We start from the raw sequence: 227,999 nt of genomic DNA on the forward strand, positions 1-227,999 counted from the left end.
CTCTTCAAGATGCCCTGCGCCTCCAGCCCCAGCGCGACGTTGTCCCAGACCGTGCGCCAGGGAAACAGCGTCGGGTCCTGGAACACGACGACGCGCGACGGATGTGGCCGGGTGATGCGGACTTCGTCCTCGCGCAGGCTTCCCGATTTGGGCTTGTCGAGGCCGGCGACGAGCCGCAGCAACGTTGATTTGCCGCAGCCGGACGGGCCGAGCAGCGCAACGAACTCGCCGGGCTCGACGGCGATGCTGACCTCGCTGAGCACCGGCAGCTCGGCGCCGTCGATGTCGAAGGCATGGCTGACCTGCTCGATATCGAGCGCGGCGCCCGCAGCCGGATGCGCGGGGACTTCGGCCAATGCGGCTGCCGCTACCATTTCACGGTCCCCTTCTGCCAGACCAGCAGGCGGTCACGGACCGAAAACAGCAGCGTGATCGCGCCGGAGCAGAGCAGCGACATCACGATCAGCGCCGCATACATGTTGGCGTAGGCCGCCCAGCCTTGCGCCCATTGCAGGTACCAGCCGAGCCCGGCTTTGACGCCGATCATCTCGGCGACGACGAGCACGGCAAAGGACGCGCCGAGGCCCATGAACAGGCCGACGAAAACGTGCGGCAGCGCGGCGGGGATCGCCACTTTCAGCACCAGGAACGATGGCTTTGCCCCCAGCGTGCGCGCGACGTCGTAATAGGCGTTGCTGACGCTGGCGACTCCCGACCAGGTCAGCACCGTGACCGGAAATCCGGTCGCGAGCGCGATCAGGAAGGTCGAGGCGCTCCAGCTCGACGGGAAGGTGAAAAAGGCAATCGGCAACCAGGCTGTCGCCGGCAGCGGGCCGATGAAGCGCAACAACGGATGCACCCAATAGCCGACCGCGCGCGACCAGCCGATCGAGACGCCGGTCAGGAAGCCGACCGTGGCGCCGATGAGATAGCCGCCGAGCTGAAGCTTGACCGAGGCGAGCACGCTGTCGAGCAGTTTTGGCAGGTCGTCGGTATAGACCTCGATGATCGATTGCGGCGGCGGAAAGAACGGCAGCGGCAGCCAGGCGAATTTTGCGGTGGCGAGCTCCCACAAGGTCAGGACAGCGCCGAGCGCAATGAGCCACGGCGCGCGCTGGCGCAGGGCCTTGCCCGCCGATCCCAGATAGTCCGCACCGACAGTCCCGAACAGGGCGATCGCAGCGATGACGAAGGCGGCAATGCCGAGCGAATGCGTGCGCGACCAGTCGCCGACGTCCTCCCACCACAGGCAGGAGAGACCGAACACGATCCAGGCCGCGCTGGCGGCCACGCCGGCGCCGGATTCCCGCAGCCATGTCGCAAGCAGCGACCCGCCCGAAAGGCGCGGCGCGCCGGACGCGACGCCGTCAGACAGCGAATACGTCGACATAGATGCGCTCCGCGAATTTGGCGGTATCGGTGCTCTGCTTGAAGACCTGCACGCTCTTCAAATCGTCGGCATATCCCTTGAGCTCGCGCTTCAGCACCTCTCCGACGGGATGATGATGGTGGGTGTGGTAGCGCACCATACCCTCGATGTCGGCGAGCGATGCCGTCTTCGGCGCGTAAGGCTGGAACGATTTCGCCGTCACGGCCGGATTCTGCGCGGTGAACATCGCGGCATCGAGCAGCGCTTGCGTGAGGGCGCGCGCGACCTGCGGCTCCTCGCGCACCAGGCTGCCACGCAAGCCGAGGATGCAGCAGCTCTTGTCGCGATATTCGCCATCGAGATTGGAAGCGACTTCCTTGTACTGGCTGTCCTTGAGCCAGAGATAGCCAAGCGGGTCCGACGACAGGAAGGCCTGTACCTCGCCCTTCTGGACCGCGACGTCGAGCAAATTGCCGGGATAGGCGCGCCAGTCGACATCCCTGGTCGGATCGATGCCGAGCTTGGCCAGCTGAATGGAGAAGAAATTCTTGTCCGGGCCGCCGAGGTCGCCGACCGCGACGATCTTGCCCTTGAGATCGGCGAGCTTGCTCACGTTGGAATCGGCGCGGGTCAGCACGCGCATGCAGCCGCCATGGGTGCCGGCGGCGATCTTAACATCAAAGCCCTGCTCCAGCGGCTTCAACCAGCGTAGCGCCATGCCGAGGCCGGCATCGCTTTTTCCCGTCGCGATCGCCTCGAGCAACTGGTCGGTCGAGCCGGAATAATTGATCAGCTCGACGTCGAGATTCTGCTTCTGGAAGAAGCCGTGCTCGATGGCGACCGGCACCGGAGCGAGACAGACCGCACCGGCATTCCAGGACAGTTTCAGCTTGCGCGGCGCGCCGGTGAGCGCGGGCGCGTCCGAGGCCGTCCGGCACAGCGGGAACTCCGAGAGGTCGACGCCGGGCGCGATCGCCTGTGGTGCAAAGGCCTGTGCTGCACCGAAAGCACCGAGCGGCGCGGCGAAAGCTGCAGCCAACCCCGCCTGAAGCAGATGACGCCGATCGAGGCCCGCCCCGGTGCGCTTGTCGTCGTTGCCCATCAGCCCCACTCCTGAGTTGGCACGGCTCCACCATTCACGCAACGCTTCGCGTTGCGCATGTTCCGTGCGGAGCTGCGTTAAGAGAATATTTTTCGCGGGCACTTTTTGCGCCGCGTTGATGCGATGCGCAAATCATGCGGCGCGCCTGCCGCATCGTCAATGAAATGGAATTTCGAATGTGGCGCGATGCGAAGTCATTCTCTCCATCGACGCGCAGAACGACGATGAAACGATTTTCGCGGTGGCATCATCCCGCAACGACGCGCTGCGGCTCCATCGGTTGCTGGATTTTTGCGCATCTGCGACCGCGCACGCCGCGCGTTCTCGAAATCTGCGCCGCGCTGAAACGTCATTGCCCAAGGCATCCGCAATACGGATAGCCATTTCATTGACTGCGCATCACGCAACCATAGACTTGAATCTCTCGCTGCATCACGCGCCCACGTGTCGTGGGCCAAAGTCACAAGCAAGCAACACGACAGATCACATGAGCATCAACTCCCACGACCATTCCATCACGCGCCGGTTGGCGGCCTCGCTGTTTGCTGCCGCCGTCACCTTGTCGACGGCAGCCGCGTCGTTCGCGGCCGATACGGTCGTGCTGCGCGTCGGCGACCAGAAGGGCGGCAACCGCTCGCTGCTCGAAATCTCCGGCTACGCCAAGGACCTGCCCTACAGAATCGAATGGTCGGAATTCCCGGCGGCAGCGCCGATCCTGGAAGCGCTCAATGCCGGCGCGCTCGACGTCGGCTACACCGGCGATCTCTCCTTCCTGTCGGTCTATGCGGCCGGCGCGCCGATCAAGGCGATCGGCGGCACCAAGTCGGATGCGAAGACGCAAGCGATCCTGGTGCGCCAGGATTCACCGATCAGGTCGGCCGCCGATCTCAAGGGCAAACGCCTCGCCGGCACGCGCGGCGGCTGGGGCCAGTTCCTGATCGATGCGACGCTGGAGAAGGCGCAGATCAAGCTGGAGGACGCGACCTTCGCGCCGCTCGGCCCGGTCGATGCCAAGGTCGCGCTGGTGGCCGGCTCGGTCGACGCATGGGCGGTGTGGGAGCCCTATGTCTCGTTCGCCACCTTGAAGGACAAGGCGCGCGTGATCGCCGACGGCGAAGGCCTGACGCCCACCATCACCTTCATCGTCGCCACCGACAGCGCCATCGCCACCAAGCGCGCGGCGGTGCAGGACCTGCTGCAGCGGCTGAACAAGGCCCGGCTATGGTCGCTGGATCACATCAGTGAATATGCCAGGAGCACGGCCGAGCTGACAAAACTGCCCGAGGACGTGCTGCTGGCGGCCTACACCGCGCAGCGCACCAGCCCGATCGTGATCGACGAGAGCGTCGTGAAGGAGGTACAGGAAGCCTCCGACCGCTCGACGCGCTACGGCATCCTGCCGAAGACCCTCGACGTCAGCAAAGCCGTCGACCGCAGCTTCACCGCCGCGGCCGCGGGATCGAACTAGCGCGGGAGCGGCGAGATGCGCAGGCTTCGCCTCAAAGCCGGCCCGCTGCATCTCGCCGCGATCGTGCTCGGGCATCTCGCCTGCATGAGCTTGATCGTGTGGCTATCGCTTTAGGCCATCACTCAGGCCTGCGCGATCACCAATAGTGTTGGTAGTAGGGACGGTAATAGGCCCGCGGCCGATAGTAGCCATAGCTGTAATAAGGACGGGGACGATAGTAGGGACGGTAGCCGTAGCCGTAACCCGCTCCGTAACCGCCGCCATAATAGGCCGGCGCATACCCGTAGCCGTAGCCCGGCCCTGGATACCCATAGCCACCGTAATACGGCCCGCCGCCGTAATAACCATGGGGCCCGCCGCTGGCGATGGCGCTCCCGATGATCGCGCCGGCCGCAAGGCCGCCAAAGCCCCATCCCCAGCCGCGCCAATAGACCGGCGTGACATCATCCCCGGCCGCGGCCTTCATGGTCGCAACATGGGTCGGTAGCGGGGCCGCTGTCGCCTGCCCGGCCTGGCCCGCCACGACCGCAGCCGTGAGCGAGCAGGCAATTGCCGTTGTCCAGATCTTCATCGCCTTTCTCCCTCTGAGGTTTCGTTACGGAAAAGGATCGCAGCGTCATGTTTCAGGCATCCCGGCGTCAAGTCGAATCCTCAAGCTTGCGTGCAGCGCACAAGATGCCTCAGGTGCCCGAAATATGATCCTCCGCGGCGCCGACATGACACCGGGACGACGGCTCCGGAGGGCCTGCGCCCCCGGGGCAAAGCGTTAAGCTTCCCATGCGTTCGCAACCAACAAGCACCTTCCCGATTTACTATTCGTACCGTTACTATCGGTTCCAACGATGCGCGGCCGGGAAGCGTCTCGCGAAGGCCTTGGTATGCGCCTGAGTTCAGGGAGGATGACATGAGTGCTGCCGGAAATGAGCCGCTTGCCCGCCAGGCCCTGGCATTTGTCCTGGCTGGCGGACGCGGCAGCCGGCTGCTGGAATTGACCGACCGGCGCGCCAAGCCCGCGGTCTATTTCGGCGGCAAATCCCGCATCATCGATTTCGCGCTGTCGAACGCGGTCAACTCCGGCATCCGCCGCATCGCGGTCGCCACCCAGTACAAGGCACATAGCCTGATCCGGCATCTTCAGATGGGCTGGAACTTCTTCCGTCCTGAGCGCAACGAGAGCTTTGACATCCTGCCTGCGAGCCAGCGCGTCTCGGAGAACATGTGGTATGTCGGCACGGCGGACGCGATCTACCAGAACATCGACATCATCGAGTCGCACAACGCCCGCTTCATCGTGGTGCTGGCCGGCGATCACGTTTATAAAATGGATTACGAGGTGATGCTGCGACAGCACGTCGACAGCGGCGCCGACGTCACCGTCGGCTGCCTCGAGATGCCGCGCGCGGAATCCTCCGGCTTCGGCATCATGCATGTCGACGAGAACGGCTGGATCCAGCAGTTCCTGGAGAAGCCCAAGGATCCGCCGCCGATGCCGGGCAAGCCTGATGTCTCGCTCGCCAGCATGGGCATCTACGTGTTCGACGCCAAATTCCTGTTCGACCAGCTCAAGCGCGACGCCGAGGATACCAACTCCAGTCACGATTTCGGCAAGGACATCATTCCCTACATCGTCAAGAACGGCCGCGCCATCGCGCATCAGTTCTCGACCTCCTGCGTGCGCTCGGGCAACGACCCCCGCTCCTATTGGCGCGATGCGGGCACGGTGGATGCCTATTGGGCCGCCAATATCGACCTCACCGACGTGGTACCGGAGCTCGACCTGTTCGACCGCGCCTGGCCGATCTGGTCTTATGCGGAGATCACGCCGCCGGCGAAGTTCGTCCATGACGAGGAGACCCGGCGCGGTTCGGCCGTGAGCTCGCTGGTCTCCGGCGGCTGCATCATCTCCGGCGCGGCGCTGCGCCGCTCCCTGCTGTTCACCGGCGTGCGCATCAATTCCTATGCCCATGTCGAGAACGCCGTGATCATGCCTTACGTGAATGTGGGACGCGGAGCTCGGTTGAAGAATGTCGTGATCGATCGCGGCGTCGAGATCCCCGAAGGTCTCGTGGTCGGAGAGGATCCCGAGTTCGACGCAAAGCGCTTCCGCACCACCGAACAGGGCATATCGCTCGTCACCCAATCGATGCTCGACAGGCTCAATACATGACGCCTGTTCGCGTCCTTGCGGTCGCCTCTGAAGTCTACCCCATCGTCAAGACCGGCGGCCTCGCGGACGTTGCCGGAGCGCTGCCGATCGCGCTGAAGGCGCATGGCGTCGAGATGCGCACGCTGATGCCGGGCTATCCGGATGTGATGCGACTGCTGTCGGGCGCGGAAGAGATCCGGCGCTGGCCGGATTATTTCGGCGGGCCCGGGCGACTGCTCGCGGGCTCCCATGACGGGCTCGACCTGTTCGTGCTGGATGTGCCGCATCTCTACGCGCGGCCCGGTAATCCCTACGTCACCGCCGAGGGTGTCGACTGGCCGGACAACGGCGTGCGCTTCGCCGCGCTGGCGCGCATCGCGGCCGACATCGGCCACGGTCTCGTCGCGGCCTTCGTGCCCGATGTCGTGCATGCCCATGACTGGCAGGCCGGGCTGGCGCCGGCCTATCTGCACTACGATGGCGGGGCGCGGCCCGGCACCGTGATGACCATTCACAACATGGCCTATCAAGGCAAGTTCGACCGCACGCTGGCGGCCGCGATCGGCTTGCCCCACGACGCGTCGTTCGACGTCCACGGCCTCGAATATTTCGGTGGCATCAGCTTCTTGAAAGCCGGGCTGCAACTGGCCGATCGCATCACCACGGTGTCGCCGACGTATGCGCAGGAGATCCAGAGCGACGAGGGCGGCATGGGGCTCGGCGGCCTGCTGCGCGAGCGCGCAAGCGTGCTGAGCGGCATCCTCAACGGCATCGACGTCGACGTGTGGAATCCACACACCGATCCGCACATCGCCTACCGCTTCAGCGCCGAGGAGCTGTCGTTTCGCTCGGCCAACAAAGCGGCGCTGCAGCAGCGGTTCGGCCTAGAACCGCGGCCGGATGCGCTGCTGCTCGGCGTTATCAGCCGCCTGTCATGGCAGAAGGGGCTCGATCTGCTGCTGGATTCCATGCCCACCATCCTGGGCGATGGGATGCAATTGGCCCTGCTCGGCAGCGGCGATGCCGAACTGCAGGATCGCTACCAGGCAACTGCGCGCGGACATCAGGGCCGGATCGCGGCCGTGATCGGCTATGACGAGGCGCTCGCGCATCTGATCCAGGCCGGCTCAGACGCCCTGATCGTGCCGTCGCGGTTCGAGCCGTGCGGGCTGACCCAGCTCTGCGCGCTGCGCTACGGCGCCGTTCCGATCGTGTCGCGCGTCGGCGGCCTCGCCGATACCGTGAACGAGACGACCGGCTTCACCTTCGGGCCCGTGACATCGGCCAATCTCTCGGCAGCGCTGGGGCGCGCGAGCTTCACCTTCCATGACAGGGCGGCGTGGCGGCAATTGCAGCTCGCGGGCCTCGCGACCGACGTATCCTGGCGCAACCGGGCCGGCGAGTACGCGGCACTCTATCGCGGCCTGATGGCATCCCGCTTGCGCGGTGCGTAGGGCGGATTAGCCGAAGGCGTAGTCCGCCGCCTTTGGTGCGGCCCGATGGCGGATTACGCTTCGCTAATCCGCCCTACGAATTCATCACCCGAACACATACGACGCCATCGCCACATTCGCGACCTCGTCGACGAAGACGCGCTTGCCGACGTCGTTGCCGGCCGCGCCCGCCGCGACCATCAGCGGCAGCAGATGGTCCTCTCGCGGATGGGCGAGGCGCGCACTCGGCGCGTTCTCCCAGTCGACCAGCATCGCATTGCGACGCGCCGCATCCGGATTGCCGATCGCCTCGTTCAGATAGGCCTCGAAATCGTATGAGACGGGCTTGGACTCCGCGCGGCCAAAACCGCGCATGTTGTGATAGGTGAGGCCGCTGCCGACGATCAGAATGCCTTCGTCGCGCAGCGAGGCGATCGCCTGCCCGACCTTGACGTGCTCGGCCGCGTCATAGCTCGACTTCAGCGACAGCAGCACAATCGGCATGTCGGCGTTGGGATACATCAGGCCGAGCGGCACGAACGTGCCATGGTCAAAACCCTGATTGGGATCTTCCCGGCAATCCAGGCCCGCGCGCGTGAGCAGCGTCCTCACCTCCGCAGCCAGCTCGGGCTGGCCCGGCGCCGGATATGTGATGTGGTAGGTATGCTCGGGGAAACCGTAATAGTCGTACACCATCGGCGGATGCGCCGAAGTCGACACGGTGAAGGCGTCGGCCTCCCAATGGCCCGTGATGACGAGCACGGCCTTGGGCTTTGCGGGCAGAAGCTGCGGCAGCCGACCGAACTCTGCGGCCGTCTTTGCATACTGCACCCGCCGGTCCTCCATGAAGGGCCAGGGGCCGCCGCCGTGGGACAGGAACAGGGTCGGAAATCGCGTCATTTGTGCCAGCTCGTTTCGTGGACGACATGCGCGTGTAGCAGTCGCGCAATCGGCGGCGAGCATAGGCAAACCCGTATGGTTAGCAAGTCGTTAACGATTTGCCGCCCACAATCCGGCGTGGCCGAAGGAATCGGCCTGAAGACAAGCGAGACGTGAGATGAAGAAGTTTGCGCTGGGGGACGTCGTCAACAGTGACAAGGGCCGCCGCGGCGTCGTTCGCGCCGCCTATCGGTCGAAGGAAGGCCAGCAGTTCTATGCCGTCGAGAAGGACGGCGCGATGGACTATCTGGAAGAAGACCGGCTGAGCCCGGCGCCGCGCGTCGAGCTCGCGGCTTAACTCCAACTCATTTTCCGTTTTCGCGCGCGAGCCGGTCCAGACGCTCCACCCAGGGGTCGTCGCCGCTCATGATGCGATCATTCGTGATCAGCAGCAGATGATCGCGGTCCGCGACCGCGTCCCAGTGCGGCAGCTCCGCGCCGTTCGGGTCGCCGCTCCTGGCAAAGTTGATCCAGTAAGCCCGCATGCGGTTTGCGACCTCGCGGTCCCGTCGCGAGAAGATGCCCGCACCGGGCACGCCCTCCGCGCCGAAGATGAACTGCAGCTCGCGCCCGTGGCCTTCGTCGGGATTGCTGCGCCGGGCTTCCGGCACGTAGGCAAAGCGATAGCGGAAGGTCGGTGCGCCGGTCGCGGCATGAAGCCGGGCGAGCATGCGCACCGGCTCGGAGAAGACCTTGTCGGTGTAGAAGCTCGCCGCAACGTCCGACGGCCTCGCGGCACCCGGATAGAGCTTGCGCAGCGCGTCGATGCTCTCGCCCGAAGCGGACAACATCTCCTTGACCTCGAGCTCGCTGTCGAAACGGGTCTCGTCGTCATTCGACCCGATGATCAGGGGAATGCGGCTCTCATGTGCCGCTGCAAATCCCGCGGCGACGTCTTCCGTCACCAGCTGCCCGTCCATCGCCGGCGCAAAGCTGCGCGGCGCTTTGTCCAGCAGACGTTTTTCCGTGGCAAGCAGACGTGCCGGTTCGACGGCACGCAGATCCGCCCCGTGCCCGAGCGCTGCAACAAATTGCCGGCCTGCGGCCTCGGCCTCCTGCGACGAAGGCAGGCGTGCGCGGCCGGGCACCGATTGCAGGATGGCCTTTTGGAAGAGATCGCGGGACTGGGCGCACAGCATCAGCAGCGCGATCGACGTGGCACCGGCGCCGTTGCCGAACAGCGTGACGTTGTTCGCATCGCCGCCGAAGGCCGCGATGTTGTCGTGCACCCAGCGCAGCGCCGTGACCTGGTCCATCAGGCCGAAATTACCGGAGCCGCCGTCCGACAGCGCGGGATGCGTCAGCCAGCCGAGCGCGCCGAGACGATAATTCACGGTGACGATGATGAGCCCGGCCTGCGCAAACAATGAGCCGTCGAACAGCGGATCACTGGCGGTGCCCACGAAAAAATCGCCGCCATGAATGAACACCATCACCGGCAGCGGCCCGTCGACGCCGAAGGGACGAAACACGTTGAGCGTCAGGCAATCCTCGCGCCCGGCCGGCAGCGATGGCTGGAGACAGGGCGCGCCATAATCGTAGGCCGTGCTCATCTCCGAACTCTCGGGCAATGCCTGCGGCGGACGCCAGCGCAGGCTGCCGACCGGCGGCGCTGCATAAGCAAGGCCCTTGAATGAGGCCACCTCGCCTTTGACGGCGCCGAGCATCTGGCCTTCGCGCGTCAACGCAAATGGAAATTGCCCAACCGGCTGGGCCACGGCCGCGCCGGCAGAGAGCAATGCAAAGGCTGCAATGAGCGCAAGCAGGGACCGCATCTTCGGGGGATCTCGATGCGCGAAAATGTTGCCCGTCAGGTTACGTCCGCGGCCCGCTGTGAGGCAAGCGTTGCGACGTTCTTACCTCGCCCCGCTTACGGGGAGAGGTCGGATCGCTCTTGCGATCCGGGTGAGGGGGTACAGGCCCATCGGCAATCTCATCTGTGGAGAGAGGCCCCTCACCCCAACCCTCTCAGCGCGAGCGAAGCTCGTCGCGCCCCCGCATCCGCCTTCGCCCGAAGGCGGGCTTCGTCGGACAAGAGCGCGGGGCGAGGGAGCGCACCTTCGGCGCGGCAAGCGACCGGCTTGATCGCAGCCGCTACCCGCCCTTGGCAATGATCTCCGCCAGCGCACGTCGTGCGATGATGCCGAGCTCGCCGAGCGTGGAGTGGCCGGATTGCGCCGCCTCGATCAGGCGCTCGGCGATGAACCTGCGGCTGTCATGACCGCCGCCATGCGGCAATTGGCGGCACGTCTCCTCCAGGACGACGTCCATGTTGGCTTTGGTGCGCTCACTCAACTCTGTCATGACGCCCGGTCGGTACGCGTGGCTTGTAGCCGCAAGCATACACAGACGGATCATGCATGATTAGCCCGGGTAATCACGGCCATTGTGCATCGCGATGCGTGCATTGAAGCAGGGTTCGCGCCGCCACGATGACGCCGCAACGACTACCGAAGATTGCACTTGCTCTGATGACAAGCCGGGCCTGCAGGACTAGCCTGCCGGCAAAACAAAATACACGGGAGGAATACCATGCCGGACGCAATGGTCGCCGCACGTGAGTCCAAGGCGGCGAGTGGAACAGCCCAACAGGTCGATGTTGCCGTGGTCGGCGCCGGATTTGCCGGCCTCTATCTTCTTCATCGCCTGCGCAAGGCCGGCCTCTCGGCCGTCGGTCTCGACGAAGCCGGCGACGTCGGCGGCACCTGGTACTGGAACCGCTATCCCGGCGCGCGCTGCGATATCCAAACCATCGACTACAGCTACACGTTCGATCCGGAGCTCGACAAGGTCTGGACCTGGTCGGAAAAATACGCGGCCCAGCCCGAGATCCTGCGCTATCTCGGCTTCGTCGCCGACCGCTACGATCTGCGCCGCGACTTCCGCTTCAAGACCAAGGTCACCGAAGCCAGATGGGACGCGAAGGCCGAGCGCTGGCAGCTCAGCACCGACAACGGCGCGCCAGTCTCCTGCCGCCATTACATCATGGCCACCGGCTGCCTCTCCGCGCCCAAACCGCCGGAGATCGACGGCGTCAAGGACTTCAAGGGCCAGGTCTACTTCACCGGACGCTGGCCGCATGACGGCGTCAATCTCGCCGGCAAGCGCGTCGCCGTGATCGGCACGGGATCGTCGGCGATCCAGTCGATCCCGTTGATCGCCGAGCAGGCCGCGCACCTCACCGTGTTCCAGCGCACGCCGAATTTCGCGCTGCCTGCGCATAACGGCCCCTCGCCGGCCGATCGCAGGGACTTCTTCCAGAGCGACCGCGCGGCCTATCGCGAGCAGGCGCGCCAGTCGATGACCGGCGTTCCCTATCCGCAGCAAACCGTCGTGAGCTGGCAATTGAGCGATGCCGAACGTCGTGAGCGGTTTGAACGTGCCTGGGCAGCCGGCGATCTCGTCCACATCCTGACGCAGCTCTGGGCCGATCAGGGCGTCGACGTCGACGGCAACAAGATCGTCCAGGACCTGATCCGCGAGAAGATCTCGGCGGCCGTGAAGGATCCGGAGACGGCCGCGGCGCTGATGCCGCACGATCATCCCTTTGGCGCCAAGCGTCCCTGCCTCGATACCAACTACTACGCGACCTACAACCGGCCGAACGTCACGCTGGTCAATCTGCGCCAAGAGCCGATCAAGGCGATCACCGCAGGCGGCATCACCACCGGCAAGCGCAGCTTCGACGTCGAAATCATCGTGTTCGCGACCGGCTTCGACGCCATGACCGGCGCGATCCGCGCCGTGCATCCGATCACGGGGCGCAACGGCAAGTCGCTCACCGATGTCTGGGCGCAGGGACCGCAGAGCTATCTCGGTCTCACGGTCGAGGGCTTCCCGAACTTCTTCATGATCACGGGACCCGGCAGCCCGTCGGTGCTGTCGAACATGGCGGTGTCGATCGAGCAGCATGTCGACTGGGTCGTCGATCGCCTCGCCGCATTGCGCGACGCCGGCTTCACCACGATCGAGCCGACCGAGACGGCGCAGGCCGGCTGGGGCCGGCACATGACCGACTGCTCGATGGTGACGCTGCACCGGCTCGCCAACACCTGGTACACGGGCGCCAACGTGCCCGGCAAGGTGCAGGGCCTGATGCCCTATACCGGCGGCGTAGGTCCCTATCGCAGCATCTGCGACGAGGTCACGAGCCGCGGCATGCTCGGCTTCAAGCTCACCGGTCCCAACGTCGCCGCGCAATGCAATGACGGCGAGGTGGTGAAGCTGCAGCCGGACGTGCGGCTGGTGCTGAACCTGCTGGCGTCGCTGAACCTGCCGCCGATCGAGTCGATGGGCGCGATCGGCGCGCGCGCCTTCGTCAATGAGTTCAACAAGGGCCGGCCGGCGGGACGGCTGATCGGCGAAATCGTCGACGGCACCCTGCCCGGCGCCGATGGCCCGCTGCCTTATCGCGTCTACAAGCCGGCCACACCGGGCCCGCATCAGGTCGTCGTTTATTTCCACGGCGGCGGCTGGGTGCTCGGCGACGAGCAGTCGGACGAACCGTTCTGCCGCGACATGGTGCGGCGAACCGGCATGACCTTTGTCAGCGTCGGCTATCGCCACGCGCCGGAGCACCGCTTCCCCACCGCGGCCGAAGACGGCTATGCGGCGACGCGCTGGATCTCGGAGCATCTGGCCGAGCTCGGCGGTAAGCCGGGCCCGGTGCTGGTGGCAGGCTGGAGCGCCGGCGGCAACATCGCCGCCGTCTCCTGCCAGCTCGCGCGCGACCGCGGCGGGCCGGAGATCGCGGGCCAGCTGCTGGTGTGTCCGGTCACCGACTGCAGCTTCGACCGGCCCTCCTACAACGACAATGCGACCGGCTACTTCCTGACGCGGTCGCTGATGTACTGGTTCTGGGACCTCTACTGCTCGCCGGCCGACCGCACCGATCCGCGCGTCTCGCCGCTGCGCGGCAAGGTCGCCGGCCTGCCGCCGGCCTTCGTCGTCACCTGCGAGTTCGATCCGCTGCGCGACGAGGGTGTCGCCTATGCGGACGCGATGGCGGCCGCCGGCGTCCCGGTCGAGCAGCTCAAGGCGCACGGCCATTTCCACTCGTCCTTTGCGATGGTCGATGTGGTGATCACCGGCGTCTCCGGCCGGGTGCAGATGGCCGAAGCCTTGCGGCGCTTCGCCGGGCTTCCGCCGGAGGTCAGCCGCGGCGACGACACCGGTCAGGGCCATGCGAGCCCAGGGCACAGAATCGCTGCAGCCGCGAGTTGAGACGCCATCGGCCGGGAACCTTTTCCCGGCCACTGCGTTATCGGCGCGTGGCATTGAGATGCAGCGATGCGTATGGGCCCTGGCACGCCGATGAGTGTGTTGGGGCCCTGTTTGCGTGAGGCGAGGACGATGGGTGGCGTATCAGTTGATTCAAAGGTCGATTTCAGTGCGCTCGCGGTGCTGCACAAATGGCCCTCGCTCGGAAACCAGCGCCGGCCGGACCGGGTATCCTATCAGGTGAGCGAAGGCACGCTCGACGAGTGCATCTCGGCCTTCATGGAGAAGCCCGCGCCGACCCGGCATCTCTATGACATCCACACGGCGCCGCAGCCGCCGCTGGTCACGGACATCCTCTCGCCGGAGCACGTCCTGGAGCTGTCGCGGCTGCGGGAATTTCTCTGACCGCACGAACATTCCAATACCGCACGCTCACGACAAGCGTCCCGCTGGCGTCCTGTGATTTCCGCAGGAACCTTCTTCCGGTTTTTCCCGTTAACCGGGATCGGAAGCCAAAAGCGTGAGTGTCTGAGATGCTTGAAGCTGGCGTGAAATCCCCGGACGTGCCCTATGGCGCTGACCAGACCTTGTTCGTGGTGATCGATCGCCTCGACAAGGCGACCGAGATCCGCATCGAGCGGAGCGATCTCGAAGCCACCATCGGCGAACTCGTCGCCGGCTGCTTCAACGACCCGATCAAGGTGATCTCGTTCAACACGCTCGAGCACTGGATGAAGGATATCTCGACCGAAATCGCCGATGAGATCCAGGCCCGCTGCGATATCGACGGCGTGACGCTGCCCGATTATCTCAGCGATTTCGTCGAGAGCCATAGCTAGCGCGCCCTGTCGTCTCGCGCGATCATCGCAGCCAACAAAAAGCGCCGCTTCCGCGGCGCTTTTCGTGTGTCGGCATCACAACCCTAGTGGTGCCAGAAGATTGCCAGCAGCAGAATGACCGGCAGCGGCACGCCAAGCAACCAGAGCAGTGCACCTCGTCCAAAGCCCATGACTTCCTCCTCCATGTCTGTGCTGACATGACGCCGGACAGGAGAAGAAGTTCCGCGGTTTGCGGCGAGGGCAAATGCGTTCAGAGCATGGATCTAAACGGCGTCAGGCGCGCCGGCGGCCGGCGATGACTTCGATCTCGCGGCGGCGGTCGCCGGCGAAGGTCAGGAGCTTTTCGATCGTCAGCGTATCCGTGATCCGTTTGGCAAGTCGCTCGGCGCGCGCAGCCTGATCTTCGAGATACTGGATCGTGTTCAAGCGCCGTCTCCACCAAAGCCCCGAATTGCCGGGCGCCCATGGTGCGGGAGAGCAGCTAACAGCCGGTTAAGCGCGGCGTATCCGGATCATGCTCTATTGCACGACGTCGAGCCGGACATTGGCGAGACCCTTGTCGACCATGCCGAGCGCCTCGGCGGCGGACGGCGAGATGTCGACCACGCGGCCGCGGACGAACGGCCCGCGGTCGTTGACACGGACAGTCACGAAGCGGCCGGAGGAGACATCGGTGACGCGCAACTTGGTGCCGAACGGCAGCGTCGGATGGGCCGCGGTCAATTCGTTCTTGTCGAACTTCTCGCCGCTCGCGGTCTCCGTATCCGAATAGAAGCTCGCAACGCCATGCGACGACGTCTGCCTCGCGCTCGCGACGTCATGAGACCGATGCGGCCGGTAGATCGGACGCGGATGCAGCGCCGCGACCCGGTGCGGACGCTCGATCGCGGTCTGCCTTGTGGTGGGAGCGAGATCGGCCCTCTGCCGGCCGGCCGGTGATTGCGCGCACGCCGCGAGCGAGGCGGCGCCGATGATCGCGAGCAGCAACCGGCTCGAGGTTGCCAGCGAAATTCGGGCAGTTTCGGCACTTGCAATGCATGACATGATGCGCCCTCCGAACAACCCTGAGTTTCGGTGGGCAATGAGGGCAGAACCTTGGCTGAACAAAAGCGGCCTTGCGGCCACCATCGTTTCGCGCCGGCTGTGATGATTCCACCACAGTTGTCCTGAATCGGTACAGATGAGCGGGGAACTAGTTCGATAGGACGCGCCAGACGATCGGGTGCGTCTCCGGCCGCGCCTCGCCGCGCTCGACCTCGCCGGTGACGAGCCGCATCAGTTCACGCCGATAGAGCAGCCGCCAGCCGGTTTTCAGGCTGGCGAGAAAGTCGAGCTCCCGTTGCGTCAGCATGCACATCATGAACCCGGTCAGCTTGCGAGGGCCGCGCCGAATTCCGGGCCCGCGGCCGGCTACCTAACGTAATGTTACATACCGTAGCGATCGCTGCGGCCACGCGCAAGCCGCGATTGACGCGACCGCGCCGGCGTCCCGGCGCGCCGCTAGAAATTCGGCCCCAACGCGATCTTGGTGATCGTTCCGTTCCTGATGCCGATGCGCCATTCCGCCGAGCCATTGGCGAATTGGGCGACATAGATGTCGCTGTCGAGCGCGGTGACGCCGCGGAACGAGACCGCGCGCAACGCCCCGAGCCGCGCCACGATGGCCTGGTCGAACGGAAGCTGCGCACGCGTGATGTTGGCGACCTCGGTCGTCATGTGGTCGTAGTCCGGCTGCCCCTTGCCGATGCCCTCGATATATTGCCGCAGCATCGCCTCGCCATTGGCGATCGGGACGGCGCGACGCGATGCGCGGCCCGGCCGCGCCAGGACGTTCGAGGCCTCGACATTGTGGAAGCGCGTCTGCCGGCCCGGCACCACGATCTCCATGCACTTGCCCGACTTGTCGGCAATGACCCATGGATTGTTCACGGTGGTCAGCGCGACCCAGGTCATGTCCGACCTGACGACGCTCTGCGCCTTGCGCTCGCCGTCCGCACCGAGATTGAAGACCTGAATATCGTCCTCCGTCTCGTTGTAGAGCATGATCCTGATCGGCGAGGTGCCGGCGCGGCCGCGCACATTCGCTTCCTCGGAACAGGAGACGATACCGCCGAGCTCGTCATTGCCGTCAGGCCGGAAGATCACGTCGCCCGCCTTGCCGTCGGGCTCGAGCATCACGCGGAATTCCGCCGTGCCGTTCGCGAACTTGGCGCCATAGATGTCGTAGCCGCCGGGCCCGACGCCGCGGAAGAAGATCGACTCGACCGCACCGAGCGCCGCGAAGGTCGCGCGCAATTCGTCGAGCCGACGATGGATGCTGGCGGCGAGCGGCGCGCTCATCCGATCGTAGTTCGGCGTGCCGGCGCGCACATCCTCGATCCCCCTGAGGATCACTTCCTTGCTGCCTGCAGCCGGAATCTGCTCCCTGAACCTGTCAGGCACTTCCGCGAGGCGGCGCGCGAACTCGGCCTCGATCGCCTGGGCCTGCGCCGCATCGATCCGCTGCGCGAGGCGGGCGCCGGAGGTGGCGTTCTGGACCAGCACACGCGCCACGTTGGCCGCGTCATCGCGCAGGAAGATCAGGAGATGATCGCCGTGGAGCGAAAAGGCATCGGCGCCTTCGGCGAGAATCTTCGATCGACCCTGCCCGGTCTCCTGCACCTGCAGCAGATCGCCATCGCGCCGCACGGTGAGCACGCGGTTCGGCGCGACCTTGTACCAGCCGACATAGTGATCGAGCGACACCGGATCGGTCGCCGGCGCCGGCATCTCCGCAACGCGAACGGCGCGCACGTCGCGGCCGTTCATGCGCAGCGTCAACTCGGACGAGCGGCGCTCCGCGTCGATCGGGAACGTAATCTCGCCGAACGTCGCCGCATAGGACGCCGTGCCGTCGCTGGCGACGGTCAGGCGCAGCCTGCGTTGCCCGGTGAGCTGCCCGTAGATGTCGTCGCCCTCGCGGAAGACGGCGAACACCGAGGCCGGGCCCATCGCGTAGAAATTGACGAACGGACGGTAATGCTGCGCCGGCACATCACCGAGATCCGCGCCGGCGGGCACGGGATCCGGCGTGCGATAGGCGATCATGCCGGCCGACACGATCACCACCGGCACGATCGCGGCCGCGATCCAAAGCCGCTTGCGCCAACCGACCGCCACGGGCAGCGCGGCGGCTGCGATGATGCGCTCGATCCGCGCCCGCACGGTCGACACCTGCGCCATCGCAAGCTCCATCGGCCGCGGCTTCACGGAGGAAGCGACGTCGAGCAGGATTTCCGCGTAGGACAGCCGGTCGTCGATCATCTCGATCGCCCGGGCATCGCTGATGATCTCGGCAAGCTCGGCAAGCCGCGCCAGCTGCCACCATGAGAACGGGCTGAACCAGAACACCGCGCGATTGAGCGAGGCGAGCAGGAGGACATAGAAATCGCCATTGGCGACATGCGCGCCCTCATGGGCGAGCACCGCGAGGCGCTTCTTCGCGTCCCAGCTGAAAAACTGCGGCGGCACCAGGATGGTCGAGCCGAAGGTGACGGGGCCGCCGACGTCGCGGCTGACGCGCACATCGGCATCGATCATCTCGCGGCTTTTCACCGGCTTCGCCGCGCGCGCCATGCGCCAGGTCAGGCAGAGGCCGATGGCCAGCCGCAGCAGCAGCAGGCCGGCGACGCAGGCATAGGCGGTGGTGGCGACCATCCACCAATCGATCGCGATACCCCGCTTCACCATCGGCGCGATGGCCCCAGCGGGCGCGATCGGCAGGGTCGGCTGCGGCCGCTCCAGCATCGCGAAGTCGGTCGGCCAGGTGTCGTCCGGCACCGGCATGGACAAGGGCATCCGGTCGATGGTGAGCGTCGGCCAGTGCATCACGAACGGCATCGCCAGCGATGCCAGCAGCACGACCACCCACGCCGTCATGTGGACGTGCGGATTGCGGACACGAAACAGGATGAGACCGATCCAGACGACGCCTCCCAGCGCGAAGGAGCGTAACGCCGCCTCAGCCAGAGCCGCGATCATTCTTTCTTCACTCCCCTCGCCTTCTTCGCCTTGGCCACCTGGTCGGCCAGCGCACGCAATTGTTGCTGGTCGAGCATCGCATTGTCCACCATGCCGACGAGGACCTCCTCCATCGAGCCGTTGCAGAACCAGTCGACGATCCGCTGCACCGCCTTGGCCGCAACGCGGGCCCGCTCTTCGGCGGCGTGGTAGACATAGGTGCGCCCGTCCACGGTGTGGCGAGCATAGCCCTTTTCCTCCAGCCGGCGCAGCACCGTCCGCACCGTCGATTCCTTCAAGCGTCGCGATAGCCGCTCGCGCACGATTTCGGCCGTGACCGGCCCATGGGCCCATACCAATTGCATGACCTCGTGCTCGAGATCGCCCAGGTCGGGCAAACGATCGTCCATGGTGGCTTACCTAGCGGCTTGAGTTTCTTGTAATGCTACGCAGCGTCGCACATATGGCGACAGCAAACAATTGCGATTCCGGCGGAACCGGGATCGTCAACGAGGCTGTCGCATATGCGGAAGAACGTGGCGGCAGACTGCCTGCGGCCCATCCTTCGAGACGCCCGCCTCCGGCGGGCCCTCAGGATGAGGTCGCGTTTGCGGCGAGATATCAGCCCCTCATGGTGAGGAGCCCGCCAAAGCGGGCGTCTCGAACCATGCAGGCCGAACTCTCCCGGCAGACTCACTCAGTACTTCGGCTCGTACATCTGCGACTGGACCAGGCCCTTCACGTCGTTGGGCGGGGGTCCGTCGGCGAGCCCGCGCTGATAGGCGACATCGGCGACAGCGGCCGCGATACGGGCCGAGACCTCGCGGATGCGGGGCAGCGCGGGATAGAGGCTGCCCTGATCCAGATCCTCCTTGCCGACGCAATTGGCGAGCGTATGGGCGGCCGCCATGAACATCTCGTCGGTCACGAGCCGCGAGCGGCTGGCAATGACGCCGAGGCCGACGCCGGGGAAGATGTAGGAGTTGTTGCCCTGGCGCGGCACGAAGGTGCGGCCGTTGAGCTTGACCGGATCATAGGGACTGCCGCAGGCGAACAGCGCGCGGCCGCCGGTGTAGCGATACGCATCCTCGGCCGAGCACTCGGCCTTCGAGGTCGGGTTGGACAGCGCGAACACGATCGGCTGTTCGTTGAGCTCGGCCATCGCCTTGAGCACGTCGGGCGTGAAGGCACCACCCACCGCGGCAACACCGATGATCGCCGTCGGCTTCAGCGTCTTGATCGCAGTGAGGAAGTCGGCGATCGGCGCCTGATCCTTGTGGGCATAACGGAGCTTGTGGCCGTGCAGGCCCTCACGGCCGCCGACGACGAGACCGCGGGAATCCACCAGCCAGTTGCGCCGCAGCGCCTCAGCCTCCGTTGCGCCCTCCGCCATCATGGCGGAGACGACGAGGTCGGCGATACCGGTCGCTGCCTCGCCGGCACCGAGGAACAGGATGCGCTGATCCCGCAGCTTGCCGCCGCTGACACGCAACGCCGAGAACAGGCCGGCAAGTGCGACCGCTGCGGTGCCCTGAATGTCGTCGTTGAAGACGCAGGCTTCGTCGCGGTATTTGTGCAGCAGCTTGAACGCGGAATGGTTGGCGAAATCCTCGAACTGGATCAGCACATCGGGAAACGTCTTGCGCGCGGCCGTCATGAACTCGTCGACGAAGCTGTCATAGGCCTCGCCGGTCAGCCGCCGCTCGCGCAGACCCAGATAGTAGGGATCGCTCAGCAGCTCTTCGTTGTTGGTGCCGACGTCGAGCACGATCGGCAGGCAGTGCTCGGGATGCACACCGGCACAGGCCGAATAGAGCGAGAGCTTTCCGACCGGAATGCCCATGCCGTTGGCGCCGAGATCGCCGAGGCCAAGAATGCGTTCGCCGTCGGTGACGACGATGAGTTTTGCGGGATTGGGCCAGTTCTTCAGGATGTCCGCGATCTGGCCGCGATCGCGCGAGGAGATGAACATGCCGCGCGGCCGCTGGTAGATCAGGCCGTATTTCTGGCAGGCGAGCCCGACCGTCGGCGTATAGATGATCGGCTGGATCTCGTCGATGTTGTCGACGACGACGCGGAAGAACAGCGCTTCATTGCGGTCATGCAGCGCGTTCAGCGCGACGAATTTTTCGAGGTCGGTCGGCAGCGTGCGCAGATTGGTCAGCACGCGCTCGGCCTGCGTCTCCATCGTCAGGACACAAGCCGGCAACAGGCCGCGCAAGCCGAGTGCATCGCGCTCCGCTTCCGTGAAGGCTGTGCCTTTATTGAGCAAGGGATCGCGCAGCAAGGCCATGCCATGCGCGGACTCGGACGATGTCGATTGGGTGCTGACCCGAGCAGGTCTATTCACGAATTCCCCCAGGGAGTTTCTTATTGAAGGGGAGCCATTGTCGGCCAGCACTTCATCGAGATCAAGGACGTTGCTCCTTGGGCCGCGATTGTGATCTCGCACCGCAGCGAGATTTTTGTGAGAGGAAAGCAGGCAGCCGAGGCAAAGCTTAACGCGGAAAAACAGCTCGTTCTCCTCATGGTGAGGAGCGCGGCACGCGCGTCTCGAACCATGAAAGGCCCCGATCTCACCCGCGGCCATCCTTCGAGACGGCCGCTACGCGGCCTCCTCAGGATGAGGAGGCGTGCATGACAGCAACATTATTCCGGCTTGATGTCCGCGGCCTTCACCACCGGCCACCATTTCTTGGTCTCTGCCTTCTGGAAGGCGCCGAGCGCTGCGGGCGACTGCTGGTCCTGCGGCGGTATCTCCTGGCCCAGTTCGGCGAAGCGCTGCTTGACGGCGGGATCGGCAAGCGCGGCGACGATGGCCGCGTTGAGCTTTGAGACGATCTCCTTCGGCGTGTTCTTCGGTGCCCAGATGCCGTGCCAGTAGGAGATGTACAGGCCGGGCAGGCCCGCTTCGTCGACGGTCGGAATGTCGGGCGCGGATGCGAGTCGGGTCGGCGACGTCACCGCGAACGCCTTGATCGCCCCGTTCTTGTATTGCGGCAGCGAGTTCGAGGCCTGGTCGAACATGATGTCGATCTGTCCGGCGACGAGATCGATCATCGCGGGCCCCGCACCCCGGTACGGCACGAACTGGAAGTCGGTGCCGGTCTTCTCCTTGAAGAACACGCCGGCAACATGCGCACCGGTGCCGGCGCCGGCAGTCCCGGCGGTCGCCTTGCCGGGATTGGCCTTCAGCCACGCGATCATCTCTTTCAGATTGTTGGCCTCGAGCGACTTCCGGCCGACGATCAGCTGCGTGCCCATCGCGACCAGCGCGACCGGCTCGAAATCGGTGACGACATCATAAGGCAGCTTGAAGATCGCGCCGTTGAGCACATGCGTGCCCCAATGGCCGATGGTGATGGTCGTGCCGTCAGGCGTTGCGCGCGCGACGCGGGCGCCGGCGATGCTGCCGGACGCGCCGGCGACGTTCTCGACCACGATCGTCGCATGCAGCTCGGCTGCGATCCGCTCCGACAGGATCCGTGCCAACGTGTCGGTCGGCCCGCCGGCCGCAAACGGGACCACCAGCGTGATGGGACGGGAGGGAAACGACTGGGCGTAACCCGGTGCGGTCCACGCGACACTTCCGATCAACGCGCAAATGACGATCACATGACCGCGCAATCCGGCCCACAGCCCCCGCACCATTCTTCCCACCCTTTTTGCCGCCCGCATGTCATCAGCGGGCTGGAGGGTGAGTGAACGCTGCCGAAAGAACGGAGGCAAGCCGGAAATTTATCCAGCCGCCCGCCGCGGCGTCAGATTCGTGGCGACGTCGGCCGGTGGCGCGACATGCATCAAAACGGTCTGGGTCGCGGAGGCCACCTCGATGCCGTTCTGCTGGAAGCGCTGCTTCATGCGGCGGTTGAATTCGCGCTGGACCGGCCAGCGGCCGGCCTCGGTGCAGCGGATCTGGCCGACGATCGACACCATGGCACCATCGACCTTGTCGATACCCCAGAGCTCGAGGTCGCCGCGGATCAACGGGCGGAATTCCGTCTCGCGGCGCATCTCCTCGACGATGTCCTTGAGGATCTGGCCGGCGCGGTCGGTGTCTTCCTTGTAGGCGACATTGATGCTGACGGAGGCATTGCCGGCGCCACGGCTGGCATTGGTGATGGTCGTGACCGCGCTGAACGGCACGATGTGCACGGAGCCGTCGCCGGCGCGCAGGCGTATCGTACGAATGGAAACGTTCTCGACCACACCCGCCAGGCCCGACACGCTGACGGTATCGCCGACCTGGACCGTATTCTCCAGCAGCAGGAACAGGCCGGTGATGAGATCCTGCACCAGCTTTTGCGAACCGAAGCCGATCGCGATGCCGACGATGCCGGCACCGGCGAGCAGCGGCGCGACATTGACGCCGATTTCGCTCAATGCCGTGAGGCCGACGACGGTGGCGATCAGGCACAGCAGCGCCGTGCGCAGCATCGGCTGGAAGGTGCGCAGGCGCGCCGCGCGGGCATAATGCCCGTCACGCGACAGCGTGTTGATCTGGCGGTCCAAGAGCGCATTGCTGGCTTCCCAGATCACCGCGGCGATGAAGACGGCGACGCCGATCGTCGCGAGGGCGGAAATCAACTGGCTGCCGATCTGGCCGCCATAGAACCAGACGATGGCATCGACGCCCCAGACCTCGAGCACGGCGACGAAGCCGACGAACGCGATCACGCCGGAGACGATCTTGCGCAGCAGCGGCAGATAGCGGTTGGCGCGGATCTCCAGCCCCGGAAAGCGCTGGAGGATCTCCGGCTGGATGCGGAAGCCGCGATCGATCAGGCTCAGCGTCACCATGATCGCAACCCGCGTGATCAGCACCACCACGATGGTGCCGACGAAATATTGCAGCAGCAGCGAATAGCCGTTGCGGATGTTCAGCGCCCACACCGCCCACAGCGCCAGATCGAGCGCGATGGCCAGATAGTGCCAGCCGCCGGCGATGCGGTTGCGCAGGCGCGCCGCGATCCCCTGCCGGTCCGCAGGCGCGCGAATGGCGTCGGCGACCTGGCGGCGGCATTGCAGGATGATGACGACGACGAAGAGATGCACGACCAGCATCACCATGCGGATGAGCGCGGCATAGCCGGCGCGATGCAGGCCGAGCAGCAGCGCCACGTTGGCGAATGCAATGCCGGTGACCGCGACGCCGACGATGCGGCGCGCCCAGATCTCGACATAGGCTGCCGTCTCGGCGCGCACCGGAAACAGCCCGAACGGCCCGGCCAGCGCACGGACGACGCAAATGAGCCCGCGCGAAAACGCATAGGCGTTGACGACGGCAAGGATCACGAGGCGGACGGTCGCGGGCTCGCCGATCTCCGTTCCGAGCAATGCGGTCGCGATGCCGACGAATACGACCACCGGAAGCAGTTCGAACAACAGCCGCCCCAGCACGAAAGGCAGCCGCAGTAACAGCTGCCAGACCCGCGCCAGGCTGTGCCTGCGCTTGTGCAATTCCGGCGACGGCGTGACATCGGCGACCGATGACGGCGGATCGGCAATGGGCAGCGCCTGCACCGGCAGGCGCGCGGTCTGCGGCACGCGCCCTTCGAGGAAGACGACCGGGCGGCGGATCAGGCGGACAATCACCCATTCGGCCGCAAGCGCGCAGCCGAACACCAGCGCCAGCTTCCAGGCGATCTCGATCAGCAGATTATAGGCGTCGGGATCGTTGGCGGTCCGTACGATCCAGTAATAGAACGCCGGGAAATGCGTGAGCGTCCGCGCCATGTCGGCGACGTCGCGCGAGATCTCGCCGATCTCCTCCGACACCGTGAGCAGAAGCTGCGCGCCGAGTCCGTCAGCCGACAGCGGGATCGGCGACTTCTGCTCGGGTGCGGGCTGCTGCGGACCGGACGCATTCGCGATCGCGCGCAGCGTATCGATCATTTGCGCGCGCTTCTTGTCGTCCTGGAGCGTCTCCAGCGCCCGCTTGGCCTCGTCAGGCGACAGCGCGGCCATGCCGCTCGCGGCCGGCGCAGGCGGCTCTGCCCGGGCGGGGGAGAAAGACGAGAGCGCGAGAAAGAGGGCGGCGACAAGCGCCGAGGCAAGCTTATGCGACACGCGGATTCCCCAAAATAAATGAAATGCGCCGGCGGAATCGTGACCGCGAAGCACTGCGTCATGTCGGATAGCGGCTATTCGCCCCGATCATGTGTCGGAAGTTTGCCGATCAGGCGACCATCTCTTGGCATTTCCCTTGGCATTTCCCTTGGCATTTCCCTTGGCATGTCCTCTGGCATTTCCCCCAACGCAGATGTGATGGAACCGCGTCATGGCCAGTGCCGCAAAAGCATGCGAAATTGGCGCGGGAATTCGGGGGCATCACATGATGGATTTTGACCGGCGCCGGCTCGTGCTTGCGGGGGCTGCGATCCTGCTTGGCACGCGGGCCGCGGTCGCACAGAGCGGACCCACCTTCACCTATCGCGGCATCACGGTCGACACCAGCGCTGCGCAAAGCCAGCCCGATATCAAGGACGTCGTCACGTCGCTGAAGCATCAGATCGACATCGTCGTCGAATGCGGTGCCAAGCCCGAGATCATGACCTTCTTCAAAAGCCAACCGGTCTCGGTCAAGCCCGGACAGGGCGACGGTGGCGGCCACTTCTCGTCCAAGGTCCAGGGCGTCACGGTTGACGCGGCCGTCGTTGCGCCAGAGAAGCCGGTGCTGCTGCACGAGCTGCTCCACGCCTATCATTTCCGCGTCCTGCCAGGAGCGCTGCAGAATCCGGATCTTGTGCGCTTCTACGGCATCGCCAGGCAGAACGAACTCTATCCACCGGACTCCTACGTCCTGAAGAACGTGCAGGAGTTTTTTGCGGTGACCGGAAGCCTCTATCTCTGGGGCAATGTCGACCGCCCGCCCAACAACCGCGCCACCCTGCACGAGAAGCAGCCGGTGTATTATCAGTGGCTCGGTGATCTCTTCGGCGTGACGAAGAAGGCGTAGTCGACGCGCGAGGGGGCAAAACGCACAGCGCCGGGCAGGTAGGGGCTCTGCCTTGCTGATGCAGCCCACTAAACCTTGACCCGGCGTGCCGTTCGCGGTTTCTGCCGCTATGCGATAATCCGAACGAGCTCCATCGCAATTAACGCGGCTGGATTTGCGGAGGTGGCGTCATAGACCTCCCCTTGCTCATGAAGTGGACCCGTCGCTTGTTTGCGACCATCTGCATGCTCCTCCCGTGACATAAAACTGTCAAGCGGGATCGATGAGTTTCAAATCACATTTGACGATATGTTCCATGCTGTTCCCGCGACACATCGGCTGGTTGCAACGATGGAATAAATCATCGGCGGCAGCGTTTGTGTCGAAGAGAACACCCGCCTCCTCCGTCCTCATTCATTTCAGAAAGCCAGAGATGAAAGCATCATTTTGCATCGCCGTGCTCGCGGCGCTCGTCACCGGATCAGCATTCGCGCAGACGCCGCCGCAGACCTCGACCAAGAAAGTCGACGGCACCGAGAACGTCTACATCTTCCGCTATGGCGGCCATCAGTCGATGTTCGTGGTGACGCCGCAAGGGGTGATCGCCACCGATCCAATCTCCTACTTGCGTCCCGCCAAGCCCTATATCGATGCGATCAAGGCCGTCACCGACAAGCCGATCAAATACGTCATCTACAGCCACCACCATTACGACCACATCGCCGGCGGCCAGCCCTTCAAGGATCTCGGCGCCACCTTCATCGCGCATCGCCGCACCAGGGAGCGGCTGCTCGAGCTGAAGAAACAGAATGCGCTCCTGGCCGATATCGTGATGCCGGATCAGGTGGTCGACGGCAAGAAGACCATCACGCTCGGTGGCACCACGCTGGAGCTCGACTATGTCGGCCGCAACCATTCCGACAACTCGCTGGTGATGCGGCTGCCGAAGGAGAAGCTCGTCTTCGTGGTCGACTTCGCGCCGATCGAGGCGGTCCAGTTCCGCAACATTCCCGACAATGCCTCGCCGCTCGAATATATCGCCTCGCTCAAGAAGCTGGCTTCGCTCGACTGGGAGCGGATGATCCCCGGCCATCCCTATGCCGGCGGCCGGCTCGGCACCAAGAAGGATGTCGAGGACGACATCGCCTACATGGAGGATCTCTCGGCCGAGGTGAAGAAGGCGGCCGACGCCGGCAAATGCTTCGACACCGCGATGAAGGAGGTGAAGCTGCCGAAATACGAGAAGTGGGCGAATTACGAAGCGAGCCTGCCCGCCAATGTCGAGCGCTTCTGCTATTGGTGGGGTCGTGGGTACTAACGGCTTGCGCTGAACTCGACGGCTTGCACCGAACGCGACGGCTTGCACCGAACTCGTAGGGTGGGCAAAGGCGCGCAAGCGCCATGCCCACCACCTCTCTCGATCGCGAAACATGCGTAGGCACACTTCCGCCGTCGCTCTTCGAGCTATGGCGGACAAGTCGCCTTGCCCACCCTACGAGAGCATTCGTGATGGTGACATCATGCCCCTGTTTTGCCCGACGGGTCAAGTCATTTTCTAAAAATCCGAATATCGCCCACAGCGACCGGCAGGCCCTTGATTCCATGAGCGCCGGCTACTGTGCATGGGGTTGTTTTCAGATTTTGCCGATGACGGCGGCCGCGCTGGCGGTTTCCTCCCGTCACTTTCCCCGCTTCTTGTCCCCCTTCCCTTCCTTCTCCAGCGCCTTGCGCACGTTGTCGAACTCCGCCGCCGAGGCCTTGTCGGCGCGGGGAAAGCGCAGGTCCAGTTTTTCGAGCTCCGCGACAATGACGGAGCCGATCACCACGCGGGCAAACCATTTGTGGTCGGCGGGCACGACATACCAGGGCGCATGCGGCGTGGCGGTGTGGCGCACGATGTCCTGATAGACCGCCTGGTAGCGCGGCCACAGCGCGCGCTCCTTGATGTCGTCCATCGAGAACTTCCACTGCTTGGCCGGCTCCTCCAGCCGATCGAGAAAGCGCTGGCGCTGCTCCTCCTTGGAGAGATTGAGGAAGAACTTCAGCACCAGGGTGCCGTTGCGCGCCAGGTAACGTTCCCAGGCGGCAATGTCCTCGAACCGTTCCTGCCAGATGTTCTTGGTGACGAGCTTCGAGGGCAGCTTCTCCTTGGCGAGAACCTGCGGGTGGACACGCGTGACCAGGCACTCCTCGTAATGGGAGCGGTTGAAGATGCCGATATGGCCGCGCTCCGGCAGCGCGATGACGTGGCGCCAGAGGAAATCGTGGTCGAGCTCCTTGCTGCTCGGCGCCTTGAAGGCGGACACCTCGCAGCCCTGCGGATTGATGCCCTCGAAGATCGCCTTGATCGCGCTGTCCTTGCCGCCGGCGTCCATGGCCTGGAACACGATCAGCACCGACCAGCGGTCCTGGGCGTAGAGCTTCTCCTGGAATGCGACCAGCCGCTTCTTGTTGGCGTCGAGAATCTCCTGCGCCGTCTCCTTGTCCAGATCGCCCTTCTCGTTGGTCTTATGGTCCTTCAGGTGAAACTTGCCGGATCCGTCATGCCGGAATGGCGTGATGTAGCGGTCAAGTTCCTGGGCGAGCGATTTGGACGGCTTTTTGCTCATGAGCGCGGGGCACCTTGCGTTGCGACTTCAATCGGTCGAGCAGGCTACCAAGGATACCCTTCGGAAGGAATATGATGAAAAGCACCAGCAGCACGCCGTAGACGAGGTTGTCCCAGCCGACCGCCTTGGTGCCGAAGCCGATGCGCAGGGTCTCCGCGAGCAGGATGGTGATGACGGCGCCGACGGTCGGGCCGAGCGAGACGAACAGGCCGCCGACGATGGCCGCGAACACCATCTGCAGCGACACCGCGATGCCGGAGACCGTGTCGGGCGTGATGAACATCTGGTACTGGCAATAGATCGCGCCCGCCAGCGCCGTCATCACGGCGCTGATCAGGGTGATCTTCAGTTTCTCCGCGGTGACGTCGACGCCGGCCGCGGCAGCCGCGTCCTCATCCTCGGAGATCGCCTCGAGCGCGTAGCGGCTCATGCTGCGATCGATCAGGTGCCAGACGACGATGCCGCCGAGCCAGACCGCGAGCGCGATCAGGTACCAGGTGATCTTGTCGTCGAATTGCAGCGCCAGCAGCTTGTTGCCCGAGGCGCGGTTCGGCGTGTAGCCGAGCGAGCCGCCGGTATAGTCGCGCGTCGCCGTGATGACCTGGAGCACGATGCCCGACAGCGCGAGCGTCACCAGCACGAAGTAATGCCCGGTGATGCGGAAGCGGAAGCAGGGATAGCCGACGATCAGCGCCAACGCGCCGGCCGCGACCATGCCGATGGGGATGCCAATCCATGGCGACAGGCTGAGATGATTCCAGAGCAGCGCGGTGACATAGGCCCCGATCCCCATGAAGCCGCCGTGGCCGAGCGAGACCAGACCGAACCGCCCCATCATCGACCACGACGTGTAGGCGAACGACCAGATCAGGATCAGCACCAGAATGTGCAGATGATAGGGATCGCGATAGACGAAGGGCAGCGCGATCAGCGCGCCCAGTCCTATCGCCCAAGCAACGCGCCGGCCCTGCCCCATCATCGGCGCCTCGCGAGCAGGCCCGCGGGCCGGATGAACATCATGACGATGAAGAAGGCGAAGGCAAGCACGTAGCCCCATTCGAGATCGGAGAACAGACCACCCAGCGAGATGATCTCGGCAAACACGAAGGCCGCAATGAAGCCGCCGATGAAATTGCCGAGACCCCCGAGCACGCAGATCAGGAAGGTGATCGGACCGAAGGAGAGGCCGACGAAGGGGTGCACGTCATATTGCAGCACCAGCAAACAGGCGGCGAGCCCGGCCAGCCCGCCGCCGATCGCGGAGGTGATGAGATAGATCCGCCTGGTGTCGACGCCCATCAGCGCCATGATCTGGCGGTCCTGCGAGATGGCGCGGATCGCGGTGCCGGTGAAGGTGCGCGTCATGAAGAGATAGACCGCGACCATGCCGACCAGCGCCGCCAGGAACGACAGAAGGCGCGCGTAGCTGAAATTCATGTCGCCGAAGGCGAGCACCGGCAGGCGGATGCCGAGGTTGCGGAAGTCGATGCCGAAGGCGACGGTGGCAAAGCTCTGCAACACGAACAGCACGCCGCCGGTTGCAAGCAGCTGGTTGATCGGCGGCGCCGTCAACAGCGGCGCGATCACGAGATAATGCAAGAGCGCGCCGAGGATCGCGACCAGCAGGATGGTCAGGGGCGCGGCGATGAAATAGCTGATGCCGTAATACTGGACCATGAAGTACATGGCGTACATGCCGATCATCACGAGCTCGGCGTAGCAGATCCAGGTCACGTCGATGACGCCGAAGATCAGGTTCAGCCCGAGCGCGAGCAGCGCCAGCACGCCGCCGAGCAGGATCCCGTTGATCACGGCCTCCAGCAGATAGATGTCGAAAATATCCAGGAACGCCTGCATATGCCCCTCATACCCCGAGATACGCTTCCTTGACCGTGTCGCTCGCCAGCATCTCGGCCGAGGTGCCCGAGGCGCGGATCGTGCCGGCCTCGATCAGATAGGCCCGGTCGACCACGCGCAGCACCTGCTGCACGTTCTGCTCGACGATCAGCACCGTCAGCCCGCTGGCGCGGATCCGCTTCACCAGCTCGAACACCTGCTGCACCACGACCGGCGCCAACCCGGCCGAGGGCTCGTCGAGCAGCAGAAGTTTCGGATTGGACATCAGCGCGCGGCCGATCGCGCACATCTGCTGCTCGCCTCCGGACATGGTGCCGGCCATCTGGTGGCGCCGCTCCTTCAATCGCGGAAACAGATCGAACACGACCTCCAGACGCTCGGCGTATTTCCCCCGAGCCTCCTTCATGAAGGCGCCCATCTTGAGATTGTCGTCGACCGAGAGCTGCGGAAACAGCCGCCGGTTCTCGGGCACATGCGCAATCCCGAGGCTGACGATCTTGTGCGGCGGAGTGGCGATGACATCGACGCCTTCCATTTTGATCGATCCGCGCGTCGGACGGATCAGGCCGGAGATGACACGCATCAGCGTGGTCTTGCCCGCACCGTTCGGACCGATGACGCCCACGGCCTCGCCGGCCTTCACGTGGAGATTGACGTCGAACAGCGCCGGGAATGTGCCATAGCCGGCGTTGACGCCGCGAAGCTCCAGCATCACTGGCCTCCCGCGCGGCGGCGCGCTTCGGCGGCCGCAGCCTGCGTGGTCTCGGCATCGGTGCCGAGATAGACCTCGATGACGCGCGGATCACCGGCGACCGCGCTCGGCAGGCCCTCCGAGATTTTTTCGCCGTGATCGAGCACCATGACGCGGTCGACCACGCGCATCAACACGCCCATGATGTGCTCGACCCAGATGATGGTGACGCCGAGCTCGTCGCGGATGTTGCGCAGCATGTCGGCGGCTTGGCCCATCTCGGCCTCGTCGAGACCGCCGAGGCTCTCATCGGCGAGAAGAAGTTTGGGTGCAGTGGCGAGCGCTTTCGCAAGTTCGAGCTTCTTCAAGCCTGCTGCGCCGAGGCCGTCAACGCTGGCGTGGCGATCGGTTGGCAAGCCCACCATCGCGAGTGACCGCTCCGCCGCTTCCTCGGCCTTGACGCGGCTATGGCGGCCCTGGCCGTAGAATCCGGCGAGCGCGACATTCTCGAAAATGGACAGCCGCCGGAACGGCCGCGGAATCTGGAAAGTGCGGCCGATGCCGCGGTTGATGATCCGGTGCGGTGCCAGCCCCGCGATCTCCGAGCCATCGAACAGGATCGATCCTGAGCTTGGCGCCAGCGTGCCGGAGAGCATGTTGAAGATCGTGCTCTTGCCCGAGCCGTTGGGACCGATCAGGCCGAGGATCTCGCCCTGCTCGACCCTAAACGACACGTTGTTGACGGCCGTGAAGCCGCCAAACCGCTTCACCAGCCCGCTGACCTCCAGCACCGCAACGCTCCGCTGCTACTGGTTACTGTAGGTGGTGCCCTTCGGCAGCGGCAGCACGGCTTCGCGCTGCGCCTGGCTCTTGGGCCACACCACCGAGGACTTGTCGTCGATGTATTGGATCACGACCGGGAACGAGCGCTCGTTCTGGCCCGCCATCGGTGTGCCCTCGCCGTAGAACTTGACGCCGAAGCCGAGCATGGTGCCACCCTCCGGAATGTCGGTGTCGAGCGACGCCTTGCGCAGCGCCTCGGGATCGACCCCGCCATACTTCTTGATCGCGCGCGGCAGGACGTCATCCATGAACACGTAGGTGTTGGATGCACCGATGCCGACATGGGCGGAGCGAATGGCAACGCCGGGCCTGATCTTGTCGAACTCCTCGCCGACCATCTTGATGATGGGCGCAAGCTTCGGGTTCATGGTCTTCTGGTTGGCCAGCCAGATCGAGATCGGATCGGTGTTGAAGATGTAGCTCGCGTCAGCGCCCATCCCCTCCTTCAACTTCTCGTAGACGCCGTAGCCGGCGCCATGGCCGACGAGGGCTGCGAACTTCAGGCCCTGCTCACGCGCCTGCCGCAGCAACAGCGTGATGTCGGGATTGTAGCCGGTGTGGAAAATCACGTCGGGCTTGGCGCGCTTCAGCTTGGTCACCAGCGCGGAGAGATCCGGCGCGGTCGCCGAATAGCCCTCCTTCAGCACGACGTTGAAGCCCGCCTTTTTCGCACCGGCCTCGTTGCCCTTGGAGACGTCGACGCCATAGGAGCCGTCCTCGTGGACGATGGCGACGCGGAGATCCTTCGGCTCCTTGCCGAGCTTGCCTTGCGCGTTCTGCGCGATGAAATCCATCGTCATTGCACCGAACTGGTCGCCGCTCGCCTGCGGGCGGAACACGTATTTGTAGTTCTTGTCGGCGAACACGGCGGACGAGATGCAGGTCGTCATCCACATGAACTTCTTCAGCTGCTCGACACGGGCGGCGACCGGCACGCATTGCGCCGAGGAGAAGAAGCCGAGCACCATGTCGACCTTCTCCTGCTCGAGCAGGCGGACGGATTCGTTGATGGCGATGTCGGGCTTGCTCTGCGCGTCGGCATAGACCGCCTCGACCTTGTAGCCCTCGACGCCGGTCTTGCTGAAATGATCGAGGATGATCTTGGTGCCGAGATATTCGAGCTCGGAGCCGCCGCCGGCGAGCGGGCCGGTCAGGTCGAAAATCACGCCGATCTTGATCTTCTTCTCCTGAGCTTGAACCGAAACGGTCAGGCCCATCGCTGCAATCGCGACCAACAGCCCACGTACCAAGCGGGCAGCCATGCGCAGGCGCATCTAAACCTCCCTGGACGATTGTGCATTGCAATTTTTTGTTTTGCTTTTGCGCCCATCACATGGGCTCGGCCGCGCGATGTCAAGCCTCGCGCGTCAGCGCGAAGCGAACTGCTGCGCGATGAAGGCCGTGACAAATCGCGGCATGGCCGGCATGAGATCATCCATTCCGCGCACGAGATGGATGGCCGACAGCTCCGGCTCGTCCTGGCGAGCCAGGTTGGCTTCGATCCGCGCGCGCGCAGCCTCACCCGGCATATCCAGGTTGAGGATCTGTATCATTGCAAGTGCGCTGCCGGTGACGACACAGTGCCAGTCTGTCTCCGCCGAATAATCAGCGGGGAGCAGGCCGGTCTCCTCCTCGAGCTCGCGAACGACGCTGCCGGGAATATCGAGGGTGCCGTCCCTGACATCGTCGAGATCGGGTGTGCCTGAGGCGAAGTAGATGCGTCCCGCATTGGCTGTGTGATGCGCCATCTCGCCCATCAGGAAAGCGCCGTCGGAGGTGCGCAGCGCACCCATACCGAACCCGTTGAACACGGCTGGATCGGGAAAGCCCCAATCGCGCCAGGCTAGGAAGCTGGCGAAATCCGTCTCGAAATAGGTCGCAGCGAGATGACCGTCGGTGAAGACGGCATCGCGCCCGAGCAGAACCCGGCCGTTCCAGAGTTTCGGCCGCGCACGCTGCTGCTCGGCGAAATGCGCGGCGATCTCGGCGCGCCGCTCCTCGGCGAACGGCCAGATCACGGGGCGCACGGCAAGGTCAAGCGTCGTAACGCGATGAATGGTCAGTGACGTCATGACGCCTGATTACCCAGCCTTCGCGTCAGTTATTTGGCGCTCCCTGTGGTCTTCTTGGCCTGTTCGACAAACTTGTTGGTAAAGGTCTTGCTGACGTCGATCTTGGCATTGGCCACCTCGGGCGAACCGACACTGAACACCGCCAGCACGGCGTCCGCTCCCTTCGGATCCATCTTCCCGGTCTCGGAGAACATCGGGATCGTGTTCTTAAGCGCCGCGAGATAAAGATCCTTGTTCTTGCCGACCATCTCGTCCGGCATCTTGGCCATGATTTCTTCGGGCGAATGCGAATGGATCCAGGCGATCGTGGCCAGCATCGCGTTGGTCAGCGCCTGCGTCTCCTTCTCGTGTCCGTTGACCCAGGCCACGGTCGAGTACAGCGCGCCACCCGGATATTCACCACCGAAGGTCTCGAGCGTGTCCTTCTGCGTACGGGTGTCGCTGAGAATACGCAAATCCTTCTGGCTGCCCTGAAGCACGGTGACGGAGGGATCGAGCATCACCGCTGCATCGATCTGCCCCTGCTCCATCGCAGCCACGGCCGTGGCGCCGAGGCCAACGCCGATCACCGCGGTGCCGGCGGGATCGAGGCCGTTTTTCTTCAGGAGATATTTCAGGAAGAAGTCAGTGGAGGAGCCGGGCGCGCTGACGCCGACCTTCTTGCCGGCCAGATCCTTGACCGACTTGATGTCGCCAGTGTGCGACGGTGCGACGACCAGCACAAGGCCCGGATAGCGGTCATAGACCACGAACGCCTGCAGCTCCTGCTTCTTGGCCGCCAGGTTGACGCAATGGTCGAAATAGCCGGACACCACATCGGCGCTGCCGCCGAGCACGGCCTTGAGCGCGTCCGAGCCGCCCTTGAGGTCGACCAGGTCGACGTTGAGGCCGGCTTTTTCGTACTCACCGAGCTGCTTGGCCAGCACCGTCGGCAAATAGCACAGGCAGGCGCCGCCACCGACCGCGATCGTGACCTTGCTTTGCGCTGCGGCAAGACCGGTGGTGAGCGTCAGCGCGAGCAGCGCGCCGGCGAGCCTGGCAATCGTGTTCTTCATTGGTTTCCTCCGTTCGGCTGGCGGCACCATAGAGCAGCGGGACTGGCTTGAGAAGCACCGCTTAAGTGGCACTGGCCATTGGTCTTTCGGCGCAATAGCATGGGTGCACAACAAGCATTCCTGATGGGGAGAATCGTCCATGAATCGCCTTGCTGCCGGGCTCTCGATCACCGCCGCCTTCGTCGCCGGATGCGGCGCGACCTACCTGCTCGCGCCGGCGCTGGCCGCCGAAAACATCACCGCGCAGATCATTCATACCGGCGAGATGGAAGGCGACGCACTCGGTCCCGCCAACCAGGTCGGCTACCGCTCGAAGACGTTCATGACCGCCGATGGCTCGACCGTGTCGATCCAGGTCGGCAATGTGCCAAAACACCTGCATCCCAACACCAACGAGATCCAGTACATCCTGGACGGGACCGGGACGATCTGGCTCGGCGACAAGGAAGTGACGGTGAAGCCGGGCGATCTCGTCATCATCCCGAAGGGCACGCCGCATGGCGGCACCAAGCCGATCAGCGGCCAGGTCAAGGCGATCGCGATCAAGACCCCGCCGCAGGCGCCCGACGACGTCAAGCTGCTGGATTGAGCATTTGCGATCGGGGCTCGCGCAGATGCGCGGGCCTTTCTTCCGCTAGCCGCGACTGTCCACGGTCGGCCGCCAGACCAGGAGGCGCCGTTCCACCAGCGTCACTCCAAAATCGATCAGGATGACGAAGGCCGACAGCACGAACATGCCCGCGAACACGCCGGCGACGTCGAACACGCCTTCGGCCTGCTGGATCAGATAGCCAAGCCCCGCGGCCGATCCCAGATATTCGCCGACGACGGCGCCGACCACAGCGAAGCCGACCGAGGTGTGCAGCGAGGAGAACATCCACGACAGCGCGGACGGCCAATAGACGTGCCGCATCAGCTGCCCCTCGCTCATGCCGAGCATGCGGCCATTGTCGAGCACGGTACGGCTAACCTCCTTGACGCCCTGATAGACGTTGAAGAACACGATGAAGAACACCAGCGTCACGCCGAGCGCGACCTTGGACCAGATGCCGAGCCCCAGCCACAGCGCGAAGATCGGCGCGAGCACGACGCGGGGCAGCGCATTGGCCATCTTCACGTAAGGGTCGAACACCGCGGCAACCAGCGGCTGCCGCGCAAACCAGAAGCCGACCAGGACGCCGCTGACCGACCCGATCACGAAGGCGAGGATCGATTCCCAGAGCGTGATCGCGAGATGCTTCCAGATCACACCGGAAACGAACCATTTGACGATTTGGTCGAACACGTCGACCGGATTGGAGAAGAAGAACGGCGGCAGCAGGATCTTGCCGAACACCGGCACGGTGGAGAGCAATTGCCACAGCACGATGCAGACAACGGCGACCAGGACCTGCAACGCAAGCAGCGTAACGCGCGACATCAGACCGCCTCCGCCGCGTGGTTGGATTGGGCGTAGCCCTTCATCACCTCGTCCTTGAGCACGCTCCAGATCTCGCGATGCAGCGCATGGAACTCCTTGTCCATCCGCACCTCGAAGATGTCGCGCGGGCGGGCGAGCGTCACGCGCCAGTCGCCGATGATGCGCGAGGACGGCCCCGCCGACATGATCACGACGCGATCGGCGAGCGCGATCGCCTCCTCGAGATCATGAGTCACGAACAGGACGGCCTTGCGGTCGGCATTCCACAAGTCGAGCAGGAGGTTGCCCATGACCTGCCGCGTCTGCGCATCAAGCGGCCCGAACGGCTCGTCCATCAGCAGGATCTTTGGGTCGCGGATCAGGACCTGCGCCAGCGCCACGCGCTTGCGCTGGCCGCCTGAGAGCATGTGCGGATAGCGGCCCGCAAACGCGCCGAGACCGACGGAGGTGAGCCATTTCTGCGCTTGCGGCAGCGCCTCGGCGCGCGGCGTGCCCTTGATTTCGAGCCCGATCGCGACATTGTCCAACGCCGTCTTCCAGGGGAACAGCGCATCCGCCTGGAACAGATAGCCGGCATCGCGGTTCAACCCCGCGAGCGGCTGATCGAAAATCCTCACGCTGCCGGCAGCCGGCTTGAGCAGCCCGGCGGCGACATTGAGCAGCGTGGATTTTCCGCAGCCGGTCGGGCCGACAATGGCGACGAACTCGCCCTGGGCGACCGCGAGATGGGCCTTCTCCACCGCTGTATAGACCCGCCCGTCCCCCAACCGGAACGCGACCTTGGCATCTTCCAGCGCCACCGCCGTGGGCGTTGTCATGTGTTTCCTCCGAACTTGGCTTGATGCCTTAGCCGCTCGCGCGGCCAAGTTCAATCAACCGGCCAAGCGTGCTACGCATGGGGTCTGGCCCCCTTGCCGCCCCTTGAGCCCATCCGCGATGCCCTCCAAGCTGGCGATCACCTACCGAAACGTCACCAAGAACTTCGGCTCCCTCAGGGCCGTCGACGACGTCTCGCTCGACATCGCCGAGGGCGAGTTTCTGGCTGTTGTCGGCGGCTCGGGTTCGGGCAAGACGACGCTGCTGCGGCTTGCCAACCGGCTGATCGAGGCCGATGGCGGCACCATCACTGTCGAGGGCGAGGACGTCCAGAACGTCGATCCCGTCGCGCTGCGGCGTCGGATCGGCTACGTCTTCCAGAGCGGCGGGCTGTTTCCGCACTTGAGCGTCGCCGACAATATCGGGATCACGCCGAAGCTGCTCGGCGCGCCCGCAGCCGAGATCGCGGAGCGCGTCAACGAGCTGATCGAGCTGGTCCAGCTCGACCGTGCCTCCCATCGTGACAGGCTGCCGGAGGCGCTTTCAGGCGGGCAGCGCCAGCGCGTCGGCGTGGCGCGGGCGCTGGCAGCAAGGCCGCGCATCGTGCTGATGGACGAGCCGTTCGGCGCGCTCGATCCCCTCACCCGCGATGCGCTCGGCGAGGATTTTCGCGAGCTGCACCGCAAGCTCGGCCTGACCACCGTGATGATCACGCACGACATGACGGAGGCGATCCTGCTGGCCGACCGCATCGCGGTCATGCGCGGCGGCAAGCTGCTCGCGCAGGGTACGCCGGCGGAACTCTCGACGAGCACCGATGCCTATGTGCTGGAGCTGCTGCGCACGCCACGGCGCCAGGTCGAGCGGCTGAACGCGCTGCTGCCACAGGGCGGTGCGGCATGAGTTTCCTCAATGATCCGCGCTGGGGCGAGGCGCTGTCGCATTTGCCCGACTACCTCGGCAATCATGTCCGGGTGAGCCTCGCCGCGCTCGCGCTCGGCCTGATCGTCAGCTTGCCGCTCGCAATCCTCACACGCAACCGCCCGGCGCCGCGCGCCATCCTGCTCGCGCTCGCGAGCATCGTGCAGACCGTGCCGGGGCTGGCGCTGCTCGCGCTGTTCTATCCGCTGCTGCTGCTCGCGGCGTCCGTGACGCTGAAATGGTTCGGCGTCTCCTTCTCCGCGTTCGGGTTCCTGCCGGCCATGCTGGCGCTGGCGCTCTATTCGATGCTGCCGGTGCTGCGCAACGGCATCACCGGGCTCAACGGCATCGATCCCGCGCTGATCGAAGCCGCAAAAGGCGTCGGCATGACGGAACGGCAGTCGCTCACGATGGTCGAGCTTCCGCTGGCGCTGCCGGTGATGATGGCCGGCATCCGCACCGCCGCCGTGTGGGTGATCGGCACCGCGACGCTGTCGACGCCGATCGGTCAGACCAGCCTCGGCAATTACATTTTTGCAGGGTTGCAGACCCAGAATTGGGTGTTCGTGCTGTTCGGCTGTTTTGCGTCGGCCCTGCTCGCGCTCGCCGTCGATCAACTGCTCGGCTTGATCGAGAGCGGGCTGCGCCAGCGCGGTCGCCTCCGCGCCGGACTCGGCGCGATCGGCATCGCGGCGCTGGTTGCGGCGACGCTGGTGCCGACGATGGGACGTTCGTCGTCCGGCTATGTGGTCGGCGCAAAAACCTTCGCCGAACAATACGTGCTCTCGGCCTTGCTGCGGGACCGCCTCCAGGCGGCTGGTCTCTCCGCCACGGCGCGGTCCGGTCTCGGCTCGAGCGTGATCTTCGAGGCGCTGAAAGCCGGCGACATTGATCTCTATGTCGACTATTCCGGCACGCTCTGGGCCAACCAGCTGCACCGCACCGACATCAAGCCTCGCGCGGAGCTGGTGGCAGATTTGAAGACGGCGCTCGCCAAGGACAACATCACGCTGCTCGGCGAGCTCGGTTTCGAGAATGCCTATGCGCTGGTGATGCCGAAAAAGCGCGCCGACGCGCTTGGCATCCACACCATCGCCGATCTCGCCGCGCATGCGTCGACGATGTCGATTGCCGGCGATTATGAATTCTTCTCGCGGCCGGAATGGGCGGCGCTCCAGAAGGCCTACGGTCTTCAGTTCAACGCGCAGCGCCAGATGCAGCCGGATTTCATGTACGCCGCTGTCGCCAGCGGCGAGGTCGACGTGATCGCCGGCTATACCAGCGACGGGCTGATCGCGAAGTACGAGCTGGTGGCGGTCGACGATCCCAAGCAAGCGATCCCGCCTTACGATGCCATCCTGCTGCTGGCGCCGAGGCGTGCCGGTGACGAGAAGCTGCAGGCAGCCCTCGAGCCGTTGCTCGGCAGGATCGACATCGCCACGATGCGCGAAGCAAACCTGCGCGCCAGCGGCAATGATGCGAATTCATCGCCGGATGCGGTGGCGAAGTGGCTGTGGGAGAAGGTGGGCCGGCGCTAGGGCGTGCCTCCCCTGCGCCGCCGCCGTTGCTACGCCTTCTCGGTCGCCCCTCCGGCATCGACCCAGTCCTTGAAACCGCCGACGTTGTAGACATGGCCGTAGCCCATGTCCTGAAGCAGCTTGCCGGCGAGCGCGGAACGGCCGCCGGAGGCGCAATAGAGGATCACGGTCTTGTCCCTGGCGAGCGCCTTGTCGTGATAGGGCGAGTCCGGATCAGCCCGAAACTCCAGCATGCCGCGGGAGATATTCACTGCGCCCGGAATCTTGCCGCTCTTCTCGATTTCAGGCGCATCGCGCACGTCGAGCACGAGCGCGCCCTTCCCGATCATCTCTTTCGCCTGGGCCGGCGAGATCTTCGGCACGGCCGCGTTGGCGGCCTCGAGCATCTGTTTCACGGAAATGGGCAAATGACTTCTCCTGTGGTTCGCAATCCGTTGAGCGCCCCCATTAGCCGGCATCATCCGTCGCGGCGTCCCTCATTCGGAGGAGGACACCGGGCCAAAGTATCAACGGACGCAGTGGCGAATGAATGGCCGCGATGGAAACTACAGCCCGCGGATCATCCCGGCATTGATCAGCAACCGGTTGAGCCGCCGCGCCTCGGCGCCGTCTTTGCAACCGTAGAAGATGCCCTTGCAGCGGATCATGATCTCCTTCTGCGCGACGAAGGACGGATCGAGCGGAATGCCTGCGGCTTCCTGGATCACCAGCGGCAGATAGGGACCATCGATCGTGTCCATCACCGCGTCGCTCTTCACAGGCTCGAAATTGACGGCGTCGATCGCGTAATATGTTGCGTAGAGACGCGGATCGTAGGCGTCGAGCTTCTTGCCGATCGCACCTTCGTCGAGCCCGGGCTCGAGCAGATTGGGCGCGAACTCGGGCTGATGATCGCCATAGCGCACGATCAGGAAGGGCTCGCCCGGAAAATTCTTCTTCAAGCCCGCAATGAAGGCCTTGTATTGCTCGGCGCTCATCGCCTGCCGGCGCAGATATTCGTCGATGGACGGCGCATTGCCCGGCGCGCGCCAGTTCGGCACCAGATCGGGGCGGAAGCGCGTCTCCCAGGGGAAATGATTGGCGCCGAGATAGATGAAGCTGAACAGCGGCTTGTTTGGCGTCCGCTCGCCCATCAGCCGCAGCGCCTTGTCGTAGAAGAAACTGTCGGGCTCGACATCCTTCGCGCCGAGATCCCTGGAGTCCAGGAAGCGCTCGACGCCGGTCGTCAGCTGGAAGCTGCGCGCGCCCATGAAGCCGCCATAGGCGGGATAGAGCGACATGGTGTCGTAGCCGCAGCGGCGCAGCGCCAGCGGCAGGCCGCGCTCGACGCGACCCGAGGCGATGCGCGTCACGAAATAGGCAAAGCGGCCGAACGAGCGCGAGGAGAGACCGGCAAGCACGTTATACTCGGTGAACCAGCTCGGCCCGCCATTGCTTTCGGCCAGGAAGGTACGCTCCTTGCCGTCCCAGGACTTGAAGTGACTGCCGTATCCCGGCGGCACCTTGATGCCCTGTGCGGCGCGGATGTCAAAGCTCGATTCATCATGGATCATGATGATGTTCGGCCGCCGGCCGGCCGGATGGCAAGAATCCACCAGCGGCATGTTGAGCCGCTCATTGGTCGAGGCGTCCGACTCCATGAAGCCGTACTGCACGAAATCGGATACGGCGGTGACGCCGGAGCGGAAGAATTTCGAGAGATAGCCGTCGTCGTAGTAGCCGCGCCAGGCTTCGTCGGGATGATAGACGGAATATCCGACCAACCCCGCGAGACAGGCGAGCATCGCGGCGAGTGCCGGAAGGCGGCGGATGCGGAATGGATCGAGCCACCACAGCGCATACATCAGCGGCAGCGTGACGAGGCCGGCCCCGATCACCGACCAGCGCAGATTCGGGAAGATCGTGAACAGGAACGCGACCGTGTCGCGGTCGATCATCATCAGGTCGATGAAGTTGACCGTCATCTGCACGACGTCGTGCTTGAGTCGCGACAGCAACACCAGCACCACGACCATGGTCAGAGACAGCGCGCCCGACAGCGCCGGCCGGCGCAACAGCGTGACCCAGAAGCAGTTGAGGATGCCCCAGGCGAGCAGGAAGGACAGCCGCGAGCCGAAATCGGTCTCGGTCTCGTACATCAGCGCAAGCGCCGCGAAATGCGGCGCGGCCACCGCGAGCAGCCGCCAGATGCCGAGCGCAGCGACGCTCGCCAGGACGGCGGTGGTGGCGGAAGGGCCTGGATTGGGCGCGGACGCCATCGACGACACGCAACTCTGGTCCGGCGCGGTGATGCCAAGCCGTCTGACCGGCCCGCGGCGTTCGGCGCAGCCGGAAAGCCTGCGCCGTGTCATAAAACTGTAATGGAATGGTCACGGGCAGGCAACGCGATCCGCCACCCGACCTTCGCTTAATGTTAGCGGGAGGCGAAAGGCCGCACCTCAGGCGACGCTAGGGTCTGGCGATCCCGGCGATGAACAGATCGATCACCCCCTCCGCCATCCGCTCGATTTCGTCTTCCGCCACGCCCCAGCGCGGAAAATGGCCGTCGAGGTTCATCCGGGCAAAGCCGTAGATCAGGGCACGGCCGGCGATCAGGATGCGCTTGAGATCCGCCGACCGCAGCAGGCCGTGCGCGGCCGCCTCGGCCAGCATCCGCTCGGTCAACGCGACCAGTTCGGCATTGTCGCGCGTCAGCTCGGCCGAACTGCCATGGGCGAAATAGCGTCCTGTCGAGATGATCTCGAAATGGGCGGGATTACGCATCGCCCATCGCACATAGGCGATGCCGAAGGCGCGGAAGCGGACCAGCGGGTCGGCCGACGGCGCCTCCGCCAGTGCAGCCTCGATCTCGACGCGAAAGCGCCGCTGCGCCTCCTCGGCCACCGCAGCCATCAGGGCGTCGCGGTTGGGAAAGTGCCGGAACGGCGCTCCCGGCGACACCGCCGCCCGGCGCGCCGCCTCGCGCACGGAGACCTCGGCACCCTCAGCCGCCAGTTGCAGCGCAGCATCAATCAGCACGCGGCGAAGGTCGCCGTGGTGATAGGGCCGGGCTTCGGATGTCTGGCGACGGGCGCGAGGTTTGGAGGTCCGAGGCTTGGTGGTCTGACGGGCGGGCATGGCGCCTTCTAGCATCACCCGAACGTGAATGTAAGCAGAGATTACATCGTTGACGGTCGCGTCACTCCGAAATGTAATCGATGATTACATAAAGGAGGAGACCACCATGTCGCAACGTCGAAGCTGGTTCGAAGGCTGGCGGCTGCTCGCCGTCCTCACGCTGTGCCTGATTGCTCTATGCCTCTGGATCGCCTCGATGCGGCAGTTCGAGGTCGAGGGCGTCCGGATGGTGATCCGTTTCACGGCGCGCAGCTCGCTCTCGCTGTTCTGCCTGGCTTTCAGTGCCGCGGCACTGGCCCGGCTCTGGCCGAACGCGTGGACGCGCTGGCAGCGCCGCAACCGCCGCTATCTCGGCTTGAGCTTTGCCGCCTCCCACGCCATTCATGCGGTTGCGATCGTCGTCTTCGCCAAGCTGGACCCCGCCGGCTTTGTCGAGGCCACCTCCCCAGCCTCCTACATCTTCGGCGGCATCGGCTATGCCGCGATCATAGCCATGAGCGTGACCTCGTTCGACCGCACGGCCGCGATGATCGGACCGCGCCTCTGGCGCGCACTGCACCTCATCGGCGGCTATTATCTCTGGTTCCAGTTCATGGTGTCGTTTGGCAAGCGCGTGCCGACCATGCCTGGTTACGCGGCGTTCCTCCTTCCGCTGCTCGCGGTGATGGCGCTGCGGATGATCGCGATGGCCTCACGCGCGACCCCGCAAGCCGCCAAAGCCTGATCGCGTCAGCGGCCGACGCCCTCGAGCTCGCGCGCGCGGACCTCGGTCATCCGGCGCAGGCACTCGCCGGCATCGACGCGCGCAATGGTGCCCTCGCCCATGCCGTAATACAGGCAATTGGCGTCGCGGTACTGGATCCAGAGCCGTTGCGCAGCGCGAAGCTGGTCGCGCTGCGCATCCGCCGCATTCTTCATCGCCTGCTGATAGGCGATGGTCATGCGCTTGTCCCATTGCGCGGTCTGCGCCTTCAGGCACTCGACCATCTCCGCGGTCGAGCCATCGCAGGACCGCGGATCGCCCTGGTCCCCGGCTTGCGCCGCAGAGGCCAGGACCGTGGAGACCAAGGCGCAAAGGGCCGCAATCAGAATGCTTCGCATGCTCTAGCCCTGCGGCAGCAGCCCGAGCCGCTTGGCGATGATGCGGTCGACCGTTCGCTTGGGCAGCGTGGCCGTCATGAAGTGCCGCAGCCGATCGGGCGCGATCTGGTAGCGAACCTTGGGGCTCGCAGCCGTGAGCGCTTCGAAGACGACTTCGGCGATCCGCTCGGCCGGCAGCCCGGTCTCACCGAGCTTCATCATGAACGCCATGACCTTGTTGAGCGCCGGCAGATAGGGCGAGTTCTGATAGACCGACATATCGAACTGCTCGGCCTTGCTCCAGATCGGCGTCTTCACCGCGCCGGGCGCAACGATGATGACGTCGATGCCGAACAGCATCAGCTCACGGCGCAGGCTTTCCGACAGGCCCTCGATCGCGTGCTTGGAGGTGCAATAGGGCGCCGACAGCGGGTTACCGTTCTTGCCAGCGACCGAGCTGATCATCACGATCCGCCCTTTCGGCCCCTTCAGCGACGGATCGGCGCCGAGCAGCGGTCCGAACGCCTGCGTCGCGATCACCGGGCCGATGACGTTGATGTCCATCTGGCGGCGGAAATCATCCGCCGACAATTCGAGCACGGGGCCGGCGACGGCAACGCCGGCGTTGTTGACGAGACCAGCCAGTGTCTCGCCGCCCAGCGTCTCGCGCACCTGGCGCGCAGCGGCCAGCACGGCGGCCTCGTCGGTGACGTCGAACAGCAGCGGTGTGAAGTTTTGGCCGCACTCACCGTTCAGCCGATCGGCATCGGCCTGCTTGCGGACGCTGCCGAAGACGCGATAGCCGCGCCCGATCAGAAATTTCGCAATGGCCCAGCCAATGCCGGTGGACGCGCCGGTAACGACGACGGATCGCATGGTCCTCTCCCCCCTTTTGTGCCCCGCGACCAATGTAGGGGGAGGCTCCGCCAGCGCAATGCCATCGGGTTCTCAGGCCGCGCACCGATGATCTTTTTCTAGCCTGCGCCGCTCTGCAAGAAGGCGTGGCAAGTGTCGGTTCTTAAGATGAAGTGGCGTGCGAACGTCGCGAAATGCGATTGATTGCACGTTGAAAGCACGGATGAAGAGCCGAATCCTAGACTCTGAGGACACAGCGCTTTTGGCGATCGTGCGTTCCGGAAAAATTCTGAGAAACGACGCGAACTCAAGAATGTGGTTTAAGCGTCAGTTCTTGGCTCTCTGGGAGCACATCAACTCGCGAAGAACTTGAATGAAGCAGCAATGCTTCGGGCGAGAAGAAAAGAGCGAGACCGCAGGTTGCGATCTCGCCCAGACATAATCGCGAAGATTTAAGATTTGGTTTGGCGAGCGAAGCTTGTGCTTTCGCTCTCGCGTCCCGAACGTAGCGCGTCGGCGACGCGCCACGTCCAGAGATCGCCGCCTTAGTTCTTCGACTTGTCGACCAGCGCGCCCTTCTTGATCCAGGGCATCATGTCGCGGAGTTTCGCGCCGACTTCCTCGATCGGGTGCTGGGCGAGCTTGGCGCGGGTCGCCTTGAACGAGGTCTGGTTGACCTTGTTCTCGAGCATCCAGTCGCGGGCGAACTTGCCGCCCTGGATGTCGGCGAGGACGCGCTTCATCTCGGCCTTGGTCTCGGCGGTGACGATGCGCGGACCGGTGACGTACTCACCGTATTCGGCCGTGTTGGAGATCGAGTAGTTCATGTTGGCGATGCCGCCTTCATAGATCAGGTCGACGATCAGCTTCACTTCGTGCAGGCACTCGAAATAGGCCATCTCCGGGGCGTAGCCGGCTTCGACCAGGGTCTCGTAGCCGCCCTTGATCAGCTCGACCAGACCGCCGCAGAGCACGACCTGCTCGCCGAACAGGTCGGTCTCGCATTCTTCCTTGAAGGTGGTCTCGATGATGCCGGCGCGGCCACCGCCGACAGCGGAGGCGTAGGACAGGCCGAGGTCATGGGCGTTGCCCGAGACGTCCTTGGCGATCGCGATCAGGCAGGGCACGCCGCCGCCGCGCTGATACTCCGAGCGCACGGTGTGGCCGGGGCCCTTCGGCGCGATCATCAGCACGTCGAGGTCAGCGCGCGGGTCGAGCAGGTTGAAGTGGACGTTGAGGCCGTGCGCGAACACCAGGGCAGCGCCCTTCTTCATGTTGTCGTGCAGGTGCTCGCGGTAGATGTCGCCCTGGAGCTCGTCCGGGGTCAGCATCATGACGAGGTCGGCCCATTTGGCGGCTTCGGCGACTTCCATCACCTTGAAGCCGGCCGCTTCCGCCTTCTTGACCGAGCCCGAGTCCTTGCGCAGCGCAATCGCCACGTCCTTGACGCCGGAGTCCTTCAGGTTGAGCGCATGGGCGTGACCCTGGCTGCCATAGCCGACGATGGCGACCTTCTTCCCCTTGATCAGGTTCAGGTCGGCGTCGCGATCGTAATAAACACGCATAGTCGTTTCCTCGTTCAGGGCCAGAATCGGCCGATAGTCAGTGTCCGAAGGGTGAAATTTGCGGATTTCGAGGGCTGTCTAGAGCATTTTCAGCCCTTAGGGAAACCCGTTTCTGCATGGAAATCCGCGACATCATGCATCCATGAAAACGGGGTAGAGGGAGGCGAGCAGCAGGAGCGCCATCAGGATATTGAAGGCGCGGACCAGCCGCTCCGAGGTCAGCACCGGGCGTAGTGCAGTGCCGAAGAAGGCCCAGACCACGGTCGAGGCCGTACCGACCAACAGGCTGATCAGGGTCTGGATGGCGATGTTGATCGGGAATTGGGCAATCGCCGCATAGGCCGTGATGGTGCCGATCACGATCACCCAGCCTTTGGCATTGATCCACTGGAACATGGCGGCGCCCCAAAAGGTCATCGGGCCGCGACCGTCCTCGCTGCCCGGCGTGGTCGGTCCGGACATGGCGATCACGGCGGCAAGATAGATCAGGTAGGCCGCACCGGCATATTTCAGGATGGTCTGGAGGATCGGGTAGGCCAGGAAGACGGTGCCGAGACCGAGGCCGACGGCGCCGACCATGAAGGCAAAGCCGATGACGATCCCTGCGATGTGGGGAATGGTGCGCCGGAAGCCGTAGGTCAGGCCCGAGGCCAGCAGCATGATGTTGTTCGGCCCCGGGGTGAAGTACATCACCACCATGAAGGCGAGGAACGCATAGAAGAGCGAGTAGGCCATGTTCACCTCACGCAGCCTTCGCGAGCGGTTGGGGCCGCTTGACCAGCACCATCACCGCAATGCCGCCGATCACGGTCAGCATGCCGGCGAGACGCAGCGGCCCGAACCGTTCGCCGAACACGATGCTGGAGGCGGCCGATCCGACGAACGGCACCAGCAGCGCGAACGGCACCACTTGCGCCGCGGGATAGTCACGCAGCAGCCGGCCCCACAGCCAATAGGCGATGCTGGTGGAGATCGCGCCGATCACCAGCAGGCAGATGAGGCCGGTCAGCGACATATGGATCAGCGACTGGAAGGTCGGCGCCGGCCCGTTCACGACGAGCGCGAGTGCGAACAGCGGCACCGCGGCGGTGAGGCACAGCCAGGCGAACAGATCGAACATCGGCGCGCCACGCGCACCGCGCAGCAGGAGATTGCCGACGGCAAAGCAGATCGGGGCGATCATCAGCACCGCGAAAGCGCCGACGCTGAAATCATAGCCGACGGTGCCGCAGATCATGAGCAGCCCGATTGCCGCAATGACAATTCCTAGCGTCTGTACCGGCGTCGGCCGCTCGCCGAAGACGAGCGCCGCGAAGCCGATCGTGAACAGCGCCTGGCTCTGCACGACGACGCTGGTCAGCCCCACCGGCACACCATGGGCGATGCCGTAGGCCTGGCTCAGGAACTGGCCGAGAAACAGCGTAAAGCTGATGGCGATCAGCAGCGACCAGGCGACCTTCGGTCTGGGAATGAACAGGCACGGCACCGCGGCGATGGAAAATCGCATCGCGGTCATCAGCTCCGGCGAAAATTCGTCGAGCGCGATCCGGCTCGCCACAAAGGCAAACCCCCAGATGATCGCCACCATGAGGGCGATGAGGATATCGGCCGGCTTCATTGTTGTTTCCGGTTCTGCCCTGTCGTGCAGCCCTGCTTGTTCTTCTGGTCTAGCCTTGCTCGCCGGCTTTGGGTTTGCGGAGGAGATAAGTGCCGTGCATCGGTGCGTGATAGTCGGCCGAGACCAGCGTGAAACCGACGTCGGTCAGCATCCGCTCCATCACCCAGCCGAAGGTGGAATATTCGTCGCGCATATGCGTCACCACGCCCTCGCGCGAGAAATCATGGTTCTTGATTTGGTAGTCGGCCCACTCCTCGACATTGCGCTCGACGGCATCGGGCATCGAGGCGTAGACGATGTCGCGCAGGTAGAAGCTCGCGCCGGGCTTCAAAGCGCGAAAGATCCGCGACATCGCCACGACCTTCCAGAAGTCGGGCAGGTGATGCAGCGTGAACTCGCTGACGATCAAATCGTAGGATTCCGGCCGGTAGGCAAAGCTGAGCAGGCCGGCGGACTGCGTCCGCACGGGCGCCTTGCGGTCGCGGGCATAGATCTCGGCCAGCGCCAGCATCGCCGGCGAGATGTCGATGGCGTCAACCTCGGCGCCCATCAGCGCCGCTTCGGTGGCGAGCACGCCATTGCCGCAGCCGATGTCGGCGATTCGCCAGCCGCGCTGAACTCCCAGCATTTTCAGTGCGGCGCGCGCCCGCAGATCGGCATCGTCGTGGGCGTCGTAGATCGACGCCACCGCGGGCTCGATGCCCATCCGGTTCCGCTCGTTATAATACCAGTCGCGCGCCAGCATGGTTCACATCCCTTCGGGCCCGCGGCCGATCGCGGCAACGCCGGTGCGCGACACCTCGACAAGGCCGAGCGGGCGCATCAGGTCGATAAACTGGTTGATCTTGTCGGTATTGCCTGTGATCTCGAACACAAAGCTCTCGGTGGTGGCGTCGATCACGCGGGCGCGGAACGCGTCCGCCAGCCGCAGCGCCTCGACGCGGTGCTCGCCCTGCCCGCGCACCTTCACCATCGCAAGCTCCCGCTCGATCGAGCGCTTGGTCTGGGTCATGTCGACGACCTGGTAGACCGGGATCATGCGATCGAGCTGGTGCTTGATCTGCTGGATCACCATCGGCGTGCCCGTGGTGACGATGGTGATCCGCGACAGATGCTTCTGCGCTTCAGTCTCCGAGACCGTGAGGCTCTCGATGTTGTAGCCGCGGCCGGAGAACAGGCCGATGACGCGGGCGAGCACGCCGGGCTCGTTCTGCACGAGCACTGCAAGTGTGTGCGTCTCGTTGGGATCATGGCGGTCTTCGATGAAGTAGGCGGATGCGGGCTGGTTCATTGTCGTCCCCTCTTGTCTCTTCCTCACGCCATCGCTGGCGCGTCCGTCCCGACCCAACGGCGGAACAGATCGAAATCGATATTGCCGCCGGACAGCACGAGACCGACGCGCTTGCCCTTCAGCTTGCTCTTTTCCTGCAGCGCCGCGGCGAGCGCGGCAGCGCCTGCGCCTTCGGCGAGATTGTGTGTATCGGTCCAGTAGGCGCGGATCGCCGCGGCGACCTCGTCGTCCGAGACCTCTACGATGCGCGAGGCCCCCTTGCGGATCAGCGCGAGCGCATCTTCGTCGGGGATACGCGTCGCCATGCCGTCGGCGAGCGTATTCGCCGTCTCGGTGGTCACGATTTTGCCGGCGGCGAATGAGAGTGCGTAGGACGGCGCTTCCGTCGACTGCACACCGACGATCTCCGTCTTCAGGCCAAGCAGATCACGCGCCATGATGCAGCCGCAGATGCCGGAGCCCTGCCCGATCGGCACGTAGAGAACGTCGAGATCGGATGCGGACCGGAACAGCTCGAGCGCATAGGTCGCAACGCCCAGCACGAGGTCCGGGTGGAATGACGGCACCATGTGGAGCCCGGCGAACTGCGCACGCCGCTCGGCCTCCTCGCGCGCGGCCTGAAAGTCCTCGCCGTGCTCGACCAGCTCGGCGCCAAAGGCCTTCATCGCGCGGTTCTTCTCGACCGAATTGCCGCGCGGCACGTAGATGACCGCCGGCACGCCGTGACGGCTCGCGGCAAAGGCCAGGCTCTGGCCGTGATTGCCGCGCGTCGCCGAAATGATGCCGGGCGTGTTCGGCCGCTCACGCTTGAGACGGTCGAGATAGACGAGCCCGCCGCGCACCTTGAAGGCGCCGATCGGCGTGTGGTTCTCGTGCTTGACCACGACCTCGGTCCCGAGCCGCCCAGCGAGCAAGGGCCAGGCGCGCGCCGGCGTTGCCGGCACCGCCTGCCCCACGATCGCATGTGCGCGCTCGAGCTCCGTCAGGTCGAACATGGCCTCACACCAGCGCCTTGCCGCCGGCGAAGGCCTTGGCGGTGGCTTCATCGTTGGCCTGCTCGGGCAACAGCATCTCGTTATGCGCCTTGCCGGAGGGAATCATCGGGAAGCAGTTCTCCAGCGCCGCAACACGGCAGTCGAACAGCACCGGGCGCTTCACCGAGATCATCTCCTTGATGGCGCCTTCGAGATCGGCAGGCTTGGTGACCTGGAGACCGACGCCGCCATAGGCTTCCGCGAGCTTGACGAAATCCGGCAGCGCCTCCGAGTAGGAATGCGACAACCGGTTGCCGTGGAGCAATTGCTGCCACTGCCGCACCATGCCCATGTACTGGTTGTTCAGGATGAAGATCTTGATCGGCAGCTCGTACTGAACCGCCGTCGACATCTCCTGCATCGTCATCTGCACCGAGGCATCGCCCGCGATATCGATGACAAGGCTGTCGGGATGCGCGACCTGCACGCCGATCGCCGCGGGCAGGCCGTAGCCCATGGTGCCGAGACCGCCCGACGTCATCCAGCGATGCGGCTCCTCGAAGCCGTAGAACTGCGCCGCCCACATCTGGTGCTGGCCGACTTCGGTCGTGATGTAGGTGTCCTTGCCGCGCGTCGCCTCGAACAGGCTCTGGATTGCGTGCTGCGGCAGGATGATGTCGTTGCTCTTCTTGTAATAGAGCGAGTTGCGGGCGCGCCACTGCGCGATCTGCTGCCACCAGGTCTTGATGTCGGGCTTCTTCGCCTCGGCCTTGAACACCTGGAGGATGTCGCCGAGGATGTTGCCGCAATCGCCGATGATCGGGACATCGACGCGGATGTTCTTGTTGATCGAGGACGGGTCGATGTCGATGTGGATCTTCTTCGAGTTCGGCGAGAACGCATCGACGCGGCCGGTGATGCGGTCGTCGAAGCGCGCGCCGACGCACAGCATGACGTCGCAATCATGCATGGTCATGTTGGCTTCGTAGGTGCCGTGCATGCCGAGCATGCCGAGCCAGTTCTTGCCCGATGCCGGATACGCACCCAGGCCCATCAGCGTGGAGGTGATCGGGAAGCCGGTGACCTCGACCAGCTCGCGCAAGAGCTTGGTCGCCTCAGGACCGGAATTGATGACGCCGCCGCCGCTGTAGATCACCGGGCGCTTGGCGCCGGCGAGCAGCGACACGGCCTTGCGGATCTGCGTCGCATCGCCCTTCACGCGGGGCGCGTAGGAGCGGTGCACGTCGGACTTGCGCGGCGGATGATAGGTGCCGGTCGCGAACTGCACGTCCTTGGGAACGTCGACCAGCACCGGGCCCGGACGGCCCGTGGTCGCAACGTAGAACGCCTCGTGCAGGACTTTGGCGAGATCGTTGACGTCGCGCACCAGCCAATTGTGCTTGGTGCAGGGACGCGTGATGCCGACCGTGTCGCATTCCTGGAACGCGTCGTTGCCGATCAGATGCGTCGGCACCTGGCCGGAGATGCAGACCAGCGGGATCGAGTCCATCAGCGCGTCGGTCAGCGGCGTCACCATGTTGGTGGCGCCGGGGCCGGAGGTCACCAGCGCAACGCCCGGCTTGCCGGTCGAGCGCGCGTAGCCCTCGGCGGCGTGGCCCGCGCCCTGCTCGTGGCGAACCAGGATGTGCTGGACTTCGCTCTGCTGGAAGATCTCGTCGTAGATCGGAAGCACCGCGCCGCCGGGATAGCCGAAAATGTCGGTCACGCCGTGATCGATGAGCGCGCGGACGATCATTGCGGCGCCGGTCATCTGGTTCGGATCGTGGCTCTTGTCGGTCATTGGCTTGCTCCGGATGCGCTGTTGTCAGCGGCTTCGTTCGTGTCGGGTTCGGGAAATAAAAAAGGCCCCGAAGAGGGACCCTGCACACCGCCTGTCATGTGGATGGCAGCTAGCCACCCCCGGCGGTGTGCCTGGGTACGACGGCGATAAGGAGTTTGGTAATAATGTTACGCATGGCAGGCGCTCAGCTTCCCAAAGGTTGCGCGAAACATAACGACCAAAGCCCCGATGTCAAGGCAAAGCGGCCATTCCCACGCGATTTTGGCAGTGTAGCGGTGTTCCCGTAGTTCGGCGAGAGGTAAATGCGGGAACCCGCGCACAAAAGCACGTCAACCGGGATCCCGGACCGCGTGGGCGGCATCCGCCAGCCACCCCCTTGCCGCCCCAGGCTTCACCCACTCGAATTCCGGCAACTGATGCCGAAACCAGGTGAATTGCCGCTTGGCGTAGTGGCGGGTGTCGGCCCGGCCGATTGTGGCGGCCTCCTCCAGGCTGAGCTCGCCGCGCAGATGCCGGGCCAGGGCCGGCACACCGTGGGCCTTCATGGCCGGCAGCAGCGGATCGAGGCCGCGGGCCGCGAGCCGCTCCACCTCTGTCAGGGCGCCGGCGCCCAGCATGGCGTCGAACCGGGCATCGATCCGGGCATAGAGCTCATCGCGCTCGGGCGCGAGAAACACCGCGCGAAAACGATCCTTGGGCAACAGCGGTGGCTCGCCCTCATGATGCCAGTCGAGCAGCGAACGACCGGTCGCCTCGACCACTTCGAGCGCACGTGCGATCCGCGTCCTGTCGCGGAAATTCAGTCGATCGGCGGCGCGGGAATCGCGACGCGCGAGTTCCGCATGCAGGGCCTCCACGCCGTTGCGCTCCAGCCGGGCACGTACGTCCTCACGTATTTCCGCAGGGATCGGCGGCACCACCGAGAGACCCGCCGTCAAAGCCTTGAAATACAGCCCGGTGCCGCCGACGAAGATCGGCAGGCGGCCCTCCGCTTTCGCCTCTTCCAGCATCTTCGCGGCGTCAGCCACCCAGGCGCCGGCGGAGAAATTCACGGCCGCATCGACATGGCCATAGAGGCGATGCGGAACGCGCGCCTCCTCGTCCTGCGTGGGACGCGCAGTGATGACGCGGAGGTCGCGATAGACCTGCATGGAATCGGCATTGATCACGATTCCGCCCGTGTTCAGCGCAAGCTCGAGCGCCAGGGCCGACTTGCCGCTGGCGGTCGGGCCTGCGATAAGCACGGCCTTGCTCGAATGCCTCTCGCTCACGAAAACCTCAAATGTCCCTCGTCGCCACGCTGATCTGCAATCCCGCCAATCCCGCCCTCGACTCGACCATTGTCGACGGCGCCCGCGCCGTGCTGCCGCAAGCGGCCCCCGCGCACTGGCTGTTCGACGGGGTTGCGGTCGACATTCCCTTCGGCGCCGACAGTAACCTCGAAGCCGACCGTCACGCCATCGAAGAGCGATTGCGCGAGCTTCGCGGCGATCTGCCCATCGACATCGTGGTGCAGCCTGCCGGCGTCCGGCGCAAGAAGCTTTTTCTCGCCGACATGGATTCGACCATGATCGGCCAGGAATGCATCGACGAGCTCGCCGATCTCGTCGGGATGAAGGCCCACGTCGCCGCCATCACCGAACGCGCGATGCGCGGCGAGATCGAGTTCGAACCGGCACTGCGCGAGCGCGTCGCGCTGTTGAAGGATCTCCCGGCCAGCGTCGTCGACGAGGTGCTGGCCAAGCGCATCACGCTGACCCCGGGTGGCCGCGAGCTGGTCGCGACCATGCGCGCCAACGGCGCCTACACCTGCCTCGTCTCCGGCGGCTTCACCCTGTTCACCAGCGCGGTCGCCACAAAAATCGGTTTCCAGGAGAACCGCGCCAACGAGCTCGTCGTGCGCGACGGCAAGTTCACCGGCGAAGTGAAGGAGCCGATTCTGGGTCGCGCCGCCAAGCTGGCGACTCTGGTGGATTTGATGGAGTCGTTCGATCTCGACGACATCGACTCGGTCGTCGTCGGCGACGGCGCCAATGATCTCGCGATGATCCAGGCCGCCGGACTGGGCGTGGCGTATCACGCCAAGCCTGCGGTGGCGGCCGCCGCGGCTGCGCGGATCGACCACGGCGATCTCACCGCGCTGCTGTATGCGCAGGGCTATCGGCGGGACGAATTTGTCGAGGCGTAGTCTCTCTTGCTACACGCACCGCAGCCGTAGGGTGGGCAAAGGTGCACTTGCGCCGTGCCCACCATTCTTGCCGCAACGGTAAAAGGTGGTGGGCACGCTTCGCTTTGCCCACCCTACAGGACTGTGCGTCCCTTACTGCACGCTCAGCGCCACGAACCGCAGCTCGCCGTCGCCGTTCGAGACCAGCAGCAGCACGGACTTCTTGCCGTCTTTCTTGAGCTGGTCGACCCGCTTCTGGATGTCGGCACCGCTCGCGACCGCTTCCTGCGCGACTTCGACGATGACGTCGCCGGCGGAGAGCCGCTTCTCGGCGGCATCCGAATTGGCGTCGACATTGGTGACGACAACGCCCTTGACGGTGTCCTTGATCTTGTAGCGCGTGCGCAGATCCTTGTTCAGCACGGCGAGATCGAGGCCGAGCGCCTTCTGCGTCACCGGCTTCTCCGGCGGCGGCTCGTCGGTCTTCACCGCGGCCTGCACCTTGTCCGGATCCTGCAGGCGGCCGAGCGTGACCTTCTTGGTCTGCTCCTCGCCCTTGCGGATGATGATGACGTCGACCTCCTTGCCGACCGCGGTGTCTGCGACGACGCGGGACAGGTCCTTCGGGTCCTTGACGTCCTTGCCGTCGAACTTGACGACGACGTCACCGGGCTCGATACCGGCCGGCTTGGCCGGGCCCTTGTCGTCAACGCCGGCCACCAGCGCGCCGCGCGCCGGCTTGATGTTGAGGCTCTCGGCGATCTCGTCGGTGACGCTCTGGATGCGCACGCCAAGCCAGCCGCGGCGCAGTTCGCCGAACTGGCGGAGCTGATCCACGACGCCCGCGACCGTCTTCGACGGCACGGCGAAGCCGATGCCGATCGAGCCGCCGGAGGGCGAGATGATCAGGGTGTTGACGCCGATGACGTCGCCTTCGAGGTTGAACAGCGGGCCGCCGGAATTGCCGCGATTGATGGCGGCGTCGGTCTGAATGTAGCTGTCATAGGGCCCCGAGGAGATGTCGCGGTTCTTGGCCGAGACGATGCCCGCGGTCACGGTGCCACCGAGGCTGAAGGGGTTGCCGATCGCAACCACCCAGTCACCCAGGCGCAGCTTGTCGGAGTCGCCGAACTTCACGGCAACCAGCGGCTTCGGCGGCTTGAACTTCAAGACTGCGAGGTCGGTCTTCTTGTCGACACCGACGAGCTCAGCCTTGATCTTGGTGCCGTCGTTGAGAATGACGTTGATCTCATCGGCATCGGCGATGACGTGGTTGTTGGTCACGACGACGCCGGAGGTGTCGATGATGAAGCCGCTGCCGAGCGAGTTGGCCTTGCGCGGCGGGCCGCCGCCGTTATCGCCGCCCTTGCTGCCGCCGCCGGGGCCTTTGCGGTTCTTGAAGAAATCGTCGAAGAATTCCTCGAAGGGCGAGCCGGGCGGCAGTTGCGGCATGGTGTTGCTGCCGCCGCCCTTGGCCTCGACCGTCTGCGAAGTCGAGATGTTGACGACCGCGTCGATCACCTTCTCGGCGACGTCGGCGATGCCCTCCGGTCCGCGTGCCTGTGCCGGCGAGCCGAACACGCTGAAAGCGCCGATGGCGAGCGCGGCCAGCCCAAATCGCGCATGTTGGCGCAAGCGGGTCGTGACAATGGTGGCAGCGGTCATTGTGGTCTCCAGAGAAAAGGATTCGGCCTCAAGACTGCGCTCGAACGGGGTCACGGCGCAAGCCGGAGCTTAACGGGCCTGAAGACCCGCACAATACGGCGAAAACCCGCCCCTCGCCTTCACTTTGGCGTTGGCTCAGCGGCTAGATCGGACGTCGCATCACCCAGATCAGGATCAGGCCGGCCACGGCCGATCCGATCCCGACCGCCCGCAGGATATTGTCCGGCGTGGCAATGGCGCTCTTCATGGCTTTCCGCATCCAGTTCGGACTGGCCGCGAACATCAAGCCTTCCAGCACGAACAGAATGCCTAAGCCGATGAGGAAGTCGGCGAACGCAATGGACCTCATCGGATTGGAACCTCCCGTGGTGCTGTTCTTGTCTGGACGAAGGGCGGCCAAACCTGCCGCCCTTGTCTAGCTTACGGTTTCGCCGGCGTCTCGGTCGCCGTCTTGCCGGACGGGTTACCAAAATACCGGAAGAAATCCGAGTCCGGCCGCAGCAGGTAGCGGGTGTCGTCCTTCTTCAGCCCGTTTTCATAGGCCGTCATCGACCGGTAGAAGGCGAAGAAGTCAGCATCCTTGCCATAGGCTTCGGCGAACAGGCGGTTACGCTCGGCGTCACCGACACCGCGCGTCTGCTCGGCCTGCGAGTTGGCCTCGGCAATGATCACGGTTGCCTCGCGATCGGCCTTGGAGCGGATCTCCTGTGCCTTCTGGCCACCCTGCGCGCGGAACTCGGCCGCTTCACGCTGACGCTCGGTCTGCATGCGCTGGTACACCGCCTGGCTGTTCTGCTCCGGCAGATCGGCGCGACGGATCCGGACGTCGACGACCTCGATGCCGTAACCGTCGGCCTCCTTGTCGAGCTGCTCGCGGATGCGCCCCATCAGCTTCTCGCGTTCATCACGCACCACAGTGATGAAGTTGACCTCACCGAGCACGCGGCGCAGCGCCGCGTTCAAGAGCGAAGTGAGCTGGAGATTTGCCGCCTGGATCGAACCCACGCTCTGGTAGAAGCGCAGCGCGTCCTTGATGCGATAGCGCGCAAAGGCGTCGACCACGAGCCGCTTCTGGTCGGAGGCAATGACCTCCTGCGAGGGATTCTCGAGGTCGAGAATCCGCTTGTCGATGTTGATCACGGAATTCCAGGGCGCCTTGAAGTGCAGCCCGGGATCGGTGACGACGTCCACCGGCTTGCCGAATTGCAGCACGATGGTCTGCTCGGTCTGCTGCACCGTGAACAGCGACATGTAGGCGACAATCGCGACCAGAAGTGCCGCAAGCAGCACGACGATGCCTGTAACCGGAGACCTCATCTTGTGCCTCCGCTCGACTGCTGGCCCGTCGTCGTGGGCTTCTTGGCCGACAATTCGTTGAGCGGCAGATAGGGCACGACGCCCTGGCCCGAGGGGCCACCGTCATAAATCAGCTTGTCCGAGCCGCCGAGCACGCGCTCCATCGTCTCCAGATAGATCCGTTCACGCGTCACGTCGGGCGCCTTCTTGTATTCCTCGTACACCTTCAGGAAGCGTGCGCTCTGGCCCTTGGCCTCGGCAACCGCCTGCTCCTTGTAGCCTTCGGCAGCCTGCAGGATCTGCGCAGCCTTGCCGCGCGCTTCCGGCACGACCTTGTTGGCATAGGTCTGCGCTTCGTTCTGCAACTGCTCGAGATTGGCGCGCGCTGCCTGCACGTCGCGGAAGGCATCGATCACCTGCGCCGGCGGATCGACCTTCTGCATCTGCACCTGGGTGATCTGGATGCCGGCGCCGTAGCCGTCGAGCGTCTTCTGCATCAGATCCTGCACGGTGCTCTCGGTCTGCGTCCGCGCGCCGGTCAGGATCGGCTGGATGTTGGAGCGCCCGATCACCTCGCGCATCGCGCTTTCGGCGACGGCCTTCACGGTGCCTTCGGGGTTCTGGATGTTGAACAGGAAGTTGCCGACGCCGTTGGGCTTGATACGCCACAGCACGGTGAAGTCGACATCGACGATGTTCTCGTCGCCGGTCAGCATCAGGCTCTCTTCCGGCACGTCACGGATCGAGCGGCCGCGGCGGGCCGGATCGTCGATCAGCGTCATGCCGATGGAAATGGTCGAGACGCGCAGCGCCTTCGGCAACAGCACGGTCTCGATCGGATAGGGCAGATGATAGTTCAGGCCGGGGTCCACGGTGCGCACATGCTTGCCGAAGCGCAGCACGACGCCCTGCTCTTCGGACTGCACGCGGAAGAAGCCCGACAGCAGCCAGAGCGCGACGACGATGAGCAGGATCAGCGTGATGCCGATGCCGGAGAAATAGCCACCCGGCATGATCTGCTGCAGCCGGTCCTGGCCACGCCGCAGAAGATCCTCCAGATCCGGCGGCCTCGGCCCGACCGGTTGCGGGCCTGTGCCCCATGGTCCTTTCGGACCCGAGCCCCATGGGCCACCGCCCTGATTCTTCCACGGCATTCGACGCTCTCCTCGGCAGACCGGGACTAGAACTAAAGCCGGCCCGCATTGTCCGGTCCGGCTTTATAGGGGACCGAAAGGACCCTTACAACGCAAGCCTGACCGACCCACGAGCTAAGCTCGGGGGTAGAAAAGTCAATGTTAACATTGGCGAATGCGGTTAATGGGACGGCCGCCGACGATATGTCACATAGGAGAAGTCGGCGCTGTCGTCCGGCCCGGCCGGATGGCGAACGCGCCCGGTCTCGTCCCACTGCGCCCTGTCGATCTCGAAATGCGTGTCGCCATCGGGCCGCGCATGCACTTCGGTGATTTCAAGGCGATCGGCCCGGTCGAGCCATTGCCGGAAGATTTCGGCGCCGCCGATCACGGCGATTTCAGCGGCTGAACGCCGCAGGGCGTCACCAAGCGCAACCGCGGCCGCATCCGCCGCCGATGTCGTGACGACGGCGCCGGCGGCGCGATAGGCCGCATCGCGCGTGATCACGATGTTGGTGCGGTTCGGAAGCGGCCGGCGCCCCGGCAAAGACTCGAAGGTCTTACGGCCCATGATCACGGGCTTGCCTACGGTGAGCGCCTTGAAGCGCGCCAAGTCGGACTTCAATCGCCACGGCATCGCGTTGCCGGCGCCGATGACGCCGTTCTCCGCGATCGCAACGACGAAGACGATCTCCATCAGGTCGCACTCCCTGCAAGCCGCGTCAGTGCAGGACCGGAGACCCGGCACAGCGTCCAGTCGTCCAGCATCGCGGCGCCGAGCGATTTGTAGAACGCGATCGACGGCGCGTTCCAGTCGAGCACCGCCCATTGCAGGCGCGACCAGCCGTTGTCGACGCATTCCTTCGCCAGATAGACCAGCAGCGCCTTGCCGAGGCCTTTGCCCCGATGCGACGGCCGCACATACAAATCTTCGAGATAGATGCCGTGGCGACCGCTGAAGGTGGAGAAATTCAGGAACCAGACTGCAAAGCCGGCGGGCTCGCCGTTCCACTCGGCGATCGCGCAAAACAACCGCGGATCGCTGCCGAACAAGGCCTCGGCAATGTCAGCCTCGGTTGCCTCGACCTCATGCGAGAGTTTTTCGTACTCGGCGAGTTCGCGGACGAAACCAAGCACGAGCCCTGCTTCGCCAGGACGTACGCGGCGGATGTTCAACGCCATCGACGCTAGACCGCGACTGCCGCCTTGATGTGCGGATGCGGATCGTAGCCGACGAGCTCGAAGTCCTCGTAGCGGAAGGAGAAGATGTCCTTCACATCGGGGTTGATGCGCATCACCGACAGCGCACGCGGTGCGCGCGTCAATTGAAGCCGGGCCTGCTCCAGATGGTTGGAATAGAGATGGGTGTCGCCGAGCGAATGCACGAAGTCGCCGGGCTTCAGGCCCGTGACCTGCGCGACCATCATGGTGAGCAGCGCGTAGGAGGCGATGTTGAAGGGCACGCCGAGGAACACGTCGGCCGAGCGCTGATAGAGCTGGCACGACAGTTTTCCGTTGGCGACATAGAACTGGAACAGCAGATGGCAGGGTGGCAGCGCCATCTTGTCGACATCGGCCGGATTCCAGGCGGTGACGATCAGCCGGCGCGAATCCGGGGTGCGCTTGATCATATCGATGACCTTGGCGATCTGGTCGATGCTGCCGCCATCAGGCGTCGGCCAGGAGCGCCATTGATGACCGTAGACCGGGCCGAGATCGCCATTGGCATCCGCCCACTCGTCCCAGATCGTGACGCCGTTATCCCTGAGATATTTGATATTGGTGTCACCCTTCAGGAACCACAGCAGTTCATGCACGATCGCCTTCAGCGGCAGCCGCTTGGTCGTCAGCATCGGGAAGCCGGCGGACAGATTGAAGCGCATCTGATGGCCGAACACCGACAGCGTGCCGGTACCGGTCCGATCTGTCTTCTCGGCGCCGTCTGAAAGAATCCGCTCGAGCAGGTCCTGATACTGGTGCATGTGCGATAGAGCCTTTGGGGAGGCGGCGAACTTAACGGCGCCCCCGGCGCTGTGACAGCGGCGATTCGCTGGTCCCGCCGATTATACCCGGAAAAGTGAGAACTCCCGGCGCAAACGACAAGGGGCGGAACTGGTGTCCCGTCCCTCGCCTATCGGATTGATTGTACTGGCTTAACTTGCCGGCTTGAGCACCGGGGTCCACTTCGCGATCTCGGATTTGACGAGGGCGGCAAGCGCCTCCGGGGTCCGCTCGGCCGCGGTGGGGATGACGCTGCCGAGCTCGAGCAAGCGCTTCTTCACGGTCTCATCGTCGAGCGCCTTGGCGGCAGCGGCGTTCAGGGTCGCCAGGATCGCGGGCGAGGTTCCCTTCGGCGCGAACATCGCATTCCAGGCCTGGGCCTGGAATGTGGGCAGGCCCGCTTCCGCCGTTGTCGGCACGTTCGGCAACGACGGATTGCGCTCCGGCGTTGCGATCGCATAGGCCTTGATGGTGCCGGCATTGATCTGCGGCACGGCGTTGACGATCTGGTCGCACATGTAGTCGACCTGGCCCGCCACCAGCGCGTTCATCGCCGGGCCGGTGCCGTTGAAGGGCACGCCGACCGGCTTGACGTCGAGAATGGAGTGCAGGAGCTCGCAAGACACGTGCGAGACCGAGCCGACGCCGGCATGCGCGGCGTTCACCTTCTCGGCATTCGCCTTCACGTAAGCGACGAACTCCTTGAGGTCCTTTGGCGGAAAATCCTTGCGCGCCAGGATCAGGATCGGCGTACCCGCGAGCAGCGCGATCGGCTCGAAGTCCTTCTCGGGATGGTAGGCGAGCTTCGGATAGAGCGGCACGGAGGCGGCGTGCGTGCCCATATGCCCGGTGATCAGCGTATAGCCGTCATTGGCGGCGCGCGCGGCGCGCGTGGTCGCAGTGGTGCCACCGGCGCCGACCACGTTCTCGATGATGATGCTTTGCCCTAACGTCTGCGCCATGTGGCCGGTGACGATGCGCGAGATCACGTCGGTGGGGCCGCCCGCCGCGAACGGCACGATCATGGTGATGCTGCGCGTCGGATAGGTTTGCGCTTCGCTGGTCGCGACAAAGCCGCACAGCGATGCGAGCACGGCTGCACATGCGCCCGTGAGCGCGCGAATGGAGGTCATCTGGATCATCTCCGACATAAACAAAAATGCCGGCCTCGCGGCCGGCATTTTCATTTCACGAAGACATCACACAAGTCGATTGGACTTCCGAATGCGGCGTGCCGACGCGTGACACGCCGACGCAGGTACGCGCCGCTCAGTTCTCGGATTCGGTGAACACCTCGTCGCGCTTGGCGCGCAGCATGGGCAACAGCGTGAGCACCAGCAGGAATGCCGCGATCGCGAGCAGCACCGCCGAGAGCGGACGCGTCAGGAACACGCTCCAGTCACCACGCGAGATCAACAGCGCGCGGCGCAGGTTCTCTTCCATCAGCGGTCCGAGCACCATGCCGAGCAGCAGCGGCGCCGGCTCGAAATCGTGCTTGATCAGCCAGTAGCCGACGAGACCGAACACGCCTGCGAGGATGACGTCGACCGGGGCGTTGTTCACCGAGTAGATGCCGATCGCGCAGAAGATCACGATCGAGGGGAACATCAGCCGATACGGCACGCGCAGCAGGCGGACCCAGATTCCGACCAGCGGCAGGTTGATGATGATCAGCATCAGATTGCCGATCCACATCGAGGCGATCATGCCCCAGACCAGATCAGGCTGCTTCTGCATCACCTGCGGACCCGGCACGATGCCATGAATGGTCATCGCACCCACCATCAGCGCCATCACCGCGTTCGGCGGGATGCCGAGGGTGAGCAGCGGGATGAAGGAGGTCTGGGCGGCTGCGTTGTTGGCGCTTTCCGGTGCCGCCACGCCCTCGATCGCACCGCGGCCGAACCGCTTCGGATCCTTGGCGAGCTTCTTCTCGAGCGTGTAGGCCGCGAACGACGCGATCACCGCACCGCCGCCGGGCAGAATGCCGAGGATCGAGCCGAGCACGGTGCCGCGCAGGATCGCGGGCGTCGAGTCGGCTAGGTCCTTCCTGGTCGGCATCAGGCCGGTGATCTTCTGCTGCACCAGATCGCGATTCATCTCGGCGCCGGCGTCGAGATTGCGGATGATCTCGGCAAAGCCGAACACGCCCATCGCCACCGTCGCAAAGCCGAGGCCGTCGGCAAGCTCCGGAATGTTGAAGGCCATGCGCGAAGCACCGGTCTCGATGTCCGAGCCGACCATCGACAGCAGCAGGCCGAACACGATCATCGCGATCGCCTTCAGCACCGAGCCCTTGGCGAGCACGACGGCGAAGATCAGGCCGAGCACCATCAGCGAGAAGTACTCGGCCGGACCGAACGCCAGCGCAAGTTTTGTGAGTGGTGCACCGAGAACCGCGATGAGCACGGTCGCGACGCAACCGGCGAAGAACGAGCCGATCGCGGCGATCGCCAGCGCCGGACCGGCACGGCCCTGCTTGGCCATGGCGTGGCCGTCGATGGCAGTGACCACCGATGTCGCTTCGCCTGGAATGTTGACCAGAATCGAGGTGGTCGAGCCGCCATACTGGGCGCCGTAATAGATGCCGGCGAGCATGATCAGCGCGCCGACCGGCGGCAGCCCGAACGTGATCGGCAGCAGCATCGCGACGGTCGCGATGGTGCCGATGCCCGGCAGCACGCCGACCAGCGTGCCGACGAGCGCGCCGATCAGGCACATCAGAAGGTTGATCGGAGAAAAGGCGACGGCGAAACCGTGAGCGAGGTTGGCAAAAAGCTCCATGACAGCCTCACTGAGCCAGGAAACGCGGGAACATCGGCATTGGCAAACCGAGCACGTAGGGGAAGAGAAGCGCACAGCCGACCGTCAGGCAGGCGCCGACGATGGCCGCCTCCACCCAGCGCGTTTCATGCGATCCCAGCGCGGCGATCATGAAGCTCACAAACGCCGAGACCACGAGACCAAGCGGCCGGATCGCCAGCGCGAAGAACAGGATCGCGCACATCACGAACAGGGGTCCGCGCCATGAATAATGCGCGAGCGAGGGACCCTCGGCCAAAAGGCCCGTCAAGGCGATGCCCGCGGACAGAGCCACCAGCAATCCCCCGAACATCCGCGGTGCGGTGCCCGCGCCAAAGGAGAAGCCGCGCATACCCTGCAGGTCGCTCGAGGCCCACAGCGCGAACAGCGCAAGCGCCATGAGAATGACGCCGCCGATATAGTCCTGCGCCGACCTGATCGTCATGAACAGTGTGACAATCGCCACCGCGAACAGCGGATAGGAATAGATCAGTGCCAGCAGAACGTCCGATGACGCCTTCTTGGTATCACCGCCGACCGCGCCGAGCAGCGCAGCCGGACCGCCCGCGACCAGTGCAGTCGCGTGGCTGATCAGGACCGATGCCGGACCGCGCCCGGCACCCCAGCCAAAGATCGTCCCGATCGACCAGATGAATTCGAAAATTTGTGGCGCGATGGCCAGCAGGCAGAAGCCGATCGCCACCGATGTGTTTCTTGTGGCTGACGCCGCCGAGTGGCCCATTGTGTCGGCCATGCATGTCTCCTCCGCGACCCGTAAGCCACGAGCACTGTTGTTCTAATCGGCTGGAAATCGATCCCCGGCCCGGATCATTGCCTAGCGATTTTCATCACACAATGCCAGCAAAACCCAACAGGCCCCCTGCTAGCAGAAGCCACAGTGGATTGACGCGCGAGACGGAGGCGATCACTGCAACCGTGGCGGTCAGGAGCAGCGCAGCAATGGTGCGATCGGTCGACCGTGCCAGGATCAGAGCACTCGCCGCCATCAATCCGATCGACAGCGGAACCAGTGCAGCCTGGATCAGGCCGGGCCAGCGCGATTGGCTCGGCCGGTTCAAAAGCCGGCTGACATAATAGGCAAGCAGCGCCGTCGGCAGGCACATCGCCAACGTTGCGGCCAGCGCGCCGGGAATGCCGGCAACGGCATAGCCGATTAACGTGACGATAAGCACGTTGGGACCTGGCGAAAGCTGCGCGATCGCATAGGCGTCCGCGAACTGCTTGTCGGTCATCCAGTGATGCACATCGACGGCGATGCGGTGCATCTCGGGCACCGCGGCCGCGGCGCCGCCGACCGCGAACAAGGACATTAGACCAAAGGTGGAGATCAGCGCCCAGATCGGGTTCTCGCTGCTCATGCTGCTACCTTCCGCCGCATCAGATAGGTGACGCCGATGCTGAGCGGGATCGCGACCAGCAGCACCGCCTGCAACGGCCAGCGAAGCACGCCGATGGCTGTGAACACGCCAAGCATCAGGATGAGCACGACGACGTCCATCCGCTTCAGCAGCGGCGTCATCATGCGGAAGACCACCGCGATCAACAAGCCGACCGCCGCGCAGGAAATGCCTGCGAGAATACGACGCAGCACCTCCACGTCGCCGAACCGGGCGTAGATGATCGCGAGCACCGTCATGATCAGCGTCGGCGGCAGCAACAGCCCGGTGAAGGCTGCGACGCCGCCGGCGATGCCGCGCAGCCGCGAGCCGAACACCATCGACAGGTTGACGATGTTGGGCCCGGGCAGGAAATGGCAGAGCGCAAAGGTCTCGTTGAACTCGTCCGCGGTCATCCATCGATGCTGGTCGACGATGGCGTGCCGGGCAAACACCAGGACGCCGCCGAAGCCGGCCAGCGACATCCGGGCAAAGGCCAGAAACAGCGCGGCGAGACCTGGCGGAGCGGCGTGAGTTGGCGAAGGATCCGGCTCTTGGGCGGCCGGTGCTGAATCCGGGGACATGCCAACAGCTTAGAACGCGGTCCGCCGCGGGGCCAAGATCAGACAGAACACCGGTCGGAACCTATCCAAAGGAACCTCCGCGCCGTCGCGCCAAACCCCTGTCTTTCTATACCTTTGCCCCCTATATTGGGGGTGCCGGTTCGCCGGCTATGGAAATAAACGGTCGTCGCAATAAACCATTCGGACCCGGGGGCGGTACCCGGCGCCTCCACCAAAGCTCATCGTTTGGCGGGCTTGGCCCACTGGCAAGTGAGCTTCGGCGGGGGCGAAATAGGATCGACGAGGGCGTAAAGGGCGTGCTTTTTCCCGGTATTGTTCCGCCGTTATCGGGCTACTGCAATAGTTGCCAACGACAACTTTGCTCCGGTTGCTCAGGCTGCGTAACGCAGTTTGAAAGACCATCTTAAAGTCCTAACGGGTTAAGCTCCGTTAGGCGGGGTTCGGAGGCACCTGGCAACAGAAGCCTCCACTTACCTCTGATTTCCTTCCCGGCGGGGACTCCTGCTGACCCGTCAGGCGCGGTACTATTGCGGCTTGGCGAGTCGGGCCGGCAGGGCCCGTCTCCTGGAATGCAACAGGACCACCATGGCGACCGATCATATCCGATACGATGTGCTGGCACGCGACGCGCTGCGCGGCGTGTTGCGCAAGGTGCTGACCGACGCCGCGGCCCATGGCCTGCCGGGTGAGCACCATTTCTTCATCACCTTCGTATCGAAGGCCGAGGGCGTGAAGCTGTCGAGCCGGCTGCTTGCGCAATATCCGGAAGAGATGACGATCATCCTCCAGCACCAGTTCTGGGATCTGACCGTGCTCGAGGACCGTTTCGAGGTCGGCCTGTCCTTTGGCGGCATCCCGGAGCGGCTGATCGTGCCGTTCAGCGCCATCAAGAGCTTCCTCGATCCGTCCGTGAAATTCGGCCTCCAGTTCGACACCTCGGATGTCGCGGAGGTGACGGGCGAGAATTTGCCCGTGGCCCCGGCCCCATCCGCCGTGGCGGCACCCGCGCCGGCCACCGAGACGGCCGAGACCGCGGAAGAACCGACCCCGCCGAACCAGGGCGGCGCCGAGGTCGTGCGGCTCGATCGTTTCCGCAAGAAATGATCTAGGTTGGCCGCGAGACCGTCGCGCCCGGCCAAACTCCCTATATAGAAGAGCACATCAAGAGGCCGCGCGGCGTCTCGCGCGGCAGAATGGATGTGCTCATGGCCAAAGCTGCCCGCGCGAAGACCACCCGCCCCGCGACCCGCATCGAGACCGACAGCTTCGGTCCCATCGAGGTCCCCGCCGATCGCTATTGGGGGGCGCAGACCGAACGCTCGCGCCAGAATTTCCGCATCGGCATTGACCGCATGCCGATCTCGCTCGTGCATGCCCTCGGCATCGTCAAGCTTGCGGCCGCACAGTCCAACCTCGAGCTCGGCCTGCTCGACAAGCGCCGCGCTGGCGCCATCATTCGCGCCGCGCACGAGGTGATCGAGGGCAAGCTCGACGATCATTTCCCGCTCGTGGTGTGGCAGACCGGCTCGGGGACGCAGAGCAACATGAACCTCAACGAGGTCATCGCCAACCGCGCCAACGAGCTGCTCGGCGGCGAGCTCGGATCCAAGAAGCCGGTGCATCCCAACGACCACGTCAACATGAGCCAGTCGTCGAACGACTCTTTCCCGACGGCGATGCACATCGCGGCCGCAAGCCGCGTCACGGCGGATCTCGTCCCTGCCCTCGGCGAACTGCACCGCGCGCTGCGCAAGAAGGAGAAGGAGTTCGCCAAGATCGTGAAGATCGGCCGTACCCACACCCAGGATGCGACGCCGCTGACACTTGGCCAGGAATTCTCGGGCTACGCCGCGCAGGTCGAGAGCGGCATCGCGCGGCTCAAGGTCGCGGTGAAGGACCTCTATCCGCTGGCGCAGGGCGGCACCGCCGTCGGCACCGGCCTCAATTCGAAGCCGCGCTTCGCAAGGCTGTTTGCAAAGCACGTCGCCGGGATCACGAAACTTCCCTTCACCAGCGCCGCCAACAAATTCGAGGCGCTGGCTTCGAACGACGCCTATGTGCTGGCGCACGGCGCCATCAATTCCGTCGCGACGGGCCTGTTCAAGATCGCCAATGACATCCGCCTGCTCGGATCGGGCCCGCGCTCGGGCCTCGGCGAACTGATCCTGCCGGAGAACGAACCGGGCTCATCGATCATGCCGGGCAAGGTCAATCCGACGCAGTGCGAAGCGATGACCATGGTGTGCTGCCAGGTGTTCGGTAATCACACCGCGATCACGGTCGCGGGCAGCCAGGGCCACTTCGAGCTCAACGTCTACAAGCCGGTGCTCGCCTACAACATGCTGCACTCGATCCGCCTGATGGCGGACGCCGCGCGCTCATTCACCGAGCATTGCGTCAGCGGCATCCGCGCCGACCAGAAGCACATCAAGGAGCTGATGGAGCGTTCGCTGATGCTGGTGACCGCGCTCGCGCCGAAGATCGGCTACGACAACGCGGCCAAGGTGGCCAAGACCGCGCATGCCAACGGCACCACGCTGAAGGAGGAGGCACTGCGGCTCGGCTTCGTCTCGGCCGACGAATTCGACCGCCTGGTGCAGCCGGAGAAGATGACGCGACCCGGGTGAATTCCGAATTCCGATAGTCATCCGTAATGATACGGAGCCCTAAAAGCTCATAATTATAAGGCTTAAAGGACAGGATTTGATTACCGTCAATGTGGCGGCGGCGGCACCTGCTACGCAAAGCCCCTCTGCCCTTGACGGGGCGAAATTCATCGTTTGATGGCCGACAGGCCGATTGACGAGGACGAGCGAATGACGATCAAGTCTTGTGGGGCGCAACGCGGCGCCCTGTTTCTGGAAGTTTCATCCAGCCTGAAGAGGAGCGGATGATGGAGACGCGGCATGGGGAACGTCATCAACCTGAATCGTTTCAGGAAGCGCGCCGAGCGGGAAGCATCGGCGAAGCAGGCGGACGCCAACCGAACGAAGTTCGGCCGCACGAAGGCCGAGCGATCGTCGGAGGAGAAGCAGGCGGACCAGGCGAAGGCGCATCTGGACCAGCATCGGATCGATCGCGAGGAGCAGCCATGAAGTCGCCCGTCGTGAAGCGTTCGATCGTGGTCGCCGGCCACAAGACCAGCGTCAGCCTGGAAGAGGCGTTCTGGAACGGCATGAAGGAGATCTCGGGCCTGCGCAACATGACGCTGTCCGAGCTCGTCGGCGAAATCGACGGCGGCCGCCAGCAGGGCAATCTGTCCTCGGCAATCCGCCTGTTCGTGCTCGACTACTTCAAGAGCCGCGCCATGGCCGCCCAGCCTGAAAAGGTCCCGGCGCAGTAGCGCCAAGGACTGCTGCCAAGGCGTTCGGCCCACGGCTTCGTGATCTGCACTTTAAAATCACTCTAAGGTGCAGTTTCAACGAGCGTGCGCGCTTGACCTCCCTGCCCTGCGTTGAAAATACAGGGCATGACCGACACCCACGATACGCGCCGCGAGATGCCGCTGGGCCTGGCCAAGCGCGGCTATACCGGCGTCATCCAGCACCTCTCCGCCAAGGACGCCGGCTCGGCACTCTCGGACATCGAGCTCGAGAGCCGGCTGATCGAGCTCGGCTTTGTCGAGGGCGCGCGGGTCGAGGTCCTGCACGAGGGGCTGGTCGGACGCGACCCGATCGCCGTCCGTGTCGACAACATCACCATCGCGGTGCGCCGCCGCGAAGCCATGGCCATCATCGTCGCCTGAGATTGCGGCCGGACATCTGATTCCATGGAATTACCCCTTCTGCATCTCGCCCTGGTGGGCACGCCAAACAGCGGCAAGACGTCGCTGTTCAATGCCCTGACCGGCAGCCGGCAGAAGGTGGCCAACTATCCGGGCGTCACCGTCGAGCGCAAGGAAGGTTTTTTCGTCACCCCGCAGGGGCGCCAGGTCTCCGTGGTCGACCTGCCCGGCACCTATTCGCTGCGCGGCCGCAGCCCCGACGAGGAGATCACCCGCGACTTCGTGCTCGGCAAGGCTTCCGGCGAGACTGTGCCCGACCTCGTGCTGTGCGTGGCCGACAGCACCAATCTGCGCCTGACCATCCGCCTGCTGCTGGAGCTGAAGCGCACCGGGCGGCCGATGATCCTCGTGCTCAACATGTTCGACATCGCGAACCGCCGCGGCATCTCGGTCGACGTGGAGCGGCTCGCCAAGGAGCTCGGCGTGCCCGTGGTCACCTCGATCGCGGTGCGCAAGGGCGGCACGGCTGACCTGCTGGCGCTGACCGACGAGATCTCGGCCAAGCTCTCCGCCGAGCCGGTCGAAAACAGCTGGCGCGCGCTCAGCGTCGCCGAATTGCGTGCGACCCAGCGCGAGGCCGACCGCATCATCTCCGACTGCGTCAGCCTGCCTGCCAGGCCCGACACCTGGACCGCGCGCATCGATGCGATTGTGCTGCATCCGGTCGGCGGCCTGATCGTGCTCGCGCTCATCCTGTTCGTGATGTTCCAGGCGGTGTTCGCCTGGGCGCAGCCGCTGATGGAGCTGCTGCAATCGGGCTTCGACGCGCTCGGCGACTTCGTCCACGCCACCCTGCCCGAGGGCCTGCTGCAGAGCTTCCTTCAGAACGGCGTGATCTCCGGCGTCGGCAGCGTCATCGTGTTCCTGCCGCAGATCATCATCATCTTCCTCTTCATCCTGCTCCTGGAAGATTTCGGCTACATGGCGCGCGCCGCGTTCCTGATGGACCGCATCATGGGCGGCGCAGGGCTGCACGGCCGCGCCTTCATCCCGCTGCTGTCGAGCTTTGCCTGCGCCATTCCCGGCATCATGGCGACGCGCGTGATCGACAACAAGCGCGACCGCCTGACCACGATCCTGATCGCGCCGCTGATGACCTGCTCGGCGCGCATTCCGGTCTACACGCTGATCATCTCGGCCTTCATTCCGGCCAAGGACGTCTGGGGCTTCGTCAACCTGCAGGGCCTCGTGATGTTCGGGCTCTATGCGGCCGGCATCACCAGTGCGCTGGTCGTCTCGTTCCTCATCAAGTTCTTCATGCTGCGCGACTATGCGCCGGCGCCGTTCATGCTCGAGCTGCCGGACTACAAGATGCCGCGGCTGAAATCGATCGCGATCGGCATCTTCACCCGTGCGAAGATGTTCCTGCAGCGCGCCGGCACCACGATCTTCTCGATGATGGTGCTGATCTGGTTTCTGGCCTCGTTCCCGCAGCCGCCCGCAGGCGCCACCGAGCCCGCGATCGACTTCAGCCTCGCCGCCATCATCGGCAAGGCGATCGAGCCGCTGCTTCATCCCGTCGGCTTCAACTGGCAGATCGCGGTCGCGCTGATCCCGGGCATGGCGGCGCGCGAGGTCGCGGTCGCAGCGCTCGGCACCGTCTATGCGATCGAGGGCGGCAAGGAAGCGGCCGAGCAGATCGGCCAGGTGCTGGCGACGAAGTGGTCGCTCGCGACCGCGCTGTCGATGCTCGCCTGGTACATCTTCGCCCCGCAATGCGCCTCCACGCTCGCCGTCATCCGGCGCGAGACCGGAAGCTGGGGCTGGATGGCGGCGACGTTCGCCTACATGCTTGTCCTGGCCTATGCGGCGAGCCTTCTCACCTACAACGTCGCGGTCGCGCTGGGCGCAGGCTAGCCTCTCTCGCAACCAAGACCGCGAAAACAACCCCATGCACAGTAGACGGGGGCTGTGAGATCAGTGGCTTACGCCTGTGCAAAATCATGCGACCGCAGCCAAGGCTCGCGAGCCAGTTCCAGCTTCAAACCGTGACAGCTCGTAGGATGGGTAGAGCGAAAGCGAAACCCATCATCGCCTCCGCGCGTTCCGGGACGTGATGGGTTTCGCTGCGCTCTACCCATCCTACGCACTTGATCCGCACGCCAGCTTCGAACCAGGACAGCGTAACTGTCGCTTTGACGTCAAAAGCAAATGCCGTTTGCGCTCATCGTATCCGGGCGTCATAGTTTCGTAACGCTGCCCGGAAGTTTGAACCGGCTTTGAGCGAGCAAGCGGGAGGCCGTGCCATGCAAGACGTCGAGACTCGTGTCATTGGCAAGGTGATGTGGCGGCTCATTCCGTTCCTGATCGTGTGCTACTTCGTGGCCTATCTCGACCGCGTCAATGTCGGTTTTGCCAAGCTGCATATGAACCAGGCGCTCGGTTTGAGTGAAGCAGCGTTCGGGCTGGGCGCCGGCTTGTTCTTCGTCGGATATTTCCTGTTTGAAGTGCCCTCGAACATCTTTCTGGAAAGGGTCGGCGCGCGCGTCTGGATCGCCCGCATCATGATCACCTGGGGGATCGTCTCGGCGGCTTTCGCATTCATCCCGTCGATATCGGCGGCAACGGGAATTCCGACGACGGGCGTTTTCTACTCGCTTCGTTTGCTGCTCGGCGCCTGCGAAGCTGGCTTCTTTCCCGGCATCATCTTCTACCTGACGCTCTGGTTCCCCGCTGTTTACCGCGCGCGAGTCATCAGCCTGTTCATGCTGGCGATCCCGATTTCGTCCATCGTCGGATCACCCATCTCCGGGCTGTTGCTCAGCGTGACCGGTTGGGGATTGGAAGGCTGGCAGTGGCTGTTCATTCTCGAAGCATTGCCGTCGGTTCTGGTCGGCATTGGCGTCCTGCTCTATCTGACCGATTTCCCGCGCCAGGCCCGCTGGCTGCAACAAGACGAGATTGCCTGGCTGGAGAACGTGCAGGCCACCGAGAAGCGCAACAAGGAGCGCGTAGAACATTTGTCCCTGGGACAGGCGCTCACCGATCCTCGCATCCTGGCGTGCGCTCTGGTGTACTTCTGCCTGAACGCTGCGAGTTACGGCGTGGCATTCTTCCTGCCGACCATCATCAAGGGTTTTGGCGTCAGTGACACCCAGACCGGCCTGCTCGCGGCACTCCCCTTTGTTTTCGGCGCCGCCGGCATGGTGCTGCTTGGTCGTCATTCCGATCGGACCATGGAGCGGAAGGGTCACGTCGCCGCGGCGCTATTGATGGCAGCCGTCGGAATTGGACTTGCAGGTCTCGTTTCCAATTCCGTGCTCATCATGGCGTTGCTCTGCTTTGCACAGATCGGCGTCTCTGCGGTCCCCCCGATGTTCTGGCCACTGCCGGCAAGTTTCCTGACGGGCGCATCGGCCGCCGCCGGCATCGCCGCGATCAACTCGCTCGGAAACCTTTCTGGCTTCGCTGGTCCTTATGCAATGGGCTATCTGAAGGACCTGACCGGCAATTTTACTGCGGGCCTGCTCTTGCTGGCGGGTTGCGCGCTGGTCGGCGCCATCGTCGTCATGATGCTGCGGATCGATGTACGGCGCGAGCAATTGTCCGGTGACGTTGCGATGGCGCACTAGGCGGCTTCCGGGGCCCCCATGAAGCGGCGCGAGTTCATCACGCTGATTACTGGCGCTGCAGCATTGCCGCTCGAAGCACGCGCACAGCGGGCTGGTCGGCAGTACCGCGTTGCGGCATTGGGACCGGTCCCGCCCAGCTTCTTCGATGAGCTCGGCAGAGCCGGCTTTGTCAGAGGCCGCAATCTCGAGATCGACAGCCGCGGCGAAAGCGTGGCGGCCATGTCCTATGCCAGTGCGGCCGTTGAACTGACCGAAGCAAGTCCAAATGTGCTGATGGCGGTCGGGGCCGAAGCAGGGCGCGCAGCACAGAAAGCGACTCAGCGTATTCCAATCGTGGTGATCGCGGACGACTTGCTTGGTAGCCAGCTTGTCGCCTCGATGCCGCGTCCCGAAGGCAACACGACCGGTGTCGCCATCTTTGCATTCCAGCTCGACGCCAAGCGATTGGAGTTGCTGCATGAAGCACTGCCAAATGCCCGGCGAATAGCCGCTCTCGCCGACCGCCTGCCGATACCAAACATGGATGCTCTCGAAAGCGCCGCCAAGAGGCTCGGCGTCGAGGTCGTTTCGTTTGCCGCACGGTCCGCGGAAGATCTCATCCGTGTGATTGACGCCATGAAGGTCGAAGAGGTCGAGGCCGTCAACCTGCTGGCCTCGCCGATCTTGTCATCGGAATTCCAGTCCCTGATCCGCGATCGGCTGGCGCTCCGCCGCCTGCCCGCTATTCTGCAGTGGCCCGAGCAGGCGGAAGAAGGCGGACTGATGGGATACGGTCCTCGCCTCAACGCGGTCTTCGACCAATGCGCGCGTCAGGTCGCAAGACTATTGCGAGGCGCAAAGGTGGCCGACGTACCTGTTGAGCAGCCGATCAAGCTCGAACTGGTCATCAATCTCAAGACAGCTAGAATGTTAGGTGTCGAAATCCCACCGACGGTACTCTCTCGTGCCGACATGACGATCGAGTGAGTCGTCGATTTCTGCTCCTTGCCCATTGGTCCCCCGACATGTCAGCTCGCAGGGACAGACCGGACGTTTGCAGCCGCGCCTTAGGCCGACGCTTTTGACTCGCAGCGGACATCCGACAGATGAGGCCGTTCTGTCGGACAAAGGGCAAGGTCCGATGGCATCAGTGCGACCCGGAAATGAAATAGCTCCAAGCGGTGTCCAGTATTATACTGGTGCTACTGGAAGTCCTGTTTCAAGCGTTCGTGGGAAGATTGTTACGACCGGTTCAGGGAGGAACATCTGATGACGACTATGTTTGTTAGACACATGGTTTCCGACTACAAGATCTGGCGGAAGGCCTATGACGATTTTGCCCCGGTTCAGAAGGCGAAGGGCGTCACAGCCGAGGCTGTCTACCGAGCGGTCGAAAATCCCAATGACATCACAGTAACTCACGAGTTTGCCACGATTGAAGCTGCGCAAGCCTTCGCGGAGAGTGCTGAATTGAAGAATGCCATGCGGAATGCAGGAGTGGCAGGAGCTCCAGCGATTTGGTTTACGAACAAGGCGTGAAGTATCGATCCCGGCCAAGTGCCGGGATTTTTTTTGTTGTGGTGCGCCATGTTGCCTGTTGGCCCATCGGTCCCGTTGACACAGTGCCCCGACATGTCAGTTCGCAGGGACAGACCGGACGTTTGCAGCCGCGCCTTCCGACGCTTTTGACCCGAAGCGAACATGGCAGCAGCATCTCGCGCATGGGCCGATCAAGGGCAGATGGCCCGACGGCGATCCTTGCCGATGTAGCGAACCCCACGCGGCGAATCGCCGAAGCGAGCCCGGAACAGGCGATTGAAATGCGAAACGTCCGAGAAGCCCACCTCCAGCGCGATGTCGGAAATCAGTTGCGTGCCAGAGCGCGCCTCGGTCAGCAGTTTGAGCGCAAGTTGCAGACGTAGCTCGTTCACGTGCCCGGTGAACGATGATCCCGACAGTGCCATCAGGCGCTGCAGATAGCGAGGTGAAATGCCCTGGCGACGAGCGACCGTCTCGACGCTGAGCCCGGGCTCCTGAAAGTGCGTTGCGATATCGTCGAGGACGGCACTGTGGCGCGCGGCCACGACCGCACTCGCATCGCTCTCGCCCAAGGGAGCGCACTCGCCAACTACGAGGGCTACGAGATCACAGGTGTGAGCGACGACGACATCACGCAGCCTTGGGGCGGCCAGAGCCCCCTCCCTGAATGCCGACTTCAGATAGGCCATGAGGATACGAAGCGGTTCATTCCGCTGAGGGATCGGTCGCATTGCGAGGCTCTCGATGTCGGTCACGCGCTGCGCCAGCGCCTCGCGGGGCACCGCCAGACCGAATAATATTCCGTTGAGATAGGTGACCGTGGCGGGCTCCGAATGCAGAATCGAGATTGCATCGCCTGCGCAAAGCTCGATGTCGCGGCCGCGCTGCGTGAGCTGACTGTTACCGGGCGAGCAGACGATCAGCCCGATCGAGTCGTCACCGTCGGCAGTGTTCGTCCGCAAGCGCTTGAAGCGCATTGGCGAGCCTTTCAGCGCGAGCGTGCGCAAACCGCGGATCGCTTGCAGCGTTGCGTCGACCTGAAACGGAATGTTCGCGAGAGGCTCGACATCGGCGTGGACGATCCCCCGCACAAAGCTCTCGCGCCATAATGGAAGTCGCATCCGCTCCGGATGTTCGCGCGTCGAAAATCGATGCGATACGAAATCGGCTGCGTCCGTAGACATGGGGACCTCCAGCCTTGATAAGACATTCGGAGTCAAGTTCGGCGACAAGCCAGCTGTCGGTATCGGTATTTTGCAATTTACGCACCGACCGCCTCTTGAGGTACGCAGGACTCCAAGAAGCTACGTCATTTGTCTGCTAGTCTCATTCACCTGTGATTGATGCTGGTGTGAACTGGCTCACGTGACGACCAGAAAATTACGACAATCTTTAATTGCGAATTTCGCGCATAAACTTCTCCTTTAAGAGGAGACGATTGCGATGGCTCTATTTCAAATTGCCGCCATCGGATCCAATTTTGGAATCCCCGACAAGGGGCAAAGCCAAATCCAACTTTATAATGCTGTTCGCGACTGTTTGGACTCATCGATGCGAGCAGAAGTTCTCGGAACGAGACTATCCTCTGATACCGATTTTCCGTCGTGCCTTGATCGTCGCATCACCATTGAGATCCGTCGGACACGAATCACGTCCCGGCCATGCTCCTTTTCAGCCGCCGGGTGAAGTGGTCGAAATCTGTCATATGGGACGTCAACCGTGGCGATCAGGAAGGGATTCGATCATGTCCGCCATCGTCGACATGCTCTATCGTGAATATTGCCGTGCCCGTCTCACCGAAATGCGAAAGCAGCTTTTGATACGGGGTGCCGGCGACAAGACTTTGCAAACGCCTTGGGAGGATAACGATCCAGCCGACCCTGGCGCTCAGAGGAGCAGCTGGCGGACCAAGGAGCCCCCATCATCCATCAGGTAGCCGGCGCGCGCCATCGACCCCATGAGCGCGAGCGCGCAGACAGGCCTGCAGATGGATGATCGAACTCACATTTCGACGCGATCGTTCGGCGAAACTCCGCCGGAGTTCAAAGCGGCCAGCCGCGATCTGCGTATCGACATCGCTCGCGGGATCGCGTTGTGGTGGATCTTTCTCGATCACGTTCCCAACAACATCGGGAGCTGGTTGACCCCGCGCAACTACGGCTTCTGCGATGCCGCCGAGATCTTCATGTTCATCTCGGGCGTGACCTGCGCGCTGGCCTACGACAGGGCACGTCAGCGCGAGGGCTGGAGCGGCATGATCGGCCGTTCGCTGCGGCGGGGATGGGACATCTATGCGGCGTTTCTGCTGCTCACGCTCGCTTGCGCCATCCTCGTCTACCTTGCGGGCAGCGATGATCTCGCCGATGACAGCAATACGCGAATTCTGCTCGAACATCCGGGCCCGACGCTCGCTCACGCCGCAATCCTGCAATACCGACCCGTCAACACCGACGTCCTGCCGGTTTTTGTGATTTTTCACACGCTGTTCGCGCCACTGCTGTGGCTGCTGCTGCGCGCACCGAACGTGACTCTCGGAGTGTCATTGTTGCTCTACGCGCTCGTGCACGTCTTCGGTTGGACGGTTCCGGCCTGGCCGGGCGGCGTCTGGTTCTTCAATCCGCTGGCCTGGCAGCTTCTGATCGTGCTGGGTGCATGGAGCGTCATCGAAGGAGAGAAACTCCGGCCGTGGGTGATGTCGCGCTGGGCGCTTGTTCTTGCCGTTCTCTATCTCGCTTGCGGCCTGGTCCTTGCACAGAGTTGGAGCATCGAGGCTCTGATCCCGCAATTTCTGACGGACGTGCTATTTCCGCTGGATAAATCGAATCTCAGTCCGATACGGCTGCTGCATTTTCTGGCGCTCGCAATCGTGGTGCTGCGATTCATTCCCCGGAATTGGGCAGCGCTATCAACCCCGGCGCTGAGCTGCGCGAGGTGGTGTGGCGAGAAGTCGCTGCCGATCTATTGTCTCGGCGTCCTTCTGGCGCTCGCCAGCCAGTTCACGTTGCTGGACCTCTCCGAGGGGCTGGCGATGCAGATCTTGGTCAGTTTTGCCGGCGTGTCGATCATGATCGTCGTCGCGCGGCTCCTGAACGCGATCAGCCTCAAGCGCGAGCGGACGTCAGGGTGGACGCAGGCGATCGATAAAATTCCGCTGGTGCGCTAAACTCGCAAGCTGGACTGGTAGGGAGGCGGAATGAGTACGATCGTCGAGGTTCAAGCCACGGACCCGCTCATGCCGGCGGTATACGCCTTGCGGCATGATGTGTTCGTTGTCGAGCAAGGTGTTCCGGAAGAACTTGAAGTCGACGATGACGATAAGGTCGCCACCCATCTTGTCGTGGTATCTGACGGCCGCGTCATTGGCACGTTACGCATTTTGTGCCATGGGCGTACCGCGAAAATCGGCAGGATGGCCGTATCGGCGTCATCGCGGAAAGATGGCATTGGGAGACAGCTAATGGAGTTCGCCGCGACCACCGCCTCCCGCCGCGGTGCCGAGGAAATCATTCTCGGCGCGCAACTCACAGCACGCGAATTTTACAAGCGACTGGGGTACACGGAGGAAGGAGCGGTGTTCGATGATGCAGGCATACCACACGTGATGATGCGCAAGACATTGCAGCGATGAAGTTCCGGTCGGATGAAGCGACCGAAGATCAACTATGTCGCCTTGTGGCTCGATCCCGGATCAGGCGATCGATGTCGCGTCAAATCCCGGTGCGGCCAGACAAGTCGGCCCCATGCTGTCCGTTGGTACAATGCCCCTTAGGCCGATAGCCAGCGGTCCCGGCTTCGAACACCCTCGACATCAGCAGGAATGCGCGGCGCGATCCGTCTCCATGCCCGAAGCGCTGCGGTCGGCAAACCCGATCATCTCCAATTGATCACCCTGGAATTGAGAAATTGGTCCAATGCTGATGCACCTGACCTCCGCGGCGCTGCCCCGCCCGCATTGTCTCAGCGAACTCGGAATCGCCGCGGCTTCGGATCCGATGGTCAGTCTGAATGAATTTACGTACCGGCGCGGCAGCGAGATCTACGGCGAGAAGGAGGCCGCCGACTATGTCTATCAGGTCAAGGCGGGCGCGGTGCGGAGCTACAAGCTGCTGTCGGACGGGCGCCGCCAGATCAGCGCCTTTCACGTCCCGGGCGACGTCTTCGGACTTGAGAATGGCAGTGCCCACCGTTTCACGACGGAAGCGGTGGTGGATGCGACGGTGCGGCTGATCAGGCGCGAGAGCCTCGACGCCATCGCCGGGAGCGACGGCATCTTGATCAGGAGCCTGCTGCGCCTGACCACGATGAACCTGCGGCACGCGGAAGACCATATGCTGCTGCTCGGACGGAAGACGTCGCTGGAGCGGGTCGCCGCCTTCCTCATCGAGATGGACAGGCGACTGACCGCAGCAGGCATTCTCGCGCTGCCGATGTCCCGGCGCGACATCGCCGACTATCTCGGCCTGACGCTGGAGACCGTCTCGCGAACGCTGTCGTATCTGCGCGATCTCGGCATTCTCGGGTTCATCGACAACAACCAGCGTCACATCGTTCTGCTGGACAGGCAGCAACTCGCCGGGCTCGACCGCCGCAATTGAGTTGCCGACCGCCTGGTTGGTGCGAGACGCCGTGGTCCACCTGCCGATAAAAAAGGCCCCGGACGATGCCGGGACCTGAAGTTACGGGGAAGCCACAAGCTCAGTAGCGGGCCGCCACCGGCGCGCCATACACGCCGAAGCGATAGTTCACCCGAACCGTGATCATGTCGACATCCTGGCTGACCCCGCTGCCGAGCAGGGTGATGCGGCCGGGTGTGACCACGCCTGCGAAGGTGGTGTTGTCACGCCCCATCCAGAGATGGTCGTATTCGACACCGACCGACCAGTTCGGCGCAAAGCCGTATTCCCAACCAACGCCCGCCGTACCGCCCCAGCGCGTGTGACCCGCGGAGGCGAGGCCGACACCGGTGACGTTGTTGAAGATATCGAAGCGATTGTGCGTCACCGCAGCGCCGCCCTTCACGTAGAACAGCGACGCGTTCCAGGCCCAGCCGAGTTGGGCCGTGAAGAGGCCGATGCCATCGGTCTTGCCCGTGGTCGAGACCAGCGGATCGATCAGGGTCACGCGCGTGTTCTTGATGTCGGCCCAATCGCCCTGGGCTTCCAGACCGAGCACGAACTGATTGGTTTGCCAGCGATAGCCGATCTGTCCGCCGACAAGGCCGCCGGAGCGATCGGCGCAACCACTTGCGAGCGTCCCCGCGGGCGTCAGGAAATCGACGCAACCATGGCTCTGCCCCCAGCCGCCATTGGCGCCGATGTAGAACCCGCTCCAGTTATAGATCGCGACCACTGGTGCCGGCGGCGGCGCCTTGACGGCCATGTCGGCTGCCATGGCGGGACCCGTCAGGCTCAGCGCCGCGACGCCGATCGCAGCCATCGAAAGCTTTTTCATTGTCTTGTCCCCTTTGCTGCTCAGATCTCTTCCGTTCAAAGAAAGCAGCCCTATGCAGGCTGGCGTGCATAAGCCCTGCGAACAGCCTGAAGTTTAGTCGCGAGGGCATTTTGGGCCCGTATCAAAATGGCAACACTCAAACGCTATCGTTATGCACGGCCGAGTGCTTACTCCCTTTGCGAAAGTCCAGGCGCCGAGGTGCTATCCCTGTCATCGGAGAGCCACGCCTGGATGTCGGACGCCAGAATGAGCCGCCTGGGAAGCTGAGGATTGATCGTGCCCGCAAAGACAGCGAGCCCTTCGTCGAACTTCCCGCGTGCGAACTGCTTGGCCTCGTCCTCGGTCGCGAACGTTCTTGTCTCACGCGGACTGCGTTGCTTCAGCAAAGTCCCGCTCTTGCGAATTTCAAAAGTGACGTACCAAGTTGGATTCATTGGACCCATCAACATGTCACCAGCCCCGGGGGCGTGTTGTGGTGCGGCCGCGTTCTCAGCGCTTGATTCAGATCAAGCCGCCACTTGACTATCCGACGCGAGCGATCGACACCTCGATCGTCATGGATCAATTCAGCACCGACAGATTGACCGCCGAGAGGCTCAGCGAGGACCACCTCGCCGACCTCGTCGCACTCCATCTCGATCCCGACGTCTCCCGCTATCTCGGCGGCGTACGATCGGCCGAGGTGACGAAGACCTATCTCGCGACCAACATGGCGCATTGGGACCAGCATGGCTTCGGGCTGTGGGCGCTGCGGACGAAAGACGGCGCCTTCACCGGACGGGCCGGCATCCGGCACATTCTCGTGGACGGCATCGACGAGATCGAGATTGCCTACACGTTCAAGCGCGATATCTGGGGCCAGGGTCTTGCGAGCGAGATCGCGACCGCGCTGACGGACATCGGGCTGTCACGGCTGAAATTGCCATCGCTCATCGGGCTCGTCTTCGTCGCCCATGGCGCATCGCGGCGCGTGCTGGAGAAGACGAACTATCTGCTCGAGAAGATCACGACGCATCACGGCGAGGACGTCGTGATCTACCGGATCAGGCCGTGAGAGCTGCTCGTCCCACGGCCTCCAACTTGGACCGCGCGCGCCTCACGGCTCCATCGTGTAGGAGCGCCCGGGTTCGAGCACGTAGATCGTGAGAAAGCGCAGCGGACGGTCCGGGTCGCAATTGCGAAAATGCGTATGCAGAGCGTCCGCCCGGTCCTGCAACGTCTCGCCCGCGCGATACACGCGCGGCTCGTCGCTGCCATAAGCGGACTCGGCTACGCCCTCGACGATGTAGATCGCGCCCGCCACGGGATGACGGTGACGCGGAGCGACGCCGCCGGGCGGATAGGTGACCTCGACGACCATGAGCTCCTGATTGCCGGGCAATGGAAGACGTTCGAGAATTTTGCGTGTGACGCCGGCGAAGCCGGATTGTTGGGTGTTCGTCTGACCGTTGGGATGTTCAACCAAGGAGGCACCTTTTTCGTCGCTTGAGCTCGTAGGATGGGTAGAGCGCAGCGAAACCCATCACACATCAACCAGCTCGACCGCAGCGATGGGTTTCGCTGCGCTCTACCCATCCTACAGACTAACCCTCGACCGGCCACGCCGCCATCGCCGCCTTGACTGCACCTCGCAGGTCCGCCTGCGTGGCGCCGTCCTTGGCCTGGATGGCCATGCCCTGGAAGACGCCAAGATAGAACCGGCTCAACGCATTCACGTCCGTCGTACCGGGCAATTCGCCGCCGGCAACCGCCGCTTCGAGCCGTGCGCGCAGATTGTCGAGCAGCTCGAGCCTGACCTTTCTCACCTCGCGCGCGATCGTGGCCGGCCATTCGTCGCTGACGGCGCCCAGCGCGACCATGCAGCCGGCGGGGGCTGTGCGGGATTTCGGCAGATTGTCGGCCGCCGCGATCAGCAAGTTCTCGACGCCGGCGCGTGCGGTCGCCCCCTCCGCGAGCTTGTCCCAGACCGCCTGGCCCTCGGTCGCGGCGTAATGCTGGAAAGCGGCCAGATACAGCGCCTCCTTGCTGTCGAACGCCGCATAGAGGCTCGGCGAGCGGACGCCCATGGCCTCGCACAGATCGTTCATCGAGGCGCTGGCAAAACCCTTGCGCCAGAACAGCAGCATCGCGGCCTCCAGTGCCGCCTCGCGATCAAATTCCCGTGGCCGTCCCGCCATGACGCCCCTTTCTGTAATGATCAACACATAATTCACTTGACGGGGCCGATCAAGATCCCAGATATTCTGTGTCGATCATTACAGAATAGGAGATTACGATGACACTGGCAGGAAAACGGGCCCTGGTGACGGGCGCAAGCAGGGGTATCGGCGCGGCCATAGCAAAGGCGCTCGCCGCGGAAGGCGCCGATGTCGCCATCACTTATGAAAAGTCCGCAGATAGCGCCGCAAAGGTCGTCGACGCCATCAAGGCCTCGGGGCGGAAGGCGATCGCGATCCAGGCCGACAGCGCCGATGTCGCGGCCGTCAAGGCCTCGGTCGACAAGACCGTTGCCGCCTTGGGCGGGCTCGATATCCTGGTCAACAACGCCGGCATTCTGCGCCTGGGCGGCCTCAACGACATCTCGCTCGCCGACGTCGATGCGCTGCTGAACGTCAACGTTCGTTCACCGATCGTGGCGAGCAAGGCGGCGCTGCCGCACCTCGGCAAGGGTGGTCGCATCATCACCATCGGCAGCTATTTCGCCGATCGCGTGCCGTCGCCGGCGCTCGGCCTTTACGCGGCATCGAAATCGGCACTGATCGCGTTCAACAAGGCGTTGGCGCGCGAGCTCGGCCCCAAGGACGTCACGGTCAATCTGGTGCAGCCGGGCTCGATCGACACCGACATGAACCCGGCCCACGGCCCGACCGCGGATACGCTGAAGCAGTTCATGGCACTCGGCCGCTATGGCGCGCCGGATGACATCGCCAACGCTGTGGCATTCCTGGCGAGCGAGAAAGCCAAGTACATCACCGGCTCGACACTCACCGTGGACGGCGGCGCAAACGCGTAAGCTTTAAGGGGGACGCAGCCGGGCCATGGTCCGGCTGCGCTCCCGCTCCTTCTCGGCAAATCACAAGAACGTCCCACTCGAATTTGAATGGCGTTCCCGCGATCGACTGTCTATGGTCGAGCCATGTCGCGCCTCTTATGTCTGTTTGTTGCCGTCATCCTGTCGCTGCTGCCGGCCGTTGCGCCTGCTGCGCCCAACGCAAAAAAGCCCAAGCAAGCCTGGCATGGCTATGGCTTCCTGCCGGGCTATCGCCAGCCGCTGAGCAACAGCCAGCCGATCTATATGCAGAAAAACGGCTTCCGTCGCTATGCGCGCGAGAACCAGCGCCCCTGGTACATCGATCCGGTGCCGAGCTACTACCGCTTCATTGACGGCGAATGGCACTATTTCGGCCGGCCCGGTTTCGGCGGCTCCCGCTACAATGGCGGCAGCTTCGGTCCGTGCTGGACGCGGACCCCGATCGGCGCGATCTGGAATTGCGGCTGATCGCACGACGGATCCAGTCATGCCTCCGCGAGTCTGAAATCGTAGGGTGGGCAAAGGCGCATGTGCGCCGTGCCCACGGATCCAGCACGATGACAGAAAGTCGTGGGCACGCTTCGCTTTGCCCACCCTACGATAGCTGCGGCTAATCGCCCGGTCGCGAAATTGCACGGCGGCAGCCGCGCTGCCTTACCGGAAGTACCCGAGCACGAGATCGGTGTCTGCGCTGGCGGCGACCGTGCCGTTCAGCTCGGCATCGATGACACGGCGGCAGGCTTCGATCGCGGCGTGGTCGCCGAGATCGTTGGCGGCTTCCAGCACGAGCCATGCGGCGTCGACCGTGGCTTTCTCCGGAGCCGCTCCGCCCGTCTCGGCGGGGAGGTTCTTGGCGAGGCCTTTGTTCTTGCGAACTGCGGTACCGAATTGAGGCAACATTGCAAATACTCCCTCGATGTCCCGTTCAGTGAACCTGGAGCTCGGGCTGACGACCCGTCGCGGGATCGGTGCCGGCGCTGTTCTTGCGCGACTGGTAGAATTTCAGAATGCTGCGTGAGGTCTCGATCTTGAGCCGGCCGAAATCGCGCTCGTTGTCGTGGAGCTCGCGCGCCGTGATCAGGTGATCCTTGGCGCCGAGGAACAGCAGCGACATCGTCGTGTCCCAGGAGAAATCGAGCGCCTTGCACAGCACCAGGATCATCTCCCGGTTGCGGTCCATCAGCGCACGCTCGATCACATCGACCGGCAGCGACGACAGCAGTGACAGGCCGATCTGCACCTCGTCGAAGCGATGCTGGCGCGCATAGTTCGAGATCGAGACCTGGTTCAGGTTGCCCTGCCGGTACTGCGTCGTCACCACGCGCTTGGCGACGAAATAGCTGCGCGAGGATGGGCCGAACTTGGACTGCAGATCGCCGGTAACCTCGGTCACCGAGCTCTGGATCTGCGACATCATCTCGGGGCGCTCGGTCTCGAGCCGGCGGCGGACGTCTTCCGACGCCTTGGAGATGAGCTGCTGGAAGATGTGGCGCGGCACGTCCTTGCGCAGGCCGAGCTGCTCGGCGAGGATCGAGTCGCCCTCCGCGCGGCGGACCATGTGCAGCAGGCCCGAGCCGGAGAAGCGCGCGCCCTCGTTCCTGGCGACCGAGGTGACAACCTCCTGGTTACCACGCTTGACGAGCACGTCGGTCACGGCCTCGCCGATCGCATCACGCTGGGAGATCGCGAGCAGATGGGCCTGGCCCTTGGTCATGGCGCTCTCGACCAGGACCTTCTCGTCGATCCGGTTCGAATCGCGCAGCACGGGACCAGCGACCTCGATCTCGTCGTCCAAAGCGAGCTTCTCGATGACGTTGAGCGGTGCATGATCGCAGCCCGCCATCAATTCGGAGAGCTGCGCCCGCGCCTCGACCTCGATCTCGTCGGCAAGCCGGCCGATGACCTCGCCGAACATGCTGATCTCGTCGTCGACATAGCGACCGGTGATCAAAAGGTCGGTCGCATGCCACAACGCCTTAGCCCGGCTTTCGTCGGTGCCGCGCGCGATCGCGTCGTCCAGATCCTGCAGAAGCGATGGTGCCCCGTTCATCTCGATAACCCCAGTTCTTGGTATTCAAGTTCTTGGCGGGTGATCCTGCTTGTGCGAGCAGGACTCCGGATTCCTCTGGGACAGAGCCTAGGGAACAAACGCGAGAATCCAGTAAAATCGGCAGTTCAGTTTTGCCGGGCAGAATTCATTCAAATGCGAGCGAATGTGTTTACGACCGCGCAGGGCCTGCGCGGCCGTAGCGGCGAAGAGGGCCGATTTCTCAGGGATTCGACGGCGTCAGGACCAGCGGCGGCTTCGGCCGGGGCTTTGCGGGCGGCGGGCCCGGCGCGGGCCGCACGTCGATCGGGGGCGGCAGGGGTGCGACCTGCTGGCTCGCGAGCGGCGGGCTCGGCGCCGCAGGGGCGGCCAGCGGCGCCTTCGGCATCGGTGCGACCTTGGGCTCAACCTTTGCCTTCGGCGGGGCGCGGCGCGGATCGCGGCCGGGCATCGGCACGTCGGTCAGCGACGGCGCGGGCTCGGGCTCGGGCGAGACCAACGTCGGCAGCGCGGCGGTCGCCGGCGGCGGCTCGCCGCGCTCGATCGCATCCAGCCTTCGCGTCTCGCGATCGATCGTACGCACCGCAAGCCACGACGACAGCGGCGTGAGATCGACGGTGCGGCTGAGCTTGTCGGGTGGGCCTGCCGCAAACAGCTGGATCTCCGGCGGCGCACCGGAGAGACCGGTCATGATCGGCGTCAGGCTGGCGCGGATGTCGGCCTGGTCGGCGGGAATGTCGTAACCGCCGGAGACGATCGCGCGCGCGTTCTTCGCTTCAAGGGGCGTTGCGCCGACGCGCAGGCGGCCGTCGCGGATCGTGAACGCGATCTGCACCGACGCCACCGCAATGGGAGCGGCCGACAATGCGGGCTCGACGAGCTGACGCAATCGGTTGTCGTCGCCGACCTGCCCGCCGTCGCTGGCACGGATCGCGATCTCGAAGGCGCGCGGATTGAGCCCGCTGATCTCGGCCGCGTCCAGCGTCACCGTGCCGTTGCCGGCGAGCGCGCCGGTCAGCGCCGAGACGCTGCGGCCCTGGCTCGTCAGCGTCATCTGCACCGAGGCGCGCCCCTTCGTCAAAGCCAGATCGCGATAGCGCAGCGAGGCCGCATCGACATTAGTGAGGTCGAGATGCGCGTTCAGCGCCAGACCGCTGGGGCCGTTGCGCGCATCGAGGCTTGCGGTCATCTCGCCGCCACCGACGCCGCCCTTGAGCGCATCGAGCGCAAGCGACTGACCGTCGCCCTTGATCGTGCCGCTGAACGGGCGCATCTCGATCCCGCCCGGCAGGCCGCCGCGCAATGCCTGGAACGCGATCCGGCCGCGCCAGCCGCCGACGAGACCTGCGCTCAGCGCCTCGCCGCTGTCACGCCCGGCCGCGCCGACGGCAAGCGCGAGCGCGGGCATCAGATCGAGCGTGTCGAGCCCGAATTCGCCATCAATGCGCTTCTCCTGATCGAGCGTCATGGCGAGTCGGCCGCGCAGGTGCGAGCCGAAAGCGGTGCTGTCGAGATCGTCGAGGGTCAGACGATTGCCGGATAGTCCGACGCGGGAGGAAAGACTGACATTCTGCGCCGATTTGTCGGCCGGGCTGGTCCCGAACAGCGGCGCCAGATTGGCGTTGCGGACGCGCAGATTGACGCTGGCCTTCGGCTCCGGCGTCGACAATTCGACGCTGCCTTGCGCGTCCGCATCCAGCCCGCCGCCGCTGAGCTTGGCGTTCAATTGCAACGGCCGGCGCCACGCGCCACTCAGCTTGCCTGCGATCTGCGAGGCGCCCTCGCCTGCAGCGACGATGCGATCGAGGCCGAGCAGCGCCGTCAGCGAAGCGGCCTGCGGCGATGACAGTTTCGACTCCAGCGTGAAGTCGCTGTCGCGCATTTTTTCGATATCGATGCCGTTGACCGCGGCCACCAGCGGCTGCGCGGCGAGCGTCGCGGTGGCCTTGAGCTGCGGCGCATCGAGGTCGAACACGACGCGCGCGTCGCTGCGATCGGCGTGTTCGGCATTCTTGTCGAGGCTGAGGTCGAGCTTCAGGCGTGTTGCGCCCGGCAGCGGCGCGATCGCATCGAAGCGTGCGCGCAGCGCCGGCGCGATCGGTTCCAGCAGCGCCGTGAGGTCGCCGAGCGAGTTGGCCGAGGATTTCAGCGCGAGCTTGCCGGTGGCCCTGGTGCGATCGAAACTGCCGCTCGCCTCCGTGGTCACGCCGCTGGCCTGGCCGAAGCGCAACTGCTCCAGCGACAGCGAGGTCGGACCGTAGCCGAGCCTTGCCGCGAACGGCCGCAACTCCTGTCCGGCCGAGATCGCGCGGCCGACGTCGAGCGAGAGCTTTACCTCCTCCGGCCATTCGCCCTGTGGTCCAGCCAGCGCGCGGACAAAACTCGCGGCGGTGTCGAGATCGAGACGGTCGGCCTTGAGCTCGGCATCGATCCGCGAGCCTTTGCTGGCGCCGGTCTGCACGAAGGCAATGCGGCCCTCGACGGCGCCGCCTTCGATGTCGGCCTTCATTTTGTCGATGGCGAGATGGTTGGCCGCGATCGTCACGTCGCCGGCAACGCGCAACGGCCGCGTGCTGCGGCGGTTGACCTCGCTGCGGCCCAGGAGCCAGGCCACCAGCGTATCGGGATCGGAGGACTCGACGCTGAGGCGGCCGCTGAAGCTGTCGGCACCCGGCGTGGCGCCGTTGAGCGAGAGCTGCGTCATGCCGGGGGCACGCAGCTCGAGCCGCTGGAAGGTCCAGGACCGGCCGTCGGTCTGCAGCTCGGTCGTGATGTTCTGGAGCGGACGGCCGCCCAGCATGATCTGGTCGGAGTTGAACTCGATCTGCGCCGGGATCGGCGCCTGCGGGATCGCGGCAAGACCCGCACGCAGCGCCGGCAGGATGCGCAGCGGCTCGGCATCATCGCGGCCGGCGAGCTTGTCGGCATCGACCTGCCGCGCCGACAGCACCGCGCGCAGCAACGGCGAGGCACCAAACCTGAGATCGCCGACGCCGCCGAGCTTCAGGGCGGTGTCTTCCGGGCCAAAGCTCGCGTCGACCTGGTCGAATTTGGCACCGGCCGGATCGGCCTTGAGTTTTGCGGTGAGCTTCCAGGGCATCGGCCCCGCCTCGCCCGGCTTCTTCGCCGGCGGCACGGCCAGCGTCAGCGCGCCGTCGAATTTCGGCTGGCGGTTGTCGAAGGCAAGGACGCCTTCGAGATCGGCGAGAATGGCGCGCTCGCCGGGATCGATGTTGAGGTGAAGACGGGTGGCGGTGCCGTCGGGGCTCGGACCGGAGGAGACGCGGAACGGATAGCGCACGCCTGCGGCGGTGAAATTGCCGTCGCCGCGCACCGAGCCCGCGAGCGAGCGGACGTCGCCGGAGAAGACGATGTCGTTGAGCTCCAGCGTCGAGCGGCTGGCGGCGTCATGAAACGCGATGCGGCCGGTGAGGTTCAGGCGTTCGATGGCGAGCGAAGCCAGATTGAAGGTGCCGCTCGCCGTGGACGGCAAATCGACCCTACCCCTGGTGTCGAGGCCGAGATCGACCGCCATGCCACCGACCGAAAGCTCGGTGGCGCGCCATTCGCCGCGCATCAGGGAGCTCAGGCTGAACTCGACATCGAGCTTGTCGGCACGCAGCCGGCCGAGATCGTTATTGCCGCCGAAGGTGACCGAGCGCAGCCGCAGCGTCGGCGCCGGCAGCAGCCGCGCATCGAGCTCACCCGCCACGCGCACCGGCACGCCGATGATCTGGCTCGCCTCCGCCTCAAACTGGGGTCTGAACTGGTTCCAGTCGACGAAATAGGGCCCGACCAGCGCGGCCAGCAGCGCTAAGATAAAGGCAATTGCCAATCCGAGCAGCGTCGTCTGCACGGGTCTCCCCTCGGCCAAGCCGGCACCCGGGTCAAACCCAAGCCTTTCAAACCCAAGCCTACAACCAAGCTTCAGGCGCGCCGGAACTGCCCCTTATATAAAGGGAAGTGTGGCGAAGTCACAGCGACTGTTGCGCACGGAGGTTAACGCGCGTGAGACCCTCACCCTGAGAGGCCGCGGAACGCGGCCGTCTCGAAGGGCGAGGCCCGGCTGCCGCCGCTCGGATGCCGGGCGGCCTTTCATCCTTCGAGACGCCCGCTTTGCGGGCTCCTCAGGATGAGGAAGAGCGCTCACAAGACCAGCGCCCGTCTCACCAGCTCGCCGGCAATTGCTTGAGGCCCCTTAGTACGAAAGTCGGACGCCATACCGGGTTTTCGACGTCGTCGATTCGCAGATCCGGCAGCCGGCGCAACAGCGTCGCGATGGCGATCTCGGCCTCGATGCGCGCCAATTGGGCCCCCAGGCAGAAATGGATGCCGCCGCCGAACGACAGCGGCCGGACGTTCGGCCGGGTGATGTCCAGCCGGTCCGGATGATCAGGATAGACCGCCGGATCGTGATTGGCCGAGCCGAGCAGGCAGAGCACGGTCTCGCCCTTGGGGATCCGCTTGCCGCCGAGATCGTCGATCTCCTCCAGCGTGACGCGGCCGGTCATCTGGACCGACGAATCGTAGCGCAGAAACTCCTCGATCGCGTTGGTGATCAGGTCCGGCCGCGCCTTCAAGAGCGCGAGCTGGTCCGGATTGCGATGGAGCGCCAACAGGCCGTTGCCGATCAGATTGACGGTGGTCTCGTGGCCGGCGCCGAACAGCAGGATGATGTTGGCCGTCAGCTCCTCATTGGTGAGCTTGTTGCCGTCTTCTTCGGCCTGCACCAGCTGGGTCGTGAGATCGTCGGCGGGACTGCGCCGGCGCAGCTCGAACAGCTGCTGGAAGTACATCTGCGCCATCATGTTGGCGGCGTTGCCCTTCGCGATCTCCTCGGGCGTCATCGGCACCGGATCGAGCAGCCGCCCACCCTCGCGCGAACTCTTGTAGAAGACCTCGCGATGCTCTTCGGGGATACCGAGCATGTCGCAGATGATGGTGACAGGCAGGCGAAAGGCGAAATCCTCGATCAGGTCCATGTGGCCGCGGTCGATCACCGCATCAATGGTCTGGTCGACGATCTCCTGAATACGCGGCCGCATGTCCTCGACGCGCCGCGCGGTGAAGGCCTTCACGACGAGCCCGCGCAAACGGGTGTGGTCGGGCGGATCGGCCTGCAGCATCCAGTAGCTCATGCTGCGAAACACCGGCTCGTTCATGATCGCGGGGCCATAGCGGCGCGTCGTGCGCTCGACAAAGTCCTTGCCGAAGCGCTTGTCGCGCATCACGAGGCTGACATCGGCATGGCGGCTGGTGACGAACTGGCCGAACGCCGTCTCGTGGATCGGATCGATGGTGCGCAGCCGATCGTAATGCGGATAGGGATTGCGGATGAAGTCCGGCGCCAGAGGATTGAACAGCGGATCGCCAGCGGGTTGCACTTGCTCGTTCAAGGTGACCTCGACATCGGTTGCCGCATGACACGATACGCGAGGCTGCCCCGAAAGCCTCCGCGTAATCATCCCTGTGAATTATCAACTCGATACATTGTTGTATCGAGTTGCATTCTGCCCTAAACTGGACCGATGTCAAGGGTGAGAACCAGGCCGACCAGGGACGACACGCGCGACAAGCTGTTCGAGGCGGCAGCCCGCGTGTTCGAACGAGACGGCATCGGCGGCGCCAGCATCGAGGCGATCGCGGCCGAGGCCGGCTTCACCCGCGGCGCGTTCTATTCGAATTTCAAGAGCAAGGACGAATTGATCTTCGCCATGCTCGAGGATCACGTCGAGCAGTCGTTCCGGCGCAATATGGAAATCCTTGCGCGGCACACAAATCTCGACGACTTCATCGCGGCCCTGAAGACGATGGATCGCGGCCGGCAAGATCCGCTCGCCCGCTCCCCGCTCCTGCATATCGAGATGATCCTGTTCGTCGCGCGCGCCGAGAAGCGCCGGCCCGAGTTGGCGAAACGCCTGCGTGCGCGGCGCAAGCTGATCGCCGACATCGTCGAGGCGACGTTGAAGGACAATGGCAGAGGCGAGACGCTGAACCCGCCCTGGATGGCGTCGGTGGTGCTGGCGCTGGAAGACGGCTTCCGCCTGCACCGGCTGATCGATCCGGAGACGACGCCCGCCGACAGCTTCTTGCGCGCAATCACGGATTTGCGGCGCAGGACGGGATTGGCGTCGGACAGCGGCTCATCATAAAAGAGAGGCCGTCTTGCGAACGGCCTCTCCTGCACGCTGGCGATCGATCGCCTGTTCGATCAGCCTTTTTGAACGGCGGCCGCGGCCTTGCGGATCACGTCGATCACGACATTGGGCTGGGAGAGCATCGGCACGTGGCTGCTCGTCACCTCGGTGACGGCAGCGCCCATGCGTTTGGAGACCCAGCGTTGCAGATCGGGATGCACGGTGTGGTCTTGGGTGGCCAGGACGTACCAGCTCGGCTTCGACCTCCACGCGACCTTGTCGGCCGTGAGCTTCTGTTGCTGGAACAGATTGGCGACGGGCGCATAATGCGTCGCCCACACCAGCTTCTGGTCGGCCGCGGAAAGGTCGCCGCAGAAGAACTCAGTGCCGTTCGGAAGCAGCCAGGCCCGCCCATCCGCGACCTCGACGCGCGAGAAAATATCCGACGGAAATTTCTCGAGCTGGTCCTGCACGGTCTCGCCGGCATCCGGCGCGACCGCGGCGATGTAGACGAGGCCGACTACGCGCTCGTCGGTGCCCGCCCCCGTGATGGTGGCGCCGCCATAGGAATGACCGACGAGGAGGACCGGGCTGCCGACACGGTTGAGCGTGCGCTTCACCGTCGCCAAATCCTCTTCATAGGAGTCCAGACCATATTGAACGGCGATCACCTCGTGCCCGTCGGCCTGCAACGCCGGAATGACCTTGCTGAAGCACGAGCCATCGGCCCAGATGCCGTGACAGAAAACGATCGTTGGTTTCGCGGGCATTTGCGCTCCTTTGCAATTGAAGAGCGGAGTATGGGCGAGGCAAGAGCTACGTCTTTCGCGATAGCACGATTGACGGCATCAGATCACGGTGTGGGCCGCTTGACGCCAAAAGCGCAAATCCTGTAATGTTACAATCTGTAGCATTAAGCCTGTTTGCCAATCGAGGGCGCGAGACACCATGAAGGCCTGGCTCTGGCTTGTTCTGGCGGTCGTGCTTGGCACGTCGCCCGCGTTCGCCGTCAGCGAAAGCGATCTGAAGGCCGCGCTGTCGCAGCGCTTCACCGGCGATCGCACCGGCGCCTGTGTTGCGGCCGGCGTGATCGACAACGGCACCGTCGCGACAGCTTATTTCTGCGCCGATCCCAAATCCGCGCGCCCCTATGACGTACACACGGCCTTCGAAATCGGCTCCGTCACCAAGACGATGACCGCGGCCCTGCTCGCCGAGCTGATCGCGACGCATGACATCGCGCTCGACGACCCCATCGCGAAACTTTTACCGCCCGGGACGAGCGTGCCGTCATTCAACGGCCACGAGATCACCGTCGGCGAGATCGTGACGCACACGTCGGGCCTGCCGGCGATCCCCCCCGACTATCACCCACCGGACCCCAAAAATCCCTATGCCGGCGCAACCGAGCGCGACCTGCTCGATACCCTGGCCGCGATCAAGCTGACGCGTGAACCGGGCTCGAAATGGGAATATTCGAATCCGGCGATGATCGTCCTGTCCTATGCGCTCGCCAAACGCGCGGGCAAGGATTACGAGACGCTGCTTCGCGAGCGCCTGCTCGGTCCGCTCGGCATGAACGAGACCTATGTGGCCTCGCGCCCGCCGCAGGTGCATCTGGCGCAAGGCCATTACCCCAACGGCGAGGCTGCACCGCCTTGGGATTTTCATCCCGACATGGCCGGCGTCGGCGGCGTGCGCGCGACGCTGGCGGACATGTTGCGCTACATGGAAGGCGAACTCGGCACCCGCGACAGCCCGATCACGCCGGCGCTCGCACTGACTCAGCAAGAGGTTACGGATGTCGACAAGCACCGCATGGGCATGAACTGGTTTCTGTCCGTCGTGAATGGACACACGATCGCCCTCCACGAAGGCGCGACCGGCGGCTACTCGTCCTTCGCAGGGTTCAATCGTGACGCGAAGCGCGCCGTGGTCCTGCTGAGCGATACGTCCCTGGTCACACTCGGCGGCCTCGGACAATTGGGATTTCACCTGCTGGATACCTCACGATCGACCGGCGCGCCGCACATCGCGATGGACGCCGATGCCAAGCTGATCGACGCGTTGGTCGGCAAGTATCGCCTGCAGGGCGGCCTTGGCATCGAACTGCGGCACAAGGACAGCGGCCTGACCATCCAGGCCGACGGCCAGAACGAGTTCGAGATGGGCTATGACAGCGCCGGCGATTTCTATCCGCGCAAATTCGACGCGGTGTTGCGGCCCAGGCGCAAGGCGGACGGAACCTATGGCTTCACCTGGTTTCAGGGCGGGGGCGCCGTCGAGGCCAAGCGCATCGATCCGCCTCCGGCGGCGACGCGCAAGTGGATGCCGACCGACACGCAACTCCAGGACTATATCGGGCTCTATCCACTGACGCCGAACTTCGGACTGCGCATCTTCGTCGCGGACGGGGGGCTCAATGTGCAGGGGACCAACCAGCGGCCGGTCAAGCTCGCGCCGGTCGAGCAGGACATCTTCGTCGCGGAGCAGGTCGGCGCAGAGATCGATTTTGCGCGCGATGCCGGAGACAAGATCGTGGCACTGACCCTGAAGCAGCACGGACAGGTCCTGAAGGGCGAGCGCCAGCAGGGTACGACGGCCGAACCGGCCAATCGCTGAAAGTCCCAAAGGACGCAGCAACCTTGCTGCGCCCCTTGAGTTGCGCTCCTGCCGTCAGCGCGATGCCGTGCTGAGGTTCTCGCCGAAGAACTTCCAGGTCTTGCCGTCGAACTTCGCAAGCTTGAACGTGTCGAACGTCGAATAGTCCGTCGGCGTCACCGACACCGTGATGCCGGGAAGGAACAGCGGCAGCGAGACCTTGCTGATGTTCGTGGCCTGCTTCAGCACGTTCTCGCGCGTCAGCACGTCGCCGCAGTTCTTCAGGATGATGGCCGTGAACTGCGCGGAGGTGTAACCGATCTGGTTGCTGCCATCGATCGGATTTCCTTCCGGATACCACTGCTTCATGAACGCCAGATAATCCTGCACGCCCTGATCGGAATCCCAGGCGGGATCGCCGACGACCTTGGTGGCGAGCGCCGTGATCAGGCCGGTGGAGGCTTCAAGCCCGGCCGGCTCGAGCACGCCGCCGATCGAGCTCGCGACCGACACGATGAAGTGCGTCGGCTTCCAGCCGAGATCGGTCACCTTGCGGATCGCCTGCGCGCCGAATTTCGGCGTCGTGATTGTCATCAGGACATCGGCACCGGCGCTCTTCAGATTGACGATCTGGGAATCGATGGTGGGATCGGTCACCTCGTAGCTGAGCTCCTTCACGATGAGATCGGCCTTCTCGCCGAGTCCTTCCTTGAAGCCCTTCAGGTAGTCCTTGCCGAAATCGTCGTTCTGATAGATCACGCCGATCTTGGCGTTGGGAAGCTCCTTGAGGATGTACTTGGCGTAGATCTTGGCTTCCTGCGCATAGGGCGGATAGAACGGCGTCGTCCAGGGGAAGCTCTTCGCGTCGTTCCACTTCGAAGCGCCGGTCGAGATCAGCAGGTGCGGAATCCGCTTGCCGTTCAAGTATTTCTGGATGGCGGAATTTGTCGGCGTGCCCAGCGATCCGAAATTGGCGAGAATCTCGTCCTGCTCCACCAGCTTGCGCGTCTGCTCCACCGTCTTCGGCGGGCTGTAGCCGTCGTCCATGCTGAGGAACGTGATCTTGCGGCCGTTGATGCCGCCCTGGCTGTTGATCATCTTCCAGTAGGCGGCCTCAGCCCTGCCCTGCGTGCCATAGGCGGACGCGGGCCCGCTATAGGGCATCGTCTGTCCGATCTTGATTTCAGTGTCGCTGGCGCCGGGATCGTACTGCTTGTCTGCGGCCCAGGAGGCCGCAGTCGAAAAAATGCCGAAGGTGGCGACAGCCGCCACCGCGATGCAATAACGCATAGAGTTTCTCCCTGCTGCGTCGCTGTTTGCCGCGACGTCAGCGGAGATAATGGTCTTGGGTTTTTGGAATGTCGATCTTTAAGTCGCGACCTGTCGTCGGGAATCGGGTGGGCCGGGAGCGGTGCCATCGGCATAGCTACTCATGGCGGACACCACAGCACACAACAGGAGAAGCGATCGTGTCGATTGAAGAAGACAACAAAGTCATCGTTGGCCAGTGGTTCACGAATTTCTGGGGCAAGACCTGCGACCTCGGAATTGTCGATGAACTCGCTGCGCCGGACATGCTTCTGCAGTATTCACTCCACGAGCCGCGGCGTGGCCGTGAGGACATCAAGGCCTTCATGACGGACTTCAGGAAAGCGTTCCCCGATCTCAACTTCTGGGGCGCTGCGGATCTGATCGCGGAAGGCGACTACGTCGTCGGCCGATGGGAGGGCGGCGGAACGCATACCGGGCAGGCGTTCAGTGATTTCCTGGCGGGATCGCTGCCGGCCAATACCGGCCGCAAGATGAAGTTCACCGGCACGACCGTGTTGAAACTCAAGGACGGAAAGATCCTCGAGGAAATCGGTCTTGATGACGGGGTTACGGCCTTGCAGCAGCTCGGTCTCATCCGCGCTGCGTGAATCGCAAGTTGCCCTGTGCGCACACCTCGACGAAGAAGCCGGCGACCTGGCGGTCGCCGGTCCGGCTTCGGGGTGCGCGTGCTACGCCGACCGCTTCACCGCGGCCGTGCCTGTCGGCTTGACGTCGAGCCGGCCGAGCATCGCCTTCGCCTGCTCCGCGCAACGCTCGATCAGCCAGCGCTCGAACGCGACCGGAGCGAGCGCGGGGGCATAGAGGAAGCCCTGCACGACATCGCAGCCGAGCTCGGCCAGCATCTTGCGCTGGCCTTCGGTCTCGACGCCTTCCGCGACAACAGTCATACCGAGGCCCTGGCCGACGCGCACGACCGCGGTGGCGATCGCAAGCGCGCCCGCATCCTTCTCGATGTCGCGCATGAAACTGCGGTCGATCTTGAGCTCGCGGATCGGCAGATGGGCGAGCCGGCTCAGGCTCGAATAGCCGGTGCCGAAATCATCCACGGACAGGCCGATGCCGAGCGCGCGGATCGCGTGCATCGTCTCCAGCGCGGTGGCGCCATCCTGCATGAAGGTGCCTTCGGTGATCTCCAGCATCAGGGCATCCGGCGGCAGCTTGTATTCAGCGAGGATGTCCTCGAGCCGCGCGGCCAGCGTGACGTTGCGGAAATTGATCGGCGACAGATTCACCGAGACAGACGGAATGTTGAGCCCGGCGCGACGCCAGCTCGCCATCTGCCGGCAAGCCTCGCGCACCGACCACAGGCCGATCTGCTCGATCAGGCCGCACTCTTCGGCGAGCGGAATGAACTTCGCCGGCGAGACGTCGCCGAGCGCGGCATCGTGCCAGCGCGCCAGCGCCTCGACACCGTGGATGGCGCCGTCGCCACTGCGGATCTGCGGCTGATAGCTGAGGCTCAGCGCATTGTCGGCAATGGCACGGCGGAGTGCTGCGATCATCGCCAGCCGCTGCTCGGCCAATCCGTTCATATCGGCACTGAACATGCGGTGGGTCGACCGGCCCGCCTGCTTGGCCATGTACATGGCGGCATCGGCCTGCTGCATCAGCGTGTCGATGTCGGTGGCATGGTCGGGATAAAGGCTGATGCCGATGCTGGCCGACATCGGCATCAGCTTCGAGCCGAGCCGCAAGGGCGAGGCCAGCGCTTCGGTGATTCCGGCCGCGACGCGCTCGGCGCTCTCGGCGTTACGGTTCGGCAGCAGAACGACGAATTCGTCGCCGCCGAGCCGGCCCAGCATGTCTTCTGGCCCGATCTGCTCACGCAGGCGCTGCGCCAGCCGGATCAAGAGCTCATCGCCGGCGGCGTGGCCGAGCGTGTCGTTGACGTCCTTGAAATGGTCGACGTCGAGGAAGGCAAGCGCGACATGACCGCCGGTCGGGCAGGCGTCGATCGCAGTGGTGATCAAGTGCCGCAATTGCGCGCGATTGGGCAGGCCGGTGAGGATGTCATGATAGGCAAGCCGCGCGATCTCGGCGCGCGCTTCCTTGCGCTCGATCGCGAACGCGCCGAGGTTGACGCAGGCGTCGACGATGCGCCGGTGCCAGTTGCTCGGCGCCCGCGGCTCACGGAAGTAGAACGCGAAGGTCGCGATGACGCGGCCGTCCTTGGCCTTGATCGGCGTCGACCAGCAGGCGCGCAGGCCGATCTCGAGCGGCATGGCCTTGTAGGGCTGCCAGCGCGGATCGGTGTCGAGATTGTCGGCCAGCACCGGCTCGCCATAGAACGCGGCGGTGCCGCAGGAGCCGACATTGGGACCGATCGCGATGCCGTCCAACGCGCGGGAATAATCCTCGGGCAGGCTCGGGCCACCGAGCGGATGGATCAGTCCGGCGGAATCGACATGGAGCAGCGAGCAGACCACATCGGGCGCGATCTGTTCGACACGGCGGCACAGCCGGTCGGCAATCTCGCTGATCGGCACCTCGTCGGCGAGCGCGCTCATGATGAGCTGTTGCAGCGAGCGCAGCTGCCGGGACTCGGTGATGTCCTCGAGCAGCGCGAAGATGTGTTTGACGCGGCCCTTCTTGTCGCGGAAGGCGTCGATCCGGGCCGAGACCCAGATCTCCGCGCCGTCCTTGGTGTAGACCAGCGTCTCGACCTCGCCGCGCCGGCCGCCGCCGAGCAGCCGCTTGACGAGCTTCGCAATGGCGGCGCGATTGGTATGGCAGCCGGCGATCAGCTCGCCTGCACGCCGTCCCTCGGCTTCCTCGCTGGTGTAGCCGAACAGCGTCGTGAAGGACGAATTGACGTAGCGGATGTTCTGCTCGACGTCGGTGATGATGACCGCGCGATTGGTCTGGTCGGAGACGGCATTGAGTAGCCCGATCCTGACGCGGCGCTCGGCGTCCGCAGTGACGTCGCGCGCGAACACGATGTGATGGATTGCGCCGTCGATCGCCGCCGACGACAGCGCGATCGTCGCCTTGATCCGGCTGCCGTCGCGCCGCATCAGGCTGATCTCGTCGCGAAAATCCGCGACCGGGTCGGCCTCGAGGCATTTGAGGGCGAGAATGGCGGCATCGCGGCCGAGCACGTCAGCGCGCGCAAGCTTCCAGATCCGCTCCGCGCCGGCGTTGAAATGCGTGATGCGACGCGCAGCATCGACGATGACGATGCCGTCGTCGGCGCATTCGAGCGCCGCGCGCAGCACGTCCGGCATTTCGGTCACGGGATAGTCGGAGGCAGACATCGCTAGGCTCGGCAGCATCAGGACAATGCGGCAATCGGCCCCAAGCTAGCGCTCCGATGGTGTCCAAGACGTTTTTGCAACCGGCTCGCACCCGGCCAAGCCGCGACATGCTTAACATTCCGCGAAAGAAGCGGAGGTAATCCGGTGCAGACGGAACCTATTTTGTGGCCTGAAGCTTGTGCAGGCGCCCGGCCACGGCCCGCACCCTGCGCGGCGCGGCCTGCCAGATCGACAGCGCCGACAGGAGGCTGACGACGATGGCGATGGCAAAGGCGAGCGTGTAGTCGCCGACGCGGTCATAGAGCAAGCCTGTCACCCAGGGACCGGCCGCGCCGCCCGCCAGCGCCGCGAGCATGATCATGCCGAAAATGCTGCCCTGGTGCCGGCCCTGGAAAATCTCGAACACCACCGCGCCCATGATCGAGGTGAGGCCGTAACCGAGCGCGCCTTGCGTGAACACCATCAGCCAGACCAGCCAGAACGAGGGTTGGAACTTCAGCGCCATCAGCGCCGCGAAGCAGATCGCAAAGCCGGCGCAGCTGATGGCCCACACCCATTCCCGCCCGATCCGGTCGGAGATATGGCCGAGGAAAATCTGGCCGGGAATGCCGAGCAGGCTGACGGCGCCGAGCGCCCAGACTGCAACGCTCGGGCTGAAGCCGATGTCGAGCAGGAACTTGGTCTGGTGCACTTGCACGGCGTACCAGATGTACAGGCCGCAGAAATAGCCAAGCGCGATCCACCAGAAACGAGCGGTCGCAACCGCGCGTCGCAGCGTCCAGTCAGTGGCAGCCCAGGCCGGATCGACGATGTTGGAGACCGGCTTTGCACCGCCCGCGGCCGGCGCCGCATCGCCGTCGGGCTGGAGGCCGATGTCTTCGGGGCGCTTGCGCAGGAGCAGATTGATCGGCGCCAGCACGATCAGGATCATCAGGCCCATCGCGGTGCAGGCGGTGCGCCAGCCGGTCTGCTCGATCAAATGCTGCACCCATGGCAACAGCGTCACCGAACCGATGCCGACGCCGGCAAAGGCAATGCCGATGGCGAAGCCACGCTTGCGGATGAACCAGTTCGGCAAAAACAACGATTGGCCGGAATAGCCGAGACACACCGAGCCGGCGCCGACCATGACGCCCAGCGTCATGTAGAGATGCCAGGGCTGGCTGGTGAGCGGCGCAAGCAGCAGCCCGCCGGCCATCAACAGCACGCCGAGCTCCATCACGGCGCGAGGTCCCGCGCGGTCCATCAGCCGGCCGATCAGTGGGCTGGCAACCGCGGACGCGACAAAACCGAAGGAGAAGGCGCCCGCGGTGACGCCGCGCTCCCAGCCGAATTCAGAGAGAATGGGCGGATAGAACAATGAAAAGGAGGTGCGCGCGTTGACCCCGATGGCCATGGTGACGAAGGTCACCGCGACCACGACCCAGCCGTAGAAGAACGGAAGCCGCATTTTTGTTTTTTTCATCCCTGGACGATCACTACCGATCATCCGGGACTGCCTGGGTCAAGCGATTTTCGCGCGTGACGCCTGGGGCGCCGACGCAATTGCGTTTGAGAGCGGATTGCCTGCAGCCCATCCTTCGAGACACCCGCCTTCGGCGGGCTCCTCAGGATGAGGACTGAGTGCGCGGCTGCAGTGTTGACGGGCGCAGGTTCCGCTTGGCCTCATCCTGAGGAGACCGCGAAGCGGTCGTCTCGAAGGACGAGGCGCGCGCTCAGGCGGCGTCGCGCTGCGAAGGCTGGGCGGGCGTCTCGAGCTCGATCTGGTCGACCGGCAGCGGGCGGCCGAACAGATAGCCTTGCGCAAAGTTGACGCCGAGCGCCCTCAGGCGTTCGAACTCATCGGCGGTCTCGACGCCCTCGGCGGTGACCGACATGTCGAGCCCGCGCGCCAACGTCACGATCGAGGAGATGATGGCGGAAGAGCGCGGCTGATGCGTGAGGTTGCGGACGAACGACCGATCGATCTTGATCTTGTCGAACGGAAACGCGGTGAGATAGCTCAGCGAGGAATAGCCGGTGCCGAAATCGTCGAGCGCAAGCTCGATGCCGATATGCTTGAGCCGTTCCATGAACGCATGATTCTCGGTGCCGCGCTCGAGCAGGACGGATTCGGTGATCTCGATCTCGAGCCGTTGCGGCGACAGGCCGGAATCCCGCAAGGCCGCGCAGATGACGTCGAACAGGTCGGCTTCCTTGAACAGGATCGGCGACAAATTCACCGCGACCATCAGATCGGACGGCCAGTTTGCCGCGTCCGCGCAGGCGCGACGCAGCACGAATTCGCCGAGCGGCACGATCAGCCCGGTCTCCTCGGCGAGCGCGATGAACTGATCCGGCGGGATCAGGCCGCGGGCCGGATGCCGCCAGCGCACCAGCGCCTCGAACCCGCGTCGCGCGCCCGTGCTGGCATCCATGAACGGCTGGTAGTGCACCTCGAGCTGACAGCGCGCGATGGCGTCGCGCAAATCGCCTTCCAGCGTGTTGCGCGCCTCGAGCTCGGCCGACATCGCCTCGTCGTAGATGGTGAAGCAGTTCCGGCCCGCCGATTTCGAGCGGTAGAGCGCAAGGTCGGCCTTCTTCAGCAGCTGCTCCTGGTCGCGGCCATGATCCGGCGCGATCGCGATGCCGATGCTGGTCCCGATCTCGACGCGATGACCGGGCAACAGAAACGGCTCGGCAACGAGCTTGGCGATCCGCGCGGCCAGTTCGGTCGCGCAGGCGCGCTGGTCCTCGCAGTCTTCCTGGATGATGGCGAATTCGTCGCCGCCGAGCCGCGCCAGCACGTCGGTGGCGCGCACCGCGGATTTCAGCCGCTGTGCCACCAGTCGCAGCAGCGCATCGCCGGCGCCGTGACCGAGGGAATCGTTGACGTTCTTGAAGCGATCGAGATCGAGCATCAGGATCGAGAAGGTCGGACCGCCGTTCTTCAGCTGGCCGTTGAGCTCGTCGAGCCGGGCGAGGAAGAAGGCGCGGTTCGGCAATCCGGTCAGGACGTCGGTCTGCGCAAGCTCGAGCACACGACGATTGGCCAACGACAGCCGCCGCGAGTTGCGGCTGGCGAGCATCAGATAGGTCGACAGCGACAGCGTCAGCAGCATGCCGACGATCAGCACGGCGCCCGCGCGGTCATACGTCGTCTCCAGCGAGCCGCCGGCGGTCGGAACCGCCCGCACCTGCCAATCGGTGTCCCCGATCTTGAGACCACCCGACCAATGGCGCCCCCGCGCAACATCGCGCATCGATTGCGGCGCGGCGGCTGCGGAAGCGTAATCGGGCAACATGCCTTCGAGGCTGACGATGCGCGCGCTGAACGGCTGATACACGTTCACGCTGACCGCGGGGCTCGCCCCGGTCCTGACGCGGATGGCCTGCATCAGCAGAGGCAGATCGAAAATGCCGACGACGAAGCCCGAGATGTTGCGACGGCGATCGGCGACGGTGTCGCGCGAGGTGCCCTTGGCGTAAACGGGCACGACCACGAACACGTTCGGCAACTGCCCGGCATTATTCGTGGCAAAGAGCTCGGTGCGGATCGCCGCGATCTGGTCGTTGTCGCGGGCACGTTCGAGCGCCACCTTGCGGTCCGGCACGCTCAGATAGTCGATGCCGTAGACACGCGATGTCTTCGACTGCGTCGAGTAGAAGATGGGGTAATATTCCTCGCCCTGCGGCGCGGTGACGAAGCCATTGCCTTCGAGCGACTTGATGCGATAGCTGGACACGCCCTCGGCGATGGCTGCGGCTTCGTACTCGGCACGCTCCTTGCGCGTGATCCGTGGCAGCCAGCCGATACGCAACAAGCCGGGATATCGTTCGAACAGCTTGCCGCTGAAGGTCTCGAACTCGCTGCGGGTGACGCCTTCGTTGGAGGATTCGAACAGGGTCCGCAGCGCCACCAGCCGGCTGATATATTCGTTCATGCCGTTCTGCATGACGATGGACTGCGTCTCAGCGGCGTTCTCGAACTCGATCTTGTTGACGCGGTCTTCCCATCGCGCCACCGCCGCGGCGCCCGCGATCGAGAACAGCAGGCCGACGGCCGCCGCGACCAGCGCAGGGCGATGGAGACCGAGCAGCGGCACAATGCGCCACCGTCCAGTCACACGCCTTCGATCCTGATCATTCTGATCGCGATCGCCCATCTTGATTCCGCACGTCCCCTCGGCGCAGCGGCCGAACTTAGGGTTGAGCCACCGTGGCGACTATCGGACAAGGATCGGGGTTAAGAACTGCACAATATTGGAACCAACCTGTCCCGCATTGCGAGGTGTAGTTAACGATTGACCTGCGTGTTCCCGAAAATGTGGTCGCCAATTGCAGGATTGCCCCGGACTTCTACGGACCGCTCTCCCCGCGCCGGTTAGCGCCCTGTTCAGCCCAGGGACCTATCGTGGCGGCAACTTTCCTGCATCCGGCGAGCCCTCTCATGAAACGATCGCACGCAGCGACATGCGTCGCGCTTGCCGCCGCGCTGCTGGCGGCGGCGACACTGACGGCAAAAGGCGACGAGGCCGGCGTCAGCGAGGACGCAATCCTGTTCGGCCAGGCCGCCGCGCTCGAGGGTCCCTCTTCCATGCTCGGCCAGCACATGCGCCACGGCATCGTCGCGGCGTTCACCGAGATCAATGCCAAGGGCGGCGTCCACGGCCGCAAGCTCCAGCTCGTCAGCCGCGACGACGGCTACGATCCCGATCGTTCGGTGGTGCAGACTCTGCGGCTGATCGAAGACGACAAGGTGTTCGCGCTGATCGGCGCAGTCGGGACCGCGACCGCAATGGCAACCATCCCGATCACGAGTACGCGCGATGTGCCCTTCATCGGACCGGTAAGCGGTGCGGAACTCCTGCGCGACCTCGAACTGACGAATGTCGTGAACATTCGCCCGAGCTACGGCGCGGAGTCGGAGACGCTCATCAAGCATCTCATCGAGGATCGCCACTTCACCCGGATCGGCATCTTCTACCAGGACGATTCCTTCGGCCATGACGGCCTCGCCGGCGTGAAGACTGCGCTTGCCAAGCGCGGTCTCGAGCTCGCCGCCGAAGGCACCTTCGAGCGCAACACCCGTGCGGTCGGCGCGGCCTGGCGTACCATCAAGCGCGCCGAGCCCGAGGCGATCATCATGGTCGGCACTTACGGTCCGAGTGCCGAGTTCATCAAGCTCGCACACCGCAGCGGCGCCTACCCGACCTTTGCCAGCATCTCCTTCGTCGGCGCCACCGCGCTCGCCAGGGAGCTCGGCTCCGACGGCGAAGGCGTCGTGGTCGCGCAGGTCGTACCGTTTCCCTGGGATCGCTCGATCAAGCTCGTTGCCGACTACCAGTCCGCGCAGAAGGCGATCGATCCGACGCTGACGCCGGATTTCGTCTCGCTCGAAGGTTATCTCTCAGGCCGCCTGGCGGCGGCCGCACTCGAAAATCTCGGACCGAACCCGACACGCGCGGGGCTGCTGCGCACCATCAACGACATCGGCCGCTTCGACATCAGCGGCACTGTCTTTACCGTCGGCTTTCGCGCCATCGAGACGCCGCCGAAAGTGTTCCTGACGGTGATCCAGAAGGACGGGACATTCAGGGCGATCGATAGGCTGTAAGGCCCTTTATGGCCGCCGGGTCCAGCGGTCGGCATTGACGGCACCCTGCGGGGCCTCGCCCTTGATGATGGCGTCGACCTGCCGCACCGTTTCCAGCGACTGGTATTCGATCGCCTGCGGCGTCAGCCCGCCGACATGCGGCGTTGCGACGACGTTGGCGAATTTTGCCAGCTCCGGCGTCGGCATCTGGTCGGGCGCGCGGCCGACATCCATCGCAGCGCCCGCGATGCGGTTCTCCAGCAGCGCCTTCGCGAGCGCCGCCTCGTCGACGAGATTGCCGCGCGAGAGATTGATGAAGACGGCATGCTTCTGCATGCGCGCCAGCGCCGCCTCTCCGATCAGCTTCTCGGTCTGCTCGTTGGCAATTGCGAGGCAGACGACATAGTCGGACGCCGCCAGGAGTTCGTCGAGCCCGACCTGCCTGATCGCGCTGTCGCTGACATCAGCGAAGGGATCGGAGACCAGCACCTCCATGCGCATCACCTTGGCGATCTCGGCAAGGTAACGGCCGATGCTGCCATAACCGATGATGCCGATCTTGCTGCCGGCGAGCTGACGGCCCATCCGTGCCTCCGGCTTCCGGCCGGCATGGTAGTCGGCCGTGGCCCGCGACACGCCGCGCGACAGGTCGACCATGAAGCCGACCGCGAGCTCGGCGACCGCCTGCACGAAGCCGGGACCGGCGCGGGTCACCAGCACGCCGGCCTGCGAGGCGGCATCGACGTCGACATTGCGGATGTCGACGGCGCAGCGGACGAAGGCCCGCAAGCGTGGCAGCTGCTCAAAGATCTCGCCGCGGCCCTCGGTCATGCGATCGGCGACGATGATGTCGGCGTCCCTTGCCGCACTGACGAGGCCCGCGGAATCCAGCGCCCGATCACCCTCGTGCAGGATCAATTCGGCAATGGCGCGCAAGCCGCTCAGGCTGCGATCGCCGTAATAATTGCGGCGCATCTCCGGCGTGTGGGCCAGCAGGACTTTCACGACGACACTCCTTCAGTAGCCGAACGCGCGCGGCAAGGCGGTGCTCAGCCACGGCACGAAGGCGATGACCAGCAGGCAGAGGAACAACAGGCCGAGATAGCCCAGGATCGGCTTCACCGTCTGCTCGATCGGCACGTTGCCGATCAGGCAGGCGCCGTAGAGCCCGAGCCCGAGCGGCGGCGCGAACAGGCCGACGCCCATCGCGATGACAAGCACGACGCCGAAATGCAGGGGATCGATGCCGAGTTGCACCGCCACGGGAAGAAGCAGCGGCCCGAAGATGATCAGCGCGGCGGCGCCTTCCAGGACCGAGCCCATCACGATCAGCACGGCGATCGCGAGCAGGATGAACAGCCAGGTGCCGCTCGTCTTGGACAGGCCCAGCATGAAGTCGCCGACCGCATGCGGCACCTGCTGCAAGGTCAGCGTGAACGCCAGCGACTGCGCGGCGGCAACGATGAACAGCACCAGCCCCGCGCGCGTCGCCGCCTGCACGAAACTGTGCGTCGCCGTTCTGAAGCTGAGCTCGCGAAACACCACGCTCCCGACGATCAGCGCGTAGGCGACCGCGAAGGCCGAGATCTCGGTCGCCGTGGCAAAGCCGCTCTTGAAGCCGAAGAAGATCATGAAGATCAGGCCGAACGAGGCGATCGCGCCGCTCCACAATCCCGACACCGGCACCTGCGGCTCGACCTCCTCGGCCTCCGCCGGCGTCTTGCCGAAGATGATGGAGAAGGCGATCAGCACCGCCGCCATCAGCGCCGCCGGCAACAGGCCTGCCATGAACAGGCCGCCGATCGACAGGTTCGCGACGAAACCCAGAATGATCAGGTTGATGCAGGGCGGAATCGTCTCCGCCATCACCGCGGACGCCGCGAGCAGCGCCACCGCGCTGCCCGGATTCTGCTTCGAGCGGCGCGCTGCCGGAATCAGCACCGAGCCGACGGCCGCGACGTCGGCCATCTTCGAGCCCGAGATGCCGGAGAACAGCACCATCGAGGCCACCATCACGACGTTCAGGCCGCCGCGCATGCGGCCCACCGCGCGCTGCAACAGCTCGATCAGACGCACGGACATGCCGTTGGCTTCCATGAGGTAGCCGACGAGGATGAAGAACGGGATCGCGAGCAGCACGAAATTGTCGATGCCGCGCGCCATCTGCTGGGCGAAGATGACGCCGGGCAGCGCGCCCTCGACCCAGATGAAGATCAGCGCAGCCAGCGCCAGCGCGAACCCGATCGGCAAGCCGCCGAACAGCGTGGCGAAGAAGCCGATCAGCATCAGCACGCCCGCCGACGGCACCGAGGACGGCGACAGGTAATCCCAGGCGAGATAAAGCCCGGTCACGACGGCGACCGCGATGAGGCCTCTGACGATGTCAGGCAGCGGTCGTGCGCAGAGATGGTCGATCGCGAACACCGTCATGAACAGCGCGCCGACGCCCATCGGATAGAAGGTCAGCTCCAAGGGCAGGCCGGAGCCGGTGGTCTGCCCCGCAGTCAGCGAACCCAGCTTGATGGCGTTATAGGCGACATAGCCGGAGATCAGCACGACGAGCACGGCGCTGGCGGCATCGACCAGGGTGCGCAGCCGCAGCGCCAGCAGATCGCGGAAGAAGGACACGCCGACATTCTCGCCGCGCGCAAGCGCACTTGCGGCGCCGAAGAAGGCCGATCCGACCATCAATCCGCGCGCGACGTCATCCGACCATTCGACCGGCGCGTTGAAGCAGAAACGCAGCAGCACGGAGCCGCAGACAACCGCGAGATCGGCGGCCAGAAGGATGGCCGCGATCGCGTCACTCACGCGAAGCAGAAGCGCGATGCTCCCGTGCCGACCGCCCGAGAGCGGCACGGCTTCCGTCATCGCCAACTCAGATTTGGCCAACCCGGATTTGGCCATCTCAGGCTTGCGTCGAGCGAATGATGTCGATGACGGCCTTGGACTCCGGCCGCGCCTTGATGAAGTTCTCGGTCTGCGGCGCGACGCGCTTCTTGAACGCCTCGCGATCGCATTCGGCGACCGTCACGCCCTTCTCGGTCAGAGCCGCCAGCGCTTCCTTCTCGACTGCGAGCCCATGGGCGCGCGTGTCGACCGCGGCCTTCTTCGCGGCGTCGAGAAAACCCTCGCGCAGCTTCGGATCCATGCGGTTGAAGGTCATGTCGCTGAAATAGACCGCGAGCGGCGAGAAATTGTGCTGCGTCAGCGCGTAGAACTTCGCCGTTTCGAAGAACTTGCTGGCGAGGATCGTCGGCGGATCGTGCTCGAGGCCATCGAGCACGCCGGCCTGCAACGCCGTGTAGATTTCGCCGAACGCCAGCGGCGTCGCGGCCGCGCCCATCAGACGCAGGCACTCCGTGATGACGGGATTCGGCAGGGTGCGGATCTTGAGACCGGCGAGATCCTCCGGCGTCTTCACCGGCTTTTTCGCAAACACGCTGCGCGAACCGAAATTATAGGCCCAGGCGATGATGCGGATGTTGCTGCCCTTGAGCAGCGCGTCCTCGATCGGCTTGGCGGCACCGGCGTCGAACGCCTTGGTCTGCTGCGGAAAGCTCGAGAACAGAAAGCCGAGGTCGTAGGTGCCGACCAGCGGCACCAGATTGGCCGAGATCGACGAGCCGGAGATCATGAGATCGATGACGCCGAGCTTCACCGAATTGATGACGTCGATTTCCTGGCCGAGCTGGTTGTCCGGGAAGAACGCGACCTCGACCTGCTCGCCGAGCCCGTTGCCCTTCAGATTCTTGACGAGATTGTCGTAGTATACGCGGCCGTTGGCGAATTTGGGATCGTTCGGCAGCGAGGAGGAGCATTTCAGCTTCAGCGTCGCGGCTTCGGCGCGGCCGATGATGGCTGGAGAGAGCACGAGGCCGGCGGTCACTGCCGTCGACGACTTGATGAACGTGCGACGGCTGACGGGCACGATAGTCATGGTGTCTCTCCCCAATATTATTTTTGGCAGCCGCGATCGTTGTCGCGGCGCGTTGGCCCGGACTGTATGGCCAAAGCGACGGGGCAGGCAAGGGTTGCGGCCGGCGCAGCCGAGACGGGACGAGCGCAAGGCGCGCCGGCGGAGACTGCAGCGGAATGCCTATATTTGCCGATGTTTTCGATCATGCCGCAGCGCGACCGAACGGCAGGCTATGCAAGATTGACGCAGATCGATCCAATTCAGGCATGGATCAATACCGAACGCAGATTGATGGGCTTTTGACGACTGCACGCGTGTTGGCACGCAACAAAAAGCTGCGGGACCGTGATCCCGCAGCTCTCGCGTTTCAATGATGCGACGATGTCAGCGCGACGACGCGACGCTCAACTGCCCGTTCGCCGCCTCGACATCGCGTGAGGGCCGCAGCGCGAAGGCGCCATCGCCGAGCAGCGCCTGCGCGACCAGCGCGATCACCCAGAACGCGGGGTATTCCCAGCCACCCTTCGGGTTGGTGAAGAAGAACCCGGCGGCACCGTGCACGGTGAAGATCGCGCCGAGCAGGATCGGGATGCCGGCCAGCGCGGCATAGCGGGTCCAGACGCCGAGGATCAGGGCAATGCCGCTGAGGACTTCGACGGTCATCACAAGGTAGGCGAGCTCCGGCGGGAAGCCGAGGCTGCCGAAGAACTTTGCAGTGCCGGCGGGGGTGAACACGAACAGTTTCAGGCTGGCATGGGCCAGGAACAGCGCGCCCAGCGTCACGCGCAGCACCAGCGCGGCGTAGGGAGCGGTACGGGAATCGATCATGGCGGTCTCCATTGTTGGGGCCACCTATGATCTATTCTCAACTGGATGATAATCGGCTATTCTTGAAATATACTTCACACCCATAGAGTGAAATAGATGCTCGACCGGCTGACCAGCCTGGAAGTCTTCGCCAAGGTGGCGGCGAACGGCAGCCTGTCCGGCGCGGCCCGGGCCATGGGCCTGTCGCAGACCATGGTCACCAAGCACGTGGCCTCGCTGGAGGCCCGGCTCGGCATCAAGCTGTTCCACCGCACCACGCGGCGGCTGTCGATCACCGAAGCCGGCCGCCTCTATCTGGAATCCTCCGAGCGGATCCTTGCCGACATGGAGACGGCCGATGCCGCGGTCGCACGGGAGCGCGCCGAGCCGCGCGGATTGCTGCGGGTCAACGTGCCCGTCGTGTTCGGCACACGGCAGATTGCGCCCGTCATTGCCGACTTTTCGGAACGCTACCCCGAGGTGACCATCGAGCTCGGCCTCAACGATCGCCTCGTCGATCTCGCCGAGGAAGGCTGGGACCTCGCGATCCGCATCGGCAAGCTGCGCGACTCCAGCATGGTGGCGCGAAAGCTCGCGCCGAACCGCCTCGTCGTGTGTGCCGCCCCGTCCTATCTGGCAAAACACGGCACGCCGCGCACCGTCGCCGACCTCGCCGCACATAATTGCCTCGGTTACACGCTCACGCAGCAGGGCAGCGCCGCGGAATGGCCGTTCGGCGTCGACGGCGAGATCCGCATCCAGATCAGCGGCACCTTGCGCGCCAACAATGGCGATGCGCTGCGCGCCGCGACGCTGGCCGGCCTCGGCCTCGCCCGTCAGCCGACCTTCATCATCGCCGACGATCTGCGCGCCGGCACTTTGGTCGCGCTTCCGCTCGATCAGCCGGAGATCCAGTCCTCCGCGGTGCATGCGGTCTACCTGCCCGATCGCCGGCCGCCGGCGAAGGTGCGCGCCTTCATCGACTTTCTCGCCGCACGCTTTGCGCCTGACCCGCCCTGGGACCGTGGATTGTTCTGAAGGCACGGCACCGCGCGTCGGTTCTGGCAGACCCCCTGCCCCATTTTGCCGCACGCGAGAGCGTGAGCTAGCGCACAGACAGCGCCGCGGCCGACGACTAGAAAAGGTAATATCCTCGCGCCCATTGCCGATGGAGGTGACACCATGCGCCGTCCAGTCCTTTGCAATTTAGTTCTTGCTTCCGGTCTCCTTGCACTCACGCAACTCATGACGCCGACACAGGCCGCGGCCGAAGCCCGGCTTGCGCTGGTGATCGGCCAGTCCGCCTATCGCACGGTGCCGGAATTGCCGAACGCCGCCAACGATGCCAAGGGCATGGCCGAGCTGCTCGGCAATGCCGGCTTCACCGTCACCGCGGCGCCGAACCTCGCGCAGAGCGAGATGCGCCAGACGATCTCCGATTTCGCCGGCAAGGTCAGCGCCAGCGGCGCCGACACGGTTGCGCTGGTGTTCTATGCCGGCCATGGCTTGCAGATCGACGGCGAGAACTATCTCGTGCCCGTCGATCTCGATCCCAAGCGCGAGGCCGACATTCCGCTGCAGGGCGTGCGGCTGAACGATCTGCTCAACACGCTCGGCGCGCTGCCGACGCGGGCGCGCATCTTCATGCTCGACGCCTGCCGCAACAATCCGTTCCCGGCGCTGAGCGGTGCCGGCCACGGGCTTGCGATCGTCGACACCAAGGCGGGCGCGCCGGGCTCCTTCATCTCGTACTCGACCTCGCCCGGTGCCGAAGCCGAGGACGGATCCGGCGCCGACAGTCCCTACACCACGGCAGCGCTGACCGTTGCCAAGCAGCCGAATATCCCGATCGAGGAAGTGTTCAAGCGCATTCGCATCGCGGTCGCGCAATCGACCGACGGGCGGCAGATCCCCTGGGAAAGCTCGTCGCTGACGACCGACTTCAAATTCTTCGGCGGTGACAGCGGCAGCGGACAGCCCGCGGCGCCGGGCGCAAATGCGATGGCCCTCGCCAGCGCGACGCGCAGCGTCGAGGACTGGCGCAAGGATTTGCAGGGCAAGGATGCCAAGGCCGCCTATCAGCTCGTGATCGCCGACGACACCGTGCCTGCGTATCAGGCCTATGTCGAACTCTATGCGCAGGACGCCCAGACGCCGCGCCTGCGTACGGTGCTGGAGCGGCGGCGTCAGATGCTGGCATGGGACCGTGCGGTGGCGATCAATACCCGCGCTTCGTACGAGACCTATCTCGCAAACTGGGACAACAGCGATCTCGCCGCGACCGCGCGCCGGCTGCTGCTTCGCGTGCAGAACCGCAATTATGCCCTGCCGGTTGCCGCCGCCGCAGTGCCGGTCGCCGTCGCGATGGCACCGACCTGCCCGTGCTCGGCACCGACGCCGCCGGCAACGCCGATCAACCCGACGGTTGCGCCCGTGATCAAGAAGCGCGTCGACGACACGCCGCCAAAGCGCAAGGTCGTCGACACGCCGCCGAAGCGCCGGCCGCCGCCTGACGAAGTCGTCGTCGAGCGCGCGCCGCCTCCCGGCCCGCCGCCTGAAGCCGTCGGAATCGGTCTCGGAATTGGCCTCGGCATGGGCATGGGAATGGGCATGGGCGGCCATGGCGGTGGAGGCATGGGACGCGGCGGCGGCGACTATAACCGCGGCACCAGGTACTGACACCGCCGCACTGCGATAGGCATTGATGTCCGCAAGCCTCGCTTGCGGACATTTTTGTTGATGATCGCGAAGTTGCGCAGTCGGCCGCCCTCCAATCCGGAAATGTTGTAGTCTGACGGACCACCGCAGATTTTCCGGGGATTCCGCATCGATGCCGCAAGACGCTCACGCCAGGAAAGCATGGCCGCTGTTTGGCTCGCTCGCCTCCTATGCCCTCCCCGGCGATCTCATGGCGGGGCTGACGCTGGCGGCGATCGCGATCCCCGAGCAGATGGCGACCGCGCGGCTCGGCGGCTTCGCGCCGCAGATCGGCTTCTTCGCCTTCATGGCGGGCTCGCTCGGCTTTGCTCTGCTCGGTGGCAACCGCTTCCTGTCCTGCGGTGCGGATTCCACGATCACGCCGATCTTCGCCGGCGGGCTTGCCGCTTTGGCCACTGCCGGCTCACCGGAATATCAGGGGCTCGCGATCGCGCTGGCCCTGATGGTCGGCGCGATGATGCTCGCCGGGGGCGCGTTCCGGCTCGGCGGTATCGCCAACCTTCTGTCGATGCCGGTGATGGTCGGCTTCCTCGCCGGCATCTCCGTCCACATCATCGTCTCGCAATTGCCGGGCGTGCTGGGACTGGACTCGCCGAGCGGCCCGACGCTCGATCGCATCGGCGTGCTCGCAACCGAGATCGGCCGCACCAATCCCATCACCTTTTGCATCGGCTTCGGCGTGCTCGCAGTGGTCTTCATCTCCGAAAGGATCAGCGCGAAAATCCCCGGCGCATTGATCGGGCTCGTTGCCGCGACGCTGGCCACGATCGCGTTTGGCCTGGAGAGCAAGGGCGTCAAAGTCGTCGGCACGGTGCCGGGCACACTGCCCCGGCCGACCTTGCCTGATCTGGCGCCGGAGCAATGGGTGCACTTGGTGCCGCTCGCCTTCGTCGTGACCGTGGTGGTGATGGTGCAGACCGCAGCCACCACGCGGTCGTTCCCGTCCGATCCCGACAAGCCCGCCGATGTCGATCGCGACTTCCTCGGCGCCGGCGCGGGCAGCGTGCTGTCGGGCCTGTTCGGCGCGTTTCCGGTCAATGCCAGCCCGCCGCGCACGGGCATCGTCGCCGAGACCGGCGGGCAATCGCAGCTTGCGGGCCTTGCGGCCGCGGTGATCGTCCTGTTGCTGCTCGCGTTCGGAACGGGGCTGCTGCAGCATGTCCCGGATGCAGCCCTTGGCGGCATCCTGCTGTTCGTGGCGCTGCGGATCATCCGCACCAAGCAGATCGTGACGATCTATCGCCAGTCGTTCAGCGAGTTTCTGCTGATCGTCGCCACCGCCGCGCTGATCATCGTGCTGCCGATCCAGCAGGGCGCGTTCCTCGGCATCGTACTGTCGCTGCTGCACGGCATCTGGAGCACGACGCGCGCGAGACTGGTCGAATTCGAGCGCGTGCCGGGCACCACGATCTGGTGGCCCGCGCACCCGCACATCACCGGCGAGCGCATCGCGGGCGTCGCCGTGATCGGGCTGCAGGCGCCGCTGTCCTTCCTCAATGCACCGGGCTTCCGCAGCGACGTGACGAAAGTCCTCGGCACGGCGACACCGCAATTGCTGGTGCTGGAGGCAAGCGGCATGGTCGAGATCGACTTCACGGCCGCGCAGATCCTGCTCGACGTCTTCAAGGCCTGCCACGAACAAGGCGTCACGGTCGCGCTGGCGCGGCTGGAATCGGTGCGCGCGCAGGACGCCTTCGAGCGCTTCAGGCTGTTCGATGTGCTGCCGAAGGAGCACGTCTTCCACAGCGTGGACGAGGCCGTACGGAAACTGGCGAAGTAGCTGCGGGGCGCCGAGCGATCTATCCCGCCGCCTCCAGTGTGCTACCCTGCGGGCCTCAAATATCTGGCCTTATCCTGGACGCTGCATGAAGCGACGAGGGTTCATCACGTTGCTCGGAGGTGCGACTGTTGCGTGCACAGTCGCGGCGCGCGGGCAATCAACGAAACGGCCGACCATTGGCTTTCTTGGAACAGTCGCGCAATCATCGTGGACCAGGTCGACCGCTTCTTTCGAAACGAGGTTACGCGAGCTCGGTTGGATGGAAGGTCGCAATGCTGTTGCCCTCGATTATCGCTGGGCAGACGGACGCAATGACCGGATCGCCGAAATAGCCGCGGAGTTCGTCCGTCTCAAGGTCGACATCATTGTGACCGGAGGAAACGCGGTCCTCGCGATCAAGAAGCTGACATCGACGATTCCGGTCGTGTTCGCCGTAGCTGTGGACCCGGTTGGCAGTGGCTTCGTCGATAATCTGTCCCGACCGGGAGCCAACGTGACCGGACTGTCGATCCAGGGGCCCGATCTTGCAGGCAAACGAGCTGAACTTTTGCGGGAAGTCATTCCCGGGCTCCGACGGATGGCAGTGATGGCCAACGTTGCCTATCCCGCGGCCAAGCAAGAGCTGGCCGAGGTTCAGGCCGCGGCGCACGCGCTTGGCGTTGAGGTCATCGCACTGGAAATCCGCGGCGAGCAGGATATCGCACCTGCATTCGAAGGACTGAAGGAACGAGCCGAAGCGCTCTATATCGCGAGCGAAGCATTGGTAGACGCCAAGCAAGTTACGATCAACGAGCTGGCGTTGGGCGCACGGCTGCCGACAATCTGGGGGGTCAGTGGCGGTGTCCAAAGCGGCGGACTCATGTCCTATGGACCGAGCCTCCCGGCTCTGTTCCGACGGGCGGCCGATTACGTCGATCAGATACTCCGCGGGGCCAAGCCGGCCGATCTACCAGTCGAACAGCCGACCAAGTTCGAACTCGTGATCAACTTGAAGACCGCGAAGACGCTGGGGCTGAATATATCGCCCGCGCTGCTCGCCCGCACCGACGAGGTCGTCGAATAGGATCATGTCTAAACCAAAGCCGGATGATCGCGCTGCGCCGTTTCGCGGATCCAACTGGCGTGGATCGCGCGGAACAGGATCTGCGCCGTCTTGATGTCGTTCGCGGCCATGCAGAGATTGACGATGCGATGCACCGCGTCGTCGCGCATCAGGCCGTCGGAGATCTTCATCGCGATTTCCATCGCGACCTTTGCGGCGCGCTCATAACGCGCGCTCTCGCTTTTGTCGTTACAGGCGGAGCCTGCGGCGCTCTGGACCGCAGCGTCACAGATGGAGCGGATGCGCGCGACCGCCTCGATATCGCCGAGCGGCCACTCGATCGCTTCGTCCCATATATCTTCTCGCGTCCTGCGCGCGAACCACTGCATTGTCTCGCTCCGCCGTGATGGAGCGAGCATAAGCGAAAGGCAATGGCGCGCGCTACGCCTCCGGCACGATCTTGCCGGGGTTGAAGATGTTTTGCGGATCGAGTGCCATTTTTATCGCACGCATCGCATCGATTGCTTCAGGGCCGAGTTCCGCCTTGAGATATTTCTGCTTGCCCTGGCCGATGCCGTGCTCGCCGGTGCAGGTTCCATCCATCGCCTGCGCGCGTTCGACGAGGCGATGCATGAACTCCTCGCCGCGCGCCATCTCGGCCGCATCGTTGGTGTCACACACCAGCGAGCAGTGGAAATTGCCGTCGCCGACATGGCCGACAATCGGCGACAACAGGTTGAGACGCTTGAGATCTTCCTCGGTCTCGCTGACGCAGTCGGCGAGCCGCGAGATCGGCACGCAAACGTCGGTTGCAACCACGCCGATGCTGTCGCCGGGCCGCAGCGCCTTGACGGACCAATAGGCATCGTGCCGCGCCTGCCACAATTTCGTGCGATCCTCCGGCTTGGTGGTCCAGGAGAAATCGCCGCCACCGCACTCCCTTGCGATCTCGCCGAACGCCCTGGACTGCGCATCGACCTCGACCTCGCTGCCGTGGAACTCCATCAGCAGAAGCGGCGTCTCCGGCAGCGTCAGCTTCGAATAGGAATTGCAGGCCTTCACCTGCGCCGTATTGAGCAACTCGATGCGCGCCACGGGAATGCCGGTCTGGATCGCCAGGATCACCGCCTGACACGCACCGTGCACGGTCTCGAACGACACCGCGGCCGCGGCGATCGTCTCGGGAATGCCGCGGAGCCGAATGGTCAATTCGGAGATGATGCCGAGCGTGCCTTCGGCGCCGACGAACAGATGCGTCAGGTCATAGCCGGCCGAGGACTTCTTCGCGCGTGTGCCCGTGGTGATGATCTCGCCATCGCCGCGCACGACTTTCAGCGCCAGCACGCTGTCGCGCATGGTGCCGTAGCGCACCGCGTTGGTGCCGGAGGCGCGCGTCGAGGCCATGCCGCCGAGCGAGGCGTCCGCGCCGGGATCGATCGGGAAGAACAGGCCCTGGTCGCGCAGGTGCTCGTTGAGTGCCTTGCGGGTGACGCCGGGCTGGATCACGCAGTCGAGATCCTCGGCATGCACCGCGAGCACCTTGTTCATGTCGCGCAAATCGATCGAGATGCCGCCGGCGGGCGCGTTGACCTGGCCCTCGAGCGAGGTGCCGGTGCCGAACGGAATGACCGGCACGCCGTTCTTCGCGCAAATCCGCACCACGTCCTGGATGTCGGCAGTCTCCTGCGCCATCACCACGCCGTCCGGCGGTTGGTTGACGATCCATGTGGTGGTATGGCCGTGCTGCTCGCGAACGGCCTGCGAGGTGATGAGGCGGTTGCCGAAGCGTGCGGCAAGCTGCTCCAGCGCGCTTGCAAGGGCTTTCGGCTCCGGCCGCGGCGGATTATTGGTGATGGTCGTACCCACGGATAGTCCTCCCGACACTGGAAACCGTGGCAAAGGACATCTCACCGGTCAAGTCAAGCGACCGGACGCATAGCCAGGGAATGAGACATGCCGGAGAGTGCCACCGCCCCTACGCCTGAGCCGTTCCGCGCCTCGATCATGCAGATCGAGCCGCAATGGATCGACTATAACGGCCATCTCAACATGGCCTATTACAACGTGATGTTCGACCGGGCGATCGACCAGATGTGGCTGCAGCTTGGGATCGGCCCGGGATACATGAAGGCGCGCAACGGCTCGACCTTCACCGCCGAGTGTCATGTGCGGTATCTGCGTGAGATTCACCTCGGCGATCCCGTGCAGGTCTCGGTCTGGCTGCTGGAGGCCGACGACAAGCGACTGCACACCTTCCAGGAGCTGCGGCACGCAACCGAGGGCTGGCTGTCGGCGACCTCCGAGAACATGTCGCTGCACATCGACATGGGCTCGCGCAAGGTGGCGGCCTTTCCGCCGGATATTCGCGCGCGCATCGCGGCCGTCGTCGGGGCTCACAGCGCCGTGCCGCGCCCCGAGGGCATCGGCCGAAACGTGGCAATGCCCTCGAAGCGTTAGTGCATGATCCGGCGCACTAGATCCTGCGGCCGCGGGCAAGGCCGACCACGGCCGAGACCAGGAACAGGACGATCGCGACGAAGAAGATGATCTTGGCGATTTCGATCGATGCGCCGGCGAGGCCGCCAAAGCCCAGAAGACCGGCGATCAGTGCGATAACGAGAAATGTCACAACCCAGCTCAGCATGGCCTTAACCTCTGTTTTGATGTCTGTCTGCGATCGGCGCGGCTGAGGCGCCTCACTTGAACAAACAATCTCCGGCTCGGAACATTGGTTCCGGCCCGCCGGGGCTGGAAATTCGTCCGGCACGCAGGAACAAATCAGCCCGGCGTGCACGTGGAAAACCCTTGCCGGCCGCCCCATATAGGCGGCAATCCCTGTTATGAAGGCTCCCTTCCGCCACCCCGCGGTGCCATCGTGGGGCCAATGATTCGCATGACCGAGCCGAGCAAAATCACCAGCGTACCCGACCACCAGCCCGCAGCCGGCGGCATCGCCGCGCGTGCGCGCGCCTCGGTGGGCCCGAAATATCTGACCGGGCTCAATCCCGAGCAGCGCGACGCCGTCGAAACGCTGGACGGCCCGGTCCTGGTGCTGGCCGGTGCCGGCACCGGCAAGACCCGCGTGCTGACCACCCGGATCGCCCACATCCTGAGCCAGGGCCGCGCCCGCCCCTCCGAGATCCTGTCGGTGACCTTCACCAACAAGGCCGCGCGCGAGATGAAGCACCGGCTCGGCCAGATGCTCGGCCAGGCCGTCGAGGGCATGCCGTGGCTCGGCACCTTCCACTCCATTGGCGGCCGCATTCTGCGGACCCATGCGGAGCTGGCGCAGCTCAAGTCGAATTTCACCGTGCTCGACACCGACGACCAGGTGCGGCTGCTGAAGCAGCTGCTGCAGGCCGACAACATCGACGACAAGCGCTGGCCCGCGCGCATGCTGGCCGGGCTGATCGATGGCTGGAAGAACCGTGGCCTGGCACCGTCGCAGGTGCCGACAGGCGAAGCCGCCGTCTTCGCCAACGGCAAGGGCGGCAAGCTCTATGCGAGCTACCAGGAGCGGCTGAAGATTTTGAACGCGGCCGATTTCGGCGACCTGTTGCTCGAGGACATCCGCATCTTCCGCGAGCACCCGGATATTCTCCGGCAGTACCAGCAGCGCTTCAAGTTCATCCTGGTCGACGAGTACCAGGACACCAACGTCGCGCAGTATCTGTGGCTGCGGCTGCTGTCGCAGGCGCCGTCTTCCACCTCTCCCCGCGTGCGCGGAGAGGTCGCATCGCAGGGCGATGCGGGTGAGGCGGGCTCTCCGAGCACCGAGCTCGTGGAGACTCTCCCTCTCCCCGCAAGCGGGGCGAAGGAGCAGACGCCGCACGTCAAGAACATCTGCTGCGTCGGCGACGACGACCAGTCGATCTATGGCTGGCGCGGCGCCGAGGTCGATAACATCCTGCGCTTCGAGCACGATTTTCCCGGCGCCAAGGTGATCCGCCTCGAGCGCAACTACCGCTCGACCGGCCACATCCTCGCGGCCGCCTCGCACCTGATCGCGCACAACGAAGGCCGGCTCGGCAAAACGCTGCGCACCGAAGACCAGGACGGCGAGAAGGTCACGGTCACGGGCTCGTGGGATTCGGAAGAGGAGGCCCGCGGCATCGGCGAGGAGATCGAGCAGATCCAGCGCAAGGGCGAGAAGCTCAACGAGGTCGCCATCCTCGTGCGCGCGTCCTACCAGATGCGCGAGTTCGAAGACCGTTTCGTCACGCTCGGCCTGCCCTATCGTGTCATCGGCGGCCCGCGCTTCTACGAGCGCGCCGAAATCCGCGACGCACTGGCTTATCTTCGCGTCATCAACTCGCCTGCCGACGATCTCGCCTTCGAGCGCATCGTCAACGTGCCCAAGCGCGGGCTTGGCGATGCCACCATACAGATGCTGCACGACCACGCCCGCAAGCGCCGCATTCCGCTGTTCGAGGCGGCACGCACGGTGGTCGAGACCGACGAGCTGAAGCCGAAGGCGCGCGGGTCCTTGCGCGACGTCGTCGCCCAGTTCGACCGCTGGCGCGTCCAGCGCGAGGTCACCGCGCACACCGATCTCGCCCAGATCGTACTCGACGAGAGCGGCTACACCGAGATGTGGCAGAAGGACCGCTCGGCGGACGCAGCCGGCCGGCTGGAGAACCTCAAAGAGCTCGTGCGCTCGATGGAAGAGTTCGAGAACCTGCAAGGGTTCCTGGAGCACATCTCGCTGGTGATGGACCGCGACGGCGGTGCCGAGGAAGACGCCGTGTCCTTGATGACGCTGCACTCGGCCAAGGGTCTCGAATTCGACAACGTGTTCCTGCCCGGTTGGGAGGAAGGCCTGTTCCCGAGCCAGCGCACGCTGGACGAGCAGGGCCGCGCAGGGCTTGAGGAAGAGCGCCGGCTCGGCCACGTCGGCCTCACACGCGCGAGGCGGCGCGCGAAAATCTATTTCGCGACCAACCGGCGCATCCATGGCACCTGGTCGACCACGATCCCGTCGCGCTTCCTCGACGAATTGCCGGCGGCCAATGTCGAGATCACGGAATCCAAGGGTGGCTCGGCCTGGGGCGGCACCGGCGGCTACGGCGCCTCCCGCTTCGACGACATGGAGGCGTTCGGCTCGACCTATTCGACGCCGGGCTGGCAGCGCGCCCAGGCCAACCGCAATCGCGGCGGCGGACGCAATGGCGGCGGCGGGCAAGGCGGCTTCGAGGAAGAGGCCTCGAACTTCTCGTCGTCCTCGTCATCCGGCCCCGATTTCGGCAGCTTCTCCTCGCGTCGCCGCGGGCCGATGACGATCGAGGGCGAGCTGGTCGCCAAATCGACCGGCACGACATCGGAATTCTCGCTCTCCGACCGTGTCTTCCACCAGAAGTTCGGCTACGGCCGCGTCACCAAGATCGACGGCAACAAGCTCACCATCGCCTTCGACAAGGCCGGCGAGAAGAAGGTCGTGGACAGCTTTGTGCAGAGGGCGTGAGGCCGACATGCCTCACTACGTCGCCATCATCGAAGACGCGGGCCCGGATGACGTCAGCCTGTGGTTTCCGGACCTGCCCGGCTGCATCTCCGGCGGCGACGACGCCGACGAGGCCCTGGAGAATGCGCCCGAGGCGATCGCATTCTATGCGCAAGAGCTGACCGAGGACGGCCGCGAGCTTCCCCCGCCCAGGACATTGGACGAACTCAAGGCCGATCCCGAATTTGCCGACGACATCCGGAACCACACGGCCGTCCTGATCGAATTTCCTCCAAGCGACGACGCCGAGGAGTGAGGACTGTTAGCCGCACTGGCCGGACTCTCGACGGTTCTGGTTCGAACAGCCCTTGACCATGGCGAACTTCCCCGTATCAGATGCAACCATGGTCCGGGGCTCCATCACACTGATCGTGCTTTTGTTGGGGATGCCGTCGCTTGCGACGGCGGAGACCATGAGCTTTGGCGATTCGATCGGGCTGCTGGCAAAAAGCTGCGGTGCGGAAATCGTCGCCAATTGCCGCGGCGTCAATCCGGATTCCACCCGCCTCAAGGAGTGCCTGTCCCGCAACCGGGACGTGCTCTCCCAGCAGTGCCAGAGCGACTATCTCACGGCGTTCGATGCCATCCAGAAGCGCGTCGCCGCCCGCGTCACGGTCGCGAACGCCTGCCAGCGCGAGATCGTCAAGGTCTGCGGCGGCTCGACCAAGGAAACCAGCAAGTCGATCCCCTGCCTGATCTCGACGCCCAAGGGCATCAGCAACAACTGCCTGAAGGCCGTCGACGACGCGGGGTATCGATGATGCGGGCAACCGGGCACTTCACCGCCGGAATCGGTTTCGCGTTGGGTCTCGCTCTGCTCGCGGGCGCAGCGGGCGCGCAGACGGCGCCGACCCGCGACGACATCGTCGGCAAGCTCAATCATTTCGAGGAAGCCCCCGAAGTCGATCTCCCCGCGCTGAAGCAGCAGGTGATGGAGCGGGCCAAGGCCAGGATCAAGAACGATCCGGGTCCGGTGAACCGGCCTCCGATCGCGCCGGATCTCGCCAAGCTGCCCGCCTTCAACGCCCAGATCCAGTTCGACGCCGACACGCCGATCATCCAGCCGGACTCCTACCAGACCGTCGGCCGGATCGCCGACGCGCTGGTTCACGCCTCGCTGCTGCCCTACACCTTCCTGATCGTCGGCCATGTCGAGTCCAATCAGAAGACGAGGGAAGCCAACGCGATCCTGAGCCAGCGCCGGGCGGATGCGATCCGTGATGTGCTGGTGAACACCTTCAAGATCTCGACCAAGCGGCTGCAGCCGATCGGCCTCGGCGAAGAGCAGTTCCTCGACCGCGCCAAGCCGACCTCGGCCGTCAACGGCCAGTTGCAAATCCTGACCTTTGCCAAAGTGCCCGAAGAAGCGCCTGCGCATCCCGCAGCAGCCCCTGCGCCTGCGGCGAAAAAGCCCGCCAAGAAGCATTGAGCGCGCAGCCGTCGCGTCTGGCGGAACCCGTTGAACTTCTGACTATTTTGTGACCTGTCTCACAGCGCGACAGCATGGTCCTGCGCGACAATAGCGCCGGTTTGTGCACTGCCCTATCAGGTGCTATAGGCTGTCTTCGCCCTTCCCCGCCCCCGTGCCGCACGAGACCAAGATGGCTGGCTATTTTCAACGCCAACTGGCCGATTATGTCGAATACCATCGCGATCCCTGGAATTGCGCGATGCATGTGGTCGGCATTCTCCTGCTGTTCACCGGCGCGACACTGCCGCTGACACTGGTCCATTTCTCCGTGTTCGGGGTCGAGGTCAGCCTCGCCGTGATTTTGGTCCTGCCCGTACTGGTATACTGGCTGATGCTGGACGCCGGCGTCGGGTTCGGCATCCTCGTGTCGATGATCGTGCTGCTTTCGGTCGCAACCGCGATCGGCAATCAGGTCTCGCTTGCCATGATGTGGTCGATTTTTGCGGTGCTGATCGTGCTCGGCGTCGCATCGCAAATCGTCGGGCACAGGGTGTTCGAGGAACGGCAGCCGTCGATGGTCGACCACCCCACGCATTTCCTGCTTGGACCGATGTTCGTCATGGCAAAATTTTACATTGCACTGGGTTTTCGTCGCGACCTCGCCGCGATTCTCGCGCCTCTTCCGACCAACTCCCTTTCAACCCGATAGCTTTCTCGAAGCGGAACAGCAAAACCTACTTCATGACTCTCGTACTGGTTACCGGTGGCAGCGGTTTCATCGGACAGCATCTTGTCGAAGCGCTCCGCGCCCGTGGGCAGCGGGTACGTGTTCTCGATGTGCGACCGCCGGCCACGGCGAACACGGATGTTGAATATGTGCATGGCTCGGTGCTGGACGGTGCCGCGGTCGATGCCGCGCTTTCGGGCATAGATCAGGTCTATCACCTCGCCGGCCTGCCCGGCATGTGGGTCGCCAACAAGCAGGACTTCCACGACGTCAATTTCCGCGGCACCGAGGTCGTGCTTGCGGCTGCGATGAAGCACAACGTCTCGCGTTTCCTGCACTGCTCGACGGAATCGATCCTGTTTCCCTATGCGAACCTCAACGGCGTTGCCGCCGAGGAGGCGCTGCAGCCGGCTGACGCGATGCCGGGCGCCTATACGCGCTCGAAGTCGCTCGCCGAGCATCACGCCGCGAAGGCCGCAGCCAGCGGCTTCCCGCTCGTGATCGGCACGCCGACGATGCCGATCGGCGCCGCCGACCACAATCTGACGCCGCCCACCGCGATGCTGTGGTACTTCCTGCAGAAGAAGGTGCAGCCGCATCTCGACTTCCTGGTCAACCTCGTCGACGTCCGCGACGTCGCGATGGGCCTGTTACTGACCATGGAGCGCGGCCGCACCGGTCAGCGCTACATCCTCGGCGGCGACTGTGTCCGGCTTGGCCAGATCCTGCGGATGATGTCGGCGATGAGCGGACGGCGGCAATACCCGGTCGTCGTTCCCGGCAAGATCGCCGAGCTCTCCGCCATCATGCTGGAATCGATCTCCGATCGCATCACGCACCGTCCACCCAACGGCACCGCCGAGGGCGTGCGCATCGCGCTCGCCGCGAGCGATCTTTCGATCGGCAAGGCGCGTACCGAGCTCGGCTATGCGCCTCGCCCGATCGAACCGGTGCTGCACGAAACCATCACCCATCTGCTCGCCCGCAACGGCCAGCAGCCCTCCGGCGCCATCAAGCATCACGCGCTCTCCTCGCGCGCGAGCTAAGGCCGCCGCCCAAACCAAAGAACCTTTCCGCATGTCCTTCGATTTCAGCAAGCTTCTCTCCGTGGCCTGGGGTGGCTGGACCACGGCCTGGCCGACCGAACTCCTCGCCCTGATCTGGGTCGCCTTTCTCGCCAGCTGGGTGGGCGCCTCGTTCTGGCAGGGACAGACCAAGAAGCAGGTCATGACGCTGGAGTCGCAGCGCTATCGCCTGCCGATCCTGGTCGGCGGCATCCTGTACACGCCCTTTATTGCGGAGATCCTGGGCTGGAAGCCGCTCTGGGTGCTCGGCAACACCGGCATCGCCGTTGCCGCAATCCTCTCGGTCGCCGGCATCGCCTTCGCCTGGTGGGGCCGGCTGCATCTCGGAAAGTTCTGGTCCAACACCATCACCCACAAGGAAGATCACCGCGTCATCGACACCGGCCCTTACGGCATCGTGCGTCACCCGATCTACACCGGGCTGATCTTCGGCATGCTGGTGACCGGCGTTGCGATCGGCCTGGTGACGACGATCCTCGGCGCCATCCTGATCTCGCTCGGCATGTGGCAGAAGGGCCGGATGGAAGAGGTGTTCCTGTCAAAGGAGCTCGGCGAGGACGCCTACGGCGCCTATTGCCGCCGTGTGCCGATGATCATCCCGTTCACGTCGCCGCGGTGATGTAGCCCCCTGAACTCGCCGGTATCGTCCTGGCTTTCGCCGGGACAGCAATGTGGTGACGGCTGCCATGCAAATTCGGCGTGCAGCCATTTGCGCCGTGAACGGCTCGATCCGACCCTGCACAGGTTGACCTTTTTACCGCCACCCAGTTGGATGCGCGCGCAAAACGGCATGACGACGTTCTATCGTTGATCTGGAGAGGTCGACGACCCGGTCTGAGCCCGCGCGGGGCTTTGGACGATCCGTCGTTGGACAGTGCCGCAGGTTCGACAGGGGATTTTCATGACATTTTCCAGCATCTTCGCGCAGTTCGTCGCGTTCGTGGGCGGCATCGCGCTGCAATGGCGAAAGCTGTCGGGCACCACGCCAGCGCCGGCCTGGGGGCAGGCCCCGGCGATTCCCGACGCGAAGCCGCAAGGCGCGCTGCCGACACTGAAGATGCCGACCGCCCGCGGCTGGAGCGAGGGCCAGAAGCCGACGGTCGCGCCCGGTCTCAAGGTCAATGCGTTTGCCACTGGCCTCGACCATCCGCGCTGGATCGAGGTGCTGCCCAATGGCGACGTGCTGATTGCGGAAGCCACGCAGATCGCGGGTGCTCCGAGGTCGGTGTTCCACTACGCGATGCAGGCGACGATGCGGCGCGCCGCGGCACTCGGCGAGTCCGCCAACCGCATCACGCTCCTGCGCGACAAGGACGGCGACGGTGTCGCAGAACATCGCGGCGCCTTCATGGAGAACCTCAGCCAGCCGTTCGGCATGGCGCTGGTCGGCGACACCTTCTATGTCGGCAACACCGACGGCGTGATGGCCTTTCCTTACGTCGCCAATGCCGACCGCATCACCGCGTCCGGCAAGCGGCTCACCACTTTCAAGCCCGCCGGCCACTGGACGCGCAGCCTGCTCGCGAGCCCCGACGGCAAGAAGCTCTATGCCGGCGTCGGCTCGCTCAGCAACATCGCCGAGATGGGCATGGAGGTCGAGGAAGGCCGCGCCGCGGTCTACGAGCTCGATCTCGTCGCCGGCACGCACCGCATCTTCGGCGCAGGCCTGCGCAACCCGGTTGGACTCGCATGGGAGCCCAACACGAACGTGCTCTGGACCGTCGTCAACGAGCGCGACGGGCTCGGCGACGAGACGCCGCCGGATTACCTGACCTCGGTGCGTGATGGCGGCTTCTACGGCTGGCCCTATTGCTACTGGGGCAAGACGGTCGACGACCGCGTGCCGCAGGATCCCGCGATGGTCGCCAAGGCGCTGCAACCCGACTACGCGCTCGGTGGCCACACCGCTTCGCTCGGCCTGTGCTGGATGCCATCAGGCACCCTGCCGGGCTTCCCCGACGGCATGGTGATCGGCCAGCACGGCTCGTGGAATCGCAGCACGCTGTCCGGCTACAAGCTGGTGTTCATCCCGTTCGAGAACGGCAAGCCGTCCGGCCCCGGCCGCGACATCCTGTCGGGCTTCCTGTCCCCGGACGAGAAGGAATCCTACGGCCGCCCGGTTGGCGTCGTGATCGGCCCCGACAAGAAGTCGCTGCTGATGGCCGACGACGTCGGCAACGTGATCTGGCGCGTGACCGGAGCGTAAGAGTCTACGTTCCGACACACAGCGTGGCGCGCTGCTTCTTCAGCAGCGCGATCACGGACAGCGCGGTGATCATCCCGGTCTTGGGATTTTCGGACGGGATGTTCTCGATGCCCATCGAGAACCGCGCCGAATCCGCCTCGACCTCGATGCGATGAACGTTGCGCGTCACGGTGGGGTCGGCCCAAACCTGCATCTGGGTGCGATCCGGCCCGATGCCCGCCAGCGACAGCGCAACGGCGACATTGACGTTCGCCGGAAAGCCCTTCGCCGCGTCGCGCGCGCTGCCTTCGAACAGCTTGAGCGGCTCGCGCAGATTGTCGATGTCGATGTTGTTCTGAACGATGAACGGTGCGCCCTTCAGCCCGTCGACCGGCTTGCGCGTGACCATCTTCACCGAATGAATGGTGCCGACCGCAGCCGCGTTGACCGCGTCGAGCCCGATCAGCGCGCCGGTCGGGACGAGGATGCGACCGCCATTGGCGCGGGCGAGATCGATCAGATCATAATTGTCGAGCAATCCGCCGACGCTGACCACGACCGCGGACCTGCCGCGCTTCACCGTCGGCTCGACGATCGCACGCAACTGGCTGCTCGGCGCGCACTCGACCACGATATCGGCGGCCTCGCCGAGCTGGTCGATCGGCAGGATTTGCGGCTGATGGCGCAGGCCGTTCAGAAATGCCTGATGCTTGGCGGGATCGCGCACGGCCACGGCTGACAGCGTCAGTCCCTCGATGCCCTGATCGAGCGCGGTCGCGATCTTGGTACCGATCGAGCCCAGGCCCGCGATGGCCACCCGCAATTCGTTGGAAGCTTTCTGTCCGCTCATCGCATCACACCCTATGTCCAAACCCACTCTTAGCCGCTCACGCCTCCCGCGCATAGCTGCGCAGGCGCGCCTCCAGCACCGCCAACATGGCATCGCGGGCCGGATCACGTGAGCCGCGCAACCAGGCCGCGGCCAGCGGCAGCCGCCCGACGGGGCCGCTCTGCTTCGGCCGGAGCGGCACGAAGCGCACGCCTGTCACCGCCATCCGCGTGGTCCAGCGCGGTACGATCGCGACGCCGAGCTTCGTTGCCACCAGATGGATGATGGTCTGCTTCTCGTCGGCGACCTGCACGATGCGCGGCGTCAAGCCGGCCTGCTCGAACAGTTTTACCGTGAGATCGTGGCTATGTGGTCGCGAGCGGCGGTCGGGGACGAGCATGGCTTCGTCGGCGATGTCGGCCAGTGTGATCGACTTGCGCCCGGCGAGCGCGTGGCGCTGCGGAAACGCGACGATCGCGGTTTCCTGAAGCAGAGGCCGAAACTCGAGCCGCTTGTCCGCCCGATCGGGCGGCCGGACGAAGGCGAGATCGAGCGCGCCGGTCAGGATCCTGGGCAACAGCCGGACGGTCTTGTCCTCCAGAAGCTGCACCGCGACCTCCGGATGTTTTGTCCGGAAATCGCGCAGCAGCGGCGGCAGCAACCCGGCCGCAGCGCTGTCGATGGCGCCGACCCGCAGCCGCCGCGCAGCGCCCGCACGCGAGCGGTTGCGCAGATTGCTCTCCACGGCCTCGACCCGGGCAAGGATGGCGCGGGCGTCGCGCAGCAGCGTCGTGCCGTCCTCGGTGAGCGAGACCGCGCGGGTCGTGCGCGCGAACAGCCGCGTTCCCAGATCCTCTTCCAAAAGCCTGATCTGGCGCCCGAGCGCCGACGGCAGCATCTGGAGATGCTGCGCGGCGCGGCCGAAATGCAGCTGCTCGGCCGCCGCCACGAAGCATCGCAACTGATGCAATTCCATTCCGGATCCTCTCGTCTCGCCGTCGGAGGATTATATCATTTTTTTGTATAAACCAGTGCCAATTGAGTCCGCCAGCCGCTCCCGCCTAGGCTCGCTGCCACACAACAAGCCGGAACCGTGGGGAGGCCAGAGTGGCGAGCGAGATTCAGACGCGCGTGCTGCGCAAGATCACCTGGCGCATCGTTCCCTTCATCATGCTGCTCTACTTCGTGGCCTTCATCGACCGCGTCAATATCGGCTTTGCTTCGCTGACGATGAACAAGGACATCGGCCTGTCGCCGACCGTCTACGGTTTTGGCGCCGGCATCTTCTTCTGGGGCTATTTCCTGTTCGAGGTGCCCTCCAACATCATCCTGCACAAGGTCGGCGCGCGGATCTGGATCGCGCGGGTGATGATCACCTGGGGCATGGTCTCGGCGGCGATGGCGTTCGTGCAAGGCGCGACCAGCTTCTACATCCTGCGCTTCCTGCTCGGCGTCGCGGAAGCCGGCTTCTTTCCCGGCATCATCCTCTATCTCTCCTACTGGTTCCCGGCACGCCAGCGCGCCGCGGTGACCGCATTGTTCATGGCGGCGGCACCACTCTCGACCGTGCTGGGTTCGCCGGTGTCCGGTGCACTGCTGGAGATGGACGGCCTGCTCGGCTTCAAGGGCTGGCAATGGCTGTTCGTGCTGGAGGCGCTGCCGGCCGTGCTGCTCGGCTTCGTCGTGCTGGCCTTCCTGACCGATCGCCCGGAGAAAGCAAAATGGCTCGCCGATGACGAGCGCCGCTGGCTGGTCGAGACCATGAACGAGGAGACCACCAGCAAGGCCGCGACCGCGAGCCACAGCATCTGGCGCGGGCTGGCGGATCCGCGCGTGCTGGCGCTGTCGCTGATCTATTTCGGCACCTCGGCCGGCCTCTACACGCTCGGCGTCTGGGCGCCGCAGATCATCAAGCAGTTCGGCCTGTCCTCGCTCCAGGTCGGCTTCCTCAACGCGCTGCCGGCCACGGCCGCGGTCGTCGCCATGGTGCTGTGGGCGCGGCATTCGGACCGCACCGGCGAGCGCACCTGGCACGTCGTGCTCGCCTGCCTGATCGCCGCCGTGGGCCTCGCCTATGCCGGCCTTGCGTCCGGCGTCGTCGCGGTGCTCCTCGCGCTGACGCTCGTCAATATCGGCATCTCCTCGGCAAAGCCGCCGCTCTGGAGCATGCCGACGCTGTTCCTCTCCGGCCCCGCGGCCGCGGCGGGCATTGCCACCATCAACTCGATCGGCAATCTCGGCGGCTTCGTCGGTCCGGCCATGATCGGCTGGATCAAGGACCAGACCGGCAGTTTTGTCGGCGGTCTGTACTTCGTCAGTGGCCTGCTCGTTCTCTCGGCGGTGCTGACCCTGCTATTGTCGCGCGCGCAGACCGCGCCCGTCGAACCCGTCCCGCAATCCCACTGACACCCCAAACGGAGCACATCCATGCGCACCCATTCGATCGCAGCCATTCCCGCCGACGGCATCGGCCCCGAGGTGATCTCGGCCGGAATCCGCGTGCTGGAGGCGCTCGCAAAACGCAGCGGCGACCTTACCTTCAACGTCAAGACCTTCGACTGGGGCTCGGACTATTACAAGAAGCGCGGCGTGATGATGCCGGCCGATGGTCTCAACGAGTTGAAGACGTTCGACGCGATCTATTTCGGCGCGGTCGGCGCGCCCGACGTGCCCGACCACATCACGCTGTGGGGCCTGCGCCTGCCGATCTGCCAGGGCTTTGACCAGTACGCCAATGTGCGGCCGACCAAGATCCTGCCCGGTGTCGCCTCGCCGCTGCGCAATGTCGGCGTCGGCGATCTCGACTGGGTGATCGTGCGCGAGAATTCGGAAGGCGAATATGCCGGAATGGGCGGCCGCGCGCATAAGGGCCTCCCCGAGGAGGTCGGCACCGAAGTGGCCGTCTTCACCCGCGTCGGTGTGACCCGGATCATGCGCTACGCGTTCCAGCTCGCGCAATCGCGTCCGCGCAAATTCCTGACTGTGGTGACCAAGTCGAACGCGCAGCGCCACGGCATGGTGATGTGGGACGAGATCGCCGCTGAAGTTGCGACCGAATTCCCCGACGTCACCTGGGACAAGATGCTGGTCGACGCCATGACCGTGCGCATGACGCTGCATCCGAAGAGCCTCGACACCATCGTGGCGACCAACCTCCACGCCGACATTCTCTCGGACCTCGCCGGCGCGCTTGCCGGCAGCCTCGGCGTGGCTCCGACCGGCAACATCGATCCGCAGCGCCGCTTCCCCTCGATGTTCGAACCGATCCACGGCTCGGCCTTCGACATCACCGGCAAGGGCATCGCCAACCCGGTCGCGACATTCTGGACCGGCGCACAGATGCTCGAGCATCTCGGCGAGAAGGATGCCGCCGCGCGCCTGATGAAGGCTGTCGAGCAGGTCTGCGCCGCAGGCGTGCTGACGCCCGATGTCGGCGGCAAGGCGACCACGAAGGAAGTGACGGATGCCGTGATCGACGCGATCCACGGCTCGAACGTCTAGCGGAAAAGCTACTTCCGCCGTGAAGGTGCCGCCGCCGGCGGCACCACCATTGCGGCCGCGGCGTCCGGCGGCGTCAGATGCCGCGGGACGATGATGGATTGGCCCGGAGTGAGCGTTGCGTTCTCCGGCAGTGAGTTGCTCTGCGCGAGCGACCACAGCGGCACGCGGTTGGCGGCGGCGATGCTCTCCATGGTGTCGCCGCGACGCACCGGCAAACGCACGCCGCTGTCCCACAACTCGACCAGCGAGTCGCCCGGCACGAGATAGCGCAACGGTACCGAATCGGCCTCGGTCTGCGCCGCCTGGATCCGCGGCAACTGCGTCACCATCTCGACGATCTGGCGGTGAATGTCGTCCGACTTCTCGATGTTGATGTGCGAGACGCGGCTGTTCTGCTTCAGGTCATAGCTCGCATAATGGCCGCGGAAGCCCGGCACCGCGACCACATTGCCGCCGCCGAGCACACTGTCGGAGAGGAAGATGTTGATGAAGCGCTCGACATTGAGCGGCACGTCATCGGTCGCATGGGCGGGATCGATGGTGATGACGAGGCTGATCGGGATGTTCTCCTTGGCCGCCATCTCGGAGATGAGTACCGAGCACAGGCCGCCCATGGAGTGGCCCATCAGCACGATCGGCGCCGGGCTCTCCTTGTAGCTGGCGATGGCACGATTGCCGATCAGCCGGCACAGAGTGAACTCGTAGACGTCGGCCGAGAAGCCGGCTGCCGTGAGCTTCTCGCTGAGCCGGTCCATGCCGGTCGAGAAGATCGGCCCCATGGCGCCGCGGAACAGGTAGATCTTCGGCGGCGGCAGCGGCTCAGCCGGCGGCGGTGGCGGCGCGACAGTCGGGGCCGCAGCCGGCTTCGACTTGGCGGGCGAGGCTGTGGCCAGACAAGGGTTCAAGGCGAGCAGCGCACAAGCTGCCAGCACCACAAGTCGCCTTGGATCAATCATCAAGTCCTGCAGTCCCACAACGGAAGGCACAGGCCTCCCCCGCGGCGCTTAGTGACCCCAGATTGGGCGGTTTTTGGGGCACGGAACCGTGGCCACGGCCTGCCAGCAAGGGCCCTCACTCCGACCATATCAACATCCCGGCCTCACCTGAACGGAGCCAATGGCTCGGCTTCGCACGCCTCGGACAATACCGAACTCTGGATTCCCTTGTACTCGTCATTGTCGAAGAAAACCGAATAAGAAGGCCGTCCGCCCGCCGATGGGCCTGTCTGCCTCAGGCACACGAAATACGATCCGGGCCCGTGGTCGCTGTCGCGAACGGCCGATGTCTCGAGGCCTCCGCTCAACTTGGCCTCCGCGGCAGCTTTCCTCACGCCGTCCTGCACCGCCTTGGCGCCCGGCGCACGCGACGGATGATAGGCCGGAGGCAGATTCGCGCTCGACGCGCATCCCGCCAGCAGCAGCGCCAGGACAGCGGCCGGCGCACGCGGAGATGCGCGGTGCCGCGTTCGATACTTGCGTGTCATCCCTGGGTCAGGAAGAGATAGAGGCAGCCTGCGACCGTCGGCAGGAACGCAACCAGGGCCGTCATCCAGAAGCCGGGTTCGAGGATCGCGTTCAGATCGTCCGTCTCGCTCGTTGCGCGCCGATCCGCGTTGGTTCTGCTCCACGCTTCATCGGCGGTAAACAGGGGAACGCTCCTCGCCTGCGTTGCACTTTGGCGCAAAGCGCGTTGGGGCGGGCGATGTATTCCAGGTGTCGGCATGTCGTTGACTCGGATCGGTTACAAACAGGTTGAGGTTGGAGGTCGCAAAGAGCGCAGCCACGTCATTGCGTGAGCGTCTGCTCCGGAGACGCCTCGTGCGCGGATGGTGCGGCGGGACTGCTGGCCGGACTTTCCTTGGCGCCTGAATCCGTCCAGCCTGGCGGCAGCCCCAACCCCTGCCCCGCAAGGCCCGTTACGCCTGGAAACCGTCCGAACGCTTCGCACGCGACGTATTTGGGCGCACCGCCGAGTCGCACGCGAATACTGTCCATGGCAGGCAGCGCAGGGACGCCGCCGAACGGAGATTCTCCGGTCGCGACCAGCTTGGCGAAGTCGGCGCCGAAATCGGCGGCGAGATCATATGCATCGCCCTCGTTCGCGACCCGCGGCGAGTTCGTGATGGAATTGGCACCACGCGCCCAGACCATGGCGGCCTTCTCGAATCCTGCAAAGTCGTGCGCTTCCGCCTCGACGGACAGGCTGCCGAGCCCGACCGGAAGCCGCGGCACCGGCACAGGCACGCCGGGAAGCGCGACGGTCTTGGCGATCGCCAGGGCTTTCGATGCGCCCGCGGCAGTCGGATTGGTCGGCGCGGCATGCGTCACCGTCGCCTGCACCGTCAGGTCCGCATCGTCATCGGCGGCCACGATGCGGAAGCGCTCACTCAGGCGCAGACACAGCTCGCGGCTGATCGCGTTTGCGACGAGGCGGCGTTCTTTTTCGTTCAAGGGGACATCGGCGCGCGCCTGGAAGACGGTCGATGCGATCCGGATCGTCTTGGCCGCCAGCACGTCCTTCTTGTTCACGCGGATCTTCGACCGCGTCACCAATCCGTTGGCGTCCGACATCCGGTCGTAGCTCCTGAGCGAGCCGGCCTGCTCGAGCGGCGCGGTCGCGCAGCCCCCGAGAGCCAGCGCGACACTCATCAGGGCCGTCCGTGGCAAGCGCATGGTCCCGTTCCCGCATCGGCGGATTATTAGATAGATCGCTCTAATATTCACTCTCACGCCCCTCGCCACCCGTCAACATAAATAGATGGAACTCTCTAATTTTGATTTTCTCGTGGCAAATCCTCGTGGTAAACGGGGCGAGTGTGAATGGAGATGTCTGGTTTGAGGAAAGTCGATCCCGTCAAGCATGAACTGAAGCGCCAGGAGATCCTCGGCGCGGCGATCCGCTGCTTCATCAGGGACGGCTTCCGCGGCGCCAGCACGACGGACATCTGCACCGAGGCGCGCATCAGTCCCGGCCACCTCTACCACTACTTTCCGAGCAAGGAGGCGATCATCGAAGCGATGATCGATATGGGTCTTGCGCATGCGGCGGAGCGGTTCGAAGGGATTCTCGCGGCCGACGACGTGATCGACGCGCTGCTCGCCGATATCGAGGACAACAGCCTGCGCTTTCGTCCCGCCCAGGCCCTCAATCTGGATGGCCTCGCCGAGGCCGCCCGCAATCCGGATTTCGCAAAGATCATCGAGCGGCACACCGCAGCCGTCCGCCGCATGTGGAGTGATTTCCTGCGCCACGCGCAACAGCAGGGACGGGTGGATCCAGGACTCGATCCGGATGCGACGGCGAACATCCTGATCGCCCTCATCGACGGATCCCGCGCGCTGCCGATCCGCAACCCGAAGCTCGACATCAAGCAGAGCGCGGCGCATCTAAGGACGATGATCGCCCGCTTCCTGAAGCCGCCCGAAGCGCAGGGCATCGCGAGCAAGCCGCGCGGTCAAAAGACCAGCGGTCCGCTCAAGCTGGTCAGGAAGCGATAAGCGAGTTCGCCGGCAACCAGCGACCTCTCGCCCTCGCGTCTGTAGGAACCTTTGCCGCTCCCTCCTGTTGCCACCGCGATCAACTGGTTGAGGAGGACCAAGATGAAGAAGCTCGCTATGGCATGTGCATTTGCAGTTGTTGCTGCGACTGCCGCTAATGCCGCGACGACCACCGTGAAGTCGGCGCCGACGGAAAGCTGGACGGTGACCAACTACTACAAGCAGGCCGTCTACGATCCCAAGGAAAGCAAGATCGGCGACGTCGACGACGTGCTCGTCGACAAGTCCGGCAAGATCACCGGGCTCGTGCTCGGCGTCGGCGGATTCCTGGGTGCCGGCGAAAAGGACGTCATCGTGCCCTTCAGCGCCATCAAGACCGCCAAGAAGAACGACAAATGGTGGCTCACCATCGACGAGACGAAGGACACGCTCAAGGAAGCGCCGGGCTTCAAATACGACAAGGCGAGCACCACCTGGGTGCCCGAGAAGAAGTAATTCGCCGCGATCGACGCCTGGACAGGGCCCGCTGCACCTGCAGCGGGCCCTTTTCACATTCCGACGGCGTGGCGGCCAAGACAATGCCGCCGTCGACAATCAAGTCGACGGCGGCATGATGAAGTCAGCCGTTGCGGGCGAAAGTCTTCAGTTTCTCGCCGGAGCCGTTGCCGCCGCCGAATGCGCGGCCCGCGGCGCGCCGGGTTGGGCGACCGGGCCAGCCGGACCGCGCGAGCGGGCGATCGCGGCGTCGATCTCGGCGATGACGCGGCGCTGGATTGCATCGTTCTTGTCGATGGTGATGTGGCCGACGCCGCTGCCGCGCACGTCGACATTGTCGAGCTTGCCGCGAAGGCCCGCGTCGGCCCGCACCGGCTCGCCAGGACCATCGCCGATATAGATGTTGATGTAGCGCTCGGCGCCGGTCGACAGCTTGGTCTTGAACACGGAGTCGAGCCCGATCGCGAGCTTCACCGGCACACCGAGACGGTTGAGCTTGGCGATCATGTCGGGCAGCGCGGTGGCGCCCGAGGAGTGCCCGACCAGGACGATGGTCTTGAGGCGGCCGGCCTTGTATTCGGTCGCGGCTTCATCGGCGAGCGAGGACCAGGACACGAAGTTCGCGACGGTCACCGGAATGCCCTGCGCCTGCAGCCGTGCGCCGATCGTATCGAGCCCGAGCGAGAAGATGTTGAGCACGCCGCGGAGCAGATAGACATGCGTCGTCGCCGCAGCCTGGCTCGGCGCGGCCCTGGCGGTGGTCGGGCTCATGGCAACAGCTGACAGCAGCAGCAGGCAGGTCGCCCACATGCGGAGAGTGGACAACTGGCTGGCGCCGGCGGTGTGACGGCCGTTCGGTCTCATCGATCTTTTCCCTGGGGACATACGCTTCGCGATTGGCCGGAATCGTAGCCACGGCCTGCTCGCAGACGCAACAAAGAGCCGCGTGAATGGTGATCTTAGCCGCAATCCGTGACCATCGCGCAACACCTGCCCGAAACCTGCCACTTAAGGGCCTGTTTTGAGACCATTTTTCTCCAGGCAATTGCGGCCGGGCAAGGCCATTCCTATTTCGGGGGTCCGCCGGTCTTCCGCCCGCCAGGGTGCGGGTTCCGGCGCATCCCTCCCCACCCCCGACCGGCCCTCATGTCCTCCATCATTTCCGTCGCCAACCTGTCGAAGACCTATGGGTCCGGCTTCAAGGCGCTCAAGAACGTCAATCTCGACATCAAACGCGGCGAGATCTTTGCGCTGCTCGGCCCCAACGGCGCCGGCAAGACCACGCTGATTTCCATTATTTGCGGCATCGCCAACCCCAGCGAGGGCAAGATCAGCGTCGGCGGCGAGGACATCCAGACCTCCTACCGCAAGGCGCGATCGATGATCGGCCTGGTGCCGCAGGAGCTGCACACCGATTCCTTCGAGAGCGTGTGGGCAACGGTGAGCTTCTCCCGCGGCCTGTTCGGCAAGCCGAAGAACCCGGCCCTGGTCGAGAAGATCCTCAAGGATCTGTCGCTCTGGGACAAGAAGGACAACAAGATCATCACGCTCTCCGGCGGCATGAAGCGCCGCGTGATGATCGCGAAAGCGCTGTCGCACGAGCCGCAGATCCTGTTTCTGGACGAGCCGACCGCCGGCGTCGACGTCGAGCTGCGCAAGGGCATGTGGGAGGTGGTCCGCACGCTGCAGCAGTCCGGCGTCACCATCATCCTCACCACGCATTACATCGAGGAAGCCGAGGAGATGGCCGACCGCATCGGCGTGATCAACAAGGGCGAGATCGTGCTGGTCGAGGACAAGGCCACCTTGATGCAGAAGCTCGGCAAGAAACGGCTGACGCTGCATCTGCAGAACAAGATCGCCGCGCTGCCGGAGAGCCTCGCCCATTACGAGCTCGACCTCTGCGACAGCGGCGCGACGCTGGTCTACGATTACGACACCAAGGGCGAGCGCACCGGCATCACCAGCCTGCTCAGCGACCTTCGTACCGCCGGCATCCGTTTCAACGATCTCGACACGACCCAATCGTCGCTCGAGGACATCTTCGTCGACCTCGTGAGGGCGTCATGAATTACCGCGCCGTTCGCGCCATCTATCTGTTCGAAATGGCGCGCACCTGGCGAACGCTGTTTCAAAGCATCGTCTCGCCCGTCGTTTCGACCTCGCTCTATTTCGTGGTGTTTGGCGCTGCGATCGGCTCGCGCATCAGCGATGTCGAGGGCGTCAGCTACGGCACCTTCATCGTGCCGGGCCTGATCATGCTCTCGGTGCTGACACAGAGCATCAGCAACGCCTCGTTCGGCATCTACTTCCCGAAATTCGTCGGCACGATCTACGAGATCCTGTCGGCGCCGATCTCCTATTTCGAGATCGTGCTCGGCTATGTCGGCGCCGCCGCGACCAAGTCGATCATCCTCGGCCTGATCATTCTCGCCACCGCCGGGCTGTTCGTGCCGCTGCACATCCATCACCCGATCTGGATGCTGACCTTCCTGGTGCTGACGGCGGTGGCCTTCAGCCTGTTCGGCTTCATTATCGGCATCTGGGCCGACGGCTTCGAAAAGCTCCAGATGATCCCGATGCTGGTGGTGACGCCGCTGACCTTCCTGGGCGGAAGCTTCTACTCCGTCAACATGCTGCCGCCGACGTGGCACACGGTGGCGCTGCTCAATCCGGTGGTCTATCTGATCTCCGGCTTCCGCTGGAGCTTCTACGAGATCGCCGATGTCAGCGTCGCCGTCAGCTTCAGCATGACGCTGGCGTTCCTGGCGATCTGCCTCGCCGTGATCTGGTGGATCTTCCGGACCGGTTATCGGCTGAAGAACTGACTGTCATTCCGGTGCGCGACGAAGTCGCGAGCCCGGAATGACGGGCGGTGGACTTACCGATAACAGCGGAAGTGGTGATAGCCGTCGTAGTAGCCGCGGCAATGGCGGTGGCCGTGGTAGGGAATGCCCAGAATACCATCGACGGCGCCCACAGCGCCGCCGACACCGGCACCGACGACACCTCCGACCGCACCGCCCACGGGACCGGCAATCCGGTTGCCTTCATAGGAGCCTTCCTGGGCGCCACGCACGATGCCCTGGGCGTGGCCGGCTTGCGGCGCGCAAGCCAGCGCAAGAAGGACAGCGGCGCCCGCGAAAAACAGGCGAACGGGTAGACCCGCCGGCAACTGCGCGGCGGCGATACGAGCTTTGTTCATCTTGAGTCCCCGGGAGTAGACGGCGGCGACAGCCGCCAATTGGTAGGCCGTGTTCAACGCCCGAAGCGGCCAAATGGTTGCGTCTTTGTGACGAATTGTCGGCGTTGTGAACGCAGCTCCCGCTCGCGAAAATGTCAGCATCGTCAGAGCCGGCGCGGCACAAAGCGGCCTTGCTTACGCCCGGCATCACGTTAACGATGGGTGAGCAGCCCGCTGGAACGAAAGCCGGATTGCAGGCATAGTGCGAGCCGGGGACGGAGAGCCGCGGTGTTATTGTTTGAGCATGATCTTTTCGGAAAACCGCTACACACTTTTCCGGATCATGCTCTAGCGCGAACAGGCCGGAGGCCAGATTTCAGATGCGTTCCTTTTTCGTTGCGTTCACGTCCCTGATGCTTTTGAGCGCGGGCACCGCGCAGGCCAAGGTCGACATTACCGTCGACAAGAACAATCAGCAGATGACCGTCGTGGTCGACGGCGTCACCCGCTACCACTGGCCGGTGTCGACCGGCATCCCCTCGCGCGAGACGCCGGCCGGCTCGTTCCGTGCCTTCCGCATGGAAGAGGATCACTATTCCAAGGAATTCGACGACGCGCCGATGCCGCACTCGATCTTCTTCACCAAGGTCGGGCATGCCATTCACGGCACCGACTCGGTCGGACGATTGGGTACGCCCGCCTCGCATGGCTGCGTGCGGCTGTCGCGCCAGAACGCCTCGACCCTCTACGCGCTGGTGCAGGAGCAGGGCGTGCTCAACACCACGGTGACGCTGACGGGCTCGGCGCAGGTGGCGCTGGCCCGCAACCCGCGCGGCCGGACCAACAATGCGGTGGCCCGCGCCGAGCAGCCGGCTGAGGAGCAGTATGCGACGACAGGCGATCCCGTGAATCTGGCGCCGCCGATGCAGCCCCCTCGCCGCTACATGCCGCAGGACGACAACTACATCTATCCCGCCGACGGCAGCGACACCGGCGCTCGTTACCCGGCGCCGCGTCCGATTGCCCGCCCTCCTGGCGCGCAGGTCTACCAGCAGCTGCCGCAACCGCAGCCGAGCTACGGCTCCGATCCGGTGCAGGCCCATCAGGGTTACTACTATCAGCAGCAACAGCCGCGCCAGTATTATCAGCCGCGCAATTATTATTATCAAAACTGAGGTTATCTGAACGCGGCGTCGCCGCGTTCGACAATCTTCCGCGCAGCATCGACGAAGGCGCGGGCAACCGGCTCGAGGATCTCGGGCCCGGTTGCCGTGAGATCGTCTGCCGGCGTGTGGAAGGTCTGATGGCGACCGGCCATGCCGAGGAAATTGGCGTAGCCCGCCGCATGCACGTCGCGCAGCTCGCCGACCGCCTGCTTCTCCGTCACCAGACGTTTTGCCGCGACCGCGGCGAAGACCTCATCGGTCAGCGCGACGGCTGACTTGCTCAGCACGAGATAGCGCTCCTCCTCGGGCCGGCTGATCCGCGCGCCTTCCGCAAAGGCGTAGCACGCGTTCGACGAGCCGAAGTGGATCCAGGCCAGCGTGTCCTTTGGCGCGGGCGCGCCGTCTTTCAGAAACAACTCCATCCCGCCATGGCCGATCTCGTGGCCGGCGGTCGCAATGAAGACGAAATGCGCCGGCCATTTCTCCGCAGCCGCCGTGCGCGCCAGCGCGAGAAAATTGGCGATGCCGGGACCACGTTCGCAGACGCAGCTGTACCAGCCGGTCATCGGCGTGGAGACGACGATGGTCGGTCCGCGGCCAATGCCGATCTCGGCGATGACGTTGCGGCCGGAGACGTTGTGATCGTAGTGCCCGGCAAGGTCGAATGTGACCGGAGCGCCTGACGCGAGCGCACGCTCGAACGGATCGCGGGCCTTGGCGCCGACCACCATCACCGGTACCGGCCAGGGTGCGTCCTCCTGCGTGACGTTGTAGGCGAAACGGTCGTCCGCGGGATTGCCGATCGTCAGCAGGATGGCGGCGGGTTTCCTCGCCGTGGCCTCAGCGATCGCCGCGCGATGCGCGGGACCGAGATAGGCTCCGCGATCGAATGGCAGATCGACCCAGAGAATCTTGCCGGCAACGTCGCCCTCTCGGGCGAGCGGCGCGGAGAGATGAAAGCTGGCCTTATCCTCGGGCGGCCACCAGAACGGCGTTACCTCGACGCGCGTGCCGGCCGCTTCCGCACTCGCGCGCTCCACGACGTATTGCCGGCCAAGCACGACGGGTTGGAACTTGATGGCGAAGCCGGCCTCGGACAGCTCGCCCGCGACCCAGTCAGCGGTCGCGCGATCGCCGGGCGAGCCGAAGCGGTGCAGGCCGAACGAGGCGTAGCGCGCGACATCGGCATACAGGCTCGCGCCCGATAACACGTCCTTGGCGGCTGCCTGTCCAACCATCAGAGCCGCCATCGTTGCCATGAGGATGAGCCGCATGTGAATCGCTCCCGGTCTTTTTGCAAACCAGTTTCGCCTCTTCGCGGCCGTCGTCAACCGCCCTCGCCGACCAGCACGAATGGTGCCCACACCGCCGGATCGGCGTTACGCGGTGACGACCGATCGGCAATCAGCTCTTTCATCGAGCGCCGCAACGCTTCGGCGCGGCCGATGCCGGGATGCGCGCTGAGCTCCGAGAAGGCGCCCGTGGTCAGGCGCACCGCCGCATCGGAATCGACCGGCCAGTGCGAGACCAGCAGCGCGCGAGCGCCGGCATAGAAGAACGCGCGCGCGAGGCCTGACAGGCCCTCTGCACCCGGCTGGTCGCCCGCGGCCGTATTGCAGGCCGACAGCACCGCCCAATCGGCATCGAGCTTGAGTTTTGCGATGCGGCTCGCCGTGAGCAGACCATCATCGTCACTGGTCGGCCTGTCCGGCAGTGTCAGCACCAGCGCCGGCTCGCTGAGACCGTTGACTTCGCCCGCGACAAGCCCGTGCGTGGCGAAATCGACGACGCGGTACTGATCGAGCGCGAGCTGATTGACGCTGGTGACGGTCGCGGCCGCACCGAGCTTGACATCGTCCTGCGGCGAGGCACCGAGCGCCTTCGCCACGGCCCGGAGCTCGCCCGCTGTTTCCGGCAGCGCCGGCAATCCGGTGCGCAGGCGCTCGAGATCGACCGCGGAACCCTCATAGTAGTTCTGGTAGGGCTGCACATTGCGCCCTGGCCGCTTGTCGCCGGGCGAGCGCTGCAAGATCGGATCGCCGAAACCGATGAACGGCTTTTGCGCCCGCGAGTCCCTGGCCAGGCTGCGCAGCGCGCGCAGGCTCGGCACCGAGGGCAACACGGTGATGGCGCGCTCGTTGAGCAGCCACGCTGCCTGCCGGTAGCGATCCGGGGACGCTCCATCCGGCTTCTTCGTCACCAGCACCTGAAACGGCAGGCTGGTCAGCGCACCCGCGGGGACGATCAGCAGTTTGGGCTTACCGGCGATATCCGCCGCGATCGGGCCGAACAATCCACTGTAGAGTTCGAAGGACGCATCGAGGTCGAACGCGGATTGGACCGCCTCGGGATCGCTGAGCCCCTGCCGCAGATGAGCGACGCGGTCGCTGATCTTGCGGCTATCGAGCGCGATCTGGCGCAGCGCGCTGGCCTCGCGTGTGACCGCGAAAGCATAGGTCTTGTCACTGAGCGTGATGAACGCCACCAGCGCTTCATCGGGTTTCAACAGGCCCTGCGTTTGCGCGATCGGCAGCGGCTGCGGATTGGACAGTTCGGCATAGGCCGGAAAGCTGCGGTCGAGCTGCGCCGTGACGTCGTCGAGCGACTTCTGCGCTTGCGATGCTTGCGCGCGCAAATTTGCGAGCAAGGTGTCGTTGCGTTTTCCGTCCGCCTGCGCAAGCTCGGATGTCACCCGCCTGCTGAGCGTATCGAGGCTCGCCTTCAGATCTTGCTGCCGCCGGACTAGGCCCGCGATCGCATCGTTGCCGGCGCCAAATCGGGCTGCCATCTGCGACAACGCTGCGCCCGCTTTGGTCTCATGCGCGCGCTGCGCGGCGCCGAAAGCCTCATCCTTGGCCATAGCATCCGGCTTACCGTCGGAGACGCGCCAGATCCCCTCGATCAGCCAGGGATCGATGTCGGTGAAACGGGTGAACTGCGCATTGCGCTCTGCGTTGAGCGTCGCCGCGGCGAGCCGCAGCTTCGCAAGGCTCTCCGGCCACTTGCCCTCGCGTCGATCGACGTCAGCCAGATTGATCAGCGTCGCGATCGTGTCCTGATGATGAGACCCGAGCTTGTCCTGCGCGATCGCAAGCGCCCGCTCGAGCCGGCTGCGCGCCTCGGCCAACTGACCGGTTTTGAGGTCCAGCAGCGCGACGGCGCGCAGATCCTTGATCAGCTGCGGGTGAGTCGCGCCAAGCGCGCGCTCGTCGATCTCGAGACAACGCACCAGATACGGCCGGGCTTCGTCCGTCTTGCCGGCGTCCATCAAGGCCTGTCCGAGTGAGCCGGCCGCAAGCGCGCTTGGGCCGCTGCCCTCGCCGAACTTGCGCTCCATCACCGCAAGCGAGCGGCGGTAGAGGCCGAGCGCCTGGTCGCTGCGCCCGAGGCTCGCATAGCTGTTGGCGAGATTGTTGAGGGCGCGCCCGACATCGGGGCTGTCCGCGCCAAAGGCCTTCTCGTCGATCGCGAGCACGCGCTCCTGCAGACCCGCGGCGGCCTCGTGCTTGCCCTGCGCCGAGTAGACGTTGGCGAGATTGTTCAGCCCGATCGCCGTGGTCGGATGGTTCGCCCCGTAGATCCGCTCATAGACCTGAAGCGTCTGCTGGTAGAGCTTCTCGGCCTCCACGTAGCGGGCCTCGTGCTCCAGCACGGTCGCGAGATTGCCCATGGTGGCCGCGACATTGGGATGCGCGTCGCCGCTACGCGTCCGCGTGATCGCCAGCGCGCGCCGCATCGTGGCTTCGGCGTCGGACAAGCGCCCCGCATCGAGATAGAGGTTGCCGAGGTCGTTGAGCATCTTGTCGTAGTTCGGTGCAGCCTCGGCATTGCCGCCGAAACTGCGATCGAGCAACGCGATCCCCTGCTGCAGCAGGCGTTCGCTGTCGTCGAAGCGGCCCTGCAGGCCGTAGGTGTCGCCGAGATTGTCCATGGCGGACGCAATATCGACGGGAGGCGCATTGGCGGCCTGCAGGCCGGTCAGCGCGCGTTCGAAGTAACCGGCAGCCTCCCTGTAGTTCTCCTTGTCGCGCGCCAGTCCGCCGAGCGCGGCCAGCGTATCCGACAAGCGGACGTCATTGGCGCCGAAGGCGCTGGTGCCGAGCGCCAGCGCCCGTTCGGCCACCGTCGTCGCCTCCGCACGCCGGTCGAGCATGCCAAGCGAACCCACCAGAATGTTGGAGGTGCGCAGCGTCGAGGCGACATCGTTGTTGCGAAGCTTGATGGCGAGCGCGGCGTTGAGCTTGTCGGCGGCTTCGCCGAAGCGGCCGAGATTGTGCAGGAACATGCCCTCGTTGTGCAGCACGCCGGCATAGTTCATGTTGTCGGCGCCCTGCCGGCGGCGCACCAGGTTTTCGAGCTTCTGGGCGGCCGCCAGCCCCTCGGCCCAATGCCCGCCCTGCGTCGCGGCATTCATCTGCGCCAGCAGCGAATCAAAATCATTGCCGCGCTGGGCGGTGGCCGGCTTCGATACGGTCAGGGCCGCGAGAAAAAGGGCGGCGAACAAGCGGGCGCGGCTCATGCGAAAATCCCGTCACGCGCGTCAAACTGCAATTTTGGAAAGATAGGGGCGGTCGCCGCCCCTGTCGACCGCGGGAAATCGCGCCCGCTTGTGCACGAAATGAGCATCCGGCGACGCAGGAAAGCAACAGTCCCCAACCTTCAACGGCTGCGGCGTTTGGGCCAAATTGACAACCTTGAGGTCGCCCGTATTGTCGTTCTGAGTATTTCTGGGAAATGACATGACACGCGAGCAGATTTCGGATTTCTGCGTTATTGCGCTAGCCAATATCCTGAGAATCTCCAGGGACCGCGTCGACACCGGCACGAAATTCAGCCGGCTCGGCATCGATTCGGCGATGCTCGTCTACCTCATGATGGAACTCGAGGAGAAGCTCGACCTCGAACTGTCGACGGACGACTTCTACGACCACCCTACGGTTGAGGCGCTGTCGCGATTTCTCGCCGACAAGCGCGCGCTCCGCTCCGCCGCCTGAGGGCGGCTGAAGCCGGCGCCCCCGTGGACAACCACCGCTCGCTCGTGGCGCTCCTGGCCCGGCGCGCGGCGGAGCAGGCTGACGATCGCGCCTATGTCTTCGTCTCCGATCGCGGGACGGAGGAAGCCTCCCTCACCTTCCGCCAATTGCATGATGCCGCGCGCGCCCTCGCCGCGCGCCTGACCGCGACCGCCCAGCCCGGAGACCGTGCAATCCTGGTGTTTCCGCCGGGCATCGAATTCATGGTGGCGTTCTTCGGCTGCCTGATCGCCGGCGTGATCGCCGTCCCGATGATGATGCCGCGGCGGAACAGCGCCCGCGATGCCAGCGCCGCGATCCTCGCCAATTGCACGCCGGCGCTCGCGCTGACCACTTCGGCCTTCGCCCTGCGCGGCGATCTGCGGGAACGCTTTGCGCAGGAGAACATCCGGTGGATCGAAGTCGATCTCACCGAAGCGGCCGACGCCACGGTCGAGCAGCAAGAGCCTACTCCCGACGACATCGCGTTCCTGCAATACACCTCCGGCTCGACCTCCGAGCCGAAAGGCGTGATGGTCAGCCACGCCAATCTGCTCGCCAATCTCGAGATGATCCGGATTGCGCTCGGCAACACCAGGCAATCGACCTATGTCAACTGGGTGCCGCTCTATCACGACATGGGGCTGATCCTGAACGCGTTGCAGGCGCTCTATGTCGGCGCGACCTGCGTGCTGATGGCGCCGAACGCGTTCATGCAGCGGCCACTCGGCTGGTTGCGCGCGATCTCGCATTATCGTGCGGAGGTCGCCTGCGGCCCCAATTTCGGCTTCGACCTCTGCGTCAGCCGCTATCGCGCCGACCAGATGGAGGGCGTGGACCTGTCCTCGCTCAGGATCGCGCTCAACGGCGCCGAGCCGGTGCGCGCCGACACCATCGCGCGCTTCATCGAAACCTTTGCGCCGCACGGCTTCGACGCGCGCGCGATGTATCCCGCCTATGGCATGGCGGAGGCGACGCTCCTGATTTCCGGCGGAACGCGCGGCGGTCGCCACGTCGCACGCCATGTCAGCCGCGCCGCGCTTCAGGCGCATGTGGCCAAGCCGCCTGCCGATCCGGGCGACGCGCAACTCGTCGTCGGTTGCGGCCGCGCGCTGACCGGCGAGCAGATCGCCATTGTCGACCCCGAACACCGTGTGCGGCTCCCGGCCGACCATATCGGTGAAATCTGGGTCAGCGGCGCCAATGTCGCCCGCGCCTATTGGCGCAACGATGCGGCGACGCGCGAAGAGCTCAATGCGGAGATCGCGGGCGAAGATGGCCGGTGGCTGCGCACCGCCGACCTCGGCTTCCTCGATCATACGGGCGAATTGTTCGTCACCGGCCGGATCAAGGATCTCATCATCATCCGCGGCATCAATCACTATCCGCAGGACATCGAGCGCACGGTGCAGTCGCAAGACGGCGCCTTGCGCGAGAACTGCGGCGCGGCCTTTTCGGTGCCGGACGAACATGGCGAGGAAAGTCTCGTCATCGTCCAGGAGGTCGAGCGCACCGCCCGTCACACCATCGACACCGCCGAGATCAAGGGGCAGATCCGCGAGGCCATCGCCGACAGCCACGAGATCTCCGCGCGACACATCGCGCTGATCCGTCCCGGCGCGTTGCCAAAAACCACCAGCGGCAAGATCCAGCGCAAGCTTGCGCGCAAGCTCTGGCTCGACGGCGGGTTTGAGGAAGTCGGCTGAGCCGGCTCAGAAATCGATCTTCGCGCTCTCGCCGTCGCGCAAGCTCGCGATAATGCCTTGCCCGATTCTGCGCGCGAGTTTCGGGCGATAGTGGATGAAATCCACGAAGTTATCGCGGTCGCGGGTCAGCGCGTTGTCGACGCGATAGCTGATGAAATTGCTGCGCGCGCGCCCTGCAATGACGGCTTTCAGCGCGGCATCGCAAGCGCCGCGCTCCAGCGCCAAATCCGTGCCTGATATCGGCACGGTGGCCGCGAAAGTCGGCGGCACGATGATGACGATGGGTACGTCGGCCTGCAGCTTCCGGACGACGTCTTGCAGGGCGCGGATCTCGGGAAACGCCGCTCGCGCCGAGACAGCACGTACAGGGTCTCGCGGCGCGTTCGCCTCCTTGAATTGGCCGGGCGGCCAGATGTCCTCATAGCTGACAAAGCCGTCCGGATTCATCCGCTGCCGCCAGCCGAGGCCGATCCCGAGCCGCTGAAAGGCCTGCTCGATCGCCTGCCAGGAGATCAGCCGCACTGCGTAGATGACGACACTCGTGTCGTAGAGCCAATAGGGGAACGGCGCGCCCTCCTCCTTCGGCCGCGCATGCACGCACCAGCCGGGGTCGGCAGCAATCACCAGCGCGCCAACCTGCTTGTGATTGCGCAGGAAGAAGTCGAGCACCGCGAGCTGCTCGCGCGGAGCCGAGCCGGTGGTGTAGAGCTGCACGAAGCGCAGGCTTGTCGCGCGGGACAATGCCTCAGGCTCGATCATCTGCGCCGTCGAGTTGCCGAGGATGGCGGCGTTGAAATTCGGGTCTCTGGCGCGGCTCGCAGCCGTGATCTGGGTGAGACGATTGTCGACGCCGTCGATGCCCAGCAGGCCGAGCTTGCCGCTGTCATAGGGATCGACGACGACCATCAGCGCCAGCACCAGCATGGCGGCGCCGATCAGCGTGCCCATGCAGGCGGCAAGGCTCCTCCCCCAGCCGGGATCGGTCTCAGAACTTGAAGTAGACGAATTCATGGAGATCCCGACCACCCATATGGAGCAGCAACGCGAAAAGACTGAGACCGAGAACGCCCGCGAGGACAGGACTCGGACGGCGCGTGAAGACCGCGACGATGTCCTGGCTCGCCGGCAACAGGAAGGCGAACAACGGCGCCACGATCAGCGGCCAGAGGTGCTGCCCGCGCGCGAGCGGCAGCGGCTGGGCGAGCCCGGCGAAGACATGCCAGGCGGCCTCGACCGAGCCGGCGCGAAAGATCACGCCGGTCGCCAGCACAAACAGCACGGTGAGCGCCCAGCCGAGCCATGATGGAAAGTGTGGACCATAGCGCCGCCAGAGTGAACAAACGACCTGCGCAACACCGTGCAGCACGCCCCACAGCACAAAAGCCCAGCTCGCGCCATGCCACAAGCCGCACAACGCCATGGTGATCAGCATTGCGCCGAAGAACTGCACCGGCAGAAAGCGCCGCGGCAGGATGCGCAGATTGACCAGTGGATAGAACACGTAATCGCGCAGGAACAACATCAGCGTGATGTGCCAACGCTGCCAGAAATCCTGGATGTTGGTCGAGCGTAGCGGCGCATTGAAATTATAGGGCAGCTGCACGCCGAACAGCAGCCCAAGGCCGATCGCGATGTCGGAATAGCCTGAGAAGTCGAACAGGATCTGGAACGAGAAGCAGAAAGCGAGCCAGGCATCGCCGCTTGCAAGCGGACCGCTCGCTGCCTGCGTATAGATCGGATCGAGCAGATGCGCGATGCTGTCGGCGAGCACGACCTTCTGGAACAGGCCGATCGCGATGAAGCAGATCGCGATGCAGAATTGACGCTGCCAGCCCGGCACATAGACCTGTCTGCCGAACTGATGCATCACCTCCGACCAGCGCGCCAGCGGGCCGGCGATCGCCTGCGGAAAGAAGGCGATGTAGAGCGCATAGCGATCGAGCGCGTAGAGCGGCGCCTTGCCGCGCTTGAGATCGACCAGATACATGATGTGGTGGAACGTGAAGAAGGAGATGCCGAGCGGCAACCCGATGTCGAGCGTCGGCAACGTGGCGCCCAGCACATGTCCGAGATTGGCGAGGATGAAGTTGGCGTATTTGAACAGCGCCAGCACGCCGATATCGAGCGCGATGACAAGCGTTAGCACCAGCTTCCACTTCACCCGACCATAGGCGACCGAAGCGAGCCAGTTGATGACGATCGAGGCGACCAGGAGCAGGATGAAGGACGGACTGCCCCAGGCGTAGAAGGCCAGCGACAGCACCACCTGCGCGCCGATACGCAGATGCGGATAGGGATCGACCAGGCGGTAGATCAGCAATGCCGCCGGCAGGAAGACCAGGAGGAAGGGGTAGTCGTTGAACAGCATCGGTTCAGCGCTGCGCCGTCATCGCCGGATGCCGATCCTTAGCCCGTTTCCAGATCGGGCTCTGCATCGCCCGGCTGCCGCAGCATGCGCCGGGCGATCTTCTCCTCGCTCGGCACCTTGACGTCCCAGGCGAGCCCGAGCGCCTCCAGCGCGCGGATGAAGATGAAGCCGGGATCGAACTCGAACCAGCGCAGGCCGAACGCCGCCGAATACGGGAAGGCGTGGTGGTTGTTGTGCCAGCCCTCGCCCCAGGCGAGCCACGCCATTACGCCGAGATTGCGGCTGTTGTCGTCGCGGGTGACGAAGGGCTGCGCGCCGAACGTGTGCATGATGGAGTTGATGGCGGACATGGTCTGCTCGACCACGAACATGCGCACCACGCCGCCCCACAGCAGGCCCGTCAGCGCGCCCCACAGGCTCATCGTGGCCAAGCCGCCGATCGCGGCCGGGAGCAGCAGGCCGAGCGCGACCCAGCTGTAGTAGTAGCTGTTGACCGCGACCAGTGTGCGGTTGGCCATCAGATCCGGCACGTAATGGGCGACGTTGGGATAGTCGTGCGCGATCATCCAGGTCAGGTGCGCGTGCAGGAAGCCGCGCAGGCGACCGAGCAGACCGTTGCCATGCAGGCGCGGCGAATGCAGATCGCCGTCGTGGTCGGACAATTCGTGGTGCCGGCGATGCATCGCCGCCCAGGACAGCATCGGGCCGCGGCCCGCCATCGATCCCATCACGATCAGGATCGCGCTCATCGCGGTCGAGGTGGCAAAGGCACGGTGGGTGAAGAGGCGGTGATAGCCCACGGTCAGCCCAAGCCCGGTGATCAGCCAGAAACCGAAGAACAGGCTGAGCTCAACGACGCCGATCGGACGGTAGAACAGGAGGCCCAGCGCAACCAAGGTGCCGACAAAGGGCAAAACGTCGAAAATGATGAAATGCCGCCGCTGCATCTTGTGAAAATGCCGGCTGCGAATGATGCGGTGATCGCGTTTCTGTTGCACGGGCGGAATTCCAAAGACGCCAAGACTACATACAAGCCGGGCGATCGCAACCCAAGCCGCCGCCCGAGGTTTCAACAGGTCCCGCCCGCGGGGCTGCGGCGCCAGGTCGCGTGCAAAAGCGGTCGATTCTCTCACTTTTGCGAGAGAATCAGCCCCTTGAGCCACCCAGGCTGGGCCGGTCATCCGGCTGTAAAAAGCCCGCAATACCGTCCGCCCATTCGTTGAGCATGGACACCCGGCGGGGCGCTGCGCCCGGCATCGCGGCAGGCGCAGCACCGGTTCCCGCCCGCGCGATTTGAACACCGGATGCGGAGACCGTCATGAAGAGAGGCATCGCCGTTTTCGCCTCAGCCGCAGCGCTGATGGGTATCTTCTATTTCAGTGCAGGCAAATGGGCCATCCATCACAGCACAGTCGCGCTCGCCGACATCTTGCGCGACGACCGCGATGTCACCGTGGAGGTGTCGGTCCGCCGCGACCGCGAGATGGAAGCGATTGCTGAAATGATCGAGTTGCCGGTCGTGATCCTCAGCCACGGCAACACGGTCAAGCACACCGAATATTCGTTCCTCACCAACACATTTGCCGCCCGCGGCTATCTCGTCGTCAGCATCCAGCACGATCTGTCGACCGACGATCCGATGGTGACGAAGGCTGGCGAGGAATATGTCGGTCGCCGCTCGCAATACAACCGAGGCATCGCCAACATCCTGTTCACGATCGACGCGCTCAAGAAGGTGTATCCGAACGCGGATTACCGCCATCTGACGCTGGTCGGACACTCCAACGGCGGCGACATCTCGATGTACTTCGCCAAGCTGCACCCGGAGCTGGTGAAGAAGGTGGTCACGCTCGACAATCTGCGCGTCCCCTTCGTCACCGACGGCAGGGTCAAGATCCTGTCCTTCCGCTCGAAGGATCCGCAATTCAAGGCCGATCCCGGCGTCGTTCCAGACGATGAAACCTGCGCCAAGGCGGGCATCCAGGTGGTCCGGACCGAATTCCAGCACAACGATCTCAGCGACCGCGGCTCGGACCAGGTCAAGGGCTTCATCGGCAGCACGGTCGACGATTTCCTGAACGACCTGGGCGAGGACGACAGCCCGTTCAACATGCCGCGCCCGTCGAAGCCTCATCCCACCATCGACCAGCTTGCGGCCTCCGTGCCCGACCGCTGAACGCTGCGGCCTCTCGCGCATTTTCCGCCTCGCCCCGACGTGCCGCCCCCTGCCCGGTGGACGGCGCGGCCGATGCCGATTATTGATCGATTCTGCCTTGCGGCGGTAGCCGCCATCCCTCTTGCCCGGCGCGGTTCATGATGTCATTCCGTCTTGCGCTACTCCTCGGCACGATCTGTCTTCTCGGTGCAGGAAAAGCCATGGCCTTCGACCTCGAGGCGCATCGCGGCGGGCGGGCGCTGATGCCGGAAAACACCCTGCCGGCCTTTGCCAATGCCCTCTCGATGGGCGTCGACACGCTGGAGCTCGACGTCGGCGTAACCGCCGACGGCGAGGTCGTCGTGTCGCATGAGCGCGGGCTCAATCCAGATCTCGCGCGGGGCGCGAACGGGGCCTATGTCGCGGCGCCCGGCACGCCTTTCGTGAAGCTGCAATTCGCCGATGTCAGGACCTACGACGTCGGCCAGATCCGGCCCGATAGCGCCTATGCAAAACAGTTTCCCGACCAGCGCGCGGTGCCGGGGACCCGCATTCCATCGCTGAAGGAGCTGTTCGCGCTGGTGCGCAAATCCGGCAACGAACGCGTGCGCTTCAATATCGAGACCAAGATCGATCCGGATCATCCGGATCAATCGCCGGAGCCGCAGGCCTTCGTCGCCAAGCTGCTCGGAGTGATCGCGGACGAGAAATTTTCCGACCGCGTCATGATCCAGTCGTTCGACTGGCGGACCCTGCTGCTGGTCCAGCAGCAGGCCCCGGCAATTCCGACCGTGTACCTGACGGTGCAGCGCGGCTCAGCACCGACCGTCGTGCTCGACAAGGCCACCAGCTGGACGGCGGGCTTCAGCCCGGCCGATCACGGCGGCTCGCTGCCACGCACGATCAAGGCCGCGGGCGGCGCGGTGTGGTCGCCCTATTTCGGTGACGTGACCGCGGCGCTTGTCGCTGAAGCCCATACGCAGGGATTGCGCGTCGTGGTCTGGACCGTCAACAAGCCCGACGACATGGCGCGGATGATCGAGATCGGCGTCGACGGCATCATCTCGGACCGGCCCGACCTGTTGCGGCAGGTCGCCGCCGAGAAGGGACTTGCGCTGCCGCCGGGGACGCCGATCCAGCCGTAAGGCTCGAGTTACTGCTCCCCGTACCGCAAGCGCCGGTACAGCGCGCCCAGGATGTTGGAATAGTCGTCGGTCCAGACCCGTACCTTCTCGTCCGCGTCGGTCTCTTCCCATTGCTTGGAGGAGGCGAGCTTGCCGACGTCATCAGCCTCGCGCGCGGAGATGACGACGTCGGTCGAGAAGATGTAGTCGGCGTCGCGGCCCGAATCCTCGTCATAGACCCAGCTCTTGAGATCGTTGGCATCGGCAATGCCGACCACGACGGGCTCGAGATCGAGATGCCGGTTGGAGACGTGCATCACCACGGCGCCGTGCGGGGCGAGCTTGTCCTTGTAGATCTTCATCGCCTCCTCGGTGGCGAGATGGATCGGGATCGCATCCGACGAATAGGCATCGACGATGATGAGGTCGTAGAGGCCATCGGGCTCCCTGGCGAAGGTGAGACGCGCATCCCCGATCACCGGCTTCAGGTCCGGCAGGCAGCTCGAGATGTAGCGGAAATTCTTGGGATCACGCGCCGCATCCACCATCGACTGGTCGATCTCGAAGAACTTCCAGTCCTCACCGGGCTCGGCGGCGCAAGCCAGCGTGCCCGATCCGACGCCGATCGCGGCGACCTTCAACGGCGCGCCCTTGCGCTCGCGGATCGCGGTGATGGCCTGACCGATGCCGCCGTCCTTGTGATAATAGGTGATCGGCTCGGGCCGGCCGGTGACCGGCGTGCCGTCATTGTTGAGGAAGCGCTCGGCGCCGTGAATCGTGGTGCCGTGCATCAGCACATGGAAATAGCCGCCCGGCGTCACCACGATCTTGTGCACGCCGAAGAAGCTGCGCACGGTGGTGACACGGCCCTCGTCGGCCGGATAGATCCGCGTCAAGGTCAGCGCCAGCGCGACGGTGGCAAATATCTTCCAGCGATCTGCGTTGAGCGCCAGCGCCAGAAGCGCTGCGAGCACGCCGACGGCGCCAGCGATCCAGACGCGGTGATCCTCGAACCAGGTCGAAAGATCCCCCGTCATGTAAGACGGTGCAACGAGCGCCGCCGCGAGCGCGGCAAGCGCCAGCCAGTACCACTTGACGATGCCCGCAAGACGCTCGTTCGCCGACGGCCGGCACAGCGCGGCGAGCGCAACCAGGATCGGATATTCGGCGATCCATGAGAAAGTGAATGGCGCGACGAGGCCGGCAAAGAGGCCGCCGACCATGCCGCCGAACGACAGCGCGACATAGAAGCCGGTGAGATATTTGGCTGCGGGCCGGGTCCGCGCCAGTTCACCGTGACAGGCCATGGCGATGACGAAGAAGCACAATTGATGGCCGCCGAGCGTGAGCAGCAAATTCTGCTCGCCGCCGAAGGCGAGCAGGAAGATGACGCCCGCGATCGCGACCGGCTGGAGCATCAGCATCCATTTGTGGGGGAGCAGCGGCCGCGACTGGAACACCACAACCCAGGTCAGCAGGTACAGCGACAGCGGCAGCACCCACAGCAGCGGCGCCGCCGCAACGTCGGTCGAAATATGCGCGGTAACAGCGATCAGCAGGCCTGACGGCACCGCGGCGAGGAAGATCCAGCGCAGCCGCGTCACCAGCGTCGGCGCCGGCGCATTTGCGACCTCGGTTCGCGCGTCGGTCGCCGCGAGATTCGGCGAGCGCAGCAACAACACGCCGCAGCCGGCGATCAGCAGGATCAGAAGGCCATAACCGCCGGTCCAGAGCCGGTTCTGCGTGTGCAGCGTGAAGATCGGCTCGAGCAGGAACGGATAGGACAACAGCGCGAGGAAGCTGCCGATGTTGGAAGACGCATAGAGGAAGTAGGGATCGTGGCCGTCGGGGTGGCCGGTGCGGACGAACCAGGCTTGCAGCAACGGATTGTTGGCGGCGAGCGCGAAGAATGGCAGGCCGATCGACATCACGAACAGTCCGAGCAGCCAGAACGCGTAGCCGGACGCTGGTGGCTCGCCATATGCGCTGGCGATCCCGAGCGGCAGCGTGACGAAGGCCGCGATCAACAGCAGCAGATGCACCACGACCGGAACTACGCGGCTCTTGATCTGCATGAGGAGATGCGCATAGGCGTAGCCCGCCAGCAGCAGCGACTGGAAGAACACCATCGCCACCGACCACACGGCCGGCGAGCCCCCGAGCCGCGGCAGCACCATTTTCGTGAACAGCGGCTGTACCGAGAACAGCAGGAGCGCGCTGACGAAGATCGCGGCGGTGTAGACCGTCAGCAGCAACCGGTTGCGCGACGAGGACGGCTGCTCCGTGGCGGCGGGTTGCACGATCGAATCCATGGGAGCTCCGGCCAATTCCCCCGGCGGGCGCCGGGCGCGCGCAATGGAGCACACCGCGCCTGAACGGGCAATAAATGGTCTCGTGATGTTGCAGGGAGGAATGCTTGATATACAGGTGTCATTTCGGATCAGGTCCGACGGACCATCCTCAATGGAACAGCTCGAGCTATCATGACCGAAACCGACGTCGTCATCATCGGCGCTGGCCACAATGGCCTCACCTGCGCGGCCTATCTCGCAATGGCGGGCTTGCGCGTGCATGTCGTCGAGCGCCGCAAGGTGGTCGGCGGGGCCGCGGTCACCGAGGAGTTTCATCCGGGCTTCCGCAACTCGGTCGCGGCCTACACCGTGAGCCTGCTCAACCCGCAGGTTATCAGCGATCTCGGCCTCGCCGAGCAGGGCTTGCGCGTGGTCGAGCGGCGTGCGCAGAACTTCCTGCCCGCGCCCGACGGCAACTATCTCCTCACCGGCGAGGGCCGGACAAAGGCATCCATCGCGCGGCTCAGCGCGCGCGATGCCGATGCGCTCGACGGGTTCTCGCGCGAGCTGGAAGACATCGCCGACGTGCTGCGGCAATTCGTGCTGCGCGCGCCGCCGAACCTGCTCGGCAGTTTTGGCATTGGCGCGATCCGCGAGGCGGCGAATGCGTTGACGACGGCCAACATCCTGCGCGGTCTGACGCTGGAGCAGAGCCGCAGCCTGCTCGATCTCTTCACCCGCTCGGCCGGCGAGATGCTGGACGAGCGGTTCGAGCACGATCTGGTCAAGGCCCTGTTCGGCTTCGATGCCATCGTCGGGAATTACGCGAGCCCCTACGCCGCCGGCTCGGCCTATGTGATGCTGCATCACGCCTTCGGCGAGGTGAAGGGCAAGAAGGGTGTCTGGGGCCACGCCATCGGCGGCATGGGCGCGATCACGCAAGCGATGGCGCGCGCTGCGCGGGCGCGCGGCGTCACGATCGACCTTGATGCCGGCGTGCGCGAGGTGATCGTCGAGCGCGACCGCGCCGTCGGCGTGGTGCTGGAGAACGGCTCGACCATTCGAGCAAAATACGTCGCGGCCAACGTCAATCCAAAACTGCTCTACACGCGGCTGATCGCGGCCGATGCCCTGCCCGCGGATTTCCTCACCCGCATCCGCCACTGGAAGAACGGCTCCGGCACCTTCCGCATGAACGTGGCACTGGACCGCCTGCCCTCGTTCGCCGCGCTGCCAGGCGACGGCGATCACCTCACCTCCGGCATCATCCTGGCGCCGAGCCTCGGCTATATGGACCGCGCCTATCTCGATGCGCGGGCGCAAGGATGGAGCCGCCAACCGATCGTCGAGATGCTGATCCCCTCGACGCTCGACGACACGCTGGCGCCTGCGGGGCAGCACGTTGCGAGCCTGTTTTGCCAGCATGTTGCGCCCGAACTGCCTGACGGAAAATCCTGGGACGACCACCGCGACGAGGTTGCCGACCTCATGATTGCGACGGTGGACAGTTACGCGCCGGGCTTTGCGGCCAGCGTGCTCGGCCGCCAGATCCTCTCCCCGCTCGATCTCGAACGGCAGTTCGGGCTACTCGGCGGCGACATCTTCCACGGTGCACTGTCGTTGAACCAGCTGTTCTCGGCCCGGCCCATGCTGGGCCATGCCGATTATCGCGGGCCGTTGAAGGGCCTCTATCATTGCGGCTCCGGCGCCCATCCCGGCGGCGGCGTCACCGGCGCGCCCGGCCACAACGCGGCACAGGCGATCTTGCGAGATCACCGCGGCCTGTTTGCAAGCCTTGGATAGGTCTGTGGACGGGCTGTGGACAGGCCTGTTGGCAGAGCTGTGGAGAAGCCGTGCAAGGGCGGCGTGATGGGTTGGTGCAAGTCCGGATCAAGCTGTGGAGAAGGGGTTGATAAGCCGCGTAGGAGCCGGTGGATTGCGACTTGATTCATGGGGGACAAGCTGGGGAGTGCTGTGAAACGTGCTGCCAAAACGACTTCGCCCGCCAGAGGGCAATTCCCCCAGCGGGCGCTCGTCAAATAAGCCGTCTATGAAGAAACTAGCCCCCGCTGGGAAATGGGAGGCAGAAATTACTTCAAGGAGCTGCTAATCGAACCGAACTTGTCGTTCATGGTGGTGCCCAGGCTGTTCACCACGGTGATGATCGCCAGCGCGATACCGGCCGCGATCAGGCCGTATTCGATCGCGGTTGCACCGGACTCATCGGACCAGAACTTCGAAACCATGCGCTTCAAGACTTCGCCTCCATTTCCATTTCAGGGTGTGCTGGTTGGTTCCAACATCCGGAAATCTACGGGAGACAACCTGCGGTCTAGTTAACTTGGGAACTGCAAGTTATACGGAAAATTGGGAACAAAAGTTCCAAAAATTAAACTCGACGGAACTCCAGAATGCAGCTTTCACCCACCCATCGCGCGAGTTTTTCGATCGGCAACGAGGCTGCCGCCAGGCGTGTCGTCGACGTCCTCACGGAGGTCTTTTTCGAAGGCGATGCCGCCGTCGCCGCCTTCGAACGGCCGGACGGACAATGGGACGTCACGCTCCATTTCGCCGAGGCGCCGGATCAGGAATTGCTCCGCGAACTCGTTGCAACTTCAGCAGGAAATGAGATCGCCGCGACGCTTGCCTTCGACACGATCGAGGCCAAGGACTGGGTCAAGGCGAGCCTCGAAGACCTCGTCCCCGTACCGGCCGGACGCTTCGTCGTCCATGGCAGCCACGACCGCGACCGCGTGGCGCCAAACAAGCTCGCGATCGAGATCGAGGCGGCGCTCGCCTTCGGAACCGGCCACCACGGCACCACGCGTGGCTGTTTACTTCTGCTTGACCATGTCCTGAAACATGCGCGGCCGAAGCGCGTGCTCGACCTCGGCACCGGAACCGGCGTGCTGGGGATCGCGGCGGCGAAGGCGCTGCATCGCGCAGTGCTGGCCTCCGACATCGACGCGCCTTCCGTGCGGGTCGCGGCCGAGAACGCGACCCTGAACGAGGTCGGCAACCAGGTGCGGGTGATCCGGGCGACCGGCTTCGCTGCGCCGGACTTTGCCAAAAGCGGCCCGTTCGACCTGGTGCTGGCCAACATCCTTGCCAATCCGTTACGCCAATTGGCAGGCCCGATGACGCGACATCTCGCGTCCGGGGCCCGGGTGATTCTCTCGGGCCTGTTAACCCACCAGGCCCCCGCCGTGATTGCCGCCTACCGCGCGCGCGGCCTGGTGCCGTTGCGGCATCTGCGCATCGAGGGATGGAGCAGCCTGTTGCTGCGGAAGCTCGATTGAGCGAGATCTCGGCCGGGCAAAGCGACTTGTCCGCCATAGCTCGAAGAGCGACGGCGGAAGCGTGCCCACCACTTTCATCCGTGAATCCGAGATAGATCGTGGGCACGGCGCGTTGCGCCTTTGCCCACCCTACGGCACCATTGATGCCGTCCTACTCCGCCGCCGGCTTTTCGTCCCGACGCATTGCGGGCTGGCTCCGCAACGCCCGCCTCGCGCGACGCTCGGCGACACGATCAATCATCTGGCTGATGAGGCCGCGCGGCTTCTTCGGTGTCGTTGCTGCGGGTGCGCGGCGCACCGGCGGCGAAATCTTCTCAAACGTGAACGCTGGCATCGTGTGTCCCCTCGCCGTTGAGATGAACCACTTGCTCGAATTTCCCTGTTATCCGGACGAAGCGCAACTGCTGCATCCTTACTCCACTCAGTTCGAATGGAACCTTTTCAAGCACAGTCCATGCCAGATGAAATGGCAAATGCGTCTACATTGCGGACTGATCTCCATAATCCTAAACTGAGCCATGTTCGAAGCGCACTTCCAGACATTCGAGGAGCCCGAGGCCGGCGTCGCATTGACGGCGCGGCTTTCCGCACTCCGTGAAGAACTCGCCCGTCGCAAGCTGACCGGCTTTGTCATTCCGCGTGCCGATCAGCAGCAGAATGAATATGTGGCCCCCTCCGAAGAGCGGCTCGCCTGGCTCACCGGCTTTACCGGCTCGGCCGGGCTGGCCGTGGTGCTGACCCAGCAAGCTGCATTGTTCGTCGACGGCCGCTACACGATCCAGGCGGCCAAACAGGTCGACGCCAAGGCCTGGGCGGTGGAATCGCTGATCGATCCGCCGCCGGAGAGCTGGGTCTCGGCGCACCTCAAATCCGGCGACCGCCTAGGATTTGATCCGTGGCTGCACACTTTTGCGGCAGCCGAGCGCCTCTCAGCGGCCTGCGCCAAGGCCGGCGCCGAACTGGTCGCGGTCGACAGCAATCCCATCGACGCGGTGTGGCAGGATCGACCGCAGCCGCCGATCGCGCCGGTCGCGATCCACGGCCTGCAATATGCCGGGGTCGCCGAGGCCGAGAAGGTGGCGCAGATCAAGAGCGAGATCGACAAGCTTGGCGCCGACGCGCTGGTGCTGTCGGACAGCCATGCGGTCGCCTGGACCTTCAACATCCGCGGCGCCGACGTCGCGCATACGCCGCTGCCGCTGTCCTACGCGCTGGTGCCCAAGGTCGGCCGGCCCACCGTGTTCATCGACCACCGCAAGCTCTCCAACCTGACGCGCGACCATCTCGAGCAATCGGCCGACGTGCGCGAGCCCGATGCACTGACGCCGACGCTGATGGCGCTCGCCAAAAGCGGCGCTGCGATCGCGCTCGACAACGCCACCGCGGCCGACGCGCTGAGCCGGTTGATCACGAACGGCGGCGGCAAGCCGCTGCGCGGCAGCGATCCGATTGCGCTGCTCAAAGCGGTGAAGAACGCGACCGAGATCAGGGGCACGCAGACGGCGCATCGCCGCGACGCGATTGCGCTGGCGCGCTTCCTCGCCTTCATCGATCGCGAGGCAGGAAGCGGCAAGCTCACCGAGATCGACGCGGTCGAGGCGCTGGAGACCTTCCGCCGCGACACCGGCGCACTCAAGGACGTGTCGTTCCCAACCATTTCCGGCACCGGCCCGAACGGCGCCATCGTGCACTACCGCGTCACCCGCAAGAGCAACCGGCGGATCGCCCCCGGCGACCTGCTGCTGATCGATTCCGGCGCGCAATATGAAGACGGCACCACCGACGTCACCCGCACCATGGCCGTGGGCGAGCCGACGGAGGAGATGCGCGACCGCTTCACCCGCGTGCTGCGCGGACATATCGCGATCGCGCGCGCCATCTTCCCTGACGGCACCACCGGCGCGCAACTCGACACGCTGGCGCGGCAATATCTCTGGGCCGCCGGCGTCGATTTCGAGCACGGCACCGGCCACGGCGTCGGCAGCTATCTCAGCGTGCACGAAGGCCCGGCACGGATCTCGAAACTCGGCACCACGCCGCTGAAGCGCGGCATGATCCTCTCCAACGAGCCGGGTTACTACAAGACCGACGGCTTCGGCATCCGCATCGAGAACCTCGAGCTGGTGGTCGCCGCCGACATCAAGGGTGCCGAGAAATCGATGAATGCGTTCGAGACGCTGACGCTGGCGCCGATCGATCGCCGGCTCATCGACGCAGCGATGCTGAGCAAGGAAGAGCTCGCCTGGCTCAACGCCTACCACGCGCGCGTCCGCGCTGAAGTGGGACCGGCGCTGGATGAGGCGACAAAGACGTGGCTCGACCAGGCCACGGCGGAGCTGAAGGCCTAGACGGTGCCCGCATAGCACTACGCGGTTTGCGCAAGGCTCAGCCGCTTTTGCCTGCGATCGCGGCTGACTTGGTGCATTCCTCGCCACGCTTCTCCGTAAAACGACGGCTTCCTGCGCACTGTGATTATAACAGTCCCGGAATCGGTATGGCCGCATTCCGAAACGCCAATATCCGTCTTGTGCGAGCACGCTACAGTCCGATTCGACTTCGAGAGACGGACACGCATGCACGGCATGATCAGCAGGCCGCAGGACGCGGCGACGACAAACATCGCGACCTCGCGCGTGGTGTTGCTGCTGCTTGTCGTCATGACCGGGATCGCGCCGATCTCGCTCTACATCCTAGTTCCGGCACTGCCCGTGCTGGCGACGAATTTCGGCCGCGACATCTCGATCGCGCAGATGACGGTGTCGCTCTACATGGTCGGCATCGCGCTGTCGCAGCTGATCATGGGGCCGCTGTCGGATAAGTTCGGCCGGCGCCCCGTGCTGCTCGGCGGCCTCGCGCTGATGGTGGCAGCGAGCGTCGCCTGCATCTTCGCCGAAACCCTGCCGCAACTGATTGCAGCGCGCTTCTTCCAGGCGCTGGGCGGCGCCTCCGGCATGGTGGTGAGCCGCGCCATCATCCGCGACATCTACCAGCGGGACCGCGTGGCCTCCATGATCAGCCTCGTGGTCGCCGCCCTGATGATCGGCCAGATGGTCTCGCCGCTCACCGGCGGCCTGATCGAGACCGCGTTCGGCTGGCGCGCGATCTTCTACGCCGTCACCTTCGCCGCGATCGCCGTCGCAATCGGCATCGCGATCGCGTTACCCGAGACGCGCCGCGACCGCGCGGTCGGCAGCGGCGGCTTTCGCAGCGATGTCGGCACTCTGATCAAGAGCCGTGCCTTCATCGGCTATGTGATGTGCCAGGTGCTGGCGTCGCAAATCATCTTCACCTTCGCAGGCGGCGGCCCCTACATCGTGGTGACCCAGATGGGGCGGACCAGCGCCGAATACGGCGCGTGGTTCGCAACGACCGGATTTGCGTATCTGGTCGGCAATCTGCTCTGCGTGCGCTTTGCGCCGCGACACTCGCTGGAGAAGCTGATCTGGTTCGGGCTCGGCCCGCAACTGTGCGGCAGCCTGTTGAACCTGCTCTGGAGCTTGACCGGCTGGAACGAAGCACCGGCCTGGCTGTTCGGCACGCAGATGATCGTGATGGTCGGCAATGCCTTCGTGATGGCAAATTCCGCAGCCGGCGCCATCAGCATCCGCCCGGAAGCCGCCGGCACCGCGTCAGGCGCGATGGGCTTCCTGCAGCAGGGCATCGGTGCCTTGATGTCGCAATTCGGCGCCTATCTCGGCGGCCACTCCGCAACGACGCTGCCGCTGACATCGGCGGTGCTTGCCGTCTCGCTGCTCTGCGCCTGCATGATGATCTTCGTCGTCCCCCGCCGCGAGGTCGTGGTGAGCGAGGAATTGATCGAACAGGCGGAAGAGGAAGAGACGGGGATGATGTGAGGGACGGCAGGCGCCATCACTCCCCCGTCGTTGCGAGCGCAGCGAAGCAATCCAGAAACGCTCTGCGGTGAAAGCCTGGATTGATTCGTCGCAAGAGGTCCTCGCAATGACGGCGAGAGCGCTCACTCCCCGATCAGCGTCAACCACTCATCCTCGGTCAGCACGGTGACACCAAATTCACGTGCTTTTGTAAGCTTTGAACCAGCTTCTTCCCCCGCGACGACGTAGTCGGTCTTCTTCGAGACCGAGCCTGCCACCTTTGCGCCGAGACGTTCCGCCATCGCCTTGGCTTCATCACGAGTGAATTTGGTCAGAGTCCCCGTGAACACGACAGTCTTATCGGAGACCGGCGAACCCTTACGTGGCTGCTCTGCAGGCCTCACCTTGATCTCGCCCAGCAATTCTCCAAGCGCCTTGACGTTGCGCGGCTCAGCGAAGAACTCGACCACAGCATCAGCCACAATCTCGCCAATTCCGCCGATGTTGTTGAGATCCTGATAAGCCTCCGTGGTATTTTCCTCTTCGCCGAGGCCCTTCGCAGCGGCAAGCATCGCATCGCGAAAATTTTCGATCGTACCGTAATGTCGGGCGAGAAGTTTGGCATTACCCTCGCCGACGTGACGAATTCCTAGCGAGAAGATCAACCGATGAAGCTCGGTATTGCGTCGAGCATCAATCGCATCGAACAGGTTACGGACCGACGTTTCGCCGTAACCCTCCCTATCCATCAACTTCTTTGTTGAGCGGCTGTCGCGTTCGCGGAGGGTAAAGATGTCAACCGGCGACATCACAACACCCTCTTCATAGAATTCTTGGATTTGCTTCTCACCGAGACCATCGATATCGAATGCAAGGCGCGAGACGAAATGCTTTAGCCGTTCGACGGCTTGCGCAGGACAAATCAATGCGCCTGTGCAACGCCGCACCGCCTCGCCCTCTTCTCGAACTGCGTGGCTGCCGCAAACCGGACAGGTATCTGGAAACTTGTAGGGCTTCTTGCCTCGGGGCCTGTCTAAAACGACGCTAACGATTTGAGGGATGACATCGCCGGCGCGTTGGACAACGACCGTGTCGTCGATACGAAGATCGACGCCGTCGCGGATGGGGTTTCCGTCGTTGCCTATCCCCTTGATGTAGTCCTCATTGTGTAGTGTGGCATTGGAAACAACGACACCACCAACCGTCACCGGCTCGAGGCGCGCAACTGGCGTCATCGCGCCAGTACGACCGACCTGGATATCGATCCCCCTAAGAACTGTCGTTGCTTGCTCGGCCGCAAACTTATGGGCAATTGCCCAGCGCGGACTACGCGAGACGAACCCGAGCCGATCCTGCCAGTCGAGCCGATCGACCTTGTAGACCACACCGTCGATGTCATAGCCGAGAGAAGCGCGATCCTCACCGATTCTGTTGTAGAACCTCAGGACCTCGTCAACGCTTTTGCACAATCGCGTCAGCGGATTGACGACGAAGCCCGCCTTACTCATCCACTCCAACATGCCGTGCTGCGTCTCAGCAGGCCGTTCGCTCATTTCGCCCCAAGTGTAGGCGAAGAACTTTAATGGCCGAGAGGCCGTAACCGACACATCCTTCTGACGCAAAGAACCCGCCGCCGAATTGCGCGGATTGGCAAAGACGGTATCTTCGGCCGCGACTTGCTTCTTGTTCAGCTCAAGAAAATCCTTCTTGAGCATGTAGATTTCACCACGCACTTCACATGACGCGGGAATGTGCCGGCCCTTCAGCGTCTGGGGAACGTCCTTGATGGTACGAACATTGGCGGTCACATCCTCTCCGGTAAATCCATCGCCCCGTGTCGCTGCACGAACCAATTCGCCATTCTCGTAGCGGAGCGATAACGATAAACCGTCGATCTTTGGCTCGGCGACCAGTGCCGGAATGTGTTCTGAATCGAGCTTGAGGAACCGCCGGACACGATCGACGAATTCTGCCACGTCATCATCGCTAAAGGCATTACCAAGCGAGAGCATTGGGACGATATGCTGCACCTTCGCAAAGCGCCCCGATGGCTTTGCTCCGACAATCTTTATCCGGTCAAAATACTCCTTCCACCGCTTCTGTTGCTTCCAAGTGCTCGTAAGAAGCTTTTCGAGCACGTCATAATCTGCGTCCGAAATAATTGGCTTGTCTAAATTGTAATATGCGTGCTTCGCTCGTTCTATTTCTTCAGCATAGGCCCTCAGCATCATTGAAATTTCTTTTTCGAAGGCCCGCGGCAGATCAATGAGCGTCTCTCGCTTCTCGTCGGCGTCGAGATCATGAAGCTTTTGGTGAAATGCAAATATCTCGTGCAGGTGCTCGTCTTCGAAAGAATCGAGAATAGTGACCAATCGAGCTTTACGAATATGCGGATCGACAAGAAGCCAATCGTCGGCAATGTAGTTTACCGCAACGGCTTTGCTATAGCTGCTTTTCTTCTGTGCCATGAGGGCCGTGCTAACTCGCCGCCTTGAGCAGGCGGTCCGCGGCCGCCCTCGCCTCGGCTGTGATCTCGGCGCCGGCGAGCATGCGGGCGATTTCCTCACGGCGGTGGTCGGCGGCCAGCGCGTTGACGCGGGTGGCGACGCGCTTGCCCTTGTCCATCGCATCCTTGGAAATCAAGAGATGCTGGCCGGCGCGGGCCGCGACCTGCGGAGCGTGGGTCACGGCCATCACCTGCACCTTGCCGGCGAGCCGCGCGAGGCGCCCACCGATGGCGTCCGCGACAGCGCCACCAACACCCGTGTCGATCTCGTCGAAGACCAGCGTCGGCGCCGAGCCACGGTCGGACAGCACGACCTTGAGCGCCAGCAGGAAGCGCGACAGCTCGCCGCCGGAGGCGACCTTCATCATCGGCCCCGCCTTGGTGCCTGGATTGGTCTGCACCCAGAACTCGACGCGATCGAAGCCTTGCGGACCCGGTGCGGCCTCGTCGGTGACGACTTGCGTCATGAATTTCGCGCGTTCGAGCTTGAGCGGGGCGAGCTCGGCATTGACGGCCTTGTTGAGCTTCTCGGCCGATTTCTGCCGCGCCGCGGAGAGCTTTTGCGCAGCCGCCGCATAACGTGCATCGGCCTCGATCGCGGCCTGCTCCAGCTTCTTCAGGCGTGAGGCACCGGCATCGATCAGCACGACGTCGGCGGCATATCGTGCGGCAAGTGCGGCCAAGCCATCGACCGGCGTCGAATATTTACGCGAGGCGGCGCGCAGAGCGAACAACCGCTCCTCGATGCGTTCGAGCTCGGCCGGATCGAAGTCGGTCGCAGCCAAGGCCGCCTGGAGGTGCTGATCGGCCTCCTCCAGCGCATTAATCGCGATGTCGATCGCCCTCACCGCGGGCTCGACCAGCGCCGGCGAATTGACGCCACGGCGTTCCAGCCTGCGTACCGCGGCCGACAGCGCCGCGACCGGCGAATTATGACCGCCGACGACCTCCTGCGCCTCGCGCAGATCGGAGGCGATCTTCTCGCCCTGCATCATGGTGGTACGGCGCGAGGCGAGCGAGGTCTCCTCGCCGTCCTTCGGCGCGAGTTGCTTCAGCTCGTCGGAGGCGTGGCGCAGATAGTCGGCCTCACGCGCGGCCCGCTCCATGCCGGCGCGATGCTCTTCCAGCTGGGTGTTGGCGGTGCGGCGCGCGTCCCAGAGCGCTTCGACGGCTGCGACATCCTTTTCGAGGCCGGCAAAGGCATCGAGCAGGCGGCGATGGGTGGCGGCATCGACCAGCGCGCGCTCGTCATGTTGGCCGTGGATCTCGACCAACGCTGCGCCGACCGCCTTCAGCGTCTGCACGCTGATCGCCTGGTCGTTGATGAAGGCGCGGGTGCGACCGTCGGCGAGCTGGACGCGGCGGAGAATCATTTCGCCGGTGTCGTCGAGCCCGTTCTCGGCCAGAATTTTCGTCGCGGGGTGATTCTTCGGGATATCGAAGACGGCGGTGACCTGCCCCTGCTCCGCGCCATGACGCACGAGGCCGGCGTCGCCGCGGCCACCGAGCGCCAGTGCAAAGGCATCGAGCAGGATGGATTTGCCCGCACCGGTCTCGCCGGTCAAAACCGCAAGTCCGGTGGCGAATTCGATATCGAGCCGTTCGATCAGGACGATGTCACGGATCGACAGACGCGCCAGCATGGAACCAGATTTCCTAGCCGAGACCTTTAGAGGCCAATCCCCTTGAAGGTCCGGCTGATCCAGGACCCTTGATTCTCGCTCGGCTCGAGACCGCCGGATTTTACAAGATTATAGGCGTCCTTGTACCACCGGCTGTCGGGAAAATTGTGCCCGAGCACGGCTGCGGCGGTCTGGGCCTCGCCGACAATGCCGATCGCCATGTAGGATTCGGTCAGGCGGTAGAGCGCCTCCTCGACGTGACGCGTGGTCTGATACTGCGTCACCACGGCCTTGTAGCGGTTGATCGCGGCGGTGTAGTCGCGCTTGCCCATGTAGTAACGGCCGACGGCCATTTCCTTGCCGGCGAGCTGGTCGCGTGCACCCTCGATCTTGGCCTTGGCGGAGGTCGCATATTCCGACGTCGGATATTTGCGCACCACCTCTTCCAGCGAGGCGATCGCCTTCTCGGTGCGGCCCTGGTCACGGTTGATGTCCGGAATCTGGTCGTAATGCGAGGCGGCGATCAGGTATTGCGCGTAAGCGGCATCCGGGCTGCCGGGATGCAGGGTGACGTAGCGTGTGGCAGCGCCGATGCAGCTGTCATAGTCGCCGCCCTGGTAGGACGCGTAGGCCGACATCAGCAGCGATTTGCGCGCCCAGTCGGAATAGGGATGCTGGCGGTCGACCTCTTCGAACTTCTTGTTCGCCGCCTTCATGTCCTTCTTTTCGTTCATGAGGTACAAGCCCTCATTGTAGATCTTGTCGGCAGGCTCCTCGACGAAGGTATCGTCCTTGGCGGTGAACTTGTCCCAGAGCGAGCCGGTGCCGCAACCGGCCAGCGGCAATGCGAGCAAGAAGAGAGTCGCAGCCTGAAGCAGCCCACGGGCTCGCGGTGAAACCAAGAGATATCCGCGCGTCATACGCTGTGCCGACATGAATTTGAGACCTGACGCCCTGTGATGCGGTGCCCGCCAGCCCGTGATCCCCGTCACGGGCGCGAAATGTGTCCGTGGTGCCTGCCATGCGACCACGTCGGTGTAACCGAAAAACGATTGTTAACCCATCGGATAGGCAGGCATTCCGCCCGGATTAAGGCGAAAACGCCGCAATCCTAGTCGATCATGGTTACCAGGAGTTTCCCCGATAAAAGTGCCGCTTGGCGCGTGCCGCAACAGCCGTTCAGGACACGTCCGGCCCGTAGGCCGCGGCGATCCGGCCGCCAACGATACCGCTGCCGACCTCGACAACGCCACGCGTGGTGCGGCGGGCCGCCTCGCCCTCGACCACCCGCCAGGCGCTACGGTCGGCGAGCAGTGCGGTCAGGACAGCGTGGTTGAGCTTGTGACCGCCACGCACCGAGCGATAGGCACCAAGCAGCGGCAGGCCGGCCAGCGCGAGATCGCCGATCACGTCCAGAACCTTGTGGCGGGCGCATTCGTCGGCGTAGCGCAGGCCCTCTGTGTTGAGCAGCCGCTCCTCGTCGAACACGATGGTATTTTCGAAGGAGGCGCCGAGCGCATAGCCCGCGCTCCAGAGCCTGGCGACGTCGCCCATCAGACCGAAGGTCCGGGCACGTCCGACTTCGCGGCGGAAGCGCTCGGGGCTCACGTCGAAGCCATAGCTCTGCTGGCCGATGACGGGATTGGTGAAATCGATCTCGACCTCGGCGCGGAAGCCGTTGGCGTAGGGCCGGATCTCGCCGAAGGAATCGCCGATCTTGACCGAGATCGGCTTCAAAACCTGGATGAACCGGCGCTGCGCCGGCTGGTTGACGATGCCGGCCTGGTCGATCGCCGCGATGAAGGCCGCGGCGCTGCCGTCCATGATCGGTACTTCCGGACCATCGACTTCGATGATGGCGTTGTCGACGCCCATGCCCCGCAGCGCAGCAAGCACATGCTCGGCGGTGGAGATCAGCGGACCATTGCGGTCGCCGAGGACGGTCGCGAAATCGGTTGCGACCACCTGCTCGGCGGTCGCCTGGATCTCGCGGTCACTTCCCTCAAGTCCGGTGCGGACAAAAATAAGACCTGCATCGACGGGTGCAGGTCCAAGCGTAAGGGTGACGGGAAGACCGGAATGAACGCCCACGCCTGCCACGGTGGCTTGCGCACGAAGCGTTGTTTGCCGGCTAAATTTCATCAGGAACCGCCCCACTACGACCACTGCGACTTATACTAGACCCGACTGATCGATCGAGATCGACCGTCCGAATCTCCGTATCCCCAAGTCACACCGAACCATAGTCACTGCCTCAAACAGCGCCAACTCACGCTTTTTTACCGATTGTTACCCCAAACCTGCCGTATTCGCGCCAAGGCTTAACCAAATTGCGCCGGAGTTTCGGGCCGTTATCGGCAGCTTTACTGAAGCACCGAACAGGTAATTAATGATTTAAAATCAGTTGCTTGTACGCGCGTTCCGGATATGCACGGGACCAAAGGAAAGGCCCCGGCAAGCTTCCCGCCGGGGCCTTTCTGCGTCTGCCTTATTGTAACAAATCTCAGGTCGCCTGCCGGCGCAGGAAGGCCGGGATATCAAGATGGTCGTCTCCCTGTGGCGCCGGCGCAACAGGTGCGGGGCGGCCATGGGCGTCGAGTCCCTGCGGCGCGGGCCGGCGGGCGTATTCCGACACCGGTTCGCTGGCGGCGATCTGCTGCTGCACCGTCCGCTGCGGCTTGCGATCGGGCAGCGCCGGCATGGCGGGACCGGCGGTCCGGGCGGCGATCGGGGCCTCGGTCTCCTCATCGCGACGGCCGAGGCCGACATTGGCGAGGCGCTGCAGCAGCGACAGACGGGTCTTCTGCGGCGTTTCCTCTTCCACCTCGCCACGGGCCTGACGCAGCTCGGCCTGGGCCGGCATCGGCAGCTCCTCGAGGCGCGGCATGCGCGGGGCGCGGGCCGGGGCACGCTCCGCCTGCGGCGGGATGAAGGTTTCCGGCGTCATCGGCTCATGCATGCCAACCGGCGCCTGCTCGGGCTCCGGAAACAGCGTGGGCTTCTGCGCGATCGGGCGCACGGTGACGTCGCCATAGGTCTGCGGCGCGGGCGCCGACGGAACTTCGGACACGGCAGCGGCGATGGCGGCAAGCGCCGCACGCTCGACATTGGGACGCTGTGCGACAGGCGCAGCAGCGGCGGGTGCAGCCGCCGGGATCTGCGATTCCAGCTTCTGGGCGCGCTCGGCCAGACGCTGGTTGTCGGCACGGAGGCGCGCGGTCAGGTCGGCGAGACGGCTCTCGGCAGCGGCGGCCGGGACAGCGGGAGCCTGCTGCAGCTGCTGCGGCGCGGCGTTTGCGACCGGAGCGCTGGTGCCCTGGGTGTTGCGGGCAATCGCGGCCTGCTCGATGCCGGTGGCGACGACCGAGACGCGGATCAGGCCATCGAGCGCTTCGTCGAAGGTGGCGCCGACGATGATGTTGGCGTCCTGGTCGACTTCCTCGCGGATACGGGTCGCGGCTTCGTCGACCTCGAACAGGGTGAGGTCCTTGCCGCCGGTGATGGAGATGAGGAGGCCCTTGGCGCCCTTCATCGAGGAGTCGTCGATCAGCGGGTTGGCGATCGCGGCTTCAGCGGCGGTGAGCGCGCGCTTGTCGCCGGAGGCTTCGCCGGTGCCCATCATCGCCTTGCCCATCTCGCGCATGACGGCGCGGACGTCGGCGAAGTCGAGGTTGATCAGGCCTTCCTTGACCATCAGATCGGTGATGCAGGCCACGCCCGAGTAGAGCACCTGGTCGGCCATCGCGAAGGCGTCGGCAAACGTGGTCTTCTCGTTGGCAACCCGGAACAGGTTCTGGTTCGGGATGATCAGGAGCGTGTCGACGACCTTGTGAAGCTCGTTGATGCCGGCTTCGGCGGTGCGCATGCGGCGGCCGCCCTCGAAGTGGAACGGCTTGGTCACGACGCCGACGGTGAGGATGCCCATGTCGCGCGCGGTCTTGGCGATGACCGGAGCAGCGCCGGTGCCGGTGCCGCCGCCCATGCCGGCGGTGACGAACACCATGTTGGCGCCCGAGAGATGATCGCGCAGCTCGTCGATGACTTCTTCCGCGGCGGCAGCGCCGACGTTGGGCTGCGAGCCGGCGCCGAGGCCTTGCGTCACCGCCGTGCCCATCTGCACGATGCGCTGCGCCTTCGACATCGTCAGCGCCTGCGCATCGGTGTTGGCGACCACGAAGTCGACACCCTGGAGGCCCGCCGTGATCATGTTGTTGACGGCGTTGCCGCCGGCGCCGCCGACGCCGAACACGGTGATGCGGGGCTTCAACTCGTGAATATCAGGAACGTTGATGCTGATGGTCATGTTTGCCTCTCGATCACGCGCGCGTGGGTTCGCCCCGGCCTGCGGCCGCGGGAGTTGGTGAAAATCGACAATTGGGGAAAGCGGTCATCAAAAGCCCTCGCGTAGCCATCGCCCGACCTTTCCGAAATAACCGCCCGTTCCTGTCCTGACCTGCTGCCGCGTATGCCGCGGTTCGACATGTTCGTGGTGAACATATTGCGGGTAGACGAGAAGTCCGGCCGGCACCGCGAACGCGGCGTTCTTCGCCTCGTTGGGCAGCCGGCCAAAACCGAGCGGACGTCCGACCCGCACGGGCCGGCCGAGAATCTGGGTTCCGAGCTCGACGAGGCCGGTGAGCTGCGAGGCGCCGCCGGAGAGCACGACACGGCCCTTGGGCTCCGCCGCGAAGGGCGAATCCTTCAGCTTGTCCCGAACCATTTCGAAGACTTCCTCGGCACGATGCTTGACGATGTTGGCGATGGTGGCGCGCGAAACGATCTGCGGCAGATCCTGATCGTCACCGGCTGTCGGTACAGACATCAGCTCACGCGAGTCCGATCCGCCGGTGATGACGGTGCCGTATAACGTCTTGATTCGCTCGGCATCGGCAATGGTCGCCGAGAGTCCGCGCGCGAGATCCATCGTGATATGTTGCCCGCCGACCGCAAAACCGGCCGCGTGCACGAAGCGGCCGCCGGAATAGACCGCGATGGTGGTGGTGCCCGCGCCCATCTCGACCACGGCCGCGCCGAGATCGGCCTCGTCGTCGGTCAGCACCGACAGGCCGGCCACATAGGGGCTCGCCGCCATGGCTTCGACGTTGAGATGGCAGCGTTCCACCGCCAGCATCAGGTTCCGCGCCACGGTGGCGTCGCAGGTGACGACGTTCATGTCGACGCCGAATTGATGCGCGACCATGCCGCGGGGATCGCGGATGCCCTTGACGCCGTCGAGCGTGTAGCCGACCGGCAGCGCGTGCAGCACGGTGCGGCCCTCGCCGGTGGCGTGGCGCATGCCGGTGGAGGTGACGCGGCTGACATCGGCCGGCGTCACCGCGCCGCCACGGATATCGGCTGCGGCTTCGACAAGCTGGCCCGCGAGCCGGCCGCCGGAGACCGACAGCAAAACGGACTCGACCCGAACCTTGGCCATCTTCTCGGCAAGCCCGACGGCCTGGCGCACCGCCTGCTCGCATTCGGCGAGATCGACCACCGCGCCGGCCTTCATGCCGCGCGACTGGATCTGGCTGTAACCGATCAGTTCGACCGCATGGGTACGGTCGCGCAGGGCCTCGCTCGGCGCCGACGGCTTCAGCCGGGCAATCATGCAGGCGATCTTGCTGGTGCCGATGTCGAGGCAGGCGACGAGACCGGCGCGCTTGTGCGGCATCGGGCGCATCTTCGGCGTCTGGGTGCGATCAAGACCGGTCATGCGGCGTCCCCGGCCTTCTTTTTCTTCTTGTCCTTGAACAGATCCTCGCGTGCCTTGGCGGCGTCATCGGACAGCTGCACCACCAGACGGTCGGGCAGGCGCATGTCGATCGCGACGATATCCTTCGAGAACAGCCTGTCGTCCTTGTCGAGCTTGGAGAGCGCGGCGAGCGCGTTGCCGACGTCCTGCTCGGGCAGACGGATGTCGAGGCCGTCCTTCAGCCTCAGGTTCCAGCGCCGCTCGCCGACATAGATCGCGGCCTTCGTCACCGAGTTCACCTGCGGATAGCGGGCGAGCAGCGCGAGGAAGTCGCGGGCCTGCGTGTCGGCGCCCTTGCCGACCACGAGCGGCAGCGACAGGAACCGGCGCGAGACATAGGGTTCGAGCAGCGCACCGTCGTCGGCGATGACGGAGAGCCGGCCGGCCTCCTGCCACAGCGCGAACGCCTTGCGCTCGGTGATCTCGATCATGAGCTGGCCCGGATAGAGCTTCAGCACGGTCGCATCCGCGATCCAGGGATTGGCCTTGAGCTTGTCGCGGACGTCGTCGGCATCGAGGAACAGCAGCGAGGAGCGGCCGCTGACGCCGCCGATCGCGAGGATCTCGTCCTGGCTGAGCTGCTTGCGGCCGTTGATCACGACCGAAGTGATGCGGAAGCCGGCCGAATTGGCCATGGCGTTGCGCGCGTCGCTGACAGCGGTGATGAAATCCTGGAGATGGCCGCCCTTGACGATGCCGAGGCCGCAGCTGCCGATCAGCAGCAGCACGGTCATGCTGATCCCGACCCGGCGCGGCAGATAGCGCTCGACGACCGCGATCAGATGCGGCGGCGGCTCGCGTTCGACGACCGCCTTGGCCTTGATTTTTTGCTTGGCAGCGGCGCGCTTCTCGGCACGCTTGTCCTGTACCCACTCGCGCAGAAGCACGACCGCTCCGATAGCGGCCGCCTTCAGATCAGCTTGGGGCCTCAGCGATCTCAAAAACGACCGGGAGAGGCTTCCTGCACCATCCATTGCACGAGCTCGTCAACAGTTTGCCCACGACACCGCGCGGGTCCTGGCGAACATGACGTCTCGAACTTGCCGGGCCGGGTAACTGGTCTTCGGCTGAAGAAACCGCTCCCCTTCAAAGCGTTCGCCGGTCGGGGACAATCCGAAACAGCTCACGCGCCGGCAGCCAAAACGCCATATGCGCCGCCAGCGTTAACCTTCGGACTTCCTGGTAAACAAAAGGTAAAGTTCGTTAACGAAGAATGCTTTTTGCCCAGCTCGGTGAGGCAGTTATGCCACGATCTCCGGCATTTTACCGGCTTTGGGCACCAAAACGGCCGTTTTCGCCCTCTCGGCCGTTAACCAATCCTAATTATTTCCGCACCCGCCGCACCGCCAGCTCGATCAGGTCGCGGAGGAAGTCGGCAAACGCGATGCCCTCGGCTTTCAGCGCCTTGGGGTAGAGCGAGGACTTGGTCAGCCCGGGCAGCGTGTTGGTTTCGAGATAGATCAGCCCCTTCTCCGAGACGATGAAATCGGAGCGGGAATAGCCGGTGCAGGACATCGCGCGATGCGCGAGCATCGCCTGGGTCTTGAGCGCGGCGGTGACCTCGGCGGTGAAGCGGCCCGGGCAGATCTCCTGGGTCGTCGACAGCAGGTACTTTGCGGCGTAGTCGAAATTGCCCTCACCTGGGATGATCTCGATCGGCGGCAGCGAGATGAGCGAGCCGTCGATGCGCTCCAGCACGCCGCAGGTCGCCTCGACGCCGGCGATGTAGGGCTCGATCACATACTCTTCGTGCCTGGCCGCATTGCGGACGGCGACGAGATCCTGCTTGGCGTTGACGAAGATCAGGCCATAGCTCGATCCATCGCGCGCCGGCTTTGCGATCAGCCTTCCATATTCGGCGAAGGCCTCATCGATATTCGCGAGCGCGATGCCCTCGGGCGGCGTCACGCCACCGAGCGCGGCAAAGCGCTTGGCCGCGATCTTGTCGAAGGCGAGATGCGAGGAGGCCGAGCCGGAGCCGGTGAACGGCACGCCGCGCGCTTCGCACATCACCTGCAATTCGCCATTCTCGGCGCCGCCGCCATGCAGGCTGAGTACGAGGACGCGGTCTTCCGCCTTGGCCTTGTCGAGCGCCTGCGCCAGCGGAATGCCGCGCGTACCAGGCTTGAACTCGTCCTCGAAGGGCCGGGAATGTTCGAGCAACTGCTTCGACTGGACGGTGTGAACGTTGTCCTCGACGTCCCACCACCAGAGATCGGCCTCGGGGAGCGCCTGGTGCAGCGCCTGGGCTGACGCGACGGAAACCAGACGTTCGCGGTTGGAGCCACCGAAGAGGATGGTGATGCGCATAGTCTCTCGTCGCCTCTCCAAATTAGCCGGGAGTTCCAATCCGCTTGATTTCCCAGTGCAGCTCGATTCCGGAATTCGCCTTGACGCGTTCGCGGACGGTCTCGCCCAGCGTCTCGATGTCGTGCGCGGTGGCATCGCCGGTGTTGATCAGGAAGTTGCAGTGCATCTCCGACACTTGCGCACCACCGACGCGCAAGCCCCGGCAGCCGGCGGCATCGACCAGCTTCCAGGCGGAATGGCCGGGCGGATTCTTGAAGGTCGACCCGCCGGTCTTCTCGCGGATCGGCTGCGCCGTCTCGCGATGGCTTTGCACGTCGGCCATCCGCGCGCGGATGGCCTCGACATCCCGGATCTCGCCACGAAAGCGGGCCGACGTGAAGATGATGGAGGGATCGACGCCGCTGTTGCGGTAGACGAATTTCATGTCGGCGTTGGCGAAGATGTGCTTCGTGCCGTCGCGGCCGACGCCGCGCGCCTCGATCAGCACGTCCTTGGTCTCGCCGCCATTGGCGCCCGCGTTCATGCGCAGCGCGCCGCCGATCGTACCGGGAATGCCGAAATAGAATTCGAGCCCGCCGATATTTGCGCCGGCCGCGACCTCCGCGACGCGCTTGTCGAGCGCAGCCGCGCCCGCGACGACGACGTCACCGTTCGCAGTCGCCTCACCGAAAGCGCGCGGCGCCAGCCGGATCACCACGCCGGCAATGCCGCCGTCGCGCACGATCAGGTTGGAGCCGACGCCGACGACATAGACGGGGATGTCGCTGGCGAGATGCGCGAGGAAGTAAGCAAGATCATCCTCGTCCGCCGGTGTGAACAGCACCTGCGCCGGACCGCCGACGCGAAACCAGGTGAGCTCGGCCAGCGACTGGTTGGCAAGCAGCCGCCCGCGCAACTGCGGCATCGCGGCTTTGAGTGAGGGCGTGATGTCGGGAAAGCTCATGACGCACCGACCATGACGTTGTTGGCCAGCGCCCGGAGCTTACCCCTCTCCCCAGCCCTCCCCCGCAAGGGGGGAGGGAGCCTGACCAGCGTGCTCACCTCACCTGACGTCGCAGCTGCACTCTGATCCTTTGATGGAGTTAGGAAGGCACCGGCGGATGGGTTCCCTCCCCCCTTGCGGGGGAGGGTTAGGGAGAGGGGTGGCCACACGAGCGGTGGTCGACGATGGCTTGACATCCGCTCGCCCTACCCCAGCGCCTTCAATTGGTCCGGCAGTGCGTACGCCCATTGCGTGATGTTGCCGGCGCCGAGACACACGACGAGATCGCCTGACTTGGCAATACCCTTCACGATGCCGGCGAGCTCGGTGGCTGCCGGCAGCGGGATCACCTCGCGGTGGCCGTGGGCGCGCAGGCCCGCGACGAAATGATCGCGATCGATCCCGTCGATCGGGGTCTCGCCCGCGGCATAGACGTCGGCAACGACCACTGCATCGGCATCGTTGAAGCAGGTGCAAAATTCCTCGAACAGCGATTGCAGGCGGGTGTAGCGATGCGGCTGCACCACGGCGATGATCTTGCCGTTGGTGGATTCCCGCGCCGCCTTCAGCACCGCCGCGATCTCGACCGGATGATGGCCGTAATCGTCGATCACGGTGACGCCGTTCCACTCGCCGGTCTTGGTGAAGCGGCGCTTGACGCCGCCGAAGCCGGCGATCGCCTTGCGGATATCTTCATCGGACACGCCAAGCTCGCGCGCGACCGCGATCGCAGCCGTCGCGTTGGAGGCGTTGTGGCGACCCGGCATCGGCAGCATCAGGTCGGCGATCTCGTGCACGGCGCCCGTCTTGCGATCGCGGAACGCGACCTTGAACTTCGATCCGCCCCCCGTTGGCGTCAGGTCGAGCAACCGCGCGTCGGCCTGCGGATTCTCGCCGTAGGTGATGATGCGACGATCCTCGATCTTGCCGACGAGGGTCTGCACGACGGGATGATCGATGCACATCACGGCAAAGCCGTAGAACGGCAGGTTCTCGATAAAATGCCGGAAGGCATCCTGCACGGCGTCAAACGTCTTGAAGTGATCGAGATGTTCAGGGTCGACATTGGTGACGATCGCCACATCGGTCGGCAGCTTCAGGAACGTGCCGTCGCTCTCGTCGGCCTCCACCACCATCCAGTCGCCGGCCCCTAGCCGCGCGTTGGAACCATAGGCGTTGATGATGCCGCCGTTGATCACGGTCGGATCGAGACCGCCTGCGTCGAGCAGCGTTGCCACCATCGTGGTCGTCGTGGTCTTGCCGTGGGTGCCGGCAATCGCGACGCAGCTCTTCAGCCGCATCAATTCGGCCAGCATCTCGGCGCGACGCACCACGGGAATGCGCCGTTCGCGCGCCGCCACCAGTTCCGGATTGTCGCGCTTGATCGCGGTGGAGACGACGACGACCGCGGCCCCGTCGACGTTCTCGGCCTTGTGGCCGACCGAAACCTTCGCGCCCTTCTTGCGCAGGCGGTCGAGATTGTAATTGTCGGAGGCGTCCGACCCCTGCACGACATAGCCGAGATTGACCAGCACCTCGGCGATGCCGCTCATGCCGATCCCGCCGATCCCGACGAAGTGGATGGGTCCGATCTCGCGCGGCAGTCTCATGCTCTCTTCCCTGACCTCGCCGCCTTGCACAGGCGGCATCTGGCGAAAGTCACGGCCAAATCAGCCGCGCCGTTCTTACTGGATGCCCCGCTTTGGAAGGCCAAGACAAGGGCTTTTTCGCGTCAGATTCCCGCGACTTTGACCACCAGATCGGCCAGCCGCTCGGCGGCATCGAGCCGGCCTGCCCCCTTCGCCGCCGCTGCCATGGCGCCAAGACGCGCCGGCTCGGCGGCAAAACCCGAGATCTCGGCGGCGAGGCGATCAGAGGTGAACTCGGTCTGCGGGATACGGATGGCGCCATCGACCTTGGCCAGCACGCCGGCATTGGCAAACTGATCCTGGTCGATCGCACCCGGCAGCGGCACCAGGATCGACGGCCGGCCGATCGCGGCGAGCTCGGCGACGGTACCCGCGCCGGAGCGCGACACCACCAGATGGTTGGAGGCAAGCCGCGCCGGCAGATCCGCGAAGAACGGCGCGAGTTCGGCATTGATCTTGAGCTTGTCGTAGACCGCACGCACCCGGGTCATGTCCTCGTCGCGGACCTGCTGGGTGAGAATGAGCCGACCCCACAGCGCGGGCTCGAGCCGCTCGATCGCGCCCGGCACGACGTCGGCCATGATGCGCGCGCCCTGGCTGCCGCCGACGACGAGCAGGCGCAGCGGGCCATTCACCTCGGGTGCGGCATATGGCACGGCCGCAGCCGCGAGCACCCCCGGCCGCATCGGCGTGCCTACCGTCGTGGTCTTGGCTCCCAGCGCCGGATCGCGGTCGAGCACGCCCGGCAATGACGTCGCGATGGCGCGCACACGGCTTGCGAGAAACCGATTGGCGCGGCCGAGCACCGCGTTGGCCTCATGGATGATGCCGGGTACGCCTGCAAACTTTGCCGCGACCAGCGGTGGCAATGTCGGATAGCCGCCGAAGCCGATGACGGCAGCCGGCTTCGATCGCTTGATCAGGCGGTAAGCGGACAGCGTGCCGGTGGCGAGCGTGAGGCCGGCATGAGCGAGCTGGATCGGATTGCGGCCGCGTGCGGTCTCGCTCGCGACGACGTCGATCATGTCCTTGGTGAACAGCCCGCTATAGCGCAGCGCGCGCTCATCGGTGACCAGGCGCACGCGAAAGCCGCGCCGGATCAGCTCGACGCCAAGCGCCTCGGCCGGAAACAGATGGCCGCCGGTGCCGCCCGCGGCGAGAAGAATCAAGGGGGAAGTGTCCATGGAGAGGCCTTTTACAAGGTCTTTCTCGTCATTACGAGCGCAGCAAGCCGCATCTCAAACCCTCATCCTGAGGAGCGCTGAACGCGCGTCTCGAAGGATGAAGGCCCGGCCGGTGGCCTCGCCCTTCGAGACGCCGCGCAGAGCGCGGCTCCTCCAGCGACAACGGCTTCGTCGTTGCGCGGGGGTGAGGATCACGCGTAGCTGCGCATCGCCTCGGCATGGCCGCTGGCCTCGACCTCGGTACGCGGGCGCAGCCGCGTCAGGGCCAGCATCATGCCGACACCATAAGCGAGCGACACGATCGAGGAGCCACCGTAGGAGATGAAGGGTAGCGTCATGCCCTTGGCGGGGATGAGCTGGAGGTTGACCGACATGTTGATCGCAGCCTGTACGCCGAACAGGATCGCGAGCCCGGAGGCCGCAAAGCGCGAGAACATGTCCTCGTTGGCATAGGCGCGCGACAGCGTGCGGATCACGACGAAGGCAAACAGCGTCAGCATCGCCAGGCACAGGATGATGCCGAACTCTTCGGCGGCAACCGCGAACACGAAGTCGGTGTGGCTGTCCGGCAGACTGCGCTTGGCGATGCCTTCGCCCGGTCCGAGGCCGAACCAGCCGCCGTTGTAGAAGGCCTCCATCGCGGTATCGACCTGAAAGGTGTCGCCCGAGGCCGGATTCATGAAGCGCTTGATGCGCCCGGCAACGTGGGGAACAAAAAGATAGGCGCTGAACAGCCCGGCCGCGCCGATGCCAGCGAGGCCAAATACCCAGATCATGCGCATGCCCGCGATGAAGAACAGCGAGCCCCACACCATCAGGATCAGCATGGTCTGGCCGAAGTCCGGCTCCATCACCAGCAGGGAGACCAGCATCATCAGCAGCACCAGCGCCATCGAGGTCGCGGGCATCTCCGGGCGCTTGGTCGATTCCGCAAACAGCCAGGCAGCGATGACGACGAAGGACGGCTTTGCGATTTCGGAGGCCTGGATGTTGACACCGAGCAGCGTGATCCAGCGGCGAGAGCCTTTGACCTCGGGGCCGATGGCGAGCGTCACCACGATCAGGATGATGCTGATCGTGAAGATGATCAGCGCGCTTCGCCGGATCGAGCGCGGCGACAGGAAGGACACGCCGACCAGCACCATGAAGGACGGCGCCAGGAACATCACGTGACGGCTGAAGAAGTGGAAGGGATCGAGCCCGATGCGGGTCGCGACCGGCGGGCTCGCCGCCAGCGACAGGATGACGCCGGTCAGCATCAGCACCAGGATCGCGCCGAGCAGCGGCTTGTCGACGGTCCACCACCACTCGGTAAAGGGGGTGCGTTCTTCACGGGAGAGCATGGGCGGCCGCTTTCGGACAGAGGTCCGTCCATTGGTCGCCGAGGTTGGTTACCGGGGGGTTAATGTGGCGGGTAACTTTTGAGGGAAGTGCCCGGATTGGACTACGGACTAGGCGCCCTGACGAACCGATACGGAACGCCGCCAAAGGCCAGGGTCAAAACACCATCCTCGACAAACGAGAATTGCGTGCGTTCAACTTGTGGCGCCGAGGGTTGATCAGTGACAATCGTCGAGCCCTCCACCCGATATCGAAGATTGATGATTTGATGCTTGTCCGGCTCGCGAATTGTGTAGCGCAGTCCACCATTGTCGTCGAACTCAAGCAGGACATCTCCCAAGCGGGTCAGCGCCAACTTATCGGTCTCATCAACCAGCCACGCGCCCAGCAAATTCATATGTTATCTCACTCGAGCCATTGATGCCTGCGGATTCAAACTACCGGGTCTCACTCATCCTACTATTCGTAGTTGATCGTGACATCCCCCGCGCGCTGGTCGCGCTTGTCGACCTGGGCTGGCTCGGGAATGAAGCCGATCCTGACCGCCCGCTCGCTACTCCAGGCCACGACCACATCAGGATGCCCGCGAACGCTGACAAAGGTCGGCGTGCTCTCGGGCGAGAACGTCCGGCCGCGCGCCACGATGCTGGCCTGGGTGCTGTCAGGCACCTTCGCGCCACACGACTTCCAGACCACGACGACCAGCTTGCTGCCAGTTGGAGAGGCGAACAACTTCTGGCGAACGACACGACACGCGCCGAATTCGTGCATGACGCTGTCAAAGAAGACAACGCAGAGGAAACCGATGGGAATAGCAAGAGCAGCGACGACGAGTCCGATCCTGCGTCGCCGCGACATGTCTCAGACCACCGGCTTCACACCCGGCAGCGCCTGCACCAGCTCGCGGAACTTCGTGCCGCGGATTTCGAAGTTGCGGTACTGGTCGAAGGAGGCGCAGGCCGGCGACAGCAGCACGACCGCGTCGGTGAGACCCGATGCTTCCGCATCGCGCGCGGCATGCGCGACCGCGACGTCGAGCGTCTGGCTGATCTCGTGCGCGACCGGGCCGAGCGTGCCGGAAAACTCCTGGGCGGCCTCGCCGATCAGATAAGCCTTGCGAATGCGCGGGAAGAAGGAGGTCAAGCTGGTGATGCCGCCGGCCTTCGGCTTGCCGCCGGCGATCCAGAAGATCTCCGAAAAGGACGACAGCGCATGCGCGGTGGCGTCCGCATTGGTGCCCTTGGAGTCGTTGACGAACAGCACGTTGCCGCGACGGCCGACCTGCTCCATGCGATGCGCCAGGCCCGGAAAGCTGCGCAGGCCGCTTTGCAGCACGTCCAGGCCGATGCCCATCGCGAGCGCGGCTGCGGCCGCGCACGCCGCGTTCTGCGCGTTGTGCAGGCCGCGCAGCGAGCCGATGCCACCGAGCTTGGCGATCTCGCTGCGGGCGCCGCCCGCGGTGCGCATGATGGTGCCGTGCTCGACATGAATGCCTGATGCCAGCGGATTCCTGACGGAGATCCGCACCACATTCTTGCCGGCGCGGTCGAGCCGGTCGGCGATGTCGCGGCAATAGCCGTCGTCGACGCCGACGATCGAGGTGCCGCCTGCCTGCACGCCCGCCACGAGACGCTCCTTCACCGCGGCGTAATGTTCGATGGTGCCGTGACGATCGATGTGATCCTCGCTGACATTGAGCAGAATGCCGACGGAGGGGTCGAGCGAGGGCGTGAGATCGATCTGGTAGGACGACATCTCGATGACGTGGACGCGGCCCGTGCGCGGCGGCTCCAGCGACAGGATCGCGGTGCCGATATTGCCGCCCATCTGGGTGTCGTAGCCGGCGACCTTCGTGAGATGTGCGATCAGCGCCGTCGTGGTCGACTTGCCGTTGGTGCCGGTGATCGCGACGAACTGCGCGTTCGGTGCATGCCGTCGCCGCTCACGGCAGAACAGCTCGATGTCGCCGATCACCTCGACACCGGCCTCGCGCGCCTTCAGCACGCTCCAGTGCGGCACCGGATGGGTCAGCGGCACGCCGGGCGCCAGCACCAGCGCTGCGAAATTGTCCCAGGCGACGTTGCGCAGATCGGCGGTGATGAAGCCGGCCTGCGCCGCCTTGGCGACATTCTCGGCATTGTCGTCGGCGGCGATCACTTCGGCGCCGCCGGCCTTCAGCGCGTGGCAGGAAGCGAGCCCCGAGCCGCCGAGGCCGAACACCGCGACCGTCTTGCCGGCAAAGGATGTAACCGGGATCATCGCGATACCGTCAGCGCAGCTTCAGCGTGGAGAGGCCGGCGAGCGCCAGCATCACCGAGATGATCCAGAAGCGGATCACGATCTGCGGCTCGGTCCAGCCGAGCTGCTCGAAATGGTGGTGGATCGGCGCCATCCGGAAGATGCGCTTGCCCGTGAGCTTGAACGATACCACCTGCACGATGACGGAGACCGCCTCCAGCACGAACAGTCCGCCGATCACCGCGAGCACGATCTCGTGCTTCACCGCGACCGCAATCGAACCGAGCATGCCGCCGAGCGCGAGCGAGCCGGTGTCGCCCATGAAGATCGAGGCCGGCGGCGCGTTGAACCAGAGAAAACCGAGGCCGGCGCCCAGCAGCGCGCCGCAGAGCACCGCCAGCTCGCCGGTGCCCGCGACATATTTGATCTGGAGGTAGTCGGCGAACACCGCGTTGCCGGCGAGATAGGCGATCATCGCAAAGCTCGCGGTCGCGATCATCACGGGAACGATGGCAAGGCCGTCGAGACCGTCGGTGAGGTTCACCGCGTTGCCCGCGCCGACGATGACGAAGGCACCGAACACGACGAAGAACCAGCCGAAATGCAGCACGGTGTCCTTCAGGAAGGGGATCGTCAGCGCGGTCGAGGCGGGATCGCGGTTCAGCCGCACCAGCGCATAGCAGGCGACCAGCGCGATGACCGCCTCGATCAGCAGGCGCAGCTTGCCGCCGAACCCGCTCGTGGTCTGCTTGGTCACCTTGAGGTAATCGTCATAGAAGCCGACGAAGCCGAAGCCGAGCGTCACCGCGAGCACGATCCAGACATAGGGATTGAGCGGATTGCACCATAGCACGGTGCCGACCGTGAGGCCGGACAGAATCATCAGCCCGCCCATGGTGGGCGTGCCCTTCTTGGCCAGATGCGATTGCGGGCCGTCGGTCCGGATCGGCTGTCCCTTGCCCTGGCGGATGCGCAGATGATCGATGATCCAGGGTCCGAACAGGAACACGAACAGCGCGCCGGTGACGATGGCGCCGCCGGTGCGGAAGGTGATGTAGCGAAAGACGTTCAGAACGGTGCGCACCGCACCGAAGCCTGGAAATGTGTTGGAGAGCTCGATCAGCCAGTAAAACATTCAGACGGTCCTATGGCGCCTTTCGCACGCAGGCTTCTTCAGACGCAGATTTCGACTCACGCGCATTCGCTGGTTTTCATCATGGGTCGGGCGACCTCAAAGAAACCGGACGGCAAGAAACGTGCAGCCTTGGCACCGCAAAGAGTGGGATTCGGGAACAGCGCCTTCCAAGCAGTTTACGCCTTTGCCTGCAAGGCGGCCACTAGCCCCGGCACAAACTTGTTGACCCAGAACATCTTCTTGCTGCCCTTGACAACCACGACATCGCCTGCCTTCAGCAGGCCCGCGACCTCGCTGGCTTTCAGCGTCGCGGGATCGTCGTGCCAGCCGAGCCCTTTGCCGGCGGGAAGCGCGTCATAGAGGTGCCGCATCAAGGGACCGACGCAATAGATACCGTCGATGCCGTCGAGATGCGTGGCCAGCGCGATGTGGTAGCTTGGTGCGTCGTCGCCCAGTTCCAGCATGTCGCCGAGCACCGCAATGCGGCGGCCGCCCGTCATGTTGCGCGCCTGCAGACTTTGCAGCGCAGCAGCGACGCTCGCCGGGTTGCCGTTGAAGCTGTCGTCAATCACGGTGACGCCGCGGACCGCCTGCTCGACGCCGCGGCCGGTCATGATGCCGACGCGGGCGAGCTTGATCGCGAGCGTCGCGGCATCGAGATGCGCGGCGTGAGCCGAGGCGAGCGCAGCGAGCGCATTCTGCACGCGGTGCGGCGCCCCCGGCGTGAGGCTGAAGGCGATCTCCTTCTTGCCGATCGCGGCCACGACCTGCCAGCTCTCGCCGTGCGGCGCGTGTGCGACTTCGTGCACCTCGGCCTTCTCGCCAAAGCGCACCACCTTGCCCTTCCAGTCCGGCGCCTTGATGCCGGCCGGCAGCACCAGCACGCCGTCCTCCGGCAGGCCGAGCGCGATCGACACCTTCTCGCGGCGGATCGCATCGAGCGAGCCGAGCTTTTCCAGATGCACCGGCTGGACATTGACGACGAGCGCGACGGTCGGCCGCGTCAATTCGCTGAGCCTTGCGATCTCACCTCGCTGGTTCATCCCCATCTCGACGACCCAGAGGCTGGCATCGGGCCGGGCATTGCACAGCGTCAGCGGCACGCCCCAGAAATTGTTGAAGCTCGACGGGCTCGCATAGGCATTGGGATAGGCCGCCAGAAACTCCTTGGTGCTGGTCTTGCCGGCGCTGCCGGTGAGCCCGATCACCGGACCGTTGAAGCGCGCGCGTGCGGCGCGCGCGAGGCCCCAGAGGCCGTCGATCAGCGTGTCCTTCACGACGATCTGCGGAATGCGAACGCCCGCGATCTCGTGCGGCACGATCATCGCCACCGCGCCCGACGCTTCCGCCTTGTCCGCGAACTCCCAGCCGTCGCGCGCGCTGGCGAAGGCCGAGATGAAGCCGCCGCTCGGCGTGCCGCTCAACGCCACGAACAGGCTGCCCGGCTTCACCAGACGACTGTCCTGGGTGACGAAGTCGATGGGCGTGTCCGGGAATGATCCGGTCGCGCCAAGCGCACGCGCCACCTCGGCAACCGTCCATAGTGGCGCGCTCATGCGACCCTCGATGCTAATGCGGCGGCGACCGCCTCGTGATCACTGAACGGCAGGACCTCGCCACCCACGATCTGCCCAGTCTCGTGGCCCTTGCCGGCGACGAGCAGCGCATCGCCATCTTCCAGGTCCTCGATCGCGGCGCGGATCGCAGCTGCGCGGTCGCCGATTTCGCGCGCGCCCTTTGCGGTGGCGAGGATCGCGGCGCGAATAGCTTCCGGCTTCTCGCTGCGCGGATTGTCGTCGGTGATGATGACGCGATCGGCATTCTCCGCCGCGATCTGGCCCATGATCGGCCGCTTGCCGGCATCGCGATCGCCGCCGGCGCCGAACACGACGATCAGCCTGCGCCTGGCGTAGGGCCGCAGCGCCTGCAACGCTTTCGCCAGTGCATCGGGCTTGTGCGCGTAGTCGACGAAGATCGGCGCGCCGTTCCGCTCGCCGACGCGTTCGAGCCGGCCCTTGGCGCCTTCGAGATGTTCGAGGCTCGCAAACACACCGGCCGCATCGCTGCCGGTGCCGATGGCAAGGCCGGCCGAGACCAGCGCATTCTCGATCTGGAATTCGCCGGCCAGCGGCAGCCGGACCACATGGCGCTTGCCGCGATGTTCAAGTGCAAGCTTTTGCGAGAAGCCCTCGACCTCGACATCGGTGAGACGAATGCCCTCGCCGGCCCCGTCGCCGTGACGCCCCACCGCCATCACGCGCAAGCCGCGCCCCGTCGCCGCGTCGATCGCTTCCGCGGAGCAATCGTGATCGGCCGAGATCACTGCAGCGCCGCCCGGCGGCACGAGCTCGCGGAACAGCCGGAGCTTTGCTGCGAGATAGTGCGCGACGGTCGGATGGTAATCCATGTGGTCACGCGAGAGATTGGTGAAGCCGCCGGCGCAGACGCGCACGCCGTCGAGCCGATACTGGTCGAGCCCGTGGGACGATGCTTCGAAGGCGAGATGCGTCACGCCCTCGCGCGCGATCTCATCGAGCTGCCGATGCAGCGCGATCGGATCCGGCGTCGTCAGCGAGCCATAAACAGTGCGTTTCGGCGAGACGAGACCGATGGTGCCGATGCTGGCCGAGGCATGCCCCAGCCGCTCCCAGATCTGGCGCGTGAATGCGGCCACCGAGGTCTTGCCACTGGTTCCGGTCACCGCCGCAATCGTCGCGGGCTGGGCCGGGAAAAATCTCGCTGCAGCCAGCGCCAGTGCGCGGCGCGGATTGGCGACGGAGACGAACGGCACCTTGCAGCCATCGGGCGCATGATCGCCGACCACGGCGACCGCGCCGGCCGCAATCGCAGCATCGACGAACCGCGCGCCGTCGGTCTTGCTGCCGGCGAGCGCGAAGAAGAGATCGCCCGGCTTGACCACGCGGCTGTCGAACGCAACGCCGCCCACATCGAGCGCGGCGGTAGCGGGCTCGATTGCGGCATCATTGCCTAAGAGGTCACGCAGCTTCATGGTCTTCCGGTCACCGTGCCGAAAAGCCGAATCTTGAGGAAAATCCCCGACTCAGCAGCGGCTACGGCCTACCCGATTGATTACTGGGTTGTCCTGGATGCTGCAAGAATAAGGCGGTCCGCAGGCGGCAGGTCGTAGCGGGGCTCGATGCCGAGCAGCGGCCCGATACGGCTAATGACGTTGCCGGCGGTCGGAACGGCGTTCCAGCCCGACGTGATGAAGCCGTAGGTTTCCTTCAGAGGCTGTGGCTCGTCGAGCATGATCAGGAGCTGGTATTTCGGCTTGTCCGCCGGCAGGATCGCAGTGAACGCGGTCAGCACCTTCTTCTTGGCATAGCGGCCATTGACCACCTTTTCCGCGGTGCCAGTCTTGCCGCCGATGTAGTAGCCGGGAACATTCGCTCGCTTGGCGGTGCCGATCTCTGCGTTCAGCCGCATCAGGAAGCGCATCTTGTCCGAGGTCTCGGGCTTGATCACACGCTTTGCGACCGCCCGCGCCTCCTCTTCGGTGCGCTTGAGGAAGGTCGGCGGAATCAAAAGGCCGCCGTTGGCGAGGGCGCTGACGCCCATCACGGCCTGCAACGGCGCGACCGCCATGCCATGGCCGAACGAGATGGTGATGGTGTTCAAATCGCTCCAGCGCCGCGGCAGGATCGGTGAGGCGCTCTCCGGCAGCTCGGTGCGCAGCCGCTCCATCTGCCCCATCTTGCGCAGGAACGCCTTGTGCGCTTCCACGCCCTGCGACAGCGCGATGCGCGCCGCGCCGACGTTAGAGGAGAAGGTGAAGACCTCCTTCATGGTCAGGAAGCGGCCCTTCGGCTCGTCGTCATGGATCGCGAACTTGCCGTAGTGCAGCGGCCCGCGCGCGTCCCACAGCGAGTCGAGACCATACTTGCCGGTGTCGAGCGCCATCGCGAGCGTGAACGCCTTGAAGGTCGAGCCCATCTCGTAGACGCCGGTCGTCAAGCGATTGATGCGGTCCGGGTCGTGGGCTTCCTTCGGATTGTTCGGGTCGAAATCCGGCACCGAGACCATCGCGATGATTTCGCCGGTGTTGACGTTGGTGACAAGCCCGGAGGCGGCCTTGGTGTGGAACTTCTCCTTGGCCTTCAACAGCTCGTCGCGCAGCGCGTGCTCGACGCGCAGATCGACCGACAGCTCGATCGGCTTCTGCAGGCGGTCGGTGGCAAAACCTGCACGGTGGAGATCGGCGAGCCCCTGATTGTCGAGCCACTTCTCCATGCCGGCGATGCCCTGGTTGTCGATGTTGACCAGACCGATGAGGTGGGCGACCTCGTTGCCGGTCGGATAGACACGCTTGTTCTCGCGCAGGAAGCCGATGCCGGGAAGGCCGAGCTTGTGGATGTCCTGCTGCTGCTTTGCCGTGATCTCGCGCTTCAGCCAGACGAAGCCCTTGCGCGTCTTCAGGCGCTCCCGCACCTCGGCTTCGTCGAGGTCGGGCACGGTGGCGGTCAACAGCTCGATCGCCTCGTCCTTGTCGATGATGCGGCGCGGCTCGCCGAACATGCTGGCCGCCTTGACGTCGGTCGCGAGGATCGCGCCGTTGCGGTCGACGATGTCGGGTCGCGCAGTCGCGACCACTTCCTGCGAGGCAGCCCGCCGCGCGCTATGAGCGTCGGCGCCGATCGCGAACATCACGAGCCGGCTTCCGATCAGGGCGTAGACCAGGGAAAAGGCGACCATTGCGAGCCCCACGCGTGCGCGGGCCTTCGCGGCGCGGTCGACATTGCGCCCGTAGAGCAGGCTGCGGATCAGACGCTGCCGCCAGGGTTCAGTCGGCTTGGGTTTGGCCGGAGTCGCAGCGCTCATTGCTTGTCCTCGGGCTGAGGCACGGAGCCCGTCACGGTATCAGGATCGCTCGCGGCTTCGATGGTGTTGAGCATGGCGCCGATCGGATCGGGCTCGCCCGGCCGGAACATCCGCGGCGGACGCTCCGGCAGGTTCTTCAGCGAGTCATATTGTGTACCGTTGACCGGCTTCAGCGGCAGATGGCGCTCGACGAGGCCCTGCAGGCGCAAGGGCGCATCGAGCTTGGCCCATTCGGAGCGCAGCTGCGCGATCGCGTCGCGCTGCTCGCGAATCTCCGCGTGCAGCCGCAGCACCTTCTCGGTGCGGGCCGTGGAGTCCATCTTGATCCGGTAGACATAGGCGGCCGCGAAAATCAGCGCGCCGATGACGAGCAGGTGGATGAAGCGCATGTGCTAGCCCCCCCTCATCACGTCGGAGAGCTTTGGCCAGGACGACGGCTCTGAATCGTCATGCGCCGGCGCCGAGGTGCGCTCGGCGGCGCGCAGCTTGGCGGAACGGGCGCGCGGATTGTGCGCAACCTCCGCCTCGCCGGCGATCACCGGGCGCCGCGTCAAGAGCTGGAAGCTCGGCGCACCTTGCGCCACTTCCGGCAGATGCCGCGAGCCGCCGCCGGTCTTGGCGCGCAGGCTAAGAAAATTCTTGACGATGCGGTCTTCCAGCGAGTGGAACGAGACCACCACCAGGCGGCCGCCGGGCTTGAGCACGCGCTCGGCCGCCGCGAGCGCGGTCTGAAGCTCCTCGAGCTCTTCATTGACGAAGATGCGCAGCGCCTGGAACGTCCGCGTTGCCGGATGAATGTCGCCGGGCTTCGAGCGCACCACCCGGCCGACGAGATCGGCGAGCGCGCGCGTGGTGGTGAACGGCGTCTCCTGCCGGTCAGCCACGATGGCGCGGGCAACGCGGCGCGAATGCCGCTCCTCGCCGAAGAGATAGATGATGTCGGCGAGATCGCTTTCCGAGGCGCGCGCGACGATTTCGGCAGCCGTCGGGCCGACCTGCCCCATGCGCATGTCGAGCGGACCGTCGAGGCGGAACGAGAAGCCGCGACCGGCCTGGTCGAGCTGCATCGAGGACACGCCGACATCCATCACGACGCCGTCGACCGCGTCGACGTCTTGCGCCGCGCAGACCTCGGCAAGATTCGAGAATCGGTCTTCGACCAGCGTCAGCCGGCCCGCGGCATGCGCGACCAGCTCGGCGCCGCCGGCGATCGCGGTGCGGTCGCGATCGATCGCAATGACGCGGGTTCCCGGCACATCGAGAATGGCGCGGCTATATCCGCCGGCGCCGAAGGTGGCATCGATATAGATGCGGCCCTCGCGCGGCGCGAGATGCTCGATCGCCTCGCGGCCAAGCACGGGAATGTGCGGCGCGTCACTCATGCGTCGCACCTGCCGTGCACGCAGGTAAAATATGGGGCGAAGCAGCCCATCACGCCTCGAATAATTCCGCGTCGCGGCGGTTCCACGACAAAGCCCCAGTCCAACATGCGTGCCGAGCCCGGTCGTCCCGGGCGGCAAGCCCGGTGATCCCAGTGGAATATGTCGGGCAGCCATGGGATTTCGAGCCAAAATCGCTTCTGGCCGCCTCCGGACGCGGGTCGGCTCTTCACCCCTCAGTAACGGCCCTTAGCGTTAAGAAAGCGTTGATCGGCTCATTACAAGTCGAAAAGGCGACCCATCGGTGATGCGTCATCCACACACATGCGCCAAAATGCACCCGTTAACCGCATCGCGTGATTGCGCGGACCGGACAGTAAAGAAATAGTAAAGAGAAGGGCTTGGCCCATTATCCTGTCCGACCCGAGTTGGTTATGTCGTCCGGTCCGTCCACGCCATCTGGAACTGATTCGAAGCGTCAGCGCGTTCTCCCGGTTCCCAAGGCCGCGGCGAACATGCGGACGTTCGAGCCGGATTCGTCGACCGTCTCCGACATCATCCCCTCGCCCAATCACGGCGAGCGCAACAAGGGACGGCAGCCCGACATGATCCTGCTGCACTACACCGGCATGCCCGACGTCGAGGGCGCGCTGGCGCGACTGTGCACGGCGGGCACCGAGGTGTCGGCGCACTATGTCGTGCTCGAAGACGGCCGCATCGTGCAGTGCGTCCCCGAAGCGCGGCGCGCCTGGCACGCCGGCGTCTCGTCCTGGGCCGGTGAGGACGATATCAATTCCTGCTCGATCGGGATCGAGATCATCAATCGCGGCCACGATTGGGGCTATCCGGAATATCCGCTGCGCCAGATCGCCGCCGTGATCGCGCTGTGCCGTGGCATCATGCTTCGCCGCAAGGTGACTCCGCAACGCGTGCTCGGTCATTCCGACGTTGCGCCCGCGCGCAAGAAGGATCCCGGCGAAAAATTTCCCTGGCATTCGCTGGCCAATTCCGGCGTCGGTCATTGGGTGACGCCGGCGCCGATCGTGCGCGGTGAAACGCTGATGCTCGGCACCATCAGCGACGAGGTGCTGAGCCTGCAGCAGGCGCTGGCGCGCTATGGCTATGGCGTGCCGCTGACCGGCAAATACGACGCAGCGACGATGGAAGTCATCACGGCATTCCAGCGCCACTTCCGCCCGGCGCGACTGGATGGTGTTGCCGATCACTCGACGCTGTCGACCTTGCAGGCGCTGCTGGCGAGCTTGCCTGCGGACGGGACTGCCGTCGCGTCGAAGTGACGCCTCGATAAAAAATGGTCCGCTGTTCGCTCGAATGTGATCACGCAATCGTCGCTGCGATTGCGTGCGTCGGGCTATTGTCCCGCGATCAGACGCAAGCAGGACGAACGATACGATGCAGATCGATCGCAAGCCACTGACTGAGCGATTAGCAGCCTTTCCTCGCCTGGGGTTGGCCGATCTTCCCACGCCGCTCGAACCGATGAAGCGGCTGACGGCCCATCTCGGCGGGCCACGACTGTGGATCAAGCGTGACGACGCCACCGGGCTCGGCTTCGGCGGCAACAAGCTGCGCAAGCTCGACTACGTCCTGCACGATGCCGTCTCAAAGGGTGCCGATACGATCGTCTCTGGCGGCGTCGTGCAATCGAACAGCCAGCGGCAGGTCGCAGCGGTTGCTGCAAAGCTTGGGCTCGCCTGTCATCTCGCCGTCTATCACGGCCGGCTCGCGCCGCCGACGCCGGAATACGAGACCTCGGGCAACGCCTTTCTCAATCGGCTGTTCGGCGCGCAGCTGCACGACGTGCCCTGGACCGGCGACCGCAACGCGGCCATCCGCACGCTCGTCGACGATCTCCAGGCGAAGGGGCGCAGGCCCTATTTCGTGCCCTACGGCGTCTCGAATGCGCTCGGCGCTGTCGCCTATGCCACCACGATTTCTGAAATCGTGCGGCAGGCGGCGCGGTCGGGCTTCAAGCCGGCCGCGATCGTGCATTGCACCGGCAGCGCCGGCACGCAGGCCGGCCTCGTCGTCGGCGCGGCGGCGGCGATGCCGGACACGCAAATCGTCGGGATCGATATCGACGCCGAGCCCGCGCGGGTGCGCTCCGATGTAGTGGCCCTCGCGCGGCAAGCCGCGGATTTACTGGAGGTCGGCTTCGACGAGTCCACGGTCGAAGTGGTCGCCGGTCACGCCGGACCGGCCTATGGCGTGCCGCACGAGGCAACGATCGAAGCGATCCGGCTTGCAGGGCAAACGGAGGCACTCGTGCTCGACCCCGTCTATTCGGGCAAGGGGCTCGCCGGCCTGATTGCGATGATCCGCCAGGGGCGTTGGCGCAACGACGAGGATGTCATCTTCCTGCACACCGGCGGCGCGCCTGCGCTGTTCGCCTATCAGAGCGCGCTCGGCATCTAGTCGAGCTCCCGCACGCGCCGCGCATAGAGCCGCCGCAACGGCGCGAGCTGCGTCGCCTCGGTCGCGACACGGTAGGCCTCGCGCGCGTCATCCTTGCGGCCGAGCCGTCGCAACAGATCGGCACGCACCGCCGGCAACATCTCATAGCCGTCCAGCCCGCCGCGCGCGGTGATCGCGTCGACGAGATCGAGCGCGCGCGCCGGGCCGTCGACCATCGAGATCGCGGCGGCATGGTTGAGCTCGATCACCGGAGACGGGCTGATGCGCAGCAGCACTTCGTAGAGCCCGGCGATCTGCGGCCAATCGGTCGCCTCAAAGCTCGGCGCGCGGGCATGCAGCGCGGCGATCGCGGCCTGCACCGCATAAGGCTGCGGCCGACCCGGCACGCGCAGCGCGTCATCGACGAGACGCAGCCCCTCCTCGATCTGCGCGCGATCCCAGAGCGAGCGGTCCTGCTCTTCCAGCAGAACGATGTCGCCGGCCGCGGTCTCGCGACCGGCCCGGCGCGCATCGTGCAGCAGCATCAGCGCCAGCAATCCTTTGATCCCCGCGCGCTCGGGCATCAGCCGGTCGAGCAAACGGCCGAGCCTGATCGCCTCGACCGCAAGGTCGGGCCGCATCAGGTCGGCGCCGGAGGTTGCGACATAGCCCTCGGTGAAGACGAGATAGATGACGGCGAGCACGCCGTCGAGCCGCGGTGCCAGCGCATCGCGCTCGGGCACTTCATAGGGAATGCCGGCGAGCCTGATCTTCTGCTTGGCGCGCACGAGGCGCTGCGCCATCGCGTCCTCACCGACGAGGAAGGCGCGCGCGACCTGCGCGGTGGAGAGGCCGCAGACCGTGCGCAGCGTCAGCGCGACCCGCACTTCCGGCGCGAACGCCGGATGGCAGCAGGTAAAGATCAACCGCAGCATATCGTCGTCGAGCATCGCCGTGGGTTCGGCCGGCGTGTCCGCGTTGAGCTCGAGCTCGTGCAGGAGCGCCTGCCGCTTGCCGCGGAAGGCGGCCTGGCGACGCACACGGTCGATCGCCTTGTTGCGGCCGACATTGACCAGCCAGGCGCGTGGATTGCCGGGCAGCTCGCCCGCCGCCCAGCGCTCCAGCGCGACCGCGAACGCGTCCTGGAGCGCATCCTCGGCCAGGTCGAAATCACCGACGAGGCGGATCAGGGTGGCGAGCGCCCGCCCCGCCTCGTCGCGGAAGATCCTGTCGATGTCGGCTGGTGCGATCACTTGTAGATCATGACCGGCCTGACCTCGATCGATCCGCGCTTGGCCTCGGGGATGCGCGCGGCGAGCGCAACGGCGTCGTCGAGGTCCTTGGCTTCGACCAGATAGTAGCCGCCGAGCTGCTCGCGCGTTTCCGCGAACGGACCGTCGGTGGTCAAGGTCTTGCCGTCGCGCACGCGCACCGTGGTCGCCGTCGTCGTCGGCTGCAGTCCATCGCCGGCCTTGAAATGGCCGCTCTGGATGATCGACTGCGTGTAGGCGCCGTATTCTCCCGCGAGCTTCTGACGGTCGGTGGCGCTCATGTCGGTCATGTAGTTTTCGTTCCGGTAGATCAGCAGCAGATATTGCATCGCTCAACTCCTGTTGTTTGGGGGATGACCGACACCAGTCGAACGGGGCCGGCACCAAACGACATCATCGCGAGATTATTTTCGAGATCATTTGTAGATCATGACCGGCCGAACTTCGATCGACCCTTCCCGGGCGCCGGGAATCCGTGCCGCGAGCTCGATCGCGGCGTCGAGATCCCTGGCCTCGACGAGATAATAGCCGCCGAGCTGCTCGCGGGTCTCCGCGAAGGGACCATCGGTCGCCAGCGTCTTGCCGTCGCGAACGCGCACGGTGGTCGCCGTCTTGGTCGGCTGCAGTCCGTCGCCTGCCTTGAAATGGCCGCTCTGGACGATCGACTGGGTGTAGGCGGAATACTCCGCCAGCAGCTTCTGGTAATCGGCGGGCGCCATCTGGCCCTGTTGCGCCTCGTTCCGGTAGATCAGCAGCAGATACTGCATCGCTCAACTCCTGTTGCTGGCGGGATCGCCGGCACCCAGTCGAACGGGGTCCGCGCCCAACGACATGTTCAGGATAAATTATTTACACCGCCGCGTGCGCGACGATCTCCGCTTGACGAAACCGTCACAAATGCCCATTGCCTAGGCCGTCAGTCGGCCGGACGGCCGCTCCGGCAAGTGCCGAAAGGCCGCCGGGGAGGAAAGTCCGGGCTCCCTTGACATGCGGTGCCGGATAACGTCCGGCGGGGGCGACCCCAGGGAAAGTGCCACAGAGAACGAACCGCTCCCTCCTCGGAGGAAGTAAGGGTGAAAAGGTGCGGTAAGAGCGCACCGCGGGTCCGGCAACGGAGCCGGCATGGTAAACCCCACCGGGAGCAAAACCGAATAGGGACGGCGTAGCGGGCTGTTCGCGAAAGCGATAACGCCGCGGGGCGATGTCAGGCCCGCCGTCCGGGTAGGTTGCTCGAGGCCATGTGCAAACATGGTCCCAGAGGAATGGCCGTCACGTACCGTCTGCGCAAGCGGGCGGTGCCCTACAGAACCCGGCTTACAGGCCGGCTGATATACTAAAGCGCTTTCGAGCGAAGTGGAGTTCCGGCTCGCGTCAAGAAAGCGCGTCTTAACTAGGAAGCAACGAGGGGTCCGATGCCGACGCATCGGACCCCTCACCAATTTTGGGCCGGGGAACTCAGGATGATGCCTAATTGTATCCGAAATAGTGAGGCAAGCTCATGCAGTGGGAGAGCATCACCCAAAGCGGAATTGTACAAAAGAAACTCCAGCCAACGCTCACTACGACGAACGTAAAATTGTAGGGAAAGATGAGCGGATCGGGTTGATACCGCTCGCGAAGCTTGGGCGCTGCGTTTGGGAATGGCCTATAAGTGCCCTTCGCACTCTCATAGACTTTCGTCACAAAGCGGTCCCACCATATCGCGTTATAACAAATCCAGATTGTGGGTAGCGCAGCGAACAGCCCAACGAAGAGCCACAGCGAAGACGCCTGCCCATTGGTGCTGTAGATGATCCAACCCGGACATCGACCGTTGCTCGGATCGACCAGGCCAAGAATCAGCACGGCCGCGACAAGCCACACCACGCAACTCGCGGCAGCGCATTGGATCACCTTCCTGCAAAATTCGGGATCGAAATAAGGAAGGCTTGGCCGTTCATCGGTCGACTGCATCGCATCTTGGCCTGTTACTCAACGATCTCCCGCAACACGCCCATCAGCGCTTCCGGCGCCGTCACGTTCGGCGCATGGCTCGCATCGAGCTCGAAATAACGCCAGCCCTCCTCGCTCTTGGTTCGCTTGGCGAATTGCCCGAACACATCGCCCGGCGGAATGCGCTTGCAGTAGATGTAGCTGCGCGGCATCGCGGGTTCGCCGTGACCGAGCTTCAGCTTCGTCTCGAAGCATTTGAGCGGCATGTTGATACGGCGCGCATTGAGCCAGTCGAGATCGGCCTGCGGCGTATCCGGCGGCGGCGGGTTGGGCGGAATGCGGTAGCCGTCGGCCGCGGCCGCCGCCTTGCGCATCGGCTCTCGCCCGGTCTCGTTGAGATCAAACAATGACTGGCCATCGCGCGGTACGAAGGCATCGAGATAGATCAATTGCGTCACGCGCTCACGCGCGCGATCGGCAACGCCGGTGGCGACCATGCCGCCATAGCTGTGACCGAGCAGCACGATGTCGCTGAGGTCCTCGAACTTGATGACGTTGAGGATGTCCTGGATATGCGTCTCGAGATCGATCTCGGGACTTGCGAGATGCGATCGCTCGCCGAGCCCGGTGTAGGTCGGCGCGACCAGGCGGTGACCGGCCTGCGCCATCAGCGGGTGCATCTTCTTCCAGGCCCACCCGCCGGACCACGCGCCATGACAGAGCAGGAAGGTTCTTGCGCGTGCGGCCATCGGCGTTTCCATCGTTCTTGTTTGATACGATGGAGTGTAGCGGGGAGCGGCGCGATGTAAACGCCGCGGGGCATCAAGCCGCGCGCGGCGCCTTCACCAGCACGGGCGCAAGCTGAGAAGCTTCGCGCCGCAGCTTGCTCGCCTCGAAGCCGTGCATGCCGATCTGCCATTGCAGCCCGACGATGGCGCCCTTGGTCGGCTGCAGCAGCGCCAGCGAGGCAAACAGCGTCACCGGCAACCACACCGCCAATTGCAGCCAGACCGGCGGCGCGTAGGCGGTCTCGACCGCGAGGATCGCCGGCACCACGAGATGGCCGACCACGACCATCACCAGATAGGCCGGAAAATCATCGGCGCGCTGGTGGAACAGCTCCTCGCCGCAATGATCGCAAGCGTCGGCCACCTTGAGGAAGCGGCCGAACATGTGCCCCTCGCCGCAGTTCGGGCACTTGCCGCGAAACCCGCGCCACATCGCCTTTGCCAGAGAGATCGAACCGGTCGCCATGACGACACCTCTTCCGTTTTGCTGATCCATACAATAATATCTTGCATCCATACATTCAAAGGATATGGGCCTAAATTGCATGGATTGGACTCCTACAATCTCGGAGCTGAGCGGGCCGCGCTACCAGCGCATCGTCGAGGCCATGGAGGCCGACATCGCCGCCGGCCGGCTGGTGCGGGGCCAGCAACTGCCGACGCAGCGTGCGCTCGCAAAAGCGCTCGGCATCGACCTGACCACGGTGACGCGCGCCTACACCGAGGCGCGGCGCCGCGGCATCATGGAGGCCCGCGTCGGCCAGGGATCGTTCGTGTCGGAGACCAGCGCGCGCCGCGCGGTCGACCTGCCGCATCCCGTCGCGATCGACCTCTCGATGAACGTGCCGCCGCATCCGCTCGAAGCGCAGCTCGACGAGCGCATCATCGCGGGGCTCGAGGCCATTCGCGCGCAATCGGGCCTCACCGCATTCCTGAATTACCAGCCGCCCGGCGGCAGCGCCCATGAGCGCGAGGTCGCCGCGCGCTGGATGCGCACGCGCGTTCCGCATGCGCATGCCGACAAGCTCGTGATCTTTCCGGGCGCACAGACGATCCTGTTCAACCTGCTCGCCCATCTCGCACGACCGGGCGATGTCGTGCTGACGGAAGCCATCACCTTCCCCGGCATCAAGGCCGTCGCAGCACAGCTCGGCGTCAGGCTCGTCGGCGTCGCCATGGATGACGGCGGCGTGCTGCCCGATGCGCTGGCGAAGGCCTGCCGCACGCACAGGCCGAAGGCCGTCTATCTCATTCCGACGCTGCACAACCCGACCACGGCGACGCTCTCCGCCGAGCGGCGCGGCGCGATCGCCAAGATCGTCCGCGACGCCGATACGATGCTGATCGAGGACGATGCCTACGGGCTGCTCGATCGCTCGGCATCGCCGATCGCCAATCTCATCCCGGAGCGGACATATCTGGCGACCACGCTGTCGAAATGCATCGCGCCGGCGCTGCGCGTGGCTTATCTGCTGCCGCCCGACGGCGGTGCGCAGCTTCAGATGCGCGGCCATCTCCAGGCGACCGTGCAGATGCCGGCGCCGCTGATGGTCGCGCTGGTGACGCACTGGCTCGAGACCGGTGTCGCCGACCGCATCATCACCGCGATCCGCAACGAAGCGGTCGGCCGCCAGCAATTGGCACAGCGCGCGTTGAAAGGTTTTCAGTTCCAGGCGAAGCCCGCCGCACATCATTTGTGGCTGCACCTGCCGGAGGGACGGCCGGACGTCGCCGCGCATCTCTTGCGAAATGGGCTCGCGATCGTTGCCGGCGATGCCTTCACCGTCGACGGAACCTCGCCGCATGCGGCGCGCGTCTCACTCGGCGCGGCGCGCAACAGATCGGAATTGACCGAGGCACTGCGCATCCTCGTCGGCGCGCTGCACAAGCCAGCCGACGTCAGGCAGATCGTCTAGCGAACCAGGCAATTGCGCGGGCCTGCGGCTTTGAAATTGACCTCTCGCGCCGCATCTGTGCTAAGCGCCATCAGGCGATCACGGCTTCCGGGTCGCCGGTCATGGCAGGGATTCATCGGTGGAAACGCTCACTTACGCGCTGCTCCTGTTCGGCGCGCTGGCTGGCGGCTTCGTCTCGGGGCTGGCGGGATTCGGCACCGCGCTGATGGCGCTCGGCATCTGGCTCTACGTGCTGCCGCCCTCGCTTGCGGTGCCCCTGGTGCTGATCTGTTCGGTGATCGCGCAGACCTCGACGCTGCCCTCGATGTGGAAGAGTTTTGATCTCTCGCTGGTGTGGCCGTTCCTGATCGGCGGATTGATCGGCGTTCCGATCGGCACCACCTTGATCGCCTCCGCCGATCCGAAAGTGTTCAAGCTGAGCGTCGGCGTGCTGATCCTGATCTTCTCGACGGCCCTCTATCTCAACAAGAGGCCGCTCGCCGTCACCTTCGGCGGCCGCATCGCCGACGGCGCGATCGGATTTGCCGGCGGCATTCTGGGCGGGCTCGCCGGCCTGTCCGGGCCGTTGCCGATCCTGTGGGCCAACATCCGCGGCTGGAACAAGCACGAGCGGCGCGGCATCTTCCAGCTGTTCAATTTCACGGTGCTCGCGACCGCGCTGATGGTGAAGACGGCCTCGGGCCTGGTCGCGTTCAAGGTGGTCTGGCTCACGATGGTCGCATTCCCGGGCACGCTGATCGGCGCATGGGCCGGCGCGCGCGTCTATCACGCGCTCAGCGACAAGCACTTTGGCGATGTCGTGCTTGGCCTCTTGTTCCTGTCGGGCGCCACCCTGGTCTGGAACAGCATCAGCTCGCTCTGACGTCCATCTTCGACTGCTTCGCCAGCGCCATGCCGCCGGCGACACCGACGCCGAGCACATAGATCCAGCCCGGCGCGAAGTCGAACAGATGGGTGTTGAGCAGCGAGGACAGCATGTTCTGCACGACGACCAAAAGGCCGATCCAGCAGGCCAGCCCCTCGCCGCGGAACATCAGCAGATGCGCAAACCAGAGCGCATAGAGGACCAGAACGCCCGCCACGCCCCACTGCACGGCAACGCTCAGGGTCTGATTGTGCGGATTGCTGACGATCTGCCCGCGCAGCGGATCGACGTCCTCGTCCGCGGCCACACCCGCGAACAGTTCGCGAATCGAGCCGGTGCCATGACCGATCAGCGGCGCATCCGCGATGAACCCCAGCGATTTCCGCCAAAATTCCAGGCGCGAGCCCATGCCGCTGACCTTCTTGTCCTGCGTGCTCATCTCATAGTCGCCCTGGAATTTCGCGACCGTCGCACGCAGATGCGGCGAGACGGACCAGAGAGCGACCGCAACCAGCGCCATCCCGCTCGCGGCGAGCAGAGCCGTACGCCAGCGCAGATGCAGCAGTGCAAACACGACGACCAGGATCGGCAGCGTCACCAGCGCCGTCCGCGAGACCACGACGAACATCATGTTGAGGAGAAAGCCGAGCAACAACATCGCAAGCAATATCGCGCTGCGGGCGCGGCCGTCACGAAACAGCGTCACGATCGGATAGACCAGCGCGATCACGCAGAGCCCGAACTCCTGGCTCTGGTCGATATAGTTGCGCACCGCAATCCCGCTCTCGACCTTGTAGGGTCCGCGCGACAGATAGAGTTTCAGCGACAGGGCGGGATCGATCGCGACGGCGAAGGAATAAACCATCAGCAACGCGCAAGATGCCAGGAACGCGGAAAACACCCAATTGCCGTAGGGCCAACGCTCGAACTGGTAGATCAAAAGCGGGATCGCGAGAAGCTTCAATGCCGGTCCGACTGCGTGCAGCCTGTCCGGCCAGGGTGCATCCGACCAGAGCGTTCCGACCAGCGCGAGAATCACCAGCGCGATCGGCAGCAGGCAAACCGGGCGCAGCAGCGAACGCGGAAACTCACGCAAATCGACGAAAGCGAAGGCGATCAGCCAGGGGATCAGCGCAAAGGTCACGCCGGTCGTCGTCCACGGCAGCAACAGCGCGACCAGCGCGACGAAACGGGCCGGCGTGCGGTAGCGCGCGGCCCAGATCTCGGAAAGCACGGACGCTCGCCCCAGCTCGTTCGACACTCCGGTCATTTCCATCCCTTGCAGGTTCGCGCCATCCCACGGCCCGGCAAACTAGCCGGAGCCGCGGGTGGGCGACAAGCGTGGGGCCCTCGCTACGCGGGCTCGCTCACCGGAGGCGCAACCGGCTCGGACGTCGCCTGCCTTAGCGCATCCGCCTGCTGCCGCGGCACCAGGCGCTTCCTGAACTCGCGGCGCAGCAGCCACAGGCTCTGCACGGCCTGCAGCGTCGTCGCGGCGTTCGACAGGTACCAGACATACTCGATCCGAAAACCGGGCTGCGTCGAAAGCCAGATCGCCGGCAAGGAATAGGTGATGACGCGCGTCGCCGAGCTCCACAACACCGGCTTGGTGTTGCCGAGGCCCTGGAACATGCTGGAGCAGGTGAAGATCAACCCCTGCGCCACCATGTTCAGCGAGATCATCTTCAGAAACAGCAACGCGACCCCCATCGTCTCCGGATCATTCGAGAATCCGGCGAGCAGCAATCCGGGCTTGAGCTGCACGAAGATCGTCAGCGCGATCATCACGAATGTCGCGATCAGCGCCGCCCTGACGAAGGTCTCCCGCACCCGCTCGTAATTGCCCGCGCCGAAATTCTGGCCGACGATCGGCCCTGCCGCGAGCGAGACGGCAAGGGCCGGCATCTGGATCAAGCCCACGACACGCGTCCCGATGCCAAAGCCCGCCTGGGCCGCTGGACCGAGATCGCGCAGCACGTAGTAGATCGCCGCCATGAAGATGAAGATCATCACGAACTCGCCGCCCGCGGGCAGGCCGACATTGAGGATCCTCTTCCACTGCCGCAGTTGCGGACGCCATTGCGCAGGATGGAAGGCGACATAGCGCTCCAGCCTGCGAAAATAATACAGCAGCATCAGCACGCCGATGAAGACGGCGATCGTGCTTGCCAGGCCCGCGCCGGCGACGCCGAGCGCGTATCCGGTGCCCCAGCCCGTGATCAGGACCGGCGCCAGCGCGATATTGATGATGACCGCAAGCACCTGCACCAGCATGCTCGGCCGCACGATGCCGGTGGCCCGTAGCCCCGCCCCCATCACCTGCGTGATGAATTGCAGCGCCAGCGCCGGCATGAACCAGAGGAAATAGGTGGTGCCGGCATTGATGGTGGCCTCATCGACGGCAATCGCGCGCATGTAAGGGCGCGCGAGCGCAAAGCCGCCGAGCAGCGTCAACAGCCCGAACAGCGCCGACAGCACGATCGCCTGGTTGAACACGAGATTGGCGTCGTCGCGATCCTTGCGGCCCACGGCATGCGAGACCAGCGCCACCGTGCCGACACCGAGCATCTGCATCAGTCCGTTGACGAGGAAGCCGGCGTTGCCGGCTGCGGCGACGCCCGCAACCGCGGCATCGCCGAGCCCGGACACGAAATACAGGTCGACAAGCTGGCAGATCATGATCGTCATCATGCCGACCACGATCGGTGGCGCCATGCTCAGGATGTGGCTTACGATGGAGCCGCGCGTCAGGTCCTTCATTTCATTCCACCCTTGACGGATTTCATTCCAGTCTTTGGCGACGTGACGGCAGGGCTTGCGCCCCGCCGCCGCGCCTCACTCAGCCGCTGCGATATGCCCGAGCTCCACCACCTGGCGCTCGAACAGGCTGCGATAGATTCCGCCAGGCTTGCCCGCGAGCGTGGCATGCGTGCCCTGCTCGGCGATCTCGCCGCGGTCGAACACCAGGATGCGGTCGAGGCTGCGCACCGTCGACAGCCGGTGTGCGATCACGATCGAGGTGCGGCCTTTCATCAGCCGCTCCATCGCCTGCTGGATCAGCGCCTCCGATTCCGAATCGAGGCTCGAGGTCGCCTCGTCCAGGATCAGCACCGGCGCATCGGCCAGGAAGGCGCGCGCCAGCGCCACGCGCTGCCGTTCGCCGCCCGACAGTTTCACGCCGCGCTCGCCGACCAGCGTGCCGTAGCCCTTCGGCAGGCGCAGGATGAAGTCGTGCGCATTCGCCAGCCGCGCCGCCTGCTCGATCGCCTCGAGGCTGGCACCGGGCCGGCCATAGGCGATGTTCTCGGCGAGCGAACGATGAAACAGGATCGGGTCCTGCTGCACGATCGCGATCTGGCTGCGCAGCGATTGCTGCGTGGCCAGCGCGATGTCCTGCCCGTCGATCAGCACACGACCGCCGGTGACGTCGTAGAGCCGCTGCACCAGCTTGACGAACGTCGTCTTGCCGGAGCCGGAGCGACCGACCAGGCCGACACGCTCGCCGGCACGGATCCTGACCGACAGCCCGTCGTACAGCGGCGCGCGATGGCCGCCATAAAGGAACGTGACGTCGTCGAACACGATCTCGCCGCCTTCGATCGCGATCGGCCGTGCGTCAGCGGCATCGGCGATGCCGATCGGCTCGTCATGGATCGCCACCAGCTCCTCCATGTCGTTGACCGAGCGCTGGAGGTTGTTGATGTGCATGCCGACGTCACGCAAATAGGCGTGAATGACGTAGTAGCTCGTCAACACATAAGTGACGTCGCCCGGCGAGGCATGCCCGTACATCCACAGCAGCACGGAGCCGCCGATCACCGACGCACGCAGGCATAGCAGCAGCGAAAGCTGCGCCATGGCGGTGTAGTTGTAGCGGAACCAGGTGCGACGCACGCGCGTGCGCCAACGCTTGATGACGCGGGCGAGCCGCGCATCCTCGCGCGACTCGGCGCCAAAGGACTTCACCACCGCATTGCATGTCAGCGCATCCGCCAGCGTGCCGCCGACCTTGGTGTCCCAGGCGTTGGACACGCGCGCGGCCGGCGCGATGTAGCGCGTCGAGAACAGCACCGTCATCGTGACATAGGCCGCCGCGCCGAGCGCGATCACGGCGCCGAGCGAGGCCCAATGCACGCCGAGCAGGACCATCGATCCGATCAGGACGGCCAGCGACGGCAGCAACGCCAGCAGGATGGTGTCGTTCAGCAGATCGAGCGCCCACATGCCGCGCGTGATCTTGCGCACGGTCGAGCCCGCGAAGGAGTTGGCGTGCCAGTCGGTTGAGAAGCGCTGCACGCGCAGAAATGCGTCCTGCGCCACATCAGACATGATCTTCAGCGTGAACGGCACGATCACCTGCAGGCCGGTCAGGCGCAGCACCATCGAGGCCGCGCCCAGCACCACGATGCCGCCCAGCGCCACCAGCGCGGCGTGGCGGGCGTCAGGATCGGACGGGCCGCGGGTCAGCGCGTCGACCAGATGTCCTGAAAACACCGGCATGAACAGGTCGGCAACGGTCGCCCCCAGCAGACCGACGGCAATGGCGAGCGTGCGCCCCGGCTGGTTCAGCCAGTGCCGGAACACGAAGGGCAACACCACGCGGATCGCCGCGGGCTTTTTTGACAGAGAGGTCATGGCGTCATCCGGCCGCTTTGCCGCGGGCCGGCTCCATCGATGGACGCGGGCCGGCCGCGAGGGCCGAGACGGCGTCACTTAAAACTGAATTTGACTTGGGAAGCGGAGCGATCGGGGCGTTTGGGCAAAACCCTGGCCCAATCGAAGCTGGCGGAAGCGGCCTCTAGCAGGCCGAAACGGTACCGAGCCAGACCATCATCGAGCGCGGAAACGCGATCTGCGAATGCGACGAAATCATGCAAATCTCTCCCCGGTTCGATTGAATGAGGTGCGCTTTATAGATGTGTGATTCGCGTTTTGCAACGGGCCCCGCGCGAGATCACGCACGAGTGTTGCATTTTGGTGCGCGGTCGCCCGGGCTTTATGCGCAATTGCGCATAAGGCCCGGCGACGACATCGCGTGTGTGACCGTCAGTGCGCGTCGCCGCCGGCGCCGAACGGCGAAACCGGCTTGTTCAGCAACGTGACCAGGAGGCTGAGGCTCAGATAGAACAAGGTCAGGATGAAGAACGCGTCGCCAAAGCTCATCACCACGGCCTGGCGGTGCACGATCTGGCTGAGCTGCTTCATCGCCATCAGCGTCGAGTCTCCGAGCCCCTGGAATTTCTGCTGAAGCAGGGTCAGGGTCTCGGTCGCGGTGGCATTGCCCCAGGTCACGCGCTCCTGCAGACGCGTGATGTGCAGGTCGGCGCGATCGTTGAGCACGGTGTTGATGACGGCGAGCCCGACCGCACCGCCGAGATTGCGCATCAGATTGAACAGGCCGCTCGCGTTCTTCACCTTGTCGGGTGGCAGCGTGCCGAGCGCGATGTTGTTGGTCGGCACCATCGCGAACATCATGCCGACGCCGCGCAGGATCTGCGGGATCAGGAGCTCGTAGAAATCGAAGTCGCGCGTGATCCAGGTCATCTGGTAGGAGCCGATCGCGAACACGATCAAGCCGAACGCGATCATGTAGCGCATGTCGAGGCTCGCCATCAGCCGGCCGACCAGCGGGGCGACCAGGAACATGGTGATGCCCGAGACGAACATGGTCTCGCCGATCATCAGCGCGCTGTAGCCGCGCACCTCGGCGAGATAGCGCGGATAGATGTAGGTCAGGCCGTAGAGGCCGATGCCGATGCAGAATTGCAGCGTGGAGCCGACTGCGAAATTGCGGTTGGAGAAGGCACGCAGATTGACGATCGGCTCGGCCGCCGTGAAGACGCGCACGAAGAAGGCGATGGCCGACACGGCGCAGATCCAGGCGCAGATCGCCACCGACGTGTCCTGCAGCCATTCATATTGCGGACCTTCCTCCAGTACATATTCCAGCGTGCCGAGGAAGCCGGCCATGAAGATCAGCCCCCACCAGTCGAAGCGGTCGAGCAGCTCGAAATGCGGCTCGTCGAAATCGACCAGCGCGAGCACGCCCAGGGTGATGCCGATGCCGGGGACGACGTTGATGAAGAACAGCCAGTTCCACGACATCAGATCGGTGATGTAGCCGCCGACCGTCGGGCCGATCGTGGGAGCCAGCGTCGCCACAAGCCCGATGATGGGACCGACGATGTGGAATTTCGTGCGCGGGAACACGGTGTAGGCCGAGGCGAACACCGTCGGGATCATGCCGGCGCCGAGAAAGCCCTGGAGCGCGCGCCAGACGATCATCTCCTCGATGGTCGTGGCGAAGCCGCAGAGCAGGCTCGAAATCGTGAAGCCGGCCGCGGAGATCGCGAACAGGAGCCGCGTGCCGAAGGCGCGCGACAGGAATCCCGACAACGGGATCGCGATCACTTCGGCGATCAGATAGGCGGTCTGGACCCAGGAGACCTCGCTCGAGCTCGCCGACAGGCCGGCCTGGATTTCGCTGAGGGATGCCGACACGATCTGGATGTCCAGGATCGACATGAACATCCCGAACACCATGATGATGAAGGCGATCAGCCGCTTCGGCGCGATGCGCTCCGAATCGGCTGATGCCATCATGGCAGGTGAAGCAGTCGTGGCGTTCGCCATGGTCTGACCTCGCAGCGCTCGGACGCGCTTACTGCGGATGGATCATGGTGGGATCGTCGAGATCGATCTCGCTGTCGGCGTCGGCGGCGCCCTTGTTGGTGTCGACCGTCGCGTAGACCGACATGCCGGCGCGGAGCAGGTTCTGCCTGGCAACCGCCTTCGGCACGCGGATGCGGACCGGCACGCGCTGCACGATCTTGGTGAAGTTGCCGGTGGCGTTGTCCGGCGGCAGCAGCGTGAACACCGAGCCGGAGCCCGCCGCGATGCTGTCGACGACGCCGGAGAACTTGCGCATGCCGTAGGCATCGACCTTGATCGTCACCGGCTGGCCGGGACGGATGCGCTTGAGCTGCGTTTCCTTGAAATTGGCGTCGATATAGACGTCGTCGAGCGGCACGACATTGCCGAGGCGCTGACCGACGGCGACGAAGTCGCCGGCGTTGACGAGACGGTTGGAGAAGATGCCATCGACCGGCGCGCGCACTGCGGTGAAGGCGAGATCGCGCTCGGCCTTGGCGAGCGTGGTCTTGAGCTCGGCGAGTTGCGCCTGGGCTTCGGCCTGCTGCGCCTTGGCGACGTCGACATTGCTCACCGCGACGTCGTAGGCGGCCTGTGCGGCCTTGACCGCGGCGGCGCCCTGATCACGACCGGCTTCCGAGGTTTCGAAGGTCGCGCGCGAGGCAAAGCCCTTGTTGCTCAGCGCCTGCTGGCGCTCATAGTCGAGATCGGCGCGCTTGAGGCCGGCCTCGGCGGAGACGAGCTGCGCCTTGGCCTGTGCGACCTGGCTGTCGAGCGCCGCGATCTGGCGGCCGATGCGGTCGATGGTGGCCTGCTGGGTCGCGATCCGGGTCGCAGCCGCGTCGACGGCGATCTTGTAGTCGCCGTCGTCGATGCGCAGCACGGTGTCGCCGGCATGCACCAGCGTGTTGTCACCGGCCAGGATCGAGGAGATATGGCCGGCCACGCGCGCGCCCAGCATGGTGTTGTTGGCACGGACATAGGCGTCGTCGGTGGAGACGAAGAAGCGGCCGACCAGCGTGTAGTAGCCGGCATAGCTTGCCGCCGCGAGCGCCAGCACGAGGCCGATGCCCATCATGACGAATTTACGCTTGCCGGATTTTGGCGCGGCAGCGGCGGGCGCGGATGTCGGAGCCGGCTGGTCGGTCACGGGCTTCTCCGGCACTTCGCTGGTGCGGCGCTTGCTTTCTTCGGCCACATGAGAGCGCAACTGCTCGGCGAGGACTGCGGATGTTCCGGTCGCAGCTTCACCGTTCGGCGTCGTCGTCTCCACCGCTTCCTGGCGAAGGACGCGCGCAGCCTGGTCTCTCGATGTGGCCATAAAGGCCTCCCCAATAAAAGTGCGATCCGGGGCAGCCGTCGCACGGCCGCGTTCCCGCTCGCCCATCCCAAATATCATTGACCGAACGGTTCGGTCAATATACTTAATATTCCCGCGCGGACCCTACTGGTCCGAATCCTTTATTTCGGTTTCATGCTTCGAGCCCGATTCGAGAAACCTTCCGAGACGCTGAACCAATGGTTGTAGCCAGCCCTGAACCTCTGCGCGTCCTCCAGGAGGAGGACAGCTCCAAGCGCCGCCAGATCCTGGCCGGCGCCCGTAAGGTGTTCATGGATCTGGGTTTTGACGGCGCCAGCATGGGCGAGATCGCGCGCGCGGCCGGCGTCTCCAAGGGCACGCTCTACGTTTACTTCGCCGACAAGAGCGCGCTGTTCGAAGCCATCCTCGAGGAGGAGGCGCTGTTTCATGGCCAGGTCGTGTTCAACTTCGACCCCGCGCGCGATGCCGAGACCACGCTGAAGGATTTCGGCCAGGCCTATCTGCATCTGCTCTGCCGGCCCGGCGGCGGATCGGCGATCCGCACCGTGATGGCGATCGCCGAGCGCATGCCCGACGTCGGCCGCCGCTATTATGGTTGCGTGCTCGAAAAGACCATCAGCCGGTTGTCCGACTATCTCAAAGCCCATGTCGCCCCCGGTGATCTCGCGATTGACGATTGCGACCTGGCCGCCTCGCAGTTCATGGAACTGTGCAAGGCTTCACTTTTCCTGCCCTTCGTCTTCCAGGCCGCGCCGCCGCCGACAGAACAGCGCATGACGGAAGTGATCGACAGCGCGACGCGGATGTTCGTCGCCGCGTACAAGGCGAAGTAACGGCGACGGGCCACGCGTTGCGCATGCGGTTGGCGCCGCATTATATTGAGCGCCATGTCCCGTGATCTTCGCCCGCCGGTCGATATCCTCCATTACGAGATCGTCCAGGAACAGGCCTCCGCGCTTGGACGGATGGGCCGCACGCTCGAGCAGGCGCTCGCGCAATTGCGCGAATTCGACGCCGCGCATGCGGTCCCCGAGATTCCGACTGCGATGCAGCCGGCGAGGCGCAAGCTGGTGATGGAAGCCGGCCAGGCGCTCTGGATGTTCGTGGTGCAACGCGAGGCAACCGGCTTGCGCGACAGCCGTCACATCATGCGGACCTACAATGTCCCGGCCGACGTACAGCAATGCATGGGGCTGGCGCCGGCGACGGACGTCGCAAAACGCAGATCATGATGATTGCCCTCGGTCGCCACCGCGCGCTTGTGCACGACGCCTGGAGCGAGGCGGCCGCCCGCACCGCGATTGCGGACATCGTGGCCGATGCCATCGCCGATTTCGATCCCGAGACGTTTTGGCCCGGTCACCCCGGCGACGATGGGGCCGGAGACGGCAACCCCAGCTTCTATTTCGGTGCGGCAGGCGTCATCTGGGCGCTCGATTATTTGCATCGTGTCGGCGCCGGCCCCATCGCGAAGGACTTTCGCGCGGTCCTGCCAAAACTTCTCGAACGGACAACCGCCAGGTTCGAGAGCAGTTCGCCGGCCGGCTACGCCAAGCACGGCTCGCTGCTGTTTGGCGACATGGGGGCCGCACTCCTCGCCATGCGCCTCGATCCCACACCAAGCCTTGCCGATCTCGTCTATCAGCGCGCGGAAGCCAACAGCGCGCTCCCGATCCGCGAACTGATGTGGGGCATGCCCGGATCCATGCTGGCTGCGGTCCACATGGCCGAGATGACACGGGAGCCGCGATGGCGCGGCCTGTTCGAAGCGCAGGCGGCCCGGCTGCTGGATGATCTGGAGGAAACGCCGCAAGGCCGGCTCTGGACCCAGGATCTCTATGGCGCCAAGGACCGCTGGCTCGGGCCCGTGCATGGCTTCGCCGGCAACATCATCCCGTTGCTGCGTGGATGGGACTGGCTGACACCGGCACAGCAGGCGCAGGTCGCCGAAATCGTGCCGCAGACGCTGGCGGCGAATGCGTGGTCGTCCGAGCTCGGAGCCAATTGGGGCGCGAGAAGCAAGCGCGAGACGCCACCGACCTTGTGCCAGCACTGCCACGGCGCCCCCGGCATGGCGACGACATTGGCCGACGCGCCGTTCGCGACGCCTGAGTTTGACGAGCTTCTGCACGATGCCGGCCGATTCACCTGGGCCGCCGGACCGCTGACCAAGGGTTCGAACCTGTGCCACGGCACCGGCGGGAACGGCTACGCATTCCTCAAACTTTATCGCCGCACAAACGATCCGGTCTGGCTCGACCGCGCACGCCAGTTCGCCATGACGGCCATTGTCCAGTATCGCGGCGCCAAGATCGTCGTCGGCCGCGGACGCTATTCGCTCTGGACCGGCGACGTCGGCCTGGCGATCTATCTCTGGGACTGCATCACCGCAGAGCCGCGCCTCCCGACCATCGACGTGTTCTGATCTGCGGCGGTGGCGCGCGGTGCCGCGTTACGCCCCGCCCTCTTCCATCTTGCGTGGCTAGTCGTCCGAGAACTCGTCTTCCTCGTTGACCTTGTCGTGCTTGCTCTTGTGCGCACCGAGCGCGCCGGTCACGGAGGGATCGCGATTGCTCGCATACGGCGTGCGCCGCTGTGCGCGCCCGGCAACCTCTTCGCCGGAGACCGCGGCTGGCTGGCAGATCAGACGGCGGCTGGCGCGGCGCATCAGGTCGACGTGAATGTGATCGTAGTGATAGACGTTCGAGCCCGGCGCCAGCACGGTGGTGAAATGCGCGCACGCACCCGACTGGACGTCGCGCAAGAACCCCTGCTCTTCCGGCATCCCGCGCCAGCCGTCCTTCACGGTGATGCGGCGACCATCGGCGAGCACGAAGGCGGCGACATCGAGCGCGTTGCCGAAGGCGTGCTCGGAGATATGAGCGTGCGGATTGCCGTTCATGCCGCGGCAGGAATAGGCGGAGATCTGCTTGATCTCGACCACGCGGGCACCGAACCAGCGCATCGCCGAAGGCTGCACGGTGTCGGCAAACCAGCGATCGAGTTCCGACACGATGGGACAGGCCAGCGTCGCGGTCGGCTTCACCGCGACGGGACCGACGGCGGTGACGGGATTGCCCTGCGCGGGACCGAGCCGCGGCAGCGGCTGTTGCATGGGCGCCTGCGAATAAGGCGCCGGGCCGGGCGGCCTCGCCGGATAGCTCGGCGCATTCATGTAGCGCGCGGCGCCCGCGGCATCGGTGCCCTCGGGCGGCAGATCGATCTCATCTTCCTGCGATGCCACGCCGGGCGCGCTGAGCGACACCGGTCCGGAGGACGCGCCATAGCCGGCAGGCTGGCGCACCGCGCTCTCGGGATAGTTCGACCGTTGCGGATAGGAATTCGGTTGCGGCTGCGTCACCGGCCAGCGCGGCTGATTGCCGACATTGCCGGGCGGGCGCAGCTCCTCATCGGCGAAACCGTAGCTGCTGGAGGGATCGCCGATGGCGGCGACCTTCAGCGGAAACTCGGCGCCGCACATGCCGGGTCCGGAGATCGGGTCGATCCGGACGATGTCGGCACTCTCCTTCACGGCGCCCGATTTCAGGCACGCCGCTTCTGCCTCGGCCCGCCACGGTTCACGTTCGGCCTGGAAAAAGCCGCGTCCGCAACCCGCAAGCGAAACAAGGACGATGGAGCCGACGAGATACAAACGAACTCCGCGCGTCATGCAGGCACGTTCGGTGAATTTACTTAAAGACTCTTCAACGTGTCGATTTCAGCTTTGCTTTACCATGACGCGTCCGCGGCCGCAGATGAACGACAGAGAGGCTGGCTTTTTTCAACGGTCAGTTTCTGTTAACCATGATGTCCGCGATCCCAAGCGGGATCTCAGGGAGCAACGTCATGACGTTCGTCGGGAGACTGAGCGTTATCACCGCGTACGTTGCCATGGCCTTTGTCGTCGCCATCGTGCTCGGCATGATCTAGCAGCGTCCGCCGATCTTATCGCAGAGCTCGTCCGGCCGAGACAGATTGTCAGCCGGGTGCTTTGCGCTGCTCAGAAATTCGAGCAGTCCGATCCGGTGATGCCGCCGATCTTGAAATCGCGGCACATCATGCCGGGATCGTCAGGATCGGGATAGCGATCGTCCTTCACGCGCACGGTGTGGCTGAAGCGCCAGCCGCGCCCGCGCATGCAGCGCTTGTACGCGGCCGACGTCGCCGTGCCGTTCTGCGGCGCGCCGAGCTGCGCATCGCAGAATGAGCTGTCGACATTCAGCGCGTCGTCGCCGCGCTTCTGCTTCAGCACATTGGTCCAGATGTCGGTGTCGGCGTGAGCCGAGATCGCGCTGCCGATCAGCAGCGCAGCGATGATGGCGAGGCGTTTCATGTGCAATCTCCTTGCATGCGACGTCAGCCATCGGTCGCGCGCAAGCGGGATGCAGGTTCGGTGCAGGACGATTACAAATTGGACAGGGGAGCCAGGCTGCCTACGACCGCGCGCCCCACTGGCGCGCGGTCGTGATCAGCTTCTCCGGCCGCGGCTCGACGCGTGTCCAGTCGTTGCCGGAGCACCAGAAATGGCCGAGCGCGCAGGCTTCGACGTAAAGCTTGCCGGAGCTCTTCAGCGTCATCGTCGCATAATAGGTGTTGCCGCTGGAGCGGCTGTAGATGCTGCCGGCCCAGACATCGTGCGCTTTCGGTTTCATGTTGACCAGCACGCTCTCGCCCCGGGTCGACGCCTCGGTCAGCGCGAAGCCGCACAGCGCGGGGCCGCAACGTTCGATGCGGACCGTGCCTTTGGCGCCGTCGCTCTCCCATTCGCCGAACGGCATGTAGGCCGGCTCGTCGTCGCTGCGCGGTGCGATCGTCGTGGCCGGCTGGAGCGTGGGATCCGGATTGGGGGCCGGTGGTTCCGGCTGCGGCAGGGGAATCGTCTTCGGCGGATCCAGGCGTAACAGATCAACCCGCGGCGGATTGGGGCTCAGCGTCTCTGGTCTTGGCGTCTCGAGTCTTGGCGCCTCAAGTCTTGGCGCCGGCGGCGGCGCGAAGGGCTGTGATGTCGTGGCGGCAAGCACGGGGGCGGGCGGCGCGACGACCGTCGCCTGCGCCGGCCTGACTGAGGCAACGGGATAGACCGGCTGTGGCGCCTGGACCGCGGGTGCAGGCGCAGGCGGCGGGGCGGATGTGGTGGCGACATCGTCCGTCGTTCGCAGCGATCGGCTTGACACCGAAACGCATGACGTGGATCGGCAGTTGCGCGGTGCCTCGACATGGAACCGATGGCCGCTGATCGTGAAGGAGTAGGAACCGGCCTGCGCCGCAGGCGCGATCACCGTCAGTGCGATCAACGTGCCAGGCAAAATCGCAAGCCGCTTCATCGATGTCTCCCACTCTGTCACGGCGACGTTACGCGGATGAAGGGCGTCCGAATGTGCGCTGGCTCACCCTGGGAGCCATCGTGAGGTTCATCACAGAAGGCCGGAGGGCGCCGGCATAAGGTCGAACCACATCCGGTCCACGACCGACTTCAGTCCATATCGGGACCACGCCATTTCGGAGGTTGTCATGAACAAGCTCACCATCGCCGCCACCGCGCTCTTCCTCGCTTCGACCGCCGCCGCGCATGCCGGCAACTCGATCTCGTTCCAGATCGAAGGCCAGCGCGTCCGCATCGAGACGCCGCGCAACTGCGCCTCGCTCGATTGCGTCACCATCGTGGCGCCGGGCCTGTCGAACAAGCCGATCAAGCTGAACAACATCAACCTCAACGGCCTTGGCGGCTCCAAGGACGATGACGACACCACGCCGGCGACGACGACGGCAAAGCCCGCGCCGGCTCCGGTGCAGCAGCAGCCCGTGGCGCCCGCGCCGGTGCAGGCCACCGCGCCAGCCGCGCCCGCTGTTGCCGCCGCCGCTCCGGCCACGACCGTCGCCGCTGCGCCGTCTGTCGACACGACCACGCAGCCTGCGCCGGTTGCAGCCCCTGCTCCGGTTGCCGCTGCTCCCGCTTATGCGCCGGCTCCGGCCCCTGCTCCCGTCGCGCCGGTGCAGGCCGCGAACACGCCGGTCGGCGTGTGGGCGACCGAAGAGAACAAGGGCAATGTCCGCGTCGAACAGTGCGGCGCCAATCTCTGCGGCTATGCCGAGAAGACCAACGAACGGATCCTGATCAACATGAAGCCCGATGGCGCCAAGTGGAGCGGCCGCATCCACGATCCCGACTCCGGCAAGAACTACGACTCGACGATCGCGATGAAGGGTCCGAACGCGATGCGCGTGCAGGGCTGCGCCTTCGGCGGCATGTTCTGCGGCGGTCAAACCTGGAAGCGCGTGAGCTGAGGCCGAAGCATCGCCCGCAGGCAAGCATTCCTGTTCTTATGATGGCGCCACGTCCCTGACACCGGGACGTGGCGTTTGAACGTTCTCCCGTTCCGTGCGACAGACGTTCATCCGCCATTCAGCCGGCTCCGGCTGATATCGGCCGATCTCGCCTCGTGTTCTCACCGGGACCTCATTCGTGGCTTTGATGGTGGCTTGGCGCCGCGTCGTGTTTACTTTGCCGCTGCTGGCGCTGCCGCTGGCCGGCGCGGACAGGGCATGCGCGTCCGACGCCATCGAGCTCGCGCAAGCGCAGCCACAGACACAAGCGCAGCCGCAGGCACAACCGACGCCCGCGCCCTCCCCGACCCCATCGGCCTCGCCGGCGCCTGCCGCCGATGCGCAAGCCACCGCCGTGGAGCCGATCGGCAACGTCGCGACGGTGACGGGGATCGCGACCGTGATCCGCGACAAGAACTCCTATCCGCTGAAAGTGCGCGACGACATCTATCTCAACGACGTCGTGCAGACCTCCTCGAACTCGTCGCTCGGCATCACCTTCAACGACGCCACCACGTTCAACCTCTCCGCCAGCTCCAAGATCACCATCGACAATTACGTCTATGAGGACGGCGGCAAGCAGAACTCGGCGATCTTCGACATCGGCAAGGGCACGGTTGCGTTCGTCGCGGCGGCGGTGGCGAAGACCGGCGACATGAAGATAGCAACGCCGACCGCGACGCTCGGCATTCGCGGCACCACCGGCGTCGTCGACGTGCCCGAGAACGCGACCGCGAACAACGCGAACAACGTCAACATCAAGCTCTATCCCGACGCCGACGGGCGCGTCGGCCATATCGACGTCAACGACCGCGCCAGCGGCACGCGGCTCGGCGCGCTGACGCAGGCCTCGAGCGGCTTTGCGATCCGGCCGGGTGCGGCCGGCCCGGGCGGCATGCGCTTTGCCGCGGTGCCGATCACGATCCCGCCGCAGCAGATTGCGCGCGACCGCGGCTTCGTCACCCAGGTGCATGCGGCGCAGACCACCGGCCGCCAGATCGTCACCGAGCAGCGCGACTTCCGCCGCGCCAATCCGGCCGCGGTCAGCCGCATTCCGCGACCGGCGCAGCCGCCGCAGCAACAGCAATTGCGTCCGAACACGGCGCCGAACCAGCAGCCGCAGAACGGCCAGCCGGGTCAGAACAACCGTCCGGGTCAGCAGCAGCCGGGTGCGCCGAACCGCCAGGGTACGCAGCAGCCGCAGCGCCAAGGACAGGGCGGCGCCGCGCAGCCGGGCGCGCCGCGCGCGGGCCAGGGTCAGCAGCAAGGCACAGGACAGCCGCAGGGCACGGGTCAGCCGCGCACCGGACAAGGCACGCAACCCGGCGGCACGCGGCCGACGCAGCCACAGCGCGGCGGACAATCTCCGCAACCGCCTGGTGCGGTCGCGCCTCAGCCGGGCAGCGCCGCGCCGGCGCAACCGAACGGGACCACGCCGCAAACGCCGCGCACCGGGTTGCAGCCCGGCACACCGCCGGCCGCCCAGCCGCAACAAGGCGCCGCGCCACGCCAGCCCGGCCTGCAGCAGCGCCTGCCGGCCGCGCAGCGCCCAGTCGCCCCGCGCAGACCCGCGCCGGCTCCGGCACCGAAAGAAAAGAAGAAGCGGTAGGGCCTCGCCGCGGAGCAAGCTATCGTAGGGTGGGCAAAGGCGCGTGAGCGCCGTGCCCGTCTTCGGTATCGTGGGCACGCTCCGCTTTGCCCACCCTACGATTGTGCGATTCCGGACTCGCGGGTAGCGCCTACGCCTCGCCGCGCAGCCAGGCCTTCACTTTCTGCAACAGGCCATGCCGCAGTTCGTCGACAGAAGCGACTTCAACCGGCGTCAGCGTCTGCAAGGCGGCATCGATGTCGTCGGCCGCCAGCGTTGGCGTCGGCTCCAGTGCGGGTAGAGGTGCAAGCCCGGCCGCGGCGATCGCGATCGGGCCGACCTGGGTGAGGAAGGCGCGCTCATATTCGCGCGACAGGCGCGCCAGCGCGTCGTCCAGCGTCACCCAGTCGACGGCCTTGATGTCGTTCATCAGCTTGCGGACGGGACCGCCCTCGGCCTCCATGCGCCAGAAATGCACGATCTTGATGGGGCCGCCGGACTGGTAGGCGATGGTGCCGAGAAACTCGTGCACGAGCACGTCGTGGCCGGTCTCCTCCAGCACCTCGCGGTGCGCGGCCTCCTTCGGCGTCTCGCCGTCGTCGAGCTTGCCCTTGGGCAAGACCCATTCATTGCGCTTGCGCTGACGCACGATGGCAATCAGCGGCGTGTCGCCACGCCGCAGCACAATACCACCCGCCGCCATCACCGGCGCCCGCGCCATCACAAAACCCGTATCGTCCAATCGCCCCCGCCGACGGTATAGGCGGCGGGGACGGCGGTTTGAAGGCTATTTTCTTCGCAGCAGCGCCTGGCCTGCGCGGATGCGCGCTCCTTCTCCGATACCGTCGCAGAACGAAAAATCACCCGGTGCCAGGATGATGATGGTCGAGCCGTGCTCGAACCAGCCGAGCTCCTCGCCCTTGGTGACGTTGACATCGCAGGGAAAATTGACCGGCCCCCTGGTCTGCGCGTTCAGCACCATGTCGAGGAAATGCAGACGGATGCTGGCGACCAGGATCGCTGCGACCGGCACCAGCGTCACCGCCTCGCCGGTTGCGAGATGCGTGCGGATCACCGCGCGCTCGTTCTTGCAGAAGAGACGCTCGACCCGCTTCAGCGCGATCGGGTTGACGTTCCAGACATCGCCATGGATCAGCGTGACGCGCTCGATATGTGCATCGAACGGTGCATGGAAGCGATGATACATGCTCGAGGTCAGCCGCAGCGTCACAAAACTTCCGTTGCGGTGCTGCTCGACCAGCGCGGGGTCGCCAAGCAGGTCGAGCAGCGAATAGGGCGCGCCCTTGACCTGGAACAGCTCGGTGTCGGCAATCCGGCCATGGGCGCCGACGATGCCGTCCGAGGGGCTGGCGACCACCGACGGGTCCGGATCAAACGGCCGCAGGCCCGGCTTGAGCTCCCGGGTGAAGCAATCGTGCAGGCTCCTGAAATGGTCTTTCTTCGCCTCCGACAGATCGAGGTCGGAGAACAGCTTCCACAGCGCGATGGAGCCGTCCCGCACCAGCGGGTTCTCGATCTTGGAGAACCAGCCCATGAAGCGGGTCAGCGCCGCGCGGGGGATGCGGTTGGTCAACAGGAAGTTGAGGTCTTCCTGCTGGGTGAAAGAGGCGATGAGGGCTTTGACTGTCATGAATCTGTCAGCTCGCAGTATTAGCGCTTGTTGTCATGGAAACGACACTCCCGATTCTCTCATTTTCCGTGGCCGCCGCAGCGTCCGCTGCCGCCGTCCTCCCGAAGATCAAGGCGCGGGTCGAACTGTCCCGCGCCAAGCACCGCTCGCTCGCCGGGCACTCCAAGATGTCGCGCCGGGTGGCAAAGCTGCTGCCGTTCTACGAATTCGAGGGTGACAAATATTTCGGCTGCGACGGCGCGCCCGCGAACGTGGTGAAGCAGCGCAAGGACGCCTTCTTCCGGCTCGCAGCTCTCTACGCTGACCGCTACCCGAAGGGCCGCGCGATGACGAAGGAGGCGGCGGAGACGATCTCCGACCTCAACTTCACCGAAAGCTACCGCGTGCCGTTCCAGTTCGCGCGTCTCGTCCGCGAGCATCTGGGCACCTCGACCTTCATGGAATCCTCGAGCGGCGTCACCGTCACGGATGTCGACGGCAATACCTCCTACGACCTCACGGGCTCCTACGGCGTCAACATCTTCGGCAACGACTTCTACAAGGAGTGCATCGAAGGCTCCGAGAAGCGCGCGCATGCGCTCGGTCCGGTACTCGGTCCCTACCATCCCGTCATCCTCGAGAACGTGCAGCGGCTCTGCCAGATCTCGGGCCTCGACGAGGTCTCGTTCCACATGTCCGGCACCGAAGCCGTGATGCAGGCCGTGCGGCTCGCGCGCTACCACACCAAGCGCACGCATCTGGTCCGTTTCGCCGGCGCCTATCACGGCTGGTGGGGCGATGTGCAACCGGGCGTCGGCAATCCGATCGCCGCGCACGAGACCTATACCCTTTCCGAGATGTCGGAGAAGACGCTCCACGTGCTGCGCACGCGCAAGGACATCGCCTGCGTGCTGGTCAATCCGCTGCAGGGCCTGCATCCGAACGGCAACGCGCCCGGCGATTCCTCGCTGGTCGACTCGTCGCGCGGCGGCAATTTCGATCGCGCCGCCTACACGGAATGGCTGAAGAAGCTGCGCCACGTCTGCACCGAGCGCGGCATCGTCTTGATTTTCGACGAGGTCTTCGTCGGCTTCCGTCTCGCTGCCGGCGGCGCCCAGGAATATTTCGGCGTCAAGGCCGACATGGTGACCTACGGCAAGAGCCTCGCCGGCGGCCTGCCGGTCGGCGTCGTCTGCGGCAAGAAAGACCTGATGCGCCGCTTCCGCGACGATCGTCCCGCCGACATCTGCTTCGCCCGCGGCACCTTCAACTCGCACCCCTACGTCATGACGGCGATGGACGAGTTCCTGAGCCGGCTCGCCAGCCCGAATTTCCGGGCCATCTATGACGGGCTGGACGCGACCTGGAACGGCCGCGCGCAAAAGCTCAACCAGATGATGACCGACGCGAAGCTGCCCGTGCAGTTCGCCAACTTCTCGTCGATCTGGACGGTGAAATACACCACTCCGTCCCGCTACAACTGGATGCTGCAATATTACCTGCGTGCCGAGGGCCTGTCGCTGAGCTGGGTCGGCACCGGGCGGCTGATCTTCAGCCTCAACTACACCGACGCCGACTTCAGCGAAGTCGCCGACCGCTTCGTCCGCGCGGCCGAGAAGATGAAGGCCGATGGCTTCTGGTGGCACGATGGCGCGCTCACCAACAAGAACATCAAGCGGCAGATTCTGAAAGAGATGCTGGCCAAGCGTTTTGGACGCTGAGGCCACTACTCCAACCACATTCACCGTCATTCCGGGGCGCGGTCTCTCCTCCCCCTCTCCCCGCCTGCGGGGAGAGGGTTGGGGTGAGGGGGAGTCTCCGCGCGTCTGGTGAGAGTTGGTGAAAAACCCACCAGCAACACCCCCGCGGAGACTCCCCCTCACCCGTCGCGCTGCGCGCGCCGGCCTCTCCCCGCAAGCGGGGCGAGGCGAAGAAGCCGCAGCGGCCATCCCTAACACGTGGATGCCCGGCACGAGGCCGGGCATGACGTAACCATCAGACATCGGAGTGTTGGATCGAAGCGCGCTCAGGCGTGCTGCTCTTCGAGCGTCGGCTCGGAGATGAGTCCCAGCGTGTGCTCGGGGTTGAGGTGCAGGCCGGGATCCATCAGTTCGCCGCGCATCAAGGCGAGCGGAGCGCTGCGATAGAGCATCAGATCGTGGAAGGGGTCGGTCAGGATCTTGGTCATCCAGACCAGGCCGGTCTCGACGTCGCGGATGAAGAACAGATGCACGGTGCGGAACAGGAGACCGCCGCCGCCGATCACGAGCCAGATCTTGGCCACCTGCCGCATGAAATCGGTCGCGGAAGCCCAGGGCGTGAACAGGCCGAACAGCGTCGGATCGACCACCAGCACCAGCGGCGACAGCGCCCAGATCGCCATCAGCACCACCTTGCGCTGAAGGTTGTAGCCGACCTTGATGTCTTCCTTGTACTCGTGCGTCGCCTGGTTGATGTGGTCGTAATCATGCGGCTCGAAGAAGAAGTGACCGGCCTGGCGCGAGGTCATCGAGACCAGCCAGCCGACCAGCGCCGAGATCATGGGATCGACGAACAGCCAGACATAGGCAAAGAGAAAGCTCAGCGCGCTGACGAAGTGCAGGCTCTGATTGATGCGGCTGTGGTGATAGTAGCGATGGTCGTCCCAGCGCTGGATCCGCAGCTGCTCGAGATAATTCTTGATCATGCTATTCCCCAAAATGCTTTCGGGTAAGGGATTTACAGGGATTCGATGTACGCCGTGTGACATCATCATTTTGTCATGTGACGATGTGCAGCGACGCGATGACGCACGCGAACGCGTGAGCGGCGGATCGCACCGCCGCTCTCTCGCAGCCCTGCTCAGGCTGCCTTGGCGACGTCGACCTTGCGGAAGCGCACCAGCGAGAAATGACCGAGCGGCGGAATCAAACGGCGCTCGGCGAGCTCGATTCCCTTGGCGCCGGACAGCCATTTGGCATAGCGCGACCAGGCGAACTCGGCGGTACGGAAGCCGAGCGGACGCACCACCGGCTGGAGCTTCTGCTCGATGAAGCGGCGCATGCCGGTGTCGGCGCTGACGCGGGTGAGGATGATCAGCTCGCCGCCCGGACGCAGCACGCGGGCGAATTCGTCGAGCGCCTTCTCCGGATTCGGCACCGCGGTGACAACGTATTGCGCCATCACGACGTCGAACGAATTGTCGGGGAATTCGAGCTTCTCGGCATCCATCACCGCGAGGCCTTCGACGTTCTTGAGGTTGCCCTCGGTGACGCGGCGGCGCGCCTTGTCGAGCATCGCTTCCGAAATATCGGTGCCGAAGATACGGAGGTTCGGAGCATAGAGCGGCAGCGAGATGCCGGTACCGACGCCAACCTCGAGCACGCGCCCGCCGATCTTGTTGGTGGCCGAAATCGCCGCCTGACGTCCTTTTGCGAACACGCCGCCGAACACGAGATCGTAAACGGGCGCCCAGCGATCATAGGCCTGCTCGACCGTACCGCGGGTGAGGTCGAGCTGCTGGGTGCCGTCAAGGTTCATGATCTTAGCCATCGATGAGGTTCTCGCTGTGGGTCAAAGGTTGGATCAGCCGCGCACCGGCCGCCGCGCCATCACGGGCGAGGCGCGCAAGGCACGGCTGGGCTGGAGTGAGGTGAGATTGCCGACGAACTGGCGCGCGCTGTTCTCCCAGGAGCGCTCCAGCGCGAAGTTGCGGCAGGTCTCGCGCGACATGGTGAGTGCGCGCAGACAAGCGGCACGCAGATCGTTGTCGATCGCGCCAATCGGATGATCGGCGATGACATCCTTGGGACCCGTCACCGGAAACGCCGCAACCGGCGTGCCGCAGGCGAGCGCTTCGAGCTGCACCACGCCGAACGTGTCGGTGAGGCTCGGAAACACGAAGACGTCGGCGGCAGCGAGATGCGCGGTCAGATCCGCGCCCTTCTTCTCGCCGAGGAAAACCGCGTCCGGATATTTCTTCTCGAGCGCGGCCTTCTGCGGGCCGTCGCCGACGACGACCTTGGTGCCGGGCAGATCGAGCGACAGGAACGCCTCGAGGTTCTTCTCGACCGCGACGCGGCCCATGGTCATGAAGATCGGGCCCGGCAGATCGAGCTTGGCCGGAGCGTCCGGATGGAACAGCTCGGTGTTGACGCCGCGGCCCCAGAAGCCGAGCCGCTTGAAGCCGCGCCCGGAAAGCTCCTGCCGCAGCGACGGCGTCGCCACCATGGTCATGGCGGCGGCATCGTGGAAGTGGCGCAGCACGGCATAGCCGACGGCATCGGGAATGCCGGTCCGCACCGAGACGTATTCCGGAAAGCGCGTCGTGTAGGAGGTGGTGAAGGCGAGACCGTTGCGGCGGCAATAGGCGCGCGCAGCCCAGCCGATCGGGCCTTCGGTGGCGATATGCAGCGCTTCGGGCGCGGCCTTCTCGATCCGCCGCGCGATCTCCTTTCCGCTCGGCAGCGCGATGCGCAGGCCCGGATAGGTCGGCAGCGGCCAGGACCTGAAGCCATCAGGCGTCAGGAAGTCGATCTCGACATCGAGGGCCTTGGCGGCAGCCGCCAGCGAGGTCAGCGTCCGGACCACACCGTTGACCTGCGGATGCCAGGCGTCAGTCGCGATTAATACCCGCATGGGGAAATCCCGAGAGTTTGATGATTCTCGGCTTAGGACCATCAACCACGGATATTTCAGGCGTGTGACGTCACATAAGTGTCGGCGCGCTGTTTTGTTCGTTAACGGGCGCGCCCGGCCACGAAACTGTCATGAAACAATCCTTGCCACGACGAAACCGTTTTCGGTTTTCCGAGCAAACGTCCCGAAACTTATTGTCGTTAGTGAATTGGGCAACGGAGCACCGAAACGGTGCCGGGGTGACCAAGAAACACCACGCAAACAGGGGCGACCAATGTTCAATCTGGACACGTTCAAGACGTTTTCGCGCGCCGTTGCCATGAGTGCAGTGGCCGTGACCGCAATCGCATTTGCCGGCCCGGCCAAGGCTGCGCCCGTGCAGCTCTTCCCGTTCTTCCAGCCGCTGCCGACGATGACCGCGCCGCAGCCGCTTCAACCGTACCAGCCCTATCAGGCGCCGACCTATCAGACTGCGCCGTCCGAGGATCAGGACGCCGTCGAGACGCCGGCCCGCTTCCGCCGCCAGACCGTCAGCTATGCGACGCGTGAAGCGCCGGGCACCATCATCATCGATACGCCCAACACGTATCTCTACTACGTGCTCGGTAACGGCCAGGCGATCCGCTACGGCATCGGCGTCGGCCGCGATGGTTTCACCTGGTCCGGCACGCAGTCGGTGACCAAGAAGGCCGAATGGCCGGATTGGACCCCGCCGCCGGAAATGATCCAGCGCCAGCCTTACCTGCCGCGCCACATGGCCGGCGGCCCCGGCAATCCGCTCGGCGCCCGCGCCATGTATCTCGGCGGCACCGTCTATCGCATCCACGGCACCAACGCCCCCGATACCATCGGCAAGCACGTCTCCTCGGGCTGCATCCGCCTGACCAACGACGACGTCTCCGACCTCTACTCCCGCGTCAACGTCGGCACCAAGGTGATCGTGCTGCCGATGACCGAGCGGCGCGCTGAGCTTCGGTAGCGCCGGTCGCAAGCGACAGGACATCGTGACGCAAACGGCCCCGGAACCGACCGGGGCCGTTTTCGTTGGCAACGGGCAGACCTTGTCATCTCACGTGGAGGCGCAGATGCAACCACGCCCGCAGACGTCGCCGGACACATGGCTGCGTCCGATCGCGGCCGTCGGAGCATTGACGCTGCTCCTCGCCGTGCCCTCCGCGCTCGCGCAGCAGCCGGCGAGCGAGGATGCTGCCCAGCAGACCTTCAACAATTCCTGCCGCACCTGCCATTCGGTGAAGGAAGGCGACAATCGCCTCGGTCCCAACCTCAACAAGATCGTCGGACGCAAGGCAGGCGCGCTGCCGAACTACAACTACTCGCCGTCGATGAAGGATGCCGGCTTCGTCTGGGACCGGGACAAGCTCACCCGCTTCATGGTCAAGCCCGACGAAATCGTCTCGGGCAACAAGATGCAGCCCTATGGCGGCATCTCGGCCGACGACGCCGCCAAGGTGGTTGCATATCTACAGGCGGCAGCCAGCCAATAGAATCACGGGGGCTAGGTGGTGGTCGGCTCATATCGTCGCTCGATATAAAACGATTTTGCGGTGATCAGCCAGATGCCGCTGATACGGTGAAACGCGAGATAGTCGATGTATTGGAGCACATCGATCCGAACGCGAACCTTCACCAGAGCCTGCGCCGGTGACGCCAAGTCAAGCAGCAGTATCTCCTGAAGACGCTGGGCATTCCTTGATTGGGGGGACGGCGTCGATGCGAGCATCCTCCTGTAGTCGGCGGCTGGCAGTATCCGCAATTCGGCATCGCGAAATCCGTGCAGTTGCGCCGTCAGCGCGAAGACGCGATCGAACTGCGAGACGTCATTATCGTACATCAGTTTGAAGTAGCGCTCGACAGCCTCCAGCAGAGGCGCGACATCCGGGCTTTCGGTCATGGTTCACTCCATCAGCGGCAAGATCGGAGCAATCCATCCCACGGAAAGCCGAGGCATGTCCTTGCGAACTGGGCTAGTCTTGGCGACGCGGGCGCAACATTGTGCCCTTCTCGATCCAACAGGATGCGGTTCATGCCAAAATGCGAGCTGGATGCGATCGACCGGCGCATCGTCACCGAACTCCAGAGGAATGCACGACTGAGCAATATCGAATTGGCCGAAAGGGTCGGATTGTCACCGTCGCCCTGCTTGCGGCGGGTGCGGCGGCTGGAGCAAGACGGCTATATCGACGGCTACCGCGCGTCGTTGCGACGCGGCCGTCTCGGCCTCGGCTTCTCGGCCTTCCTCGGCGTCAAGATCAACGGCCATGCCAACAACCAGGCGCTGGGCTTCGAGAGAACGGTCGTCGCCATGCCTGAGGTCGTTGCCTGTCACCTCGTGTCCGGAGAGGCCGACTACCTCCTCGAGATCGTCGTACCCGAGCTCGAGGACTATCAGCGCTTCCTCGTCGACAAGCTGCTCAACCTGCCAATTGTGAAGGAAGTGCGCAGCAGCATTGCAATCCAAACGCTGAAAGCCGGCGCACCGTTGCCTCTGGCACATCTCGCATCGCCATGATCAGATTGCTCACCCCCGCCGACGCGCCCCTCTACCGCGCAATCCGGCTCGAAGCGCTCGCGGCGCATCCCGAAGCCTTCACCAGCACGTTCGAACGCGAGCAGGAGAAGCCGCTCGCATGGTTCGAAGAGCGCCTCACGACATCGGACGTGTTCGGCACGTTCATCGCGGACGAGCTGGTGGGGACCGCCGGCTTCCGCCGCGAGGACGGCGCGAAGATTGCGCACAAGGCGGTGCTGTGGGGCATGTATGTGCGGCCCGGCGCGCGCAAATCCGGCACGGCCAGGCTGCTCGTCGATGCGGTCGCGGCTCATGCGGCACAGCGCGTCGAGCAGCTTCATCTCGCCGTCGTCAGCGAGAACCTACCTGCGTTGCGTCTCTACGCGGCTGCAGGGTTTGTCGAATACGGTCGCGGCGTGAAGGCGCTGAAGCACAATGGCCGATATTACGATGAGACGCTGATGGCTTTGTTCTTCGACCCCGAGATCAGGCGCAACCACGCCGCTGAGTGAAACGCACTCATCAGCAGATACATCGGCACCATCCCGCCGAGCGACAAGCCGTGTCCGGCGGAGCAGAGCACGTCCGCCGGGCCGCCCCCGAGCACGGCCGTCAGCACGGCCATGATCGCGAAGGTGGGCGTGGCCGCAAGACCCAGCCATCGGGCGAGGCGGGACGCGGCCTCCGTGCCGTCACGGCTGGTGCCGGCGGGATGGACCTCGCTCACTGCGCGCCCGGCGTGCGGAGCGCGATCTCGCCGGCGTCCGAGACCTCGACCCATTTCTTGTCCGGCGCAGCACCCGCCTCGTAGCTGTCGTTCCAGTTCCACCATTTGTAGGTCGGCGACTTCGGATAACCGGCCGGCGAATCCTCCCAGGGCTCCTGGCGGCCGAGCGGGGTGATGTCGAGATAGTTCCAGGTGCCGCCCATCTGTTCGTCGCCGCGGCTCTTGATCAGATAGGTGCGGAAGATGCGCGTGCCGTCGCGGTAGAACACGTTGGTGCCGTGCCACTCGCCGACGCCGAAATCGGCATCGAAACTGTCGGTGATGGTGACCCACGGAATGTTCCAGCCCATCCGCGCCTTCAGCCGCACGATGTCGGCTTGCGGCGCGCGCGAGGCAAACACCAGCGTGGTGTCGCGGGCGTTCAGATGGGAGACATGGGCGACCTGGTCGGCCACCATGGAGCAACCGCGGCAGGCGTGGTCAGGCCAGCCGAACACCCCCGGCTCGAAGAAGGCCCGGTAGAGGATGAGCTGCTTTCGGCCCTGGAACAGATCGAGCAGACTGGCCTTGCCCGAGGGCGCCTCGAATGCGTAGGTTTTGTCGACTTCCATCCACGGCATGCGCCGGCGTTCTGCGGCGAGTGCGTCGCGGGCGCGGGTATGCGCCTTTTCCTTCACGAGCAGTTGCTGACGGGCTGCCTCCCAGTCCTGCGGCGACACCACCGGCGGTGTTTGCATGGCGGCGTTAGTTCCTGCTTTTTCAACTGATGTCATCATGTCTCTCCAAACCTCTTGCTCACCGCACATCGTCGGCCGTGAGCGAGTTCTCGCACCGGACGAGGCCCCGGTGGGAGTAACAAGTGTGGCGGGATTTTCATGGAGTCGCTGATCACGGCCGCCGCGCGCGCGTTGGAGGCCGGCGATCCCCTCGGCGCCCTGAACCGCGTCGCGCTGCGCAACGATGCGCCGTCGCTGGCGCTACGCGGCATCGCGATGGCGCAGCTCGGCGATCTCGCGAAGGCGAAGACACTGCTGCGCAGCGCCGCCCGCGCGTTCGGGCCGAGAGAGGCGGTCGCGCGCGCCAGATGCGTGGTGGCCGAGGCCGAGATCGCACTGGTCTCGCGCGACCTGAGCTGGCCAGCCAAGACGCTCGCAGCCGCACGTGCGACGCTCGCAAGCCATGGTGATCTCGCCAATGCCGCCCATGCCGGCCATATCGAGGCCCGTCGGCTGCTCCTGCTCGGACGGATCGACGAGGCCGAGCGCACGCTGGCCGAGATCGGCGCCTCCCCGCTGCCGCCTGCATCCCTTGTGGTGCGCGAGCTGGTGGTCGCCGGCATCGCCATCAGGCGGCTGAAAACCAGAGATGCGCGCGCCGCGCTCGACCGCGCCGGCAAGGCAGCGCTGCAAGCAAGAATCCCGGCGCTCGCAGCCGAGGTCGACAGCGCCAGCCTCGTCCTGAACACGCCTGCTGCGCGCCTGATCGCGCGCGGCGGCGAGCACCCGCTGCTGCTCGGCGAGGTCGAGAGACTGGCGACCTCGACGGCGCTCGTCGTCGACACCTTCCATCACGTCGTGCGCAGGCAAGGCACGGCCGTGTCGCTCGGAACGCGCCCCGTGCTGTTCGCGCTCGCCCGCCTGCTGGCGCAGGCATGGCCCGCCGATGTCTCGCGCGAGGCGCTGATATCGGGCGCGTTTGGGGCCAGGCACGTCGATGAGTCCCACCGCGCGCGCTTGCGCGTCGAGATCGGTCGGCTCCGCACCCAGCTCAAGCCGCTGGCCGAGATCAGCGCCACCAAGAATGGCTTTGAGCTGGCGCCGCGGAAAACGCGCGACGTCATCGTGCTGGCGCGGCCCGTCGAGGAGAAGCACGCCGCCGTGCTCGCCATTCTCGCCGACGGCGAGCCGTGGTCGAGCTCGGCGCTCGCGCTCGCGCTTGGCATGAGTGCACGCACGGTGCAGCGGGCGCTCGAAGAGCTGGCGCGCGCAAACAAGGTGCAGTCGTTCGGCCACGGACGGGCGCGCCGCTGGATGACCCCGCCGGTCCCCGGATTCCCGACAGGCTTGTTACTCCCCGGACCGCTCCTGAAGGCGTAGATTGGTCACATCACAGGGATCGAGCAGATGAAGCGTTCCGCCGCAGAGATCGTCACGGAGTACGGGCCTTTCGAAGGCGTCGAGGCCGTGCATGGCGTCACCTATGACGGCACCCATGTCTGGTTCGCATCGGGCGACAAATTGAATGGCCTCGATCCGGCCAACGGCAAAATCGCGCGCTCGCTCGATGTCGCCGCACATGCGGGCACGGCGTTCGATGGCCGCCATTTGTTCCAGATCGCGGAGGATCGCATCCAGAAGATCGACGCCGCGACAGGCAAGGTGCTCGCCACGATCCCCGCGCCCGGTGGCGGCGGCGATTCCGGATTGGCCTGGGCCGAAGGCTCGCTCTGGGTCGGTCAGTATCGCGAGCGCAAGATCCATCAGATCGATCCCGACAGCGGCAAGATTCTCCGCACCATCGAGAGCAAGCGCTTCGTCACCGGGGTGACCTGGGTCGACGGCGAGCTCTGGCATGGCACCTGGGAGGGCGAGGACAGCGATATCAGGCGGATCGATCCTGATACGGGCAAGGTGCTCGAGCAGCTCGACCTGCCGGCCGGGACGATGGTTTCGGGGCTGGAATCCGACGGCGGCGACCGCCTTTTCTGCGGCGGCGGCGACAGCGGCAAGGTGCGCGCGGTCCGCCGTCCCAGGCGGGGCTAGCTGCGGGCTGGCCGCCCGAACAGAGGGACACCGCACAGCCGCAGCCGTTAACCGATTTGCCGCAATTCCACCCCACCGGTGCGCTCTAGCGCCCTCCTCGCCCGCCCTGTAAAATCCCCGTCGGGGCGGCTTGGGGGATTGATGCGTCTGACGTTGAACTTGAAGACTGTCCTGATCGCCGTTGCGGTGCTCGCGGCGTCATTTTTCATCAGCCTGAAGGCAATGGATTGGCTGTCGCCGCGCGCGACCAATTCCGCGCCGCCGGTCGCGCAACTGCCGCCGCTGCCGCCGGTCTCGAAAAGCTCGATCGTGGTGGCGCCGGTGGCGATCGCGCTGTCGGCGATCCGGGAGCAGGCCGAGAAGGCCTCGCCGCGCAATTTTGCCGGCAAGGCCGAGAACCCGATCTCGCAGATTCTGCAGGACGCCGATATCGGCTGGACCGCCGCCCGCGGACCGATGTCGGCTGTCGGCGACAAGGACGTGCTGACGCTGTCGACGCCGATCACCGGCAAGCTGAACGTGACGGGATCGCTCTCGGCGAAAGCCACCGGCGCGCTCGGCGATGCGCTGGGCAGCGTGCTCGGCGGGGACGCGGCGAAACGGATCGGCGCCGTCAACATCAAGAATTTGAACGCCAGTGCCGAGATCAAGGGCAACGTGGTCGTCACCTCGCGCCCGAAGCTCGCGGCCGCCTGGCATCTCGAGCCGAATTTGGGCGCACAGGTCAATCTCGGCGATACCAACCTCAACGTCGCCGGCGCCAAGGTCAACGTGCCGGCGCAGGTGAAGCCGCTGATCGACAAGACCGTCGGCGATCAGCTCAACGTCGTCTCGGAGCGCATCCGCAACGACCCCAGCCTGCGCGAGAACGCGAAGGTGCAATGGGCCAAGGCCTGCCGCTCGATCCCGCTGCAAGGCGGCGGCTCCTCGGCGGCGCTGCCGCCGCTCTGGCTCGAGATGAAGCCGACCCGCGCCATCGCGGCGCAGCCGCGCGTCGACGCGCAGAACGTGACGCTGCTGCTCGGCCTCGAGGCCGAGACGCGCGTGACGTCGTCACAGACCAAGCCGGACTGCCCGTTCCCCGACAAGATCTCGATCGTGCCGCCGACCGGCACCGGCGTGAACATCGGCGTTCCCATCGACGTGCCCTTCACCGAGATCAACAAGCTGATCGCGGCACAGATGGTCGGCCACACCTATCCCGAGGATGGCTCCGGTCCGGTCGAGGTCACGGTGAAGAGCGTCAACGTCGTGCCCTCCGGCGAGCGGCTGCTGATCTCGCTCTTGGTGCGCGCCAAGGAGAAGAAGAGCTGGCTCGGGCTCGGCGCCGAGGCGACCGTGCACATCTGGGGCCGGCCGATGCTCGACCAGGCCCAGCAGACGCTGCGGCTCGCCGACATCCAGCTCGCGGTAGAGTCCGAAGCGGCCTTCGGGCTGCTTGGTGCAGCCGCCCGCGCGGTGGTGCCGCAGATGCAGCAGGCGCTGGTGCAGAAGGCGACGCTCGACCTGAAGCCGATCGCCGCCAACGCGCGCGAGAAGATCGCAGGCGTCATCGCCGACTTCCAGAAGAGCGAGGACGGCGTCAAGGTCGAGGCCAATATCAGCAGCCTGACGCTGGCCGACATCGCCTTCGATTCCAAGACGCTGCGCGTGGTCGCGGAAGCCGGCGGCACACTCAACGTGTACGTGACGAAGCTGTCGGGGATGTAGCGCGCGTTCCTGCACGGAATCCGCGCTGTCCTGATCGCTTCCGCCGCTGGCATTCTCGTCGGAGGGTGCTAAGCTGCCCGTCGCAACCTCGGATGAGGTGCTGACAGCGGCAGTTGAGTGGGGCGCGAAGACGATATGGAAGCCGGCATGGTCACGCCCGCACTGGTGCGGTTTTCCGGCATTCAGAAAACCTATGATGGCGAGCATCTCGTGGTGAAGAACCTCGATCTCGACATCAAGAAGGGCGAGTTCATCACCCTGCTCGGCCCGTCGGGCTCGGGCAAGACGACCACGCTGATGATGCTGGCGGGCTTCGAGGTTCCGACCCACGGCGAGATCTACCTCGCGGAACGGCCGATCAAGAACATGCCGCCGCACAAGCGCGACATCGGCATGGTGTTCCAGAACTATGCCCTGTTTCCGCACCTGACGATCGAGGAGAACGTCGCCTTTCCGCTGTCCGTCCGCAAGGTCGGCAAGGCGGACACGCAGGCGCGCGTCAAGGCGGCGCTGCGCATGATCAAGATGGAAACCATGGCGCAGCGGCGGCCCGGGCAACTGTCCGGCGGCCAGCAGCAGCGCGTGGCGCTGGCCCGCGCGCTGGTCTTCAACCCGCAGCTCGTGCTGATGGACGAGCCGCTGGGCGCGCTGGACAAGCGACTGCGCGAGCAGATGCAGCTGGAGATCAAGCAGCTGCACGAGACGATGGGCATCACCGTCGTCTATGTCACCCACGACCAGAGCGAAGCGCTCACCATGTCGGACCGCATCGCCGTGTTCAACGACGGCATCGTGCAGCAGATCGACCGTCCCGATGCGCTGTATGAGCACCCTGTCAACAGCTTCGTCGCCAACTTCGTCGGCGAGAACAATGTGCTGGCCGGCACCGTGGAGACGATCGAGCAGGACTATTGCCGTGTCGCGCTGGCGGCCGGCGGCGCCGTCATGGCGCGTGCGGTCAACGTGTCGGGCGCAGGCGCATCGACCTCCCTGTCGGTCCGGCCGGAGCGGATCGCCATTATCCCTGATGGCGCCTCCGGCGACGGACCGAACCGGCTGCCGGCCAAGGTGCAGAACACAATCTATCTCGGCGATCACGCGCTGGCTGTGCTCGATGTCGCCGGCAACGCCGAATTCATGGTCAAGCTTCAACCGGGGGCGCATGATAGCCTGAGGCCTGGCGAGAATGTCTTCGTCACCTTCCGCCCCGAGGACTGCCTCGCCCTCGATCCCGTCTGATCCGACCAACGCACTGCAATCGATCGACTCAATGCAAACGCAGATGAAGAAGGAACAAGGACCATGCTGAAGCGCAAGATTGGCAAGATTGCTCTGGGTTTCGCCGCGGCGTTCAGCGCCAGCGCCGCGCTGGCCACGTTCGCGCAGGCGCGCGACCTCACCGTCGTGTCGTGGGGCGGCGCCTATCAGGACGCCCAGAAGAAGGTCTATTTCGAGCCATTCAAGAAGACAGCCGGCGTTGCCATGAACGACGAGTCCTGGGACGGCGGCGTCGGCGTGTTGCGCGCCAAGGTCCAGGGTGGCGCCGCCACCTGGGACCTCGTCCAGGTCGAGAGCGACGAGCTCGCGGTCGGCTGCGAGGAAGGCCTGTTCGAGAAGCTCGACTATTCCAAGATTGGCGGCGAGGCCGCTTATATCCAGCCGTCGGTCAATCCCTGCGGCGTCGGGGCCATTCTCTATGATTTCGTGCTCGGCTACGACAAGGACAAGCTGAAGGACGCCCCCAAGGGCTGGGCTGACTTCTTCGACACCAAGAAGATCCCGGGCAAGCGCGCCCTGCGTCAGGGTCCGAAGACCACGCTCGAGATCGCGCTGATGGCCGACGGCGTCCCGCCGAAGGACGTCTACAAGGTGCTGGCGACCGACGAGGGCGTGGATCGCGCATTCAAGAAACTCGACACCATCAAGGGCGACCTCGTCTGGTGGAAGGCCGGCGCCCAGCCGCCGCAATTGCTCGCCTCCGGCGAAGTGGCGATGACATCGGTCTACAATGGCCGCATCGACACCGCGAACAAGAACGAGAAGAAGAACTTTGGCATGGTGTGGGACGGCGCGCTCTTCACCCTCGACAGCTGGGTCATCCTGAAGGGCAGCCCGAACAAGGACGCGGCCTACAAATTCCTGGACTTCGCCGGCAAGGCGGAGAACCAGTCGAAGCTGTCGGAGAACATTGCCTACGGCACCTCGAACAAGGACGCCGCCGGTCTGATCCAGCCGGCCGTCCTGAAGGACCTGCCGACAGCGCCTGACAACATCAAGAACGCGGTCGAGATCAACGTGGCCTTCTGGCTCGAGAACATCGACAAGCTGACCGAGCGCTTCAACAAATGGGCCGCGAAGTAGCGCGGCCTGCAAGGCCCGATTCATGACGGATGCGCTTCTGACCGGCGCCAATGCGTCGACCAACGTGCCGCTCAAGCGCCGATTGAGGCGCGCGGAGCGGACACGCCAGGTCAAGGCATTGGCGCTGGTGCTGCCGCTTCTCGTCTTTCTGCTCTTCACCTTTGCGGGCCCGATCGCCGGCATGCTGTGGCGCGCGATCGATGACCGGGAGGTCCGCCAGGCCTTGCCGCAAACCGTCGCGGCTCTCGCTAGCTGGGACGGCAAGGACCTGCCTGACGAGAAAGCCTACGCGGCGCTGGCGAGCGACATCGTGGCGGCACGCGCCGCCGGCACCATCGCCATCGCGGCCAAACGACTCAATTACGCCCTGAACGGCTTTCGCACGATCCTGACCAGCACGGCACGCAATCTGAAGACTGTGCCGGAGCCCGGCACCGCGAAGGAGACGCTCGGCAAGATCAATCCGGCCTGGCGCGAGCGCACCACCTGGACGACGATCAAGGATGCGGGTGGCCCAGTCACCGGCTTCTACCTTCTGGCGGCGCTCGACCTGACACGGAACGTGGACGGCGCGATCGTCGCGGCCGCGCCGGATCAGGCGATCTACCGCGATGTCTTCGCCCGCACCTTCCTGATCAGCCTCGGTGTCACCGCGCTCTGCCTGATCCTCGGCTTCCCGGTCGCTTACCTGCTGGCGACGCTGCCGCCGGGCCGATCGAACCTGCTGATGATCTTCGTGCTGCTGCCGTTCTGGACATCGCTGCTGGTGCGCACCTGCGCCTGGATCGTGCTGCTGCAGAGCAACGGCGTCGTCAACGACAGCCTGCACTGGCTCGGCATCATCGACGCGCCGCTGCGCCTGATCTACAACCGCTTCGGTGTCTGCGTGGCGATGACCCACGTGCTGCTGCCGTTCATGATCCTGCCGCTGTACAGCAGCATGAAGGCGATCTCGCCGGCTTACATGCGGGCCGCCGCCTCGCTCGGTGCACCACCCCTCACCGCCTTCCTGCGCATCTACCTGCCGCAAACCCTGCCCGGCATCGGCGCGGGAAGCCTGCTCGTCTTCATCCTCGCGCTCGGCTACTACATCACGCC

General features: G+C 64.7%; 209 protein-coding genes and 2 other RNA genes (2 of these 211 running past the window's edge). 83 read left to right on the plus strand and 128 right to left on the minus strand.

Annotation, left to right across the window (positions count from 1 at the left end; all coding sequences use genetic code 11):
- The 3 genes in view from NLM32_RS34915 to NLM32_RS34925 are tightly spaced (each overlapping or abutting the next) and all read right to left on the minus strand, a layout consistent with a single transcriptional unit that may run on beyond the window.
- Window positions 1-374, minus strand: the beginning of a protein-coding gene (locus tag NLM32_RS34915; protein ID WP_254133245.1) for an ABC transporter ATP-binding protein. It extends 427 nt beyond the left edge of the window; 374 of the gene's 801 nt are visible here — the first part of the coding sequence; the start codon lies at window positions 372-374; its stop codon lies beyond the left edge, outside the window.
- A complete protein-coding gene (locus tag NLM32_RS34920) occupies window positions 368-1,390 on the minus strand; it encodes an ABC transporter permease (protein WP_254133246.1) in 1,023 nt (340 codons plus the stop codon). Before NLM32_RS34920 ends, NLM32_RS34915 begins: the two co-directional genes overlap by 7 nt.
- The gene (locus NLM32_RS34925) at window positions 1,368-2,471 is read right to left on the minus strand and encodes an ABC transporter substrate-binding protein (protein ID WP_254133247.1); all 1,104 of its coding nucleotides are present in this window, start codon (window positions 2,469-2,471) and stop codon (window positions 1,368-1,370) included. Before NLM32_RS34925 ends, NLM32_RS34920 begins: the two co-directional genes overlap by 23 nt.
- Before the next feature lie 487 nt (window positions 2,472-2,958).
- Here NLM32_RS34925 and NLM32_RS34930 point away from each other — a divergent pair, with 487 nt between their 5' ends.
- On the plus strand, window positions 2,959-3,939 hold the full coding sequence (locus NLM32_RS34930; protein WP_254133248.1) for an ABC transporter substrate-binding protein: 981 nt from the start codon (window positions 2,959-2,961) through the stop codon (window positions 3,937-3,939).
- Window positions 3,940-4,075: 136 nt separating this feature from the next.
- Here the strand turns inward: NLM32_RS34930 and NLM32_RS34935 are convergent, their stop codons facing one another.
- Window positions 4,076-4,510, minus strand: a complete 435-nt coding sequence (locus NLM32_RS34935) for a hypothetical protein (RefSeq protein ID WP_254133249.1) — start codon at window positions 4,508-4,510, stop codon at window positions 4,076-4,078.
- A 333-nt stretch (window positions 4,511-4,843) separates the two neighbouring features.
- Between NLM32_RS34935 and glgC the strand changes: the two genes are divergently transcribed.
- The gene (glgC, locus tag NLM32_RS34940) at window positions 4,844-6,106 is read left to right on the plus strand and encodes a glucose-1-phosphate adenylyltransferase (protein ID WP_254133250.1); all 1,263 of its coding nucleotides are present in this window, start codon (window positions 4,844-4,846) and stop codon (window positions 6,104-6,106) included.
- A complete protein-coding gene (gene glgA / locus NLM32_RS34945) occupies window positions 6,103-7,539 on the plus strand; it encodes a glycogen synthase GlgA (RefSeq protein ID WP_254133251.1) in 1,437 nt (478 codons plus the stop codon). Before glgC ends, glgA begins: the two co-directional genes overlap by 4 nt.
- A gap of 84 nt (window positions 7,540-7,623) precedes the next feature.
- Here the strand turns inward: glgA and NLM32_RS34950 are convergent, their stop codons facing one another.
- The gene (locus NLM32_RS34950; protein ID WP_254133252.1) at window positions 7,624-8,418 is read right to left on the minus strand and encodes a class III extradiol ring-cleavage dioxygenase; all 795 of its coding nucleotides are present in this window, start codon (window positions 8,416-8,418) and stop codon (window positions 7,624-7,626) included.
- A 157-nt stretch (window positions 8,419-8,575) separates the two neighbouring features.
- Here NLM32_RS34950 and NLM32_RS34955 point away from each other — a divergent pair, with 157 nt between their 5' ends.
- Complete coding sequence (locus NLM32_RS34955; protein WP_027519499.1) at window positions 8,576-8,755, plus strand: hypothetical protein; 180 nt, start codon at window positions 8,576-8,578, stop codon at window positions 8,753-8,755.
- A gap of 7 nt (window positions 8,756-8,762) precedes the next feature.
- On the opposite strand, the gene NLM32_RS34960 is transcribed toward NLM32_RS34955, so the two are convergent.
- Window positions 8,763-10,232 carry a carboxylesterase/lipase family protein gene (locus NLM32_RS34960; RefSeq protein ID WP_254133253.1) on the minus strand — a complete coding sequence of 490 codons (1,470 nt, stop codon included), beginning with the start codon at window positions 10,230-10,232 and terminating at the stop codon, window positions 8,763-8,765.
- Between the two features lie 319 nt (window positions 10,233-10,551).
- Window positions 10,552-10,800: a hypothetical protein gene (locus tag NLM32_RS34965; RefSeq protein ID WP_309143731.1), complete on the minus strand. Its 249-nt coding sequence runs from the start codon at window positions 10,798-10,800 to the stop codon at window positions 10,552-10,554.
- A 189-nt stretch (window positions 10,801-10,989) separates the two neighbouring features.
- Between NLM32_RS34965 and NLM32_RS34970 the strand changes: the two genes are divergently transcribed.
- From NLM32_RS34970 to NLM32_RS34980, 3 genes are all read left to right on the plus strand, one after another.
- Window positions 10,990-13,680: an alpha/beta hydrolase fold domain-containing protein gene (locus NLM32_RS34970; protein WP_254133255.1), complete on the plus strand. Its 2,691-nt coding sequence runs from the start codon at window positions 10,990-10,992 to the stop codon at window positions 13,678-13,680.
- 129 nt (window positions 13,681-13,809) lie between these two features.
- Window positions 13,810-14,082 (plus strand): hypothetical protein, encoded by a 273-nt coding sequence (locus NLM32_RS34975; protein WP_254133256.1) that lies wholly within the window; start codon window positions 13,810-13,812, stop codon window positions 14,080-14,082.
- A 128-nt stretch (window positions 14,083-14,210) separates the two neighbouring features.
- Window positions 14,211-14,516, plus strand: a complete 306-nt coding sequence (locus NLM32_RS34980; protein ID WP_254133257.1) for a hypothetical protein — start codon at window positions 14,211-14,213, stop codon at window positions 14,514-14,516.
- A gap of 273 nt (window positions 14,517-14,789) precedes the next feature.
- On the opposite strand, the gene NLM32_RS34985 is transcribed toward NLM32_RS34980, so the two are convergent.
- The 8 genes from NLM32_RS34985 to NLM32_RS35020 form a co-directional block, all read right to left on the minus strand.
- Window positions 14,790-14,942, minus strand: a complete 153-nt coding sequence (locus tag NLM32_RS34985) for a hypothetical protein (RefSeq protein ID WP_254133258.1) — start codon at window positions 14,940-14,942, stop codon at window positions 14,790-14,792.
- Window positions 14,943-15,035: 93 nt separating this feature from the next.
- Window positions 15,036-15,560: a septal ring lytic transglycosylase RlpA family protein gene (locus NLM32_RS34990; protein ID WP_254133259.1), complete on the minus strand. Its 525-nt coding sequence runs from the start codon at window positions 15,558-15,560 to the stop codon at window positions 15,036-15,038.
- A 148-nt stretch (window positions 15,561-15,708) separates the two neighbouring features.
- Complete coding sequence (locus tag NLM32_RS34995) at window positions 15,709-15,867, minus strand: hypothetical protein (protein WP_254133260.1); 159 nt, start codon at window positions 15,865-15,867, stop codon at window positions 15,709-15,711.
- A gap of 149 nt (window positions 15,868-16,016) precedes the next feature.
- Window positions 16,017-18,536, minus strand: coding sequence for a M56 family metallopeptidase (locus NLM32_RS35000; RefSeq protein ID WP_254133261.1), 2,520 nt, complete (start codon window positions 18,534-18,536; stop codon window positions 16,017-16,019).
- Entirely contained in the window at window positions 18,533-18,925 is a 393-nt protein-coding gene (locus NLM32_RS35005) for a BlaI/MecI/CopY family transcriptional regulator (protein WP_148753097.1), read from the minus strand. The genes NLM32_RS35000 and NLM32_RS35005 overlap by 4 nt, the downstream gene beginning before the upstream one ends.
- A 287-nt stretch (window positions 18,926-19,212) precedes the next feature.
- Window positions 19,213-20,865 carry an NAD-dependent malic enzyme gene (locus NLM32_RS35010; protein WP_309144870.1) on the minus strand — a complete coding sequence of 551 codons (1,653 nt, stop codon included), beginning with the start codon at window positions 20,863-20,865 and terminating at the stop codon, window positions 19,213-19,215.
- A 299-nt stretch (window positions 20,866-21,164) separates the two neighbouring features.
- Window positions 21,165-22,163 (minus strand): tripartite tricarboxylate transporter substrate-binding protein, encoded by a 999-nt coding sequence (locus NLM32_RS35015; protein WP_254135495.1) that lies wholly within the window; start codon window positions 22,161-22,163, stop codon window positions 21,165-21,167.
- Between the two features lie 90 nt (window positions 22,164-22,253).
- Window positions 22,254-24,584 carry a mechanosensitive ion channel domain-containing protein gene (locus NLM32_RS35020; RefSeq protein ID WP_254133262.1) on the minus strand — a complete coding sequence of 777 codons (2,331 nt, stop codon included), beginning with the start codon at window positions 24,582-24,584 and terminating at the stop codon, window positions 22,254-22,256.
- A 265-nt stretch (window positions 24,585-24,849) separates the two neighbouring features.
- Here NLM32_RS35020 and NLM32_RS35025 point away from each other — a divergent pair, with 265 nt between their 5' ends.
- Both NLM32_RS35025 and NLM32_RS35030 read left to right on the plus strand, forming a co-directional pair.
- Window positions 24,850-25,473: a hypothetical protein gene (locus NLM32_RS35025; protein WP_254133263.1), complete on the plus strand. Its 624-nt coding sequence runs from the start codon at window positions 24,850-24,852 to the stop codon at window positions 25,471-25,473.
- Between the two features lie 412 nt (window positions 25,474-25,885).
- Window positions 25,886-26,770 (plus strand): MBL fold metallo-hydrolase, encoded by an 885-nt coding sequence (locus NLM32_RS35030; protein ID WP_254133264.1) that lies wholly within the window; start codon window positions 25,886-25,888, stop codon window positions 26,768-26,770.
- Between the two features lie 361 nt (window positions 26,771-27,131).
- On the opposite strand, the gene NLM32_RS35035 is transcribed toward NLM32_RS35030, so the two are convergent.
- From NLM32_RS35035 to NLM32_RS35070, 8 genes are all read right to left on the minus strand, one after another.
- Window positions 27,132-28,061 (minus strand): polyphosphate kinase 2 family protein, encoded by a 930-nt coding sequence (locus tag NLM32_RS35035; protein ID WP_254133265.1) that lies wholly within the window; start codon window positions 28,059-28,061, stop codon window positions 27,132-27,134.
- Window positions 28,021-29,040 (minus strand): branched-chain amino acid ABC transporter permease, encoded by a 1,020-nt coding sequence (locus tag NLM32_RS35040; RefSeq protein ID WP_254133266.1) that lies wholly within the window; start codon window positions 29,038-29,040, stop codon window positions 28,021-28,023. Before NLM32_RS35040 ends, NLM32_RS35035 begins: the two co-directional genes overlap by 41 nt.
- A complete protein-coding gene (locus NLM32_RS35045; protein WP_254133267.1) occupies window positions 29,037-29,918 on the minus strand; it encodes a branched-chain amino acid ABC transporter permease in 882 nt (293 codons plus the stop codon). Before NLM32_RS35045 ends, NLM32_RS35040 begins: the two co-directional genes overlap by 4 nt.
- 7 nt (window positions 29,919-29,925) lie before the next feature.
- Window positions 29,926-30,630 (minus strand): ABC transporter ATP-binding protein, encoded by a 705-nt coding sequence (locus NLM32_RS35050; protein ID WP_254133268.1) that lies wholly within the window; start codon window positions 30,628-30,630, stop codon window positions 29,926-29,928.
- Window positions 30,630-31,400 (minus strand): ABC transporter ATP-binding protein, encoded by a 771-nt coding sequence (locus NLM32_RS35055; RefSeq protein WP_254133269.1) that lies wholly within the window; start codon window positions 31,398-31,400, stop codon window positions 30,630-30,632. The genes NLM32_RS35050 and NLM32_RS35055 overlap by 1 nt, the downstream gene beginning before the upstream one ends.
- 15 nt (window positions 31,401-31,415) lie before the next feature.
- A complete protein-coding gene (locus NLM32_RS35060; RefSeq protein WP_254133270.1) occupies window positions 31,416-32,726 on the minus strand; it encodes an ABC transporter substrate-binding protein in 1,311 nt (436 codons plus the stop codon).
- A gap of 93 nt (window positions 32,727-32,819) precedes the next feature.
- A complete protein-coding gene (locus tag NLM32_RS35065; RefSeq protein ID WP_254133271.1) occupies window positions 32,820-33,524 on the minus strand; it encodes an NUDIX hydrolase in 705 nt (234 codons plus the stop codon).
- 29 nt (window positions 33,525-33,553) lie between these two features.
- Entirely contained in the window at window positions 33,554-34,579 is a 1,026-nt protein-coding gene (locus NLM32_RS35070; RefSeq protein ID WP_254133272.1) for an ABC transporter substrate-binding protein, read from the minus strand.
- Window positions 34,580-34,718: 139 nt separating this feature from the next.
- On the opposite strand from NLM32_RS35070, the gene NLM32_RS35075 reads away from it, so the two are divergent.
- On the plus strand, window positions 34,719-35,168 hold the full coding sequence (locus NLM32_RS35075; RefSeq protein ID WP_254133273.1) for a cupin domain-containing protein: 450 nt from the start codon (window positions 34,719-34,721) through the stop codon (window positions 35,166-35,168).
- Window positions 35,169-35,213: 45 nt separating this feature from the next.
- Here NLM32_RS35075 and NLM32_RS35080 read toward each other — a convergent pair whose 3' ends face one another.
- Complete coding sequence (locus NLM32_RS35080) at window positions 35,214-35,999, minus strand: ABC transporter permease (RefSeq protein ID WP_254133274.1); 786 nt, start codon at window positions 35,997-35,999, stop codon at window positions 35,214-35,216.
- Window positions 35,999-36,817 carry an ABC transporter ATP-binding protein gene (locus tag NLM32_RS35085; protein WP_254133275.1) on the minus strand — a complete coding sequence of 273 codons (819 nt, stop codon included), beginning with the start codon at window positions 36,815-36,817 and terminating at the stop codon, window positions 35,999-36,001. The genes NLM32_RS35080 and NLM32_RS35085 overlap by 1 nt, the downstream gene beginning before the upstream one ends.
- A gap of 118 nt (window positions 36,818-36,935) precedes the next feature.
- Between NLM32_RS35085 and NLM32_RS35090 the strand changes: the two genes are divergently transcribed.
- Window positions 36,936-37,718 (plus strand): ABC transporter ATP-binding protein, encoded by a 783-nt coding sequence (locus NLM32_RS35090; protein ID WP_254133276.1) that lies wholly within the window; start codon window positions 36,936-36,938, stop codon window positions 37,716-37,718.
- Window positions 37,715-39,274 carry an ABC transporter permease/substrate-binding protein gene (locus NLM32_RS35095; RefSeq protein WP_254133277.1) on the plus strand — a complete coding sequence of 520 codons (1,560 nt, stop codon included), beginning with the start codon at window positions 37,715-37,717 and terminating at the stop codon, window positions 39,272-39,274. Before NLM32_RS35090 ends, NLM32_RS35095 begins: the two co-directional genes overlap by 4 nt.
- A 29-nt stretch (window positions 39,275-39,303) precedes the next feature.
- On the opposite strand, the gene NLM32_RS35100 is transcribed toward NLM32_RS35095, so the two are convergent.
- The 3 genes from NLM32_RS35100 to NLM32_RS35110 all read right to left on the minus strand — a co-directional run bounded on the left by NLM32_RS35100 (window position 39,304) and on the right by NLM32_RS35110 (window position 42,391).
- Window positions 39,304-39,681, minus strand: coding sequence for a rhodanese-like domain-containing protein (locus NLM32_RS35100; protein WP_254133278.1), 378 nt, complete (start codon window positions 39,679-39,681; stop codon window positions 39,304-39,306).
- A gap of 138 nt (window positions 39,682-39,819) precedes the next feature.
- On the minus strand, window positions 39,820-41,532 hold the full coding sequence (locus tag NLM32_RS35105) for an LTA synthase family protein (RefSeq protein WP_254133279.1): 1,713 nt from the start codon (window positions 41,530-41,532) through the stop codon (window positions 39,820-39,822).
- Between the two features lie 190 nt (window positions 41,533-41,722).
- Window positions 41,723-42,391: a TetR/AcrR family transcriptional regulator gene (locus tag NLM32_RS35110; protein ID WP_254133280.1), complete on the minus strand. Its 669-nt coding sequence runs from the start codon at window positions 42,389-42,391 to the stop codon at window positions 41,723-41,725.
- Between the two features lie 106 nt (window positions 42,392-42,497).
- Here NLM32_RS35110 and NLM32_RS35115 point away from each other — a divergent pair, with 106 nt between their 5' ends.
- Entirely contained in the window at window positions 42,498-43,115 is a 618-nt protein-coding gene (locus tag NLM32_RS35115) for a hypothetical protein (RefSeq protein ID WP_254133281.1), read from the plus strand.
- Window positions 43,116-43,120: 5 nt separating this feature from the next.
- Here the strand turns inward: NLM32_RS35115 and NLM32_RS35120 are convergent, their stop codons facing one another.
- The 10 genes from NLM32_RS35120 to miaA all read right to left on the minus strand — a co-directional run bounded on the left by NLM32_RS35120 (window position 43,121) and on the right by miaA (window position 52,846).
- Window positions 43,121-43,492 carry a lysozyme inhibitor LprI family protein gene (locus tag NLM32_RS35120; protein WP_254133282.1) on the minus strand — a complete coding sequence of 124 codons (372 nt, stop codon included), beginning with the start codon at window positions 43,490-43,492 and terminating at the stop codon, window positions 43,121-43,123.
- A 3-nt stretch (window positions 43,493-43,495) separates the two neighbouring features.
- On the minus strand, window positions 43,496-44,347 hold the full coding sequence (locus tag NLM32_RS35125) for an SDR family oxidoreductase (protein ID WP_254133283.1): 852 nt from the start codon (window positions 44,345-44,347) through the stop codon (window positions 43,496-43,498).
- Between the two features lie 524 nt (window positions 44,348-44,871).
- Complete coding sequence (gene ilvC, locus NLM32_RS35130) at window positions 44,872-45,891, minus strand: ketol-acid reductoisomerase (RefSeq protein ID WP_028145443.1); 1,020 nt, start codon at window positions 45,889-45,891, stop codon at window positions 44,872-44,874.
- Window positions 45,892-46,023: 132 nt separating this feature from the next.
- A complete protein-coding gene (locus NLM32_RS35135; RefSeq protein ID WP_254133284.1) occupies window positions 46,024-46,626 on the minus strand; it encodes a LysE family translocator in 603 nt (200 codons plus the stop codon).
- A gap of 7 nt (window positions 46,627-46,633) precedes the next feature.
- Window positions 46,634-47,509 carry an EamA family transporter gene (locus NLM32_RS35140; protein ID WP_254133285.1) on the minus strand — a complete coding sequence of 292 codons (876 nt, stop codon included), beginning with the start codon at window positions 47,507-47,509 and terminating at the stop codon, window positions 46,634-46,636.
- A 49-nt stretch (window positions 47,510-47,558) separates the two neighbouring features.
- The gene (locus tag NLM32_RS35145; protein WP_254133286.1) at window positions 47,559-48,254 is read right to left on the minus strand and encodes a class I SAM-dependent methyltransferase; all 696 of its coding nucleotides are present in this window, start codon (window positions 48,252-48,254) and stop codon (window positions 47,559-47,561) included.
- 3 nt (window positions 48,255-48,257) lie between these two features.
- On the minus strand, window positions 48,258-48,800 hold the full coding sequence (ilvN, locus tag NLM32_RS35150; RefSeq protein ID WP_254133287.1) for an acetolactate synthase small subunit: 543 nt from the start codon (window positions 48,798-48,800) through the stop codon (window positions 48,258-48,260).
- 23 nt (window positions 48,801-48,823) lie between these two features.
- Window positions 48,824-49,795: a threonine dehydratase gene (locus NLM32_RS35155; protein WP_254133288.1), complete on the minus strand. Its 972-nt coding sequence runs from the start codon at window positions 49,793-49,795 to the stop codon at window positions 48,824-48,826.
- A gap of 4 nt (window positions 49,796-49,799) precedes the next feature.
- Window positions 49,800-51,575, minus strand: coding sequence for an acetolactate synthase 3 large subunit (locus NLM32_RS35160; RefSeq protein ID WP_254133289.1), 1,776 nt, complete (start codon window positions 51,573-51,575; stop codon window positions 49,800-49,802).
- 329 nt (window positions 51,576-51,904) lie between these two features.
- Window positions 51,905-52,846 (minus strand): tRNA (adenosine(37)-N6)-dimethylallyltransferase MiaA, encoded by a 942-nt coding sequence (miaA, locus tag NLM32_RS35165; protein ID WP_254133290.1) that lies wholly within the window; start codon window positions 52,844-52,846, stop codon window positions 51,905-51,907.
- Window positions 52,847-52,857: 11 nt separating this feature from the next.
- On the opposite strand from miaA, the gene serB reads away from it, so the two are divergent.
- A complete protein-coding gene (gene serB / locus NLM32_RS35170) occupies window positions 52,858-53,763 on the plus strand; it encodes a phosphoserine phosphatase SerB (RefSeq protein ID WP_254133291.1) in 906 nt (301 codons plus the stop codon).
- A 132-nt stretch (window positions 53,764-53,895) separates the two neighbouring features.
- On the opposite strand, the gene NLM32_RS35175 is transcribed toward serB, so the two are convergent.
- The 12 genes from NLM32_RS35175 to NLM32_RS35230 form a co-directional block, all read right to left on the minus strand.
- Window positions 53,896-55,407 (minus strand): Do family serine endopeptidase, encoded by a 1,512-nt coding sequence (locus tag NLM32_RS35175; protein WP_254133292.1) that lies wholly within the window; start codon window positions 55,405-55,407, stop codon window positions 53,896-53,898.
- 142 nt (window positions 55,408-55,549) lie between these two features.
- A complete protein-coding gene (locus tag NLM32_RS35180) occupies window positions 55,550-55,756 on the minus strand; it encodes a DUF2065 domain-containing protein (RefSeq protein ID WP_057747247.1) in 207 nt (68 codons plus the stop codon).
- A gap of 71 nt (window positions 55,757-55,827) precedes the next feature.
- Complete coding sequence (gene hflC, locus NLM32_RS35185) at window positions 55,828-56,724, minus strand: protease modulator HflC (protein WP_254133293.1); 897 nt, start codon at window positions 56,722-56,724, stop codon at window positions 55,828-55,830.
- Complete coding sequence (gene hflK / locus NLM32_RS35190) at window positions 56,721-57,857, minus strand: FtsH protease activity modulator HflK (RefSeq protein WP_254133294.1); 1,137 nt, start codon at window positions 57,855-57,857, stop codon at window positions 56,721-56,723. The genes hflC and hflK overlap by 4 nt, the downstream gene beginning before the upstream one ends.
- Window positions 57,858-58,017: 160 nt before the next feature.
- Window positions 58,018-58,533, minus strand: a complete 516-nt coding sequence (locus tag NLM32_RS35195) for a dihydrofolate reductase (protein WP_254133295.1) — start codon at window positions 58,531-58,533, stop codon at window positions 58,018-58,020.
- Window positions 58,533-59,018, minus strand: a complete 486-nt coding sequence (locus NLM32_RS35200) for a GNAT family N-acetyltransferase (protein WP_254133296.1) — start codon at window positions 59,016-59,018, stop codon at window positions 58,533-58,535. The genes NLM32_RS35195 and NLM32_RS35200 overlap by 1 nt, the downstream gene beginning before the upstream one ends.
- 5 nt (window positions 59,019-59,023) lie before the next feature.
- Complete coding sequence (locus NLM32_RS35205) at window positions 59,024-59,818, minus strand: thymidylate synthase (protein WP_254133297.1); 795 nt, start codon at window positions 59,816-59,818, stop codon at window positions 59,024-59,026.
- Window positions 59,819-59,989: 171 nt separating this feature from the next.
- Window positions 59,990-60,970: a tripartite tricarboxylate transporter substrate-binding protein gene (locus NLM32_RS35210; RefSeq protein WP_254133298.1), complete on the minus strand. Its 981-nt coding sequence runs from the start codon at window positions 60,968-60,970 to the stop codon at window positions 59,990-59,992.
- 136 nt (window positions 60,971-61,106) lie between these two features.
- A complete protein-coding gene (locus NLM32_RS35215) occupies window positions 61,107-62,621 on the minus strand; it encodes a tripartite tricarboxylate transporter permease (RefSeq protein WP_254133299.1) in 1,515 nt (504 codons plus the stop codon).
- Between the two features lie 7 nt (window positions 62,622-62,628).
- Window positions 62,629-63,393 carry a tripartite tricarboxylate transporter TctB family protein gene (locus NLM32_RS35220; protein WP_254133300.1) on the minus strand — a complete coding sequence of 255 codons (765 nt, stop codon included), beginning with the start codon at window positions 63,391-63,393 and terminating at the stop codon, window positions 62,629-62,631.
- Window positions 63,394-63,487: 94 nt separating this feature from the next.
- Complete coding sequence (locus NLM32_RS35225; protein ID WP_254133301.1) at window positions 63,488-64,018, minus strand: chromate transporter; 531 nt, start codon at window positions 64,016-64,018, stop codon at window positions 63,488-63,490.
- Window positions 64,015-64,620: a chromate transporter gene (locus tag NLM32_RS35230; protein WP_254133302.1), complete on the minus strand. Its 606-nt coding sequence runs from the start codon at window positions 64,618-64,620 to the stop codon at window positions 64,015-64,017. Before NLM32_RS35230 ends, NLM32_RS35225 begins: the two co-directional genes overlap by 4 nt.
- Window positions 64,621-64,715: 95 nt before the next feature.
- Here NLM32_RS35230 and ssrA point away from each other — a divergent pair.
- From ssrA to NLM32_RS35280, 10 genes are all read left to right on the plus strand, one after another.
- Window positions 64,716-65,091: a transfer-messenger RNA gene (gene ssrA / locus NLM32_RS35235) on the plus strand.
- A gap of 114 nt (window positions 65,092-65,205) precedes the next feature.
- A complete protein-coding gene (locus tag NLM32_RS35240; RefSeq protein WP_254133303.1) occupies window positions 65,206-65,724 on the plus strand; it encodes an SspB family protein in 519 nt (172 codons plus the stop codon).
- 89 nt (window positions 65,725-65,813) lie between these two features.
- Entirely contained in the window at window positions 65,814-67,247 is a 1,434-nt protein-coding gene (fumC, locus tag NLM32_RS35245; RefSeq protein ID WP_254133304.1) for a class II fumarate hydratase, read from the plus strand.
- 279 nt (window positions 67,248-67,526) lie between these two features.
- Window positions 67,527-67,715 (plus strand): DUF4169 family protein, encoded by a 189-nt coding sequence (locus NLM32_RS35250; protein ID WP_254133305.1) that lies wholly within the window; start codon window positions 67,527-67,529, stop codon window positions 67,713-67,715.
- Window positions 67,712-67,963: a ribbon-helix-helix domain-containing protein gene (locus NLM32_RS35255; RefSeq protein ID WP_254133306.1), complete on the plus strand. Its 252-nt coding sequence runs from the start codon at window positions 67,712-67,714 to the stop codon at window positions 67,961-67,963. The genes NLM32_RS35250 and NLM32_RS35255 overlap by 4 nt, the downstream gene beginning before the upstream one ends.
- 126 nt (window positions 67,964-68,089) lie before the next feature.
- Window positions 68,090-68,365 (plus strand): FeoA family protein, encoded by a 276-nt coding sequence (locus tag NLM32_RS35260; RefSeq protein WP_148754161.1) that lies wholly within the window; start codon window positions 68,090-68,092, stop codon window positions 68,363-68,365.
- A gap of 24 nt (window positions 68,366-68,389) precedes the next feature.
- On the plus strand, window positions 68,390-70,261 hold the full coding sequence (locus NLM32_RS35265) for a ferrous iron transporter B (protein ID WP_254133307.1): 1,872 nt from the start codon (window positions 68,390-68,392) through the stop codon (window positions 70,259-70,261).
- A 389-nt stretch (window positions 70,262-70,650) separates the two neighbouring features.
- Window positions 70,651-71,976, plus strand: coding sequence for an MFS transporter (locus tag NLM32_RS35270; RefSeq protein WP_254133308.1), 1,326 nt, complete (start codon window positions 70,651-70,653; stop codon window positions 71,974-71,976).
- A gap of 18 nt (window positions 71,977-71,994) precedes the next feature.
- The gene (locus NLM32_RS35275; RefSeq protein ID WP_254133309.1) at window positions 71,995-72,942 is read left to right on the plus strand and encodes an ABC transporter substrate-binding protein; all 948 of its coding nucleotides are present in this window, start codon (window positions 71,995-71,997) and stop codon (window positions 72,940-72,942) included.
- A 282-nt stretch (window positions 72,943-73,224) separates the two neighbouring features.
- Window positions 73,225-73,494: an antibiotic biosynthesis monooxygenase gene (locus tag NLM32_RS35280; protein ID WP_254133310.1), complete on the plus strand. Its 270-nt coding sequence runs from the start codon at window positions 73,225-73,227 to the stop codon at window positions 73,492-73,494.
- A gap of 191 nt (window positions 73,495-73,685) precedes the next feature.
- On the opposite strand, the gene NLM32_RS35285 is transcribed toward NLM32_RS35280, so the two are convergent.
- Window positions 73,686-74,678: a helix-turn-helix domain-containing protein gene (locus tag NLM32_RS35285; RefSeq protein ID WP_254133311.1), complete on the minus strand. Its 993-nt coding sequence runs from the start codon at window positions 74,676-74,678 to the stop codon at window positions 73,686-73,688.
- 803 nt (window positions 74,679-75,481) lie between these two features.
- On the opposite strand from NLM32_RS35285, the gene NLM32_RS35290 reads away from it, so the two are divergent.
- The 3 genes from NLM32_RS35290 to NLM32_RS35300 all read left to right on the plus strand — a co-directional run bounded on the left by NLM32_RS35290 (window position 75,482) and on the right by NLM32_RS35300 (window position 78,089).
- Complete coding sequence (locus tag NLM32_RS35290; RefSeq protein ID WP_254133312.1) at window positions 75,482-76,657, plus strand: OpgC family protein; 1,176 nt, start codon at window positions 75,482-75,484, stop codon at window positions 76,655-76,657.
- Between the two features lie 30 nt (window positions 76,658-76,687).
- Window positions 76,688-77,122, plus strand: a complete 435-nt coding sequence (locus NLM32_RS35295; protein WP_254133313.1) for a GNAT family N-acetyltransferase — start codon at window positions 76,688-76,690, stop codon at window positions 77,120-77,122.
- A gap of 283 nt (window positions 77,123-77,405) precedes the next feature.
- Window positions 77,406-78,089, plus strand: coding sequence for a helix-turn-helix domain-containing protein (locus tag NLM32_RS35300; protein ID WP_254133314.1), 684 nt, complete (start codon window positions 77,406-77,408; stop codon window positions 78,087-78,089).
- A gap of 100 nt (window positions 78,090-78,189) precedes the next feature.
- Here the strand turns inward: NLM32_RS35300 and NLM32_RS35305 are convergent, their stop codons facing one another.
- Window positions 78,190-78,945 carry an outer membrane protein gene (locus NLM32_RS35305; protein WP_254133315.1) on the minus strand — a complete coding sequence of 252 codons (756 nt, stop codon included), beginning with the start codon at window positions 78,943-78,945 and terminating at the stop codon, window positions 78,190-78,192.
- 167 nt (window positions 78,946-79,112) lie between these two features.
- Window positions 79,113-79,379 (minus strand): hypothetical protein, encoded by a 267-nt coding sequence (locus NLM32_RS35310; protein WP_254135496.1) that lies wholly within the window; start codon window positions 79,377-79,379, stop codon window positions 79,113-79,115.
- A gap of 122 nt (window positions 79,380-79,501) precedes the next feature.
- On the opposite strand from NLM32_RS35310, the gene NLM32_RS35315 reads away from it, so the two are divergent.
- Window positions 79,502-79,999: a GNAT family N-acetyltransferase gene (locus NLM32_RS35315; protein ID WP_254135497.1), complete on the plus strand. Its 498-nt coding sequence runs from the start codon at window positions 79,502-79,504 to the stop codon at window positions 79,997-79,999.
- A gap of 42 nt (window positions 80,000-80,041) precedes the next feature.
- Here NLM32_RS35315 and NLM32_RS35320 read toward each other — a convergent pair whose 3' ends face one another.
- Both NLM32_RS35320 and NLM32_RS35325 read right to left on the minus strand, forming a co-directional pair.
- Entirely contained in the window at window positions 80,042-80,410 is a 369-nt protein-coding gene (locus tag NLM32_RS35320) for a cupin domain-containing protein (RefSeq protein ID WP_254133316.1), read from the minus strand.
- 118 nt (window positions 80,411-80,528) lie between these two features.
- Window positions 80,529-81,122 carry a TetR/AcrR family transcriptional regulator gene (locus tag NLM32_RS35325; protein WP_254133317.1) on the minus strand — a complete coding sequence of 198 codons (594 nt, stop codon included), beginning with the start codon at window positions 81,120-81,122 and terminating at the stop codon, window positions 80,529-80,531.
- A 98-nt stretch (window positions 81,123-81,220) separates the two neighbouring features.
- Between NLM32_RS35325 and NLM32_RS35330 the strand changes: the two genes are divergently transcribed.
- Window positions 81,221-81,958: a 3-oxoacyl-ACP reductase family protein gene (locus NLM32_RS35330; RefSeq protein WP_254133318.1), complete on the plus strand. Its 738-nt coding sequence runs from the start codon at window positions 81,221-81,223 to the stop codon at window positions 81,956-81,958.
- Between the two features lie 123 nt (window positions 81,959-82,081).
- Window positions 82,082-82,444, plus strand: coding sequence for a hypothetical protein (locus NLM32_RS35335; protein ID WP_254133319.1), 363 nt, complete (start codon window positions 82,082-82,084; stop codon window positions 82,442-82,444).
- A gap of 186 nt (window positions 82,445-82,630) precedes the next feature.
- Here the strand turns inward: NLM32_RS35335 and NLM32_RS35340 are convergent, their stop codons facing one another.
- The 4 genes from NLM32_RS35340 to NLM32_RS35355 form a co-directional block, all read right to left on the minus strand.
- Window positions 82,631-82,876, minus strand: a complete 246-nt coding sequence (locus NLM32_RS35340; RefSeq protein ID WP_254133320.1) for a hypothetical protein — start codon at window positions 82,874-82,876, stop codon at window positions 82,631-82,633.
- A gap of 25 nt (window positions 82,877-82,901) precedes the next feature.
- Window positions 82,902-84,026: a DUF2336 domain-containing protein gene (locus NLM32_RS35345; protein ID WP_254133321.1), complete on the minus strand. Its 1,125-nt coding sequence runs from the start codon at window positions 84,024-84,026 to the stop codon at window positions 82,902-82,904.
- A 220-nt stretch (window positions 84,027-84,246) separates the two neighbouring features.
- Complete coding sequence (locus NLM32_RS35350) at window positions 84,247-87,879, minus strand: AsmA family protein (RefSeq protein ID WP_254133322.1); 3,633 nt, start codon at window positions 87,877-87,879, stop codon at window positions 84,247-84,249.
- A gap of 310 nt (window positions 87,880-88,189) precedes the next feature.
- Complete coding sequence (locus NLM32_RS35355) at window positions 88,190-89,419, minus strand: cytochrome P450 (protein ID WP_254133323.1); 1,230 nt, start codon at window positions 89,417-89,419, stop codon at window positions 88,190-88,192.
- 132 nt (window positions 89,420-89,551) lie between these two features.
- Between NLM32_RS35355 and NLM32_RS35360 the strand changes: the two genes are divergently transcribed.
- Complete coding sequence (locus NLM32_RS35360; protein ID WP_254133324.1) at window positions 89,552-90,175, plus strand: TetR/AcrR family transcriptional regulator; 624 nt, start codon at window positions 89,552-89,554, stop codon at window positions 90,173-90,175.
- A gap of 59 nt (window positions 90,176-90,234) precedes the next feature.
- Here NLM32_RS35360 and NLM32_RS35365 read toward each other — a convergent pair whose 3' ends face one another.
- Complete coding sequence (locus NLM32_RS35365) at window positions 90,235-90,930, minus strand: alpha/beta fold hydrolase (RefSeq protein ID WP_254133325.1); 696 nt, start codon at window positions 90,928-90,930, stop codon at window positions 90,235-90,237.
- Window positions 90,931-91,108: 178 nt separating this feature from the next.
- Between NLM32_RS35365 and NLM32_RS35370 the strand changes: the two genes are divergently transcribed.
- Window positions 91,109-92,782, plus strand: a complete 1,674-nt coding sequence (locus NLM32_RS35370; protein ID WP_254133326.1) for a serine hydrolase — start codon at window positions 91,109-91,111, stop codon at window positions 92,780-92,782.
- A gap of 54 nt (window positions 92,783-92,836) precedes the next feature.
- Here NLM32_RS35370 and NLM32_RS35375 read toward each other — a convergent pair whose 3' ends face one another.
- Window positions 92,837-94,051 carry an ABC transporter substrate-binding protein gene (locus NLM32_RS35375; protein ID WP_254133327.1) on the minus strand — a complete coding sequence of 405 codons (1,215 nt, stop codon included), beginning with the start codon at window positions 94,049-94,051 and terminating at the stop codon, window positions 92,837-92,839.
- Window positions 94,052-94,230: 179 nt separating this feature from the next.
- On the opposite strand from NLM32_RS35375, the gene NLM32_RS35380 reads away from it, so the two are divergent.
- On the plus strand, window positions 94,231-94,680 hold the full coding sequence (locus NLM32_RS35380) for an ester cyclase (protein WP_254135498.1): 450 nt from the start codon (window positions 94,231-94,233) through the stop codon (window positions 94,678-94,680).
- An 81-nt stretch (window positions 94,681-94,761) separates the two neighbouring features.
- Here NLM32_RS35380 and NLM32_RS35385 read toward each other — a convergent pair whose 3' ends face one another.
- From NLM32_RS35385 to NLM32_RS35395, 3 genes are all read right to left on the minus strand, one after another.
- Window positions 94,762-97,347, minus strand: coding sequence for an EAL domain-containing protein (locus NLM32_RS35385; RefSeq protein WP_254133328.1), 2,586 nt, complete (start codon window positions 97,345-97,347; stop codon window positions 94,762-94,764).
- 157 nt (window positions 97,348-97,504) lie between these two features.
- The gene (locus tag NLM32_RS35390; RefSeq protein WP_254135499.1) at window positions 97,505-98,797 is read right to left on the minus strand and encodes an MFS transporter; all 1,293 of its coding nucleotides are present in this window, start codon (window positions 98,795-98,797) and stop codon (window positions 97,505-97,507) included.
- Between the two features lie 265 nt (window positions 98,798-99,062).
- Window positions 99,063-101,492, minus strand: coding sequence for an EAL domain-containing protein (locus NLM32_RS35395; protein WP_254133329.1), 2,430 nt, complete (start codon window positions 101,490-101,492; stop codon window positions 99,063-99,065).
- 284 nt (window positions 101,493-101,776) lie between these two features.
- On the opposite strand from NLM32_RS35395, the gene NLM32_RS35400 reads away from it, so the two are divergent.
- Window positions 101,777-102,943 (plus strand): ABC transporter substrate-binding protein, encoded by a 1,167-nt coding sequence (locus tag NLM32_RS35400; protein ID WP_254133330.1) that lies wholly within the window; start codon window positions 101,777-101,779, stop codon window positions 102,941-102,943.
- A gap of 6 nt (window positions 102,944-102,949) precedes the next feature.
- Here the strand turns inward: NLM32_RS35400 and NLM32_RS35405 are convergent, their stop codons facing one another.
- The 4 genes from NLM32_RS35405 to NLM32_RS35420 form a co-directional block, all read right to left on the minus strand.
- Window positions 102,950-103,927 (minus strand): hydroxyacid dehydrogenase, encoded by a 978-nt coding sequence (locus NLM32_RS35405; RefSeq protein WP_254133331.1) that lies wholly within the window; start codon window positions 103,925-103,927, stop codon window positions 102,950-102,952.
- A 12-nt stretch (window positions 103,928-103,939) separates the two neighbouring features.
- Window positions 103,940-105,793, minus strand: coding sequence for a TRAP transporter large permease subunit (locus NLM32_RS35410; RefSeq protein ID WP_254133332.1), 1,854 nt, complete (start codon window positions 105,791-105,793; stop codon window positions 103,940-103,942).
- Window positions 105,794-105,830: 37 nt separating this feature from the next.
- Entirely contained in the window at window positions 105,831-106,862 is a 1,032-nt protein-coding gene (locus NLM32_RS35415) for a TRAP transporter substrate-binding protein (RefSeq protein ID WP_254133333.1), read from the minus strand.
- Window positions 106,863-107,225: 363 nt separating this feature from the next.
- Window positions 107,226-107,669 carry a DoxX family protein gene (locus NLM32_RS35420; protein ID WP_254133334.1) on the minus strand — a complete coding sequence of 148 codons (444 nt, stop codon included), beginning with the start codon at window positions 107,667-107,669 and terminating at the stop codon, window positions 107,226-107,228.
- A 96-nt stretch (window positions 107,670-107,765) separates the two neighbouring features.
- On the opposite strand from NLM32_RS35420, the gene NLM32_RS35425 reads away from it, so the two are divergent.
- From NLM32_RS35425 to NLM32_RS35440, 4 genes are all read left to right on the plus strand, one after another.
- The gene (locus NLM32_RS35425) at window positions 107,766-108,686 is read left to right on the plus strand and encodes a LysR family transcriptional regulator (protein ID WP_254133335.1); all 921 of its coding nucleotides are present in this window, start codon (window positions 107,766-107,768) and stop codon (window positions 108,684-108,686) included.
- A 144-nt stretch (window positions 108,687-108,830) separates the two neighbouring features.
- Window positions 108,831-110,327, plus strand: a complete 1,497-nt coding sequence (locus NLM32_RS35430; protein ID WP_254133336.1) for a caspase family protein — start codon at window positions 108,831-108,833, stop codon at window positions 110,325-110,327.
- Window positions 110,328-110,478: 151 nt separating this feature from the next.
- Window positions 110,479-112,146, plus strand: coding sequence for a SulP family inorganic anion transporter (locus tag NLM32_RS35435; RefSeq protein ID WP_254133337.1), 1,668 nt, complete (start codon window positions 110,479-110,481; stop codon window positions 112,144-112,146).
- A gap of 85 nt (window positions 112,147-112,231) precedes the next feature.
- Window positions 112,232-113,209, plus strand: coding sequence for an ABC transporter substrate-binding protein (locus NLM32_RS35440; RefSeq protein WP_256561875.1), 978 nt, complete (start codon window positions 112,232-112,234; stop codon window positions 113,207-113,209).
- Window positions 113,210-113,217: 8 nt separating this feature from the next.
- Here the strand turns inward: NLM32_RS35440 and NLM32_RS35445 are convergent, their stop codons facing one another.
- Window positions 113,218-113,577 carry a hypothetical protein gene (locus NLM32_RS35445; RefSeq protein ID WP_254133339.1) on the minus strand — a complete coding sequence of 120 codons (360 nt, stop codon included), beginning with the start codon at window positions 113,575-113,577 and terminating at the stop codon, window positions 113,218-113,220.
- Between the two features lie 52 nt (window positions 113,578-113,629).
- Window positions 113,630-115,054 carry an FAD-binding oxidoreductase gene (locus NLM32_RS35450; protein ID WP_254133340.1) on the minus strand — a complete coding sequence of 475 codons (1,425 nt, stop codon included), beginning with the start codon at window positions 115,052-115,054 and terminating at the stop codon, window positions 113,630-113,632.
- A gap of 87 nt (window positions 115,055-115,141) precedes the next feature.
- On the opposite strand from NLM32_RS35450, the gene NLM32_RS35455 reads away from it, so the two are divergent.
- Complete coding sequence (locus NLM32_RS35455) at window positions 115,142-115,645, plus strand: thioesterase family protein (RefSeq protein ID WP_254133341.1); 504 nt, start codon at window positions 115,142-115,144, stop codon at window positions 115,643-115,645.
- Between the two features lie 16 nt (window positions 115,646-115,661).
- Here NLM32_RS35455 and NLM32_RS35460 read toward each other — a convergent pair whose 3' ends face one another.
- A complete protein-coding gene (locus tag NLM32_RS35460; RefSeq protein WP_234679956.1) occupies window positions 115,662-115,832 on the minus strand; it encodes a DUF1328 domain-containing protein in 171 nt (56 codons plus the stop codon).
- Between the two features lie 240 nt (window positions 115,833-116,072).
- On the opposite strand from NLM32_RS35460, the gene NLM32_RS35465 reads away from it, so the two are divergent.
- The 8 genes from NLM32_RS35465 (at window position 116,073) to NLM32_RS35500 (ending at window position 124,117) form a co-directional block, all read left to right on the plus strand.
- Entirely contained in the window at window positions 116,073-118,649 is a 2,577-nt protein-coding gene (locus NLM32_RS35465) for an ATP-dependent helicase (RefSeq protein WP_254133342.1), read from the plus strand.
- Window positions 118,650-118,656: 7 nt separating this feature from the next.
- Window positions 118,657-118,944 (plus strand): type II toxin-antitoxin system HicB family antitoxin, encoded by a 288-nt coding sequence (locus NLM32_RS35470; protein WP_254133343.1) that lies wholly within the window; start codon window positions 118,657-118,659, stop codon window positions 118,942-118,944.
- 88 nt (window positions 118,945-119,032) lie between these two features.
- Entirely contained in the window at window positions 119,033-119,449 is a 417-nt protein-coding gene (locus NLM32_RS35475; protein WP_254133344.1) for a hypothetical protein, read from the plus strand.
- Window positions 119,449-120,117, plus strand: coding sequence for an OmpA family protein (locus tag NLM32_RS35480; protein ID WP_254135500.1), 669 nt, complete (start codon window positions 119,449-119,451; stop codon window positions 120,115-120,117). The genes NLM32_RS35475 and NLM32_RS35480 overlap by 1 nt, the downstream gene beginning before the upstream one ends.
- Before the next feature lie 172 nt (window positions 120,118-120,289).
- Window positions 120,290-120,808, plus strand: coding sequence for a DUF962 domain-containing protein (locus NLM32_RS35485; RefSeq protein ID WP_254133345.1), 519 nt, complete (start codon window positions 120,290-120,292; stop codon window positions 120,806-120,808).
- A gap of 32 nt (window positions 120,809-120,840) precedes the next feature.
- Window positions 120,841-121,872 (plus strand): NAD-dependent epimerase/dehydratase family protein, encoded by a 1,032-nt coding sequence (locus NLM32_RS35490; RefSeq protein ID WP_254133346.1) that lies wholly within the window; start codon window positions 120,841-120,843, stop codon window positions 121,870-121,872.
- 31 nt (window positions 121,873-121,903) lie between these two features.
- Window positions 121,904-122,530, plus strand: coding sequence for an isoprenylcysteine carboxylmethyltransferase family protein (locus NLM32_RS35495; RefSeq protein WP_254133347.1), 627 nt, complete (start codon window positions 121,904-121,906; stop codon window positions 122,528-122,530).
- A gap of 282 nt (window positions 122,531-122,812) precedes the next feature.
- Entirely contained in the window at window positions 122,813-124,117 is a 1,305-nt protein-coding gene (locus NLM32_RS35500) for a sorbosone dehydrogenase family protein (RefSeq protein WP_254133348.1), read from the plus strand.
- A 4-nt stretch (window positions 124,118-124,121) separates the two neighbouring features.
- Here NLM32_RS35500 and NLM32_RS35505 read toward each other — a convergent pair whose 3' ends face one another.
- On the minus strand, window positions 124,122-124,946 hold the full coding sequence (locus tag NLM32_RS35505; RefSeq protein WP_254133349.1) for an aspartate dehydrogenase: 825 nt from the start codon (window positions 124,944-124,946) through the stop codon (window positions 124,122-124,124).
- Window positions 124,947-124,983: 37 nt separating this feature from the next.
- Entirely contained in the window at window positions 124,984-125,901 is a 918-nt protein-coding gene (locus NLM32_RS35510) for a LysR family transcriptional regulator (protein ID WP_254133350.1), read from the minus strand.
- Between the two features lie 131 nt (window positions 125,902-126,032).
- On the opposite strand from NLM32_RS35510, the gene NLM32_RS35515 reads away from it, so the two are divergent.
- Together NLM32_RS35515 and NLM32_RS35520 are read left to right on the plus strand one after the other, a co-directional pair.
- Window positions 126,033-127,331: an MFS transporter gene (locus tag NLM32_RS35515; protein ID WP_254133351.1), complete on the plus strand. Its 1,299-nt coding sequence runs from the start codon at window positions 126,033-126,035 to the stop codon at window positions 127,329-127,331.
- Window positions 127,332-127,352: 21 nt separating this feature from the next.
- A complete protein-coding gene (locus NLM32_RS35520; protein ID WP_254133352.1) occupies window positions 127,353-128,426 on the plus strand; it encodes a tartrate dehydrogenase in 1,074 nt (357 codons plus the stop codon).
- A gap of 8 nt (window positions 128,427-128,434) precedes the next feature.
- Here NLM32_RS35520 and NLM32_RS35525 read toward each other — a convergent pair whose 3' ends face one another.
- On the minus strand, window positions 128,435-129,382 hold the full coding sequence (locus NLM32_RS35525; RefSeq protein WP_254133353.1) for a LysM peptidoglycan-binding domain-containing protein: 948 nt from the start codon (window positions 129,380-129,382) through the stop codon (window positions 128,435-128,437).
- An 828-nt stretch (window positions 129,383-130,210) separates the two neighbouring features.
- Window positions 130,211-131,074, minus strand: coding sequence for a DUF3313 domain-containing protein (locus NLM32_RS35530; protein ID WP_254133354.1), 864 nt, complete (start codon window positions 131,072-131,074; stop codon window positions 130,211-130,213).
- A gap of 171 nt (window positions 131,075-131,245) precedes the next feature.
- Between NLM32_RS35530 and NLM32_RS35535 the strand changes: the two genes are divergently transcribed.
- Window positions 131,246-131,923, plus strand: coding sequence for a TetR/AcrR family transcriptional regulator (locus NLM32_RS35535; protein ID WP_375143603.1), 678 nt, complete (start codon window positions 131,246-131,248; stop codon window positions 131,921-131,923).
- 102 nt (window positions 131,924-132,025) lie between these two features.
- Window positions 132,026-132,418, plus strand: a complete 393-nt coding sequence (locus NLM32_RS35540) for a PRC-barrel domain-containing protein (RefSeq protein ID WP_254133356.1) — start codon at window positions 132,026-132,028, stop codon at window positions 132,416-132,418.
- A gap of 147 nt (window positions 132,419-132,565) precedes the next feature.
- On the opposite strand, the gene NLM32_RS35545 is transcribed toward NLM32_RS35540, so the two are convergent.
- Window positions 132,566-133,282: a hypothetical protein gene (locus NLM32_RS35545; protein WP_254133357.1), complete on the minus strand. Its 717-nt coding sequence runs from the start codon at window positions 133,280-133,282 to the stop codon at window positions 132,566-132,568.
- Between the two features lie 282 nt (window positions 133,283-133,564).
- On the opposite strand from NLM32_RS35545, the gene NLM32_RS35550 reads away from it, so the two are divergent.
- Window positions 133,565-134,488 carry an ABC transporter ATP-binding protein gene (locus tag NLM32_RS35550; protein WP_254133358.1) on the plus strand — a complete coding sequence of 308 codons (924 nt, stop codon included), beginning with the start codon at window positions 133,565-133,567 and terminating at the stop codon, window positions 134,486-134,488.
- Entirely contained in the window at window positions 134,485-135,246 is a 762-nt protein-coding gene (locus NLM32_RS35555; RefSeq protein WP_254133359.1) for an ABC transporter permease, read from the plus strand. The genes NLM32_RS35550 and NLM32_RS35555 overlap by 4 nt, the downstream gene beginning before the upstream one ends.
- Window positions 135,247-135,299: 53 nt before the next feature.
- Here the strand turns inward: NLM32_RS35555 and NLM32_RS35560 are convergent, their stop codons facing one another.
- Window positions 135,300-135,623, minus strand: a complete 324-nt coding sequence (locus NLM32_RS35560; RefSeq protein WP_254133360.1) for a hypothetical protein — start codon at window positions 135,621-135,623, stop codon at window positions 135,300-135,302.
- A 359-nt stretch (window positions 135,624-135,982) separates the two neighbouring features.
- On the opposite strand from NLM32_RS35560, the gene NLM32_RS35565 reads away from it, so the two are divergent.
- Window positions 135,983-136,777 (plus strand): L,D-transpeptidase, encoded by a 795-nt coding sequence (locus tag NLM32_RS35565; RefSeq protein WP_254133361.1) that lies wholly within the window; start codon window positions 135,983-135,985, stop codon window positions 136,775-136,777.
- A gap of 2 nt (window positions 136,778-136,779) precedes the next feature.
- Here NLM32_RS35565 and NLM32_RS35570 read toward each other — a convergent pair whose 3' ends face one another.
- Both NLM32_RS35570 and NLM32_RS35575 read right to left on the minus strand, forming a co-directional pair.
- Entirely contained in the window at window positions 136,780-138,042 is a 1,263-nt protein-coding gene (locus tag NLM32_RS35570; protein ID WP_254133362.1) for a hypothetical protein, read from the minus strand.
- 53 nt (window positions 138,043-138,095) lie between these two features.
- Entirely contained in the window at window positions 138,096-141,287 is a 3,192-nt protein-coding gene (locus NLM32_RS35575; RefSeq protein WP_254133363.1) for a CHAT domain-containing tetratricopeptide repeat protein, read from the minus strand.
- Window positions 141,288-141,507: 220 nt separating this feature from the next.
- Between NLM32_RS35575 and NLM32_RS35580 the strand changes: the two genes are divergently transcribed.
- Together NLM32_RS35580 and NLM32_RS35585 are read left to right on the plus strand one after the other, a co-directional pair.
- Window positions 141,508-141,762 (plus strand): acyl carrier protein, encoded by a 255-nt coding sequence (locus tag NLM32_RS35580; RefSeq protein WP_254133364.1) that lies wholly within the window; start codon window positions 141,508-141,510, stop codon window positions 141,760-141,762.
- A 23-nt stretch (window positions 141,763-141,785) separates the two neighbouring features.
- Window positions 141,786-143,486, plus strand: a complete 1,701-nt coding sequence (locus NLM32_RS35585; protein WP_254133365.1) for a fatty acyl-AMP ligase — start codon at window positions 141,786-141,788, stop codon at window positions 143,484-143,486.
- 6 nt (window positions 143,487-143,492) lie between these two features.
- On the opposite strand, the gene NLM32_RS35590 is transcribed toward NLM32_RS35585, so the two are convergent.
- Genes NLM32_RS35590 through NLM32_RS35600 form a run of 3 tightly spaced genes read right to left on the minus strand, consistent with a single transcriptional unit; the run spans window position 143,493 to window position 146,852 of the window.
- Window positions 143,493-144,497 (minus strand): hypothetical protein, encoded by a 1,005-nt coding sequence (locus tag NLM32_RS35590; protein WP_254133366.1) that lies wholly within the window; start codon window positions 144,495-144,497, stop codon window positions 143,493-143,495.
- Window positions 144,472-145,854: an MBOAT family protein gene (locus NLM32_RS35595; protein WP_254133367.1), complete on the minus strand. Its 1,383-nt coding sequence runs from the start codon at window positions 145,852-145,854 to the stop codon at window positions 144,472-144,474. The genes NLM32_RS35590 and NLM32_RS35595 overlap by 26 nt, the downstream gene beginning before the upstream one ends.
- A 38-nt stretch (window positions 145,855-145,892) precedes the next feature.
- Window positions 145,893-146,852 carry a fatty acid desaturase gene (locus tag NLM32_RS35600; protein WP_254133368.1) on the minus strand — a complete coding sequence of 320 codons (960 nt, stop codon included), beginning with the start codon at window positions 146,850-146,852 and terminating at the stop codon, window positions 145,893-145,895.
- A gap of 320 nt (window positions 146,853-147,172) precedes the next feature.
- Here NLM32_RS35600 and NLM32_RS35605 point away from each other — a divergent pair, with 320 nt between their 5' ends.
- Both NLM32_RS35605 and NLM32_RS35610 read left to right on the plus strand, forming a co-directional pair.
- Window positions 147,173-148,030: an alpha/beta hydrolase gene (locus tag NLM32_RS35605; RefSeq protein WP_254133369.1), complete on the plus strand. Its 858-nt coding sequence runs from the start codon at window positions 147,173-147,175 to the stop codon at window positions 148,028-148,030.
- Between the two features lie 200 nt (window positions 148,031-148,230).
- A complete protein-coding gene (locus NLM32_RS35610) occupies window positions 148,231-149,154 on the plus strand; it encodes a glycerophosphodiester phosphodiesterase (protein WP_254133370.1) in 924 nt (307 codons plus the stop codon).
- Window positions 149,155-149,162: 8 nt separating this feature from the next.
- Here NLM32_RS35610 and NLM32_RS35615 read toward each other — a convergent pair whose 3' ends face one another.
- Entirely contained in the window at window positions 149,163-151,445 is a 2,283-nt protein-coding gene (locus tag NLM32_RS35615; RefSeq protein WP_254133371.1) for a spermidine synthase, read from the minus strand.
- Between the two features lie 171 nt (window positions 151,446-151,616).
- On the opposite strand from NLM32_RS35615, the gene NLM32_RS35620 reads away from it, so the two are divergent.
- A complete protein-coding gene (locus NLM32_RS35620) occupies window positions 151,617-153,227 on the plus strand; it encodes an NAD(P)/FAD-dependent oxidoreductase (protein WP_254133372.1) in 1,611 nt (536 codons plus the stop codon).
- 287 nt (window positions 153,228-153,514) lie between these two features.
- Here the strand turns inward: NLM32_RS35620 and NLM32_RS35625 are convergent, their stop codons facing one another.
- Window positions 153,515-153,670: a Flp family type IVb pilin gene (locus tag NLM32_RS35625; protein ID WP_148754203.1), complete on the minus strand. Its 156-nt coding sequence runs from the start codon at window positions 153,668-153,670 to the stop codon at window positions 153,515-153,517.
- A gap of 165 nt (window positions 153,671-153,835) precedes the next feature.
- Between NLM32_RS35625 and NLM32_RS35630 the strand changes: the two genes are divergently transcribed.
- Window positions 153,836-154,723, plus strand: coding sequence for a 50S ribosomal protein L11 methyltransferase (locus NLM32_RS35630; RefSeq protein ID WP_254133373.1), 888 nt, complete (start codon window positions 153,836-153,838; stop codon window positions 154,721-154,723).
- Between the two features lie 151 nt (window positions 154,724-154,874).
- Here the strand turns inward: NLM32_RS35630 and NLM32_RS35635 are convergent, their stop codons facing one another.
- Window positions 154,875-155,057 (minus strand): hypothetical protein, encoded by a 183-nt coding sequence (locus tag NLM32_RS35635; protein ID WP_254133374.1) that lies wholly within the window; start codon window positions 155,055-155,057, stop codon window positions 154,875-154,877.
- 184 nt (window positions 155,058-155,241) lie between these two features.
- Between NLM32_RS35635 and NLM32_RS35640 the strand changes: the two genes are divergently transcribed.
- Together NLM32_RS35640 and NLM32_RS35645 are read left to right on the plus strand one after the other, a co-directional pair.
- The gene (locus NLM32_RS35640) at window positions 155,242-157,071 is read left to right on the plus strand and encodes an aminopeptidase P family protein (RefSeq protein ID WP_254133375.1); all 1,830 of its coding nucleotides are present in this window, start codon (window positions 155,242-155,244) and stop codon (window positions 157,069-157,071) included.
- Between the two features lie 225 nt (window positions 157,072-157,296).
- The gene (locus NLM32_RS35645) at window positions 157,297-158,577 is read left to right on the plus strand and encodes a multidrug effflux MFS transporter (protein ID WP_254133376.1); all 1,281 of its coding nucleotides are present in this window, start codon (window positions 157,297-157,299) and stop codon (window positions 158,575-158,577) included.
- Between the two features lie 122 nt (window positions 158,578-158,699).
- On the opposite strand, the gene ligA is transcribed toward NLM32_RS35645, so the two are convergent.
- From ligA to rsmH, 21 genes are all read right to left on the minus strand, one after another.
- Window positions 158,700-160,787, minus strand: coding sequence for an NAD-dependent DNA ligase LigA (gene ligA, locus NLM32_RS35650; protein ID WP_254135501.1), 2,088 nt, complete (start codon window positions 160,785-160,787; stop codon window positions 158,700-158,702).
- A 247-nt stretch (window positions 160,788-161,034) separates the two neighbouring features.
- The gene (gene recN, locus NLM32_RS35655) at window positions 161,035-162,705 is read right to left on the minus strand and encodes a DNA repair protein RecN (protein WP_254133377.1); all 1,671 of its coding nucleotides are present in this window, start codon (window positions 162,703-162,705) and stop codon (window positions 161,035-161,037) included.
- Between the two features lie 26 nt (window positions 162,706-162,731).
- Window positions 162,732-163,619 carry an outer membrane protein assembly factor BamD gene (locus NLM32_RS35660; protein ID WP_254133378.1) on the minus strand — a complete coding sequence of 296 codons (888 nt, stop codon included), beginning with the start codon at window positions 163,617-163,619 and terminating at the stop codon, window positions 162,732-162,734.
- Window positions 163,620-163,863: 244 nt separating this feature from the next.
- Window positions 163,864-164,826, minus strand: a complete 963-nt coding sequence (gene lpxC / locus NLM32_RS35665; RefSeq protein ID WP_254133379.1) for a UDP-3-O-acyl-N-acetylglucosamine deacetylase — start codon at window positions 164,824-164,826, stop codon at window positions 163,864-163,866.
- 361 nt (window positions 164,827-165,187) lie between these two features.
- Complete coding sequence (gene ftsZ / locus NLM32_RS35670; protein ID WP_254133380.1) at window positions 165,188-166,987, minus strand: cell division protein FtsZ; 1,800 nt, start codon at window positions 166,985-166,987, stop codon at window positions 165,188-165,190.
- A gap of 87 nt (window positions 166,988-167,074) precedes the next feature.
- Complete coding sequence (gene ftsA, locus NLM32_RS35675) at window positions 167,075-168,397, minus strand: cell division protein FtsA (RefSeq protein WP_254133381.1); 1,323 nt, start codon at window positions 168,395-168,397, stop codon at window positions 167,075-167,077.
- Window positions 168,394-169,410, minus strand: a complete 1,017-nt coding sequence (locus NLM32_RS35680) for a cell division protein FtsQ/DivIB (protein WP_254133382.1) — start codon at window positions 169,408-169,410, stop codon at window positions 168,394-168,396. The genes ftsA and NLM32_RS35680 overlap by 4 nt, the downstream gene beginning before the upstream one ends.
- A gap of 349 nt (window positions 169,411-169,759) precedes the next feature.
- Window positions 169,760-170,746 (minus strand): D-alanine--D-alanine ligase, encoded by a 987-nt coding sequence (locus tag NLM32_RS35685; protein WP_254133383.1) that lies wholly within the window; start codon window positions 170,744-170,746, stop codon window positions 169,760-169,762.
- A gap of 22 nt (window positions 170,747-170,768) precedes the next feature.
- Window positions 170,769-171,689 (minus strand): UDP-N-acetylmuramate dehydrogenase, encoded by a 921-nt coding sequence (gene murB / locus NLM32_RS35690; RefSeq protein ID WP_254133384.1) that lies wholly within the window; start codon window positions 171,687-171,689, stop codon window positions 170,769-170,771.
- A 245-nt stretch (window positions 171,690-171,934) separates the two neighbouring features.
- Window positions 171,935-173,338: a UDP-N-acetylmuramate--L-alanine ligase gene (gene murC / locus NLM32_RS35695; RefSeq protein ID WP_254133385.1), complete on the minus strand. Its 1,404-nt coding sequence runs from the start codon at window positions 173,336-173,338 to the stop codon at window positions 171,935-171,937.
- A 122-nt stretch (window positions 173,339-173,460) separates the two neighbouring features.
- Window positions 173,461-174,561 carry an undecaprenyldiphospho-muramoylpentapeptide beta-N-acetylglucosaminyltransferase gene (gene murG / locus NLM32_RS35700; RefSeq protein ID WP_254133386.1) on the minus strand — a complete coding sequence of 367 codons (1,101 nt, stop codon included), beginning with the start codon at window positions 174,559-174,561 and terminating at the stop codon, window positions 173,461-173,463.
- A gap of 191 nt (window positions 174,562-174,752) precedes the next feature.
- Window positions 174,753-175,904: a putative lipid II flippase FtsW gene (gene ftsW / locus NLM32_RS35705; protein ID WP_254133387.1), complete on the minus strand. Its 1,152-nt coding sequence runs from the start codon at window positions 175,902-175,904 to the stop codon at window positions 174,753-174,755.
- A gap of 101 nt (window positions 175,905-176,005) precedes the next feature.
- Window positions 176,006-176,299 carry a hypothetical protein gene (locus NLM32_RS35710; RefSeq protein ID WP_254133388.1) on the minus strand — a complete coding sequence of 98 codons (294 nt, stop codon included), beginning with the start codon at window positions 176,297-176,299 and terminating at the stop codon, window positions 176,006-176,008.
- A 62-nt stretch (window positions 176,300-176,361) separates the two neighbouring features.
- A complete protein-coding gene (locus tag NLM32_RS35715) occupies window positions 176,362-176,673 on the minus strand; it encodes a hypothetical protein (protein WP_254133389.1) in 312 nt (103 codons plus the stop codon).
- 90 nt (window positions 176,674-176,763) lie between these two features.
- Window positions 176,764-178,161, minus strand: a complete 1,398-nt coding sequence (murD, locus tag NLM32_RS35720; RefSeq protein WP_254133390.1) for a UDP-N-acetylmuramoyl-L-alanine--D-glutamate ligase — start codon at window positions 178,159-178,161, stop codon at window positions 176,764-176,766.
- A 10-nt stretch (window positions 178,162-178,171) separates the two neighbouring features.
- Window positions 178,172-179,275 carry a phospho-N-acetylmuramoyl-pentapeptide-transferase gene (mraY, locus tag NLM32_RS35725; RefSeq protein ID WP_254133391.1) on the minus strand — a complete coding sequence of 368 codons (1,104 nt, stop codon included), beginning with the start codon at window positions 179,273-179,275 and terminating at the stop codon, window positions 178,172-178,174.
- 176 nt (window positions 179,276-179,451) lie between these two features.
- Entirely contained in the window at window positions 179,452-180,831 is a 1,380-nt protein-coding gene (gene murF / locus NLM32_RS35730) for a UDP-N-acetylmuramoyl-tripeptide--D-alanyl-D-alanine ligase (protein WP_254133392.1), read from the minus strand.
- On the minus strand, window positions 180,828-182,285 hold the full coding sequence (locus NLM32_RS35735; protein ID WP_254133393.1) for a UDP-N-acetylmuramoyl-L-alanyl-D-glutamate--2,6-diaminopimelate ligase: 1,458 nt from the start codon (window positions 182,283-182,285) through the stop codon (window positions 180,828-180,830). Before NLM32_RS35735 ends, murF begins: the two co-directional genes overlap by 4 nt.
- 80 nt (window positions 182,286-182,365) lie before the next feature.
- Window positions 182,366-184,114, minus strand: a complete 1,749-nt coding sequence (locus tag NLM32_RS35740; protein ID WP_254133394.1) for a penicillin-binding protein 2 — start codon at window positions 184,112-184,114, stop codon at window positions 182,366-182,368.
- On the minus strand, window positions 184,111-184,503 hold the full coding sequence (locus NLM32_RS35745; protein WP_254133395.1) for a hypothetical protein: 393 nt from the start codon (window positions 184,501-184,503) through the stop codon (window positions 184,111-184,113). Before NLM32_RS35745 ends, NLM32_RS35740 begins: the two co-directional genes overlap by 4 nt.
- Window positions 184,504-184,506: 3 nt before the next feature.
- Window positions 184,507-185,496 (minus strand): 16S rRNA (cytosine(1402)-N(4))-methyltransferase RsmH, encoded by a 990-nt coding sequence (gene rsmH / locus NLM32_RS35750; RefSeq protein ID WP_254133396.1) that lies wholly within the window; start codon window positions 185,494-185,496, stop codon window positions 184,507-184,509.
- 512 nt (window positions 185,497-186,008) lie between these two features.
- On the opposite strand from rsmH, the gene NLM32_RS35755 reads away from it, so the two are divergent.
- Both NLM32_RS35755 and NLM32_RS35760 read left to right on the plus strand, forming a co-directional pair.
- A complete protein-coding gene (locus NLM32_RS35755; RefSeq protein ID WP_254133397.1) occupies window positions 186,009-186,791 on the plus strand; it encodes an N-acetylmuramoyl-L-alanine amidase in 783 nt (260 codons plus the stop codon).
- A gap of 115 nt (window positions 186,792-186,906) precedes the next feature.
- Entirely contained in the window at window positions 186,907-187,929 is a 1,023-nt protein-coding gene (locus tag NLM32_RS35760) for a D-cysteine desulfhydrase family protein (RefSeq protein ID WP_254133398.1), read from the plus strand.
- On the opposite strand, the gene NLM32_RS35765 is transcribed toward NLM32_RS35760, so the two are convergent.
- The 3 genes from NLM32_RS35765 to NLM32_RS35775 all read right to left on the minus strand — a co-directional run bounded on the left by NLM32_RS35765 (window position 187,926) and on the right by NLM32_RS35775 (window position 189,946).
- On the minus strand, window positions 187,926-189,158 hold the full coding sequence (locus tag NLM32_RS35765; protein WP_254135502.1) for an RNA polymerase sigma factor: 1,233 nt from the start codon (window positions 189,156-189,158) through the stop codon (window positions 187,926-187,928). The genes NLM32_RS35760 and NLM32_RS35765 overlap by 4 nt on opposite strands.
- Window positions 189,158-189,508 (minus strand): YciI family protein, encoded by a 351-nt coding sequence (locus NLM32_RS35770; RefSeq protein WP_254133399.1) that lies wholly within the window; start codon window positions 189,506-189,508, stop codon window positions 189,158-189,160. The genes NLM32_RS35765 and NLM32_RS35770 overlap by 1 nt, the downstream gene beginning before the upstream one ends.
- Window positions 189,509-189,595: 87 nt before the next feature.
- Window positions 189,596-189,946: a YciI family protein gene (locus NLM32_RS35775; protein WP_254133400.1), complete on the minus strand. Its 351-nt coding sequence runs from the start codon at window positions 189,944-189,946 to the stop codon at window positions 189,596-189,598.
- A 149-nt stretch (window positions 189,947-190,095) separates the two neighbouring features.
- On the opposite strand from NLM32_RS35775, the gene rnpB reads away from it, so the two are divergent.
- Window positions 190,096-190,512: RNase P RNA component class A (gene rnpB, locus NLM32_RS35780), an RNA gene on the plus strand.
- Window positions 190,513-190,646: 134 nt separating this feature from the next.
- On the opposite strand, the gene NLM32_RS35785 is transcribed toward rnpB, so the two are convergent.
- From NLM32_RS35785 to NLM32_RS35795, 3 genes are all read right to left on the minus strand, one after another.
- Entirely contained in the window at window positions 190,647-191,132 is a 486-nt protein-coding gene (locus tag NLM32_RS35785; protein ID WP_254133401.1) for a hypothetical protein, read from the minus strand.
- Window positions 191,133-191,146: 14 nt separating this feature from the next.
- A complete protein-coding gene (locus tag NLM32_RS35790; protein ID WP_254133402.1) occupies window positions 191,147-191,860 on the minus strand; it encodes an alpha/beta fold hydrolase in 714 nt (237 codons plus the stop codon).
- Window positions 191,861-191,933: 73 nt separating this feature from the next.
- Window positions 191,934-192,365 (minus strand): DUF983 domain-containing protein, encoded by a 432-nt coding sequence (locus tag NLM32_RS35795; protein WP_254133403.1) that lies wholly within the window; start codon window positions 192,363-192,365, stop codon window positions 191,934-191,936.
- A 79-nt stretch (window positions 192,366-192,444) separates the two neighbouring features.
- On the opposite strand from NLM32_RS35795, the gene NLM32_RS35800 reads away from it, so the two are divergent.
- Window positions 192,445-193,815, plus strand: coding sequence for a PLP-dependent aminotransferase family protein (locus NLM32_RS35800; protein ID WP_254133404.1), 1,371 nt, complete (start codon window positions 192,445-192,447; stop codon window positions 193,813-193,815).
- Window positions 193,816-193,933: 118 nt separating this feature from the next.
- Window positions 193,934-194,677, plus strand: a complete 744-nt coding sequence (locus NLM32_RS35805; RefSeq protein ID WP_254133405.1) for a TSUP family transporter — start codon at window positions 193,934-193,936, stop codon at window positions 194,675-194,677.
- Here the strand turns inward: NLM32_RS35805 and NLM32_RS35810 are convergent.
- The 5 genes from NLM32_RS35810 to NLM32_RS35830 form a co-directional block, all read right to left on the minus strand.
- Window positions 194,664-195,950 carry an O-antigen ligase gene (locus NLM32_RS35810; protein WP_254133406.1) on the minus strand — a complete coding sequence of 429 codons (1,287 nt, stop codon included), beginning with the start codon at window positions 195,948-195,950 and terminating at the stop codon, window positions 194,664-194,666. The two genes, NLM32_RS35805 and NLM32_RS35810, sit on opposite strands and share 14 nt — an antisense overlap.
- Window positions 195,951-196,033: 83 nt before the next feature.
- Complete coding sequence (locus tag NLM32_RS35815; RefSeq protein ID WP_254133407.1) at window positions 196,034-197,440, minus strand: MATE family efflux transporter; 1,407 nt, start codon at window positions 197,438-197,440, stop codon at window positions 196,034-196,036.
- Window positions 197,441-197,515: 75 nt separating this feature from the next.
- Window positions 197,516-199,315, minus strand: coding sequence for an ABC transporter ATP-binding protein (locus NLM32_RS35820; RefSeq protein WP_254133408.1), 1,800 nt, complete (start codon window positions 199,313-199,315; stop codon window positions 197,516-197,518).
- A 411-nt stretch (window positions 199,316-199,726) separates the two neighbouring features.
- On the minus strand, window positions 199,727-201,313 hold the full coding sequence (locus NLM32_RS35825) for a DHA2 family efflux MFS transporter permease subunit (protein WP_254133409.1): 1,587 nt from the start codon (window positions 201,311-201,313) through the stop codon (window positions 199,727-199,729).
- 28 nt (window positions 201,314-201,341) lie between these two features.
- Window positions 201,342-202,652, minus strand: a complete 1,311-nt coding sequence (locus tag NLM32_RS35830; protein ID WP_254133410.1) for an HlyD family secretion protein — start codon at window positions 202,650-202,652, stop codon at window positions 201,342-201,344.
- Between the two features lie 197 nt (window positions 202,653-202,849).
- On the opposite strand from NLM32_RS35830, the gene NLM32_RS35835 reads away from it, so the two are divergent.
- Genes NLM32_RS35835 through NLM32_RS35845 form a run of 3 tightly spaced genes read left to right on the plus strand, consistent with a single transcriptional unit; the run spans window position 202,850 to window position 205,077 of the window.
- On the plus strand, window positions 202,850-203,485 hold the full coding sequence (locus tag NLM32_RS35835; protein ID WP_254133411.1) for a TetR/AcrR family transcriptional regulator: 636 nt from the start codon (window positions 202,850-202,852) through the stop codon (window positions 203,483-203,485).
- 54 nt (window positions 203,486-203,539) lie between these two features.
- Window positions 203,540-203,884 (plus strand): DUF6665 family protein, encoded by a 345-nt coding sequence (locus NLM32_RS35840; RefSeq protein WP_254133412.1) that lies wholly within the window; start codon window positions 203,540-203,542, stop codon window positions 203,882-203,884.
- The gene (locus NLM32_RS35845; RefSeq protein WP_254133413.1) at window positions 203,881-205,077 is read left to right on the plus strand and encodes a LanC-like protein; all 1,197 of its coding nucleotides are present in this window, start codon (window positions 203,881-203,883) and stop codon (window positions 205,075-205,077) included. The genes NLM32_RS35840 and NLM32_RS35845 overlap by 4 nt, the downstream gene beginning before the upstream one ends.
- A gap of 57 nt (window positions 205,078-205,134) precedes the next feature.
- Here NLM32_RS35845 and NLM32_RS35850 read toward each other — a convergent pair whose 3' ends face one another.
- From NLM32_RS35850 to NLM32_RS35860, 3 genes are all read right to left on the minus strand, one after another.
- The gene (locus NLM32_RS35850) at window positions 205,135-206,322 is read right to left on the minus strand and encodes an extensin family protein (RefSeq protein WP_254133414.1); all 1,188 of its coding nucleotides are present in this window, start codon (window positions 206,320-206,322) and stop codon (window positions 205,135-205,137) included.
- A 330-nt stretch (window positions 206,323-206,652) separates the two neighbouring features.
- A complete protein-coding gene (locus tag NLM32_RS35855; protein ID WP_254133415.1) occupies window positions 206,653-206,985 on the minus strand; it encodes a hypothetical protein in 333 nt (110 codons plus the stop codon).
- A 100-nt stretch (window positions 206,986-207,085) separates the two neighbouring features.
- Window positions 207,086-207,976: a DUF2147 domain-containing protein gene (locus NLM32_RS35860; protein ID WP_254133416.1), complete on the minus strand. Its 891-nt coding sequence runs from the start codon at window positions 207,974-207,976 to the stop codon at window positions 207,086-207,088.
- A 187-nt stretch (window positions 207,977-208,163) separates the two neighbouring features.
- Here NLM32_RS35860 and NLM32_RS35865 point away from each other — a divergent pair, with 187 nt between their 5' ends.
- The gene (locus NLM32_RS35865; RefSeq protein ID WP_254133417.1) at window positions 208,164-208,937 is read left to right on the plus strand and encodes a DUF2147 domain-containing protein; all 774 of its coding nucleotides are present in this window, start codon (window positions 208,164-208,166) and stop codon (window positions 208,935-208,937) included.
- Window positions 208,938-209,124: 187 nt separating this feature from the next.
- Entirely contained in the window at window positions 209,125-210,585 is a 1,461-nt protein-coding gene (locus NLM32_RS35870) for a FecR domain-containing protein (RefSeq protein ID WP_254135503.1), read from the plus strand.
- 130 nt (window positions 210,586-210,715) lie between these two features.
- Here the strand turns inward: NLM32_RS35870 and NLM32_RS35875 are convergent, their stop codons facing one another.
- Both NLM32_RS35875 and asd read right to left on the minus strand, forming a co-directional pair.
- Window positions 210,716-211,285 carry an NUDIX hydrolase gene (locus NLM32_RS35875; RefSeq protein WP_254135504.1) on the minus strand — a complete coding sequence of 190 codons (570 nt, stop codon included), beginning with the start codon at window positions 211,283-211,285 and terminating at the stop codon, window positions 210,716-210,718.
- Window positions 211,286-211,351: 66 nt separating this feature from the next.
- On the minus strand, window positions 211,352-212,215 hold the full coding sequence (gene asd / locus NLM32_RS35880) for an archaetidylserine decarboxylase (protein WP_254133418.1): 864 nt from the start codon (window positions 212,213-212,215) through the stop codon (window positions 211,352-211,354).
- A gap of 35 nt (window positions 212,216-212,250) precedes the next feature.
- Between asd and NLM32_RS35885 the strand changes: the two genes are divergently transcribed.
- A complete protein-coding gene (locus NLM32_RS35885) occupies window positions 212,251-213,915 on the plus strand; it encodes an aminotransferase class III-fold pyridoxal phosphate-dependent enzyme (protein WP_254133419.1) in 1,665 nt (554 codons plus the stop codon).
- Window positions 213,916-214,220: 305 nt separating this feature from the next.
- Here the strand turns inward: NLM32_RS35885 and NLM32_RS35890 are convergent, their stop codons facing one another.
- From NLM32_RS35890 to NLM32_RS35900, 3 genes are all read right to left on the minus strand, one after another.
- Window positions 214,221-214,880, minus strand: coding sequence for a hypothetical protein (locus NLM32_RS35890; protein ID WP_014492925.1), 660 nt, complete (start codon window positions 214,878-214,880; stop codon window positions 214,221-214,223).
- Window positions 214,881-215,035: 155 nt separating this feature from the next.
- On the minus strand, window positions 215,036-215,725 hold the full coding sequence (locus NLM32_RS35895; protein ID WP_254133420.1) for a methyltransferase domain-containing protein: 690 nt from the start codon (window positions 215,723-215,725) through the stop codon (window positions 215,036-215,038).
- Between the two features lie 33 nt (window positions 215,726-215,758).
- Window positions 215,759-216,811, minus strand: coding sequence for a glycosyltransferase family 1 protein (locus NLM32_RS35900; RefSeq protein ID WP_254133421.1), 1,053 nt, complete (start codon window positions 216,809-216,811; stop codon window positions 215,759-215,761).
- Window positions 216,812-217,085: 274 nt separating this feature from the next.
- Between NLM32_RS35900 and NLM32_RS35905 the strand changes: the two genes are divergently transcribed.
- Window positions 217,086-217,790: a L,D-transpeptidase gene (locus NLM32_RS35905; protein ID WP_254133422.1), complete on the plus strand. Its 705-nt coding sequence runs from the start codon at window positions 217,086-217,088 to the stop codon at window positions 217,788-217,790.
- A 106-nt stretch (window positions 217,791-217,896) separates the two neighbouring features.
- Window positions 217,897-218,316: a cytochrome c family protein gene (locus tag NLM32_RS35910; RefSeq protein WP_254133423.1), complete on the plus strand. Its 420-nt coding sequence runs from the start codon at window positions 217,897-217,899 to the stop codon at window positions 218,314-218,316.
- A gap of 11 nt (window positions 218,317-218,327) precedes the next feature.
- Here the strand turns inward: NLM32_RS35910 and NLM32_RS35915 are convergent, their stop codons facing one another.
- Complete coding sequence (locus tag NLM32_RS35915) at window positions 218,328-218,723, minus strand: nuclear transport factor 2 family protein (protein ID WP_254133424.1); 396 nt, start codon at window positions 218,721-218,723, stop codon at window positions 218,328-218,330.
- Between the two features lie 132 nt (window positions 218,724-218,855).
- On the opposite strand from NLM32_RS35915, the gene NLM32_RS35920 reads away from it, so the two are divergent.
- Both NLM32_RS35920 and NLM32_RS35925 read left to right on the plus strand, forming a co-directional pair.
- Complete coding sequence (locus NLM32_RS35920; RefSeq protein ID WP_254133425.1) at window positions 218,856-219,341, plus strand: Lrp/AsnC family transcriptional regulator; 486 nt, start codon at window positions 218,856-218,858, stop codon at window positions 219,339-219,341.
- Window positions 219,338-219,853, plus strand: a complete 516-nt coding sequence (locus NLM32_RS35925; protein WP_254133426.1) for a GNAT family N-acetyltransferase — start codon at window positions 219,338-219,340, stop codon at window positions 219,851-219,853. Before NLM32_RS35920 ends, NLM32_RS35925 begins: the two co-directional genes overlap by 4 nt.
- Here the strand turns inward: NLM32_RS35925 and NLM32_RS35930 are convergent.
- Both NLM32_RS35930 and NLM32_RS35935 read right to left on the minus strand, forming a co-directional pair.
- Complete coding sequence (locus NLM32_RS35930) at window positions 219,787-220,068, minus strand: hypothetical protein (RefSeq protein WP_254133427.1); 282 nt, start codon at window positions 220,066-220,068, stop codon at window positions 219,787-219,789. The genes NLM32_RS35925 and NLM32_RS35930 overlap by 67 nt on opposite strands.
- Complete coding sequence (locus NLM32_RS35935; protein WP_254133428.1) at window positions 220,065-220,844, minus strand: thioredoxin family protein; 780 nt, start codon at window positions 220,842-220,844, stop codon at window positions 220,065-220,067. The genes NLM32_RS35930 and NLM32_RS35935 overlap by 4 nt, the downstream gene beginning before the upstream one ends.
- 99 nt (window positions 220,845-220,943) lie before the next feature.
- Here NLM32_RS35935 and NLM32_RS35940 point away from each other — a divergent pair, with 99 nt between their 5' ends.
- The 6 genes from NLM32_RS35940 to NLM32_RS35965 form a co-directional block, all read left to right on the plus strand.
- Window positions 220,944-222,164, plus strand: a complete 1,221-nt coding sequence (locus NLM32_RS35940; protein WP_254133429.1) for a helix-turn-helix domain-containing protein — start codon at window positions 220,944-220,946, stop codon at window positions 222,162-222,164.
- A 27-nt stretch (window positions 222,165-222,191) separates the two neighbouring features.
- Window positions 222,192-222,830 (plus strand): PQQ-binding-like beta-propeller repeat protein, encoded by a 639-nt coding sequence (locus tag NLM32_RS35945; RefSeq protein WP_254133430.1) that lies wholly within the window; start codon window positions 222,192-222,194, stop codon window positions 222,828-222,830.
- Between the two features lie 141 nt (window positions 222,831-222,971).
- Window positions 222,972-224,540, plus strand: coding sequence for a DUF4403 family protein (locus NLM32_RS35950; RefSeq protein ID WP_254133431.1), 1,569 nt, complete (start codon window positions 222,972-222,974; stop codon window positions 224,538-224,540).
- Window positions 224,541-224,675: 135 nt separating this feature from the next.
- Window positions 224,676-225,779 (plus strand): ABC transporter ATP-binding protein, encoded by a 1,104-nt coding sequence (locus tag NLM32_RS35955; RefSeq protein WP_254133432.1) that lies wholly within the window; start codon window positions 224,676-224,678, stop codon window positions 225,777-225,779.
- A 63-nt stretch (window positions 225,780-225,842) separates the two neighbouring features.
- Window positions 225,843-226,901, plus strand: coding sequence for an ABC transporter substrate-binding protein (locus NLM32_RS35960; protein ID WP_254133433.1), 1,059 nt, complete (start codon window positions 225,843-225,845; stop codon window positions 226,899-226,901).
- Between the two features lie 22 nt (window positions 226,902-226,923).
- Window positions 226,924-227,999: the 5' portion of an ABC transporter permease gene (locus NLM32_RS35965; RefSeq protein ID WP_254133434.1), read on the plus strand. It continues 187 nt past the right edge of the window; 1,076 of the gene's 1,263 nt are visible here — the first part of the coding sequence; the start codon lies at window positions 226,924-226,926; its stop codon lies off the right edge, out of view.

The sequence above is a fragment of the Bradyrhizobium sp. CCGUVB14 genome (genome assembly GCF_024199935.1).
Lineage (GTDB): Bacteria > Pseudomonadota > Alphaproteobacteria > Rhizobiales > Xanthobacteraceae > Bradyrhizobium.

Coding starts and splice junctions, on each gene's coding strand:
- NLM32_RS35255 (WP_254133306.1), top strand. CDS start 67,712: ATGAAGTCGCCCGTCGTGAAGCGTTCGATCGTGGTCGCCGGCCACAAG.
- NLM32_RS35110 (WP_254133280.1), bottom strand. CDS start 42,391: ATGCCCGCCCGTCAGACCACCAAGCCTCGGACCTCCAAACCTCGCGCC.
- NLM32_RS34990 (WP_254133259.1), bottom strand. CDS start 15,560: ATGTCATGCATTGCAAGTGCCGAAACTGCCCGAATTTCGCTGGCAACC.
- NLM32_RS34955 (WP_027519499.1), top strand. CDS start 8,576: ATGAAGAAGTTTGCGCTGGGGGACGTCGTCAACAGTGACAAGGGCCGC.
- NLM32_RS35620 (WP_254133372.1), top strand. CDS start 151,617: ATGACCGAAACCGACGTCGTCATCATCGGCGCTGGCCACAATGGCCTC.
- NLM32_RS35890 (WP_014492925.1), bottom strand. CDS start 214,880: ATGATCAAGAATTATCTCGAGCAGCTGCGGATCCAGCGCTGGGACGAC.
- NLM32_RS35295 (WP_254133313.1), top strand. CDS start 76,688: ATGAGTACGATCGTCGAGGTTCAAGCCACGGACCCGCTCATGCCGGCG.
- NLM32_RS35430 (WP_254133336.1), top strand. CDS start 108,831: ATGCGCCGTCCAGTCCTTTGCAATTTAGTTCTTGCTTCCGGTCTCCTT.
- NLM32_RS34995 (WP_254133260.1), bottom strand. CDS start 15,867: ATGCTGACGCAACGGGAGCTCGACTTTCTCGCCAGCCTGAAAACCGGC.
- murD (WP_254133390.1), bottom strand. CDS start 178,161: ATGATCCCGGTTACATCCTTTGCCGGCAAGACGGTCGCGGTGTTCGGC.
- NLM32_RS35475 (WP_254133344.1), top strand. CDS start 119,033: ATGGTCCGGGGCTCCATCACACTGATCGTGCTTTTGTTGGGGATGCCG.
- NLM32_RS35565 (WP_254133361.1), top strand. CDS start 135,983: ATGCGTTCCTTTTTCGTTGCGTTCACGTCCCTGATGCTTTTGAGCGCG.
- NLM32_RS35610 (WP_254133370.1), top strand. CDS start 148,231: ATGGCCTTCGACCTCGAGGCGCATCGCGGCGGGCGGGCGCTGATGCCG.
- NLM32_RS35205 (WP_254133297.1), bottom strand. CDS start 59,818: ATGCACCAGTATCAGGACCTGCTCGAGCGGATTCTTTCAGACGGCGCC.
- NLM32_RS35905 (WP_254133422.1), top strand. CDS start 217,086: ATGTTCAATCTGGACACGTTCAAGACGTTTTCGCGCGCCGTTGCCATG.
- NLM32_RS35845 (WP_254133413.1), top strand. CDS start 203,881: ATGATGATTGCCCTCGGTCGCCACCGCGCGCTTGTGCACGACGCCTGG.
- NLM32_RS35590 (WP_254133366.1), bottom strand. CDS start 144,497: ATGAATTCGTCTACTTCAAGTTCTGAGACCGATCCCGGCTGGGGGAGG.
- NLM32_RS35815 (WP_254133407.1), bottom strand. CDS start 197,440: ATGAAGGACCTGACGCGCGGCTCCATCGTAAGCCACATCCTGAGCATG.
- NLM32_RS35275 (WP_254133309.1), top strand. CDS start 71,995: ATGAAGCGGCGCGAGTTCATCACGCTGATTACTGGCGCTGCAGCATTG.
- NLM32_RS35635 (WP_254133374.1), bottom strand. CDS start 155,057: ATGCCAGCGTTCACGTTTGAGAAGATTTCGCCGCCGGTGCGCCGCGCA.
- NLM32_RS35330 (WP_254133318.1), top strand. CDS start 81,221: ATGACACTGGCAGGAAAACGGGCCCTGGTGACGGGCGCAAGCAGGGGT.
- NLM32_RS35415 (WP_254133333.1), bottom strand. CDS start 106,862: ATGACTATCGTGCCCGTCAGCCGTCGCACGTTCATCAAGTCGTCGACG.
- NLM32_RS35025 (WP_254133263.1), top strand. CDS start 24,850: ATGATGGATTTTGACCGGCGCCGGCTCGTGCTTGCGGGGGCTGCGATC.
- NLM32_RS35095 (WP_254133277.1), top strand. CDS start 37,715: ATGAGTTTCCTCAATGATCCGCGCTGGGGCGAGGCGCTGTCGCATTTG.
- NLM32_RS35660 (WP_254133378.1), bottom strand. CDS start 163,619: ATGTCGGCACAGCGTATGACGCGCGGATATCTCTTGGTTTCACCGCGA.
- asd (WP_254133418.1), bottom strand. CDS start 212,215: ATGACAGTCAAAGCCCTCATCGCCTCTTTCACCCAGCAGGAAGACCTC.
- murF (WP_254133392.1), bottom strand. CDS start 180,831: ATGAGCGCGCCACTATGGACGGTTGCCGAGGTGGCGCGTGCGCTTGGC.
- NLM32_RS35480 (WP_254135500.1), top strand. CDS start 119,449: ATGCGGGCAACCGGGCACTTCACCGCCGGAATCGGTTTCGCGTTGGGT.
- NLM32_RS35280 (WP_254133310.1), top strand. CDS start 73,225: ATGACGACTATGTTTGTTAGACACATGGTTTCCGACTACAAGATCTGG.
- NLM32_RS35800 (WP_254133404.1), top strand. CDS start 192,445: ATGGATTGGACTCCTACAATCTCGGAGCTGAGCGGGCCGCGCTACCAG.
- NLM32_RS35615 (WP_254133371.1), bottom strand. CDS start 151,445: ATGGATTCGATCGTGCAACCCGCCGCCACGGAGCAGCCGTCCTCGTCG.
- serB (WP_254133291.1), top strand. CDS start 52,858: ATGTCCCTCGTCGCCACGCTGATCTGCAATCCCGCCAATCCCGCCCTC.
- NLM32_RS35040 (WP_254133266.1), bottom strand. CDS start 29,040: ATGATGGGGCAGGGCCGGCGCGTTGCTTGGGCGATAGGACTGGGCGCG.
- NLM32_RS34975 (WP_254133256.1), top strand. CDS start 13,810: ATGGGTGGCGTATCAGTTGATTCAAAGGTCGATTTCAGTGCGCTCGCG.
- NLM32_RS35710 (WP_254133388.1), bottom strand. CDS start 176,299: ATGAATTTGCTGGGCGCGTGGCTGGTTGATGAGACCGATAAGTTGGCG.
- NLM32_RS35875 (WP_254135504.1), bottom strand. CDS start 211,285: ATGGCGCGGGCGCCGGTGATGGCGGCGGGTGGTATTGTGCTGCGGCGT.
- NLM32_RS35795 (WP_254133403.1), bottom strand. CDS start 192,365: ATGGCGACCGGTTCGATCTCTCTGGCAAAGGCGATGTGGCGCGGGTTT.
- NLM32_RS35365 (WP_254133325.1), bottom strand. CDS start 90,930: ATGCCCGCGAAACCAACGATCGTTTTCTGTCACGGCATCTGGGCCGAT.
- NLM32_RS35850 (WP_254133414.1), bottom strand. CDS start 206,322: ATGACGCGCGGAGTTCGTTTGTATCTCGTCGGCTCCATCGTCCTTGTT.
- murB (WP_254133384.1), bottom strand. CDS start 171,689: ATGAGCTTTCCCGACATCACGCCCTCACTCAAAGCCGCGATGCCGCAG.
- NLM32_RS35325 (WP_254133317.1), bottom strand. CDS start 81,122: ATGGCGGGACGGCCACGGGAATTTGATCGCGAGGCGGCACTGGAGGCC.
- NLM32_RS35240 (WP_254133303.1), top strand. CDS start 65,206: ATGGCGACCGATCATATCCGATACGATGTGCTGGCACGCGACGCGCTG.
- NLM32_RS35050 (WP_254133268.1), bottom strand. CDS start 30,630: ATGCTGGAGCTTCGCGGCGTCAACGCCGGCTATGGCACATTCCCGGCG.
- rsmH (WP_254133396.1), bottom strand. CDS start 185,496: ATGAGTGACGCGCCGCACATTCCCGTGCTTGGCCGCGAGGCGATCGAG.
- NLM32_RS35595 (WP_254133367.1), bottom strand. CDS start 145,854: ATGCTGTTCAACGACTACCCCTTCCTCCTGGTCTTCCTGCCGGCGGCA.
- NLM32_RS35830 (WP_254133410.1), bottom strand. CDS start 202,652: ATGGCCACATCGAGAGACCAGGCTGCGCGCGTCCTTCGCCAGGAAGCG.
- NLM32_RS35445 (WP_254133339.1), bottom strand. CDS start 113,577: ATGCAGTGGTTCGCGCGCAGGACGCGAGAAGATATATGGGACGAAGCG.
- NLM32_RS34950 (WP_254133252.1), bottom strand. CDS start 8,418: ATGACGCGATTTCCGACCCTGTTCCTGTCCCACGGCGGCGGCCCCTGG.
- NLM32_RS35790 (WP_254133402.1), bottom strand. CDS start 191,860: ATGGCCGCACGCGCAAGAACCTTCCTGCTCTGTCATGGCGCGTGGTCC.
- NLM32_RS35770 (WP_254133399.1), bottom strand. CDS start 189,508: ATGCAATATCTGCTGCTGATCTACCGGAACGAAAACTACATGACCGAC.
- NLM32_RS35545 (WP_254133357.1), bottom strand. CDS start 133,282: ATGAGACCGAACGGCCGTCACACCGCCGGCGCCAGCCAGTTGTCCACT.
- NLM32_RS35115 (WP_254133281.1), top strand. CDS start 42,498: ATGTCGCAACGTCGAAGCTGGTTCGAAGGCTGGCGGCTGCTCGCCGTC.
- NLM32_RS35400 (WP_254133330.1), top strand. CDS start 101,777: ATGAAACGATCGCACGCAGCGACATGCGTCGCGCTTGCCGCCGCGCTG.
- NLM32_RS35440 (WP_256561875.1), top strand. CDS start 112,232: ATGAAGCGACGAGGGTTCATCACGTTGCTCGGAGGTGCGACTGTTGCG.
- NLM32_RS35505 (WP_254133349.1), bottom strand. CDS start 124,946: ATGAGCGGACAGAAAGCTTCCAACGAATTGCGGGTGGCCATCGCGGGC.
- NLM32_RS35460 (WP_234679956.1), bottom strand. CDS start 115,832: ATGCTGAGCTGGGTTGTGACATTTCTCGTTATCGCACTGATCGCCGGT.
- ligA (WP_254135501.1), bottom strand. CDS start 160,787: ATGATGCTGAGGGCCTATGCTGAAGAAATAGAACGAGCGAAGCACGCA.
- NLM32_RS35390 (WP_254135499.1), bottom strand. CDS start 98,797: ATGCGGCTTCCGTTCTTCTACGGCTGGGTCGTGGTCGCGGTGACCTTC.
- NLM32_RS35810 (WP_254133406.1), bottom strand. CDS start 195,950: ATGACCGGAGTGTCGAACGAGCTGGGGCGAGCGTCCGTGCTTTCCGAG.
- murG (WP_254133386.1), bottom strand. CDS start 174,561: ATGGACACTTCCCCCTTGATTCTTCTCGCCGCGGGCGGCACCGGCGGC.
- NLM32_RS35345 (WP_254133321.1), bottom strand. CDS start 84,026: ATGAACGGGGCACCATCGCTTCTGCAGGATCTGGACGACGCGATCGCG.
- NLM32_RS35605 (WP_254133369.1), top strand. CDS start 147,173: ATGAAGAGAGGCATCGCCGTTTTCGCCTCAGCCGCAGCGCTGATGGGT.
- NLM32_RS35425 (WP_254133335.1), top strand. CDS start 107,766: ATGCTCGACCGGCTGACCAGCCTGGAAGTCTTCGCCAAGGTGGCGGCG.
- NLM32_RS35490 (WP_254133346.1), top strand. CDS start 120,841: ATGACTCTCGTACTGGTTACCGGTGGCAGCGGTTTCATCGGACAGCAT.
- NLM32_RS35370 (WP_254133326.1), top strand. CDS start 91,109: ATGAAGGCCTGGCTCTGGCTTGTTCTGGCGGTCGTGCTTGGCACGTCG.
- NLM32_RS35035 (WP_254133265.1), bottom strand. CDS start 28,061: ATGAGCAAAAAGCCGTCCAAATCGCTCGCCCAGGAACTTGACCGCTAC.
- NLM32_RS35865 (WP_254133417.1), top strand. CDS start 208,164: ATGAACAAGCTCACCATCGCCGCCACCGCGCTCTTCCTCGCTTCGACC.
- NLM32_RS35075 (WP_254133273.1), top strand. CDS start 34,719: ATGAATCGCCTTGCTGCCGGGCTCTCGATCACCGCCGCCTTCGTCGCC.
- NLM32_RS34960 (WP_254133253.1), bottom strand. CDS start 10,232: ATGCGGTCCCTGCTTGCGCTCATTGCAGCCTTTGCATTGCTCTCTGCC.
- glgA (WP_254133251.1), top strand. CDS start 6,103: ATGACGCCTGTTCGCGTCCTTGCGGTCGCCTCTGAAGTCTACCCCATC.
- lpxC (WP_254133379.1), bottom strand. CDS start 164,826: ATGAAATTTAGCCGGCAAACAACGCTTCGTGCGCAAGCCACCGTGGCA.
- NLM32_RS35310 (WP_254135496.1), bottom strand. CDS start 79,379: ATGAATCCAACTTGGTACGTCACTTTTGAAATTCGCAAGAGCGGGACT.
- NLM32_RS35250 (WP_254133305.1), top strand. CDS start 67,527: ATGGGGAACGTCATCAACCTGAATCGTTTCAGGAAGCGCGCCGAGCGG.
- NLM32_RS35000 (WP_254133261.1), bottom strand. CDS start 18,536: ATGATCGCGGCTCTGGCTGAGGCGGCGTTACGCTCCTTCGCGCTGGGA.
- NLM32_RS35300 (WP_254133314.1), top strand. CDS start 77,406: ATGCTGATGCACCTGACCTCCGCGGCGCTGCCCCGCCCGCATTGTCTC.
- ilvN (WP_254133287.1), bottom strand. CDS start 48,800: ATGAACCAGCCCGCATCCGCCTACTTCATCGAAGACCGCCATGATCCC.
- NLM32_RS35760 (WP_254133398.1), top strand. CDS start 186,907: ATGCAGATCGATCGCAAGCCACTGACTGAGCGATTAGCAGCCTTTCCT.
- NLM32_RS35915 (WP_254133424.1), bottom strand. CDS start 218,723: ATGACCGAAAGCCCGGATGTCGCGCCTCTGCTGGAGGCTGTCGAGCGC.
- NLM32_RS35785 (WP_254133401.1), bottom strand. CDS start 191,132: ATGCAGTCGACCGATGAACGGCCAAGCCTTCCTTATTTCGATCCCGAA.
- NLM32_RS35640 (WP_254133375.1), top strand. CDS start 155,242: ATGTTCGAAGCGCACTTCCAGACATTCGAGGAGCCCGAGGCCGGCGTC.
- NLM32_RS35540 (WP_254133356.1), top strand. CDS start 132,026: ATGAAGAAGCTCGCTATGGCATGTGCATTTGCAGTTGTTGCTGCGACT.
- NLM32_RS35285 (WP_254133311.1), bottom strand. CDS start 74,678: ATGTCTACGGACGCAGCCGATTTCGTATCGCATCGATTTTCGACGCGC.
- NLM32_RS35090 (WP_254133276.1), top strand. CDS start 36,936: ATGCCCTCCAAGCTGGCGATCACCTACCGAAACGTCACCAAGAACTTC.
- NLM32_RS35340 (WP_254133320.1), bottom strand. CDS start 82,876: ATGTTGCCTCAATTCGGTACCGCAGTTCGCAAGAACAAAGGCCTCGCC.
- NLM32_RS35895 (WP_254133420.1), bottom strand. CDS start 215,725: ATGGCTAAGATCATGAACCTTGACGGCACCCAGCAGCTCGACCTCACC.
- NLM32_RS35200 (WP_254133296.1), bottom strand. CDS start 59,018: ATGGCGTTGAACATCCGCCGCGTACGTCCTGGCGAAGCAGGGCTCGTG.
- NLM32_RS35030 (WP_254133264.1), top strand. CDS start 25,886: ATGAAAGCATCATTTTGCATCGCCGTGCTCGCGGCGCTCGTCACCGGA.
- NLM32_RS35465 (WP_254133342.1), top strand. CDS start 116,073: ATGATTCGCATGACCGAGCCGAGCAAAATCACCAGCGTACCCGACCAC.
- NLM32_RS35005 (WP_148753097.1), bottom strand. CDS start 18,925: ATGGACGATCGTTTGCCCGACCTGGGCGATCTCGAGCACGAGGTCATG.
- ilvC (WP_028145443.1), bottom strand. CDS start 45,891: ATGCGTGTTTATTACGATCGCGACGCCGACCTGAACCTGATCAAGGGG.
- NLM32_RS34965 (WP_309143731.1), bottom strand. CDS start 10,800: ATGCTTGCGGCTACAAGCCACGCGTACCGACCGGGCGTCATGACAGAG.
- NLM32_RS35045 (WP_254133267.1), bottom strand. CDS start 29,918: ATGCAGGCGTTCCTGGATATTTTCGACATCTATCTGCTGGAGGCCGTG.
- NLM32_RS35715 (WP_254133389.1), bottom strand. CDS start 176,673: ATGCACGAATTCGGCGCGTGTCGTGTCGTTCGCCAGAAGTTGTTCGCC.
- NLM32_RS35825 (WP_254133409.1), bottom strand. CDS start 201,313: ATGGCGAACGCCACGACTGCTTCACCTGCCATGATGGCATCAGCCGAT.
- NLM32_RS35575 (WP_254133363.1), bottom strand. CDS start 141,287: ATGAGCCGCGCCCGCTTGTTCGCCGCCCTTTTTCTCGCGGCCCTGACC.
- NLM32_RS35535 (WP_375143603.1), top strand. CDS start 131,246: ATGGAGATGTCTGGTTTGAGGAAAGTCGATCCCGTCAAGCATGAACTG.
- NLM32_RS35225 (WP_254133301.1), bottom strand. CDS start 64,018: ATGAGCAGCGAGAACCCGATCTGGGCGCTGATCTCCACCTTTGGTCTA.
- NLM32_RS35135 (WP_254133284.1), bottom strand. CDS start 46,626: ATGGCCTACTCGCTCTTCTATGCGTTCCTCGCCTTCATGGTGGTGATG.
- NLM32_RS35470 (WP_254133343.1), top strand. CDS start 118,657: ATGCCTCACTACGTCGCCATCATCGAAGACGCGGGCCCGGATGACGTC.
- mraY (WP_254133391.1), bottom strand. CDS start 179,275: ATGTTTTACTGGCTGATCGAGCTCTCCAACACATTTCCAGGCTTCGGT.
- NLM32_RS35420 (WP_254133334.1), bottom strand. CDS start 107,669: ATGATCGATTCCCGTACCGCTCCCTACGCCGCGCTGGTGCTGCGCGTG.
- NLM32_RS35960 (WP_254133433.1), top strand. CDS start 225,843: ATGCTGAAGCGCAAGATTGGCAAGATTGCTCTGGGTTTCGCCGCGGCG.
- NLM32_RS35940 (WP_254133429.1), top strand. CDS start 220,944: ATGGAGTCGCTGATCACGGCCGCCGCGCGCGCGTTGGAGGCCGGCGAT.
- NLM32_RS34920 (WP_254133246.1), bottom strand. CDS start 1,390: ATGTCGACGTATTCGCTGTCTGACGGCGTCGCGTCCGGCGCGCCGCGC.
- NLM32_RS35570 (WP_254133362.1), bottom strand. CDS start 138,042: ATGCGGCTCATCCTCATGGCAACGATGGCGGCTCTGATGGTTGGACAG.
- murC (WP_254133385.1), bottom strand. CDS start 173,338: ATGAGACTGCCGCGCGAGATCGGACCCATCCACTTCGTCGGGATCGGC.
- glgC (WP_254133250.1), top strand. CDS start 4,844: ATGAGTGCTGCCGGAAATGAGCCGCTTGCCCGCCAGGCCCTGGCATTT.
- NLM32_RS35755 (WP_254133397.1), top strand. CDS start 186,009: ATGCGGACGTTCGAGCCGGATTCGTCGACCGTCTCCGACATCATCCCC.
- NLM32_RS35105 (WP_254133279.1), bottom strand. CDS start 41,532: ATGGCGTCCGCGCCCAATCCAGGCCCTTCCGCCACCACCGCCGTCCTG.
- NLM32_RS35435 (WP_254133337.1), top strand. CDS start 110,479: ATGCCGCAAGACGCTCACGCCAGGAAAGCATGGCCGCTGTTTGGCTCG.
- ftsZ (WP_254133380.1), bottom strand. CDS start 166,987: ATGACCATCAGCATCAACGTTCCTGATATTCACGAGTTGAAGCCCCGC.
- NLM32_RS35955 (WP_254133432.1), top strand. CDS start 224,676: ATGGAAGCCGGCATGGTCACGCCCGCACTGGTGCGGTTTTCCGGCATT.
- NLM32_RS35680 (WP_254133382.1), bottom strand. CDS start 169,410: ATGGATGGTGCAGGAAGCCTCTCCCGGTCGTTTTTGAGATCGCTGAGG.
- NLM32_RS35140 (WP_254133285.1), bottom strand. CDS start 47,509: ATGAAGCCGGCCGATATCCTCATCGCCCTCATGGTGGCGATCATCTGG.
- NLM32_RS35735 (WP_254133393.1), bottom strand. CDS start 182,285: ATGAAGCTGCGTGACCTCTTAGGCAATGATGCCGCAATCGAGCCCGCT.
- NLM32_RS35945 (WP_254133430.1), top strand. CDS start 222,192: ATGAAGCGTTCCGCCGCAGAGATCGTCACGGAGTACGGGCCTTTCGAA.
- NLM32_RS35775 (WP_254133400.1), bottom strand. CDS start 189,946: ATGCAGTATCTGCTGCTGATCTACCGGAACGAGGCGCAACAGGGCCAG.
- NLM32_RS35375 (WP_254133327.1), bottom strand. CDS start 94,051: ATGCGTTATTGCATCGCGGTGGCGGCTGTCGCCACCTTCGGCATTTTT.
- NLM32_RS35290 (WP_254133312.1), top strand. CDS start 75,482: ATGGATGATCGAACTCACATTTCGACGCGATCGTTCGGCGAAACTCCG.
- NLM32_RS35860 (WP_254133416.1), bottom strand. CDS start 207,976: ATGAAGCGGCTTGCGATTTTGCCTGGCACGTTGATCGCACTGACGGTG.
- NLM32_RS35060 (WP_254133270.1), bottom strand. CDS start 32,726: ATGCGCCTGCGCATGGCTGCCCGCTTGGTACGTGGGCTGTTGGTCGCG.
- NLM32_RS35395 (WP_254133329.1), bottom strand. CDS start 101,492: ATGGGCGATCGCGATCAGAATGATCAGGATCGAAGGCGTGTGACTGGA.
- NLM32_RS35855 (WP_254133415.1), bottom strand. CDS start 206,985: ATGAAACGCCTCGCCATCATCGCTGCGCTGCTGATCGGCAGCGCGATC.
- NLM32_RS35920 (WP_254133425.1), top strand. CDS start 218,856: ATGCCAAAATGCGAGCTGGATGCGATCGACCGGCGCATCGTCACCGAA.
- NLM32_RS35215 (WP_254133299.1), bottom strand. CDS start 62,621: ATGGAGCTTTTTGCCAACCTCGCTCACGGTTTCGCCGTCGCCTTTTCT.
- NLM32_RS35630 (WP_254133373.1), top strand. CDS start 153,836: ATGCAGCTTTCACCCACCCATCGCGCGAGTTTTTCGATCGGCAACGAG.
- NLM32_RS35085 (WP_254133275.1), bottom strand. CDS start 36,817: ATGACAACGCCCACGGCGGTGGCGCTGGAAGATGCCAAGGTCGCGTTC.
- NLM32_RS35745 (WP_254133395.1), bottom strand. CDS start 184,503: ATGCGCTTCATCCACCTGCTCGTCATCGGCGCGCTGATTTTCGCGGCC.
- hflC (WP_254133293.1), bottom strand. CDS start 56,724: ATGAGGTCTCCGGTTACAGGCATCGTCGTGCTGCTTGCGGCACTTCTG.
- NLM32_RS35175 (WP_254133292.1), bottom strand. CDS start 55,407: ATGACCGCTGCCACCATTGTCACGACCCGCTTGCGCCAACATGCGCGA.
- NLM32_RS35065 (WP_254133271.1), bottom strand. CDS start 33,524: ATGACGTCACTGACCATTCATCGCGTTACGACGCTTGACCTTGCCGTG.
- NLM32_RS34930 (WP_254133248.1), top strand. CDS start 2,959: ATGAGCATCAACTCCCACGACCATTCCATCACGCGCCGGTTGGCGGCC.
- NLM32_RS35950 (WP_254133431.1), top strand. CDS start 222,972: ATGCGTCTGACGTTGAACTTGAAGACTGTCCTGATCGCCGTTGCGGTG.
- NLM32_RS34925 (WP_254133247.1), bottom strand. CDS start 2,471: ATGGGCAACGACGACAAGCGCACCGGGGCGGGCCTCGATCGGCGTCAT.
- NLM32_RS35500 (WP_254133348.1), top strand. CDS start 122,813: ATGACATTTTCCAGCATCTTCGCGCAGTTCGTCGCGTTCGTGGGCGGC.
- NLM32_RS35625 (WP_148754203.1), bottom strand. CDS start 153,670: ATGGTTTCGAAGTTCTGGTCCGATGAGTCCGGTGCAACCGCGATCGAA.
- ftsW (WP_254133387.1), bottom strand. CDS start 175,904: ATGCTCTCCCGTGAAGAACGCACCCCCTTTACCGAGTGGTGGTGGACC.
- NLM32_RS35580 (WP_254133364.1), top strand. CDS start 141,508: ATGACACGCGAGCAGATTTCGGATTTCTGCGTTATTGCGCTAGCCAAT.
- NLM32_RS35265 (WP_254133307.1), top strand. CDS start 68,390: ATGGAATTACCCCTTCTGCATCTCGCCCTGGTGGGCACGCCAAACAGC.
- NLM32_RS35335 (WP_254133319.1), top strand. CDS start 82,082: ATGTCGCGCCTCTTATGTCTGTTTGTTGCCGTCATCCTGTCGCTGCTG.
- NLM32_RS35645 (WP_254133376.1), top strand. CDS start 157,297: ATGCACGGCATGATCAGCAGGCCGCAGGACGCGGCGACGACAAACATC.
- NLM32_RS35870 (WP_254135503.1), top strand. CDS start 209,125: ATGGTGGCTTGGCGCCGCGTCGTGTTTACTTTGCCGCTGCTGGCGCTG.
- NLM32_RS35550 (WP_254133358.1), top strand. CDS start 133,565: ATGTCCTCCATCATTTCCGTCGCCAACCTGTCGAAGACCTATGGGTCC.
- NLM32_RS35525 (WP_254133353.1), bottom strand. CDS start 129,382: ATGATTGATCCAAGGCGACTTGTGGTGCTGGCAGCTTGTGCGCTGCTC.
- NLM32_RS35900 (WP_254133421.1), bottom strand. CDS start 216,811: ATGCGGGTATTAATCGCGACTGACGCCTGGCATCCGCAGGTCAACGGT.
- NLM32_RS35195 (WP_254133295.1), bottom strand. CDS start 58,533: ATGGAGATCGTCTTCGTCGTTGCGATCGCGGAGAACGGCGTCATCGGC.
- fumC (WP_254133304.1), top strand. CDS start 65,814: ATGGATGTGCTCATGGCCAAAGCTGCCCGCGCGAAGACCACCCGCCCC.
- NLM32_RS35210 (WP_254133298.1), bottom strand. CDS start 60,970: ATGACCTCCATTCGCGCGCTCACGGGCGCATGTGCAGCCGTGCTCGCA.
- NLM32_RS35125 (WP_254133283.1), bottom strand. CDS start 44,347: ATGCGATCCGTCGTCGTTACCGGCGCGTCCACCGGCATTGGCTGGGCC.
- NLM32_RS34970 (WP_254133255.1), top strand. CDS start 10,990: ATGCCGGACGCAATGGTCGCCGCACGTGAGTCCAAGGCGGCGAGTGGA.
- NLM32_RS35495 (WP_254133347.1), top strand. CDS start 121,904: ATGTCCTTCGATTTCAGCAAGCTTCTCTCCGTGGCCTGGGGTGGCTGG.
- NLM32_RS35270 (WP_254133308.1), top strand. CDS start 70,651: ATGCAAGACGTCGAGACTCGTGTCATTGGCAAGGTGATGTGGCGGCTC.
- NLM32_RS35685 (WP_254133383.1), bottom strand. CDS start 170,746: ATGCGCATCACCATCCTCTTCGGTGGCTCCAACCGCGAACGTCTGGTT.
- recN (WP_254133377.1), bottom strand. CDS start 162,705: ATGCTGGCGCGTCTGTCGATCCGTGACATCGTCCTGATCGAACGGCTC.
- NLM32_RS34935 (WP_254133249.1), bottom strand. CDS start 4,510: ATGAAGATCTGGACAACGGCAATTGCCTGCTCGCTCACGGCTGCGGTC.
- NLM32_RS35410 (WP_254133332.1), bottom strand. CDS start 105,793: ATGACGGAAGCCGTGCCGCTCTCGGGCGGTCGGCACGGGAGCATCGCG.
- NLM32_RS35520 (WP_254133352.1), top strand. CDS start 127,353: ATGCGCACCCATTCGATCGCAGCCATTCCCGCCGACGGCATCGGCCCC.
- NLM32_RS35840 (WP_254133412.1), top strand. CDS start 203,540: ATGTCCCGTGATCTTCGCCCGCCGGTCGATATCCTCCATTACGAGATC.
- NLM32_RS35530 (WP_254133354.1), bottom strand. CDS start 131,074: ATGAGTGTCGCGCTGGCTCTCGGGGGCTGCGCGACCGCGCCGCTCGAG.
- NLM32_RS35485 (WP_254133345.1), top strand. CDS start 120,290: ATGGCTGGCTATTTTCAACGCCAACTGGCCGATTATGTCGAATACCAT.
- NLM32_RS35155 (WP_254133288.1), bottom strand. CDS start 49,795: ATGTTCGACCTGACGGAGCTCGAGCGCGCACATGCGATCGTGGGGCAG.
- NLM32_RS35455 (WP_254133341.1), top strand. CDS start 115,142: ATGCCGGAGAGTGCCACCGCCCCTACGCCTGAGCCGTTCCGCGCCTCG.
- NLM32_RS35080 (WP_254133274.1), bottom strand. CDS start 35,999: ATGTCGCGCGTTACGCTGCTTGCGTTGCAGGTCCTGGTCGCCGTTGTC.
- NLM32_RS35820 (WP_254133408.1), bottom strand. CDS start 199,315: ATGACCTCTCTGTCAAAAAAGCCCGCGGCGATCCGCGTGGTGTTGCCC.
- NLM32_RS35560 (WP_254133360.1), bottom strand. CDS start 135,623: ATGAACAAAGCTCGTATCGCCGCCGCGCAGTTGCCGGCGGGTCTACCC.
- NLM32_RS35070 (WP_254133272.1), bottom strand. CDS start 34,579: ATGAAGAACACGATTGCCAGGCTCGCCGGCGCGCTGCTCGCGCTGACG.
- NLM32_RS35740 (WP_254133394.1), bottom strand. CDS start 184,114: ATGAGCGCTGCGACTCCGGCCAAACCCAAGCCGACTGAACCCTGGCGG.
- NLM32_RS35145 (WP_254133286.1), bottom strand. CDS start 48,254: ATGCTGGCGCGCGACTGGTATTATAACGAGCGGAACCGGATGGGCATC.
- NLM32_RS35360 (WP_254133324.1), top strand. CDS start 89,552: ATGTCAAGGGTGAGAACCAGGCCGACCAGGGACGACACGCGCGACAAG.
- NLM32_RS35555 (WP_254133359.1), top strand. CDS start 134,485: ATGAATTACCGCGCCGTTCGCGCCATCTATCTGTTCGAAATGGCGCGC.
- NLM32_RS35835 (WP_254133411.1), top strand. CDS start 202,850: ATGGTTGTAGCCAGCCCTGAACCTCTGCGCGTCCTCCAGGAGGAGGAC.
- NLM32_RS35220 (WP_254133300.1), bottom strand. CDS start 63,393: ATGGCCGACACAATGGGCCACTCGGCGGCGTCAGCCACAAGAAACACA.
- NLM32_RS35315 (WP_254135497.1), top strand. CDS start 79,502: ATGGATCAATTCAGCACCGACAGATTGACCGCCGAGAGGCTCAGCGAG.
- NLM32_RS35910 (WP_254133423.1), top strand. CDS start 217,897: ATGCAACCACGCCCGCAGACGTCGCCGGACACATGGCTGCGTCCGATC.
- ftsA (WP_254133381.1), bottom strand. CDS start 168,397: ATGACCGGTCTTGATCGCACCCAGACGCCGAAGATGCGCCCGATGCCG.
- NLM32_RS35160 (WP_254133289.1), bottom strand. CDS start 51,575: ATGACCGACAAGAGCCACGATCCGAACCAGATGACCGGCGCCGCAATG.
- NLM32_RS35925 (WP_254133426.1), top strand. CDS start 219,338: ATGATCAGATTGCTCACCCCCGCCGACGCGCCCCTCTACCGCGCAATC.
- NLM32_RS35385 (WP_254133328.1), bottom strand. CDS start 97,347: ATGTCTGCCTCCGACTATCCCGTGACCGAAATGCCGGACGTGCTGCGC.
- NLM32_RS35305 (WP_254133315.1), bottom strand. CDS start 78,945: ATGAAAAAGCTTTCGATGGCTGCGATCGGCGTCGCGGCGCTGAGCCTG.
- NLM32_RS35180 (WP_057747247.1), bottom strand. CDS start 55,756: ATGAGGTCCATTGCGTTCGCCGACTTCCTCATCGGCTTAGGCATTCTG.
- hflK (WP_254133294.1), bottom strand. CDS start 57,857: ATGCCGTGGAAGAATCAGGGCGGTGGCCCATGGGGCTCGGGTCCGAAA.
- NLM32_RS35885 (WP_254133419.1), top strand. CDS start 212,251: ATGGAAACGACACTCCCGATTCTCTCATTTTCCGTGGCCGCCGCAGCG.
- NLM32_RS35260 (WP_148754161.1), top strand. CDS start 68,090: ATGACCGACACCCACGATACGCGCCGCGAGATGCCGCTGGGCCTGGCC.
- NLM32_RS35120 (WP_254133282.1), bottom strand. CDS start 43,492: ATGCGAAGCATTCTGATTGCGGCCCTTTGCGCCTTGGTCTCCACGGTC.
- NLM32_RS35230 (WP_254133302.1), bottom strand. CDS start 64,620: ATGTCCCCGGATTCAGCACCGGCCGCCCAAGAGCCGGATCCTTCGCCA.
- NLM32_RS34980 (WP_254133257.1), top strand. CDS start 14,211: ATGCTTGAAGCTGGCGTGAAATCCCCGGACGTGCCCTATGGCGCTGAC.
- NLM32_RS35935 (WP_254133428.1), bottom strand. CDS start 220,844: ATGATGACATCAGTTGAAAAAGCAGGAACTAACGCCGCCATGCAAACA.
- NLM32_RS35510 (WP_254133350.1), bottom strand. CDS start 125,901: ATGGAATTGCATCAGTTGCGATGCTTCGTGGCGGCGGCCGAGCAGCTG.